Origin of the sequence: Erwinia magellanica (genome assembly GCF_039023495.1) — a bacterium.
In the GTDB taxonomy this organism is placed as follows: domain Bacteria; phylum Pseudomonadota; class Gammaproteobacteria; order Enterobacterales; family Enterobacteriaceae; genus Erwinia.
Window position 1 is genome coordinate 503055 of record NZ_JBCHVC010000002.1, and the last position, 230686, is coordinate 733740.

The window sequence follows — 230686 nt, forward strand, 5'->3', positions numbered from 1 at the left end:
ATGGGCTGGCCTGTATCACGCCTGTTTCCGCACTGGGCGGCGGCAGTAAAAAAATCGTGATTCGTCCGTTACCTGGTCTGCCGGTGATCCGCGATTTGGTAGTAGACATGGGGCAATTCTACACTCAGTATGAGAAGATTAAGCCTTACCTGTTGAATAATGGGGAAAATCCGCCTGCCCGCGAACATTTACAGGCACCCGAACAGCGTGAAAAACTGGACGGCCTGTATGAGTGTATTCTCTGTGCATGTTGCTCAACTTCCTGTCCTTCTTTCTGGTGGAATCCGGACAAGTTTATCGGACCGGCTGGTTTGCTGGCGGCTTACCGTTTCCTGATTGACAGTCGTGATACCGAAACGAATGCGCGTCTGGATAATCTGGACGACGCTTTCAGCGTATTCCGGTGTCACAGCATTATGAACTGTGTGAGCGTATGCCCTAAAGGGCTAAACCCCACGCGTGCTATCGGCCACATTAAGTCGATGCTGCTGCAAAGAGGCGCCTGACGGCTTCTCTTCCGGGAACCGCCAGGTTCCCGGTTGTTTTACCAGGAAACCCTGCCAAGCTTATCTTGAAGTTGGCTTGGCAAGGTTCCCTTACGGGCCCGGGCGCCAGCAGTCGCGCACAGCGCTCGTATCGATGAACTTTCAGGCTGCGTCCCGCATCTTTTGCGGAACCCAGCCGAGGGAAGCCGCTTACGCGGCGCGGAGCAGAGATGTTCCATTAAATAATCACGGCGAAATAAAGCACACAATGCTTAAGGGATCACAATGCAGAACAGCGCGATGAAACCCTGGCTAGACTCCTCCTGGCTGGCCGGCGCGAACCAGACCTACATAGAGCAGCTCTATGAGGACTATCTAACCGATCCTGACTCTGTTGACGTTGCCTGGAAATCGCTGTTTCAGCAGCTTCCAGGTGCTGGGGTTAGACCTGAACAATTTCACTCGAGCACCCGCGAGTACTTCCGCCGTCTGGCGAAAGATGCCACTCGCTACACCTCATCCGTAAGCGATCCCGATACCAATGCCAAACAGGTTAAGGTGCTTCAGCTGATCAACGCCTTCCGTTTCCGCGGACATCAGCTGGCTAACCTCGATCCGTTAGGCCTGTGGCAGCAGGAATCGGTGCCGGATCTCGATCCTGCTTACCACGATCTGACCGAAGCGGATTTCCAGGAAACCTTCAACGTTGGCTCCTTTGCTTTCGGCAAAGACACCATGAAGCTGGCGGATCTTTACGCCCTGCTGAAGCAGACCTACTGCGGATCGATCGGTGCTGAGTATATGCACATCACCAACACCGAAGAGAAACGCTGGATCCAGCAGCGTATTGAATCGGTGGCCGGGCAGGCTTCTTTCTCTACCGAAGAGAAAAAAGGCTTCCTGAAGCAGCTGACCGCCGCCGAAGGGCTGGAACGCTACCTGGGCGCGAAATTCCCTGGTGCCAAGCGCTTCTCGCTGGAAGGCGGCGATGCGCTGGTGCCGATGCTGAACGAAATGATCCGTCATGCGGGCAAAAGCGGAACGCGTGAAGTGGTACTGGGCATGGCTCACCGTGGCCGCCTGAACGTTTTAATTAACGTGCTGGGCAAAAAGCCGCAGGATCTCTTCGACGAATTCGCCGGTAAGCATAAAGAGCACCTCGGCACGGGCGACGTGAAGTACCATATGGGCTTCTCTTCTGACGTGGAAACCGAAGGCGGCATGGTGCACCTGGCGCTGGCGTTTAACCCGTCTCACCTTGAGATTGTCAGCCCGGTTGTTATGGGTTCTGTGCGTGCGCGTCTGGATCGTCTGGATGAGCCGAGCAGCAACAAAGTTCTGCCTATCACTATTCACGGTGATGCCGCAGTTACTGGCCAGGGCGTGGTTCAGGAAACGCTGAACATGTCGCAGGCTCGGGGTTACGAAGTGGGCGGCACCGTTCGCATCGTGATCAACAACCAGATTGGTTTCACCACCTCCAATCCTAAAGATGCCCGCTCCACGCAGTACTGTACCGACATCGGTAAAATGGTGCTGGCACCTATTTTCCACGTAAATGCTGACGACCCGGAAGCGGTAGCTTTTGTCACCCGCCTGGCGTTGGATTTCCGTAACACCTTTAAACGCGACGTCTTTATTGACCTGGTCTGTTATCGCCGTCATGGCCATAACGAAGCGGATGAGCCAAGTGCGACTCAGCCAGTGATGTACCAGAAAATCAAAAAACACCCGACGCCGCGTAAGCTCTATGCCGATCGTCTGGAAAGCGAACAGATTACCAGCCTGGAAGATGCCACGGAAATGGTCAATCTGTACCGTGATGCGCTGGATGCGGGCGAATGCGTGGTGCCAGAATGGCGTCCGATGAGCCTGCACTCCTTCACCTGGTCGCCTTACCTGAATCACGACTGGGATGAAAGCTATCCTTCCACCCTGGACCTGAAGCGGTTGCAGGAGCTGGCTAAGCGTATCAGTACGGTGCCAGAAGAGATCGAAATGCAGTCCCGCGTAGCGAAAATCTACAACGATCGTGCCGAAATGGCGGCGGGCAACAAACCTTTCGACTGGGGCGCAGCAGAGAATCTGGCTTACGCCACGCTGGTTGATGAGGGCATTCCCTGCCGTCTCTCCGGTGAAGATATGGGCCGTGGTACCTTCTTCCATCGTCACGCGGTGATCCATAACCAGGCTAACGGCTCTACCTATACCCCACTGATGCATGTCCATAATGGACAGGGCACCTTTAAGGTCTGGGACTCCGTGCTCTCTGAAGAAGCGGTACTGGCCTTTGAATATGGTTATGCCACCGCCGAGCCGCGCACGCTGACTATCTGGGAAGCGCAGTTTGGTGACTTCGCCAACGGTGCTCAGGTGGTTATCGACCAGTTCATCAGCTCTGGCGAGCAGAAATGGGGCCGTATGTGTGGCCTGGTGATGCTGCTGCCTCACGGCTATGAAGGACAGGGGCCGGAGCACTCATCCGCGCGTCTGGAACGCTATCTGCAACTTTGTGCCGAGCAGAACATGCAGGTTTGCGTGCCTTCCACTCCAGCTCAGGTTTACCACATGCTTCGCCGTCAGGCACTGCGCGGTATGCGCCGTCCGCTGGTGGTGATGTCACCGAAATCGCTGCTGCGTCATCCGCTGGCAATCTCTTCGCTGGAAGAGCTGGCGAACGGTGGCTTCCAGCCTGCCATTGGTGAGATCGACGATCTCGACCCGAAAGGCGTGAAGCGTGTTGTGCTGTGCTCCGGCAAAGTCTATTACGACCTGCTGGAAAAACGCCGCAAAAACGAGCAAACCGATGTCGCGATTGTGCGTATCGAACAGCTGTATCCGTTCCCGCACAAGGCGGTACAGGATAAATTACAGCAATATTCGCATGTGCATGATTTTGTCTGGTGCCAGGAAGAGCCGCTTAACCAGGGCGCATGGTACTGCAGTCAGCACCATTTCCGTGAAGTGGTGCCTTTCGGAGCTTCATTACGTTACGCCGGCCGTCCCGCCTCCGCTTCGCCGGCAGTTGGCTATATGTCCGTTCACCAGCAGCAGCAGCAAGACCTGGTAAATGACGCGCTGAACGTTAATTAATTAAAGGATCAATAATGAGTAGCGTAGATATTCTCGTTCCCGACCTGCCTGAATCTGTAGCCGATGCCACTGTGGCCACCTGGCATAAAAAACCGGGCGATACCGTCCAGCGTGACGAAGTGCTGGTCGAGATCGAAACCGATAAAGTGATACTGGAAGTGCCTGCGTCAGCGGATGGTGTGCTGGAAGCCATTCTGGAAGATGAGGGCGCCACGGTGACCTCTCGTCAGGCGCTGGGTCGTCTGAAAGAGGGCAACAGCGGCGGTAAAGAGAGTTCTGCTAAAGCGGAAACCAACGACTCTACGCCAGCACAGCGTCAGAGCGCTTCGCTTGAAGAAGAGAGCAATGATGCCCTCAGCCCGGCCATTCGCCGTCTGATCGCTGAGCACAGCCTTGACCCGGCCGCTATCAAAGGCACCGGTGTGGGCGGTCGTCTGACCCGTGAAGATGTGGAAAAGCATCTGGCTCAGAAACCAGAAGCGAAAGCCGCCGAAAGCAAAGCGCCTGCGGCAGCTTCTCCAGCACCAGCTCTGGCTGGTCGCAGCGAGAAGCGTGTGCCAATGACCCGCCTGCGTAAGCGTATTGCCGAGCGTCTGCTGGAAGCGAAAAACAGCACCGCTATGCTGACTACGTTTAACGAAGTCAACATGCAGCCGATCATGAACCTGCGTAAACAGTACGGCGAAGCGTTCGAGAAACGTCACGGCGTGCGTCTGGGCTTTATGTCCTTCTACCTGAAAGCGGTAGTTGAGGCATTGAAACGCTTCCCGGAAGTGAATGCTTCTATTGATGGCGAAGATGTGGTTTACCACAATTACTTTGATGTCAGCATCGCCGTTTCCACGCCACGTGGACTGGTGACGCCGGTTCTGAAAGATGTTGATGCGCTGGGTATGGCTGACATCGAGAAGAAAATCAAAGAGCTGGCAGTAAAAGGCCGCGATGGCAAACTCACCGTTGAGGAACTGACCGGCGGTAACTTCACCATCACCAATGGCGGCGTGTTCGGATCGCTGATGTCTACCCCGATCATCAACCCGCCGCAGAGCGCGATCCTCGGGATGCATGCGATTAAAGACCGTCCGATGGCCGTTAATGGTCAGGTGGTTATTCAGCCGATGATGTATCTCGCCCTCTCTTACGATCACCGCCTGATCGACGGCAAAGAGTCCGTCAGCTATCTGGTGGCGATTAAAGATCTGCTGGAAGATCCGTCAAGGCTGTTGCTGGACGTTTAATTCCTGTCGGGTGCGGCTCCGGCTGCACCCAACCTACTGTGTGGCCGACACGCTGGCAGACGCCAGATTCGGCCAGGATTTTTCCGACCTGAATGGATAGAACATCATGAACTTACACGAATATCAGGCAAAACAGCTGTTTGCACGGTATGGTTTACCGGCACCCACCGGTTATGCCTGCACCACACCACGTGAAGCTGAAGAAGCCGCCTCGAAGATTGGCGCCGGTCCGTGGGTAGTGAAATGTCAGGTTCATGCCGGAGGCCGCGGCAAAGCGGGCGGTGTGAAAGTGGTGAAGAGCAAGGAAGAGATCCGTGCTTTCGCCGAGCACTGGCTGGGCAAACGCCTGACCACCTATCAGACTGATGCGCATGGCCAGCCGGTCAACCAGATTCTGGTTGAAGCCGCTACCGATATCGATAAAGAACTTTATCTGGGTGCTGTGGTAGACCGCGCATCCCGTCGCGTAGTGTTTATGGCTTCAACTGAAGGCGGCGTGGAAATTGAAAAAGTTGCGGAAGAAACCCCGCATCTGATCCACAAAATGGCGCTGGATCCACTGACTGGCCCTCAGCCTTATCAGGGCCGTGAGCTGGCGTTCAAACTTGGCCTGACCGGTAAGCAGGTTGGCCAGTTCACCAAGATCTTTATGGGTCTGGCGAGTCTGTTCCTGGAGCGCGATCTGGCGCTGGTTGAGATCAACCCGCTGGTGATCACCACTCAGGGCGATCTGATCTGCCTGGATGGCAAACTGGGTGCCGATGGCAATGCCCTGTTCCGTCAGCCAGAGCTGCGTGAAATGCGCGATCCAAGCCAGGAAGATTCCCGTGAAGCGCATGCTGCGCAGTGGGAACTGAACTACGTGGCGCTGGAAGGCAACATCGGTTGTATGGTTAACGGCGCAGGTCTGGCGATGGGCACCATGGACATCGTAAAACTGAGCGGCGGCCAGCCAGCTAACTTTCTGGACGTTGGCGGCGGCGCAACCAAAGAGCGCGTGACTGAAGCGTTCAAAATCATCCTGTCTGACGACGCGGTGAAAGCAGTATTTGTAAACATCTTCGGCGGCATCGTACGCTGCGACCTGATTGCGGATGGCATCATCGGCGCGGTAGCAGAAGTGGGTGTTAGCGTACCGGTTGTGGTACGTCTTGAAGGGAACAACGCCGAGCTGGGCGCCCAGAAACTGGCCGACAGCGGATTAAATATCATTGCAGCAACCAGCCTGAGTGACGCGGCGCAGCGCGTTGTTGCTGCTGCGGAGGGGAAATAATGTCCATTTTGATTGATAAGAACACCAAAGTAATCTGCCAGGGCTTCACCGGTGGTCAGGGAACTTTCCACTCCGAGCAGGCGCTGGCCTATGGTACGCAGCTGGTTGGCGGCGTAACGCCAGGCAAAGGCGGCACCGAGCACCTGGGTCTGCCAGTGTTCAATACCGTTCGTGAAGCGGTTGAAGCTACCGGCGCTACCGCCTCGGTTATCTACGTTCCTGCGCCATTCTGCAAAGATGGCATTCTGGAAGCTATCGATGCTGGCATCAAGCTGATCATCACCATCACTGAAGGCATCCCGACTCTGGATATGCTGACCGTGAAGGTGAAGCTGGATGAAGCTGGCGTGCGGATGATTGGCCCGAACTGTCCGGGTGTGATCACCCCAGGCGAGTGCAAAATCGGTATCATGCCAGGCCATATTCATCAGCCAGGCCGTATCGGTATCGTTTCCCGTTCCGGTACGCTGACCTATGAAGCCGTCAAGCAGACCACAGATATCGGTTACGGCCAGTCTACCTGCGTGGGTATTGGTGGCGACCCGATCCCTGGCTCTAACTTTATCGATATCCTGAAACTGTTCCAGGATGATCCGCAGACCGAAGCGATTGTGATGATCGGTGAGATCGGTGGCAGTGCAGAAGAAGAGGCCGCGGCCTTTATCAAAGAGCATGTCACCAAGCCGGTGGTGGGCTATATTGCCGGTGTGACCGCGCCGAAAGGCAAGCGTATGGGTCACGCAGGCGCAATTATCGCAGGCGGAAAAGGCACGGCAGACGACAAGTTTGCTGCGCTTGAAGCCGCTGGCGTGAAAACCGTTCGCAGCCTTGCTGACATTGGCGAAGCCGTGAAGGCTGTTCTGCCACAGTAAACCTGCTGCTGACAACAGAGCATACTGGCCACCGACGGGTGGCCTTTTTTTTGCCGGTTAAAAATCAACATCTGGTTTTATATTTATATTCCATTCTCTTCATAAATTAATACAACGCATTAACAATTAAGCCTCTCTACCATATTGCCAGCCCACGAAGCTTTAATTCAGATCAAGAAACTACGATATATATCAATTGTTATCACTGGCTATAAAAAGCATTTTTCGATTAAATTGTGCTGCATCAATACTACCGTCTCATCCCTGTTAAGAACAAATTTGATCTGCGTAGTTTAAACGGATGAAGCTACAAAATATTTTTATTTTTCAGCAGGGTACAAGGGTAGCGTTGGGCATTTCCGTTATGTCGACCTTATTTAACTTAATTGTTAAATATTAGCGTTTATTGCGATCTTACCGATCGCTTATTAGCGCTGCCGTGAACAGCATTCATAAAAAAAACCGTGCACGTTCCCGGCCCAGGGCCGCTCTTACTGTGTCATCCCCCTCAAGTGAGGAGAAAGGAGTCAAAATGTTGGATATTGTCGAACTGTCGCGCCTACAGTTTGCTCTGACGGCTATGTACCATTTCCTGTTTGTCCCGCTAACGCTGGGTCTGGCGTTTTTATTAGCGATCATGGAAACGGTCTATGTGCTTTCAGGCAAGCAAATTTATAAGGATATGACCAAATTCTGGGGCAAGTTATTTGGGATTAACTTTGCGCTGGGCGTGGCCACCGGGCTGACCATGGAGTTTCAGTTCGGAACAAACTGGTCTTATTACTCCCACTACGTTGGGGATATCTTTGGCGCACCGCTCGCCATCGAAGGCCTGATGGCCTTCTTCCTGGAATCTACCTTTGTTGGCCTGTTCTTCTTTGGCTGGGATCGCCTGGGCAAAGTGCAACATATGGCGGTGACCTGGCTGGTGGCGCTGGGGTCAAACCTCTCTGCGCTCTGGATCCTGGTGGCGAATGGCTGGATGCAGAATCCGGTCGCCTCAGAGTTCAACTTCGAAACCATGCGTATGGAGATGGTCAGCTTCTCTGAGCTGGTGCTGAACCCGGTGGCACAGGTGAAGTTCGTGCATACCGTGGCGGCGGGGTACACCTGCGGCGCGATGTTCATTTTGGGGATCAGTTCTTACTATCTGCTGCGCGGGCGTGATATGGCGTTTGCCAAACGCTCTTTTGCCATTGCGGCCAGCTTCGGCATGGCGGCGATCCTCTCCGTGATCGTACTGGGCGATGAGTCTGGTTATGAGATTGGCGACGTACAGAAAACCAAGCTGGCAGCCATTGAAGCTGAATGGGAAACCCAACCGGCACCGGCGGCCTTTACGCTGTTTGGCCTTCCGGACCAGGAAGCACAGCAAAATAACTACGCCATCCAAATCCCCTGGGCGCTGGGGCTGATTGCCACCCGCTCGGTGGATAAGCAGGTCACCGGCCTGAAAGAGCTGATGGGTCAGCATGAAGTCCGTATCCGTAACGGGATGAAAGCGTACAGCCTGCTGGAGCAGCTGCGTGCCGGTAACAAAGATCCTGCGTTGCGAAACCAATTCAACGACGTGAAAAAAGATCTCGGTTATGGGCTGCTGCTGAAGCGCTATACGCCAAACGTGGCGGATGCCAGCGAAGCGCAGATCAAACAGGCGACTAAAGACTCGATTCCACGCGTGGCACCCCTCTATTTCTCTTTCCGCATTATGGTGGGCGCGGGCGTGCTGATGCTGCTGATTATCGGCGGTTCGTTCTGGACCGTTGTCCGTAACCGCATAGGAAAAAGTACCTTCCTGCTCAAATGCGCTCTTTATGGCATTCCTCTGCCGTGGATCGCAATTGAATCGGGCTGGTTTGTCGCGGAGTACGGCCGCCAGCCTTGGGCGATAGGTGAAGTATTACCGACGGCGGTGGCCAACTCTTCGCTGACGCCAGGGGATGTGCTGTTTTCGATGATCCTGATTTGCGGGCTTTACACGCTGTTCCTGGTTGCCGAGATGTATCTGATGTTCAAATTTGCGCGCCTGGGGCCAAGCAGCCTGAAAACCGGAAAATATCATTATGAACAATCTGCTGCCCATAACGTGCAGAAAGGAGTCCTTTCATGATCACTTATGAACTGTTGCGTTTTGTCTGGTGGGTTCTGATTGGCGTTCTGCTAATCGGGTTTGCCGTGGCGGACGGTTTTGATATGGGCGTAGGGATGCTGAGCCGCATCCTGGGGCGGACAGATACCGACCGCCGTATCATGATTAACAGTATTGCGCCGCACTGGGATGGTAACCAGGTCTGGCTGATCACTGCGGGTGGGGCGCTGTTTGCCGCCTGGCCTACGGTGTATGCCGCCGCGTTCTCCGGCTTCTATGTGGCGATGATCCTGGTGCTGGCCTCACTCTTCTTCCGTCCTATTGGCTTCGACTATCGCTCAAAAATTGAGGATGTGCGCTGGCGCGGGATGTGGGACTGGGCCATCTTCATCGGCAGCTTTGTGCCGCCGCTGGTGATCGGCGTGGCATTTGGCAACCTGCTACAGGGTGTGCCGTTCCATATGGATGAGTATTTACGCCTGTTCTATACCGGTAATTTCTTCCAGCTGCTGAATCCGTTTGCGCTGCTGGCGGGCATTGTCAGCCTTACCATGATCCTGACGCAAGGTGCGACATATCTTCAGATGCGTACGGTAGGCGAACTCCATGTACGTTCTCGCACTGCGGCGCAGATCTCCGCGCTGGTCATGCTGGTCTGTTTCGTGCTGGCGGGTGTTTGGGTAGTGAACGGCATTGAGGGTTACGTAGTGACTACCGTGCTGGACCACAATGCGGCGTCTAACCCCCTGGGCAAAGTGGTGACGCGCGAAGCGGGCGCCTGGCTGGTTAACTTCAACCAGAACCCGGTACTGTGGGCTATTCCGGTACTGGGCGCGGTACTGCCTCTGCTGACTATTCTCTGTTCGCGGCTGGAAAAGGGCGCATGGGCATTCCTCTTCTCCTCACTGACGCTGGCCTGCGTGATCCTCACCGCTGGCGTGGCGATGTTCCCGTTCATTATGCCCTCCAGTACGGTGCCAAACGTCAGCCTGACGATGTGGGATACCACCTCCAGCCTGCTGACGCTGAAAATCATGACCGTGGCGGCCATTATTTTTGTGCCCCTTATTCTGGCTTACACAACCTGGTGTTACTACAAGATGTTCGGTCGCCTGACCAGAGAGCAGATTGAAACCAACACCCATTCTCTCTATTAATTGAGGAGCTGAACAATGTGGTATTTTGCCTGGATCCTTGGCACCTTACTGGCCTGTGCATTTGGCGTGATTACGGCGCTGGCTATTGAGCATATTGAAGAGAGCGAAGGGAAACCCTGATGGGGCAGGGGATCGCACGCCTTTATCAGTGGATGGATAAGCGCCCGTTGAGGGCGCTCTCCCTGCTGATGGCACTACTGCTGGCAGGATGCATATTCTGGGACCCGACACGGTTTGCGGCAAACAGCAGTTCGCTGGCGATCTGGCAGGGTTTTCTGATGATGTGGGCGGTATGTACTGGGGTGATCCACGGTGTGGGCTTTCGTCCCCGCTACCTGCGCTGGCAACTATTTTTCTCGCCGTTTCCTGCCTGGTGTGTACTTATTGCTGGCCTGTTATTTTTCTTTTTCTGACTCAGCACGGGTGGAGGCTTTCTCCACCCGCGCTTTAATGCCAACGGAAACCTGTTTTAGCGTGGGTTTTTGTCAATAAACGTCTAAGAATTATCCTTAATCCCGCTGGTTTGTTTCCAAAAGATAATTATTTTCTTTCCCCTCTGGCAATCCATTCCAAAGGTGTATGCTCTTGCGTATAGTAGCAACGTTTAAAAAGCATTACCGGGATGTAGAGTGAGTACAACGCTGTTTCGATGGCCGGTCCGTGTCTATTACGAAGATACCGATGCCGGTGGTGTGGTTTACCACGCCAGCTATGTCGCTTTTTATGAACGGGCACGAACTGAAATGCTGCGCCAGCACCATTTCAACCAACAGGCTCTGCTGGAACAGCAGGTCGCGTTTGTCGTGCGTCGGATCACGGTCGATTACCTTGCGGCTGCTCGCCTTGACGATCTACTTGAGGTGCAGTGTGAGGTGCTCAGCATGACCAGAACGACGATGACTTTCGCACAACGAATTGTGAATGCAGAAGGACGGACGCTGAATGAAGCGGAAGTGCTGATCGCCTGCATCAATCCACATCTAATGAAGCCCATTGCGCTTCCCAAGTCTATTGTCGCGGAGTTCAAGCAGTGACTGACATGAACATTCTTGATTTGTTCCTGAAGGCGAGCCTTCTGGTCAAACTTATCATGTTGATTTTGATTGGTTTTTCTATCGCCTCATGGGCAATCATTATTCAACGTTCGCGCATCCTGAATGCCGCCGTGCGTGATGCTGATGCCTTTGAAGACAAGTTCTGGTCCGGCATCGAACTGTCGCGTTTGTATCAGGAAAGTCAGGCGCGCCGCGATGAGCTGGGTGGCTCTGAACAAATTTTCTATGCAGGCTTTAAAGAGTTTGCTCGCCTGCATCGGGCCAATAACCACGCGCCGGAAGCGGTCGTGGAGGGCGCGACCCGCGCTATGCGCATCTCTATGAACCGTGAGCTGGAAGCGCTGGAAAACCATATACCTTTCCTGGGCACCGTTGGCTCTATCAGTCCCTATATCGGACTGTTTGGCACCGTCTGGGGCATCATGCACGCCTTTATCGCGCTTGGCGCGGTGAAGCAGGCCACGCTGCAAATGGTGGCGCCTGGTATTGCAGAAGCGCTGATTGCCACGGCGATTGGTCTTTTCGCGGCGATCCCTGCCGTTATGGCTTACAACCGCCTGAATCAGCGGGTCAATAAGCTGGAACAGAATTACGATAACTTTATGGAAGAGTTCACGGCTATTCTGCATCGTCAGGCGTTCTCCAGCGAGAACACCAAGTAAGAGCTGAGGTTACGCATGGCCAGAAAGCGTGGTCGCGGCGGACGCCGTGACATGAAGTCCGAGATCAACATTGTTCCGCTGCTTGACGTGTTGCTGGTACTGCTGCTGATTTTCATGGCAACCGCACCCATCATCACCCAGAGCGTGGAAGTGGATCTGCCGGATGCAACAGATTCAAAAACTGTCTCCAGCGACGATAATCCGCCTGTGATTGTAGAAGTGGCGGGCGTTGGACAGTACAGCCTGGTGATCGATCACGACCGGATGGAGCAGTTACCCCCTGAACAGGTGGTGGCCGAAGCTCAGCGCCGTATAGAGGCGAATCCCAAGACCGTGTTCCTGATCGGCGGGGCTAAAGAGGTGCCTTACGATGAGATCATCAAGGCGCTGAACTTGCTGCATCAGGCAGGCGTTAAGTCTGTTGGATTAATGACGCAGCCGATTTAATTCATTCGAACCGTTTTTGGGAACCGAGAGTGTCGAAGGCAACCGAGCAAGACGATAAGTTAAAACGCGCCATCATCTTTTCAGTCATCCTGCATATTATATTGATTGGATTACTGATTTGGAGCTCGTTTGACGAACACATCGACGCCAGCAGCGGCGGTGGCGGTGGCGATATCGATGCCGTCATGGTCGATCCTGGGGCGATCGTTGATCAATACAATCGGCAGCAGAACCAGCAGAGCGACAGCAAACGCGCCGAACAGCAGCGTAAAAAGCAGGCTCAGCAGCAGGCCGAAGAGCTTCAGCAGAAGCAGGCCGCTGAACAGCAGCGGCTGAAAGAGATAGAAAAAGAGCGTTTGCAGGCGCAGCAGGATGCGAAGCAGCAGGCCGCCGAGCAGGCAGCAGAGCAGAAAAAGGCGCAGGAGGCGGCGAAACAGGCTCAGCAGGAACAGAAGCAGGCTGAAACAGCGGCGGCGAAGGCGAAAGCTGATGCCAAAGCCGAGGCGGATGCTCAGGCTAAATCTGCCGCTGAAGCGCAGAAGAAAGCGGAAGCTGAAGCGAAACAGGCTGCGGCGGATGCCCAGAAAAAAGCGGAAGCAGAGGCTAAAAAAGTTGCTGCGGAAGCAAAAAAGCAGGCTGATTCTGAAGCGAAGCAGGCCGCTGCCGAGGCGGCGAAAGTAAAAGCTGCCGCCGATGCGAAGGCGAAAGCCACAGCAGAAGCGAAGGCCAAAGCTGCCGAAGAGGCGAAAGCCGCTCAGGAAGCAAAAGAAACAGCTGCTAAAGAAGCGAAGGCCAAAGCGGCTGAAGAGGCGAAAGCCAAAGCAGACGCTGCGGCAAAAGCGAAAGCAGAGGCCGCCGCCAAAGCGAAGGCCGCCGCCGACGCTAAGAAAAAAGCGGCAGCAGAGGCCGCTAAAGAAACCAGCGATGTTGACGATTTACTGGGTGGACTCAGCTCGGGCAAAAATGCGCCTAAGCAGGGCAAAGCCGGTGGTGGCGCAGCAGGGCAGGGGAATCAGAAAAAAGCGGGTGCGTCGGGGGCTGCCATTGACAGCTACCTGGGGCAGGTGCAGGGCGCGATTCAAAGCAAGTTTTATGATTCGGATACCTTCAAAGGCCGAACCTGTGATGTTCGCATCAAACTGGCACCAGATGGCTTGTTAATCTCGGCTGTTCAGGTAGGGGGCGATCCGGCATTGTGTCAGGCAGCAATTAACGCTGCCCGGATGGCGCGGATCCCGAAACCGCCTAGCGCTGATGTTTATCAGGCGGTTAAAGAGGCCACGCTGATATTCAAGCCCTGAGAATTCGGTAACATCCGGCAGGTTGAACTAAGGTCAACATGCCGTACTCTATAAATGCACTATTGATTCGCTGGAACACTGCTATTTATCGTGGACATCGCGTTCAGGTAAGGGAGAAAAGATGAAGCAGGCATTTCGTGTAGCACTAAGTTTTTTACTGCTGTTTGTCGCCGTGGCGCATGCAGAAGTCCGTATTGAAATTACGCAGGGCGTGAACACCGCGCGTCCTATCGGAGTCGTGCCCTTTAAATGGAATGGCCCTGGTGCCGCACCTGAAGATATCGGCGGTATCGTTGCGGCGGATCTGCGCAACAGCGGTAAATTTAACCCGCTGGATCGTTCCCGTCTGCCGCAGCAGCCGACTACTGCCGCTGAAGTGCAGCCCGCTGCATGGACCGCGTTAGGTATTGATGCGGTGGTTGTGGGTCAGGTTCAGCCTGGTGCCGATGGCAGCTATCTGGTTTCTTACCAGCTGGTAGACACTTCGGGTAATCCGGGTGCTGTCCTGGCGCAGAACCAGTACAAGGTCACCAAACAGTGGTTGCGTTATGCGGGTCATACCGCCAGTGACGAAGCCTTTGAGAAGCTGACCGGCATTAAGGGCGCGTTCCGCACCCGTATCGCCTACGTTGTGCAGACCAACGGCGGCCAGTTCCCGTATGAACTGCGTGTATCGGACTACGATGGCTATAACCAGAATACCGTTCACCGTTCACCGCAGCCGCTGATGTCTCCAACCTGGTCTAAAGATGGCAGCAAGCTGGCTTATGTGACCTTTGAAAGCGGCAAATCGGCGCTGGTTATTCAGACGCTGGCAAACGGCGCAATCCGCCAGGTTGCTTCCTTCCCGCGTCACAACGGTGCGCCTTCATTCTCACCTGACGGGACCAAGCTGGCCTTTGCTTTATCGAAAACGGGCAGCCTGAATCTCTATGTGATGGATCTGGGTTCTGGTCAAATTCGTCAGCTGACCGAGGGCCGTTACAACAGTACCGAACCAACCTGGTTCCCGGACAGCCAGAGCCTGGCCTATACCTCCGATCAGGCGGGTCGTCCACAAATCTATAAAATCAGTGCTGCTGGCGGTACGCCACAACGTCTGACCTGGGAAGGTTCTCAGAATCAGGATGCGGATGTCAGCTCTGACGGTAAATCAATGGTGATGATCAGCTCCAATGGCGGAGCGCAACACGTCGCCAGACAGGATCTGGAAACGGGAGCCGTTCAACAATTAACGGACACGTTCCTGGATGAAACGCCAAGCCTCGCACCAAACGGCACCATGGTAATCTACAGCTCTACTCAGGGGATGGGATCCATATTGCAGTTGGTTTCGACTGATGGGCGGTTCAAAGCGCGTCTTCCGGCAACTGATGGACAGGTAAAATCGCCTGCCTGGTCGCCGTATCTGTGATGCATGTGTAAATATGTATGGCAAACAATAATAGGATTGTAGAAATGCAACTGAACAAAGTGCTGAAAGGCTTAATGCTGGCACTGCCAGTAATCGCAGTGGCTGCTTGTAGCTCACACAAAAATAACAATAATGACCAGACCAGCGGCATGGGCGACGGCTCTGCAAACGGCAGCATGGGCATGAACAGCGGTAATATGTCATCTGATGAGCAGGCTCGCCTGCAGATGCAGGAACTGCAGAAAAACAACATCGTTTACTTCGGCCTGGACAAATATGATATCCAGTCTGAGTTTGCTCAGATGCTGGATGCTCACGCAACTTTCCTGCGTAACAACCCATCATACAAAGTGACCGTAGAAGGTCATGCGGATGAGCGCGGTACACCAGAATACAACATCGCCCTGGGCGAACGTCGTGCTTCTGCTGTTAAAATGTACCTACAGGGCAAAGGTGTTTCTGCTGACCAGATCTCTATCGTTTCTTACGGTAAAGAGAAGCCAGCTGTACTGGGTCATGACGAATCAGCGTATGCTAAAAACCGTCGTGCCGTACTGGTATACTAAGAGAATCACATGATTAGTAACTTCAGACTTCACTTGTTGAGTCTGTCGTTACTGGTTGGCGTAGCGGCCCCCTGGGCCGCTAATGCCCAGGCGTCAATCAGTAACGTTGGCTCAGGCTCGGTCGAAGACCGCGTCACGACTCTTGAGCGTATTTCTAATGCTCAGGGGCAACTTCTTCAGCAACTTCAGCAACAGCTCTCCGACACACAGCGCGATATCGACTCTCTTCGTGGACAGATTCAGGAAAATCAGTATCAGCTGAATCAGGTCACTGAGCGTCAGAAAAACCTCTATCAGCAGATCGATACGTTAAGCAGCGGTGCAGCCGCACAGGGCGCTTCTGGTGGTGCTGCGGCAGCTTCTGCTGGGGCAGGTGATGATAATGCCGCACAGGGTAACAGCGCAGCGTCAGGAGCCTCTGCGGCCCCTGTACAGAGCGGTGATGCCAATACGGATTATAATGCAGCCGTTGCGCTGGTTCTGGAAAAGAAACAGAACGAGCAGGCTATCGCCGCTTTTCAGGCTTTTGTGAAGAAATATCCGGATTCTACTTATCAGCCTAACGCCAATTACTGGTTGGGACAGTTGAATTACAACAAAGGCAAGAAAGATGACGCGGCCTATTATTTCGCCACCGTGGTCAAGAACTACCCGAAGTCGCCCAAAAGCCCCGATGCGTTATATAAAGTTGGGGTGATCATGCAGGAGAAGGGCGATACCGCGAAAGCCAAAGCCGTTTACCAGCAGGTGTCCAAACTTTATCCAAACACCGATGCAGCGAAAAATGCCGCAAAACGGGCGGCGGCGCTGTAAGCGTCACGCTTTGACCAGATATCGTCCTATTTGTGGTCTTTGCGGACGAAAGGTAGTCAGTTGAACAGGTTATCTGAAAATAGTGGTTGCGCTGAATCGGTAAATCAGTAATATATGCCGCCGTTGCCGGGACATATGTTAAAACGTTTTAGCAGCGCAAAAGTGGGTCGTTAGCTCAGTTGGTAGAGCAGTTGACTTTTAATCAATTGGTCGCAGGTTCGAATCCTGCACGACCCACCACTTTAAAAGCAGTAAGCAGCGCAGCAGTAACCGCTCGATGCGGGTCGTTAGCTCAGTTGGTAGAGCAGTTGACTTTTAATCAATTGGTCGCAGGTTCGAATCCTGCACGACCCACCACTTTTAAAGTAGTAAGCAGTACAGCAGTAACCGCTCGAAGCGGGTCGTTAGCTCAGTTGGTAGAGCAGTTGACTTTTAATCAATTGGTCGCAGGTTCGAATCCTGCACGACCCACCAATGTAAAAAGGCGCCCTAAAGGCGCCTTTTTGCTGTGCGTCATTCGTGAAGGATTTGAACCTGTAGCAGGTCGGGTCGAACGAAGAGAGACAGCGTTGCTATCAGCGCCCTCAGCTACGTCCCGTCAGGGCAAGGCAGAGCCTGTCATCCTGCACGACCCACCAATGTAGAAAGGCGTCCTGAAGGCGCCTTTTTGCTGTGCGTCATTCGTGAAGGATTTGAACCTGTAGCAGGTCGGGTCGAACGAAGAGAGACAGCGTTGCTATCAGCGCCCTCAGCTACGTTCCGTCAGTGCAAGGCAGAGTCGGTCATCCTGCACGACCCACCAATGTAAAAAGGCGTCCTGAAGGCGCCTTTTTGCTGTCTGCGATTTATGGATTTTTCTTTGCCGTACAGCTGCGGCATGGGTTAAGGATTTGTCGCCTGTGGTGCTTGTTAGCCGGATCAGGATGCTGAATTGACAAGTATGTCGTCTGGAAAGGCAGAGAGCCATATCAGACAGAGCGGGATGCTGATCTGAAAAGCATGTCGTCTGAAAGGCCAGTAGCCGGTCAGACAGAATGGGATACTGAATCGAAAAGCATGTCGTCTGAAAGGCCAGTAGCCAGGTCAGGGAGAGGGGGCTGAACACAAAAACGCCGTGAACCCCTCCCTGGGGGCTGCGAAGCGGCGTCCATGCCGCTTAGCTTTTGCTTATCAGCCCCCTCTCCCTTCCCCACAGCATTGGTGTTGCCTGTTACAGAAAACCAAAACCAACTTCCAAATCCAAAGCCAAAGGCAAAGCCAAAGCCAAAGCCAGCATCAAATCTGGTTTTGACCTGTGTGAACGCCATACTCACCAACAACACCGAATTCGTTGGGTGGCGCCCCGGAGTGCAATAGCCGAGTGTCTGCCGCAGGGATGCGGCAGCCAGGCTTACGCTAATGCCGCGCTAAATATCAAAGTTAACATTTCGCACTGCGGCGTTCCGGATAAGGCACTCCGGAGTGACGCCTTACCACCGCGCCCGGTTTCAGGCTTTAATAACGTGCCCCGCAGTAATGCTTTTCCAGCACACCCCGCTCAGCCCTTAACCTTAACCGGCGCCAGATTTTTCCAGATATGCATCACCGCATAGCTGCGCCATGGACGCCAGGCTTGTGACAACCGCTCCGCCTCATTGGCCGTCACGCCACCCAGATTTTTCCTTATCACAATATCGCCATGGGGGAAGGCGTCAGGCCAGCGGAGCGCTCGCATCGCAATGTAGTGCGCGGTCCATTCGCCAATACCGGGCTGAGTCATCAGGCTGACGATAGCCTGTTCAGGCTGCGTGGTGGCATCCAGACTGAGATCCCCGCTTTCACACGCTGCCGCCAGCGCTATCAGCGTGCGGGCACGGGCACTGACAATGCCCAGGCTGGCCACCTCATCAAGCGTTGCCGTGGCCACTCTGCCTGCCGGCGGGGTAAGTCGGTTTAGCTCAGGGAAGGGAGTCTGGATCGGCTCACCAAACGCCTCAGCAAAACGCCCGCCAATCGTCGTGGCAGCCTTGACCGTGATTTGCTGCCCCAGAACAGCCCTGACGACCATCTCAAAAGCATCAAAAGCGCCCGGCACTCGCAGACCCGCATCTTTTATCAGACTTTCCCTCAGCAAAGGCTCCTGCTCAAGATGAGCGGCTATGCGATCGGGATGGGCATCCAGGTCGAACAAATTTCGCAAACGCCTGAGTAATACAGGCAGCACAGGGGTAAGAGAGTGAGTAAACTCGACGCTTAACCCTGACTTCGCAGGCACCTGAATGACCCGGATCCAGCCCGTATGCGCTCCCAGACGCACGGTACGCGCATAACTCTGCTTATCCACACTCTCTACGCCCTTTAACGCACGTAAGCTCAGGAAGGAGAGCAGGGCGGCCCAGTTATAGGGCGGGCGATAGCTCAGCAGTAAAGTGGAAGTTTCACTATTGATCATATGGCCCGGCTCGCTTGCCGCTTTTCTTAACCGCGTAGGCGGCATGCGGTACTGACGATTAAACACCTCGTTAAAGCGCCGCAGGCTGGCAAAGCCGCTGGCATAGGCCACTTCCGTTACCGGCAACGTCGTCTCGGTTAACAATTGCTTGGCCAGCAGCAGACGGCGCGTCTGCTTCAGTTCAAGAGGTGAAACGCCTAACTCCTTGTGCACAATGCGCCGCAGCTGCCTGAGACTCAGCGAAAACTGCGCGGCAATTTCTTCCAGGCTGTCGATATCTTCAATCAGCCCCTCCTCGATGCGCTGGATCAGCAAATCAGCCACGCGGTGGCTGCTGTCTACCGGGGCGTTACCGGGCGCAAGTTCAGGACGGCAGCGCAGACAGGGCCGAAAAGCGGCTTTCTCTGCCGCTTCGGCGCTGTCAAAAAACAGGCAGTTTTCCTGACGTGGCGGCTTCACCGGGCAGATTGGCCGGCAATAAATGCCGGTGGAAGTCACGCCGACAAAAAACACGCCGTCGAAACGCACATCTCTGGAGGTCATGGCCCGGTAAGCTATCTGTGTATCAATCATAAACAGGTTCCGTCATGTTGGCTTCAGGGCAGAGTAGGAGCAATCAGGGCGCTGCGCTAGCCGTTTTCGGACATCTTGTTATCTGAGTTCACTGTCCGAAAACGGCTAGCTTAAGCCTGGTGTTCAGCGATAATAGAGCCTGTCCCTGAAACAGGGCATGACAGAGGGAGAAATCCAATGAGCTATTTCTATAAAATGATGCCTTCGCCCGTGGGCCTGCTGACACTGATAGCCAGCGACAAGGGGGTCGCCGCCATTCTGTGGGAAAATGAAAATCCTAATCGTGTCAGGCAGATGGCTACGGAAGAAGATCCTGCGCATCCGGTACTGCTGGAAACAGAGCGCCAGCTGAAAGAGTATTTTGCCGGCGAGCGCACCACTTTTACCGTTACGCTGGATTTTGTCGGAACCGAATTTCAGAAAAAAGTCTGGCAGGCGCTGGTGGCGATTCCCTTTGGCGAAACGCGCAGCTATGGGGAAATTGCCCGCCAAATCGGCCATCCTAAAGCTGTCCGGGCAGTGGGCGCGGCAAACGGCAAAAATCCTATCTCTATTATTGCCCCCTGCCACCGGGTTATCGGATCTAACGGTAAGCTGACGGGCTTTGCTGGCGGCCTTGAGGCCAAAGCCTTCCTGCTTAATATTGAAATCAGGCAGCCCGGCAATTTCGTTCTTAAGTGATCGCCATCACATCCCGGCATCGCCCTGAAAATTTCAGCGACACAGGCGACTATTTCAGCTATCGTGTTTAGCATATAAAACAAAGCAGCCACTGGCTGCCGTGGAAAAGCAAATTTCCGCTGTTTTGGTTAAGTTAAAAAAACGAGAGTCGCGATATGAGCCTGATGTTCGATCCGGAAACTGCCATCTATCCTTTCCCGCCCAAGCCTGCCCGTTTATCGGGTGAGGATAAGCAGTTTTATCGGGAAAAAATCAAGCGATTGCTGAAAGAGCGCAACGCAGTTATGGTCGCGCACTATTACACCGACCCGGAAATTCAGGCGCTGGCGGAAGAGACAGGCGGATGCGTAGCGGACTCGCTGGAGATGGCCCGCTTCGGCAGCCAGCACGCTGCCAAAACGCTGCTGGTGGCTGGCGTGCGATTTATGGGCGAGACGGCTAAAATCCTCAGCCCGGAAAAAACCATCCTGATGCCCACCCTGGAGGCGGAATGCTCCCTGGATCTAGGCTGCCCTGTAGAAGAGTTCAACCGTTTTTGTGATGCGCACCCTGACCGCACGGTAGTGGTTTACGCTAATACCTCAGCGGCAGTAAAAGCCCGCGCGGACTGGGTTGTTACCTCCAGCATTGCGGTGGATCTGATTGAACATCTGGACAGCCTGGGCGAGAAAATCATCTGGGCGCCGGACCGCCATCTCGGGCAATACGTCACGCGGCAGACCGGCGCCGATATTCTCTGCTGGCAGGGCGCCTGTATCGTACACGATGAATTTAAAACCCAGGCGCTGCAACGCATGAAGGCCCTTTATCCGGACGCGGCGGTGCTGGTTCATCCGGAGTCGCCACAGGCGATTGTGGATCTGGCGGATGCAGTAGGCTCGACCAGCCAGCTGATCCAGGCGGCCAAAACCCTTCCTCATCCGCAAATGATAGTGGCGACCGACCGCGGCATCTTCTACAAAATGCAGCAGGCGTGTCCGGATAAAGAGCTGCTGGAAGCGCCAACGGCAGGGGAGGGTGCCACCTGCCGCAGCTGTGCCCACTGTCCCTGGATGGCAATGAACGGACTGAAAGCGATTGCAGAAGGGCTTGAACAGGGCGGCAGCGGGCATGAAATTCAGGTCGATGCCGCGCTGCGCGAAGGGGCGTTGATCCCGCTGAATCGTATGTTAACCTTTGCAGCAAGTTTAAAGGGGTAACTCCTGACCCTCTTGATCAGGAAAAGGTGCCAATATGGATTTTTTTAGCACGCATAATATTTTGGTTCACATTCCTCTCGGCGCTGGCGGTTACGATCTCTCCTGGATTGAAGCCATTGGTACCGTGGCGGGGCTGCTCTGTATCTGGCTGGCCAGCCTGGAAAAAATCATCAACTACGCCTTCGGCTTGATTAACGTTACCCTGTTTGCGGTGATCTTCTTCCAGATCCAACTCTATGCCAGCCTGCTGTTACAGCTGTTCTTCTTTGTCGCCAATATCTACGGCTGGTATGCCTGGAGCAGGCAAACGGCAGACAATCAGCACGTTCTTCAAATCCGCTGGATGACGTTGCCGAAAGCGCTGGGCTGGACAGCGGTATGCGTGGTGGCGATCGCGCTGATGACGCTCTATATCAACCCAGTCTTCGCCTGGCTTACTAACGTAGCGGTATCGGTAATGCAGGGAATGGGGCTGGCTGTGACCATGCCAGAATTGCAGCCGGATGCCTTCCCGTTCTGGGACTCCTGCCTGATGGTGCTGTCGATTGTGGCGATGATCCTGATGACGCGGAAATATGTGGAGAACTGGTTGCTGTGGGTGGTGATCAACGTGATAAGCGTTATGATTTTTGCCCGTCAGGGCGTCTATGCCATGTCGCTGGAGTACGCCATCCTGACGCTGATTGCCCTGAACGGCTGTTGGCTGTGGATTAAAAGCGCCCGCGAACAAGGCTCACGAGCGCGCTCCTGACGTTTAATGATGATGGTGGGCATGTGTATGATCGTGCCCGCCGCTTCCCCAGCTCAACTCGCAGTCGCCATCTGCACATCCCTGATATTCCATCTGCACCGTGGCATGCTCTATCTGATAATGCTCATGTAGCCAGTGATGAATTTTGTGCAGCAGCGCATCATGATCGTAAGGCGGAATAACGTGGACATGCAGCGTCATCACCGGTTTTTCCCCAACCTGCCATAAGTGAAGATGATGCACGTTGCGAATTTCCGGGATACCCCGCGTTAACGCCCGCTTCAGCTTATCCACATCCAGCGACGCTGGCGCGCCCTCCAGCAGTTCATGAAAACTCTCTTTCATCAGCGCCCAGGCGCTGCGCAACACCAATACAGAGACCAGAATCGATAAGATGGGGTCAACAGGCGTCCAGCCGGTGTACATGATGATCAGCGCGGCGACAATCGCTCCGACCGAGCCAAGCAAATCCCCTAAAACATGCAGTGCTGCTGCCCGAACGTTAAGGTTCTTCTCTTCACTCCCGCGATGCAACAGCCAGAATGAGAGCAGATTAGCCAGTAAACCCGCGACAGCGATGCCCAGCATAAAACCGCCAGCAATGGGTTGAGGATGCATAAAGCGGATGACGGCTTCCCAGACAATCAGCACGGTGATGACCACCAGAGCTATTGCATTAATAAACGCCGCCAGCGTGGTCAGCCGCAGCAGGCCGAAGGTATGGCGGGCATTGGGCTTACGTTGGGCAAACTGAACCGCCAGCAGCGCCATTAACAGGGCGGCGGCATCGGTTAGCATATGTCCGGCATCCGCCAGCAGGGCCAGAGAGCCGGAAATCAGGCCGCCTGCAACTTCTGCCACCATAAACAGCGCGGTGACGATGAAAGCGGCCAGCAAGCGGGAACGGTTTCCTGTTCCTTCAGAGTGGGTGTGCGCCATAAGTTTCCAGTTCAGTGAGTAGACTTTCCGTTAATAATATCAATAAATTCAGATCGGTTGCAGACGCTTCCCCTGCGCGACATTGTTCAATAATGCGCTGGCACAGTTTTTCGCCGTCGCCATAGCCTAGCATCTGCCAGCTGCCTTTCAGGCGATGAGCCGCTTTTTCAGCGTTATCCCAGGCGTGCTCAGCCACCGCCGACTTCAGCCTGTCGCTATCTTCACGCAGGGTGCGCTGAAGCGTTTGACGAATTTTACCGAAAAAGAGCTCGTCCTCGCCGGCCAGCGACCAGAGCCGTTCCTCCAGACCCGCCATTGACTGAGCAGCCAGGATCGGCTCAATTTCACGTAGCGTGACGGGTTTCAGCAGCACTTTATCGCTTACCGCCAGGATGGCAGGGCGGGAGAGGAGGTCAGCATCGGCAGAACAGATAACAATGCGGCTTCGCTGCGACCGCAGGCGTTCGCGACGACGCAAGATCTTTGCCACCGTCAGGCCATCCGGGTGCGGCATGCTGAAATCGATAAAGAGCAGGTCATAGTGTTCTTTCGCCGCCAGCAGCGCCCGGCCATCCGGAAAGCATTCGGCTGCAATACCGAACCAGGCAAGCTGCTGTTGCATCACCAGCAGGTTAGTAGGATGGTCATCCACAATGGCTACCCGGAGCGGGCTGACAGGCCGGCTGAAGGTAGAGTCAGGCAGCGGTTCGGCGGGAACCCGATCTTCCGTAAGCGTTTGCAGAGGAAGGATGACCGTCAGCGTCGTACCGCGCCCCGGCGCAGAGTCCAGCCGGATCTCTCCCGCCATACGGGACACAATCTCTTTACAGATTGAAAGCCCTAAACCGCTGCCCTGTACAGAGAGCTGACGACCGGAAGGGGTCTGATACCAGGGTTCGAACAGTTTAGCCTGCTCCGCCGCCGGAATGCCGCTGCCGGTGTCAATCACTCTCAGGCAGAGATGCTGATTCGCCTCATCTGCCGCCAGCGTGACGCGTATCTCGCCCTGGCGGGTAAATTTGATGGCGTTACCGATCAGGTTATAGGCAATCTGCTGCAACCGCTGCTCATCAATCAGGATCCATGCCGGTAACGGGGGAACGGCTTCGACGCGGAAAACCGGGCCGTCAGGCCGCATCAGAGGATGATAAAAATCCGCAAGACGGTTCAGCCATTTGGCCGGATCCAGCGGCTGCGGCACCAGCGTAAAGCTGTTGCTTTCCAGCTTGGCGTGATCCTGAAGATCGTTCAGCAGCGTCATCAGGGCGGAGGCGCTGCTGTGGATCACGGTCAGGTTTTTCGCCGCGGGCTGGCGTGAGACCTCCACTTCCAGCAACCCAAGAATTGCCTGCATCGGAGTGCGCAGCTCATGACTTACCGTAGCCAGAAACTGGCTTTTCATCTGGTTAGCCCGCTCGGCCTCTTCGCGCTCCAGCTCCAGCTGCCGTCGTTGTCTCCGCTCCCGGCGCTGCTCCAGATAACGACGCAGCAGCAGGATTAACAGAAAAAGAATGGCAAACAGCGCGGCTATCAGTACAAACAAAGAAACAGGCCGCATCTGACCCTCGCCGCTCTCTGCCAGCACCGTGCTGTTACTGCTCCAGTTTTCCCGCATACGCTGCTGCGTGTCAGCAGGAATTTGTTGCAGGCTGCTGTTGAGCAGGGTTCTTAACAGCGGAAAGTCAGGGCTGACGCCAAGAGTGATGGGCCATGCGGTATCGCTGGCGGCAAAAGCAAGACGCAGCGCATTACTGTAGCGGGACTGGATCAACCAGCGGGCAGAGATAACGTTATCTACCAGCGCGTCGATTTGCCCGTTTGCTAACGCATCGTAGAGCGTTTTGCTCTCTTCAAAGGTGACAATTTTGACATCTGAAGGGATCAGCTGCCGGGCAATATCGCCACGCCGGATACCGACTCTCAGTCCTTTAAGCTGCTGCCAGCCGGTCACGGGCGGTGACATCTGACCCACATAAACGCCCCAGAGCGCGCGCCAGACCGGTAACGTATTGGTACGCATGGCATCGTCACTGGTTAGCGGCAGCGTGAGTTGGATCATCGCCCGGCCCTGATCAACCAGCGCCTGAGCCTGTTCTGCATTGCTTACCCACCAGGGCTGGAAGCGCAGCCCGGTGTTCTGCCCGATAATATTCAGCAACTCTATGCTGTAACCGCTGGGCTGGCCGCCGGGGCCACGAAAGCTCCAGGGATAATCATCGCTGATGGCGGCATAGGTAACCACCGGATGCTGCTCTGTCCAGCTGCGCTCCATTGGGGATAAGTGGGCAGTATTGGTGTCCTGATAGCGGGGAAGCTGGCTGCTCCAGCGCCCCTGAATACCGTTAACAACCTCCATTGGCAGCTGCCGGAAAGCGGTGTCGATACGGTCAGTGAGCAGCTGGCTGGTGGTGACGGCCTGCAAACGCAGCTCACCCGGATTGAGGGGGGAAGCAAGCTGGTAAATCTGGCCCTGCTGTAGCTGGCTCAGCAAAAAACCGGCGCTGGTTTCATCAGCGACCACATAGTCGCTTTGATTATTCAGCAGGGCATAAAGGGCCTGCAAATCATTGTCCACCACTTTCCAGTGGTGCTTTTTGGCAAAGTCAGGAGAAATAAGCTTTAGCGTGGCGCGGCTGACGGTAATCTGCGCATCAGCCGAGTTAAACATTACCGGGCGAAGGTTATCGCGGCTGCGGTAAATGCGCAGCGGGCTGGTAAACCAGGGCTGTGTTGCGCTTAGTCCGGCGGGGAGCGTTTGCTGCGGGACGCCGAAGATGATATCTAACTTCCCCGTCTGTAAAGCCTGCAACAAGGCCTGCCAGTCGGCATAACTTTCAACCTGAAATTTCATGCCGGTAGTCTGCGTCAGCGCCACCAGATAATCGGCGTTAATACCATAGAGATCCTGGCCCACCACCATATTCCAGGGGGTACTGTTGTCCCGCAGGATCCCCACGCGCAGGGTCTTCTCCTGCCAGCGTATGGGCTGCTCCAGCGGCATCATCTCCTGAGGCAGGGTGACGCTGCTGACAGGCCTTAATGCCGCCTCCGTCGTCAGGCACAACAGCAAAAGCAGCAGGCCGGAGATCCAGCGCTTCACTGCTGAGATTTCCAGAATCCAACCAGCTCCACCACTGAGCTGGCCCCGGTTTTATCCATGATGTTCTTTTTATGGGTGCTGACCGTTTTATTACTGATATTAAGCTGCCCGGCAATTTGCAGGTTAGAGAGGCCTTTTGCCAGCAGTCCAAGAATTTGCTGCTCTTTACTGGTCAACACGCTGGTTGTGACATTATCGGGGCTGCCCGGGAAAGCCTGCTGGCCGCCCAGTACCGCCAGAATAGCGGAGAGAAGCTGCGGCACAGGCTGACGTTTGGCAACGTAGCCGGTTGCGCCTGCGGCTTCAGCCAGACGTTGATAAAGGCGTTCTTCCTGAGCGGAATAAACGATCACGGGCAGCTGGGGAAAATGGCGGCGGATATATTTCAACAGCTGAAGGCCATCGCCGTCAGGCAGACCAATATCCAGCACGACCACATCCACTTTCTGCGCCGAAAGCTTCTCTCTGGCACTGTTTTCATCTTCTACCGCTATCAGATGAAAAGGAACAGGGGCATGCCTCAGAGCCGCTTCAAGTGCAACCTGCACCAGCGGATGATCGTCTATCAGCAGTAGCGTAAACATGGAGTTATCCGCGAAAAAACAGGGTGTTCAAGAATAGCGTAATGACAGGGGGAAGCAACAGGCACAAAAAAGGAGAGCCTGTGCTCTCCTCTTATTTACCAGATGGCAGATTACTGCGAAGTGCCATCGGTTTTGGTATCAGCACCTGGACCTACTTTTTTGTTGATGTCCGGGCATTTACCATCTTTACACTGAGTATTCTGGTCAATCTCATTGGCCGTCATATTTTTCTGATGATCCATCTTCTGCTGGGTACCGGAAGTGGCATCACCCGTGTTATTGATTTGACTGTTATCGACTTTATTCGGGGCAAGGTTCTCTTTGGCGCTACCTGCTGCTGCACCAGCATCTGCTGCCTGGTTAGCGGTACCGTTGTTGCCGCCAGCAGCCATTGCTGCGCCACTGCCCAAAGTCATTGCTGCTGTCAGAAATACGATTGCAAACTTATTCATCATTATGCTCCGTTAAATTTTGAATAGGGTTTAAACAAACCTCTGTGAAATGCAGTTTGAATAAAATATCAAAAAAGCTGAAATAAAATCCGCACAGGCTCACCCTGTTCAAAGTTGGTGATCTTTATGCGTTTTTTTTAAATGTTCACGCTATTAAGTGTAGTTCAGGATAGTAAAACAGCAAATCCGATCGCCGATAAGTTCTATAAAGTCGATTTACAGTGGGGTGCACACGCGATAAATTGGGCCTGATGCGCCCGATGTGCATAACGGCCTTTAAAACAGTGGAAAGATTATGAATTATCAGAATGATGACTTAAGAATCAAAGAGATAAAAGAACTGCTCCCCCCGGTTGCTCTGCTTGAAAAGTTTCCTGCCACGGAGATGGCGGCAAAGACCGTTTCCGATGCCCGTCAGGCCATTCATAATATTCTTAAAAAAACCGACGATCGCTTATTAGTGGTGATTGGCCCATGCTCTATTCACGATACGGTAGCGGCAAAGGAATATGCAGCGCGCCTGCTTAAGCTGCGTGAAGAGCTGAGCGATTCACTGGAAGTGGTGATGCGAGTCTATTTTGAAAAACCGCGAACCACCGTCGGCTGGAAAGGATTGATTAACGATCCCTACATGGATGGCAGCTATCAGATCAATGACGGTTTGCGTATTGCCCGTAAACTGCTGGTTGATATCAACGACACTGGCCTGCCTGCGGCGGGTGAGTTCCTGGATATGATCACGCCGCAGTATATGGCTGACCTGATGAGCTGGGGGGCTATTGGTGCAAGAACCACAGAATCTCAGGTTCACCGCGAACTCTCTTCCGGCCTCTCCTGTCCGGTTGGCTTTAAAAACGGTACAGATGGCACCATCAAAGTTGCTATCGATGCTATTAACGCCGCCAGCGCGCCACACTGCTTCCTCTCTGTGACCAAGTATGGTCATTCCGCTATCGTAGAGACCAGCGGTAACGGTGACTGCCATATTATTCTTCGTGGTGGTAAAGAGCCAAACTACAATGCGCATCACGTCAATGCCGTTAAAACCGGTCTTGAGAAGGCGGGCCTGGCACCGCAGGTGATGATTGACTTCAGCCATGCCAACAGCAGCAAGCAGTTTCAGAAGCAGCTGGTGGTAGCGGATGATGTAGCTCAGCAGATTGCGGATGGCGAAAAAGCGATTATCGGCGTGATGATCGAAAGCCATCTGGTGGAAGGTAATCAGAATCTGGAAAGCGGCGAGCCGCTGGTGTATGGCCAGAGCGTAACCGACGCCTGCATCGGCTGGAATGATACGGAAACCGTGCTTCGCCAGCTGGCACAGGCAGTGAAAACCCGCCGCGGATAGCCGCCCCGCCAATAAAAAAATCCGCCAGCTGGCGGATTTTTTTTGCTCAGAAACTTCTCTTCACTGGAAGGGGAGTTTTACTTCGCTTTACCCTGGTTTGCCACGGCCGCCGCTTTCGCAGCGATTTCGTCAGCATCACCCAGATAGTAATGTTTGATCGGTTTGAAGTTTTCGTCGAACTCATAAACCAGCGGCACGCCGGTTGGGATATTCAGCTCAAGGATCTCTTCTTCACTCATGTTGTCCAGGTATTTCACCAGCGCACGCAGGGAGTTACCGTGAGCTGCGATGATCACTTTCTCGCCGCTTTTCATGCGTGGCAGAATGGACTCGTTCCAGTAAGGCAGCACGCGGTCAATGGTCAGCGCCAGGCTTTCGGTGGTAGGCAGCTGCTCTGGAGTCAGTTTGGCGTAACGTGGGTCATGGCCAGGGAAGCGCTCATCGGCACGATCCAGCTCTGGCGGGGTGACGGCGAAGCCGCGACGCCACTGTTTAACCTGATCGTCGCCATATTTGTTGGCGGTTTCTGCTTTATCCAGACCCTGTAGCGCACCGTAGTGACGCTCGTTCAGACGCCAGGATTTTTCAACCGGCAGCCAGACCTGATCCACTTCATCCAGAATGTTCCACAGTGTATGAATGGCACGTTTCAGCACGGAGGTATAAGCGAAATCGAAGGTAAAGCCCTCTTTTTTCAGCAGCTGACCTGCGGCTTTCGCTTCGGTACGGCCTTTATCGGAAAGATCCACATCGTACCAACCGGTAAAGCGGTTTTCATTATTCCACTGGCTTTCGCCGTGACGTACCAGAACCAGCTTAGTTACAGCCATAGCTTAACTCCTTAATAATCTGACGTTTCTATGATAATGGTAAACCGGAAATTGCGCGTCACACCCTGGCGGCAATTTTACAGGCCATTACCATAACGGAAATCTGCGCACCGCGTAAGCCTGTGACGACGCTGATGCGCGTTTTTCATGCGCTGAGTCAAACCGCCGTCAGGCGGTAGCGCGTCACCGACTGATACGATTCACCCGGTTTCAGCCAGCAGTCTGGCTGCGGCCACTCCGGGTGATTCGGCGAGTCAGGCAAAAACTCGCTCTCCAGTGCGATACCCTGAAACGCAGTATAGACGCCCTGCTCACGAGCCGGGGTGCCTTGCAGATAATTGCCCGAGTAAAATTGCAGCGCAGGCGCGGAGGTAAACACGGTAAGCTGCAACTGACCATCCTCAGACCAGAGTTCAGCCGCAGGCTCAGTCTCCTCCTGAGTGTTGAGCAGGAAGGCGTGGTCATAACCTTTGACGGCGCGCTGGTCCTCATCCTGCAAGAACTCTTCTGCCACCGTTTTAGGCTGACGGAAGTCAAAGCTGGTGCCTGCTACCGCTTTAAGCGCAGCATTGGGGATCCCTTCACTGTCAACGGGCAGATAGCGATCTGCATGCAGCTGGAGTTTATGGCCGCGTGCATCGCCATGCTGCGCATCAAGGTTGAAGTAGGCATGATTGGTCAGATTGACCGGACAGGCCTGATCGGTAGTGGCGTGATACTGAATGGTGAGCGTGTTGTCATCTTCCAGCCGGTAGAGCAGGGTAACCAGCAGATTGCCCGGATAGCCCTGATCGCCATCTGGCGAGTCCAGCTGATACTCCACTTCCTGTTCTGCCTGACGCACAATCTGCCAGCGACGGTTGTGGAACCCTTGCGGGCCGCCGTGCAGCTGATGCGGCCCCTGATTGGCAGCCAGGGGCCAGGTTTTGCCTTCCCGGCTGAAGGTGGCGTTGGCGATACGGTTGGCATAGCGCCCCACGGTTGCGCCAAGATAGGCCGTCTGTTTCAGATAATCTGAAGGCGTGGCGCAGCCCAGCAGCGCTTCACGGACGCGGCCATCTTTCATTGGTACGCGCGCGGAGAGCCAGGTTGCGCCCCAGTCCATAAACGTCACCACCATGCCGCCTGCATTGCGCAGGGTGGTGATGTGCCACGGCTGACCGTCAGGCGCATGAGAAGTCTGTTCTGTCAGCACAGTCCGGCTCCTTCTGATGCTTTGCAGACATAGAAAGTCTCTTTGATGCCCGATTTGGCTTCATACTGCTCAACCACGGCTGCTTTGACTTCATCAACCAGATCCAGCGGCATCAGCGCCACCACGCAACCGCCGAAGCCGCCACCGGTCATGCGCACGCCGCCGCGATCACCCAGCGTCGCTTTAACGATATCCACCAGCGTATCGACAGGGGGAACGGTGATCTCAAAATCGTCACGCATTGAAGCGTGCGATTCGGCCATCAATACCGCCATGCGGGCCAGATCGCCTTTTGCCAGCACGTCGGCGGCTTCCAGCGTACGGGCATTCTCGGTCAGCACGTGGCGCACGCGTTTCGCCACTATCGGGTCAAGGCTCGCTTCCTGTGCCTGGAACTGCTCAAGCTTCACGTCCCGCAGAGAGGTTTGGCCAAAGAATTTAGCGCCAGCTTCACACTGTTCGCGACGGACGTTGTACTCGCTACCGACCAGACTACGACGGAAGTTGGTATTGATGATCACCACCGCAATCTCTTCTGGCATCGGCACCGGGCGCGTGCTCAGCGTGCGGCAGTCCAGCAGCATGGCGTGATCTTTTTTGCCAAGAGCGGAAATCAGCTGATCCATAATGCCGCAGTTACAGCCGACGAACTGGTTCTCTGCTTCCTGGCCGTTAACTGCAATCTCAGCGCCCTCTAACGGCAGCTGATAAAGCTGTTGGAATACGGTACCTACCGCCACTTCCAGCGAGGCAGAGGAGCTGAGGCCTGCGCCCTGCGGCACGTCACCGGCGATAACCATATCCACACCGCCAAAGTCCTTGTTACGCTTCAGCAGATGTTTAACCACGCCGCGCACATAATTGGCCCACATCTGATCTTTCAGCGGTTCAATGGGGTCGTCGAGCGAGAAAATATCCTGCTGATTTTCGTAATCTGCGGCAATAACGCGAACCTGCCGATCGTCACGCCTGGCACAGGCGATGACCGTCTGATAATCGATAGCGCAGGGAAGAACAAAACCGTCATTGTAATCGGTATGTTCACCAATCAGGTTGACGCGGCCAGGTGCCTGAACGGTGTGGTCGGCGGCGTAACCAAATGCGTCGCTGAAAATCTGGTGAGTCAGAGTCTTTAAAGTCATTGTTATGCTCCCGTCTCGCGGAAATGAATATCACTGACGGAACGCAGGCGTTCAGCTGCCTGTTCCGCGGTTAAGTCGCGCTGGGTTTCTGCCAGCATCTCATAGCCCACCATAAATTTTCGCACCGTGGCGGAACGCAACAGCGGTGGATAGAAGTGGGCGTGCAGCTGCCAGTGATCGTTGGCTTCACCATTAAACGGCGCGCCGTGCCAGCCCATGGAGTAGGGGAAGGAGCACTGGAACAGGTTGTCATAACGGCTGGTGAGTTTTTTCAGCGCCAGCGCCAGATCGCTACGCTGGGCATCACTTAAATCAACCAGACGCTTACTCTGCGCCTTCGGCAGCAGAAGCGTTTCGAACGGCCAGGCCGCCCACCAGGGCACCACGGCCAGCCAGTGTTCGGTTTCCACCACGGTACGACTGCCGTCGTTCAGCTCACGGGCAGTGTAATCCACCAGCATTGGCGAACCGTGCTGCTCAAAATAAGCGCGTTGCAGATCGTCTTCGCGTTTGGCTTCGTTGGGCAGAAAGCTGTTGGCCCAGACCTGGCCATGCGGATGCGGGTTAGAGCAGCCCATCGCCGCGCCTTTGTTCTCAAAAACCTGCACCCAGGGATAGTGCTGCCCCAAATCGGCGGTCTGCTCCTGCCAGGTGCGTACCACCTGCTCCAGATTGGAGAGCGTCAGCTCCGGCAGCGTTTTACTGTGATCGGGTGAGAAGCAGATTACCCGGCTGGTGCCGCGGGCGCTTTCACAGCGCATCAGAATATCTTCGCTTTCCGGCGCGTCTGGCGTGTCGGTCATCAGCGCGGCAAAGTCGTTGGTAAAGACGTAGGTATTGGTGTAGTCGGGATTTTTATCCCCGGTCACGCGGGTATTGCCAGGACAGAGGAAGCAGTCTGGATCGTGAGCAGGCAGAATTTCCTGGGAAGCGGTTTCCTGCGCGCCCTGCCACGGGCGTTTGGCGCGGTGAGGAGAGACCAAAATCCACTGATCGGACAGTGGGTTATAGCGGCGATGCGGGTGATCGACCGGATTAAATTTTTGCATGTTGAGTCCTGATAACCTTCTTTATGCGTCGATAGCCTTAAAGAAAAATAGCACAGCGCGGGAGAATAAAGCGTGATCAAGTCTGGATAAATGGAATCGTTTACACAAGTTGAATAATCCGAACTATCAGTAAAGACGGCAAAAAAATCCATGCCTGAATAACAGGAACGATATTTTAGTGGTAGCGGTTACATCAAAAAAGTCCGGCCAGACTGGGTTTAGCCCGCTTTATCTGCGGGCAGGGTAACAAGGGCGGGAAAAGGAATTTTCAGAAAAGGGCGTAATGGCGGCCAGCGCTGTTTGCTGGTCGCCCGCTTTTCAGTGCGCTTTTTCAGATAGCGCATCACTCTGGTAGCGATAGCTATCGCCGTCTGGGAGGAAGGTCAGACGATGCGTGATGCACTGCGGCGCATCTTCTGCATGATGCGAAACAAACAGCAGTTGCGTTTCGCCTTCCGCAATCAGCACATCAACAAAGCGACGCACCAGCTGGCGGTTGATTGGGTCCAGCCCCTGTAACGGCTCGTCAAGGATCAGCAGCGCCGGATGCTTCACCAGCGCACGGGCAATCAGCACCAGCCGCTGCTGGCCCCAGGAGAGGTCATGAAACGGCGACTCCGCCAGCTTTTCCATACCCAACAGATGCAGCCACTGCTTTGCCAGCGACCGCTGCCTGTCCGACACCGCCTGATAAATGCCGATTGAGTCGAAGTAGCCGGAGAGGATCACGTTGCGCACGCTGCTGCTGACGCGGTAATCCAGATGCAGGCTGCTGCTGACATAGCCTGTATGCTGTTTGATATCCCAGATGGTTTCACCGCTGCCGCGTCGGCGGCCAAACAGCGTTAAATCGTTGCTGTAACCCTGCGGATGATCGCCGGTCACCAGACTCAGCAGCGTGGATTTACCGGCACCGTTCGGTCCGACAATCTGCCAGTGCTGGCCCGGCTTCACTTCCCAGTTAAGGTGATTGAGGACAGGCTTATCATTGTAGGAGACCACCCCATCGCGCAGCACAATAAGAGGAGTATCCGCAGCCAGCTTCGGCTTGAGTGAGGCATCGTCAGGCTCCGGCAGCGTCATGCCGGTAAGCTGTTCGCTGTGCGCCAGCTGTGCCACCAGCGCCTCTGCAAGGATTGCTTCGCGCGGCCCAACGTGCGTCAGCGTGCATTCAGCCAGCACGCCAACGTTACCGATAAAGTCGGGGATATCATCAAACCGGTTCAGCACCAGCACGACGGTACAGTGCTGCTGATGAAGCTCAGCCAGCACCTGGGCAAGGTTCGCGCGTGAGGCAACATCCAGCCCATCAAAGGGTTCATCCAGCACCAGCAAATCTGGCCGGGCCATCAGCGTCTGGCAAAGCAGCGTTTTACGGGTTTCGCCGGTAGAGAGATATTTAAAGCGACGATCCAGCAGGTGGGTAATGCCAAACAGCGCCGCCAGCTGCTGGCAACGTTCAGGATCGGCCCTCTCTTCCTGAATGATGTCGGCGGTGGTGCGGCCGGTATCCTCTTCTCCGGGACTGAGCAGGTCGGTATTGTTGCGTTCCCACTCCTGCGCAACCAGCTGTTGCAGCTGTTCCAGCGAAAGACGAACCGGGCGAACGAAGCTGCTGGTCAGCTCGCCTTTGGCGTTTTTCAGTTCGCCTGCCAGTACGCGAGCAAGAGAGGATTTACCGCTACCGTTCGCGCCGACAAAAGCCCAGCTTTCGCCAGCCTGAAGCGTTAAGGCATCAAGGGTCAGGGTTCGGGTATCGCTAAGGTGAAACGTGCCTTGCGAAATATGCAACGTTGACATTTTTCATTCCATTTTTTGCACTGTAACCGAAACTATTAAACCCTGACGCCCTGGTTGTCAAATCACAGGATAAGATTCAGAGCAGCGTGGCGATAATGACTTTATCGGCGTTGAAATGTGCTGTCACCGCCATGCCGGGCTGAAGCTGTTGTTCACTGACCCGCTCATTGGCCAGGGTGGCACAAAGCGTTTCGCCGCCGGGAAGGGCGATCAGCACTTCACTCTGCGCCTCGCCTTTTTCGATGTGGCTGACGGTGCCGCCAAGCTGATTCTCCGCCTGTGAAGAGTGGCAGGTGACATCAATCCACGGCGCTTTGATTAGCACCAGCACCTCTTTGCCGCTGGTCAGCGCCAGTCGGTTAGCGCTGGTTTCCGTGACAGCAGCCTTAATCCTGGTGCTGCCATCGGCCAGCAAAACCTCAATATGCTGCACTACAGCCTGTTCGTCGCGTTCGCTAACGGTGCCAAAGAGCTGATTACGCGCGCTGGTTTGCAGGGAAAAGCGGGCAATCGCCCCCAGCAAACTCCCCAGCGGGACATCATCCTGAAGCACATCAAAGGCTTTTTGCTGAATTTGTTCCAGCAGAGCAAACAGCTGGATCAGACGCTCGCCATAGGATGTCACCTGAGCACCGCCGCCGCCTTTGCCGCCGGTTGCCCGTTCGACCAGGGTACGGTCCGCCAGAGTGTTCATTTCGTTAATCGCATCCCAGGCGCTTTTATAGCTGATACCGGCCAGTTTGGCCCCCTGGCTGATAGAGCCAGTCTGCTGCACCTGCTTAAGCAGTTCGATACGTCTTGGGTCTGCAAACAGGCGCTGTTGCAGTTTCAGGATCAGGGAAAGTTCAGCCTGCATAGTGGCGCTCGCTCCGGCAAGAATAAGAAAGGGGGAAGTGTACACCTTTGTGCCTGCCGGGCGTAAAAACAGGTAAAACGCACAAAAAGGGCAGTGCACTTTTTTCCGCTGTAGATACAATGGTTTTTTTCCAATTCATCAATGGAGGCTCCTGTGGTGGAATTACTTATTGGTCTGGGTGAAGCTATCCTGATGGTTCCTGTGGTGATGGCAATTATCCTCGGCCTGATTTACGGTCTGGGTGAAGTGTTCAACGTGATCTCCAAAATTGGTCATTCGAAAGAGCAGCCAGCAAAAACCCGTCAGTAATCTCTTCTGATACGCCCGGCCTTAGCCGGGCGTACGTTTTTTTCCTCCCCGCTTAACTTTTTCCCGCCTGGTGCCGATAAACTTCATGACAGGGTAAGTAAAATCGTTATATTACAATTTACATAACGACCCTTGGAGAAGACCATGTCTGTACAATTACGTCATGTCATTGTGGCTGCTACGCTTTGCAGCCTGGCGGGGCAGGCGACGGCCGCAGAAAACATAACCGTGTTTGCTGCGGCCTCACTGACTAATGCCCTACAGGAAATTGCCGACCAGTATCAGCAAGGCAAAGAGGTGAAGATTGTCTCTTCCTTCGCTTCCTCCTCTACGCTGGCTCGTCAGATAGAGCAGGGCGCGCCAGCCGATCTGTTTATCTCTGCGGATCAGCAGTGGATGGATTACGCCGTACAGAAAAAAACTATCGACGAAGCCAGCCGTTTTACTCTGCTAGGCAACGAACTGGTGCTGGTAGCGCCAACGGAAAGCAAGCCGCAGCCGGTGGCAATCTCTGCAAGTACTGACTGGAAAAGCCTGCTGAAAGGGCAGCGTTTGTCGGTGGGCGATCCCGACCACGTTCCGGCCGGCATCTATGCCAGAGAAGCGTTACAGAAGCTGGGTGCCTGGGATAGCCTCTCCTCTCAGCTCGCGCCGGGAAACAGCGTACGCGTCGCTCTGGCGCTGGTAGAGCGTAACGAAGCGCCTTATGGCATCGTTTATGGCTCTGATGCCATTGCCAGTAAAAAAGTCACGGTGGTGGGCACCTTCCCGGAGAAGAGCCACAAGCCGGTTGAATACCCGATGGCGATGGTGAAAGATCATAATTCTGCCACCGTCACCGCCTTCTATAACTATCTGAAAGGGCCGGAAGCGGCGGCTATATTCAAACGATATGGATTTACGCCTGAATCATGATCCTCAGTGACCCAGAATGGCAGGCGGTAGCGTTGAGCCTGAAAGTTGCCTCGGTGGCGGTTCTCTTTAGTTTGCCCTTTGGGATACTGATGGCCTGGGTATTAGTCCGCTGCCGTTTTCCCGGCAAAACTTTGCTGGACAGTGTGATCCACCTGCCGCTGGTGCTGCCGCCGGTGGTGGTGGGCTATCTGTTGCTGACCAGTTTTGGCCGTCGCGGTTTTATTGGTGAATATCTGTATGAGTGGTTTGGTTTCACCTTCGCCTTTAGCTGGCGCGGGGCGGCGCTTGCCTCAGCGGTCATTGCTTTCCCGCTGATGGTCAGAGCGATACGGCTGGCGCTGGAGGGCGTCGACAGCAAGCTGGAACTGGCTGCCCGCACGCTGGGCGCGGGACGCTGGCGAGTCTTCTTTACCATCACGCTGCCGCTGACGCTGCCCGGCATTATTGCCGGAACCGTGCTCGCCTTCGCCCGCTCGCTGGGTGAATTTGGCGCAACCATTACCTTCGTCTCCAATATACCGGGTGAAACCCGGACGCTGCCCTCTGCAATGTACACTCTGATTGAAACGCCCGGTGCGGAAGGCGCAGCGGCGCGCCTCTGTGTGATTGCCATTCTACTGGCGCTCTGTTCACTGTTGATCTCTGAATGGCTGGCCCGCTGGGGCCGGAAACGGCTGGGGTTATAATGCTGGAACTTCATTTTACGCAGCAGCTTGGCGACCATACGCTGACCCTGAATGCACAGCTTCCCGCCAAAGGTATCACCGCAATTTTTGGCGTTTCCGGCGCGGGTAAGACCTCGCTGATTAATGCTATTGGCGGACTGACAACACCGCAGCAGGGGAGTATCAGGCTTAACGGTCGGGTGCTGAGCGATGCGGAAAACGGCGTTTATCTGCCGCCGGAAAAGCGCCGTGTCGGCTATGTTTTTCAGGATGCGCGGCTGTTTCCGCATTATCGCGTTCGCGGTAATCTTGAATATGGCATGGCAAAAAGCATGCGTTCCGAATTTGAGATGCTGGTGAAATTGCTGGGCATCGAAGCGCTGTTAACGCGTTTTCCCGCCTCGTTATCGGGCGGTGAAAAGCAGCGCGTGGCGATTGGGCGCGCATTGCTGACGGCACCTGAAATCCTGCTGATGGACGAGCCGCTCGCCTCGCTGGATCTGCCCCGGAAGCGTGAACTGCTGCCTTACCTGCAAAAGCTGGCAAAAACCGTTGATGTGCCCATTCTCTATGTCAGCCACAGCCTGGATGAAATTCTTCAGCTGGCGGACAACGTGCTGGTGCTGGACAACGGCAGCGTGAAAGCATTGGGCACGATTGAAAAAGTGTGGGCCAGCAGTGCCATGCGCCCCTGGCTGCCACGGGCAGATCAAAGCAGCGTAATGCGGGTTCAGGTACTTGAGCACCATCCGCACTATGCGATGACGGCGCTTTCGCTGGGGGATCAGCATATCTGGGTCAGCCGGGTAGATGCCCCGCCAAGAACGCCGCTGCGCCTGCGCATTCAGTCCGCTGATGTCTCGCTGGTTCTTCAGCCGCCGGTAAACAGCAGCATTCGCAACGTGGTACCTGCTCAGGTCGCGGAACTGCTGGAGATTGACGATCAGATAGAGGTGAAGCTGATGGTGGGGCAAAGCGAGCTGTGGGCGCGTATCACGCCCTGGGCGCGCGATGAACTGATGATTAAACCGGGCATGTGGCTCTATGCCCAGATCAAAAGCGTGTCGATTATTGCCTCGTCTTACAGCGGCACAAGATAGAGGCTTGATTACAGCTGCCCGTGCGCCGCGATACTGCCGCTCTGTTTACAGCACTTCGCGGTAGATAGTTTCCGCAATACCGGGCTCAAGGTTGGTGCCGATCACCCGGCCTGCACGGGCTTTGATTGCCTCATCGGCATTGCCCATCGCCACGCCAAGGCCTACCGTTTCCAGCATGCTGAGGTCGTTGTAGTTATCGCCAAAGGCCAGCACGTCGCTCATCTGATAACCTTCTGAGGCTACCCATTGCGCCAGGCGTTTGCCCTTGCTGTTACCCGCTTTGGCAATATCGACCTGGTCGTGCCATGACCATTCGCACGCCAGACCCATCTCTTGCTCAACGCGCTCGGCAAACTGCTGCAACGCACGCGTGTCAGGATGAGAGAGGGCAAACTTCCAGATCGACTCCGCATCTCTGGCGGCCTGGGCCAGGCTGTCGACTTTATTGAACACCGGACGCTGATGCTCTGGCAGAGACAAGCCCCAGTTAATGGTGCGCGTGACATGGCCGGTTTCGGTCTGGTAGAGCATGGCGTTATCAACATAGAGCAGACCGTGGATTGCCGCTTCCTCCAGCATTTCAACCACCCGCAGCGCCTGGTCTTTCGGCAGCGGATCGGACTGTATGACCTTTTTTGCTTGATAATCATACAAGTAGGTGCCGTTACAGCAGATTGCAGGTGTATCTAACGCCAGCGCCTGATAAAAAGGATGGATAGCGACATGATGACGACCGGTGACGATGGCCACCTTGATGCCCGCCTGCTGAGCTTTCTTCAGCGCTTCCAGCGACTCAGGAAGAATGGTTTTTTGCGGCGTTAACAGGGTGCCGTCCAGGTCCAGGGCAATGATGCGATAACTCATAAACAGTTCCGGATGTGGCTAAACAAGAGCCAGTGAGTGTACACCCTGTGACGAGGTTAACAAAACCAGACGCCACAAAACTCCCCCCAGGAGAGGGAAAAACACGCTACGCTTTGCCACAGGCCAGCTTACCCAGTAAAAGGAGAATTCATGAAACAAGTCGTTTATACCGCCAGTCCGGAGAGCCAGCAGATCCACGCCTGGCAGTTAGCCGATGATGGCGCCCTGACCCTGTTGCAGGTGGTGGATGCGCCGGGCCAGGTGCAGCCGATGGTTGTCAGTCCCGACAAACGTTTTCTCTACGTGGGCGTACGTCCGGACTTCCGCGTAGTGGCTTATCAGATTGATGGCGAAGGTAAGCTCACCGAAGCTGGTCACGCTTCGCTGCCGGGCAGCCCGACGCACATCTCTACCGATCGTCAGGGCCGCTTTATCTTTGTCGGCTCTTATAACGATGCCTGCGTCAGCGTCAGCCCCATTGGTGCCGACGGTCTGCCGGGCGAGCCGCAGCAGGTCATTGCTGGCATGGATGGCTGCCACTCCGCCAATATCGACCTCATCAACCAGACGCTGTTTGTTCCGGCCCTGAAGCAGGACCGCATCTGCCTGTTTGATTTGCAGGAAAACGGCCAACTGGCACCGCACAAACAGGCGCAGGTCACTACCGTGGCCGGTGCAGGCCCGCGTCATATGGTGTTCCACCCTAATCAGCAATATGCCTACTGCATTAACGAGCTGGACAGCACCGTGGACGTGTGGAATTTAAATAATGCGCATGGCGAAGTTGAACGGGTTCAGAGCCTGGATATGATGCCCTCTGACTTTAGTGAAACGCGCTGGGCAGCGGATATCCATCTGACGCCCGATGGCCGCTTCCTTTACAGCTGTGACCGCACCGCCAGTATTCTGACCGTGTTCAGCGTGAGTGAAGATGGTGCAATGCTGGCTGTGGAAGGTCATCAGCCTACCGAAACGCAGCCGCGCGGATTTAATATCGACAATACCGGCCGTTATGTTGTCGCGGCGGGGCAGAAATCGCATCACATTGAAGTGTACAAAATTGGTGAAGATCGCGGGTTACTGCAACCGCTGGCGCGTTACGCCGTAGGGCAGGGGCCTATGTGGGTGGTTATCACACAGCTGTAACCAGCCAGCAAAAGAAAAGGGGCGAAAATTCGCCCCTTAATTTATTCAACGTTCACTAAGCTTAGGTCGCAACAGCGGGAAATGCCTTGCTTCCCTGCGCGCCGTTACGCCCGTCAGCGTTTAAGTCAGCTGTAGATCGCCGTTATTGAGGCGCTGCCTAACTGATGGAAATGCACGTTAAAGCCAAGGTAAGCGCCGCTGGAATTCTCATCCACTTCCAGTGCGTCCACATCAATGGCATACACAGTGAAGATATAACGGTGGCTTTCGCCTTTCGGCGGTGCCGCGCCGCCGTAGCCGCTGCTGCCAAAGTCCGTACGCGTTTGTACCGCGCCGACAGGCAAATCAGCTACGCCGGAACCTGCTCCCAGCGGAAGTACGCGGGTTTCAGCCGGTAAATTAGCTACTCCCCAGTGCCACCAGCCCGAGCCGGTAGGCGCATCCGGATCGTAGCAGGTCACAACAAAGCTTTTCGTGCCCGGCGGCACATCATCCCACGCCAGATGCGGGGAGAGGTTATCACCCTGATAACCCATGCCGTTAAAAACATGGCGCTCCGGGAGTTTATCGCCATCGTTAAAATTCGGGCTAAACAGTTTCATTCCACCTCCTGGTGTTATCGGTGAAGCAGTTTCAACAGCTCTTCGGCTGCGGCGGCTGAGGATGCGGGATTCTGACCGGTGACCAGATGACCATCCGTCAGCGTATACACGCCCCAGTCACTGGTTTTTTCATAGTTGGCACCCAGCGATTTAAGGACATCCTCAACCAGAAAAGGTACCACATTCGTCAGGCCAACGGCTTCCTCTTCCGTGTTGCTGAAACCGGTGACACGCTTGCCTGCCACCAATGGCGTGCCGTCTGGCTTTTTCACGTGCCGAAGCACGCCCGGCGCATGACAAACTGCGCCAACCGGCTTGCCGTTGGCATAGAAGTTTTCAATCAGGTCGATGCTGACGCGCTCCACGGCCAGGTCCCACAGCGGCCCGTGTCCGCCGGGATAGAACACCGCATCGAAATGGGTACTGTCGATATTCTCAAGCTGCTGCGTATTGGCTAAGGCCTGCTGAGCCGCAATATCCTGACGGAAACGCGCTGTGTCAGACGTTTGCGCGTCCGGCTCTTCGCTTTTCGGGTCCAGCGGCGGATGGCCGCCAGCCGGAGAAGCGAGCACCACGTTGATGCCCGCATCGCGGAACACATAATAAGGGGCGGCAAACTCTTCCAGCCAGAACCCCGTTTTCTTACCGGTCTCGCCCAGACGATCGTGCGAGGTTAATACCATTAACAGTTTCATTTCCAGGGCTCCTTCAGGGTTTATCGCCCGCAACCCGAATCAGTACCTTGCCGAAGTTATTTCCCTCCAGCATGCCGATAAAGGTTTCCGGCGCATTATCCAGTCCGTCCACCACATCCTCCCGAAAGACGAAGCGCTCCTGCTCCACCCACTGGCTCATCTGGCTGAAGAACTCTTCAAAACGGTGACCATAATCCTGTGTGATAATAAAACCTTGCACACGCAGGCGTTTACGTAATATCGCACTCTGGAACTGCGGCAGCCTGTCTGGCCCGGTTGCGGCTTCCGTACTGTTGTAATCTGCAATCAGCCCGCAGACCGGAATGCGGCCTTTACTGTTCATCAGCGGCAGAACGGCGTTGAAAACTTTTCCGCCAACGCTTTCGAAATAGACGTCAATCCCGTCACGGCAATAGCGCTTAAGGGATTCGGCCAGATCGTCAGAACGGTGATCGAGACAGCGATCAAAGCCTAATACCTCTTCGGCATAGCGGCATTTCTCTTCACCCCCGGCTATCCCTACCACATAACAGCCTTTGAGTTTGGCAATCTGACCGACCATCGATCCTACGGCACCGGTAGCGGCGGCAACCACCACGGTTTCACCTGGCTGTGGATTACCGATATCCAGCAGGCCCATATAAGCGGTGAATCCGGTCATACCAAGCATGCCCAGCGCCCAGGAAGGGTGCTTTAACACCGGCCCGGTGAGTTTAAAGAGATCTTTGCCATCGGAAAGGGCAAAGTCCTGCCAGCCGCTCTGGCTGACCACCCAGTCGCCGGGAGCGTAATCCTCATTATTGGACTGCTCAACCACGGCCACCGTACCCGCGCCCATCACGTCATTCACGGCAATCGGTGGAACATAGGAGGGGGCATCGCTCATGCGTCCGCGCATATAAGGGTCCAGCGACAGCCAGACGGTGCGCAGTAAAACTTCGCCCTGCCCGGGTACGGGAACATGCTCTGATTCAAGACGAAAATTGGCTTCAGTTGGCGCACCATGCGGGCGCGAGGCCAGTACAATCCGGCGATTTGTCTGTTTATCTTGCGGCATAAATGATCTCCTTTACGGTTTAGCACCGTAAAAGCGTAGTGCATCAGGGCTCTCGCTGCTTTATAGCACTTCGCAGCATGGAGAAAATCAGGCTCTGCGAGGGAGATCCCCTCCGGCCAGAAGAGCGACCGGAAGGGTTGAAAAGGTTAAGCGTGCAGAAACAGTTCAGGGCGCTCCAGCGCTGCGGCAATGGCATCTGTGAGCTGCTTCAGCGCTGCCGGTTTAATGATATAAGGCGGCATCAGATAGATAAGTTTGCCGAAGGGGCGGATCCAGACGCCGCGCTCAACAAAGAAGGCCTGAAGGGCTGCCATATTCACTGGCCGGTGTGTTTCAATCACGCCAATGGTGCCGAGCACGCGTGCGTGCGCCACTTCCGGCATCGCCTGCAACGGCAGCAGGGCGGCCTTGAGCTGCGTCCCGATAGTGGAAACCTGCTGCTGCCACCGATTCTCCTGCAAGATTGCCAGGCTTTCGCTGGCAACGGCGCAGGCCAGCGGATTGCCCATAAACGTCGGGCCGTGCATAAAGCAGCCCGCCTCGCCATTGCTGATGGTATTGGCGACTTCGCGGGTGGTCAGCGTCGCTGAAAGCGTCATGGTACCGCCTGTCAGTGCTTTGCCAACGCAGAGGATATCGGGCGAAATACCCGCATGCTCACAGGCAAAGAGTTTGCCGGTGCGGCCAAAGCCCGTGGCGATTTCATCGGCTATCAGCAGCACATTGTGGCGATCGCATAATTCCCGGACGCGTTGCAGATAGCGCGGATGGTAAAACCGCATCCCGCCTGCGCCCTGCACAATCGGCTCCAGGATCACGGCTGCCAGTTCCCCTGCATGCAGGCGGATCAGCCGTTCAAAGTCATCCGTATCGCGATCCTGCCACTCATCATCAAAGCCACAGGCTGGCGCGACCGCAAACAGATGGGAAGGCAGATAGCCCTGATACAAGCTGTGCATGGAGTTTTGCGGATCGCAGACCGACATCGCCGCAAAGGTATCGCCATGATAACCGTTGCGCAGCGTGAGAAAGCGCTGACGGCGCTCGCCTCTCGCCTGCCAGTATTGCAGCGCCATTTTCAGCGAAACTTCAACCGCTACCGAACCGGAGTCGGCCAGGAAAACCGTCTCCAGCCCGGCAGGCGTCATCTCAACCAGTTGGCGGCACAGCGCCACGGCGGAAGGATGAGTGATGCCGCCAAACATCACGTGGGACATCTGCTCAATCTGCGCCCTCATCGCCTGGTTAAGACGAGGATGGTTGTAACCGTGGATCGCTGCCCACCAGGAGGACATGCCATCAATCAGCTTACGGCCATCGGTCAGATGCAGATCGGTCTGATGGGCCGCCACCACGGGATAGACCGGCAGCGGCTGGCTCATGGAGGTGTAAGGGTGCCAGATATGGTCACGGTCAAAAGCGAGATCGGCAGGGGTCATAAATAACTTGTAAACCAAATTAAAAAAAATTAGTTTACAAGTATAACCAGGCAGAGCCGGATCACCACAGCATTTTTTTGGAGCAAGCAATGGCAACTCGTTGGACTATTTCTCAGGCGCAGGCCCTTTTTGATAAGCCGTTTTTAGAGCTGATGTTTGAAGCGCAGCAGGTTCACCGCCAACATTTTGATCCCCGTCAGGTGCAGGTCAGCACGCTGCTCTCGATCAAAACCGGCGCCTGCCCGGAAGACTGCAAATATTGCCCGCAGAGTTCACGCTACAAAACCGGGCTGGCTTCCGAGCGGCTGATGGAAGTCGAGGAGGTGCTGAGTTCGGCACGCAAGGCTAAAGCCGCAGGTTCAGATCGCTTCTGCATGGGTGCGGCCTGGAAAAACCCGCACGAGCGCGATATGCCGTACCTGGAGCAGATGGTAAAAGGGGTGCGTGAAATGGGGCTGGAAACCTGCATGACGCTGGGGACGCTCAGCGACGATCAGGCCCAGCGTCTGGCGCATGCCGGGCTGGATTACTACAACCATAACCTCGACACCTCCCCGGAATTTTACGGCAACATCATTACCACCCGTAGCTACCAGGAGCGCCTGGATACGCTGGGAAAAGTGCGCGATGCCGGGATCAAAGTCTGTTCAGGGGGCATTGTTGGCCTGGGCGAGAGCGTTAACGATCGCGCCGGGCTGCTGGTCCAGCTGGCTAACCTTCCTGTGCCGCCGGAGAGTGTGCCGATCAACATGTTAGTTAAGGTCAAAGGCACGCCGCTGGCCGATAACGATGATGTCGATCCGTTCGACTTTATCCGCACCATCGCCGTGGCGCGCATCATGATGCCTTCCTCGCACGTCCGTCTCTCTGCCGGACGCGAACAGATGAGTGAGCAGACGCAGGCGATGTGCTTTATGGCCGGCGCCAACTCGATCTTCTACGGCTGCAAGCTGCTGACCACGCCAAATCCGGAAGAAGACAAAGACTTGCAGCTCTTCCGCAAACTGGGACTGAACCCGCGCCATACCACCACCGAGGCGGGTGATAACGAGCAGCAGCAGGCGCTGGCCGGTCAGTTACTGAATGCCGATACCGAACAATTCTACAACGCGGCTCTGTGAATGAGCTGGCAGCAAAGACTGAGCCTGGCGCTGGATGCGCGCCGGGAAAAAGGGCAGTTTCGCCAACGCAGAGTGAATCAGCAAAGCGATGCGCGAACGCTGCAAATCGACGGTAAGCGCTATCTTAACTTCTCCGCCAATGATTATCTTGGACTGAGCCATTATCCCGCCATCAAACACGCCTGGCAGCAGGGCGCTGAATGTTATGGGGTGGGCGCGGGCGGTTCAGGGCATGTGACCGGCTATCATGCCGTTCAGGCGGAGTTTGAACAGCGGCTGGCTGCATGGCTCGGCTATTCCCGTGCGCTGCTGTTTATCTCCGGTTTTGCGGCAAATCAGGCGGTTATTGCGGCGATGTTGAGCAAAAAGGATCGTATTTTTGCCGATAAGCTTGCCCATGCCTCCCTGCTTGAAGCCGCTTCGCTAAGCCCCGCCACGCTGCGTCGTTTTACCCACAATCAGCCCGCCTCGTTAAGCAAGCTGCTGGAAAGCGGGACGGAAGGGGAAACCCTGATAGTGACAGAGGGAGTCTTCAGCATGGACGGTGACAGCGCGCCGCTGGCGGAGCTGCACAGGCTCTCTGAGCGCCACGGCAGCTGGCTGATGGTGGATGATGCGCACGGCATCGGCACCGTCGGCGAGCAGGGGCGCGGTAGCTGCTGGCAGCAACAGGTAAAACCTGAGCTGTTGGTGGTGACCTTTGGCAAAGCGTTCGGCCTGAGCGGTGCGGCCGTTCTTTGCGATGACGATACGGCAGATTATCTGTTGCAGTTTGCCCGCCATCTGATCTACAGCACCGCCATGCCTCCCGCCCAGGTTTGCGCGCTTCACGCCTCGCTGACCGCTGTTCAGCAGGGTGATGAACTACGTCTGCGTCTGCATCACAACATTGCGCTTTTCCGTAAGGGAGCCACCGAGCGCGGGCTTGCTTTGCTGCCTTCCTGCACGGCTATCCAGCCGATGATTGTGGGCGATGAATATCAGGCGCTGGCGCTGGCAGAAACGCTTCGTCAGCAGGGCTGTTGGGTCACTGCTATTCGTCCGCCTACCGTTCCTCCCGGCACCGCCAGGCTGCGCATCACGCTCAGCGCTGCACATCAGCCGGAAGATATAGAGCGCCTGCTGGAGGGACTACATCATGCAAAGGGTTAACAAACAGGCGGTGGCCAGGGCGTTTGGCCGCGCCGCACACACCTATAACCAGCATGCTGAATTGCAGCGTCTTTGCGGAGAGAAGCTGGCTGGCTTCGCCCGTAAACAGCAGGGGCAGCGCGTACTTGATGCCGGATCGGGTCCTGGCTGGTTCAGTAAGCGCTGGCGCGAGGCGGGCAATGCGGTCACAGCCCTTGATTTATCAGCAGAAATGCTGGAACAGGCGCGCTCACTGCACACGGCGGATTGCTATCAGAGAGGGGATATTGAAGCGCTGCCGTTCACTGCCCCTGAGTTTGATCTCTGCTGGAGCAATCTGGCGGTGCAATGGTGCAGTGATTTACGGCTGGCCCTGACGGAGCTTTACCGGGTGACGCTTCCCGGCGGTCAGGTGCTGTTTTCAACGCTGTCGGCTGGCTCTTTAAGCGAGCTGACAACAGCCTGGCAACCGCTGGATCTCGCGGCGCCTGTTAATCACTTTCTGCCGGTTGAAGCTATTGCGCTGGCCGGAGACAAGCTGCCGCTGAGGCTGAAGCAAGAGACCCTGACTCTGGCCTTTGCCGATGTGCTCAGCGCCCTGCGTTCGCTTAAGGGGATTGGTGCCACGCATCTGCATGGCGGCAGGCGTGAAGGCGGCCTGAGCAGAGGGCATTTTCAACAGCTTGAGCAGAGCTGGCCGCGCGACAGCCGGGGCTATCTGCTCAGCTATCACCTGGTGTATGGAGTAATGGATCGTGAGTGAACGCTGGTTTATCACCGGAACGGATACGGAAGTGGGCAAGACGGTAGCCAGTACCGCACTGCTCCAGGCTGCCAGAGCGGCTGGTTTTTGTAGCGTGGGCTACAAACCGGTGGCGTCAGGCTGTGACGTTACGCCGGAAGGCTTGCGTAACAGCGATGCGCTGGCGCTGCAAAAAAACAGCGTGCCGGCGCTACCTTATGACCTCATCAACCCGCTGGCTTTTGAAGAGCCTACCTCGCCGCATATTGTCAGTGAAGAAGAGGGCAGACCCATCACCTTTGAACGTCTCTCGGCTGGTCTGGCCGCCATAACACAACAGGCAGACTGGGTGCTTACTGAAGGCGCCGGAGGCTGGTTCACACCGCTCTCTGCCACCACGACGTTTGCCGACTGGGTGCAGCAGGAACAGCTGCCGGTGGTGCTGGTGGTTGGGGTGAAGTTAGGCTGTATCAATCATGCCCTGTTAACGGCACAGGCGATACAAGCCAGTGGCCTGCGTCTGGCAGGCTGGATAGCCAATGGGATCCAGCCTGCGGGAAAACGGCACCAGGAGTATCTGGCGACGTTAAAACAGCGTTTACCTGCGCCGCTGCTGGGAGAGATCCCCTGGCTGACTCACGCCGATGAGTTTGATCATCTGGGGCACTATCTGCGTTTACCGCAGTAATTACCGTTCAGCCATGCTGATTCCGGGGAGACAGCCCCGGAATCGCTCATTCTGACTATCAGGATACCCTAAGCCAGGTGTTTACCATGCTCTCATTCAGCTGAGCGACTTTGCCATGGGCCACATTGCGCCCGCGATGCAACAGCAAAAAGTAATCCGCGACCTTGCGGATAAAAGAGATACGCTGTTCAAGCAGCAAAATCGTCAGCCCGAAATCATGGTTCAGCCGGTGGATCAGGTTGCCCATCTCCTCTTCCAGCCACGGCGACATGCCCTCGGTTGGCTCATCCAGAATCAACAGCTTCGGCTGTAACACCAGCGCCCTGGCAAGTGCTAACTGCTGCTGCTGGTCCATCTGTAGCTCCCCGCTGCGCTGATGTCGCAAAGAGTAGAGCGCCGGAAACAGGTCATACACCATTTGCGGAATCGCTTTGTGGCACGCCAGTCCGGCACCGGCCAGCAAGGCGATCTGTAAATTCTCCTCCACGCTGAGCTGGGAGAAGATTTGCCGCCCCTGCGGCACGTAGCCAATGCCCAGCGCGGCGCGCTGTTCCATTGGTTGCAGCAGCAGATCCTTGGGAGGAAGATTCGCCTCCTGCCAGATCATCGACCCGCTGTTAATGGGCAGATGACCCATGATGCAGTTGACCAGCGTGGTTTTCCCCATGCCAGGCCGCCCCAGAACCCCGGTACAGGTGCCGGGGGCTAGATCCAGATCAACATCCCACAAGATGTGATTCTGACCATAAAATTGGTTGATTGAACGTAAGCTGAGCATCTGACACTCTCCTCCAGACAGTTTTCGATCGCACCTGGTTGCATCCGCTCTGCGTCGTGTGGCAAACAGTCGTCAACGTTTCCAGCGAAACGCCTGCGGCTTCGGGCTTCTCGCTCTGGTGTTAAGAAAGCGTGAGGCGGTTACCGTGGATCTTGCAATTGACAGGCCAACCTGGCTTAAAGCGGGGAAAACAGCAGGGAAGCTGATAATCAGCGCCCGTGATTGGTAATAAACGTTAAATAATTGCTCCAGGTAATATTCTGCTGCACTCACTCGGTGCTGAGTAAGAATCATTCCTGGTGCAACCGCCTGTCTCAGAGGCTATCGGGGGCTGTCATCAAAGTGAAAAAATCGCTGAGAAAAGGGTGGCGGCAATCAGGGATCTATGCTCTTGGCTGGCCCCAATCCTGAAGCCACAGGCGAAAATAATGCAAAAAAAATATTTGTGGGGGCCGCGGCAGGGAGGTAACGATTTATACACAGCAGACGGGGCGGGCGCTGAAATCAGTTATCCACCATTCCTGTGGATAACCATGTGCATGAACGTCTGAAAACTTACGCCAGGCGAGAGCGGGCGCGGGTTGAGCACGAAGTGATGCGAAACTCGTCTTTGGGGATAAAACAAGTGAAATCAATCAGTTATTTAAAATCAAGCCGCATAAACTCCGCCGATATAATGGCGCCTGCATTTTGTCAGTGAAGCTTGACAATTGTTAAAGTTACTACCCTCTTGGGGATAACCCTGCCAGGCTGTAGCAGAAGTAACGCTGGGCTATACCCTGACGGCACCGCTGCTCCACTCGCTTCTTCATCTTGCAAAATAACTGTGATTATATCCAGTCTTTTTTGCTGGTAAAATCGGTGTGGCAGAGTAAAATTAGGTTTGCACTTCATCACCAGGTAGCCATTCAATGAGCAAAGTCTTTAAACTCAACTCCGATTTCAAACCCGCTGGCGACCAGCCCGAGGCGATCCGTCGCCTGGAAGAGGGGCTGGAAGATGGGCTGGCGCATCAGACGCTGCTCGGGGTAACCGGCTCCGGAAAAACCTTTACCGTCGCCAACGTGATAGCCGATCTCAATCGTCCAACCATGGTGCTGGCGCCCAACAAAACGCTGGCCGCGCAGCTCTACGGCGAGATGAAAGAGTTCTTCCCGGACAACGCGGTGGAATATTTCGTCTCCTATTACGATTACTATCAGCCTGAAGCCTACGTACCCAGCTCAGATACTTTTATCGAGAAAGATGCCTCAGTAAATGAGCATATTGAGCAGATGCGTCTCTCCGCCACCAAAGCGCTGCTGGAAAGGCGGGATGTGATTGTGGTGGCGTCAGTCTCGGCCATTTATGGTCTGGGCGATCCCGATCTCTATCTGAAAATGATGCTGCACCTGACCAGGGGCATGGTTATCGACCAGCGCGCTATCCTTCGCAGGCTCTCGGAGTTGCAGTACACCCGCAACGATCAGGCATTTCAGCGCGGCACCTTCCGCGTGCGCGGTGAGGTCATTGATATCTTCCCGGCAGAGTCAGATGACTATGCGCTGCGCGTGGAGCTGTTTGATGAAGAGGTGGAGCGGCTGTCGATTTTTGACCCGTTAACCGGGCAGATTAGCTCTGTGATTCCGCGTTACACCATCTATCCCAAAACCCACTACGTTACGCCGCGTGAGCGTATTCTCCAGGCGATGGAAGAGATCAAGGTGGAACTGGCCGATCGGCGTAAAACCTTACTGGAGAATAATAAACTGCTGGAAGAGCAGCGCATTTCCCAGCGCACCCAGTTTGATCTGGAGATGATGAATGAGCTGGGTTACTGCTCGGGCATTGAAAACTACTCGCGCTATCTTTCCGGCCGAGGGCCGGGCGAAGCGCCGCCTACGCTCTTCGATTATCTGCCCGCAGATGGCCTGCTGGTGATTGACGAATCTCACGTTACTATCCCGCAAATTGGCGGCATGTACCGCGGTGACCGCGCGCGTAAAGAGACGCTGGTAGAGTATGGTTTCCGCCTGCCCTCGGCGCTGGACAACCGTCCGATGAAGTTTGAGGAGTTTGAAGGACTGGCACCGCAAACCATTTATGTCTCCGCCACGCCGGGCAACTACGAGCTGGAGAAGTCGGGCGGTGAGGTGATCGATCAGGTCGTCCGTCCTACCGGCCTGCTTGATCCGCTGATTGAAGTGCGCCCGGTGGGGACGCAGGTCGACGATCTGCTGTCGGAGATCCGTAAGCGTGTCGCCATCAACGAGCGCGTGCTGGTGACGGTGCTGACCAAGCGAATGGCAGAAGATCTCACCGAGTATCTGGAAGAGCATGGTGAGCGGGTACGTTACCTGCACTCTGACATTGATACCGTGGAGCGCGTCGAAATCATCCGTGACCTGCGTCTGGGGAAATTTGATGTGCTGGTAGGGATCAACCTGTTACGGGAAGGGCTGGATATGCCAGAAGTCTCGCTGGTTGCCATCCTGGATGCCGACAAAGAGGGCTTCCTGCGTTCAGAACGCTCGTTGATCCAGACTATCGGACGCGCGGCGCGTAACCTTAACGGTAAGGCAATCCTCTACGGTGATAAAATTACCCCCTCTATGGCGCGGGCCATCAGTGAAACCGAGCGCCGTCGTGAGAAGCAGCAGATCTATAACGAGGAGAACGGCATTGTACCGCAGGGCCTGAACAAGAAAATTGCCGATATTCTTGAGCTGGGGCAGGGGATCAACAAGAACAAAACCAAAGGTCGCGGCAAGTCGCAACGCGCTATTGTGGAAGATGACACCCCTTACCTGGATCTCTCGCCGAAAGGGCTACAGAAGAAAATCCACGAGCTGGAGGCGCGGATGCAGGAGCATGCGCAGAACCTGGAGTTTGAAGAAGCGGCTAACGTGCGTGACCAGCTTCATCAGGTACGCGAGCTGTTTATCGCCGCTTCTTAAAAGAGGCGTGGGGGGTAAAGCATCCTCAGAGCAGGAGTGGGCGGCAGCTGTTCCGCCCCGGAGGATTATCTGAAGTTGCGCAGCGGGGGCGAGGGTAACGCCTTCAGGCGGACTTAATCGCCTGAATCGCATGTTCAATGGCAATATGTAGCAGCTGGCGGTCGTGGCGATATTTAATATCCGCGGCTTCCAGCGGTTCCTGAATAACCACTCTGTCGGTTACCTTACGGGTATCGACAGCGGGGCCAACCACCACGGCATCAATCACCTTTTTGCCGATATATTTTTCCATCATCGTCAGTTTCCCTTCCAGCGTCAGCTGCGCCGTCGCCGGACTCAGCTCCCGGCCCAGGTTGCCAATAAACACCATGGTGGCTGGCGTGCGGCGCAGCGCCTGCGCCATATCAGGCATCAGCAGCACCGGCATCAGGCTGGTGTAGAAACTGCCGGGGCCAATCAGAATTAAATCTGCTTCTGCCACCGCTTCAATGGCTTCCCTGGTTGCGCTGACGAGAGGGGAAAGCATCAGCTCCTGCGGCGGCTGCTGCATCTGATCGATAGCGGTTTCGCCATAAACATGGTTGCCTTCACTGTCGACAGCCACCAGATCCACTGGCTGCTCTGACATCGGGATCAGGAAGGCGTCCACTTTAAGCAGATTACGGATCAGATTGATCGCTTCAAAAGGGCGAACGCTGAGATGATCCAGCGCTTTTAGCATCAGGTTTCCCAGATTATGACCCGCCAGTTCGCCGTTGCCGCTGAAGCGATATTCAAACATGGCGGAGGCCACGCTGGGTTCGGCAATCAGCTGATTGAGGCAGTTGCGCATATCACCCCAGGCGATCCCCCCTTCAGAGCGACGAATGCGCCCGGTAGATCCACCGTTATCTGTAGTGGTGACAATACCAGTCAGCCGGGATCCTAACGGAGAAAGCGCAGACATCACGCGGCCCAGGCCGTGTCCGCCGCCCAATGCCACTACCCTGTCGAGATCGGCTAACGTGCGATTACGCATAAAATTCCTTGGCTTAAGTTTGTTTGAGGCGAGACGTAACGCGCTGATAAGGCTATTTTAGCGTAATGTGTGACTAAAATACGGCAAAATACGTTATATATCCAAATACATAGCGAAACTCTCTTCTGGCATCCCTCACACAATAGCGCTAGAATTTTCACACCAAGGTTTGCCGATGTGCGGTAAATCACACTTAGCCTCTACGCCTACGTCATCGGATATGGAGTATTGGCCGCAACCACGCGTTGCCAGGGTGCAGAAAGAAATGCCTGCATCTCCCGTTTTGGAAAGGTGTTCTGGTGTCACAATTTACTGATAACTTCGATCGCAAGTTCTATTACCTGCGTCTGTCGATCACAGACGTCTGCAATTTTCGTTGCAACTACTGTCTGCCTGATGGCTATAAACCCCAGGGCACCAGCAATAAAAGCTTCCTTTCGCTGGATGAGATCCGGCGCGTTACCCGTGCCTTCGCCGCTGCGGGGACGGAAAAAGTGCGTCTGACGGGCGGAGAACCCTCCCTGCGCCGGGATTTCACCGAAATCATCGCTGCCGTGCGCGAAAACAGCGCTATTCGCCAGCTGGCGGTGACGACCAATGGCTACCGTCTGGCCCGCGACGTGGCGCAGTGGCGCGATGCCGGTCTTACCGCGCTGAACGTCAGCATCGACAGTCTGGACGCCCGTCAGTTTCATGCCATCACCGGTCAGGATAAATTCCACCAGGTGATGAGCGGCATTGATGCAGCATTTGAAGCCGGTTTCAGCAAAGTGAAAGTGAATACTGTGCTGATGCGCGACATCAACCATAACAGCCTTCAGACCTTCCTTACGTGGATCCGCACCCGGCCCATTCAGCTACGTTTTATCGAGTTGATGGAGACAGGCGACGGCGGCAATCTGTTCCGCAAACATCATGTCTCTGGCGAAGTGATCCGCGACCAGCTGATTATGCAGGGCTGGATCCGTCAGCCAGGGGAGCGCAGCGCGGGGCCTGCTCAGGTGTTCCGTCACCCTGATTATCAGGGCGAGATTGGCCTGATCATGCCTTACGAAAAAGATTTCTGCGCTACCTGTAACCGGCTGCGGGTCTCTGCTACCGGCAAGCTGCATCTCTGCCTGTTCGGCGATGGCGGGGTTTCCCTGCGTGATCTGCTGCAAAATGATGGGCAGCAGGCCGAATTGCAGGAAAGGATTGCCGCCAGCCTTCGTACCAAAAAGCAGACGCATTTCCTGCATCAGGGCAATACCGGCATCACGCAGAATCTCTCTTATATCGGCGGTTAACATTAAGGACGTGAACATGGCTAAACCTTCGGCTGAATTTATGCCGCTTAACGTGGCAGTACTGACCGTTTCTGACAGCCGCGATGCTGCCAGCGACAGTTCTGGCGACTATCTGCGCGAGGCGCTGACGGAAGCGGGGCATCAGGTGCTGGACCATGCGCTGGTGAAAGACGATCGCTATCGCATCCGGGCCGTTGTCTCCAGCTGGATTGCCAGCAGCGATGTGCAGGTGGTGCTGGTCAACGGCGGGACAGGATTTAACAGTAAAAACAGCACGCCTGAAGCGCTGCTGCCGCTGTTCGACCGCGAAATTGAAGGGTTCGGCGAATTGTTCCGCATGATCTCCTATGAAGATATCGGCTCCTCCACGCTTCAGAGCCGTGCCGTGGCGGGCATCGCTAATCAGACGGTGATTTTTGCGGTGCCGGGTTCTACCGGTGCCTGCCAGCTTGCCTGGGAGCGGATTATTCAGGATCAGCTCGATGCCCGTACCCGTCCCTGTCATTTTGTTTCACACGTGAAGAAGCCCTGATTTATGTCTCAGTTAACCCATATTAATGCCTCTGGCGAGGCGCACATGGTGGATGTTTCTGCCAAGAGCGAAACCGTACGTGAAGCGCGCGCCGAAGCGTTTGTCAAAATGCATCCCGACACGCTGAAAATGATTATCGACGGCAGCCACCACAAAGGAGATGTGTTTGCCACCGCGCGCATCGCCGGCATTCAGGCTGCCAAGCGAACCTGGGAGCTGATCCCGCTTTGCCATCCTCTGTTGCTCAGCAAGGTGGAGGTGACGCTGTTTGCCGATGAGGCTAACAGTCAGGTGCGTATTGAGTCGCTCTGCCGACTGACAGGCAAAACGGGCGTGGAGATGGAAGCGCTGACGGCGGCTTCCGTGGCGGCGCTGACCATCTACGATATGTGTAAAGCGGTGCAGAAAGATATCAGCATTGAGCAGTGTCGTTTGCTCAGCAAAAGCGGCGGCAAGTCGGGTGATTTCCAGGCGGTTCCCCATGATTAATGTGCTGTTTTTTGCTCAGGTACGTGAGCTGGTAGGAACCGGAAGCATGACCATGACGCAGGATTACGCCACGGTAGAAGCCCTGCGTGCGGCGCTGGCTGCCAAAGGCGACCGCTGGGCGCTGGCGCTGGAGTCCGGGAAAATCCTTGCTGCGGTGAATCAAACGCTGGTTTCGCCGCAGCATGTGCTGAAAGCGGGTGACGAAGTCGCCTTCTTCCCACCGGTAACCGGAGGCTGAGATGGAGACGAGGATCAGGGTTGGGGCGGCACCCTTTGATATGGGCGAAGAGTATCGCTGGCTGGCGGCCTGTGATGAAGATGGTGCCGTAGTGACCTTTACCGGGAAAGTGCGAAATCACAACCTGGGGGATAACGTGTCGGCGCTGACGCTGGAACACTATCCGGGCATGACTGAAAAAGCGCTGGCAGAGATTGTCGCCGAAGCGCGTGGCCGTTGGCCAATGCAGCGTGTCACGGTTATCCATCGCATCGGCGAGTTATTCCCCGGCGATGAGATCGTGATGGTGGGTGTTAGCGGGGCGCACCGGGCAGGCGCGTTTGCCGCTGCTGAATTCATTATGGATTACCTGAAAACCCGCGCACCGTTCTGGAAACGGGAAGCGACGCCGGAGGGTGACCGTTGGGTGGAGTCCCGTGACAGCGACCATCACTCTGCCGCACGCTGGAAGTAGCGCCATGGAGGATTCAGGAGCCGATGTGATAGCTTCCTGCCGTTGCGCTCTGTACCCTGAGGGGATTAGCCGTTGAAAAACAAGGAAAGTAATGAGTTATCCTAAACGCCTTTCCCTGCTGGCCCTGATGGTGCTGGCAGGCTGTACCAGCCAGCCGAAAAAAAACCTTCCCGAACGCCGTCCGGCAGATGTTAAAGCTCAGATAGCGCAACTGCTGCCTGCTAAGGTGAGCGACCGTCAGGGATGGAGTAACGATATTTTTGCTGCGTTTAACGGTCAGGGGCTGGATCCCAGCGTCTCTAATCTCTGCTCGGTGATTGCGGTTACCGATCAGGAATCCACTTTCAACGCGGATGCAACCGTGCCTGGTCTGCCCAAAATTGCCTGGGGCGAAATAGACCGCCGTGCCGCAAAGCTACATATTCCCTCTTTTGTGGTTCGCACGGCGCTGATGATCAACTCCCCCAACGGCAAAAGTTATGCCTCAAGACTGGATAACGTGCGCAGCGAGAAGGAGCTGAGCGCGATATTTGACGATTTTATTAATATGGTGCCGATGGGGCAGACGCTGTTTGGCAATCTCAACCCTGTCCATACCGGTGGGCCGATGCAGGTCAGCATTGCGTTTGCTGAAGCCCATGCCAAAGGCTATCCCTGGCCTGTAGATGGCTCTGTTCGCCGTGAGGTGTTTACCCGTCGCGGTGGCGTCTGGTTTGGAACGATGCATCTGCTGGGCTATCCGGCAAATTACAGCCGACAAATTTACCGGTTTGCCGATTTCAATGCAGGCTGGTATGCCAGCCGTAATGCGGCGTTTCAGGCGGCGGTATCCCGGCTGAGCGGCATTAAGTTAGCGCTTGATGGCGATTTAATCCTTTACGGTTCTGACCAGGCTGGCTCTACAGAACTCGCCGTTCGGACGCTAAAATCACGTCTGGATATGAGCGATCGGGCTATCCGCAATGCGCTGGAGAAGGGCGAAAGTATAGAGTTTGAAAAAACGGATTTATGGCAGCAGGTCTTTGCCCTGGCCGATAAAAATGCCAGAGGGCGGCAGCCGCGAGAGATGCTGCCTGGCATCAAGCTTGAAAGCCCGAAAATCACCCGTAACCTGACCACCGCCTGGTTTGCCCAACGCGTGGACGGACGCTACCAGAGCTGTCTGGCGCGCGGGAAATAGTTCTGCGGAAGCGGCAGCTGTAATGATTGTCGCATCCCTGCGGTATACACTCGGCAAACATGCTCCGTGGTGCCATCCATTGAATTCGGGGTTGCTGGGGAGTCTGGTGTTCAAACAGGTCAAAACCGGGCGCGGTGGAAAGGCGTCACCACGGAGCACGTAATCCGGGACGTCGCAGTGCGAAATGTTAACTTTGATATGTTGCGCGGCATTAGCGCAAACCTGGCTGCCGCATCCCTGCGGCAGACACCCGGCTAATGTGCTCCGTGGTGCCACCCGTTAAATTCAGTGCTGTTGGTGGGCCTGGCGTTCACACAGGTCAAAACCGGATCGGTGCAAAGGCGTCACCCCGGAGTGCCTTATCCGAGACGCCGCAGTGCGAAATGTTAACTTTGTTATATTGCGCGGCATTAGCGCAAGCCTGGCTGCCGCATCCCTGCGGCATACACTCGGCTAATGCACTCCGGGGCGCCACCCATTGAATTCGGTGTTGTTGGTAAGTTTGGCGTTCACACAGGTCAAAACCAGATTTGATGCGGGAACTGGACCTGGAAGTTGGTTTTGATTTTCTGTAACAGACAACACCAATGCTGTGGGGAAGGGAGAGGGGACTGATAAGCAAAAGCTAAGCGGCATGGACGCCGCTTCGCAGCCCCCAGGGAGGGGTTCACGGCGTTTTTGTGTTCAGCCCCCTCTCCCTGACCTGGCTGCTGGCCCCTCAGACGACATGCTTTTTAAGTCAGCATCCTGTTCTGTCTGATTTGGCCACCACTCCCCAGGCAACGTGCCCTTCGGCTTCTACTGACCAGAACACTGAACCCCAGACAACCTGCCCTCAACCCAATACCTTTTTCACACAGGTCAAAACCGGCTGCGGTGCAAAGGCGTCACCATAGAGCACGTTATCCGAGACGCCGTAGTGCTAAATGTTAACTTTGATATGTTGCGCGGCATTAGCGCAAGCCTGGATGCCGCATCCCTGCGGCATACACTCGGCTAACGTGCTCTATGGCGCCACCCAGAACATGCGGTGTTGTCTTTGATTTCAATGTTCACACAGGTCAAAACCAAATTTGATGCAGGATTTGGATTTGGTTTGTTTTTCTATAACAGGCAACACCGATGCTGTGGGGAAGGGAGAGGGGGCTGATAAGCAAAAGCTAAGCGGCATGGACGCCGCTTCGCAGCCCCCAGGGAGGGGTTCACGGCGTTTTTGTGTTCAGTCCCCTCTCCCTGACCAGGCTGTTGGCCCTTCAGACGATATGTTTTTTAAGTCAGCATTCTGCTCTTCCTGACCAGGCCACCTGGCTTTCAGGCAACATGCCCTGGGATCAGGCAGCGCGGCTTTAACCACGCTGCCTCAGGCAACTTATGCCGCATCCAGTCGGAAGATCTGTACCGTCTGCGCCAGCTGTTTCGCCTGCTCTTCCAGTGAAGAGGCCGCCGCGGACATCTGCTGTACCAGCGCGGAGTTCTGCTGAGTTGCGCCATCCATCTGATTAACCGCCACCGTCACCTGCCCGATTCCCTGCGACTGCTCGTCAGAGGCATGAACAATCTCGCCAATAATGGTTTTCACTGAATTCACCGCAGCGGTCATCTCCTGCATGGTTCTGCCTGCATCCTGTACCAGCGATACACCATGATTGACCCGCTGTGTGGACTCGCCAATCAATGCAGAGATGTCTTTAACCGCGTTGGCGCTTCGCTGCGCCAGACTGCGCACTTCAGCCGCAACCACGGCAAAACCGCGACCCTGTTCACCCGCGCGGGCTGCTTCAACGGCGGCGTTCAGCGCCAGAATGTTTGTCTGGAAAGCGATGCCGTTAATGATGCTGGTGATAGCACCAATTTTGCGGGAACTCTCGTCGATCTGCTGCATAATTTGCACAACTTGCTGAACGAGAAGCTCGCCGCGCTGAGCAATATCCGTGGCATTCTCGGTCAGCGACGTAGCATGGTGCGCATTGTCGGCATTAAGTTTCACCGTAGCGGTCAGCTGCTCCATGCTCGCCGCCGTCTCTTCCAGCGCCGCCGCCTGCTGCTCTGTACGGGAAGCAAGGTCAAGGTTACCGGATGCAATCTCTTCCGCGCCCTGACGAACAGAGTCGCTGGCGGAAATAATCTCTCCCACCATGGTCCTTAATTGCTGCTGCATGGTTTGCATGGCAAAGAAAATACTCTGACGATCGCGCGCGGCTACCGGGATCTCAGCACTGAGGTCGCCTTCTGCCACGCCCAGCGCTATCGCTGCCGCCTGAGAGGGTTCGCCGCCAATGGGTTTCGATATCTTGCGGCTGAAGATCAGCCCCAGTACGGAGCAGACAATCACTATGCTCAGGATCATCATGATCAGGGCGTGCATCAGCTGACGATTCGCTTCCGCCATTACCGCGCCGACCGGAGTGACAATGCCCAGATACCAAGGCAGATTGCTGGTGCCGACGGTAATAGGGCGCCAGATTTCCAGCACATCTTCTCCCAGCGTGGTGTCAAAATGCTCCTTTACCTGCTGAGAAAACTTATCTGTCTCGCCTTTATAGGGCTTACCGGCCATCGCTTTATCCGGACTGGAAACCACCAGACCCTTATTGGAAAGCAGCACGGCATAACCTAAACCTTCCCAGGGCTTAATCGCACCCACGGTTTTCTGTAAGGTAGCCAGGGAAATATCAGAAGTGATCACCGCTTTAAGCTTGTCATCATCAATCACCACCGCCGCAACCGAAGTCAGCAACGTATCGACGCCGTTGTAGGCATAGCTGTAAGGCTCGGTGAGAACATCTTTTTTCAACTTCTGCGGGATTAAATAGTAATCGCCCTGGCCCGGCTGGAAGATGGAGTCCAGATTGTGCAGAGTAAAGTGGCCAGAAGCGTCCTGATCGACAAAGCGCGCAAAACGTCCTTTCGGTGGCGAGTCTGGCTGTTGGGCAAACTCAGCATCACGGCCATCAAACGCATTTTCTTCGAAAATCACCGACATCGACATATAGTCCGGATTCTGCTTCAGAGAGTACTTCATTAACTCTTCAGCAACCTTACGGTCGGTGATGCCCGTAGCGGGCAGGGCGATCAGACTCTGGCCCAGATTTCGTGCCACCGTGCGGGCATATTCAAGCTCTTTCTGCACGCTCAGAGCGTTACTTTCCGCAATCTGCCCCAGGTAATCCTCAGCCAGTTTGCGCTGCTGCTGGCTTGACTGCCAGCTGAGTAAGCCAATGGTGATGGTAAAGCCAAGGGTGATGGTCAGAGCGCCGGCAACCAGCATCAGCGTGCGGGTGCTCATTTTGCGTTTGACGGTGGTTTTGTGCATAAAGATTCCCCGGTGTAAGAGATGGCGCGTAATTAACTTCCTGTCAGGTAATCTCCTTGTGATCACTTTATCGGCAAGATGTGAACAAGCTTTAAGCATCCATGCAATAATCACACAACAAAATTACCTCAGCAGCTGAAGGGGAAAGGAAAAGTCATAAGGGGGGCTGGCTTAATTTGCCAGGACTGTGCCAGACTTAAGGGCGACCCCGACAATGGCCCTTGCGCGAGTTTGCGGGATCACTTTGCTAATTTATGAATCAGGAGAGCATCATGGATCGATATCCACGTTCCAACAGTTCTATGGTTTCGCAGGCTAACACCGGTTTGCAGACTTATATGGCACAGGTTTATGGCTGGATGACGTGCGGTCTGTTGCTGACCGCGTTTGTTTCATGGTTTGCGGCGAACACGCCTGCGGTCATGGAGCTGGTCTTCGCCAATCGCATCACCTTCTTTGGTCTGATTATTGTGCAGTTAGGGCTGGTATTTGTGCTTTCCGGAATGGTGCATAAGCTTAGCGGGACGGCAGCGACAGCGCTGTTTATGCTCTATTCGGCGCTAACCGGCCTTACCCTGGCAAGTATTTTCCTTGTTTATACCTACTCCTCTATCGCCAGCACTTTTGTCGTAACCGGCGGGATGTTTGGCATCATGAGTTTCTGGGGTTACACCACAAAACGCGACCTCAGCAAAATGGGTAGCTTGCTGTTTATGGGGCTGATTGGGATTGTGCTGGCTTCTCTGGTCAATATCTGGCTGAAAAGCACCGCGTTGATGTGGGCCGTGACCTATATCGGTGTGGTGGTGTTTGTTGGGCTGACCGCTTATGACACGCAGAAGCTGAAGAATATCGGTGAGGGGATTAATGTCGAAGACAAAGAGAACCTGCGTCGTTACTCTATTATGGGCGCTTTAACGCTCTACCTGGACTTTATCAACCTCTTCCTGATGCTGCTGCGTATCTTCGGCAACCGCCGCTAGCTCTACAGTGTCACTGCTCAGCCCGGACGGCTCTGCTCCGTCCGGGCTACACTTCCACTATTCACTCTGCCGGTTAATTCCCACACTTCCACCTGGCGCTAACCCTGCATCACGACTTCTGCATATCCTGCTCGTTCTTCTGCCGCAGCGTTTTTGCTCGTCCTTCCAGCCACAGATAGAGCACCAGTGCCAGCAGCAGCGGAGCAATAAAGTAGAGCACACGATAGGCCAACAGCGCCGCGATAATAGAGCCGTGAGTGAGATGTTCGCCGCCCAGCAGCGCCAGAAATACCGCTTCCAGCACCCCAATGCCCGCCGGGATATGGATAATGACCCCGGCAATGCTGCTGATCAACAGTACGCCCAGCACCTGCGGATAATCGACTCTCTGCGCCAGCAGCAGCCAGATAATGGCACCCATCACCAGCCAGTTTGCGCTGGAAACGGCAAACTGAAGCATGGCCATACGAAATGATGGCAGCGCCAGCTTGTGCCCTTTTACCGTCCAGCGACGACGCTTTGAGAAGGCGCAAAGCGCAAGATAAACCACAACAAAGGCCAGGAGCGCCACACCGATAGTTCGTAACGTCCCTTCACCAATAAACCAGCCGGAAGGAATGGGCACCATTCCTGTACTGAAGACCACGCCCGCCACCAGCACATAACCCAGCCAGTTGGTGGCGATGCTCAACGAAAAGATACGGGTAATGGTGCTGCTTTCCAGTCCCAGCCTGGAGTAAAGGCGATAGCGCATCGCCACGCCGCCAACCCAGGTACTCAGCGTCAGATTAAAGGCATAACAGATAAACGACACCAGCATCACCTGGCGCTTTTGCAGCTTGTGGCCGCAGTACGCCTGACCTATCAGATCGTAGAGGCCATAGGTCAGATAACTCACCACTACCAGCGCCACGGAGCTAAAAATAGCGACGCGGTTGTAATTGGTTATCACTTCAATGACATCGTGCCAGTTAACCTTACGGGCATAGACAACCAGCAATACAATAACGGCGATAAAGAACAGCCAGGTGAGGATCTTCTTCACCCACTTCCAACGGGATTGCGCAGCAGACATCAGGGTTTTACTCGCTCTTTATCAGGCTCAACACGATCCTGGGTTTCCAGCTCAGGCTGAACAGGAGAAGGGATTTGTGCCAGCTTCGGCGTATGGGCCGGCAGCCAGCCAGCGATAGCCGGGAAATGACGCAGAAAGTGGAAGACCACCACGCTTTTCCCCAGCTGCCACCAGTTCTGGCGGGGGAGCTGGCTCTCCTCAACGCGTTTACAATCTTCTTGCAGCAGGCGGTTTAGTTTACTGCGGACTATTTCGTTAAAGGTCCGGTCGTGAACGATCAGATTCGCTTCCAGATTCAGTGACAGACTCAGTGGGTCCAGATTACTGGAGCCAACGGTTGCCCAGTAATCGTCCTGAATGGCGATCTTGGCATGCAGCGGACGGCGGATATATTCATAAATCTCCACACCGCCGCCCACCAGATAGTTATAGAGCAGCTCGGCGCCGACTTTCACTATCGGCATATCGGGTTCTCCCTGCACAATCAGTTTGACCGAGACGCCTCTTTGCGCCGCGCTGCGCATCTCCCGCAGCAGCTTATAGCCGGGGAAGAAGTAAGCGTTTGCAATGATCACTTCCTTTTTGGCGTTGTGCAGCATGTCGATATAGTGCTGCTCAATATCGTCCCGGTGCTCATCGTTATCACGCCAGACAAACAGAATTTGCGCCTCGCCCGGCATAGCATTTTTGGCCGGGCGATGTGAACGGCCACCCCACCAGCGGCGGGTAACCTGTTCGCTGTTCAGCGCCTGCTGCACGTAGGAGGTGATGTCATCTACAATCGGGCCTTTCACCTCTACGGCATAATCCTGCTTCGCTTCTGCACCATAGCTGGAATTGTGCTCGGCGGAGTAGTTGATGCCGCCAACAAAGGCTATTTCGCCGTCGCACACCACAATTTTACGATGCAGACGGCGGAAAATGTTAGTACGCATACCCAACACCAGAGGACGGGGATCGTAATAAATAAACCGCACCCCCGCCGAGGTCAGGGCGGTAACAAATTCATCGGAAAGGCCGTTAGAGCCATACCCATCCAGCAGCATCTCTACCTTAACCCCGCGTTTTGCCGCTTCCAGCAGCACCGCATGCAGCTCATTTCCTACTTCATCTTCAAAGAGGATAAAGGTTTCCAGCAGCACGAACTCCCGCGCACGGCGGATAGCTTCAAATACGCGTGGGAAGTACTCTTCGCCGTTTTCCAGCAGGCGCAGGCGATTACCATCGCGCCACTCCATATTCATAGGTGAATCTCCACAGCCAGAGGGGCGTGATCGGAAAGATGTGACCAGGGCCGTAGCGGAATAGTCTGTGGATGACTGATCCCGGCATTACGGACATAGATCCTGTCGAGTCTCAGCAGCGGGAAGCGGGCAGGGAAAGTACGCGCCGGGCGTCCATTTTTTCCGCTGAAAACCTCTTCCATGGCTGCCCCTTTTTTCAAAATAGCATTGGCTTTTTGCTGCCAGTCGTTGAAATCCCCCGCGACCACTACCGGCGCGCCTTTTGGCAGGCCATTAACCAGATCGCACAGCAGGTTTAGCTGCGCATGCCGGTGCGCATTGCGCAGTCCCAGATGCACGCAGATAGCGTGTAATGGCTCTGCCTGGTCAGGGATTTGCACCTGACAATGCAGCAGCCCGCGCTTTTCTGTCCCCTCTACAGAAATATCGCGGTTTTCAAACGCCACGATCGGAAAGCGAGACAGAATGGCATTGCCATGGTGCCCTTCGGGATAGATGGCATTTCGCCCATAGGCAAAATCGTTCCACATGGTATCGGCCAAAAATTCGTAATGAGGTGTGTCAGGCCAGTTCTCAACCTCCAGTTGATTAACGGCGTGGGTACCCATCACCTCTTGTAAAAAGACAATATCCGCCGCCGTTGCTCTGACGGCTTCACGCAATTCAGGCAGGATAAAACGGCGGTTGAAAGCAGCGAAACCCTTGTGCGTATTGATTGTCAGGACTTTTAATGAAAATCCCTGCGCATTTTGTGGCATACTGTGCATGCTCTCCTTTTCATTTGTTGAAGAGTAAAGTGTAGTCTTTGTCACAAAAGAGTGCCCTGAAACGGCGTTCTTTGCGGCATTATCCGAAAACTAAGTTAGTCTGAGGACATTCGTTATCACTTACTGTGTTAACAAGGCTGGGCGACCTCTGTTAGGTCTGCCAGGAGAATACAATGAAATGGTCTAACCGTATTCAGATTGTCACTGGACAAACCTGTGTACATATCACGCTGCACCTCCTGCTGATTGCCGGACTGGTGTGGGGATGGAAGCATCAGGCACTGTTGCAGGTCAGCACGGTCTTACTGGCGATGTATGCCAGCGTGTTTACCGCCATGCTGTTGACTCAGCGGCTGCCACGGTTGCGCCGGGTTGGGGACTTCCTTGAGGATGTGACCACCACCTACTATTTTGGCGCGGCGATGCTGGTGTTATTTATGCTCTCCCGCGTGCTCCACAACAACCTGCTGTTAGGGTGTGTTGGAGTGCTGATGCTGACCGGACCCTGTGTGGTCTCTCTGCTGGCTAAAGAGCCTGTTCACGCTCGCCAGCGTCACCGCTAAGCACAGCAGGCCACGAAAGTGGCCTGTTCTTCAGGCAAACCCCTCTCTACGCCTCTCTTCTTAGTCCCTGGTTTAACCACTTTGATGCAGGCTGAGCAAACGCCTTTTTCCTTGCGAAAAAAGAAACGCTCTCTGTGCTGACATAACATCTGTTATAATCCGGCTCTTACGCACCGTGGTTTGTGCTCCCTTTCTACGTCAGGCGAAGCCTGGCGTCATATTCTCCCCCTGGAAACTACACCGTGTAATGCGGTCAGGGCGGATCCGGAGTCAGTCAATTTTATGTCATTTGATTCTCTCGGCCTGAATGCCGATATTTTGCGTGCTGTTGCAGAACAGGGTTATAACGAGCCTACGCCTATCCAGCGTCAGGCTATCCCGGTAGTCCTTGCAGGGCGCGACCTGATGGCCAGTGCCCAAACCGGCACCGGTAAAACAGCCGGCTTTACATTGCCGCTGTTACAGCTGCTGAGCAGCAGCACTCCACACCCTAAAGGTCGTCGCCCGGTTCGTGCGCTGATCTTAACCCCAACCCGTGAGCTGGCGGCTCAGGTAGGGGAAAATGTTCATGACTACAGCAAGTATCTGGACCTGCGTTCGCTGGTCGTGTTTGGCGGCGTCAGCATCAATCCGCAGATGATGAAACTGCGCGGCGGCGTGGATGTGCTGGTGGCAACGCCAGGCCGTCTGCTGGATCTGGAACATCAGAACGCGCTGGACCTCTCTCATGTTGAGATTCTGGTGCTGGACGAAGCTGACCGTATGCTGGATATGGGCTTTATTCACGATATCCGTCGCGTACTCGCCAAACTTCCTGCCAAACGTCAGAACCTGCTCTTCTCTGCCACCTTCTCTGATGAGATCAAAGGTCTGGCGGAAAAGCTGCTGCACAATCCGGAAGAAGTCTCTGTGGCGCGCCGTAACACCGCTTCCGAGCAGATTGAACAGCATGTGCACTTCGTTGATAAGAAACGTAAGCGCGAACTGCTCTCCTTCCTGATTGGCCGTGACAACTGGCAGCAGGTGCTGGTCTTTACCCGTACCAAGCATGGTGCAAACCACCTTGCTGAGCAGCTGAATAAAGACGGCATCACTGCCGCCGCTATTCACGGTAACAAGAGCCAGGGCGCCCGTACTCGTGCTCTGAGCGATTTCAAAGAGGGTAAAATCCGCGTGCTGGTGGCGACCGACATCGCTGCACGAGGAATTGATATCACTGAGCTGCCACACGTGGTGAACTACGAGCTGCCAAACGTGCCGGAAGATTACGTGCACCGTATTGGCCGTACTGGTCGCGCGGCAGCAACCGGTGAAGCGCTCTCTCTGGTTTGTGTGGATGAACACAAGCTGCTGCGCGATATCGAACGCGTGCTGAAGCGTGAAATCCCACGTATTGCTATTGAAGGCTATGAGCCGGATCCTTCCATTAAAGCGGAGCCGATTCAGAATGGTCGTCAGCAGCGTGGTGGTGCCGGCGGCGGCGGCGGTGCAGGCCGTGGGCGCGGCGCACCAGCGGGTAACCGCGGCGGCCCGAGTGCTAACCGTAGCAGCAACGGCGGCGAACGCAGCCAGTCTGCTGGCGGCGAGCGTAGCCAGGCTGCCGGACAACGCCGTCAGGGCGCCGGTTCCGGCACCGCGCGGACGGAAGGCAGCAGCAGCGGGGCACCTCGCAACAAAACCCGTCAGCGCCGTTCTAACCCGGCTTAATACCGTATCAGGGGGACCGCCAGGTCCCCGTTTTAACAGGCTGTCACATGCGCGTTTTACTGGCCCCGATGGAGGGCGTGCTGGACTCGCTGGTGCGCGAACTGCTCACCGACGTTAATGATTACGACCTCTGCATCACCGAATTTCTCCGGGTTGTTGATCAACTTCTTCCTGTAAAATCTTTTACCCGACTCTGTCCGGAACTTGATCATGCCAGCCGCACGCCGTCTGGTACGCTGGTTCGCATCCAGCTTTTGGGGCAGTACCCGGAATGGCTGGCTGAAAATGCGGCCCGCGCGGTTGAGTTGGGGTCCTGGGGCGTGGATTTAAACTGCGGCTGCCCGTCAAAAACGGTGAACGGCAGCGGCGGCGGGGCGACCTTATTAAAAGATCCGGAGCTGATTTATCGTGGCGCGAAAGCGATGCGGGAAGCGGTACCTTTGCATCTGCCGGTGACGGTCAAAGTCAGGCTGGGCTGGGAGTCCGGTAACAAGCAGTTTGAAATTGCCGACGCGGTGCAGCAGGCGGGCGCAACAGAGCTGACGGTTCACGGACGCACCAAAGAGGATGGCTACAGAGCCGAGCGCATTAACTGGGAGGCCATTGGCGAGATCCGCCAGCGGCTCACTATTCCGGTGATTGCCAATGGCGAAATCTGGGACTGGCAGAGCGCGCAGGCCTGCATGAAGACCACCGGATGTGATGCGATAATGATCGGGCGGGGCGCGCTGAACGTGCCTAATCTCAGCCGGGTCATTAAATACAATGAGCCGCGGATGGTATGGCCGGATGTAGTGCAACTGCTGAAAAAGTATGTACAGCTTGAAAAGCAGGGTGATACCGGCCTCTATCACGTAGCCCGCATAAAACAGTGGCTGGGTTATCTTCGTAAAGAGTATGACGAGGCCAGCGAGCTGTTCAGCCTGATCCGGGCGACAAAAACCTCCGATGAAATTGCCCGGCTCGTGACGCAGTATCCGGTAAGCTAAACCAGGATTTTCCCGCATGGGGCAAAATTTTACCCAGGCGGGCTGCCCCATGAGCATGAGAAATGGCAGCTTGCGCCGCTGCACTGCCCTTATCGCTTGAGTCAGAGTGCCGAAAAGAGCCGTCACATTTGTTGCCAATCTTCACAGGATATCTTAGCTTGCTAAGGGTATGATGTGCGTTACATCACACTCTTTTTCTGGCTCCGACATGTCTTCAACCCCGGCGTTATCCAGCGCTCAGCTTAACAAACGCATCATCTCTGTGGTGGTTTTCACCTTCTTCTGTTATCTCTCCATTGGACTGCCGCTGGCGGTTCTGCCGGGTTATGTGCATAACCAGCTTGGCTACAGCTCGTTTATGGCCGGGCTGATTATCAGCCTGCAATATTTTGCTACGCTGCTCAGTCGCCCGCAGTCGGGCCGTTACGCCGATCTGCTCGGCCCAAAAAGAGTGGTGCTGGTGGGGCTGGTACTGTGCGGAGCGAGCGGGCTGTTTACGCTGCTGGCGCTCTTCTGGCAGACCATGCCCTTAACCAGTTTGATTTTGCTGGCGGCTGGGCGGGTTGTTTTAGGGATAGGTGAAAGCCTGACCGCAACCGGCTCGATATTGTGGGGTATAAATATTGTCGGCACGGTACAGAGCGCCAGGGTGATCTCCTGGAATGGCGTGGCAACCTATCTGGCGATGGCGATAGGGGCACCGCTGGGCGTGATGCTTAACGCTGTTTTTGGCATTCCGGGCTTTGCCGTGCTGATTATGCTGATGGCGGTGTTTGGCTTCTGGCTGGCGACCAAACGCCCCGCCGTGAGGGTGGCCGTTGGGCAACGCATTCCCTTCAATAAGGTCTTTTCCCGCATCTGGGTCTACGGGCTGTGCCTGGGGTTGGGCACCGTGGGTTTCGGCAGCATCGCCACCTTTATTACCCTCTACTTTGCCAGTCATAACTGGAACGGCGCGGCTTTCTCACTGACCTTGTTCAGCCTGGGCTTTATCGTTATGAGGCTGCTGTTCAGCAGCTATATCGGGCGCTTTGGCGGCATCCGTGTATCGCTGCTCTCCTTCGCCATTGAGTCTGTGGGGCTGCTGCTGATCTGGCAGGGCACCTCTGCGCTGATGGTGGATGCGGGGGCGTTTCTGACCGGTTCCGGCTTTTCGCTGGTATTCCCGGCGCTGGGCGTCGAAGCCATTAAACAGGTGGCCCCGGAAAATCAGGGTTCTGCATTGGGGCTTTATTCCGCCTTCCTGGATTTTGGCCTGGGTATCACGGGACCCGTGGCGGGCTTGCTGATTGGTCACTGGGGCGTCAATTCTGTCTATCTGGGGGCAGCAGTAGTGGTGTTCTTTGCCTTTGCGCTGACCTTGAGGCTGCAACTGACGGAGCGGCGCAGAGAAGCAGAGAAAACGGGCGTGGCGTGAAGCGCATCTGAACCGGGCAGAGGGCTAAGCGGCCTCACAGACTGCCCTGTCAGAAAGCCGCTTATCCTCCACCCGCTTACTCAGTAGACTTCCGGCACAATCATATTTTCCGGTACCGGTGAACGACGATAATCTTCATTGCGCTCACGCGGGGGCAGGTCAATCTTCTTCTCCTCTGCATCTTCATAAGGTACCTGACGCAGCAGGTGGCTGATGCAGTTCAGGCGGGCTTTCTTTTTATCCACGCCCTGCACTACCCACCACGGCGCTTCGGCAATGTGGGTGCGCGCCAGCATAATCTCTTTTGCTTCGGTATAGTCTTCCCAAAGGCGGCGGCTCTCCAGATCCATGGGACTCAGCTTCCACTGCTTCAGCGGATCGTGGATGCGGCTCAGAAAGCGAAGCTCCTGCTCTTCATCGGTGATGGAGAACCAGTACTTCACGATTTGAATGCCGCTGCGCGTCAGCATTTTTTCAAACTCCGGCACGCTGCGGAAAAACTCCTCCACTTCCTCTTCGTTACAGAAACCCATCACGCGCTCCACGCCCGCGCGGTTATACCAGCTGCGATCAAACAGCACGATCTCGCCCGCAGCGGGCAGGTGAGCAATATAGCGCTGGAAATACCACTGCGTTCGTTCGCGATCGTTTGGCGCGGGCAGGGCGGCAACCCGGCAGGTTCTGGGGTTCAGGCGCTGAGTGATGCGTTTGATCACTCCCCCTTTACCCGCCGCATCGCGACCCTCAAAAATGATCACCATGCGGTGACCTGTACGGGTTACCCACTCCTGCAACTTGACCAGTTCACCCTGCAAACGCAGCAGTTCGCGGAAGTAATATTTACGCCAGGCCTTTTTATCCGGATCCGACGGCTGTTCTCCGCCAAAACGGCTGTCATCCAGCTCCATCTCCAGCTCTTCATCGTAGCTGTCGTAGCACTCCTGCAACAGGCGTTCGTAAAAGCGGTTTTCACTAAAGCCATTATCCTGAGTAGCCATATAAGAGTCCTGTTAAAAGTGGGTAAAGAGCCAGTAGAGCGAGGCGGAAAGAAGGATGGAAACCGGCAGAGTCAGTACCCACGCCATCAGCAGATTACGCAGCGTGGACATTTGCAGACCGGAACGGTTAGCCGCCATGCTGCCCGCCACGCCAGAAGAGAGCACATGGGTGGTTGAAACGGGCAGGCCAAAAGCATCCGCAGCCCCGATGGTGGCCATCGCCACCAGTTCCGCACTGGCTCCCTGCGCATAGGTGAGGTGCGTTTTACCGATTTTTTCGCCCACGGTGACCACGATACGTCGCCAGCCGACCATGGTGCCAAGCCCCAGTGCAATCGCCACCACAACTTTTACCCACCACGGGATAAAGCGGGTGGCGTTATCCAGCTCAACTTTCAGCGCGTCCAGCTCATGTTGCGTCTGGGCGGGAATGCTGGCCTGCTTATCGCTCTTCAGGTGCTTGATGGTTTCCGAGGCAAGATACATATCGTTTCGGGTGTTGGAGACGGCCTGAGCCGGGATTTTCTCTACCGTGCCGTACTGGCGGATCTGATTGCCAATGGCCCCGGTAAGCTTTGCCAGCGCAGGCATCACGTTGGGATTGAGCATGCCGGTGCGCACGTACTCCGTCAGGACTTTATAGGGCGAAGCAGGCGGCGTGACGCCAGGCGAGAGCGCCATCAGCTGCTGCTGAGTGACCGTGGCTAACGCAGCAACGCGCGGACTTTGCTCTGCCGGAATAGAGCGGTTCAGCGCATAGGCGATCGGCATCGTGCCCACCAGGATCAGCATGATCAACCCCATGCCTTTCTGACCATCGTTCGAGCCATGGGCAAAAGAGACGCCGGTACAGGTGAGAATTAACAGGCCACGGATCCATGTGGGCGGTTTTTTATTGCCTTTTGGCGCGCTGTAAAGCTCCGGTTTGTTGACCATGCGCTTCATTACCAGCAGCAGGATGGCTGCGCAGACAAAGCCGATAATGGGCGAAAACAGCAGCGCATAACCCACTTTCAGAGCCTGATCCCAGTCCACGCCACTGGTACCGGTGCGGCCATGGATCAGCGCATTTGCCACGCCGACGCCAATAATAGATCCGATCAGCGTATGGGAAGAGGAGGCGGGCAGGCCAAACCACCAGGTTCCCAGATTCCAGATGATGGCGGAGAAGAGCAGGGCGTACACCATCGCGAAGCCGCTGCCGGTTCCAGCCTGTAAAATAAGCTCTACTGGCAGCAGCGAGATAATGCCAAAGGCGACCACGCCGCTGGACATCAGCACGCCGAGGAAGTTAAAGAATCCTGACCACATCACTGCAATATTCGGCGTCATCGAGTGGGTATAGATCACGGTGGCTACCGCGTTAGCGGTGTCGTGAAAGCCATTTACAAATTCAAACCCCAGGGCTATCAGCAGCGCCAGGCCCAGCAACAGGAAGGGGACGTAGCTGGTAAAAGCCCCTCCCGCATCGCTGACATCGTTAAACAGGTTAACCCCGGCGAAAGCAATGCCAAGGATCACCAGAAGCAGAAAAAGCAGCACGGAAAAGCGGCTGTTCTTGCCATAAATTGGCGGGCGGACGGCATGGTTCTGGCTCTGCTGAAACGCGCTGTTATGGCTCATAAAATCTCCTGGAGTGACCGGGTGACAGAGGATGAACTGCCGGAGTGTGAGAAGGAGGTCTCAGAGAGGGTGTACGCAGGTTTTATGACAAAGAGATGAAGCTGAAACGGCGCTCAGGCTGGCGGTGGATCTGTTTTTTGCGGATACGTTTGCGGCAGGCGGAGAGCACCTCCAGCCAGATCGAGCAGAGTAACTGCATGCTCTCTACCCTGACGGTTATCACTCTGCTGGCGTTGCCCACCCCCATCATTGCGGTTTTTTCGGCATCAACGCGCATCATGGCTCTATTCTGCTGGTGCTGTGATTGACGCAGTTTACCGGCATAGCTGGCGGGCGCTGGAGCGGCGCGATAAAATGTAGCCAGCAGTCTGATTTATGAGATATTTCCCTCTGAAAGTCGCACCAGAATTCCACTAGTGTATAAAGGAGTGATCTTCGCATATGAGTAAAAGCGACCCGTTATGTTTGTCCCCAAACCGGTTCATCTGTTAGCAGGTTGCCTGCTGTTTCCCCCTCTGGTTCATGCCGATACCGTCTGGATGAAAAACGGCGACCGCCTCAGCGGCACTATACGCTCGTTGAGTAACGGCAAACTGGTGATGGACACCAGCTATGGCGGTACCGTTTCGCTTAACTGGAGCGCTGTGAGTACGCTCTCCAGCGATAAGCCGATTGATGTTTCTACCGACAGTAATAACAGTATTAAAGCGCAGCTTGAGGCTGCCGACGCTGGCTACGTTATCGTCCGGCGCGGTGACGATGAGCAACGGGTCAGGGCGGATAAACTGGAAGAGTTCATGAAGCCAAAAGAACAAACGGACGCCATCGACTGGACAGGCAACGTAGATGCGGGCATCAGCCTGAAAAAAGCCTCAACGCGCACCCATGATTACAACCTGGCGTACAACAATAAAATCAACGTGGGGAAATGGCGTAACGACTTCGGTGGCGCCTACAACCGTGAGGAAGAAGATGACAATATCAACACGGAAAATTACAGCCTGCGTTATGCGCTGGATTACATGTTCCGGGAACAATATTTCTGGCAGGGAAGGGCCACCTATAAACGCGACTGGGTGGAAGATATCTCCAGCCAGATAGTGATTGGCACCGGGCCAGGCTATCAGTTCTGGGATAACGAGTTAGGATCTTTTTCACTGGCGCTGCTGGGCGGGGGGTTGAGTTATCGCTACAGTGACGGCAGCACGGACAACCATGCAGGGGCATCTGTTCGCTGGGATTACCAGCGCAATCTTCGGGGTAAAGAGCTGACACTCTTTACGCATGGTGATGTGGGGCATTCACTGGATGATGACGCTATTTTTAGCATGGATGCCGAGGTAGGGTTGCGCTACCAGCTCACCAGCTGGACTTCACTGCATATCACTTACGAACATAACCTGATTAGCGGCACCAGAGACACGCTTAATGAGCGTAACTTCTCCACCGGACTTGGGGTGAAATGGTAAAAAAAACGGGCCATCAGGCCCGTTTTTATTGCAGCGTAGGTTAAGACTGCGTGTTCACTGCGGGAGCCGCAACCGGTGCGGAAACTTTAGCGGGCACCGGGGCGGGTTTGCTTTCATAAACCGGACCCGGCTGTTTTGGTACCACGAAGGTGTTGTTGTCAGGCGTTGCCGGTGCGACTGGCTCGGCGGCAGGAGCAGAGCCACCCGTTTCCGGGTTCATGGCAGGCGCTGAGGGGGTAGCGTTATCCTGAGGCGCTGCCTGATCCACTGGCGCGGCATTATCCTGAGGGGCCGCAGCGTCTGCTGGAGCCGCTGTTGAATTCGGCTCCATCACGTTTGCCCCCTGTGGCGTCACCGGAGTCATTGGCTGCTCTTTTGGCATTGCGTTGTCCATTTCCGGCACGGCAATGGGGGCAGACGGGACATTATCCGCAGCTCCGTTCACTTTGGTCGGCATGCCGGTACGCGCTTTCAGCGCATTTTCCAGCGCGGCCGTGTCTACGCTGGCATCGCTCACCACTTTATTAACAACAGGCGTAATGGTCAGCGGCACTGGCTCGCGTGAATTGAACTGTTCTTCGGTCTGAGAAAGCGGGTTGTGCACTTCCACCAGGCGGGAACCATCCGGCTCAACGGACGCTTTAATCGGCTGGTCGATAAACTGCACGCGGGTGCCGACCGGCACGTTGTCGAACAGCCATTTGATATCATCAGCACGCAGACGCACGCAGCCGTGGCTCACGCGCAGGCCGATGCCGAAGTTGGCGTTAGTGCCGTGAATAGCGTACAGGCGGCCAATGTAGAGTGCATAAAGGCCCATTGGATTATCCGGCCCGGCAGGGAAGATAGCCGGCAGAGGTGAGCCAGCTGCGACCGACTCTTCATGCATTTTTTTGGTTGGTGTCCAGGTCGGGCCATCTTTTTTACGCTGAACCGTGGTGGTCCAGTTGATGGGAGTGTCTTTACCCAGCTCACCTACGCCAATTGGCAGCACAACCACAGTTTTGCTGCCTTTCGGGTAGTAATAGAGGCGCATTTCGGCGCTGTTAATGACGATACCTTCACGCGGCGCGTCTGGCAAAATCAGCTGCTGTGGAATAATGAGTTTGGTGCCCGCTTTCGGCAGATAAACGTCAACGCCAGGGTTGGCTTCCATGATATTGCTCAGGCCCATCTGGTACTGCGCAGCAAACGCTTCCAGCGGCAGTTTACTGTCCTGAGGCACGGTGATTTCCAGGTTCTCACCCAACAGACGGCTGTTGGCCGCTGGCAGAGAGTACACGACGGCAAAGGCTGAGTGGCTGTATGCCGTAACGGCCAGGACTAAGGTGGCTAATGCGCGGATGCTTTTTTTCATATTCTTTAAAATGAAGCGCCTGTAAACAGTGGATAAATGTGCCTGTGCCGGTCTGGTTCAACCGGCTGCACATTATATGGTCATACAACCCAGGAATAAACCCAGATTTGTAACAGTTGAACTAACTTTACTTAAAAATGTCACGGAAACGGTTCCCGCCTGCGCGGGAAAGGAACAAAACCCTTGCCGAAAGGGTGCAGAAGCTCGTTTTGCGCTAAGGCTGCCATAAAGGATCTTCGCCACTGAGTTTACGATTAAGGAAAAAAGCGGCACTAATCAGCGCAAGATGACTCAATGCCTGTGGCGTATTGCCCAGGGCATAGCCCATTTTATCGAACTCTTCCGCGTACAGCCCCAACGGGTTGGCATAGCGCAGCAGTTTCTCAAATTCAAAATGCGCTTCATGCACCCGCCCCGCACGGGCCAGACACTCCACATACCAGAAGGAACAGGTGGTAAACGAGCCTTCATCGCCTTCCAGGCCATCCGCCGGCGTTTCTGACAGATTGTAGCGGCGTACCAGTCCATCGCTGACCAGCTTCTCTTTAATGGTGTCCAGCGTTGCCAGCCAGTCCGGGTCGGTAGCGCTTACAAAGCGCACCAGCGGCATCAGCAGCATAGAGGCATCCACAAATTCACCATGACGAACTGAAACAAAATGGCCGCGCTCTTCATTCCAGAAGTTCTTCCAGATATCTTCACGGATCTCATCCCTTGCCTCGCACCAGCGAGCGTAAGGGAAAGAGAGAGAGCGCTTCTCTCCAAGCCGGATCGCCCTGTCGAGCGCCACCCAGCACATCAGCCTGGAGTGGAGAAAATGTTGAGGTGCGCCGCGCATCTCCCAGATCCCGGCATCGGCCTGGTTCCAGTTTTCGCTGACGTAATCGATCATTTTACTGACATGCTTCCAGCCGCGGTGCGAAATGGCCTCGCCATATTTATTGGCCAGATAAACCGCGTCCATCAGCTCGCCATAGATATCCAGCTGGCATTGATGCCAGGCATCATTACCAATCCTGACCGGCGTGGAGTCGGCGTAGCCCGAAAGGTTCAGCAGCTCGCTTTCGTGCAGTTCAGTACCGCCATCGATGCGATACATTACCTGGAGTTTTTCCACATCGTTATGGCTGTTCTCCACACAACGTCCCACCCATTGCGTGAAGTGTTTAGCCTCATCAACGTAACCCAGACGCATCAGGGCATACATGCTGAAAGAGGCATCACGCAGCCAGGAGGCGCGGTAATCCCAGTTGCGTCCTCCCCCTAACTCTTCCGGCAGGCCGAACGTGGCCGCTGCGGCAATAGAGCCATGTTTCCAGGAGGTCAGCAGCTTTAACGTCAACGCGGAACGGTTCACCATCTCCTGCCAGCGCCCGCGATAGGTACTTTTGGCGCTCCAGTGGCGCCAGTAGTTCAGGGTCTCCTGGAAGCAGTGTTCTGTGCTTTTATCATCCAGATGGTCGTCATCGGCGCTGCCCAGGATAAAGATACGATATTCACCGGCCTTCAGGGTAAAGCGGGCTTCAGCGGCCGCTCCGTCCAGCGTAAAGTCTACCGGGCCACACAGACGTAGCGTAGGCTGCCCTTCGGCGCTGAACGCTACGCTGCCTTCTCCGGGATGGGCCTGGGTATTCGCTCTGGCATAGTCATGGACGGGCGAGCAGCGCAGGGCAAAAGTGGCTTCGCCATGCACCAACTTCACCCGCCGGATGATGCGCGGCTGGTCATCTTCTTTGTGGCATATCGGCATATAGTCGGTGATTTCCGCCACGCCCTCTTCAGCCAGCCAGCGCGTTTGCAAAATATTGGTATCTGGCAGGTAGAGCTGCTGGCGGCGGACATCCTGCCACTCAGGCGCGATGCTAAAGATGCCCGCCTCGTCACCATCCAGCAGGGCGGTGAACACAGAAGGGCTGTCCAGATTTGGCCAGCAAAAGTAGTCAAGGGCACCATCATTGGCGATCAGCGCGCAGGTCCGTAAATCTCCTATCACGCCGTGATCTTCTATTCTTCTTTTAATCTTACTCATGTTATTTCCCGGCATTCAGAGAAGGGCTTGAGAGGTAACTATAGTCATCATTTGTAGTGAGGCGGCGCGTCAGGCGTGAAGCGGCTGAGATTTCCTCTTCTATACTTGCGGTTGGCTATCACCACTGACAGGAGAAAACCATGAGCACAGCAGAGACTAAAGTGGCGGTTGTGACCGCCTCAGATTCAGGGATTGGTCAGGCCAGCGCCATCATGCTGGCTGAGCAGGGATTTGATATTGGTATCACCTGGCGTTCTGATGATAAAGGCGCGCAGGAAACGGCCCGGCAGGTTCGTGAACGGGGGCGCAGGGCGGAAATTGAACACCTTGACCTGGCCGATCCTGAAGAGGGAGGACGTTCTCTGGAGACGTTAATTGCGCGGTTAGGGCGCATTGACGTACTGGTTAACAATGCGGGTACCAATGTCAAAGCCGACTTTCTGGAAACAACGTTCGAAGCGTGGCGTAAAGTCTTTACGGTAGATGTGGATGGCGCTTTTGTCTGTGGGCAGATTGCCGCGCGGCATATGGTCACTCAGGGGGAGGGCGGCAGGATTATCAACATCACTTCGGTTCATGAGCATACGCCATTGCCCGGTTCAATTGCCTATACGGCAGCCAAACATGCGCTGGGCGGACTGACCAAAGCGATGGCGCTGAGCCTGATGCCCCATAAAATATTGGTTAATTCCGTTGCGCCGGGCGCTATCGCCACGCCGATGAATGAGATGAGCAACGAGGACGCCAGCCGCATCTCAATGCCTGAAATCCCGGCGGGGCGGCCCGGCGACACGCGGGAAATCGCCAGTATGGTTGCCTGGCTTTGCTCGCAGTGGTCCACTTACACCACCGGGCAGTCATTTATTATTGATGGCGGTTTTACGCTGGCTAACCCGCAATATTATATGCAGAGCTAGCTGGCCGGGCCGGAGACGGATGGAGCCGTCCCCGGCAACTCATCTGTTGGTTATGACTCATCCTCTGGTTCGCGCTCTGAGCGGCGTTTAAAATAGATCCTCACGCCCCAGACCAGCGCCAGAATCAGCACGACCCAAAAAATCTGCTTGAGATGGCGGTCTACCGCGTGCAGCCAGGGAGCAATAACCTGACCGCCAAGATAGCCCAACGAGACAAAAATCACCGCCCAGAGCACTGCGCCAATCACATTCAGTAGCATAAACTTTTGCGGCTTCAGCTTGCTGGCACCGATGATAATCGGGCCGACAATGCGCAGGCCATACATAAAGCGTACCCCCAGCACAAATAAGACCGGACGTTTACGGATTTTTTTATTGGCTTTGGCGATCTGTTTCTGATGCTTTTTGAATTTCTTTAAAATAGCTTCGCCGTAATGGCGGCCAATAAAGAACAGCGCGGTATCGCCAAGGATCCCTCCCGCCATAGCCACCAGCACTACCCAGCCATAGGTCAGCAACCCTTCATGAGCGGCAATTCCGCCCAACAGCGTGAACGTCTCCCCTTCGGCGATGCAGCCAATAAATAGCGCAAAATAACCGTACTGCGAAATCAGACTGTTTACGTCCATATGAATATTCTCTCCCCCGGTAGATGCGCAGAAAGCCCTAAGTCTAACCGTTATGGCTTAAACCGTGAGGAAAGATCGCCGAATAAGCGTTTATTTTTGCTATGAATTGAATTATTTAGCACAAAGGTGGGCTGCATGAAAAACAAACAATTCACAACCACTTATACTTGAGGTACCCCGCCCTGGCCGCGGCTTACCGAGTAGAGGAGTGAAGAGATGAACCATGTATGGGGACTTCTTGCGCATCCTGACCGCGAGATGCGTGACATCAAGCAAGAGAACGAGACCATTTCTCACCATTATACGCACCATGTGTTACTGATGGCGCTAATCCCGGTGCTCTGCGCCTTTATCGGAACCACGCAAATTGGCTGGGATCTGGGTGCTGAGCAAACTATCGCCCTGTCACTGATGAATGCCTTTGCGCTGGCCGTGCTGTTTTATGCCCTGATCCTCGGCGGCGTGGCCGTAATGGGCCGTGTGATCTACTGGATGGCGAGGGACTACCCTCAGCGTCCCAGCCTGCAACGCTGCACGGTGTTTGCCGGCTATGTGGCAACCCCGCTGTTTCTTAGCGGATTAGTGGCGCTCTATCCGCTGGTCTGGCTCTGCGTATTTGTGGGTACGCTGGCGCTGGTTTATACCGGATATCTGTTATATGTCGGCATTCCGCTGTTTCTGAATATCGACCGGGAAGAGAGCCTGCGCTTCTCTGGTTCCACCCTGGCGATTGGGGTACTGGTACTGGAAGTGCTGCTGGCGATGACGGTAGTGCTTTGGGGTTATGGTTACCGGCTATTTTAACGCGTTCAGCCGCCGGAATTCCGGCGGTTCCTCATTCATCATCAGAAACGAATCTCCACTAGGAAATTCTTCAACCTCCATCGTATGATGCGCTTGCCAGCCCCCGTGTGGCCTGCTTTGCGCGGTGGCGGCGTGTGGTTTTACCGCACCTTAATCACTTCCCGGTTAAGTTTTTATAAGATGCCTGCAAAAATACGCTTGTCTCTTCTGACTCTGGCTCTGCTTTTTACGGCTCAGGCACCTCTGCGCCAGGCCGTCGCCAGCACTCTGGCCGACGCTGCCCCTCTTGTACAGCCGCAGATCGCCTCCGGCAGCGCGATGATTGTCGATCTCAACACCAATAAAGTGATCTTCGCCAGTCATCCCGATTTGATGCGGCCAATGGCTTCCATCACTAAACTGATGACGGTGATGGTGACGCTGGATGCACATCTGCCGATGGATGAGCTGCTGACTGTGGATATCAGCCACACGCCTGAGATGCGCGGCGTCTATTCCCGCGTCCGCCTGAACAGTGAAATCAGCCGCAAGAACATGATGCTGCTGGCGCTGATGTCCTCAGAAAACCGCGCCGCCGCGAGCCTGGCTCACCACTATCCGGGCGGGTACGATGCGTTTATTCGCGCCATGAACGCCAAAGCCAGAGCGCTGGGCATGACTCAGACCCGCTATGTTGAACCCACCGGTTTATCGACGCAAAACGTCTCTACAGCCCGTGATTTAACTAAGTTGCTGATTGCCACCAAACGCTATCCTTTACTCGGCGAGCTGAGCACCACCCATGAAGATATGGCGGTGTTCAAAAGCCCGAATTACACGCTGCCTTTCCGCAATACCAACCATCTGGTTTACCGTCCCGACTGGAATATCCAGCTGACCAAAACCGGCTTTACCAATGAAGCGGGCCATTGTCTGGTGATGCGCACGGTGATCAAACAGCGTCCCGTGGCGTTGGTAGTCATGGATGCTTTTGGCAAATATACCCATTTTGCCGATGCTAACCGTCTGCGTAGCTGGATGGAGACCGGCAAGATTTCCCCGGTGCCGGCGGCTGCGCTGAGCTATAAAAAACAAAAAGCGGCGGAAATGGCCAGCACCGGCAGCACCACCGAGATCGTCGAGTAACGTTTTTTCGTTACTGAATCTTATAGTGTCGGGCCGGGCAAAAGCATAGACTGGCGCGCAAGTTTTATGGTGCCGGAACTGCCCGGCCATGCCTGATACCTGGAAACCTTCATGTCTATGTTGTTAACCTTTTTTCGCCTCTGCCTGTTACTCCTGGTCACGCTGTCACCCGTGCTGGTGCACGCCGCCGATGATGATGAGAGCCAGCAATCCAGCGATGCCCCAGTCAGAGTCAATGCGGCGGCAGAACTGCCAAAAATGCAGAAAGTGCTGGATAAAATTAAGCAGCAGGTTTCTGGCGAAACGAACGACGGCAAACTCAATGCCCTGAATGATATGGCGCTGGAGCTTTCTGGCGATGCCGATACCCTGATGCAGGGCATTATTCCGCAGCGTGCGCAGCTACAGGCGCAGCTGGAAGTGCTGGGGCCAGCGCCCAAAGCAGGCAGCGGCGTTAAAGAGACCGCAGAGGTCACCAGCAAGCGTAAAAGTCTGGAAAATCAGAAAGGGAAGATAGATGACCAGATCAAGCAGGCGGAAGCGATTAAAAGCGGCTCGATCAATCTTTCCGCCCAGATTGTTAAGCTTCGCCGGGACGCGCTGAAAACGCAGCTGGCCCTGAACGCCGGCAGTATATTTGGCCCCCGTTTCTGGGCGCCGCTGTTCAATAAACACAGCGAAGACAGCGATAAAGTCAGCGATTTTGTCCAGGAGCTGAAAGAGACCGCCATACTCTCCTGGCAACCCGGCTGGCGCATGGGAACCGTGCTGTGGATCCTTCTTGGCGCGCTGGTGGCGACGTTAGGGCGGCGTTATCTGGAAGAGTTTCTGGCGTGGGTTGGCATCCATCTGCTGCCGGAAGGGCGCCTGCGCCGCAGCTTCCTTGCCGCCGCAACGGCAATCACTACGCTGCTTGCCGTGGTACTGGCCTTTAATTTCCTCGATCTGGCTTTCACCCGTCATGATGAAGTCGTGGATGAAGTGCGCGACTTTGCCGACAAGCTGGTGGGACTCAGCGTATTCTGTGGGCTGATAGCGGGCCTGGGCAGAGCGTTTTTGTCCACCCGTCGCCCTTCATGGCGTCTGCCAAATATCTCTAATGAAGTGGCCACGGCATTAAAACCCTTTCCACCTCTTACTGCCGCTCTGGTGTTTGTTTTCCAGACGGTGGAAAGCCTGAACAGCAGCGCCAACACCAGCGTAGGCACCACGATTTTTGCCAACGGTCTGACAGCTTTACTGATTGGTGCCACCGCGCTCTCTATCAGTTTCCGTACTAACCGCGTGCGGCGCAGAATGTTGCTGGAAGGTCAGCAGCCAGAAGCGAAATCGACGCTGGTGGGCCTGATCCAGATGGCGATTACGCTGTGTGGCGTGGCGATTATGGTGACGCTGGTGATTGGCTACGTCACCCTGGCCCGCTTCCTGAGTTATGAACTGATCTGGATGGGCATCGTTTTCGGTTCCTTCTACATTGTCAGCCAGCTGGTGGCAGATGGTTGCGAAAGCCTGTTCTCCACGCATAACCCTTCGGGTAAAAGCATTCAGCGCTCGCTGAATATTGATGAGCGTCATCTGGCGCAGGTTGCTGCCTTGCTGGCGGGGCTGGGTAAAACTGTCCTGGTGCTGATTGCTGCCATGGCGCTGCTGAACGGCACTTTTGGCAGCTCGACGCCGATTGAGCTGGTACAGAAAGCGATTGAATTCTGGGGCGGTAAAGGCCTGGAGTCGCTGAATATTGTGCCGGCGCACGTGCTCAACGCGCTGATTACGCTGGTCGTCGGCATCTATGTCCTGCGCTCGGTTAAACGCTGGCTGGACCAGGATTTCCTGCCGAAAACCACCATGGATGTGGGGATGCGCGTCTCGCTTATCACTCTGTTCAGCAACCTCGGTTACGTGCTGGTGTTTCTGCTGGCGCTCTCGATTATGGGGCTGCAATGGAACAAGCTGGCGTGGATAGTCAGCGCGCTGTCGGTGGGTATCGGTTTTGGTTTGCAGGAGATCGTAAAGAACTTTATCTCGGGCCTGATCCTGTTGACGGAACGGCCGGTGAAGGTCGGGGATCTGGTCAGCATCAGCGGGATAGAAGGGGATATCCGCCGCATCAACGTGCGCGCCACGGAGATCCAGCTTGGCGACAAGTCCACGGTGATTGTGCCGAATTCCCAGCTGATCTCGCAGAACGTGCGTAACGCGACGATGGGCAATGCCCAGGGGGTTGCGACCATTACGCTGACCTTCCCGCTGGATATCGATCCCGTTCAGGTGCGCGATCTGCTGCTGGAAGTCTATAACGAGAATGAACGCATTCTGGATACGCCAGAGCCTTCGGTCTCATTTAAGGATCTTACCCCCGCAGGGATTGTGCTGGCTGTCACGGGTAACGTGGCAAGCCCCCGTCAGGTTTCAGGGGCGAAGAGCGATCTGCTGTTTGATATCCTGACAAGACTGCGGAAAGAGGGCGTGGTGCTCTCCAAACCGCAAACCATGATTGTTGAGCAGCGCAACGGCCAGCAGGTGGTGGTTCAGGACGACAAAATTTCTTAATCCAGCAGCCTTCCGCCTCTGCGACTTAAGCAGGGACGGAAGGCGCAAAGATTTCACTGTTACCCAGCCACACAGGCGATTTCCTCACCAGGGAATCGCTCTTACAGCGAGTATTCAGGAGTGCTTCGCTCCGCAGTCGCACTCTCCCCAGTTCTTTGCTTTAGTGGTTTTACCAATACCGGGATTGAAACTGTTGGTCGGGTCAAGCTGCTGGTAGAAAGCCTTCAGCTGCGGCTTAGCGGCATAGAGATGGCCCACGTTATGCTCTGCCGGATACTCGGCCCCGCGATCGGCCAGCATCGCCAGCATCTTCTCCTTGAGCGCATGCACATCCACCCCTTTTTTCACAATGTAGTCCTGATGGAATACGTGGCAGAAAAAGTGGCCGTAATAGAGACGATGCACCAGCGCCTCATCAAATTCCGGCGGTAAACGCTCAAACCACTCACGATCGTTACGACGCAGGGCAATATCCAGCGCCAGAATATCTTCTACCTCGTCACTGTGAACGGCGTGATAGCGTACCGCTGCACCGGCGGCGGCGAAGCGGTGCAGAAAGGCTTTTGCTCCCTCTTCCGGCGTACAGGCAAAAAATTCCCCCTCTGCCTGCCGGAAATAGTGAGAGAGATAGTCGCCTGCTTCAGCAATACCCTCGCCAGACATTTTGATCATCAAATGATGTTCATAGCGGTCGCGGTATTCCTTCAGCCTTTTGGGCAAGTGGGAGGGCAAAACCTTACTGATTTTTTGCAGCAGACGATCGCTAAAGTGGGGTTTTAAAAAAGGCACCTTGCCTGAAAGCGCATCCGCCCGGCCTTTCAGCGTGAAAAACAGCGGCATCTTGTCGGTGCCAAGCTTGTCAATCATTACAAAGGTGTCTTTGCCATACACCTCTGCAATATCAAAAATGTCGCGGTGCATATACTCACCGGCCACGGGCAGGTGGGTGAACGACTGCAACATATGGCGGCGTATCTCATCGAACACGTCGGGATTATTGGTGCCAAGATAAAAAACCTGCTGCTCTTTTTCGCTGACAAAGGTGTCCAGACGCACCGCAAATACGGCCAGCTTTCCTGCACAGCCTGAAGCTTCAAACAGACGCCGTGCATCCGCATTGAAGCGTGAAGGCGTGTCGGCATCTACCTCGCGAACACGGGCCGCATACTCAGCATCTGACGCCTGCCGCTGATCATATTTTACGTCGCTCTGCTGCCAGGTCTCATCATCCAGCCGCGCCAGAATCTGTTCTGGTGTGCTGCCCAGTTCAATGCCCAGATGGTTAACCAGCTTCAGTTTGCCCTGCGCGTCCAGCTGCGCATAAAGCGCCATTTCACTGTAAGCGGGGCCGCGTTGAATCAGGGAGCCGCCGGAGTTATTACATACGCCGCCCAACACCGAGGCGCCAATGCAGGAAGAACCAATTACCGAGTGCGGTTCTCGCCCCAGAGGTTTCAGCACTTTCTCTAACTGGTAAAGCGTACTGCCCGGAAAAGCCAGTACCTGCTTGCCCCCGTCAATCTGCTGAATTTTATCCATTCTCAGCGTGCTGATAATCACGATATCGCGATCGTAATCGTTGCCGTTTGGCGTGGAGCCTTCAGTCAGGCCGGTATTAGCGGCCTGCATCAGCACGATGGTATCGGCCGCCACGCACGCCTGCAAAACGCGCCACTGTTCCAGCAGCGTACCGGGAAAGACCACCGCCAGCGCATCGCCCTGTCCGGAGCGAAAACCTTTACGGTAGCGCGCGGTTTGTTGGGGGTCGGTAAGAAGATGAGAACGTCCGACGATGCGGAGCAGTTCAGCGACCAGCTTCTGGCTGGTCCGGGAAGAGGGGTTGTGCATATCCTTGCTCCTTTTATCGGTCACTTATTAACTTTAACACTACTTTCGGTTCGGGTAGCGGACGGGACAAAATCGGACGCGCCAATATGTTGAAAACTACCTGCTATCCTGAAGTTATGGCACACTGAAATTCTTGTGGCCTTTACTTGCCCCGCAGTTATTAAGAGAACCCAACCTGATGAAATGGATTTACTCTGCCAGCCTTGCTGCCGCCCTGAGCATGCAGCCGGCTTTTGCTGAAAACCTCTCTGCCCCCCATCCGCTCACCCCGGAAGCGCGTGATGCATTTGTTACCGATCTCCTGAAAAAAATGACCCTGGATGAAAAGATAGGGCAGCTGAGATTAATCAGCGTCGGACCGGATAACCCGAAAGAAGCGATTCGTGAAATGATTAAACACGAACAGGTCGGCGCCATCTTTAACACGGTTACACGAAAAGATATCCGGGCGATGCAGGATCAGGTGATGCAGCTCAGCCGCCTGAAGATCCCGCTGTTTTTTGCCTATGATGTGGTGCACGGACAGCGCACCGTTTTCCCAATCCCTCTGGGTCTGGCAGCAAGCTGGGATCTGGATGCGGTCGCTGAAGTGGGCCGAATTTCAGCCTGGGAAGCTGCCGATGATGGCCTGAATATGACCTGGGCTCCGATGGTGGATGTTACCCGTGAACCCCGCTGGGGCAGGGTGTCCGAAGGCTTTGGCGAAGATACTTATCTGACCTCGGCAATGGGCCGCACGCTGGTGGAGTCGATGCAGGGTAAAAGCCCGGCAGATCGCTATTCGGTGATGACCAGCGTCAAGCACTTCGCCGCCTATGGCGCGGTGGAAGGGGGCCGGGATTACAATACCGTGGATATGAGCCCCCAGCGGCTGGCGCAGGATTATCTCCCCCCTTACAAGGCGGCGCTGGATGCCGGAAGCGGTGGGGTAATGGTTGCACTCAACTCGCTCAACGGCGTGCCGGCTACGGCTGACAGCTGGTTACTGAAAGATCTGCTGCGTGATGAGTGGAAATTTAAAGGGATTACTATCAGCGATCATGGCGCCATCAAGGAGCTGATGAAGCACGGAGTGGCCAGCGATCCGCAGGATGCCGTGCGCATTGCCATCAAGTCCGGCGTGAACATGAGCATGAGCGACGAATATTACAGCAAGTATCTGCCGGGGCTGGTGAAAACGGGCGCGGTCAGTGAAAGCGAGATCGACGATGCGGCGCGTCATGTGCTTAACGTCAAATATGATATGGGGCTGTTTAACGACCCTTACAGTCATCTTGGTGCCAAAGAGAGCGACCCGGCAGATAACAATGCTGAAAGCCGTCTTCACCGTGCTGAAGCGCGCGATGTGGCGCGCAAAAGTATTGTGCTGCTGAAAAACCGTCTGGAAACGCTGCCGCTGAAAAAATCGGGTACGCTTGCGCTTATCGGGCCGCTGGCAGACAGCCAGCGTGACATCATGGGCAGCTGGTCCGCAGCCGGTAAAGCGGGGCAGTCGGTCAGCGTATTGCAGGGGCTGAAGAATGCCCTGGGCGATAAGGCCAGGGTGCTCTATGCCAAAGGTGCAAACGTCACCGACAATAAAGGCATTCAGGATTTCCTGAACCAGTATGAAAAAGCGGTGACGGTGGACAGCCGCACTCCGCAGCAGATGCTGGATGAAGCCGTGGCGACCGCGCAAAAGGCAGATGTGGTGGTGGCGGTGGTAGGGGAAGCGCAGGGCATGGCGCATGAGGCATCAAGCCGCAGCGAAATCGCCATTCCCGCCAGCCAGCAGGCGCTGATTACTGCGCTGAAGGCAACCGGCAAACCGCTGGTGCTGGTGCTGATGAACGGCCGTCCTCTGACCCTGGTGAAAGAGAACATGCAGGCCGATGCGATGCTGGAAACCTGGTTCAGCGGCACCGAAGGCGGCAATGCTATCGCAGACGTGCTGTTTGGCGACTATAACCCCTCTGGCAAACTGCCGATGTCGTTCCCTCGCTCAGTTGGTCAGATCCCGATTTACTATAATCACCTTAATACCGGGCGTCCGTATGATGCCAACAAGCCAAACAAATATACTTCGCATTACTATGATGCGGCCAACGGCCCGCTGTTCCCGTTCGGCTACGGTCTGAGCTATACCAGCTTTAAGCTCTCGCCGGTGAAGATCTCCTCCGCCACCATGCCACGCAACGGCACGGTCAATGCCAGCGTTACCGTTACCAATACCGGCGATCGGGACGGGGCGACAGTGGTGCAGATGTATCTTCGTGACCAGATGGCCAGTATCAGCCGTCCGGTGAAAGAGCTGAAAGGCTTTAAGCGCATTATGCTGAAAGCGGGCGAGTCGCAAACGGTCACCTTCCCGATTGACGTCAACGCGCTGAAATTCTGGAATGCCAGAATGCAGCAGGTGGCGGAGCCGGGTAAATTCAGCGTCATGATAGGGCTGGATTCTGCCCGCACCACAGATGCAGAGTTTGAGTATCTGTAAACCCAGACGGCATGGCGGCCGCTTCTGCGCCGGTATAGCAGAAGCCAGCCCATCTCCGTTGCAGAATAAAGGGTGACGGAGTGGTTTAGCTGGCATCGTCGCGGCGGGGGATTCACTGCCTTTACCCTCGCCGCCGCGCCGCTATAAACTTAAGGGAGGATCTTCGTCCCTTTTTCTTTCAGCAGGGTCGTACTATGTCTTCAATTCGGGACAGAATTCAGCAGCAGGTGTTTCGCCTGAATGGTCTGGCTATGAATGAGTTTGATTTATCTGAACCGCAGGGCGATCCGGGATTATACGGGCCTGACAGCGTGATCTGGCGGGTGCATGGAGATTTTCCCTCTATGCTCTGCGGGGGAATTTCAGCACTGCTGATGCAGATGCTTCACCCGCTGGCGCTGGCTGGCGTCTGGGATCACTCCACCTTCCGGCAGGATATGATGGGGCGTCTGCGGCGTACCAGCCAGTTTATTGCCGTGACCACGTTTGGTAACAGCGTGGATGCGCAAACGCTGATCGATCGCGTCAGGCGCATCCATTTGCAGGTCAATGGCGTGGATGCCAGGGGAACGCCCTATGCGGCGAGCGATCCTCATCTGCTCACCTGGGTACACGTTGCAGAAACCAGCCGCTTTCTCGCCGCGCATTTGCGTTATAAAAACCCGGATCTGAGCCTTGCCGGGCAGAACCGCTACTATGCCGAGGCGGCCGTGGTTGCGGAAGCGCTGGGCGCAGAAGCCGTGCCGAAGTCGGTGCAGGAGGTAGAGGCTTACCTGCTGGCAATGCAGCCGGAGCTGCGGTGTGATGAGCGTACCCGTGAGGTGCTCTCTTTGCTGATGAACGCACCAGCACCGAGCTGGCAGGCGCGCCCGGCGATGAAGGTGATGATGATGGCAGGCATAGAGCTGCTGCCGGAATGGGCACAGCAGCAGTTCGGCTTCCGTTTTTCCTCCATTGGTCGCGGCTCTCTGCGTATGCGTATGCGGGTACTGGCGAAAGGGCTGCGCTGGTCGATTCGGCGCGGTGCCTATCACCGCGCTATGCAGCGCATGGGCCGTGAAGGATGAAGTTGCTTTCTGAACCTGATTTTTGAGACTTTTACCCTTGCCGTGGCATGGCACAACGGGACATCCTGCCCTATTCTCCGGGTGGGATCCCCTACATCCATCGTCGAGGCTTTATGACACAGTTGTACCGGATTGCTGAAGTCACCAATCAGCAACAAACGCTGATAGCTCAGGTTGAGCAGGATGAGCGCGCCGCCTATTTCTATATCCGGCCTGCGGAACCTTTCCGCACTCAGTTCGCCGTGCGCGGCTGCTGGCTGCGCAATCTTCTGCCCGCGCCAGCCCGTGAAGATCGGGAAGCGATGGAGCAGGGCATTCCGCCACTCCTGAGCGCAGAATATTGCCGTACGCTGGAAGCGGAGCCAATGCTCGACCCTGCTGGTCTCCAGATTATCTGGGCGCCCAGTGATGACGGGGCGGCATTATGGTATCAGGGGCAATTGCTGGCGGTGATCCCCGGCTGGAGCCTCTATCAGAACAAACAGGTCAGCTTCTCGGCTGGCTGCATCAAAGAAAACCGACTGACGGCCCCGCTGGGTTCCGCCTCAACCAATGACTATTACGCTGAAGCTGAAAAACATCGTCACTTCTGGCGTGACTGGCATGATGGTCATCTCTGGGAGCCGATGCAGCGCGAGCTGTTAAAATGTTATGAATCTCATTATGGCGAGTCGCTGAAATATTACTCTATCGATCAGGGCAACTGGCCCCCGATGGCTATTTCACAGCACTTTCATCAGGGCAACTGGTATTTCCTGACGCTGGGTATGAGCATTCGCCCGCTGCCGTGGGTAGATTTTCTTTTTGAAGATCTGGCTCCCCAGCACCGCAGAATTGAGCTGGCGATGGCGATTGATGCAGAGGTTATGACGGAAGAGAATGCCGTGCAGATGGCGAGTGCGCTGGCCAGCTTTGCACACTACCCCTGGGCAAGAATTAGCTGGCTGGGTGAAGGTCACACGCTGGAGTCTGCCGTTGCGCCAGTGGGTTTTGAAGGTTTTCTGCTCTCGGGCGAACTCAGCGGCGCAGAGGCACAGTTCAATCTGCCCAAACGCGAAGGTGAAAAAGTCACGCTGCTCTGGACCACACCTGTTACCACCGCGGAACGCGAATTCGCAGAGGCTGAAGAGAGCGGCGGCAATCAACTTGTGGAAAGATTGCGTCAGACCGGTGCGGATCATATTTTCCGTCCTCGTCAGCAGGTGGTTGATCCACAGGATTAAATTTTGCCAGCTACTTTTCCGTTTTCCTTTCAACGTCACTTTTGTTTGAAATGAGACGTTTATCACATCAAGTTTCGCCGTAACGCGCCGTTAACACGATCAGGCAATTGTGCCTGAATGAGTTGAGCGGGGCTCGTCATGTTAAAAACAACCCAGGCCAGATTTACCCTCCTGATCGTCGGCTTCTTTATGCTGCTGCTGCTGATCACGGTTGTGGTAATTAATATGTTTGTTGCACCTCAGCTAGCGACCAATGAGAGTCGTCTGGTGCGTTATGAAGTAAATTCTATTGGTTCGCGTATTACCGAAATGATGAACCGCATTCAGGCACAGCAGCGCACTATTACCGAAACGGTCGCCGTGCTCGACAGCGCCACTATCGATAGCGTGCTTCCCGCTTTAGTGAATCAGTATCAGGATATCAACGTCTTTGGCGGCGGCATCTGGCCACTGCCTAAAATGCGCGATCCGGCTACAGATAAATTCAGCACCTTTTTTGCCCGTGACAGCAGTAATAACCTTCAGGTCAATACGTTCTGGAACTCTGCTGAAGCACCCAACTATTATGAACAGCCCTGGTATAAAGATGGCCAGGCCGCAGCGAAAGGGCAGTGTGCCTGGGCGAAGGCCTATCAGGATGCGGCCAGCCCGCAGCCACGCACCAACTGCGCCATGGGTATTTATCGCAACGGTTCCGCCTGGGGCGTAGCCACTATCGACGTTACGCTGGGCTTCTTCAACCATCTGGCAAAAGAGATGGGAGACGCGGTACAGGGGCAGGCGCTGATTGTGGAAGCCGATGGTAAAGTGGTTGGGGATGCGAGCCTGATCGGCGGCACGCCAAAACTGCGTAATCTGAGTGAGCTGGCGACGCCAATGGCCGCTACGCTGCGTACTATGCTGGCAACAGCGGGCAAGGAGCCTCTCCAGAGCACCTTTGACAATGATGATGGCAACCATACGCTGTTTCTCCAGCAGATTGAGGGAAGCCCCTGGTTTATCGCCAGCGATGTTCCCACTGCACTGCTCTCCAAACAGACCGACTCTATCCTGACCCGTCTGGGCCTGGTGCAGATCCCGCTAGCTATCCTGCTGCTGCTGGTGCTGCTGGGCTTTATCCGTACCATGATGAAACGTCTGGCGGGGCTGAACGACAATATTCTGGCGCTCTCTACCGGCGGTGCCGATCTCACACAGCGTCTGCCAACCAGCAGCAGCCCGGAATTCAACGCCGTTTCACAGAGCTTTAATAATTTTATTGAGTATCTTCAGGGGCTGATGCGTCAGGTGGGCGACAGCGCGCTGGCCATCACTTCCGCGTCAAAAGAGATCGCCAGCGGCAACCTGGATCTCTCCGCCAGGACGGAAGAGCAGTCCAGCTCCATTGTTGAGACTGCCGCTTCGATGGAGGAGCTGACCGGCACCGTACGCCAGAACGCCGATAACGCCACCCATGCTAATCAGCTGGCAGGGGATGCTTCACGCGTGGCCGCGCGCGGCTCTAACGTGGTGAAGCAGGTGGTCACCACCATGGGAGAGATCAACACCTCTTCCCGCAAGGTTGTCGATATTATCAGCGTGATTGACAGTATCGCCTTCCAGACCAACATCCTGGCGCTCAACGCTGCTGTGGAAGCAGCTCGTGCAGGAGAGCAGGGCCGTGGGTTTGCAGTGGTGGCGTCTGAAGTACGAAATCTGGCTCAGCGCTCCGCTAATTCTGCAAGGGAGATCAAAAAGCTGATTGAAGAGTCGGTAGCCAATATCGATCAGGGCAGTCTGCTGGTGCAGGAAGCGGGCAGCACCATGGAAGAGTTGATGGGCGGCGTCAGCAGCGTCACGACGCTGATGGCGGAAATCATGTCGGCCAGCCGTGAGCAGAGCATGGGGATTGATCAAATCAACACCGCCATCAACCAGCTTGACAGCACCACGCAGCAGAACGCCTCGCTGGTGGAGCAGGTTTCTGCGGCGGCTCAGGCTATGGAAGAGCAAAGCGTCCAGCTTGAACTGGTGGTCAGCAGCTTCAAATTATAAACCGTTGTTTCCCTTCACCGGGGCAGCCTTGTGCTGCCCCTCATATTTCCGCACGATTTTACGCAGCAGGATCCCGCAGTGATGTGCCACAATACCTGAGATAAGTCTTAAGGAGCGCGCATGTCTGCAATCGAAGTCATTCTGGTTGATCGCCACGATCGCCCCACCGGCAGGATGGAAAAGCTTGAGGTTCATGAGAAAGGATTACTGCATCGCGCGGTAACGATCTACGTGTTTAATTCACGGCATCAACTGTTGTTGCAACAGCGCGCGTCAGGGAAATATCATTGCGGCGGTTTATGGAGCAACACCACCTGCGGGCACCCTTATCCTCAGGAGCTGACGCAGCAGGCGGCAGAGCGCCGTTTGCAGGAAGAGATGGGCATGTGCCTGAAGCTCCACCCGGTGTTTGAGCTGAGCTACAACTTGCCGATGGGAAATGGGCTGACCGAGCATGAATATGGTCATGTCTATTTCGCCTTCAGCGATGCGCTTCCCAGGCCCGATCCCGCCGAGGCTGATGGCTGGCGCTATGCTTCACTGGCAGCTATCCAGCAGGAGATGCAGGCTCAGCCACAGCGCTTTACTCCCTGGTTTCTGCACACCTTTTCCCGCATCCCGGCTGCTTTTAAAGCTTTTACGGCTCAGCAACAGCTCTGCTGAACGCCCCAAAAAAAAGCCCACAGCGATTAACGCCTGTGGGCTTTTCTATGCGCTTAACGTCAGGTTTCGCGCACGTAATCTTCCGCATCCACATCATAGCCGGACGGTTCCCAGCGGATTGCCAGCAGCGCAATAAGACCTGCCAGCGGGGCGAGGGCAATGACCCAGAATACATTGGTGCTTAACGCCGCAGAAAGCAGTGGGAACATAAACAGCGAGACCGTGGAGCTGCCGCGCATCAGCGTCTGGTTGAAGCCGACGCCGACGCCACGTAAAGAGGTTGGGTAGCTGAGGGAAGCGAAGGTCATGGTATGGGAGCCAGGACCAAACCCCTGACCCAGCAGGAACAGCGCCAGCATCGCAATTGAAATAGCCGCTTCTGCGCCATCGCCCGGACGCCCCACCAGCGCCAGCCCCACCAGCGCGACAAACTGGAAGCAGTAGCCCAGCGTCGTCATCTTCCAGGCACCAAATTTTGGCACCAGCCGCACGGCCAGTATGCCGCCAACAAATGCAAACAGCAGGTTTAACGCCAGCGAGACCAGAATGGTGGTCAGCATCGACTGCGCCAGAAAGCTGGAGAGGATCACCGGCAGACCAAACGCTACGGCGTTATAGGCAAAGGCGGAAGCAATTGCCGTCACCGTTGCCAGAATGGTACGCCGCAGGTAAACCCCTTTCAGCAGTTCACCATAATTACGCCAGCTGGCGCGCCGACCACGCGTGGCGGGCGACAGGTCAGCATCCCCGGCCACATGCGCGTTAATGCCGTAAGAGTTACGTAAGATGGCTGCCGCGCCATGCAGGTCACCCTGGTTGGCTGCCCAGACCGGCGACTCGCTCATGTAGCGGCTACGAATGCAAATAATCAGGATGGCGGGAACGGCGCCAAAGCCTAAAATAATTCGCCACAGCAGGCCGGCATGCGCCTCTGGCAGCACCGTGTAGAAGAACAGCACCAGCAGATAGGAGATGGAGATCGCCGCATACCAGGTGGGGCACCACATCGCAATGCTGGCGGCTTTATTGCCCCGTCCCTTAAGCTTTGAAAATTCGGCTAAAAAGGCCATCGCCACCGGCAGGTCGATACCCACGCCCAGCCCCATCACAAAACGTGCGGCTGTCAGCACATACTCATTCGGGGCAAATGCACACGCCAGCGCGGCAAAAACAAAGAAGAACATATCGGCCATAAAGACGCGGTAACGGCCGATTTTGTCGGTAAGGTAACCGCCAATCAGGGCGCCGACAATGGCACCAAAAGCTATCGCGGAAGCCACCATACCGGCACCGGTTGGCGACAGGCCAAACTCGCGGGTAACATCCTTCATGCCGAATGCAAGGGCGCCCAAATCGTAGGCATCAAGAAAGACACCGCCCAGCGCAATGCCAATCACGATGCGGGCGTTGCTGCGCGCCTGGGTACTGCTGTTGACCAGATGAGAAACATCGGCCGCTCGCCGGAGGGTGACGGCTTCACCCGTCGGGGGAGTCCCTGTTGTGGCGACATGCGCCGAAGTGGTTAAATCAGTCATGATGTTGGGGTCTGTTTTATAAGAATAAGCTCAGAGAATACTCCCGGTCGTAACAGAGTTAAATTCCTGCTGGTTATAACTTAAAACTAAATGCATATTGAAAAAGTCAGCCCAGGCAGGTTCTCTTTGCTTACAGCGGATGTGTTTTTTGCCGTCTGGCTTTCTGCCGGGCTTTATTAGGCTACGCTTGTTACTAACCTGACGAAAAGGAAAAGAAAAATGGTGAAGAGAACAGGGCTTGCGCTCGCACTGGCGGGTTTACTCGCACTGACCACCACCGCTGGCGCGGCGGAGCCGGTGAAAGTGGGGTCGAAAATCGATACGGAAGGATCGCTGCTCGGCAATATTATCCTTCAGGTACTGGATAAGCACGGCGTGAAAACGGTGAACAAAGTGCAGCTTGGCACCACTCAGGTCGTCAGGGGAGCCATTACCGCTGGTGAACTTGATATCTATCCTGAGTACACCGGCAACGGCGCTTTTTTCTTTAATGATGAGCATGACCCCGCCTGGAGAAATGCAAAGGCTGGTTATGAGAAAGTGAAAAAGCTGGACCAGCAGAAAAATAAACTGACATGGCTCACTCCGGCACCCGCGAATAATACCTGGACCATTGCTGTGCGCGGTGATCTGGCACAGAAGAATCAGCTCAAATCTCTGGAAGACCTCAGCGCCTACCTGAAAAAGGGCGGTGAATTTAAGCTGGCCGCTTCCGCAGAATTTATCGAGCGGCCCGATGCGCTGCCAGCGTTCCAGAAAGCCTATGGCTTCACGCTGAAACAGGATCAGCTGCTCTCCCTGGCTGGCGGCGACACGGCGGTCACCATCAAAGCCGCAGCGCAGCAGACCTCTGGCGTTAATGCGGCGATGGCCTACGGCACCGATGGCCCGGTTGCGGCGCTGGGGCTGCAAACGCTGAGCGATCCAAAAGGGGTGCAGCCCATCTATGCGCCAGCCCCGGTTATTCGTGACTCGGTGCTGAAGGCTTACCCACAGATTGCTGACTGGCTGAAACCGGTCTTTGCTTCGCTGGATGAAAAAACGCTGCAAGAACTCAACGCGAAAATTGCCGTAGAAGGGCAGGACGCGAAAAAGGTGGCAGCAGACTATTTGCAGCAGAAAAAACTGCTGTAGCGAAACCCGGGTCGGCTGAGCCGGCCCGCAAGCTATCGGAAAAATTTTGCGCCCTACTATCCATAATCGCGTGCTGCTAACGCTCTCCATCCTGCTTGGCGTGGCGGCTGCGCTGTTCCCCTTTTTAAACTATGCCCCCAACCGGCTGGTCTCTGGTCACTCCCTGCCGCTGCAACAGATCCTGAGCGGTGCAGAGTGGCTCCTTCTCCTGCCGATGCTGCTGCTGTTCTTACAGGCTTTTATCCCTGGCAGCCGCCTGAACCTGCTTTTCACGCTGCTGCTGTGCGAACTGCTTTTTATCGCCCTGGTCGCCCTGAGCGGCTATCACGCCAGCTTACTGGCGCAGCAGGGCAGTCCGCTTGCCAGAACATCCTGGGGAAGTGGTTTCTGGCTTTGCGCAGGCCTTTGCCTGCTGCTTGCTGCTGACGCCAGCGCGCGGCTGACAAAAAGTGCACTCTGGCGACTGCTGCTCAACGGGCAAATCTGGCTACCGGTTATCCTGTTATTGCTGAGCGGCCAGCTCCATGAGCTGGCGCTGCTGAAAGAGTACGCCAACCGTCAGGAAGTCTTCGACCAGGCGCTGTCACGTCACCTGCTCCTGCTGGCAGGGACGCTGGTTCCCACGCTGCTGATTGGGATTCCCCTTGGCTGGCTCTGTGCGAAAAAAGCTGCCATCCAATCGCCCGTGTTTGCCATCCTGAACGTGATTCAGACCGTGCCTTCCATCGCCCTGTTTGGTCTGCTGATTGCGCCCCTGGCGGGGCTGGCCCGCTCTTTTCCGCTGTTGTCGGAGATCGGCATTAGCGGCATCGGCATGGCACCCGCGCTGATTGCTTTAGTGCTATATGCGCTGCTGCCGCTGGTGCGTAGCGTGGTGGCCGGGCTGCAACAGGTGCCGAAAGAGGTGATTGAAACCGCGCAGGGCATGGGCATGACCGCCAGGCAGATCTTCTGGCAGGCTGAAGTGCCGCTGGCCCTGCCTCTCCTGCTTGCCGGCGTGCGGGTTGTGGCTGTGCAAACCGTGGGAATGGCAGTGATTGCGGCCTTGATTGGTGCCGGAGGATTTGGCGCCATCATCTTCCAGGGATTGCTCAGCAGCGCCCTGGATCTGGTGCTGCTGGGGGTGATTCCGGTCATCGCCATGGCGGTAATTATCGATGCCCTGTTTAAATTTACTCTTTCCGTTATTGAGGCGAAGCGCCAATGATCAACTTCAACCAGGTGAGCAAGCATTTTGCCGGTAAAGCAGCTGTCAGTAATCTGACGCTGAATATTGCTGAAGGTGAGTTCACGGTACTGATTGGAACATCCGGTTCTGGCAAATCTACCACGCTGAAAATGATCAACCGGCTGATTGAGCATGATGAAGGCACCATCCAGTTTGCCGGAGAAGAGATCCGCGGATTTAATCCCCAGGCGTTGCGCAGACGAATGGGTTACGCCATCCAGTCTATTGGTCTCTTTCCCCACTGGACGGTGGAGAAAAACATCGCCACGGTGCCCGCCTTGTTGAAATGGCCTGCGCAGCGTATCGCTGACCGGGTCAGTGAGCTGCTGGCGCTGCTGAATCTGGACGAGCAGTTTCGTCACCGCTTTCCCCATCAGCTTTCCGGCGGTCAGCAGCAGCGTGTCGGCGTCGCCAGAGCGCTGGCGGCGGATCCGGAAGTGCTGTTAATGGATGAGCCTTTTGGCGCACTGGATCCGGTGACCCGTGGCGCGCTTCAGCAGGAGATTGTGCGTATTCATCAGATTTCCGGGCGAACCATCGTGCTGGTCACCCATGATATTGATGAAGCTTTAGCGCTGGCCGACAGGCTGGTGTTAATGGATGGCGGAAAGATTATCCAGCAGGGCACGCCGGTTGAACTGCTTACCCAGCCGGTCAATGATTTTGTCAGAGACTTCTTTGGCCGCAGTGAACTGGGCGTACGCCTGCTCTCGTTAGGAAATGCAGGCGCGGCCGCACGGCGTGGTGAATGGCTGGAAGAGGAGTCTATTTCTGAAGAGATGACGCTGCGGGAAGCCCTTTCGCAGTTTATTGCCCGCCAGACAGACCGGCTGCCGGTGACGGATAAAGCCCTTAAACCCCTTGGCGTGCTGCACTTTGCCGATCTCCTGAAACAGAGGAGGACGTGAAGATGCGCTGGTTACGTGATCCCTTACTGTGGCTGCTGCTCTTCTTTGTGGCGCTGCTGGTAGCGATGCCCTACAGCGGGCCGCTGTTTGCCCACTGGTTTCCCACTCTCGACAGGCCTTTATATCAGCAGGAGAGCTTTTTGCAGCTGGCGCTGGCCCATATTGAACTGGTGGCTCTCTCAAGTCTGTTTGCGGTGATAACAGGCATGGGCGCAGGCATTCTGGTCACCCGCTCGTGGGGAAGAGAGTTCCGCTCCTTGATTGAAACGCTGGTAGCCGCAGGGCAAACATTTCCTCCCGTCGCCGTGCTGGCAATTGCCGTGCCGGTGATGGGCTTTGGCGAAAAACCGGCAATTATCGCCTTACTGCTTTACGGACTGTTACCGATTTTGCAGGGAACCCTGGCGGGGATCAGCGCCGTTCCGGCGAGCGCAAGGGAGATAGCCGAAGGTGTGGGCATGAGCCCCTGGCAGATTTTATACAAAGTGGAATTGCCGCTGGCCCGCCCGGTGATCCTGGCTGGTATCCGGACTTCGGTAATTATCAATATCGGCACGGCGGCCATCGCTTCAACGGTGGGTGCAAAAACGTTGGGATCGCCGGTGATTATAGGGCTGAGCGGATTTAATACCGCTTATGTTATCCAGGGAGCCTGCCTGGTGGCGCTGCTGGCTATCGTGACCGACCGCCTTTTTGAGCGCCTGCAAAGACGTTTTACGCGCGAATAAGAATAGTGTAGCCCGTCAGCATAACGCCACCGATGCCGCCCAGGGCCATCAACAGGAAGATAAAAATGACGCCAATTTTTTGCCAGTTCATGCCGGTATGTCCGTTGGTCTGCCGCAGAAGAGGGCAAAGTATACCGCTTTTCACCCTGGCTGGTTAAGCCTTTGCTGGCTTTTTGTTGTTTCAGCCAGCCTCCATTCCTGACCTCTGTATAAGCTTTGAAGAGAGGCCGGTCAGGAGGAGCAACAGTGAAGCGCGGCCAGGAGGTTCAGGCAGTACTACCCGGCAGATGGGTAATGGCAAAACCCTGCTCCTGCCAGTGTGCTAATTGTTCCTGCTGCCGGTGGGTAAGCGACTTACCGGTAAAGATAAAGAGTTTCTGCCCAGGGAACAGTTCCGGACGCGGCATTTCAAGCGGTTCTGCCAGCACATCCATTCGCCACCCCTGTTGTGAGAGGCGCCAGGCTTCCAGCCAGAGTCGGGTGCGATCTTCGTTAGCCCAGCCAATCAGCAGCGCATCTTTTCCCGGCTTTTTACGGGAGCCTGTTAAGCAGAACGCAACATAATCGATTAGAGCGCCGTCGAGCAGGCTGCACATGGTACGGGCGGTGTTCTGATCCAGCCCAAGGCGCTGCCGGATAGGTATAAACACGTGATCGATTAAAGCATCAGCCGGATGTTCACGCCCCATCGCCGCAATTTTAACCCGGAGTTTAGCGGGCCTGACATGGCGAAGCACGGCCATCATCTCTTCCTGCAACTTGACCCATCCGTCATGGACGTTGACATTTTCTCCCTCAAGCAGCGCCTTGACCTTGCCTACCGGCACGCCGCTCTCAATCCAGCGTTTGATCTCTTCAATGCGCTGAATATCTTCCTCGTCAAACTGACGGTGTCCTCCCTCGGTCCGCTGGGGCTTCAGCAAGCCATAACGGCGCTGCCACGCCCGAAGGGTGACGGGATTCATTCCGCAGCGTACCGCTACATCACCAATACTGTACAATGCCATGCAGATCCTCTCATCTTTACCACTCAGTCTACCGTAGCGGACTCTTCATTACTGTACAACTATTATTTAACTGTACAAGTTGATACTTTGCCTTAAAATCTGTAGATCTCATTAAAGAGAATAATTCCCATAAATGAGAAAACCATGCCTGATTGCGCCTCTACTGAACAACGTCTCGCCCGGCGACTGGCGGCGCTGCGTGTTGAAAAAGCGTGGTCGCTGGAGACGCTGGCTGAGATGACCGGCATCAGCAGAGCCTCGCTCTCCCGCATCGAACGCGGCGAGACCAGCCCCACAGCCTCTTTAATGAACCGTTTATGCATCGCCTATGGGCTAACCATGTCGCGGCTGTTAAGCGAGGTAGAAGAGCCGGGGCCGCAGCGTTTACGCCGTCACGAGCAAAGCGTCTGGCACGACCATGAGAGTGGCTTTCAACGGCGGAGCATTTCGCCACCCGCCAGCAACTTTCACGGCGAGCTGGTAGAGGGAAGGCTGATAAGCGGTGCAAGGATTGACTATGATGCGCCGCCGGTGGAAGGGATAGAACAACATATCTGGATGCTTGCAGGCGTGCTGGTGTTCAGCATGAACGATCAGCAGTGGCGGCTGGAAGCGGGCGACTGCCTGCGCTTTCACCTCTCTGGCCGCTCCTCTTTCCACGCGCCAGAGCCTGAAGGCGCGCATTATGCACTGGTGGTGTGTCGTTGATGAACAATCTTCAGTATCAGACCCTGACTGCCGCACAGGCAGAATCTGAACAGGCAGCCTTGTATAATGTGCTGCACGCTTGTGTGGCAGAGGGTGCCAGCATTGGTTTTACTTCTCTGGATGCCAGACCCATGCAGCGTTTATGGCAGGGGGTTATCACCAGCCTGGCAAACGGCAGCAAACAGCTGATTGTTGCCCGGCAGAACGGTGAGATTGTGGCGACAGTGATTGTGGTGCTGGAGATGCCGCCAAACGGCGAGCATCGGGCTGAAATAGCCAAACTGCTGGTGCACCCCAAAGCCAGACGTCAGGGCATTGCCCGCATACTGCTGCAACAGGCTGAAAAGCTGGCGCAGCAGGCGGGGCGATCGCTGGCGGTGCTGGATACCCGCACGGGCGATGTCGCGGAGCAGCTTTATCTTTCGCAAGGATGGCAGATAAGCGGGCAGATCCCCGCTTATGCACTCTCCACGGCAGGCGTATTAGATGCCACTACGGTGATGTACAAATTTTTGCAGTGAAAAAGGGCTAAGGTCAGCCCTGGAGAGGCCGCCCGTGAAAAGGCAAAAAAGCTACAGCCATGTTTAACCGCATCGTGCTGCACAGGAAGCCGCAGCAGAGGAGCAGTAAAGCACCGGCTGTTGAACCGGAGATACATCGCCCTGCGCTGCCGTAAACAAATTACCTTGCCGTCAGGATCATCACAAAATCCACTGAGCGACAGGGCGCTCACGGCAATTCGCTGAATTAACGGCCCGCGTGTTAGTGGCAGAACAACCGCAGCAGCGCACCATTTTGCCGCTCATTGCACACATTATGCTGTGCAAAGAATAATCATTGAACAGCGGCAGCTATTTCAGTAATGTGACAAATATCACCTTCCCCGAGTCTGACGACGCCCTGTCCCAGCCGCGAAATCAACCCAATCCGAAACACATTTTTTACCCGCTCAGTAGGGGTGGACAAAGGAACTATGCTCTATTTGAAATTCATCACTTTAGGCTTTCTTTGCATCATGCTGCTCTCTTTTGGTCAGAGCTACTATAAAGCCACGCACAGCGGTGTGGAACTCCGCGGACAGAGCTGGTCTACCGCAAGACGCGACTCTGCGGAGATGGCGCCAGACCCGGTAACTTTCCGCCAGATGGCCATCGTGCAGGTCTATGTCGCCCCGACCTTTGGCTGGCGGGGACTGTTTGCCGTGCACCCCTGGATCATATTTAAAAAGGCAGGGGAGACGCAATTCAGCCGCTATGAGGTGGTGAGCTGGGGCAGCAGCAACGTTATCCGCGAAAATTATGCGCTGCCGGACGGCTACTGGTTTGGCGCAAAGCCGCAGCTGATTGTTGACCACCGTGGAACTGCTGCCGCGGCAATGATCCCGCAAATCGAGAAAGCGATAAAAAGTTATCCCTGGCCGCATACCTACCGGGTCTGGCCCGGCCCGAACAGCAACACCTTTCTGGCGCATATTGGCAGGGAAGTGCCCACGCTCCGGCTCGATTTGCCTGCTAACGCCATTGGAAAAGATTTCCGTCCGCTTAAAAATCCGGTTGGCTTACCACCATCAGGCCGCGGGCTACAGCTTTCGCTGTTGGGCGTGCTGGGCCTGACCCTGGGAGGAGAAGAGGGGCTGGAAGTGAATATTCTGGGCTTCAATATGGGCATTGATGTGAAATCTCCGGCGCTGCGCTTGCCATTTGTTGGTCGTTTAGGGCAAACCAAGCTGGAGAGTGAGGTCGCGGGATAACCACTGCGGTACAAGAGAAGTTCGTCAGCACATTCTCTTCTGGCGGCGCCTCCGCAGGCGGTCAGCATAGCCGGATGGCACCAGTTTTTCAGGGCGATCCGGCTAGTTGAACCGGAAGGCATCGCTATCCTGCGGAGCCTGCAACTCTTATGCAGTCTCCGCAGGGCACTGTCAGCAGTGACGCTGCGGGATCACCGTCTGCCGTTTCCAGACCAGAAATAAAGGAACATTACCGCCCGACCGCCAGCGCTTCCACCCGGCGGATAGCCTGATAAAGCGCCTCAACAGTGACCGGGTGCGCCATATTTTCCATATCTGGCGCGTGCACGGATTCGCGAACAATTATCGCCAGTTCCTCATCGGTCAGATCGGCAATCTCCTTAAGAGTGAGTGGTACGCCACACTGGCGGGCCAGCGCCATCTCGTGCAGCAGTTCTTCATCAGGACGGTTTTCCAGCGCCAACAGGCAGAGATTACCGTAGGCCACCAGCAGGCCGTGACCAAACTCACGGGTTTTGTCGCAGAAAGTAAAGCCTTCATAAATGGCGTGTGCCGCCGCAGCGTGAGCGCCGTTGCTCATCAGCGAGGTCAGCCCGGCATAGGTAAAGATTGCGTCTAAGGCCTGATCAAGATGGTAATCCGGCAGATTTTTGCGCACCGCTTCACAGGCTTTCGGGCCATGTTGGGCAATCACTTCATAGCAAATCTGGCTGTGCGCCAGCGAGGACCTGGCGCTGGCATCAACCGGTGGATGGCGCTGACTGACGGCGCGGAACTCATACCATTTCGCCAGCGTATCGCCCAGCCCAGCCGACAGCCAGCGCAAGGGCGCCTGGGCCAGCAGTTCGCTGTCGATAATCACCGCTGCCGGTGCCTGTGACAGCGGGAAAATATCGTGGAAATTTCCGTTGTCATCATACCGAATCGTCAGCGGCGTAACGGCTGAGCAGGTGGCAGCAATGGTCGGAATAGTGATTACCGGCAGGTTATGTTCCGCGCCTACCGCTTTACAGGTATCCAGCGATTTTCCGCCGCCAGCGGCGATGATCACCTCGACATTCAAAGAGGTTGCCAGCTCCCCCAGCCGCTGAATTTGCGCCAGAGACGTTTCGCCGCCAAACCATTCGCAGCCCAGCAGGGTCACTTCAGCATCGGCAAGCTGGGTGCGAACCTGGGACTCCACAGCTTTTATCGCCTGATGTCCGCCTATTAACAGCGCGCGCTGGCCCAGTTCCCGGCAGATCTCACCTAACTGATGAATAACGCCCGCACCACGCAGCACGCGTGCAGGAAAAACCAGATTTTGTTCAGACATGCGTGACCTTTTGAAAGTTGACGCTCAGAGCCTTCAGTTGTACTTCACTCCGGGTAATATGCAGAGCTTTTCATAAAGAATATTTGCCGCTGACCCTATAAGAAGGTGGAACCTCCAGCAGATCGCTGCCGGTCAGCTTAAGGCCCAACCGTGCACAATCTCTACCTTTGAATGGAGGGCAGCGCGCCCGGCTTCAGCGTGCAGGCGTAATACTCTGTCCGGATTCAGGCAAATGACAGCTGTTGCCTGGCCTCTCACCGGGTTCTGCGCCTCTTGCCATCTGGCCAAACTGCGAGCTGCCCCGAGGCAATAAGTGAAGAAGGCTGACGCGAGCCTGATACTGTGTAAAAATACAGGCCGTTTCAGTAAAAAGTGGTTGTTATGGCGTTATCTGCCGCGTTAAAAGCGCAAATTGCGGAGTGGTATAAAACCCTTCAGCAACAAATTCCTGACTTTATTCCCCGCGCACCGCAGCGGCAGATGATTGCCGAAGTGGCGAAAACGCTGGCGGGGGATGATGGCCGTCATCTGGCGATTGAAGCGCCCACCGGCGTGGGGAAAACGCTTTCTTACCTGATCCCAGGGATCGCCGTCAGCCGCGCGGAAGAGAAACCGCTGGTGGTAAGTACGGCTAACGTGGCGTTACAGGATCAGATATTCAGCAAAGATTTACCGCTGCTGAAGAAGATCATTCCGGATCTGCGGTTTACCGCCGCCTTTGGCCGTGGCCGCTATGTTTGCCCCCGTAATCTGTCGGCTCTGGCCACCGATGAGGAAAAACAGGGCGATCTGCTGCTCTTTCTGGATGAACAGATGACCGCCAGCAAGGATGAGCGGGCGCTCTGTACCACTCTTGAAAAAAACCTTAACCGGCATCAGTGGGATGGTCTGCGCGATCACTGTGAAGATTCTATTGAAGATTCGCTCTGGCAGCGCCTGAGCACCGATAAAGCCAACTGCCTTGGCAGCAACTGTCACTGGTTTCGCGAATGCCCGTTCTATGTGGCGAGGCGTGAAATAGAAAACGCGGATGTGGTGGTGGCGAACCATGCTTTAGTGATGGCGGCGCTGGAAACCGAATCGGTACTGCCGCCGCCGAAAAATCTGCTGCTGGTGCTGGACGAAGGGCATCATCTGCCGGATGTGGCGCGGGATGCGCTGGAAATGAGCGGGGAAATCACTCCCGGCTGGAATACGCTACAGCTTGATCTCTTCTGCCGCCTTGTGGAGCAGTGCCTGGCCCAGTTTCGCCCCAAAAGGCCGCCAGGCCTGAGCAATCCTGAGCGTCTGAAAGCGCACTGTGAAGAGGTGCGCGAGCAGTTGCAGCAGCTCTCTCATATTCTTGCCCAGCTGCTGCCGCCCGGCAATCAGGAGGGCGAATACCGTTTTGAAATGGGGCTGCTTCCCGAAGAAGTGCTGACCCTGTGCGCCCGTCTGTTCAAACTGTGCGATGGTCTGCGCGGGCTGGCGGAAGCGCTGCTGAACGATTTAAGCGAAAAGTCGGGGCAGTTTGATGTGGTCAGGCTGCACCGCGCGCTGATCCAGATGAATAAAGCGCTTGGCTGGTTTGAAGCCAGCAGCAAGCTCTGGAAACTGGCGGCGATGGAAAAAGCCTCTGGCGCACCGGTCTCTAAATGGGCAACCAGAGAGATCCGCGACGGCAACGTCCACTTAATGCTTCACTGCGCCGGCATCCGCGTCAGCGATCAGCTGGAAAAGTTGCTGTGGCGCAAAATCCCCCATGTGGTGCTCACTTCCGCCACGCTGCGCTCGCTAAGCAGCTTCCAGCGCCTACAGGAGATGTCCGGCCTGTCGGAGAAGGTGGGCGACCGTTTTGTTGCGCTGGATTCGCCGTTTAACCATATAGAGCAGGGCAAGCTGGTGATCCCGCAGATGCAGTATGAGCCGATGCTGGCTAACGAAGTGAAGCATCTGGCGGAGATGGCGCACTTCTTCCGGGCGCAAATTAAACTTGGCCTGCACAAAGGCATCTTAGTGCTGTTTGCCAGCGGCCGTGCGATGCAGCAGTTCCTCTCTTATCTGCCTGAGCTGCGTCTGATGATGCTGGTACAGGGCGATAAACCCCGTCCTGCGCTGGTGGCGCTGCACCGCAAGCGCGTTGAGCAGGGGGAAACCAGCATTCTGGTCGGGTTGCAATCTTTTGCCGAAGGGCTGGATCTCAAAGGGGATTTGCTGTCGCAGGTGCATATTCATAAAATTGCTTTCCCTCCGGTGGACAGCCCGGTTATTTTGACCGAGGGAGAGTGGCTGAAAAGCCTGAGACGCTACCCGTTTGAAGTACAAAGTCTGCCCAGCGCCTCGTTTAATCTGATCCAGCAGGTCGGCAGACTGATCCGCAGCCATGAATGTTTTGGTGAAATTGTCATTTACGACCGGCGACTGCTGAGCAAAAGCTATGGCGCCCGCCTGTTGGGGGCGCTGCCGGTCTTCCCGATTGAGCAGCCAGCAATGCCGGAAGGCGAGTTACCCAAAGCAAGTCTGGCACCTGCGGGAAAGAAACCCTCACCGCGCCGTCGTCGCTAATAACCGAAGAGCAGAAGCATGGAATATAACAAGATCATCAAAGAAGTGGGGCGCGGTAAAAACCATGCCCGTGATATCGATTTTGCTACCGCGCGTGAGCTTTACCGCCAGATGCTGGCGGGCGAAGTGCCAGATTTGGAGCTGGGTACGATTCTGATTGCGCTGCGCATCAAAGGCGAAGGCGAGGAGGAGATGCTCGGCTTTTATGAGGCGATGCAGGAGCGGGTTATGAAGCTCACTCCGCCTGTGCATTACCCCATGCCGGTGGTTATCCCAAGCTATAACGGCGCGCGTAAGCAGGGGAACCTGACGCCGCTGCTGGCTTTACTGCTGAGCAGGCTGGGCTTTCCGGTTGTGGTGCATGGCGTCAGTGACGATCCTACCCGTGTCACCAGCGAAGCGGTCTTTCAGGCGCTGGGCGTTGCCGCTGTGCAATCTGCTGAGCAGGCGCAGGCGCAGCTTGAGCAGGGTGAACTGGTGTTTATGAGCGTTGCCACACTCTGTGCGCCGCTGGAAAGGCAGCTCTCGCTGCGCTGGCGTATGGGCGTACGTAACAGCGCGCATACGCTGGCAAAACTGGCGACGCCGTTTGCGGAAGATGCCGCGCTGCGTCTCTCCAGCGTCTCTCATCCGGAATATATCCCCCGCGTAGGGCAGTTTTTCCGGGCTATCGGCGGGCGGGCACTGCTGCTGAACGGTACCGAAGGGGAGGTCTATGCCAACCCTCAGCGCTGTCCCGCTATCAGCCTGATTGCGGGCGGTGAGCCAGAAGTGCTGCTGCCCCGGCAGGAAGAGGAGGGAGCGGCACGCGATACGCTGCCAGCAGCGAAAGATGCCGCTACCACCGCGGCATGGATAGCGCGATGCCTGAACCGTGAGCTGGCTGTACCGGAGTCGCTTCGCCAGCAGATCGCCTGCTGCTATATGGCAACTGGCCGGGCGGCAGACCGACAGGATGCGCTGGAACAGCTCGTCCGGGCGGGTTACTGAGGAGGGTTGCCTGCACAGGCTGGGGCTGAATGCAGAAGGCTACATTGGCTGCTCCAGCCTGGCAGGCTCTTAACGCCGGGGAAGCAGTTGTTCGGCCAGCGCACTCCAGAATGCGATGCCTTTGCCGATCAGTTGGTCATTGAAGTCGTAGTGCGCATTATGCAGCGGTCGGGAAGGCGTCTCGCCATCGGCTCCCAGCCAGAAGTAGGCGCCGGGGCACGCTTCCAGCATACAGGCAAAATCTTCTGAGGCCATCGACGGGCTTACTTCCCAGTGCACCTGCTCAGCGGGTAACAGCCCCAGCGCGCAGTCGCGTACTTTCAGCGCTTCTGCCGCGTTATTTTTCGTCACCGGATAATCGGTGAGATACTCAATACTGCCCTCAATGCCCAGTGGCGCGGTAAACGTGGTCACAAACTCATCTATCATTTTGCGTACTTTGCTGCGCACGTCGGCCTGCAAACAGCGCAAGGTGCCGCGCAGCACCACATTTTCCGGGATGACGTTAATCGCCTCGCCGCCGTTGATCTGCGTGATGCTGACTACGGCTGAAGCCAGAGGGGATAAACGACGGGAGGGAATGGTTTGCAGCGCCAGAATCAGCTGGGCCGCCGCCACCACGGGGTCGGCTCCGTTTTCCGGCATGGCGGCGTGGCAGCTTCTGCCGCGTAGGGTGATTTCAAACGCATCAAGGGAGGCCATCATCGCTCCGCTGTTCACCGCAATATGCCCAGCAGGCAGGCCTGGCCAGTTGTGCATGCCGTAGATAGCCTCCATCGGGAAGAGCGTAAACAGACCTTCGGCAACCATTTTCCGCGCTCCGCCCAGATTCTCTTCCGCAGGCTGGAAAACGAAATGCAGGGTGCCGCTGAACTGACGGGTCTGGCTGAGGTGCTTCGCCGCGGCCAGCAGCATGGCGGTGTGGCCATCATGGCCGCAGGCATGCATCACGCCCGGCCGCGTTGAGCGCCAGGCGGGTTCGCCCCGTTCGGTTATCGGCAGCGCATCCATATCGGCGCGAAATCCAATGCTGGGGCCGGGGCCGTTTTCCAGCGTACCCACCACGCCAGTACCGGCCAGGCCGGTATGTACCTGTAGCCCGAATGCCCGAAGCTGCTCCGCGACTCTGTGCGAGGTTTGATGTTCCTGATAGCCCAGTTCCGGCAGGGCGTGCAGTTCTCTGCGCCAGCCGGTGGCCTCTTCAATCAGCGAAACGGGAATTGTCATGACGTCCTCTCCTCTGAGCCGCAAATTCCTGATATCTGGCTGGATCAAGGTAGCATAAAAAGGGGGGCAGCGCTGGCGGTGAAAATGAGGCAGGCCGGGCAGGGCGCCCGACCTGAAAAGATTACTTCACCATCGGCAGGTTCAGCTCGTGCTTAGCGGCACATGCCTGCGCCTGTTCATAGCCTGCATCGGCGTGACGCATCACGCCAGTGGCGGGATCGTTCCAGAGCACGCGGCTCAGCCGCTTGTCCGCTTCAGCGGTGCCGTCACAGACGATAACCACGCCCGCATGCTGAGAGAAGCCCATGCCCACGCCGCCGCCGTGGTGCAGGCTGACCCAGGTGGCGCCCCCCGCAGTATTGAGCAGGGCATTCAGCAGCGGCCAGTCAGAAACGGCATCAGAACCATCCTTCATCGCTTCTGTCTCGCGGTTTGGCGACGCCACAGAACCGCAGTCCAGATGGTCACGACCAATCACCACCGGCGCTTTCAGCTCGCCGTTGCGCACCATTTCGTTAAAGGCCAGCCCGGCAAGATGACGTTCACCCAGCCCCAGCCAGCAGATACGCGCCGGCAAGCCCTGGAAAGCGATGCGCTCCTGCGCCATATCAAGCCAGCGATGCAGGTTTTTGTGATCCGGGAACAGCTCTTTCAGTTTGGCGTCGGTTTTATAGATATCTTCCGGATCGCCGGAGAGCGCCACCCAGCGGAACGGGCCTTTGCCTTCGCAGAACAGCGGCCGGATATAGGCGGGAACAAATCCCGGAAAATCAAAAGCGTTCTTTACGCCTTCGTCGAGAGCGACCTGGCGGATATTGTTGCCGTAATCCACTGTGGGCACGCCCATGTGACAGAAGTCGAGCATCGCCTGCACATGAACCGCCATAGAGGCCCTGGCTGCTTTCTCAACCGCTTTAGGATCGCTTTTCCGCGTCTCTTCCCAGCGCGAAAGCGACCAGCCAACCGGCAGATAGCCATTGATGGGATCATGGGCGGAAGTCTGATCGGTAACGATATCAGGCTTCATGCCGCCTGCCTTGGCACGCTTAACCAGCTCAGGCACGATTTCTGCGGCGTTGCCCAGCAGCCCTACAGAGATGGCGCGCTTCTGCTGGTTAGCCTGGTCGATCATCGCCAGCGCCTCATCAAGCGTGGTGGCTTTGTAATCCACGTAACGGGTACGCAGCCGGAAGTCGATACGTGATTCCTGGCACTCAATCGCCAGCACAGAGGCCCCGGCCAGCACGCCAGCCAGCGTCTGTGCGCCGCCCATGCCGCCCAGTCCGGCGGTAAGGATCCATTTGCCGCTCAGGTCACCGTTGTAATGCTGACGGCCCGCTTCTGTAAAGGTTTCAAAAGTACCCTGCACGATGCCCTGAGCACCAATGTAAATCCAGGAGCCTGCGGTCATCTGGCCGTACATCATCAGGCCCGCTTTATCCAGCTCGTGAAAATGGTCCCAGTTCGCCCAGTGCGGCACCAGGTTGGAGTTAGCAATCAGCACGCGCGGCGCATCGGCATGCGTACGGAAAACGCCAACCGGCTTACCAGACTGCACCAGCAAAGTTTCCTCCGGTTGCAGGGCTTTAAGCGAACGCAGGATCTGTTCAAAGCACTCCCAGTTACGTGCGGCTTTCCCAATGCCGCCATACACCACCAGATCTTCAGGACGTTCCGCCACATCCGGATCAAGGTTGTTCTGGATCATGCGGTACGCCGCTTCAATCAGCCAGTTAGCGCAGTGGAGTTCGCTGCCGTGGGGAGCACGGACTTCACGCGCCACCGCTTTGCTTAGGTTGTCACTCATCATCAAATCCTTAATTTGGGGAGGAAACTGCCGGTGCTGAGCTGGGGAAAAGGGCGGCGATGGGATCAGGCCAGCTGTCGCTGCTTGCCCAGAGCCGCATCTGTTCAATATCCGGCGCCATCAGGCGATCTTTTTCGAGCCAGGCCACGCGCTTGCGCAGGTTAGCCATCTCCTGTTCAATCAGGGGCGAACTTTGCAACGGACGATGGAAATCGATGCCCTGCGCCGCTGCCATGGCTTCAATACCAACCACCACTGCGGTGTTAAAGCACATCGCGCCGAGACGGCGGGCGGCATAGGTAGCCATCGAGACATGGTCTTCCTGATTGGCAGAGGTCGGCAGGCTGTCGACGCTGCCGGGATGCGCCAGAGATTTATTTTCCGAAGCCAGCGCGGCTGCGGTGACCTGAGCAATCATAAAGCCGGAGTTGACGCCGCCATCGTTGACCAGGAAAGGAGGCAGGCCGGAGAGTCCACTGTCCAGCAGCAGCGCCATACGCCGTTCCGAAATCGCGCCAATTTCGGCAATCGCCAGCGCCAGGATGTCGGCGGCGAAGGCAACGGGTTCGGCATGGAAGTTACCGCCGGAGATCACATCTCCCGTCTCGCTGAAGACCAGGGGATTGTCGGAGGCGGCATTGGCCTCGATTTGCAGCACTTTAGCCGCATGAAGCAGGTTATCCAGACAGGCACCCATCACCTGGGGTACGCAGCGGATGGAGTAGGGGTCCTGAACGCGGCCACAGTCAGCATGGGAATGCAGAATATCACTGCCTTCCAGCAGCGAGGAAACCGCCGCTGCCACTGCAATCTGCCCATGCTGCCCACGCGCTTCATGGATGCGGCTGTCATAAGGTTTGACAGAACCTTTGATCGCTTCCAGCGAAAGCGCCCCGGCTACCAGCCCCGCCGCAAACACTTTTTCGCCTTCAAACAGCCCACGCAGGGCCAGCGCGGTGGAAACCTGTGTGCCGTTTAGCAGCGCCAGTCCCTCTTTCGGCCCCAGCACAAAGGGTTGCAGTCCGGCCAGCGCCAGTCCCTCGGTAGCCGGGATCAATTTGCCCGCGACGCGCACTTCCCCTTCGCCAAGCAGCATCAGCGAGAGGTGCGCCAGCGGGGCCAGGTCGCCTGAGGCGCCCACGGAGCCTTTCTCGGGGATGCAGGGCATCACACCGGCATTGAACAGCGCCAGCAGGCCCTCTATCAGCGCTATCCGGACACCGGAGTGGCCGCGCGCCAGGCTGATAATTTTGGTCGCCATAACCAGCCGCACTACGTCATCCGGCAGCAGCTCGCCAATGCCCACGCTGTGGGAAAGCACGAGGTTGCGCTGCAATTCGGCAAGCCGCTGGGCAGGAATAGAAGTTTGCGCCAGCTTACCAAAGCCGGTATTGATGCCGTAGGTCACCTTGCCTGACTCAACAATGGCCTCGACGGTTTCATAAGCCCTGAGAACGCTGGCGCGGGCGCTTTCATCCAGCGAAAGCTGAACGTTACCGTGATAAATGCGTTTCAGTGTGGCCAGCCCGACCTTACCGGGGGTCAGCTGACAGAGAGAGGGGGCGACTGGCATGGTATACTCCTGTATAGACAAGTTGGTGTGCACTAACCCCTTTTCAGGGGGCCGGGTTCACAGACCGCGACAGGCTACTTTTTGCAGTGAACCAGATGTGTATAGTCTTGTCTATACAATTAGCAATGCTTGTGCCAGGTCGATCACAAAACTTTTTTGCTGTGAGGTTTAGCTGTTCAGGAGGGAATCACCCGCATTCATTGGCCATTTTGTTTCCAGCCCTGAAGAACAGCAGGCAGAGTGGGCAGCCTGTTTGTGCACTGTAACGGGCTGTACTGCACTGCAACGGTGCAGGGCGCGTCCCTGAGATGTATATACATTTAAGAGGCTAAACAGTAAACTGGCGAAAGTATCTTTATCAAGGAAGCGTTTTATATGGTTGAACAGACTGCCATTTCCCAACTCTCTGCCGCCATGAGCGATCAGCCTGCGCCGATTTATCAGCGGGTCAAGCAGGCGATTATCAGCCAGATTTCGGAAGGCGTCTGGAAACCGAACCAGCGTGTTCCTTCGGAAAGCGAACTGGTCAACGAGCTGGGCGTCAGCCGGATGACCATTAACCGGGCGCTGCGGGAGCTGACCAGTGAAGGCTACCTGATACGTATGCAGGGGGTGGGGACATTTGTCGCGGAGTCCAAGGGTTACACGGCAATGCTGGAAGTGCATAACATTGCCGAGGAGATTGCCCAGCGCGGGCACCGGCACAGCTGCAAAATCCTCGAGCTGCGGGAAATCAAAGCGGACCCTGAACAGGCCGCGGTGCTGGGGCTGAGCACCGGACAGTCGGTGTTTCACTCCACCATTGTGCATTTTGAGAATGAGCTGGCCGTGCAGCTGGAGGATCGTCTGGTTAATCCGCTGGTGGCACCCGACTATCTGCAACAGGATTTTCAAAACCAGACCCCTTACACCTACCTGATGCGTGCAGCGCCCTTAACGGCAGGAGAACACATCGTGGAAGCGGTACTGCCCCTGCGCCAGCAGTGCAGCGCGCTCTCTATTGATGCCAACGAGCCTTGCCTGCTGATCCGCCGCCAGACCTGGAGCGATACCAGGATTGTAACTTACGCTAAGCTGCTCTATCCCGGCTCTCGCTACAAACTGTTGGGACGGTTTAAAGGGCACGGTTAATTACCGCCCGGCAATCTCAGCCAGCAGTAAAAGCGCCCCGGAGGATGCCGGGATAAAAGAGGGCGCGGCAGAACGCCACCAGACCCCCTGACCCTGAGTAAGGGGTTGCGTATCGGCTAGCCATTCTCCCGCCAGTACGTACACCACGCCTGCGTTTTGTGGCGCAGGGGAACAAGCCTCTGCACTCACTCTGACCGCTGCACGATGCGTTTCACGCCGGGTCATAACGTTGAAATCGGTACTGACGCCGCCGATCAGCCTGGCCTCAATCTCATCTTCTCCGGCAAAGACAAACGGCTGATGTGGCCGTAGCAGCTGGGTATACCGGCTACCGGCCTTCAGCTCCACGCCTTCGCCCTCCAGCAGCGTAATAACCCTGTCGATGCCGGGAAAGCGCGAAAAGGCGCCGTCTGCGGCAATGGTGGCTATGCTGATGCGCCAGCTGAACTCTGTGCTGTCAGGCGGAAAGCTGACAATCTCTCGCGTTTCGCCACCGCCGTTGCGCCAGCGGCTTACGGGCAGCGTGGCGTTGTCGTAGAAGTGGATCATTGCAGCCCCTCTACCGCTTCGCGAAATGCGGCATCAATCTGCTGCTGCTGCGCATGCTGCCCGTGCCGGATAAGCTGCCTGCCAGCGACAAAGACATCCTGAATTTGTCCACGATGACCGGCAAACAGCCAGCGGTTAAGCAGCGACCGATCGGGTGTCGTGCCCAGCATGGCATCGTCCGCCAGCACCAGCCAGTCGGCACGGAAACCGGGAGCGATCTGCCCCATTTTCACCCCACAGGCCTGAGCGCCGCCCGCCAGCGCCTGGCGGTAGAGCAGATCGCCCACCGAAATCTCTTCGCCAGCTACAATGCGGTTACGACGGCGGTCACGCAGACGCTGTGCGTACTCCAGCCAGCGAAGCTCTTCCACCACATCCAGCGAAACGTGGCTGTCGGAACCGATGCCCCAGCGCCCGCCCTGAGCGACATACTCCGTGGCGGGGAAAATGCCGTCGCCAAGGTTGGCCTCGGTTGTCGGGCATAAACCCGCTACCGCACCGCTTGCGGCCAGGCGTGCAATTTCGCTCTTATCCAGATGTGTGGCATGAATAAGAGTCCAGCGGGCATCAACCTCAAACCGGTTCAGCAGCCAGCTCACCGGGCGTTCACCGCTCCAGGCCTGGCTGTCTATGACCTCTTTTTCCTGTTCAGCAATATGAATATGCACCGGTAGGGTGTCAGGCAGTGCCGCCAGCACTTCCTGCATCTGCGCTTCGCTCACGGCACGCAGCGAGTGGAAGCAGATGCCCTGATTGTGCAGCGGCTTACCGGTGAGAGCGTCTCTGAGGTGTTGCTGCTGACGCAGATAGCGCGCCGTATCCTGGATAAAGCGTTTCTGTCCCGGCTGAGGCGGCTGCGCGCCAAACCCGGCATAACTGTAAAGCACCGGCAGCAGCGTCTGCCCAATCCCGGCGCGTTCAGCACCCGCAATCAGCTGCTGAAGCATCTCATCTTCAGGATAGGGATTGCCGTCAGGGTCATGGTGCAGATAGTGGAACTCAGCAACCTGGGTGTAGCCGCCTTTCAGCATCTCAACATAGAGATGCGCGGCGATAGCGCCAACCTGCGCTGGGGAGAGCCGCTGCACCATGCGGTACATCAGATCACGCCATGTCCAGAAGCTGTCCTGCGGATCGCCAGCCACTTCAGCCAGCCCCGCCATTACCCGCTGGAAAGCGTGTGAATGCAAATTCGCCATGGCTGGAATCACCGCGCCGTGCAGGCGCTGCGCGTTGTCGGGCAGGGCATCAGCTGTCAGAGAGTGGATAAATCCTGCGCTGTCCACTTCCATCAATACGTCGTGGTGCCAACCGTCCACCAGCAGGACGCGTGGCGCAAAATAGCGAGCCATCATGGTTGATTCCCTGGCAATGTAGTTGTATATACATATACATACTTATGAAACAACAGTAAAGCCGGGAGAGAAGATGAGCGATGAACTGCGCTGTGACAGCCTCTGGTACGGGGCCGATCTCGTCACCATGCAGAACGGAAAATATAACATCATCCCGGACGGCGCTGTCGCGGTTCGTCAGGATAAGATTGCCTGGATTGGCCCGCGCAACGAATCAAAACATATCAAAGCGGAGAAGCATACTAACCTGGGCGGCGGCATTGTGACGCCGGGTCTGGTGGACTGCCATACGCATCTGGTATTTGGCGGCGACCGCAGTCATGAGTTTGAGCAGCGGCTCAATGGGGTAAGCTACAGTGAGATTGCCGCACAGGGCGGGGGAATTATCTCCACCGTTAACGCCACCCGTCAGGCCACCCTCGATCAGCTCGTCGCCTCTGCCAGCTGGCGGCTGGAAAGATTGCTGGCGGAAGGCGTCACCACGGTGGAGATTAAATCGGGCTATGGTCTGGATCTGGCGAGCGAGATACGAATGCTTAAAGCTATCCGGCAGCTGGCAAAAATGCATCCGGTTCAGGTGCAGGCGACCTGTCTGGCAGCACACGCCACGCCCCCTGAATTCAAAGAGGATCCGGACGGCTGGATAACCCTGATTTGCGAAACGCTGTTACCGCAGGTCGCCAGCGAGAAGCTTGCCGATGCAGTAGATGCTTTTTGCGAATATCTTGCCTTCTCCCCGGCTCAGGTCACTCGCGTTTTTGAAGCGGCTAAGCGTCTCGGGATGCCGGTTAAGCTCCATGCAGAGCAGCTCTCTTCGCTGGGCGGCGGCGAGCTGGCGGCGAAGTTCAGCGCGCTCTCCGCCGATCATCTTGAATATGCGCAGGAAAGTGACGTGGCGGCCATGGCGAAAAGCGGCACCGTCGCGGTGCTGCTGCCCGGCGCTTTCTATCTGCTGCGTGAAAAACAGCTTCCACCGGTGGCGCTGTTCCGTCACTACAAGGTTCCCATGGCGCTGGCCAGCGATGCCAACCCAGGCACCTCACCCGCGCTCTCACTGCGTCTGATGCTGAATATGGGCTGCACGCTGTTTGGCATGACGCCGGAAGAGGCGCTGGCAGGCGTGACCCTCTACGGCGCGCAGGCGCTGGGGCTGGCCGCTACGCAAGGCTCGCTGGAAACCGGCAAATATGCAGATTTCGTTCACTGGCCGCTTCAGCGCCCGGCGGAACTGGTTTACTGGCTGGGCGGAGAACTGCCTTGCCAGGTGATCTTCAGAGGAGAGGCCGTACGATGAAACCGTTTGAATTTACCCAGGGCACGCTGCCGCTGCTGTTCAGCGCTCCCCATGCCGGGACGGCGCTGACGCCAGAAGTGGAGCAGGGGCTTAGCGAAGCGGCCAGTGGCCTGCCGGATACCGACTGGCATATCCCACAGCTTTACGATTTTCTTAAAGAGAGCGGGGCCAGTATGCTGGTGGCGAACTATTCCCGCTTTGTGATTGATCTCAACCGTCCGCCAGACAATGAAGCGCTCTACACCACGGCCACTACCGGCCTCTATCCGGAAACGCTGTTTGACGGTACGCCGACGTTTAAGCCAGGAATGACGCCCACCGCTGCTCAGCGACAGGATTATCTGGAAACCATCTGGATGCCGTATCACCAGCAAATTCAGCAGGAGTTAGCCAGAATCAAACAGCAATTTGGCTATGCGTTGCTGTTTGATGCGCACTCCATCGCCTCGGTTATTCCACGTCTGTTCGAGGGTAAGCTACCCGACCTGAATCTGGGCACAAACGGCGGCCTGAGCTGTAGCCCGGCTATCGCCGAGGCATTAACAGCGTGCTGTACGGCACAAACAGAGTTCAGTTGGGTGATGAATGGACGCTTTAAAGGGGGCTATATTACCCGCGCCTATGGCAAGCCAGAGCAGAACCAGCACGCGTTGCAGCTTGAGCTGGCGCAGTGTAACTATATGGATGAAGCGCCGCCGTTTGGCTGGCGGGGTGATAAAGCGGCCAGACTTCAGCCGCTGTTAAAAGCGCTTATTAAAGCGATGTTCCCTTAACGTCGTGCATCCGGCCGCTGTAGATCAAAGCGCAGATCTTCGCTGATGGCGTAGTAGGCACTGGGGCCGCCAGCCCGCAGGATGGGGTTGGCTTTCGCCGTCTGATAGATCCCTTCTTCCAGCAGATCGTGATCGATATGGATCGCCACGGCTTCACCAAATACCATCCACTGCTCCAGTTTCTCGCCATCTGCGCCTTCAAGCTGGAGTACCTGAGTCAACTTACACTCAAAGTTCACCGGGCTTTCTGCCACCATGCTGACGTTGACCTGCGTACCAGGTAGCGGGGTCAGCCCGGCAAGGGTGAACTCATCGTCACCATGGGGCACCGAGGCGGAGCTTTCATTCATCGCGACAGCCAGCTCACGGGTCGCAAGGTTCCAGACGAACTCGCCGGTTTCAACGATATTCGCGACGCTGTCCTTCCAGCCCTGGCTGGAAAAGCCAATAATCGGTGGCTTATAGTTGAAGCAGTTGAAAAAACTGTAGGGGGCCAGGTTGCGCTCACCTTTAGCGCTTTGTGAACTGATCCAGCCAATCGGACGTGGCCCGATAATGGCATTCAGCGGATCGTGGGGCAAACCATGCCCAAGGCGAGGCTGATAAGTGTGGCGGGAACGCGTCATGCAAACTCCTTAAAATGAGGGTAATTTCATCATCATAGACTACTGGCCCGTGGAAAAAAGCCGGGAATGGTTTACGATCCTGACCTGAGCAGGTATCTTACGCGCCTTCAGACCAGAGAGCCGCACATGAAAAACACCGTCGAAAAAACTCAGCTTCATCCCCGCAACCGCCATCGCGGACGCTATGATTTCCCCGCTCTGATCCAGAGCCATCCGCCGCTGGCGGAGTTTGTCTCTGTCAACCAGCATGGCGATGAGTCGGTGGATTTTGCCAATCCGGCGGCAGTGCGGGCGCTGAATCAGGCGCTGTTATTGCACTTTTATCAGATCCAGAACTGGACGATCCCGGAAGGTTTTCTCTGCCCGCCGGTACCGGGCCGGGCCGACTATGTTCATCATCTTGCCGATCTGCTGGCTGAAGATCACCGCCGGGTTGTGCCGCGTAAACTGACTATCCTGGATATTGGTTGTGGCGCTAACTGCATCTATCCGCTGATTGGTCACCGTGAGTATGAGTGGCGCTTTACCGGCAGCGAAGTAAACGAAGAGGCGATGAAGGCAGCCAGTGCGATCCTTGCAGCGAACCCGGACCTGAACCGTGGCGTTCGTCTGCGCCGTCAGAAAGAGGCGAAGGCCATCTTCAGCGGCATCATTCACAAAAATGAATTCTACCATGCCGTGATGTGCAACCCGCCGTTTCATGATTCAGCCGCCGCCGCTCAGCAGGGCAGCCAGCGTAAAATCCGTAACCTGGGCTTAGCTAAAAATGCCCCGCTGAACTTTGGTGGGCAGCAGGATGAACTCTGGTGTGAAGGCGGCGAAAAAGCCTTTATCGGCCGCATGATCACAGAGAGCCTGAACTTTGGCCGTCAGTGCATCTGGTTTACTTCTCTGGTTTCCCGCAAAGAGAACCTGCCTGATATCTGGCGCGCCCTGGAAGAGGCTGAAGTCACTGCCTACCGCACCATTGAGATGGCGCAGGGGCAGAAGCAGAGCCGGATTATCGCCTGGACCTTTATGGAAAAACCGGCTCGCGAACGCCAGATGAGCCGCGTTTAATCCGGGCGTTCACATCACAGTTCGCCATAAATAAGCCGATGCCGCGCACGAAGCTGGCAAAGGTGGCAGGGAAGGGTGTGATACGCAGCGCTTCCTGCCGTTAACCGCTTTCGGATGTGAGCGCCTGGCATCGGCCTGCCCTGTGAGTCAGAAGCGAGTCAGCTTCTCCAGTGGCGGCGCGGGAAAGCAGCAGGGAAGTGTGGTCGGCGGGAAAGTCGTAAGGGAATGAGGCTGTTTCCAGAGAGCGACCAGGAGAGCAGGGCGGAGAATTCTCCGCCCTGGCGATCAGGAAACGTGCTGGAGGAACTCACGCAGACGGGCGCTGGGTGGGTTATCAATCAGCTCATCCGGGTTGCCATCCTCGGCAATCCGTCCTTTATCTATAAAGATCAGGCGTGAGGCGACTTTTTTGGCAAAGCCGACTTCATGCGTCACGATAACCATCGTCATGCCTTCTTCTGCCAGATCCTGCATCACTTTTAACACTTCGTGGCGCAGTTCCGGGTCCAGGGCTGAAGTGGGTTCATCAAACAGCATCATTTTCGGCTTCACTGCCAGCGCACGGGCAATAGCGACGCGCTGCTGCTGTCCGCCAGAGAGTTCAGACGGGAAATGATGCGCACGCTCAGCAAGGCCTACTTTACCCAGCAACTCTTTTGCCAGACGGTGCGCTTCTGCTTTTTTTGTCCCACGTACGCGGATAGGGCCAAAGGCCACGTTATCCAGCGCGTTCATCTGCGGGAAGAGATGGAACTGCTGGAAGACCATGCCCGCTTCCTGACGGATCAGGCGCTCATCCACTTTTGGGTCGTTGACTCTCAGCCCATCAACAATCAGCTCGCCGCTGGTGATCTCTTCCAGCTTGTTAATGCAGCGCAGCAGGGTAGATTTACCTGAGCCGGAAGGGCCGATAATCACCACCACTTCACCCTGTTGAATGTTCAGATCGATGTTATGCAGTACCTGCGTTTCGCCAAAATGCTTGCAGACGTTCTTGAATTCAATCACAGGATTTTCATCCTTTTCTCAATGCGACGCAGAACAAAGCTCAGCATCAGCGTAATAAACAGATAGATAACGGCCACAGCGCTCCAGATTTCCAGCGCGCGGAAATTTCCGGCAATGATTTCCTGCCCCTGGCGGGTCAGTTCGGCCACGCCAATCACGATAAACAGGGAAGTATCCTTGATGCTGACAATCCACTGATTTCCCAGCGGCGGTAGCATACGGCGCAGCGCCAACGGCATAATCACATAGCGCAGCGTTTCACGGCGGGAGAGGCCCAGCGCCAGACCAGCTTCACGGAAGCCATTCTGGATAGAGAGCACGGCACCACGGGTAATTTCAGCGATGTAGGCACCGGAGTTGATCATGATAGTGACGACGGCTGCGCTGAACGGGTCGATGCGCAGATCGGTAAAGGCCATAGGCAGGGCAAAGTAGATAAACATCACCTGCACCACGATAGGCGTACCGCGGATCAGTTCGATAAATACCAGCGCAATATTGCGCGATAGCCACCCGCCGTATGCACGGGCAAAGCCCGCTACCAGGCCAATGATCAGGCCGCCTGCTAACCCCAGCACCGAAATCCACAGGGTCAGCTTTGCGCCTTCAAGCAGGGCCGGAATTGATGGCCAGATGGCGCTCCAGTCAAACTGCATGCTTTATTTCTCCGGTTCAAAAACCATTTCTTGTTGGTGGTAAAAAAACGCAGGCAAACGCCTGCGTTAAAAGAGGGCAAAAATTATTTAGGATCGCTGCCGAACCATTTTTTATAGATTGTGTTGTAAGTGCCGTTCTCGCGCAGGGTTTTCAGCGCACCATTCACTTTTTCACGCAGGTCGTCACTGCCTTTCGGGAAGGCGACACCATATTGCTGCGCTTCGATAGAGTCGCCTACAGCCTTGAACTGGCCTTTACCGGCGGTGTTGATGAAGTAGAGAATATTTGGCGTGTCATGCAGAACCGCATCGGCACGGTTGGTGCCCAGTTCCATGTAGGCATTATCAATGTTGGGGAACTGGCGCAGATCTTTGGATTTGATATGTTGCTTAGCGTAATCCACCGAACCTGTCCCGCTCTTAACCGCAACCACTTTGCCGTTCAGATCATCAATGCTTTTAATCTTGTCGTTATTGGCTTTCACCATAACCAGCAGGCCGCTTTTATAGTAACCATCAGAGAACTCGATGGCTTTTTTACGCTCATCGGTGATAGTGATGCCGGCCAGGGCCAGATCGATATTACGGGTCTGCAACGCTGGAATGATGCCGCTGAAATCCATCGGCTTAAGGGTATATTCAATGTTCAGCTGTTTAGCGATAGCGTCCCAAAGGTCGACATCAAAACCGACATACTTGTCGCCCTGCTTAAATTCGAAAGGAACAAAGGCGGTATCGGTAGCAACTACCAGTTTTTTTTCTGCGGCGGTAGAAGAGACGGCGAACGCCAGCGTCAGCGCTGCCAGGGAAAATTTAACAATCGACTTCATCTTTTAATCCTTTTTGCCGTCAGGCAAGCTTTTTGCCTGATTGGGTGACAAGCCATATGAAAAAATTATGCCAGGTTTTTAAAATATATTAAAAACAGCACGTTAAATCAAATTAACCTGACGGGGAGAGAGGTAAACCTTATGGCGCACCATTATGGGGCCTTATAATGGTGCGTCGGTATTATTTTGGTGCAAAGGCTTTTGTAGCAAAACAGCGGGAGAATAACCAGGAGAAGTAACAGAGGGGATCGTAATTTGTTAAACAAGTCTGATTTTGACAATTAACTCTCAGCGCAGCTGGCTGTCTTTACTGCCACGACGATTATAAAGCGTGTTGGCCTGCTGTTTGTCACGTTGTTGCTGACATTGCACACAGAATTGCACGCCTGGCAAAGCCATGCGACGCGCTTCAGGGATCGCTTCTCCGCAATTCTCGCAAAACTCTGCGCTTTCGCCAGTATGTATTGCCCGGCGTGCTCGCGTGACAGCATCTTCAATAGTGGAGTCAATTTGCTCCTGAACGGCATCATCATGTGCCCATCCGCTTGCCATACTTATACCCTCCAATGCAAAAGAGCAGATGAAAGACCTCATCTGCTCCTGAATGCTGCTCTGTAACGCTACGCCCGGAGGCGCAACGAAAGGCAAAAACTTACTCGATGTTAGATTCAATGAACCACAGGAATTTATCCAGATCGCGTGAGGCCGCGGTAAAGATATCTGCTGTGTCTTCATCTTCAACTTCGCTAATCGCTTTGCGGGTATCGTTAGCCACTACAGCATAACGTTCCGCCAGCGCTTTCAAGTGATCCTGCACGCTGTGAATATTCAGCGGGTAGCTCTGTAATGGCGTTCTGTCGCTGACAATCTGCGAGGTGCCCAGCGCAACGCCACCCAGCTGTACCACACGCTCAGCGATGGTATCCTGATGGTCAGTAATCGCCGTACGGAACCCATCCAGCATTTCGTGTACGCCAATAAAGTTCGCGCCGCGCATGTTCCAGTGCGCCTGCTTGGTGATCAGGGACAAATCAATGAATTCCGTAACCAGACGATTAAGCACCTCAATGGTGGCTTTTTTCTCGTCGTCAGCCACGTTGTTACGGGTGTAAATCAGATCAGAAGATTTTGCTTTAACCAGTTTAGCGGTACTCATCATTAATATCCTCTTAATGTTGGTTGTCCTAATTAATTACGGAGTTAAGTATAGCACCGGTTTCACACTTTGCCGGAAAGTTACTGCCTATTGGTTAAATAGCAGCGGCCTTTGTGCTTGCCCAGCCCCATTAATAAGGAAGATTTAACGTAAAAAATGCGAGTGAGAAATGTTATCACTCTTGTTCAGGCTGCTATCTTTTTGATATGAAATGATATTTCTATAAAGGCGGAAAGCCAGCTCGCCGCCTGTTATTTTTAATGAGCAACTCTTACTAAATATTTCAGTGCGGATTTATCTTATAACGGATTCAACTAACTGCGCTATTTCAGGGCTTACAAGTAAAAAAGAAACCGTGCGGATAAACAGGTATAAGGTTTTATTCTCTTAACTCACTAACGGGATCGATTTTTTGTTTTGCAGGGCGCATCGTTAACGTTGAACCTGCTGAGGCAAGGATAATAGCCAGCAGACCAAACCACTGAATCAAGGACAACACTTCGCCTAAAAAAAGCATACCCGATAAAGCGGCCATCGCAGGTTCCAGGCTCATTAATGTGCCGAAGGTTTTTGCCGGCAGGCGAGTCAGGGCAATCATCTCCAGAGAGTAGGGCAGGGCGCTGGAGAGAACGGCAATGGCCAGCGCCAGCGGTATCAACGACAGCGTCCAGATGCCTGCGCTGGCATAGACCAGACCCAGCGGCACATAAATCACCGAGGCGATCAGCGACCCCATCGCGACCGTGGCCGGGCCATGCTCAGCCCCGGCCCGTTTTCCCGCAAGGATATAGACAGCCCAGAATGCACCGGCCAGCACGGCCAGCAGGGCGCCCTGGGGATCTACACTGGAGATCTCTTTGCCAATAGGGAGCAGCAGCCATAACCCCAGCAGGGCAAGCAGCACCCAGACAAAATCTGACGGGCGTCTGGAGCCTGCCAGCGCCAGCGCTAAGGGGCCGGTAAACTCCAGCGCAACGGCAATACCCAAAGGGACGGTACGCAGCGCCAGATAAAAACTGTAGTTCATGCCTCCCAGCGCCAGGCCATAAAGGCACAACGGCAAAAGCTGCTTTCGGGTGAAACGCAGACGCCAGGGTTTAAAGATGACGCACAGGATGAGCGTTCCCAGCCCCAGACGTAACGCGGTAATGCCAGGAGCACCCACTACAGGGAACAGCGTTTTAGCCAGCGCTGCACCGCCCTGAATAGAGGTCATAGCGATGACAAGAACCAACACCGGGAGCCAGAGCGAAGATTTGTTGTAGGAAGACATCCTGTATACCAACCTTATTCGTCCATCAAAGCGGGAAAAAGTTCCCTGAAGTGTACTGGATGGGCAGGTAAAACGTATCGGCAGAGGCGAAAAAAAGTAAAATTGGGTCGAAAAACAGGGCCGTTTTGGTAAAGAAATGTCAGGTTTAATTAAGAATTATCTCAATGAACATTTTTTTACATTAACGCTGAGAGAAGAGGGGAACTCTATAAATATAAGAGAAAAGAATGACATAGGATGCATCATTAACGTCCTGTTACACCAAACATTGTATTGGACAACAAAATCAGGGCAGAGTTTCTGGCTGAGTTTTGTTATATTTTCAGCGTTGTCAGGAGAATAAGTCTTTTCACATTTGAGGTGGTTATGAAAAAAATTGCATGTCTTTCAGCACTGGCTTGCGTACTGGCAGTTTCTGCTGGTTCAGCAATGGCGCAAAGCACTGTTTCTGGCGGTTACGCTCAAAGCGACTACCAGGGCGTTGCTAACAAAGCAAACGGCTTCAACCTGAAATACCGTTACGAAAATGGTAACGATCCACTGGGTTGGATTGGCTCTTTCACCTACACCGAAAAAGACCGCACTGACGCTGGCGTTTACAACAAAGGCCAGTACTACGGCATCACCGGTGGTCCTGCGTTCCGTCTGAACGACTGGGCAAGCATCTACGGCGTTGTTGGTATCGGTTACGGCAAGTTCCAGGAAAATGGTCCAGACCGTGACAAATCTGATTCAAGCGACGTAGGCTTCTCCTACGGTGCTGGCATGCAGTTCAACCCAGGCATCGAAAACGTTGCTCTGGACGTTGGTTACGAGCAGAGCCGCATCCGCAACGTTGACGTTGGCACCTGGATCGCAGGCGTAGGCTACAGCTTCTAAGCTGTTGTCCTCAAGCCCAGCCTGACTGGTGCAATAAAAAATCCGCCCAATGTGGCGGATTTTTTTATGGCTGCTTGTCAGGAGAAAGTTGGGGCTGTTCCGTTAACATCTCCAGGAGCATCAGGCGTAACGTAAACGGTGAGCGACCAAGCAGCTTAAGCAAAAGTGGCTTTTTCATCATTTTCCTCCGTTCACTTTATAATCAGGTATAGCACAGGCTATATTATGTAGCCACAGCTATTACGCGAATTTACGCGAAAATTTGTGCTTCTTTGAGCTTCGTTTACAATGTGGCACCCGTGACGGGTGCCAGCGTTACAGGCATCAGAGAATAAGAAGAGGAAGCTGAATGAGTCGTCGCGCAAAAAGTGCAGTGCCCGCGCCACTAAAAGATATCGAAGAGCATGTCGAAGGCTTCCGCCAGGTGCGTGAGGCCCATCGTCGCGAGCTGATCGATGACTATGTTGAGCTGATTTCCGATCTGATCCGCGAATTTGGTGAAGCCCGTCAGGTTGATATGGCTGCCCGTCTTGGCGTCTCACAACCCACCGTTGCCAAGATGCTGAAAAGGCTGGCCGGAGGGGGGCTGGTAGAGCAGGTGCCTTATCGCGGCGTATTTCTAACCGCTGAAGGGGAAGCGCTGGCGGAAGAGAGCCGCAAACGGCATTACATTGTAGAGACATTCCTGCTGGCGCTGGGGATCAGCCCCGACACCGCCCGCCGCGATGCGGAAGGTCTTGAGCATCACGTCAGTGATGAAACGCTGGCTATATTTCAGAAGTTTTACGAAAGCCGTCAATAATAACTGTCCCGGTTCAGTGAGTCTGTATGACAACGCTCCTCAGGCCTTTTCTGCACGATCGCTTTTTGCATCTGTTAGTTTTGCTGGGGCTGATACTGGCCTGTTTTGTCCCTTTCTCACTGCGGGCGCTGCCTGCTGCCGTTGACTGGCCGACGATTATTACGCTCTGCGGCCTGTTGATGCTGACCAAGGGCATCGAGGCCAGCGGCTATTTTGACGTGCTGGGACGGCGGCTGGTTAAAAGGTTCCACCGGCAGCGCACGCTGGCGCTGTTTCTGGTGGCGGCCTCTGCGCTGCTCTCCACCTTCCTGACCAACGATGTGGCGCTGTTTATCCTGGTGCCTTTAACGCTTTCGCTGCGGCGCTACTCCGCCTTGCCCGTCACCAGAATCATCATTTTTGAGGCGCTGGCCGTAAATGCGGGATCGCTGTTAACCCCCATCGGCAATCCGCAAAACATTTTACTCTGGCGCCATGCCGGTAGTGGTTTCGCCGGATTTGTCTGGCAAATGCTGCCGCTGGCTGCGGTAATGGTTGGTAGTTTACTGCTGCTCACCGCCTGCTGTTTCTCTGGCAAAAAGATCGGCTCTGTTACAGAGCAGGAAATGCCACAGTGGCAGCGGCCTTTATTGATCGTCAGCGTACTCCTTTATGGTGTCTTTCTGTTGGCGTTAGAAATGGAGTGGGCCATCTGGGGCTTACTGCTGGTGTTTGTTGTTTTCCTGATCAAGGAGCGGCGTATCCTGCTGACCCTGGACTGGAGCCTGATTGTGGTCTTTATCGCCATGTTTATCGATGTGCATTTGCTGACGCATTTGCCCCTTCTGGCGTCTTCACTTCACCATCTGCCCGGCTTACCGCCAGCAGGGCACTATCTGCTCGCCATTGGCCTGTCTCAGATTATCAGCAATGTTCCTGCCACCATCCTGCTGTTAAGCACGCTGCCTGCTACAACGCTGCTGGCCTGGGCGGTCAACATTGGCGGCTTTGGCCTGTTGCCCGGTTCGCTGGCTAATCTTATCGCGCTGCGCATGGCCAAAGATCGCGCTATCTGGTGGCATTTCCATCTCTATTCCCTGCCCATGCTGCTCTGGGCTATGGCGGCGGGATGGGGGCTGCTTTTGTTATTAAATGCGGTTTGAGTTCAGGTTTATCTGAATTCATCTCCTTGATTACGTCACCAAAATCGCTTCATGTATAGTGACGTAAAGCTGCGTTTGATTTTGTCAGTTTTCCATCTATGGTTAAGGCAGCTTGAATGTTTTCAGGTCCGCAACGGGCCTTTGCTAACTGATGAGAATTATGGCTAATCAATCGAATAATGAGTCCGAAGACGAGCAGCGTCAGCAGGACGACGAAGAGCAGCAGGAATCTTCACAACCTGAACGTAAGCGCCCCGGTAAAAAGCCGCTAATTATCCTGGCTGTGGTGGTGGTGATTGCCATTGTTGTGGCGCTCTGGTACTGGTTTACCACGCGTAACATCGAAACCACCGACGACGCCTTTACGGAATCGGATGCGGTAACCATTGCACCCAAAGCCTCTGGTTACGTAACGGAACTGCGAGTTAAGGATAACCAGCGGGTGAAGAAGGGCGATCTGCTGGTGGTTATTGATCCCAGAGACAACGCTGCGCAACGCGATCAGGCTCAGGCGCAGCTTGGGCTGGCTGTAGCACAACTCCATCAGGCGCAGGCTTCGCTGGCGCTCTCCAGAGTGCAATACCCGGCGCAGAAAGATCAGGCACTGGCACAGCAGGCCAAAGCGGAAGCAAACTATCTGAACGCGCAGGAAGATTACAAGCGTCAGCGCGGCGTTGATCCACGGGCAACCTCGCAGCGTAATATCGACGCGGCCAACTCCCAGTTAAGAAGCGCACGCGCGGAACTTGAAAGCGCTAAGGCGCAGGTGGAAGTGGCTTCGCAGATCCAACTGCAAATCCGTCAGCAGGAAACCAATGTTGAGGCTCGCCAGCAGCAGGTTGCTCAGGCGCAGGCGCAGCTCAATACCGCCAACCTTAATCTTTCCTATACGCAAGTGCGCGCGCCTTACGATGGGTTTGTCACCAAACGTAATGTACAGGTTGGGACGCTGGTTCAGGCAGGATCGTCACTGTTCTCACTGGTTTCGCCGGATGTCTGGATCACCGCCAACTTCAAAGAGTCTCAGCTTGAGCGAATGAATCCGGGTGACAAAGTAGAGATCACCGTGGATGCCTGGCCAGATATGAAGCTGGAAGGGCATGTGGACAGTATTCAGATGGGATCCGGCTCACGCTTCTCTGCCTTCCCATCGGAAAACGCCACTGGTAACTACGTGAAAATCGTTCAGCGTGTGCCGGTAAAAATTGTGGTTGATAAGGGGCTGAACCCTGATAAACCGCTGCCGCTGGGCCTGTCGGTTGAACCCAAGGTTACTGTGGAATGAGTCACAGCCAGAGCTGGCAACCGGCCAGCAACCCCTGGCTGGTCGCGATGACGGTGACGCTGGCGGTGTTCATGGAAATTCTGGACACCACCATTGTCAACGTGGCGCTGCCGCACGTTGCCGGTTCGCTCTCTTCAAGTTATGACGAATCCACCTGGGTTTTAACCTCCTATCTGGTGGCTAACGGCATCGTGCTGCCCATCTCTGCTTTTCTCAGCCGGGCATTGGGGCGTAAGCAGTTTTTCCTGATCTGTATCGTGATGTTTACCATCTGCTCCTTCCTGTGCGGCATCGCCACCGAGCTGTGGCAAATCATCCTGTTCAGGGTATTGCAGGGCTTCTTTGGCGGCGGGTTACAGCCGGTGCAGCAATCGGTACTGCTGGATTATTTCAAACCCGCAGATCGCGGCAAGGCGTTTGGCCTCTCTTCTATCGCCATTATTGTGGCACCCGTCCTGGGGCCTACGCTTGGCGGCTGGATAACGGATAATTACAGCTGGCGTTGGGTCTTTTTTATTAACATCCCGGTGGGGATTTTCAGCGTCCTGGCAATTTATCAACTGCTGGAAGATCCGCCGTGGGAGCGCAAGCAGGCGAAGGGGAAACTGAATATCGATTATATCGGTATCGGCCTTATCACGCTCGGCCTGGGCTGCCTGCAAGTGATGCTGGATCGCGGTGAAGATGACGACTGGTTCCATTCAAATTTCATTATCACCTTTGCCGTTCTTACCGCTATTGGCCTGGTAGGGGCTGTCTACTGGCTGCTCTATGCGAAAAAGCCGGTGGTAGATCTGCACTGTCTGAAGGATAAGAATTTTGCGGTTGCCAGCATTCTGATGGCTGGTATGGCCGCCATTCTTTATGGCAGTTCGGTGGTGATCCCGCAGCTGGCGCAGCAGGATTTAGGCTACACGGCAACCTGGTCCGGGCTGGTGCTGTCACCCGGCGCGGTGCTGATTGTGCTCTCGATCCCGCTGGTGCTGAAGCTGATGCCGATTGTGCAGACGCGATGGCTGATCGCTTTCGGCTTTACCTGTCTGTTCGTCTCGTTTGTTTACTCCGCCACGCTGACGCCGAATGTGGATTTCACCACCCTGGTGATGATGCGCAGCGCACAGACCATCGGGCTGGGCTTCCTGTTCGTACCGCTGACCACTATCGCTTTTGTGACCATTCCGCAGCGGCTCAACGCCGATGCGTCGGCGCTGTTTACTATGTGTCGTAACGTAGCAGGTTCGATAGGCATCTCGCTCTCCACGGCGATGATTACCGAAAGGGAGCAGGTGCGCAGTGCGCATATGGTGCATAACATGTCCCCACTCAACGAGCAGTTTAATCTCACTGTAGAGCGCTGGGCACAGGGCGTAAGGGACTTCACCTCCGTGGTGGGCGACCCGGTCACCATCGCTACCGGACAGTTATATCAGGAGATGATCGCCCAGGCCCGAATTCTGGCCTATATCGACGTCTTTATGGGCCTCAGTATTGTTGCCCTGGTCCTTATTCCTTTTTGTTTACTGCTTACGCCGATTAAGAGCGAGGGCAGTGCTGGAGCACACTGACATGAACGTTTCCCCTCTTTTCCTGCGTTCGCGGCTTAGCGTGGTGCTGGCCGCGCTGGCTCTGTCGGCCTGCTCTGTCGGGCCTGACTATCAGGCACCCAATCCTGTGGTGCCGGGATCGTTTAACAATATTCAGTCCGGCAGCGGTTCCAATCCTCAGGCCAGGGCCACCAACCCGAGCTGGTGGCGATCGTTTAACGATCCTCAACTGGACAGCCTGATCGATCGCGCCATTGCTGGCAACCTCAGCCTGCAACAGGCAGTGCTGCGCATCGCCGGTTCGCGTCAGCAGCTGAATCAGGCGCGCGGTGCCTGGTTCCCGTCGGTTAACGGCAATCTTTCAGCCCAACGCCAACAGTTGGGGATCAAAGGTGAGCTGGAGTCCAATGGCGTCTATAACCAGGCAAACCAGGTGGATCCGGAAATCAGCTCCGCGCTGAACGGGCTGACCCAGCCAGTCTCGCTCTATCAGGGCAGCTTTGATGCCTCCTGGGAGCTGGATTTGTGGGGCAAAGTGCGTCGTCAGGTCGAGACGGCTGACGCGCAGCAGCAGGAGTCGGTAGAGAGCCGCAATGATGCGCTGGTTTCGCTTGAGGCGGAAGTTGCCAGAACTTACCTGCAACTTCGCGGAGCGCAATCTGTGAGCCAGACGCTGCAAACGCAGATTGAGGTGGCGCAGCAGACGCTGGATTTAACCCAGAGCCAGCAGCACAACGGGCTGGCTCCGCAGATGGATGTAGAGAATGCCCGTGCTCAGCTACATTCACTGCGCGCCCAGCTGCCGCAATATGAGTCGCAAATTCATCAGGCGATGAATGGCCTGGCCGTGCTGACGGGCAAGCCGCCCGGCGCGCTGGACAGTGAGCTGATGGCGAACAAAGCCTTGCCGCCGCTACCTGAGGTCGTGCCGGTGGGGCTGCCTTCCACGCTGGCAAGGCGCAGACCAGATGTGCGCCAGGCGGAAGCCCAGCTGCATGCTGCTACCGCCAGCATCGGCGTGTCGGTCGCCCAGCTGTTCCCGGATCTCTCCCTCACCGGTCAGTTCGGCATGCGCAACACCGAGGCCAACTATCTGGATAACTGGAGCAGCCACTTCTACAGCTTCGGCCCTTCGCTCTCTATCCCGATTTTCCAGGGTGGCAGGCTGGTTTCCAGCGTCAAGCTGGCCAGAGCCGAGCAGGCCAGCGCCGCCCTGGGCTACCGCCAGACCGTGCTGACGGCTCTTCAGGATGTGGAGAACGCGCTGGTCAGCTATCGTACCGATCAGCAACAGGTTGAGGGGCTGGATGAAACCGTGGAGGCGTTGCAGAACGCCTTTACGCTGGCGAACGACAGCTACAGGCAGGGACTCTCTTCCTTTATCGATGCGCTGGATGCGCAGCGTCAGCTGGCGCAGGCAAAGCAACAGGCAGCCCAGGCCAGGGTGCAGAGCAGTCTGGACCTGGTTGCGCTTTACAAGGCGCTGGGCGGGGGCTGGGAACTTTATCAAAACGTGAAGATGCCTGACTATTCGGTGTTTGGCCCTGCTGAACAGGCGGACAGCCCCATCCAGTAACAACAGCGAATCCACACCTTCGCGCTCTACAGGACTCGCCAGGCCATAAAAGAAAATGTTTTTATGGCCTGGCGGCATCACTCTTACATTTTCCGGGATCGGCAGTTAAGCAGTAAAATTTCAGAACCTCGTAAGAAAACCCCTCTCCCAGATTAAATTGCTTCCCCGTTTCTTCTCTCCAGCCCTGATTTCAGGTTAGCGATTTCCTTTGGCCATTTTTCACTGTCTGGTTGCCAGCTTCCCGGTTCCGGGATCTTTTCAGAGACATAATTTCCCCGCTTCAGGGAGCCTGGTCTCTTTTAAAAAAATTCATGCTGTGAACAGGAGGAGAAGGGCATGGCCAGCGCTTCAGAGAACTGAAACGTATTTTCTAAATGCGTCTGGATAAAATTTAAACAATTTCATTCCTGCACATGACTTTAAGCCAGTGACAAGTTTTACAGGCTGTATCTGCGCTGTTGGTCACAGATTGATCGGTGAGATGCGCGCCAGGTCTCAAAATTTAATTTTCATTGTTAATGAAAATGAAAAAAATAAACTAAATTGTTTGCCATACCAGTTGAATGTTATGACATCGTGACTTTCTCTGATCCGTTCCTTTCCACCCGGTAAAAATAAGAGGTAGAAAACCACCATGGCAAAAGAACAGTACATAACCCCCAGTCGGGCTTCTGGCCCCAACAGTGAGACGCCTGCCGAACCCTTTGTAAAAGTTATCGCCGTTATTGCCACGCTGGGCGGCCTGCTGTTTGGTTATGACACGGGCGTTATCTCAGGTGCGCTGCTGTTTATGGGTAATGAGCTGCACTTAACGCCATTTACCACCGGGCTGGTCACCAGTTCTCTGCTGTTTGGCGCAGCTTTTGGCGCACTCTTCTCTGGTCATTTCGCCGCTGCCGCCGGGCGCAGGAAAATCATCATTATCCTTGCGGTGATCTTCGCCGTCGGGGCGTTGGGAACCTCACTGGCACCGGATGTGCACTGGATGATTTTCTTCCGCCTGGTGCTGGGGGTGGCTGTAGGTGGCGCCGCTGCCACGGTGCCGGTCTATATTGCGGAAATTGCGCCGGCCAACAAACGCGGACAGCTGGTAACGCTACAGGAGTTAATGATCGTTTCCGGCCAGATGCTGGCCTATATCTCCAACGCCGGTTTTAACGCAGCGTGGGGCGGCGAAAGCACCTGGCGCTGGATGCTGGCCATTGCCACCATTCCCGCTGTTGCACTCTGGTTTGGTATGATGTTTATGCCCGATACGCCACGCTGGTATGCAATGAAAGGACGGCTGGCCGAGGCGCGTAAAGTGCTGGAACGCACGCGCGCTAAAGGCGACGTGGATTGGGAGATGACCGAAATTGAGGAAACGCTCGCTGAAGATGAAAACAGAGCGCCGCCCAGCCTGCGTGAGCTGAAAAAGCCCTGGCTGTTCAGGCTGTTCCTGATTGGCGTGGGGGTGGCGGTTATTCAACAGCTCTCCGGCGTGAACACCATTATGTATTACGCTCCCACCATGCTGAAGGCCGTGGGCATGAGTACCGACGCGGCGCTGTTTGCTACTATCGCTAACGGCGCGATCTCGGTATTGATGACCTTTGTGGGCATCTGGCTGCTGGGGAAAATTGGGCGCCGTACCATGACCATGATTGGCCAGTTCGGCTGTACTGCCTGCCTGCTGTTTATCGGTGCCGTGAGTTATCTGATGCCGGAAACGATTAACGGTGAGGTTGACGTTTTCCGGGGATATCTGGTGCTGCTGGGCATGCTGATGTTCCTGAGCTTCCAGCAAGGGGCGCTCTCTCCCGTTACCTGGCTGCTGCTGTCAGAAATCTTCCCGACCCGCCTGCGCGGCATCTTTATGGGCGGTGCCGTCTTCGCTATGTGGATTGCCAACTTCCTTATTTCTCTTACTTTCCCGCTTCTTCTGGCGACAGTGGGTCTGGCAGGCGCCTTCTTTATCTTCGCCTTTATCGGACTTTTCGGGGCGCTGTTTGTAATCAAATGCGTGCCGGAAACCCGTAACCGCAGCCTGGAACAGATAGAACATTACCTGCATGACTGGCTGAGCGATGAGGTGGAAACGCGGCCGATGCCCGCGCCAAAACGTGAGCTGGAAAGCCATTAACGAAAACTAACTATGCTCTGCGGGGTGGTGGTGTATTCGCCGCCCCTTTTTTTTGGCATAATGCGCGCTGGTTCACATTCTCCATCGCAAACGAAAGGCAATCCCTGTGCTAGTTTCCAGCAACGTCACCATGCAGTTTGGCAGTAAGCCGCTGTTCGAAAACATCTCTGTCAAATTTGGCGGCGGTAACCGCTATGGCCTGATCGGTGCCAACGGTAGCGGCAAGTCCACCTTTATGAAAATTCTGGGCGGGGACCTGGTTCCTTCCGGCGGCAACGTGTCGCTCGACCCTAACGAGCGTATCGGTAAGCTGCGTCAGGATCAGTTCGCCTTTGAAGAGTATACCGTGCTGGATACCGTAATCATGGGCCACGGCGAGCTTTGGGAAGTGAAAGAGGAGCGTGACCGGATCTACTCGCTGCCAGAAATGACCGAGGAAGATGGCTACAAAGTTGCCGACCTGGAAGTCAAATATGGCGAAATGGACGGTTACACCGCAGAAGCGCGCGCGGGCGAACTGCTGCTGGGCGTGGGCATCCCGCTGGAGCAGCATTACGGCCCGATGAGCGAAGTCGCACCAGGCTGGAAACTGCGCGTGCTGTTGGCACAGGCGCTCTTCTCTAACCCGGAAATTCTGCTGCTCGACGAACCCACGAACAACCTGGACATCGATACTATTCGCTGGCTGGAACAGGTGCTGAACGAGCGCAACAGCACCATGATCATCATTTCGCATGACCGTCACTTCCTGAACATGGTCTGTACTCATATGGCGGATCTGGACTACGGCGAGCTGCGCGTTTATCCGGGCAACTACGACGAATACATGACTGCGGCAACGCAGTCGCGTGAGCGCCTGCTCTCTGATAACGCCAAGAAAAAAGCGCAGATCAACGAGTTGCAGTCCTTTGTCAGCCGCTTCAGTGCCAACGCCTCTAAGTCGCGTCAGGCAACTTCACGTGCGAAGCAGATCGATAAAATCAAGCTGGAAGAAGTTAAAGCTTCCAGCCGACAGAACCCGTTTATCCGCTTCGATCAGGATAAAAAGCTGTTCCGTAATGCTTTGCAGCTTGAGTCGCTGACCAAAGGGTTCGATCAGGGGCCGTTGTTTAAAAACGTTAACCTGCTGCTGGAAGTGGGCGAGAAGCTGGCTATCATCGGGCCGAACGGTATCGGTAAAACAACGCTGCTGAAAACGCTGGTCGGGGAATTGCAGCCCGATGCGGGTGAAGTGAAATGGTCTGAAAATGCGCAGATCGGCTACTACGCGCAGGATCACGCCCACGACTTCGCGGATGACCTGAGCGTATTCGACTGGATGAGCCAGTGGAAGCAGGAGAGCGATGATGAGCAGGCCGTACGCGGTATCCTGGGTCGCTTACTCTTCAGCCAGGATGATATCAAGAAGCCCGCTAAGGTACTTTCCGGGGGCGAAAAGGGTCGTATGCTGTTCGGTAAGCTGATGATGCAAAAACCGAACGTGCTGATCATGGATGAACCCACCAACCACCTTGATATGGAATCCATTGAAGCGATCAACATGGCGCTGGAGATGTATGAAGGGACGCTGGTGTTTGTTTCCCATGACCGTGAATTCGTCAGCTCGCTGGCCACCCGCGTGATCGAAATGACGCCGGGCAAATTCAATGACTTCACGGGTAACTACGAAGACTATCTGCGCAGTCAGGGCATTAACGGCTGATCTGCCGAACGGGAAAAAGGGGATCTGGCGATCCCTTTTTTTCTGGTTGTTGCCGCCTCCCTTACACCACCTCAACCCGATTTTTACCCATAGTTTTAGCCTGATAAAGGGCTTTATCCGCCTGGCCAATCAACGTCTGTCGCGGATCTGCCGCTACTCCTCTCTCCATCACGTGCAGTCCGATACTCACCGTCACGATTTTCGCCGGATGATCGCTGTTCTCATGGGGAATGGCCAGTGCTGCAATCCCGGCGAGCGCCGATTCAGCAAACCGTAAAGCCCCTTCCTGATTGCTGCCTGGCAGGATCACCGCAAACTCCTCCCCGCCAAAGCGCGCAATCATGTCATCCGAACGATGAGAGATATGCAGCAGGGCGTCTCCGACACGTTTCAGGCACTCATCACCAGCCAGATGTCCGTAAGTGTCATTAAAGCGCTTAAAGGAGTCCACATCGATCATCAGCAGCGCCAGCGGCTTGCGGAGCTTGCTGGCGCGCTCAAGGCAGCGGTCAAGATAGAGGTCGAACTGCCGCCGGTTCGCCAGCCCGGTCAGGCTGTCCACCAGCGCCAGCGTTTGTAAGGTGCGGTTCATGGCGGTAAGCTGGTCGCGAATCCGCGACAGCTCTGCCTGAGAGCGAATATTCTGGCTGAGGTTACGCAGCAGGAAATACCCCAGCGCAAAGATAATCAGCAGCAGCAGGGCGCACATAACCAGGTAAACCAGCAGATCGGCAAACCAGGCATGCAGCAGCGCATTATGGTCATAACCCACGGCCACCACCAGCGGATAGCGTTTCAGGCTGGCGTAACCAAATATCCGTTCAATGCCGTCCAGTGCCGCTTTATAGGTGGCTGTGCCGTTGGGGGCTGTTTTAAGCAGTTCGGTAAACAGCAGGCTTCTGGAGATATTGTGGTTAATGGTGCTGTCGGGGAAAGGACGGGCAAACAGCACGTTGCCTTCATTGCTTAACAAGGCTATCAGACCGCGATCGCCCAGATTATAGTAGCCAAAAATTTGACGAAAATAGTCGATGCGCAGCGTGCCAAGCAGCACGCCACGGAATGAGCCATCAAGGTTATTCAGCCTCATTGAGATGGGGATAACCAGATCGCCATTGGTGCGGCTGCGGATCACTTCGCTGATATGCACCCCATCGCCAGGGTTTTGCTGATGGTAGCGGAAATAGGCCCGATCGCTGTTGTTGTATTGCTGCCGAAGCGGGCCTTGAGAAGTGATGACCCAGTTTCCTTTACTGTCATAGATAAACAATCCATTCAGTTGGGGCAGCGAGCTTTTGCGCTCGATCAGCAGGTTACGCAGATTGTTTTGCCGCTCCGTATCAAGGCCAACCAGCGTGATACGATCGCGCAGCTCCTGAAGCGTCAGTTCGACCTGAAGAAAGGAGTCCTCTGACTGCCGCGCCACCGATTGCGAGAGGTTACGCGCATCGTTCTGCGTCTCATTCACCATACGTTCCCAGGTGTTGAGCACAACCCAGCCGGTCACCAGCAGCACCGCGCCGCTAATCACCACTAAAAAGACGATCAGCATCCGCCGAAAGTTCTGCATGCTGACGTCAGGCTGTAAACCAGGCTCTCCGGTCATTATGTCCAGGCTCCTTTGGCTGGCCGTATCATGCACTAACTATAGTGCCAGCCAGCTAAGGACGTTGTTTTTATTCCGGAAAAAGAGAAGAAGTGCGCAGGCGGCGGCTATAAACCGCCCTTAAAGAGCGTAACGGGGATTATCAAAACTCAGTGGCTGCATACTTCGCAGGCGGGATCTTTTGCCACTTTCATTTCACGGAATTGCAGAGTCATCGCATCATACATCAGCAGTTTTCCCGCCACGCTGCTGCCATAGTGAGTAAGCAGGCGGAGAGCTTCCATCGCCTGCAACGACCCCACAACGCCAACCAGCGGCGCCATCACGCCCGCTTCCACACAGCTAAGCGTGGCATCACCAAACAGCCTGCTGATGCAGCGATAGCAGGGGGCCTCTTGCTGCCAGCTAAACACGCTGATTTGACCTTCCATGCGAATCGCCGCACCAGAGACCAGCGGCGTTTTGCTGGCATAACAGAGCTTATTAAGCTGTTCACGAGTGGCGACATTATCCGTACAGTCCAGCACCACATCATGACGGGCAATCAGGGCGGCGAGCTGCGCATCATTCTGCTGTTCATCAATGGTTTCCAGCGTAACATGCGGATTTATGGCGCTGAGCTGCTGACGGGCCGACTCGACTTTTGCCACGCCAATTCGATCGTCGTGATGCAAAATCTGCCGCTGTAAATTAGAGAGCGAAACGACATCGAAATCCAGCAGCGTGAGGTGGCCCACGCCTGCGGAGGCGAGATAGGGGCTGGCAGCGCAGCCCAGCCCGCCCAGCCCCACAACCAGCGCCTTTGACGCTTTCAGCTTCTCCTGTCCGTCAAAATCAAAGCCCCGCAGCACAATCTGGCGATTGTAGCGCAGGGTCTCTTCATCGCTGAGTTCCGGCAGCATGTTACCCCTCCAGCAGGAGGTTGAAGGGTTCGACATCTACCCATTCGCCAGCTTCAACATCGCCGCGATCCCGTTCCAGCACGATAAAACAGTTTGCCAGGCTGAAGGAGCTGAAAACATGCGAGCCTTGTGAACCGGTGGTGTGCACCTCCAGCTCGCCCTGCGCATTACGCAGCAGGCGGCCACGCTGGAAATCAAGACGTCCCGGCGACTTCTTCAGTTTGCTGGCAGCTTTCACACGCTGGCGGGGTGGCAATGCCGGGCCTTGTTGCCCGGCTAGTTTTGCCAGCAGCGGCTGAACGAGTTGATAAAAAGTCAGGGCGGCAGACACCGGATTGCCGGGCAGGCCGCAGAACCAGCTCGCTTTCAGCCGGCCAAAGGCGAAAGGTTTACCGGGCTTTATCGCCAGCTTCCAGAAGCTGATTTCACCCAGTTCTTCCAGCATCTTTTTGGTGTAATCCGCCTCGCCGACCGAGACGCCGCCGCTGCTGATCACCACGTCTGCCTGGCTGTCCGCCTGGCTGAACGCTTGCCGCAGCGCCTGCTCATCGTCGCGGATAATCCCTAAATCAATGACTTCACATCCCAGCTTATCCAGCATGATATGAACCGCAAAGCGGTTAGTGTCATAGATCTGGCCCTCCGCCAGCGGCTTGCCTACAGGCTGTAGCTCATCACCGGTAGAGAAAATAGCCACCCGCAGCTTGCGCAGAACCTTGACTTCAGCCACCCCCAGCGAAGCCAGCAGCGGAAGTTCAGCCGCGCCCAGCCTGACCCCCGCTTCCAGCACGGTAGCACCCTGCACAATGTCTTCACCCGCCAGGCGGATATTCTGGCCTTTCACCACCTCCGCAGTAATACGGATAGCTTCGCCCAGCTGCTCGGTCTGCTCCTGCATCACCACCGCTTCAGTTCCTGGTGGAATGGGCGCGCCTGTCATAATGCGGATACAGCTTCCTGCTGGCCACTCACCTTTATAAGGCGCACCGGCGAAGGCTTTTCCGGCAACGTTAAGCACGGATCCAGCCTCTGCCAGACGCAGCGCATAACCATCCATCGCTGAATTGGCAAAAGGCGGCACATCAATGGGTGAAGTTACGGCACAGGCAGTGATACGACCTACGGCTTCAGGCAGCGTCAGCGTTTCCGTCTCTGTTACCGGTGTAAGGGGGGCCAGCATTGTTGCCAGCGCATCATCCAGCGAGATCAGTCCCGCGGTAAAAGCTTCCATTAGCGTCTCCAGCGTGCCTGAAAAGTCAGGCAGGCATCCAGTCAGATGGCTCTATTATGGCGCGATTTGCGCATCAGGTCACCTCGACCACCGTCGGGGGTATGAGATAGAACACTTTGGTATTATCAGGCAGCGAACATTCTGCTTTACATCACTTTACAGCCTGCCTATAGTCAAAAACAGCCTGATATTTAACTAATTGATTCTAACCCAGTGTTTTTCATGCCGATTTGGTACCCAGGATAAAGCAATTATGGTCAGAGCAGTCATTGCCATTCACGGTGGCGCAGGCGCCATCGCGCGCGCCAGTATGAGCGCAGAGAAAGAGCAGCACTATATTCAGGCCTTATCAGACATTGTGTCAGCCGGGCAGGCAGTGCTGGCCAGCGGCGGCAGCGCCCTTGATGCCGTGACAGAGGCCGTGCGGCTGCTGGAAGAGTGCCCCCTGTTTAATGCCGGAAAAGGGGCAGTATTCACCCATCAGGGCACGCATGAGCTGGATGCCTGTGTAATGGACGGGCGCTCGCTGGAAGCCGGTGCGGTAGCGGGAGTAAAAACTCTCCGTAATCCCGTGCTGGCAGCGCGTGCGGTACTGGAAAAGAGTCCTCACGTCTTATTTATCGGCGAAGGGGCAGAGCAGTTTGCTGCGCTTCAGGGACTTGAGCAGGTGCCGCCCGATTTCTTCTCTACGCCGGAACGTTGGGAACAACTTCAGCGTGCACTTCACTCAGACCACGCGGTGCTCGATCACGATGGCGCAGCCCGTACCCCGGACGATCCTCTGGACCCGGATCGTAAGTTCGGTACGGTTGGCGCCGTGGCGCTGGATCTCTCTGGTAATCTTGCTGCCGCCACCTCAACAGGCGGCATGACCAACAAGCAGGCTGGACGGGTGGGCGACACCCCCCTTATCGGCGCGGGCTGCTATGCCAATAACGCCAACGTGGCGGTCTCCTCTACCGGAACTGGTGAAGTGTTTATGCGCACGCTGGCGGCCTATGATATCGCCGCGCTGATGGAGTATGGCGGTCTTTCGCTGAAAGAGGCGAGCGACAGGGTGGTGATGGAGAAGATCCCGGTGCTGGGCGGCAGCGGCGGCGTGATCGCCGTGGACCGTGAGGGCAATGTGGCGCTGCCTTTCAACAGTGAAGGAATGTATCGCGGCTATGGCTATGTTGGCGATGCGCCGAATATAGGCATTTATCGCGAAGAATAAGGAGGCAGGATGTCGGTGACCCCTGAACTGCCTGCCGGGCAGGTATTATCAGTCAGAAACCTCAGCGTGAGCTTCCGGCAGGAAGAGGACGTTGTTCATGCAGTGAAAAACCTGTCGCTTGATGTCCAGCGGGGCGAAACGCTGGCGATTGTAGGCGAGTCTGGTTCAGGGAAGTCCGTTACCTCGCTGGCGCTGATGCGCCTGGTGGAGCAGGGTGGCGGCCAGATAGAGAGCGGTGAGATGTGGCTGCGCAGGCGTGACGATCGGGTGATCAATCTGGCCAGCGCCACGCAGTCTCAGCTGCGCACTATCCGTGGCGCCGATATGGCGATGATCTTCCAGGAGCCGATGACCTCGCTGAATCCTGTGTTTCCGGTGGGAGAGCAAATTGCGGAATCTATCCGGCTGCACCAGGGGAAAAGTCACCGGGAGGCGTTAAAAGAGGCTGAGCATATGCTCGACCTGGTGCGTATTCCGGAAGCGAAAAACGTCCTCTCCCGCTTTCCTCATCAGCTCTCTGGCGGCATGCGCCAGCGGGTGATGATTGCTATGGCGCTCTCCTGCCGTCCTGCGCTGCTGATTGCGGATGAGCCTACTACGGCGCTGGATGTGACAATTCAGGCGCAGATCTTGCAGCTGATCCGCGTGCTGCAAAAAGAGATGCAGATGGGGGTGATATTTATCACGCATGACATGGGGGTGGTCGCTGAGATGGCAGATCGCGTCCAGGTAATGTACCGCGGCGACGTGGTGGAAACCGGTCCGGTTGAAGCCATTTTCCGCTCGCCTCAGCAGCCCTATACGCAGGCCCTGCTGGCCGCCGTGCCAAAACTTGGCACCATGACCGGTCAACCCTTCCCGGCCAAATTCCCCTTGCTGACGACAGAGGGCCACGACGAGATTAGGGTGCCTCAGGATACCGTATCGCCAGGCGCTGAGCCGGTATTGCAGGTCAGGGATCTGGTGACCCGATTCGATATTCGCAGCGGGATCTTCAACCGCGTTACCCGCCGTGTACACGCGGTGGAAAAGGTGAGTTTTGACCTCCGCCCAGGAGAAACGCTGGCGCTGGTGGGGGAATCTGGCTGCGGCAAATCCACGACCGGCCGCTCGCTGCTGCGGCTGGTAGAGAGCCAGGGCGGCACTATTACCTTTAACGGCAAGCGCATCGATAATCTGACGGGGCCGGCACTCTCCCATCTGCGGCGGGATATCCAGTTTATTTTTCAGGATCCTTACGCCTCGCTCGATCCCCGGCTGACCGTAGGTTTTTCAATTATGGAGCCGCTGCTGGTCCACGGACTGGCAAAAGGGCAGGCGGCAGAAGATCGCGTTGCCTGGCTGCTGGAGCGTGTGGGCCTGCTGCCGGAACATGCACGACGTTATCCGCACGAGTTTTCCGGCGGCCAGCGTCAGCGGATCTGTATTGCACGCGCGCTGGCCCTCAATCCCAAAGTGGTGATTGCCGACGAGTCCGTCTCGGCGCTGGATGTTTCTATTCAGGCGCAAATCGTCAACCTGATGCTCGATCTTCAGCGCGAGTTCGGTATCGCTTTTCTGTTTATTTCACACGATATGGCGGTGGTGGAACGCATCAGCCATCGCGTAGCGGTTATGTACCTCGGGCAGATTGTGGAGATCGGCCCCCGTCAGTCGGTGTTTGAAAACCCACAGCACCCCTACACACGCAAGCTGATGTCTGCCGTGCCGGTGGCCGACCCAGGCCATCGTCGTCGCGAGCGGGCGCTGCTGGTGGATGAGATACCCAGTCCCATCCGTGCCCTGGGGGATGAACCGGTAGTGGCACCGCTGGTCGAGGTGAGTGCCGGACACTATGTTGCCCGCCATCTGATTGGCGGAGCCTGATATTGCTGCAACCAACAAGGACTTCAGGAGATGAACGCAAAATGATGATTCATAGTAAACGTAAGTTACTGATTGCTGCCGGTTTACTGAGCAGCGCTGCCGCCATTCCTGCCTGGGCGGCAAAAGATGCGGTGATCGCCGTCGGCTCCAATTTCACCACCCTCGATCCCTATGACGCCAACGATACCTTGTCGCAGGCTGTCGCCAAGTCCTTTTATCAGGGGCTGTTTGGCTTTGATAAAGAGATGAAACTGCAAAACGTGCTGGCAGAGAGCTACGACGCCAGCAAAGATGGGCTGATCTACACCATCAAGCTGCGCAGCGGCATCAAGTTTCAGGACGGCACCGACTTTAACGCCGAAGCGGTGAAGGTCAACCTGGATCGCGCCAGCAATCCTGACAACCATCTTAAGCGTTATAACCTGTTCAAATCGGTAGCCACCACTGAGGTGATTGATCCCACCACGGTTAAAATTACCCTGAAACAGCCGTTCTCGGCCTTTATAAATACGCTTGCCAGTCCGGCAGCGGCGATGATTTCGCCCACGGCGTTGAAAAAATATGGCAAAGAGATTGGCTTTCACCCTGTGGGCACCGGTCCTTTTGAGCTGGAGACCTGGAACCAGACCGATTTTGTGAAGGTGAAAAAATTCGCCGGCTACTGGAAGAAAGGCTATCCGAAGCTGGATACCATTACCTGGCGTCCGGTAGTGGATAACAATACCCGCGCGGCCATGCTGCAAACCGGTGAAGCTAACTTCGCTTTCCCTGTTCCTTATGAGCAGGCCAAACTGCTGGAGAAAAATACAAAGCTGGATCTGGTGACGTCGCCATCGATTATGCAGCGCTATATCAGCTTTAACGTTACCCAGAAGCCGTTTGATAACCCGAAGGTGCGCGAGGCGATTAATTACGCCATTAACCGCCAGGCGCTGGTGAAGGTCGCCTTTGCGGGCTATGCCACGCCAGCCACGGGAATTGTACCGCCAGCCATCCAGTATTCTCAGGCCTATCCAGCGCCGGAATATAATCCCGCTAAGGCGCGTCAGCTGCTGAAGGAAGCGGGCTACCCGAATGGCTTTACCACTACGCTGTGGTCCTCTCATAACCACAGTACTGCGCAGAAGGTGTTGCAGTTTACGCAACAGCAGCTGGCGCAGGTAGGGATTAAAGCCAAAGTAACGGCGATGGATGCTGGTCAGCGTGCGGCTGAAGTGGAAGACAAAGGGCAGAAAGAGAGCAATGTGCGGATGTTCTACACCGGCTGGTCTGCTTCCACGGGTGAGGCAAACTGGGCCTTAACACCACTGTTCGCCACGCAATCCTGGCCGCCAACTATCTTTAATACCGCGTTCTACAGCAATCCTCAGGTGGATACTGATCTGAGCGATGCGCTGAAAACCACGGATGGAGAGAAAAAGGCCGCGCTCTATAAAGATGCGCAGGATCGTATCTGGAACGATCGCCCCTGGGTGCCGTTGGTGGTGGAAAAACTGGTATCTGCTAATACCAAAAACCTCACCGGTTTTTACGTGATGCCGGACACCTCGTTCAGCTTTGATGACGCCGATCTGAAGTAATCCCGTAACAGAGAGCCGCCCCTTCCCGGTGGGAGGCGTGGCTCTCTGAGCGGCAGGACAACGCATGCTCAACTATTTTATCAGACGTTTACTGGGACTGATCCCCACGCTGCTTATTGTGGCGGTGCTGGTGTTCCTGTTTGTTCATCTGCTGCCTGGCGACCCGGCGCGCCTGATTGCCGGGCCGGAAGCCGATGCCACCGTCGTGGCGATGGTTCGGCAGCAGCTGGGGCTGGATCAGCCGCTTATCCAGCAGTTCTGGCATTTCATTATTAATGCGGTTCAGGGGGATTTTGGCCAGTCGATGGTCTCCAGGCGGCCCGTTTCCTCCGAGATTGCCGCACGCTTCTTCCCCACGCTGTGGCTGACGTTGAGCAGCATGGTGTGGTCGGTGATTTTCGGCATGACCATTGGCATCGTTTCTGCTGTCTGGCGCAACCGCTGGCCCGACAGAATTGGTATGACGCTGGCGGTCTCCGGCATCTCCTTCCCGGCGTTTGCGCTGGGCATGTTGCTGATGCAGATCTTTTCGGTGGAGCTGGGCTGGCTGCCTACGGTGGGCGCTGATGGCTGGCGACACTACATTTTGCCCTCTCTCACCCTTGGTGCCGCGGTTGCTGCGGTAATGGCTCGCTTTACCCGTGCCTCTTTTGTGGAGGTGATGCAGGAAGATTATATGCGCACCGCACGCGCCAAAGGGGTGCGTGAATCTCTGGTGGTGGTGAAACATGGGCTGCGTAACGCGATGATCCCGGTAGTCACCATGATGGGCCTCCAGTTCGGTTTTCTGCTTGGTGGGTCGATTGTGGTGGAAGTGGTCTTTAACTGGCCAGGCCTGGGCCGACTGCTGGTGGATTCGGTTGAAATGCGTGATTACCCGGTGGTGCAGGCGGAAGTGCTGCTGTTCTCACTGGAATTTATTCTCATTAACCTGGTTGTGGATATGCTTTACGCCGCCATCAACCCCGCGATTCGTTATAAATAAGGACACGCGATGAAAAACTGGCGACGTAGCGCGGCGCTCTCCGCGATGCCAACGGTAGAGCGAGTCCGTACCCCCTGGCGTGAGTTCTGGCGGCGTTTTCGTCGCCAGCCGGTAGCGATGGTGGCCGGTGTGTTCGTTATGCTGCTGATTGTTATAGCGGTAATCGCGCCCTGGATAGCGCCGTTTGATGCCGAAAATTATTTCGATTATGACCGGCTGACGGAAGGCCCATCGGCGATGCACTGGTTTGGCGTGGACTCTCTCGGGCGGGATATCTTCAGCCGCGTGCTGCTGGGCACCCGTCTGTCGCTGATCTCCGGCTTTTTTTCGGTGGCGATAGGCGCAGCCACAGGCACGCTTCTTGGGCTGCTGGCGGGCTATTATGAAGGATGGTGGGACCGGATCATTATGCGCATCAGCGATGTGCTGTTTGCCTTTCCGGGGATTCTGCTGGCGATTGCCGTGGTGGCGATCATGGGTTCCGGCATGTCGAACGTGATTATAGCGGTAGCGATTTTCAGTATTCCCGCCTTTGCCCGTCTGGTGCGCGGCAATACGCTGGTGCTGAAGCATATGACTTTTATTGAGTCCGCGCGCAGCATTGGCGCATCGGATTTTACTATTATCCTGCGTCATATTTTGCCGGGTACGCTCTCTTCCATCGTGGTCTATTTCACCATGCGTATCGGCACCTCAATTATCACCGCTGCCAGTCTCTCTTTCCTTGGGCTTGGTGCACAGCCGCCCACGCCGGAATGGGGGGCGATGCTGAACGAAGCGCGGGCTGATATGGTGATGGCACCGCATGTGGCTATTTTCCCCAGTCTGGCTATTTTTCTGACGGTGCTTGCCTTCAATCTGTTAGGAGATGGGCTGCGCGATGCGCTGGACCCCAAACTCAAAACCTGAGTTTATGCAGTCTTCCCTGACAGGCGCAGCCAGCAACTTTTTGTGCCAGGCTTGCTGTTATTTAGGGAGAGAGTGGATGAAAGAGTTCGACTATGAGCAGGATTTCAGCAAGATCGATTTTCGCCAGCATCCGGAGCGGTATCAGGTAGGGCGGGGCGAACAGGGTGTACTGATGGTAGAGCCTTATAAAAGCGAAATCCTGCCGCACTGGCGCTTTAAAACGCCCGCTATTGCTGAAGTCTCCTCCAAAAAAATTATGGAGCTGTTTGAGGCGTACCGGGCCAGCGATGATTTTGTCGGCATGGATATGGCCCGAAAATTCATTCAGATGGGCTACACCCGCGCCAGACGTTATGCCAATCATAAAGGCGGCAAAAAATATGGTGTGGACCGCGAAATCCTGCCTTATGAACTGAATGAGGAAAAAGCGGCGGCGGCGGCTGTTTTCAAGCGCTGCTGGGACAAGCTGCGGGAGGATAAAGATTACTTAGCCCGTAAAAAAAAGCATCAGGCTGAGTATGGCTGAAAACAGCGCCAGGCGGAAAGCGGCAACAAGCGCACCTGTCGCCGATGCCAGCCTGACCTGAAGAACGGCCTTTGATGCCTGCACCTCAGAGGCATAACCGTCCCGCCTGAAGAGTAACGGCGGGACGGAGAGCACGTCAGAGTTTAGAGGCCCACAGGTCGTATTCGTCGGCGTTCTCTACCCTGACACGAACCACATCGCCTGGCTTCAGGGATTTTTCACCGTTCAGGTATACGGCACCGTCGATCTCTGGCGCATCCGCCATGCTGCGACCAATGGCACCTTCTTCATCCACTTCATCGATGATCACCAGGATTTCACGGCCCACTTTTTCCTGTAGGCGCTCTGCTGAAATGGCCTGTTGCAGCTGCATAAAGCGATCGTAACGCTCTTCTTTCACTGACTCCGGCACCGGGTCTGGCAGCTGGTTCGCCGTTGCGCCCTCAACCGGGCTGTATTTGAAGCAGCCAACGCGATCCAGCCGCGCCTCTTTCAGGAAGTCCAGCAGCATCTGGAAATCTTCTTCCGTTTCGCCTGGGAACCCCACGATAAAGGTTGAGCGCAGCGTCAGGTCCGGACAAATTTCACGCCAGCGCTTGATGCGCTCCAGCGTACGCTCTACGGCACCAGGGCGTTTCATCAGTTTGAGAATACGCGGGCTGGCGTGCTGCAAAGGAATATCCAGATAAGGGAGCAGCTTGCCTTCCGCCATCAGTGGAATGACATCATCCACATGAGGATAAGGATAGACGTAGTGCAGGCGAACCCAGACGCCCAGCTTCGCCAACTGTTCGCAAAGGCTGACCATGCTGGTTTTCACCGGCGATCCGTTCCAGAAACCGGTACGGTGCTTAACGTCCACGCCGTAGGCTGAAGTATCCTGGGAAATAACCAGCAGCTCTTTCACGCCAGCCTCAGCCAGGCGTTTAGCTTCATCCAGTACGGAGCCAATCGGACGGCTGTCGAGGTCGCCGCGCATGGAAGGGATAATACAGAAGGTGCAGCGATGGTTGCAGCCTTCAGAGATTTTCAGGTAGGCGTAATGACGCGGCGTCAGCTTCACACCCTGTTCCGGCACCAGGCTCAGAAACGGGTTGTGTTTGGGTTTGGGAACGTACTGGTGAACGTGCGAAAGCACCTGCTCGTAGCTGTGAGGCCCGGTAATTTCCAGCACTTTGGGGTGCACTTCACGGATCTGGTCCTCTTTTGCCCCCAGGCAACCGGTGACAATCACCTTACCGTTTTCATTCAGCGCCTCGCCAATCGCTTCCAGCGACTCCTGCACCGCGCTGTCAATAAAGCCGCAGGTATTGACGATAACGATCTCCGCATCATCATAGCGCGGCACCACTTCATAACCTTCGGTTCGTAACTCGGTGAGGATCCGTTCAGAGTCAACCAGATTTTTTGGGCAACCCAGCGAGACGAAACCGACCCTGGGCGCCATTGTTATATTTTGCGACATAGCTCATATCCTGTTCTGCACAGCAATTTTGCGCGGGATTCTACCCATCTCGCAGCAAAATTTATACAGCAATATGAAGTGTAGGGTGATTCTTATCAGAAACGAGGTAACAAAACGTCAGTCGCGTGCTGTGGCCTGAGCTAAATCCTTACGGGCTGTTGGTGCTGGCTTTTTACTGCTGGAATAAATAAAGGCCAGCGCAATCCCCAGACAGACAATTGCCCCAAGACGGCTCACAGAGAACGGAATGGCGTCATTGCCTAACCAGCCAAAGCTGTCGATGAGCATACTCATGGTCAGCTGACCAAAAATAACCGCCACGGTTGCGACAGCCGCCCCAATTTTTTGGATCGCCAGCACCATAACAACGATATAAGGCACGCCACAAAAAGCACCCAGCAGCTGCCATTTCGGCACGTCCAGCAGGCTGACAGCGTGCTTCGGTTCAAAATATAAAATCAGTAAGGCGGTAACCAGCGCGCCCACGGAAAAGGTCAGAAACGCACTTTTGAAAACGCCCACTTTGTTGCCAAGCTGGCCGTTAATTGCCGCCTGAATGCTGAGCGTCATGCCACCCACTACCGCCAGGATAATCATTAAAATAGTCATCAGTTTCCCTCAGCCACAAGCAGTAAGGCCGCAATAATAAAAATCAAAGCAATGATACGCTTACCATCAATTTTGCGATGAGGCGTGCCGAATAAGCCAAAATGGTCGATGACCAGGCTTTTAAATACCTGCCCGGCCAGGATGCCAATCATGGTCATGGCAATGCCGATGGCGGGTGTGGCAAGCGTCAGGATCACCACATAGACAGGACCCAAGACACCGCCCAGTAACTGCCAGCCTGGCTGGGCAAAAAACGAGGGGCTGTTGCGTGGGCTGAAAAAGAGCATCAGGAAAAAAGTCAGGACTGCACCCACGCCAAAGATGCTGAAAGTGGCCCATAAATCGCCTACCTGGCCGCCTAAAGGCCCCAGCAGACCCGCCTCCACGGATAATCCCATCCCGCCGCACACTACAAGTAAAATCAGTAAAAGCTGCATAAATCTGCTCTCATATTATTAAGGTTGGGAAGAATAGAGCAGCCCGGTATAATGAAAAACAGCATAATCTGACAAACACCTTTGCAGGAATTGCATCAATGAAGGCCGGCGCAATAACTATTCGATCGTTACAGCTCTTTATCAGCGTTTTTAACGCGCAGAGTTTTTCGCAAGTGGCCAGGCGGGAAGGGGTGTCTGCTTCACTGGTATCACGTACTGTGCAGCAGCTGGAAGAGGCGCTGGGGCAACAGCTTTTTTACCGCACTACACGCGCGGTCATCCCGACTGAAGCGGGTCGCCTGTTCGTTGACTATGCCAAAAATATGACTGAACAGCTCAGCGAAGCCCGCAAGGAACTTCAGGATCGTGCCCTTGAACCCGCAGGGCTGGTCAGACTCAACGCACCGGTATTTTTTGGGCAGCGCCATATTGCCCCCTGGCTGCCGGGTTTCGCCGAACGCTACCCACGCCTGCAAATCGAACTTATTTTGACCGACGATTATGTCGATCCTCATCGTGAGGCAGCAGATGTGATCTTTCGCATTGGCACGCTTACGGACTCCTCCTTCCATGCCCGCATCTTCGGCACGCAACGCTATCATGCGGCGGCATCGCCCGCCTATCTGCAACGTCATGGCATTCCTCTTGCGCCACAGGAACTGACCGCACATAACTGCCTGGTCTACAGCGGTTATGCCGGGCCAAATCGCTGGCTGTTCCGGCAAAATAGTGCCCCCTGGGTTCACTATCAGGTGAAAGCTTTATTGACCTCGAATAATGCCGAAACGCTGCTCACCGCTGCGCTGGGCGGGATGGGGATTGTTCTTTTTCCGGACTGGCTGATAGGCGATATATTGCAAACGGGCGAGCTGGTGAAAATCCTGCCTGAATTTGAAGCAGCGAACAAAACCGATGGGCAGCAGATTGCAGCTATTTACCCCAATTCACGTCGTCCCCCCTTAAATGTTCGTGCCGTCATCGATTATTTTGTTGAAGTCTACGGCTCGCCGCTTTACTGGAAATATGATTAAAAGCGGGCGGCGTAATTTCCCATGCTGGCAACCTGAAGTGCCGAACTCTTCTGCTCCTGTTTAATGTTCGGGGGCTGCTGCATAAACTTACGCGCTTAAGGTTTTGTAAAAACAGACCGTTGTTTACCTCCCTTCGCTAAATTTAACAGACACCCCTTCAGGAGAGTCGATATGCCTCGTTTGCTTACCCTTTGTCTGCTGGCTGTCTCAGCCTTTACGATCTGGCCCGCACTGGCGGCGAAAGTGGAGGTCAAAGAGCTGCAACAGGGGCTGGATCATCCCTGGGCGCTGGCATTTCTGCCGGAAAATCAGGGGATTTTAATCACTGAACGATCGGGGCAGCTGCGCCGCTGGCAGCAGGGAAAAGGGATATCCAAACCGATTGCCGGCGTACCCGCAGTCTGGGCGCAGCGCCAGGGCGGCTTGCTGGATGTGGCACTGGCACCAGACTTCAGCCAGAACCGACACCTCTACCTGACCTGGACTGAAGCTGACAGTTCAGGGCGGGCGGGAGCAGTAGTGGGATATGGCGTGCTCAGTAACGATATGACCCGGCTGAACGATTTTAAAGTTATTCTCCGCCAGCAGCCGCCGCTTTCCAGCGGGGCGAATCTCGGTTCCCGGATCGTTTTTGATAACCAGGGCTATCTCTATGTGACCTTTGGCGATAACTTCCAGGCCGCTTCAGCGCAGGATCTCGCAGCCCTTAGCGGAAAAGTGGTGCGTCTGAACGCCGATGGCACCGTTCCGCCAGATAATCCTTTTGTGGGTAAACAGGGGGCCAGAGGTGAGATCTGGAGCTACGGCATGCGTAATCCACAGGGCATTGCCTGGAACCCCTGGACGCAGGAGATATGGGAAAATGAGCATGGCCCGCGCGGCGGTGATGAGGTCAATATTCTGCGTAAAGGCGAGAACTACGGCTGGCCGTTGGCAACCTGGGGCATCGATTATAGCGGTGATAAAGTGCCAGGGTCTGAAGGGGGAACGGCTTCGGGTACTCTCCAGCCCGCTTTCTGGTGGAAAGTCTCTCCTGCCCTCAGCGGCATGACTTTTTATACCCATTCACGTTTTCCGGAGTGGAAAAACTCGCTGTTTATCGGTGCGCTAAAGGATAAAAGCCTTATTCATCTCACCGTAAAAGGTGAGCAGGTAACAGAGAAAGAGCGGTTGTTAGCAGATCGCGGGGAACGCATCAGGGATGTTCGTCAGGGGCCGGACGGCTATCTCTATGTGCTGACGGATGAATCTGACGGCAAATTGTTGCAGGTTGGATTAGCAGAGTAAGACCCCGGGACGATGGCGCAAGTGGCCCATAAAAGTGGACCACTTGCGCCAGGGTAAAGCACGCTTTTATCCGTCAGAACGCTACCTCACCCAGCGGCAGACTTCCCAACCACGCTGCTGCGCCAGTTGATGCAAGGGTTCACTGGGATTAACCACACAGGCGTGATCGGCATGCTCAAGCATCGGCAGATCGTTAATGGAGTCGCTGTAAGCCCAGGTTTTGGCAAAAGCGCTCTCCTGCTGCACGGCAAGCCAGTCATTCAGCCGCGTGACTTTGCCTTCTTTGTAGGTCATGGTGCCATAGCTCTGACCGCTGTAACGGTCATCAACTATTTCCACGCCTATCGCCAGCGCGCCCTGTGCGCCAAGCTCTTCAGCTATTGGCACCACCAGATGTTCTCCACTGGCGGAGACCACCATGATCATATCACCGCGCTGCTGATGCCATGCCATACGTTCCCGAGCGGCAGGATAAACGCGAGGAAGGATATCTCGCTGAATAAAACGCCTTACCCAGCCGGAAACGGTCAGCGTACCCATACCCTCCAGCGGCGACAGGGTGGTATGCATATACTCTTCAATGGAGAGCGATCCCTGATAATATTGCGCCATCAGCGCCTGCTCCTGCTCTATCAGCGCGGCCGGCGCAAAGCCCTGCGACACCAGCCAACGAAGCCACAAACCGGTACTGTCTTCACAGATTAGCGTTTCATCCAGATCGAACAGAGCTAAATCCATCGTTATTACTCCTCAGGCTGATTCATTTCAGGTTAGCGGAATTTTGTGACGGACTTAACTGTTCTGCGAAAATTCGGAATTTCGCCTGGTTTCACTGCCGACCGCAGGCGAAAAAAAACACAGTGGTGGGGCAGTTCCCAGATTTATCTAATAAACTCTGAATAACTTTACAGTAATGCTGTTCTTTTTCCGCTCAGAAAACGTTAGCGTGGCAGGGTCTGCGTCCGCCCGCAGCGAAAATAGTTACCTTTCAAATGGATATTTGGGTCCCGCCATGAAGAAAATGTCTCTCTCTGCCACTGTAAAAACTCTGCTTCTCTCTACGCCTGTTTTACTTCTGACGCTGACTGCCCGCGCCGAGGAGGCCCCCGCAGCACCACAGATAGAAGCCAAAGCCTGGATACTGCTGGATTACCACAGCGGAAAAGTGCTGACGGAATCCCATGCTGACGATCGTCTTGACCCGGCCAGCCTGACTAAAATGATGGCAACCTATGTTATCGGGCAGGCTATTAAAGCCGGAAAAATTACTAATGACGATATGGTGACCGTAGGCAAAGATGCCTGGGCTACCGGCAACCCGAAGTTACAAGGCTCGTCGCTGATGTTCCTTAAGCCCGGTGACCGTATCCCGGTTTCCGAACTCAATAAGGGCATTATTATTCAGTCCGGGAATGACGCCAGTATTGCGCTGGCGGATTACGTCGCGGGCAGCCAGGACTCTTTTGTCGGCCTGATGAATAACTATGTTAAGGCGCTGGGGTTGCAGAACACCCATTTCAAAACTGTGCACGGGCTGGATTCCGAGGGGCAGTACAGCACGGCCAGAGATATGGCGCTGATAGGTCAGGCATTAATTCGTGACGTGCCTGAGGAATATGCCCTGCACAAAGAGAAGGAATTTACCTTCAATCGTATCCGTCAGCATAACCGCAACCGTCTGTTGTGGAGCACGAACCTGAACGTTGATGGCATTAAAACCGGACATACCGAGGGCGCCGGTAACAATCTGGTGGCTTCAGCTGTGCAGGGCGATCAGCGTTTGATCTCGGTAGTGTTAGGTGCCGCTACGGATGCCGTCCGCTTTCGTGAAAGTGAAAAGCTGCTGACCTGGGGCTTCCGGTTTTACGAAACGGTAACGCCGATAAAAGCGGACAAGCCATTTTCAACCCAGCGCGTCTGGTACGGCGACAGGAAAGAGGTCAATCTTGGCGTCGCGAAGGATGCCGCCATTACTCTGCCAAAAGGACAAATAAAGAATCTTAAGGCCAGTTTCACGCTTAATCAGCCGCAGCTTACCGCCCCGCTTAAGAAAAATCAGGTGGTGGGAAATATCGACTTTCAGCTGAATGGCAAGACCATAGAGCAGCGTCCCTTGGTGGTAATGGAAGAGGTGAAAGAGGGCGGCTTTTTAAACCGCATCTGGGATTTTGTAATGATGAAAATGACCGGATGGTTTGGTAAATGGTTTGCCTGATCGGCCAGAGAACAGATGTCGACTCAGCGCGCGGTAAATAAAAATCTGAAGGGGCGAAAGGTATCGCCCCTTTTTGCCAGATTAAATCAGGTCGTAAGCGATAGCGGAAATAGCTACCAGACCGGTCAGCACCACAAAGATATTGCTGATTTTACCGCTGTACTGGCGCATCGCAGGGACTTTATTGATTGCGTACATCGGCATCAGGAACAGCAGAACCGCAATAACCGGGCCGCCGAGCGTTTCAATCATCCCTAAAATGCTGGGGTTCAGCGTGGCTACAATCCAGGTAGTAACCAGCATAAACAGGGCAGTGATCTTATTCAGCTTCGCTTCCGGCAGATTTTTCCCTTTCTCACCCAACGTTTTGACAATCAGACCGTTGAAACCTTCCCGCGCGCCAAGATAGTGGCCGAGAAAAGATTTAGTAATAGCGACCATGGCGATAATGGGGGCGAGCCAGGCCATCAGCGGCGTGTTGAAGTGGTTCGCCAGGTAGGAAAGGATGGAGATGTTCTGTGATTTTGCCTCAGCCAGGTTCTCCGGCGAGAGGCTAAGCACGCAGCTGAAGACAAAGAACATCACCGTCACCACCATCATCAGGTGGCTGAAGGCCAGAATTTTCGAGCATTTCTGCTCAGCCTTATCGCCATACTCTTCCTTTTTGGCAACCGCAAAGGCTGAAATAATGGGGGAGTGATTAAACGAAAACACCATCACCGGAATGGCCAGCCACAGCGTTATTCCCAGCCCGTTGCCGCTGCCGGCCAGGCTGACGTTATGGAAGAGCGAACTGTTCCAGTGCGGCACTAAAAAGAGCGCCAGTACCATCAGCACCATCACAAAGGGATAGACCAGTACGCTCATGGTTTTGACAATCATCTCTTTGCCGAAACGCACAATGGTCATCAAACCCACAATCAGGATCAGCGCCAGCAAAAATCGTGGCGGTGCCTGCATATGCAGCTGATGGGTCATAAAGCTATCAACGGTGTTGGTAATAGCTACGCTGTAAACCAGCAGAATGGGATAGATGGCGAAGAAATAGAGCAGGGTCAGCAGCTTACCGGCGCCTTTACCAAAATGCTCTTCCACCACGCCGGTAATATCTTCACCGGCTTTGCGGCCGGAAAGCACGAACCTGCAAAGGCCACGGTGGGCAAAGAAGGTCATCGGGAACGCCAGCAGCGTCATAATAATCAGCGGTATCAGCCCGCCAATACCGGCATTGATAGGCAGGAAAAGCACCCCAGCGCCAATGGCCGTCCCGTACAGGCCTAACATCCACATTGTGTCACTTTTGCGCCAGCTGGTGGTCTGTACAACACCGCTACCCGCCAGCGTGGCCGTCTTAGATGACTCCATCATTATCTCCTGATTGAATACAGTGAAACAATTATCGACAGGCAGGGGTGCCAACCCACTATTTTGATCCCTGTCCGAAACGCGGACACTCTACCATTTAAATAAAACGAGAAAAGGAGAAACAGAGGCACTTCAGGCGATCTGAATCACATTCCTGCTATTATATTTGGCGAAATATTCGGTATGAGGTTTTAAGTGCAGAGGAATGCACGGGTTGCTGCGGATTTTATTGGTTTTTTTCACTACTGTAACCAGGTTCAAGGCTGGTTAAATAGTGTTCAATTCAGCCAAGACAGAAAAAGATGTGAAATAAAAATGGTTATTTATCAGTGAGTTATGTTTTTTGAGTGGTTGAGGGTGACTTGTCATAATATCAATTGCGCAACACATTAATAGAAAGTCTTTAATTTTTCATTATGTTGCGCAATAAATCAGGCGTCTGTTTAACCGTTATTATGCCGGGTGCATCTCACAGAGAGCGCCGTGCGCTAATTACGTACCCAGCCCTTGCGTATGGGAAAGGAAAATACCAGTCGGTAAAGTGAAGAGATATTTTGCAATAAGCGGCGGCCAAAAAAGGACCATGCCACCTGGGCAAACAGGCAGGAGAGTCCGCCAACCAGCACTCCGCCCAGCATATCCATCGGCCAGTGAACGCCAAGGTAGATGCGTGACCAGGCGATAGCGATGCCGGTCACAATCAGCAGCCCGCCAGACCAGACGCGGTGCCAGCAAAGAAACGCAATCGCGACGGTAAAAATAGCGGTGCCGTGATCGCTGGGATAGGAATCATCGGCCGCATGCGGCAGAAACTGATGGCCTATACCCAGGACAAAAGGTCGTGCATGGGGGAACAAATTCCCTACGCACCATGAAATACTCAGGGCATAAGCCAGCGCGATACCGGTTTTCAGCACCAGCTTACGCTGTAAACCGACCTGACGCTCTGGCCCCCACAGCCACAGCGTGATAATAAGCACCGGGACAATGGCAATCAGATCGCGGGCAATAAAGGTAGCAAGTGAGAGCAGCCAGGCAGGGGATAAGGGGGTGGCATTGATCCAGAGAAACAACGTCCGGTTAAGTTCTTCCATATTTATATTTTCCTCGTCTTATTCACCAGGTACGAAACGCACCCGAAAGTTAAACATTGGCTCAGCCAAACCCACCAGCCAGCCCATAAATTGTGTGAAAGGAAATGTGCTCCGCGCATCATCTGGCCATAGCCCATCACCATGCCCAGCGACACGCCGAGCGCAAAACAGCACCATGCTCTGACCGGGCGGCGGGGCCAGTACCAGAAAAAGAGCGCCATCATTCCAAACCCGCTTGATGCATGACCGCCCGGAAAGCACCGGCCTGGCCCGCTGTTGAAGGGGATGGCAGAAAAGAGCGGGAAAGAGACCGCTTTGCCGCCAAATTCCACCAGATCCCACGGGCAGGAGTGCGCGCTGTTCGCTTTAAGAATGCCTACCACCAGCGGCCCTATGCCAATCAACGCTGGGATCAGCACTAAACGGGCATTGCGCTGCACAAGGCCTCTTACCAGCGCAACTGCCGCAGCGGCTATCACCATGTCCTTTAACAAACGGTGATTGATCAAATCCAGCCAGCGGTTATCTTTCCAGGGAAATTGCTGCGTCACAGGATCAAACCACACCCGTATCAGGGCGAGATCCCAACTTTCATGGCGGGAAATCCAGGTGAAAATCAGCCCTGTTACCGCCAGTAAGATCAGCTGGACAAGATAAAAGCGGGCAGGAAGAAGATAAATAGCTTCGTTCCTAATTACGCGGGTGGTTGTGCTTCTGTTAAGAATGGAGGGTGATTTCATGACAGTCAGAGATTATGAACAGGGAGTGCTATGGTGCGGAAAGGGGATTAAGGAAACATTAAGAGAAGAGAATGGAGATAAGTCTTATTGTGAAAAGTCTTATAAAGCGGCGATAAAAAAACCCGCTAATCATCAGATTAACGGGCTCCACAATTTAGGGATTTCAAAGAAAAGCAGTGGCACTAATTATGACTCCGGCCAAATACAAAAGTTCTGATAACGGAAGAAATAATTTTTTTTCATTTAAAAAGCGTAAAAATTACGTTGCAAAAGCGGGATCCGGAAGGCTCGGAGAGTTCTTAGAAAACGAGGGGTTACGCCTGAGAAACCGTCTGGGATAAACAGATAGTTTTTTTCATTTAACAAATATGTGACCTTTTTGAGCCTGATGTAACCTCCTGTTTACCAGTAACGTGTTGAACTACTTCATTTTTTATTTTATATTGACCTGGCTGTCAGCAGAGCAGCGGCAATATTCAGGAATTTCCACGAATTACAGCCCAATGCCAGCGCCGCTGGACATCTTTTCATTCTTTTCAGCCAGTAATAGCCGCAACATTTGTCACGGCGACGTTAAGTTTTATCCGAAATTACCTAGCCGGGAGAAGATCCTATGGTATTTAAAGGGATGACCTGGACAGGCGTTATCGTCTGTTTTGTCCTTTACTGCCTGGTGTTTGTTGCCGTGCGGTTTGAAATGAATGTTGATACTACTCTTCACTCTGAACCCCGTTTGGGGCTGCTTATATTTATCGTGCCTGGCGCTATTGCGGCGCTGACTTCAAAAGAAGCGCCGTTAACGGTCGCTCTTGCAGGCGCTTTTTTAGCAACGCCGGTGATGCTGCTGGCCATGCATTTTTCACTGGCTGCGCATGGCTCTTTGCTACAGGAGTTAGCTTTTACCACCAGCGCTGCCTTCTGGTGCGGCTCCGGTGCCCTGGTGGTTATGCTTTCCCGGTCCTTGCTGGGCGATGAAAAGCGGCCCTGACACCAGACGAAAAAAAAGCCGATTTTAATCGGCCTTTTTTTATGCGTCAGTCACCGGTTCCTGGTTAAGGCGGTGATGAGAGAAGATTACTGGAACAGGCCCAGATTCTCTTTGGCATAAGCTTCAAAATCAGTGCAGCCACCAATGTGGTTCTGATCGAGGAAAATCTGCGGTACGGTTTCAACAGGCTTGCCGACGGTTTTTTCCAGATCCGCTTTAGTGATGCCTTCAGCGTGGATGTCGATATAACGGAAGTTGAAATCTTCACGCTCTGCGGTCAGCTTCTCAGCCAGCTCTTTTGCACGGACACAATAAGGACAGCCAGGACGTCCAAAAATCACTGCAAACATAGGTTTCTCCTCAAAGGTCAAAATTAGTGTGATGTACATCACAACTTATTTGTTAATGGCGATCATCATGCCCGCATCTACCAGGGAAAGGAAGAAGGAATTACCTGTTGATCTGATTCGTCCAGACTATGCAGAGATCGCTAAGGTGGGCTTTAATAACGGCAGGTAGGGTAGAGCAACCCTGCGTAAGGAGATACGCCATGCGTGCTTTTAGTCGTTTACCCAAACCCGTGCTGTTTATGGAAGCCGTGGGGGGAATATTGCTGGTTCTCTCTTACTTCACGCTGCATCAGATGCTACCCTTGCCGGCACCTTTTTCCGGCCCGTTCGCCGCAACAGTGATGATTTTTGCAGGTATTGCGTTAATGCTTCCAGCCGCAATCGTGATGATGTGGCGTACGGCAAAAGCGATGGCGCCGGAACTTTTTAACGCAAAGCGTGACACCCCCCCAGGAGATAAGCATGACGCCGACCATTGAGCTTTTGTGCTCGCACCGCTCGATTCGGGCCTTTACTGACAGGCAAATTGATGACGCACAGCGTGAAGCCATTTTGGCCGCTGCGCAGTCCGCGTCCAGCTCCAGCTTTTTGCAATGTTCGTCAATTATTCGGGTTACCGATAAGACACTGCGTGAAAAACTGGTTGGTCTGACAGGTGGACAAAAGTATGTCGGGACTGCCGCAGAATTTTGGGTATTTTGTGCCGATTTCAACCGCCACCAGCAAATCTATCCGGAAGCTCAGTTGGGACTGGCGGAACAGCTGCTGCTGGGCTGCGTGGATACAGCGCTGATGGGACAGAATGCGATGACCGCCGCTGAGTCTTTAGGACTGGGCGGCGTCTATATTGGCGGGATTCGCAACAGCATCGCAGAAGTGACCGAACTGTTGGGCCTGCCTGAATTTGTTCTGCCACTCTTTGGCCTTTGCCTCGGCTGGCCTGAACAGATCCCGCAGTTGAAGCCGCGTATGCCCGTCGCCATGCTGGTGCATGAAAACCACTATCAGCCAATCGATCCCCAGGTGCTGGCTGAGTATGATGCGGAACATGAAGCCTATTACCTGTCGCGTGGCAACAACACGCGTCGGGAAAGCTGGAGTGAGCACATTCAGAAAACGCTGCTCAAAGAGAGTCGCCCCTTTATGCTGGATTACCTGCATAAACAGGGTTGGGCAACGCGTTAAGCTCTGCGGAGGCAGCTGGTGAAAATTGCGATACTTTCCCGTGACAGCTCACTTTATTCCTGCAAACGTCTGTTGGAGGTCGCGCGGTCGCGCGGCCACCGCGTTGAAGTGATCGATCCGCTCTCATGTTATATGACCATCAATCCCGGTTCATCGGCTATTCACTACCGCGGCAAGCAGCTGGAGCATTTTGATGCGGTGATCCCCCGCATAGGCTCCGCCATTACCTTTTACGGCACGGCCGTGCTGCGTCAGTTTGAGGTGTGTGGCAGTTATCCGCTGAATGAGTCGGTAGCCATTACCCGCGCCCGTGACAAGTTACGCTCGCTGCAACTGCTGGCGCGGCAGGGGATTGATATGCCGGTAACCGGGTTTGCTCATTCACCGGACGATACCAGCGACCTGATTAAAATGGTGGGAGGCGCACCGCTGGTGGTCAAGCTGGTGGAAGGGACGCAGGGTATTGGCGTCGTGCTGGCGGAAACCCGCCAGGCTGCGGAGAGCGTGATAGACGCGTTTCGTGGGCTGAATGCGCATATCCTGGTGCAGGAATTCATCAAAGAAGCGCAGGGAAAGGATATCCGCTGTCTGGTGATCGGCGGGGAAGTGGTCGCATCTATCGAGCGCAAGGCCAAAGAGGGCGATTTCCGCTCTAATCTTCATCGCGGAGGCAAAGCCCGCAGTGTGGAGATCACAGAGCGTGAACGGGAAATGGCGATTGCGGCAGCCGCCACGCTGGGCCTGGATGTAGCCGGTGTGGATATCCTGCGGGCGAAACGAGGCCCGCTGGTGATGGAGGTCAATGCTTCACCCGGCCTTGAAGGGATTGAAAAGACTACCGGACTGGATATTGCGGCGATGATGATCGCCTGGATTGAACAACAGGCTCGCCCCGGCTTCAGTCTGAAAACCGGCGGATAAAGGCATATTTCTTTCGCTATCGTGGTATTTGGCAGGGATTTTCCGTAAGCTAGGGCGCAATTTTAAGGCGGTAAGAGAAATAAAATACATGGATTCACTCGTCGTTCCAGATATTGACGTAATACGACGTTGGCTGGATCAGCAAAGCATCACCTGGTTTGAGTGTGACTCTTGTCAGGCCCTTCATCTGCCGCATATGCAAAATTTCGACGGTGTGTTTGATGCCAAGCTGGATTTGGTCGATAACGTTCTCCTGTTCTCAGCTCTGGCAGAGGTCAAACCCACTGCGCTTATCCCGTTGGTTGGCGATTTATCACAAATTAATGCCAGCTCTTTAACGGTGAAAGCCTTCCTGGATATCCAGGATGATAATCTGCCCAAGCTTATTGTTTGTCAGTCGCTGAGCGTCTCCGCCGGGGTGACTTTCGGGCAATTTGTTCATTTTATGAAGCAAAGCGAAGAGCAAGTTTCTATGGTTGTGCTGGAAGCCTTTGCCAATCAGTTGCTGGTACCGGGCGAAGAAGAAGATCGCTCAGAGATCGTCACTACCCATTCTTTGCTGCATTAATGCCCCTGGGTTAATCACCGATTAGCCCATTCCTCTTTTTCCCCCGCTGTTAAAATATCCATTCACGTTTAACTGTTGCTATTTTCAGCATCTCTCACCGCTTTGCTACACGCATTTATGCTGGTTTATGCCCTGAATGCCGGATATCTGTCGCCGTTTGTGCCATGTATGCCCTATCACAGAGAGGAAACATGCATTAAAAATCGATAAAAGGCGTTTTTTACGCCGGGGGCTGGCCTGGGGGGAGCAGGGGGGCTATTCTTGCGAAGCTGCATTTCGCGTGCAACGTCACCAGAGGTATAGGTTTTTTCTATTTAACAGCGCACTGAATAATCATTCATTGTAGAGCCTTAAAAGGTCAGCTGTGAGTAGCTTGTGCCTCAGGCTGTAATTATCCCTGTTCAGGAGAATGGAAAACATGAGCGCCCTTCGTAAGAATTGGTTGTCAGGTGTGGTTGCTGGCGTGTTGATGGCGGTTTCCGCTGGCGCGAGTGCTGCTGATAAGACGCTGCACGTCTATAACTGGTCAGACTATATTTCACCCAATACCGTACCGAATTTCGAAAAACAAACCGGTATCAAGGTGGTCTACGACGTGTTTGATTCCAATGAGGTGCTGGAAGGCAAACTGATGGCCGGCAGCACCGGCTACGACGTGGTAGTGCCTTCCTCCAGCTTCCTGGCGCGTCAGTTACAGTCTGGCGTTTTCCAGCCGCTTGATAAGAGCAAGCTGCCAAATTATAAAAATCTGGATCCGGATCTGCTGAAAAAGCTGGATCAGCACGATCCAGGCAACAAATACGCAATCCCTTATCTCTGGGCGACCACCGGCATCGGTTATAACGTTGAAAAAGTGAAAGCGGCTCTGGGTAAAGATGCGCCGGTAGACAGCTGGGATCTGGTGCTGAAGCCTGAAAACCTGGAGAAGCTGAAAAGCTGCGGCGTCTCTTTCCTGGATGCACCCGAAGAGATTTTTGCCACCGTCCTGAACTATCTTGGCAAAGATCCGAACAGTTCCGATGCTAAAGATTACTCTGGCGCCGCTACAGACCTGTTGCTGAAGCTGCGTCCAAGCATTCGTTACTTCCACTCTTCTCAGTACATTAACGATTTGGCGAACGGCAATACCTGTGTGGCTATCGGCTGGGCAGGCGACATTTTGCAGGCGAAAAACCGTGCCGTGGAAGCGAAGAATGGCGTGGACATTGCCTACAGCATTCCAAAAGAGGGCGCGCTGGCCTTCTTTGATATGTTCGCTATTCCTAAAGATGCCAAAAATCTGGATGCGGCCTATCAGTTCCTCAACTATATGATGGAGCCTAAGGTCATCGCTGACGTCTCGAATAAGATGTTCTACGCTAACGGCAACAAGGCTTCTGTACCGCTGATTGATGAAAGCGTCCGCAATAATCCGGGCATTTTCCCTACCCCTGACACGATGGCAAAATTGTTTGTGTTGAAAGTGCAGGATCCAAAACTTGACCGTGTGCGTACGCGCGCATGGACTAAAGTTAAAAATGGTAAGTAATTGACAAAAGTGGGGCAGACTCATTTTTGATTAAGCAACAGAGGCGCTTTCTCCGGCCTCTGTTTTGTCTTTTTATATGGCCTGTATTCCGTTAAGCGCCGGAGAGTAATGGTAGTGAACGACGCAACCGCCCGTCCGCAACAAAAAGCTGGCAAAGCCCTGACGCCGCTGCTTGAGATCCGCAACCTGACCAAGTCTTTTGACGGTCAGCATGCGGTTGATGATGTCAATCTGACGATTTACAAAGGCGAAATTTTTGCGCTGCTGGGAGCCTCCGGCTGTGGAAAGTCGACGCTGCTGCGCATGCTGGCAGGATTTGAGCCGCCTACCTCCGGGCAGATCATGCTTGATGGTCAGGATCTCTCGCATGTGCCGCCTTATCAGCGACCTATCAATATGATGTTTCAGTCCTATGCGCTGTTCCCCCACATGACGGTGGAGCAGAACATCGCCTTTGGCCTGAAGCAGGACCGCCTGCCGAAAAATGAGATCGCCAGCCGCGTGGCAGAGATGCTGACGCTGGTACATATGCAGGAGTATGCCAAACGCAAGCCGCATCAGCTTTCTGGTGGGCAGCGGCAGCGCGTGGCGCTGGCCCGTAGCCTTGCCAAACGGCCGAAATTACTGCTGCTTGATGAGCCAATGGGCGCGCTGGATAAAAAACTGCGCGACAGGATGCAGCTGGAAGTGGTCGATATTCTTGAGCGCGTGGGCGCAACCTGCGTGATGGTGACCCACGATCAGGAAGAAGCGATGACCATGGCCGGACGCATTGCCATTATGAACCGCGGCAAATTCGTGCAGATTGGCGAGCCGGAAGAGATTTACGAGCATCCGACCACCCGCTACAGCGCGGAGTTCATCGGTTCAGTCAATCTGTTTGAAGGGGTACTGCGCGAACGTCAGGCAGACGGCCTGGTGATTGCCAGTCCGGGACTGATTCATCCTCTGAAGGTCGATTCTGACGCCTCCGTGACGGACGGCGTGCCGGTGCACGTTGCCCTGCGGCCGGAAAAAGTGATGTTGTGCGAGGAAGTTCCTGCGGATGGCTGTAACTTTGCGGTAGGTGAAGTGGTGCATATCGCCTATCTGGGCGACCTTTCGATCTATCATGTGCGGCTGCACAGCGGCCAGATGATCAGCGCTCAGTTGCAAAATACCTGGCGCTTTCGCAAGGGCATGCCGACCTGGGGAGATGAAATCCGTCTCTGCTGGGAAGCGGACAGCTGCGTGGTTCTGACGGTTTAGTGGGAGAGTTATGAGTCAACATTCTTCAGGCGCCAGCGAGCCGCCAACCCGCAAAGCAGGCTCGTTCAGCCTGCTTCTGGGCAAGTTGCAGATGAAGCAGGGGCGTAAGCTGGTTATCGCATTGCCCTATCTGTGGCTGATCCTGCTGTTTCTGCTGCCCTTTTTGATCGTACTGAAAATCAGCTTTGCGGATATTGCCCGCGCCATTCCGCCCTATACCGATCTGGTGAGTTGGGCCGACGGGCAGCTGACGATGGTGATGAATCTGGGCAACTACATCACGCTGACGGACGATCCGCTCTACGTTGACGCTTATCTGCACTCCCTTCAGGTGGCCGCCATCTCGACAGTTATCTGTCTGCTGATAGGTTATCCGTTGGCCTGGGCGGTGGCGCACAGTTCGCCCTCAACGCGTAATATTTTATTGTTATTGGTGATCCTGCCTTCCTGGACCTCTTTTCTGGTACGCGTCTATGCCTGGATGGGGATCCTGAATGATAACGGCATTCTTAACCGCTTCCTGATGTGGACCGGTGTTATCGATCACCCTGTGGCGATCCTCTACACCAATCTGGCGGTCTATATTGGCATCGTCTACTGCTATCTGCCGTTTATGGTTCTGCCGATTTATACCGCGTTAACCCGCATTGACTATTCACTGGTGGAGGCTTCTCTCGATTTGGGCGCACGTCCGCTGAAAACTTTCTTTAGCGTTATCGTGCCGCTGACCAAAGGCGGGATTATCGCAGGCTCTATGCTGGTCTTTATTCCTGCGGTTGGTGAGTATGTGATCCCCGAGCTGTTAGGTGGCCCCGACAGCATCATGATTGGCCGCGTACTCTGGCAGGAATTCTTTAATAACCGTGACTGGCCGGTGGCCTCTGCGCTGGCAGTGATTATTTTGCTGATATTGATCCTGCCGATTATCTGGTTCCATAAGCATCAGAATAAAGAATTAGGGGAAAAGGAATGACTACGTTACCTACAATTCGTTCTCCCTGGCGCACGGCGATCCTGGTGGTGTGCTTTTTCTTCCTCTATGCTCCGATGGCGCTGCTGGTTATCTATTCCTTTAACTCCTCTCAGCTTGCCGCATGGGAGAGTTTCTCGCTGCACTGGTACAACGTGTTGTTCCACGATGATGCGATGATTAGTGCTGTGACGCTGAGTCTGACCATTGCGGCGCTGGCGGCAACGGCTGCGTCGGTTTTGGGTACGATAGCTGCGGTAGTGATCGTGCGTTTCGGTCGTTTTAAAGGCTCTACGGGTTTCGCCTTTATGCTGACTGCGCCGCTGGTGATGCCGGATGTGATCACCGGGCTTTCACTGCTGCTACTGTTTGTGGCGATGGGCAATACCTTTGGCTGGCCTGCCGACCGTGGCATGTTAACTATCTGGCTGGCGCACGTTACCTTCTGTACCGCCTATGTGGCGGTGGTGATCAACTCACGTCTTCGCGAGTTGGATCGCTCAATTGAAGAGGCCGCGATGGATCTGGGCGCAACGCCGCTGAAGGTCTTTTTTGTGATTACCGTACCAATGATTGCGCCAGCCATCGTCACCGGTTGGCTGCTGGCCTTTACGCTGTCGCTGGACGATCTGGTGATTTCCAGCTTTGTCACCGGGCCGGGTGCCACCACGCTGCCGATGCAAATTTTTGCCACCGTGCGACGTGGGGTTAACCCAGAGATCAATGCGCTGGCTTCGCTGATTCTGTTCGTGGTTGGGATCGTTGGCTTTATCGCCTGGCGCTTTATGGCGCACGAAGAGAAGCAGCGGCTGAAGGATATCCAGAAGGCGCGCGGCGGCCACTGATGCCCGGAACGGGGAAGGGCAGTAACGCAGGGTTCATTATCCGGGACGCCGTAGTGCAAAACTTAAATTTTGATCTGTTGTGAGAGTCTGGCTGCCGCATGCCTGCGGCAGCCACCCGGCTAACATGCTTCGTGGTGCCACCCGTTAAATTCAGCGCTATTGGTGGGCCTGGCGTTCACACAGGTCAAAACCGGGTTTGGTGGAAAGGCGTCACCCCGGAGTGCCTTATCCGAGACGCCGTGAACCCTTCCCTGGGGGCTTGGATGCCGCATCCCTGCGGCATACACTCGGCTAATGCACTCCGGGGCGCCACCCATTGAATTCGGTGTTGTTGGTGAGTGTGGCGTTCACACAGGTCAAAACCAGATTTGATGCAGGATTTGGATTTGGTTTGTTTTTCTATAACAGACAACACCAATGCTGTGGGGAAGGGAGAGGGGGCTGATAAGCAAAAGCTAAGCGGCATGGACGCCGCTTCGCAGCCCCCAGGGAGGGGTTCACGGCGTTTTGTGTTCAGCCCCCTCTTCCTGACCGGGCTGCTGGCCCTTCAGTCGACATGCTTTTTAAGTCAGCATCCTGTTCTGTCTGATTTGGCTACCACTCCTCAGACAGCGTGCCCTTCGGCTTCTACTGACCAGAACACTGAACCCCCAGACAACCTGCCCTCAACCCAATACCTTCTTCACACAGGTCTTAAATATGCGGATCCCCACCGGCAGCGAATTAAGATCGAAATGCATGTCGGGATGATGCAGCCCCGGCACCAGCCCGGTTCCTAACCCCCAGAAACCTGACTTCACCTGAGGACGCTCAACGGCATAGTGGAAGAAATCCTCACTGCCAGGCGTGGAGCGCACCGGCATCAGCGCCGCTTCCCCCAGCACCTCTGTAATTGACTCAGAAATTAATGTCGTCATCTCCTGATCAATCTCAGCGGCAGGCATCGATTTCAGCACCAAAATCTCAGCTGTTGCGCCATACGCCGCCACGCTGTGCTTAATCGCCTGCTCCACACGCGCTTTTAATATCTCCATATCTTCGTTTTCAGCGGCACGCAGATCAAATACCACACGCGCTTCGTCTGGAATCGAGTTGGTAACGCCTGCATCGCACAGAAAACGCGTCGCTTTAGCGCTCCAGCTCTTCCCCGGCGCCATATGCACCGCGTTAACAGCCTGAACCGCACTGACGGCGGCATCCAGCGCATTAATGCCCAGGTGTGGACGAGCGCCATGCGCAGTCTGTCCGCGCACCGTGGCTTCAATCGTCACGCAGGCGGAGTAGTAGACAGCAGGAATGGCGGTTCCCACGGCACACTCTTCCGCAGGGCGCAGATGGAATCCCAGGATCATATCCACATCGTCTATAGCGCCTCCGGCGATCATCGCCAGTGCGCCTGTACCCAGCTCTTCAGCAGGCTGAAAAATGAGTTTCAGACGGCCTTTCTTCACCGCGCCTTCCGCAATCAGCTCCTGTGCAGCGGTCAGCACCACGGACGAGTGGCCATCATGCCCACAGGTGTGACGCGCGCAGGCTTCGCCATTGATCACATGTCCCAGCGCATCCATATCCGCTCGCAGGGCGAGCGTTGGCCCCGGCACGCCACTATCCAGTACGGCGACAATACCGGTCGTTGCGTTGAAGTTATCCTGAACCGCATAGCCTGCCTCTTTCAACTGACTGCTGATATAGGCCGAGGTTTTAAATTCCTGAAACCCCAGTTCCGGGATCTCATGCAAATAAGCGTAATGTTCCAAAACTTTTAACACGTTAAGCACTCCATTTATCAAGAATCAGGCTACGACCCGCATGATCAACATTGAGATCGCCGCATTAACAATGCTGGTCACCATCAGCAGAGGCCAGTATTTTTTCGGCACGTCCGACACGCCTAACAGCCTGCCCATATACTGTAGCTGGGAACCCATCAGAAAAATGGCGGGCGTCAGGATGGTGATATCCGCGCCGCTCAGCACGCCTTTGGCCAGCAAGCTCACCGCAACGCCGGTGCCGGCAGAAGAGGAGAGCCAGGCCGTAAGCAGGACGGTAGTGGCCTCGCCCGGCAGGCCGAAAAGCCCCATTACCGGCGCGAAAATCTGCCCTATAAACCCCATAACACCCAGCAAATTTAGCATCTCCGCAATCACATAGGCCATGACCACGTTAGGCATTAAATTATGAATGGCGATATGGAAACCTTTACGCGCGCCAATAACAAAGATATCAAAGGGGTTCTGACTGCTAAGCGGTTTATTCTGCATGTGGGAAATCTCGTTTATAGAGGGTGTTCAAAATCAGGCGGACAAAAGCCGCCCCCACATATTTCAGCACAAACATCACCACTAACGGGATCAGCACGGGAAGGGATAAAGAAACAAACAGCGCAGAACCGATGGCGAAATAGTTATTGATCAGCCCGGCACCGGAATATTGCCAGGCGGCCATAATAATCACCTCTTTTTTGGAGATTTGCTTTTCATCATAAAGTTCTTTGGTTAAGGCCGCACCGGCATCAGTACTCTGTAAATCCGTTATCAGAGCCAGCCCGGAGCGGCCGGGAAGGCCTAAAACAGGTTTCAGCAACGGCGTGAGCAATTGGTGTGCGGCGCGTATAGCGCCATAATGCGTAAAAATCTCCAGCAGCCCCAGCGCCAGCATGACCGTAGGCACCAGCGACAAGGCAAACAGAAAGCCCGCTTTGGCACCTGATCCTCCCTGGCCCACAAAGGTCGTGGCGGCATCTTTTATGCTGCCAAATTTCCCGCCCAGCGTGGTGAAATCCAGGGCACCCAGCCACTTCATTCCTTCAACTTTATAAAACAGGCCGGAGAAAAATAGTATCGCCACCAGCAGCGCCAGAAAAGCGCCGAAGCCTGCGGAATGCCTGCTTGCTGAGCTAAAATTCTCTTCCTTCATCAATTGACCTCCAGTCAAAAAAAGAAAATGCTAATTACGCGATAAAAAGGGCGCTGTCCCGGTGGATATATTCCCTTAATTGCGCTAGAAATAACCTGCAAGGTGAGTCACTTAGAACAATTGCACTGTTCATGCCAGAGTGACTCAATTAAACGAAAGTGCTGCCGACAGCATGCTTAAGCAGAAATCCTTCTGTGGGGCGGCTCATTTAATGAGATCGTAATGATTAAGCACTCGGTGATTATTCACTCCTCTTGTTTGCCGGTAATGGCTGAAGCAGGAGGAACCCCATGATGGCGCACGCGCACCGTTATGGAGCATAAAGTGGGGCCGGCAGGAGAGCGTTATGTCAGAGGTACTCAGAGAAGGTAAGGGGATCCCTGAATCATCAGTCCCGGTTCCGGTTCTGGTGGGGGCTATTGCTATTGTTGCCACGCGTTTGCTGAGCGTGCTCCTGCAAATAGAGGAGGCAGGCGTTGAGGGGATAACCAGTTTTGTCTATCGCAGCGCTCAGGCCTGGGATTCAACACTGATCTTTATCGCCAGCCAGCTTATCTTTTTCTTTGAACTACGCTGTGCCGTGGCGCTGATACACGGCAGAAACTGGGCGCGCTGGGGCTTTGTCGCCGCTGAAACTGTCGCTCTGCTTTACATGTTCTGCGCCTCAATGGGCTGGATCTATCCGGAACTTTTCAGCATTAATGGCGAGGGCAGTGCGCAGGTGATCCCGCTGCTGATGGTGCAAAAGCTGCCAGATTTAGTGCTGGTCTTTCTGCTGTTTGTTCCTGCAAGCTGTCGACAATTTTTTCGGCAACGCTGATACCACAATGCTACAATCCCCGCCCGCTTTTCGTTTCACGGACTAATCAACTTCATTATGCACTGCGCGCTCTATGACGCCGACCGTTGCCGCTCCTGCCAGTGGCTGACCGTTCCCTATTCCCGGCAACTGGCAGAGAAACAGGATCGGCTTCATCAACTGCTGGCCGATCAAGATGTTGGAACCTGGCTGCCGCCGGTCGTCTCGCCGCCGCAGGGCTTTCGTCATAAAGCCAAAATGGTGGTCAGCGGCAGCGTGGAGCGCCCGGTCTTTGGGGTGATGCACCGTGATGGTCTGCCGGTAGATTTAAGTAGCTGTCCGCTCTATCCCGCCAGTTTCGCCAAAGTCTTTGCCCGGCTGAAGCCTTTTATCGCCCAGGCTGGCCTGACGCCCTACAATGTGGCGCGTAAGCGCGGTGAGCTGAAATTTATTCTGCTGACGCAAAGCACGCTGGATGGGCGGATGATGCTGCGTTTTGTGCTACGTTCCGAAGCAAAACTTGAACAGCTTAAACGTGCATTACCTGCTCTTTTGCAGGATCTACCGGAGCTGAGCGTGGTATCGGCTAATCTTCAGCCGGTACATATGGCAATTCTGGAAGGGGAGCGGGAAATTGCCCTGACTGAAAATCAGGCGCTTGCTGAAAAACTTAACGACGTGCCGCTGTGGATACGTCCGCAGAGCTTCTTTCAGACCAATCCTGAGGTAGCAGCGAAACTCTACGCCACTGCACGCAGCTGGGTAAGCGAACTGAATATTCACAGCATGTGGGATCTGTTTTGCGGAGTCGGGGGCTTTGGCTTGCACTGCGCCACACCAGAAATGAAGCTGACCGGCATTGAAATCAGTGCTGAGGCCATCGCCTGCGCCCGACGTTCTGCCCGGCAAATGGGAATGAACAATGTCAGCTTTGCCGCGCTGGACTCCACTGCTTTTGCCACCGGTGAGGAGGCTGTTCCCGATCTGGTACTGGTCAATCCCCCTCGTCGTGGAATAGGTGAGGAGCTTTGTCGCTATCTCAGCGCTATGTCGCCCGCTTATATTCTCTACTCAAGCTGTAATGCAGAAACCCTGGCCTGCGACATTGCGCGATTGAGTGAATATCAGGCAGAACGGGTCCAGCTATTTGATCTCTTCCCGCATACGGCCCATAGCGAAGTACTGGCACTCCTGAAGCGCAGGCAAAACTAAGCGGATGGACCAAACCAGCGGCGGCTGAGCTGGTGGAGCGTACCGTCATCCTTCAGACTTTGCAGCGCTTCATTAAGGCTCTTTCGCAGTTCACTGTTGCCTTTTCGCACAGCGATCCCCAGCCCGATGCCAAAAAAACGACTGTCGGTAATAGGCGCACCTACTTTCCCCAACTGTGGATTGGATTCCAGCACCTGCTGTATCGACAGCGTATCACCGAAAATGCCATCGAGCCTGCCGTTACGCATATCCAGCAGCGCATTCTGGTAATTATCATAAATCACCGCCACAATTTCAGGGCGCGCGACCTTTAAATAGGCCTGCTGGGTGGTTTCTGCACCAATGCCCACTCGTTTGCCTTTCAACTGCTCAATATTGCTGTAAAGCCCTTTCCCCGCTACCAGCGTGCCGGAGTTGCTGTGATAGGGATCGGTAAAGTCAACCAGCGTTTTACGCTCTTCAGTGATGTCCAGACCGGAAATGACCGCGTCATAACGGCGAAATTTAAGGGAGGGAAGCAGGTGCTCAAAATTATTACTCGTGAAAATACATTGCTGCTGCATGCGCTCACACAAAGCTTTCGCTAAATCGATATCAAATCCCACCAGCTGATTATCTGCGTTCATAAACTCAAAGGGCGGATTATTGGCTACAGAAGCAAAACGCAGAGGATCGGCAGCCTGCGCGTAGCCGCAAATCCAGGTTATCAGAAGGGTTAAAACAAGCTTATGCATCACGTACCGTCCTTGCTGCCACTTAACCCGGCTATTATGGCGTCCATAATGCCGGGGTTATCCGCTGATTAACCGTAAAAGATGGGCTTTTTCTGAGGGATTCCGGCGGCGTTTGCCGGAAAATCAGCTGCGGCGTTCAAAGGCCAGCGCACGACGCTCAATAAGACGCATCATCATGGTCAGCACGCCGTTGACGCAAAGGTAAATCAGACCGGCGGCGGCAAACACGGTGACGTCATAGGTGCGGCCATACAGCATCTGCCCGTGCCCCATAACCTCCATCAGCGTGATGGTATAAGCCAGAGAGGTACTTTTAAACACCAAAATGACTTCATTTGAATAGGAGGAGAGGGCGCGCTTAAACGCATAGGGCAGCAGAATGCGCAGCGTCTCTTTACGGTTCATTCCCAGCGCCGAACAGGACTCCCATTGCCCTTTAGGTACCGCCCGCATAGCGCCATAAAACAGCTGAGTGGTATAGGCGGCACTGTTAAGAGAGAGCGCCAGCAGCGCACAAAGCCAGGGTTGTGAAAGAAGATGCCACAGCCACGGAATGGCCTGCACCGAGGGAAACTGCCCCGGACCGTAATAAATCAGGAATATCTGCACCAGGAGCGGAGTACCGGTAAACAGGGTGATATAACCGCGCACAACATGCCGCAGTACCGCCACCTTCAGCGATAAAATTACGGTAAAAATAAGCGACAGCAGCAGCGCCACAAGCAGCGATGCCACCGTCAGCGTCAGGCTGGTATGCAGCCCCTTAAGCAGTTCGGGTAAATAGCTCAGCATCAGATATTCCCCTGCTCAAACCGCGTAGCGCGCGCGTCTATTCGCTTTAATACCTGCTGGCTCAGCAGCGTGATTGCCAGATAGATGGCTGCGGCCATCAGATACCAGGTAAACGGCTCCTGCGTTCGGGCGGCAATACTTTTGGTCTGCAACATAATATCGTTCACGCTGATCAGCGACACCAGGGCGGTATCTTTCAGTAATACCAGCCACTGATTGCCTAACCCCGGCAGCGCATGTCGCCACATCTGCGGCATAATCAGACGGAAAAAGATGGCGGCTGTTCTCATTCCCAGCGCCTGGCCAGATTCCCACTGGCCCTGAGGTACAGCTTTAAGCGCGCCCCGCAGTGTCTGAGAAGCGTAGGAAGCGTAGAGAATTGAGAGCGCAATCACCCCGCAAAGAAACGGACTGACGTCAAAATTTTCAATGGCTATCTGTACCGGGAAGCTGATCACACCCAGATTAACGGTAAAACCGTCAGAGAGGGTGAGCAACAGCTGGGACGCGCCGAAATAGACGAACAGCACCACCAGAATTTCCGGCAGGCCGCGAAACAGCATCACCAGACCGGTTCCCAGCCAGGCAACCGGTCGCCAGCGGGCCGATTCCCAGGCAGCAAAAATCATCGCCAGTATCAGACCCACGACCAGAGCAGAAACGGCAAGGCCGACGGTCATGCCGGCGGCGCTTGCTAAAGGATAGAGTTCATTCATTCAGATATTACTGCTGGAACCATTTGCTGTAGATGGTCTTGTAAGTGCCATCCGCTTTCACTTTATCCAGAGCGGTGTTGAACTGGCTTTGCAGTTCAGCGTTGCCCTGACGAACGGCAATGCCCAGGCCCGTGCCAAAGTAAGCCTTGTCGGTCACTTTCTCACCTACCGGAGCCAGATTGCTGTTTTGCTTCAGCCATTCGTTAACTACGGCAGTATCGCCAAACACCGCATCAATACGGCCATTTTTCAGATCGAGGATGGCATTCTGATAGCTGTCGTAGGGAATGGCATTTACGCCAGCGAGTTTTTCGGTCAGGTATTTCTGGTGAGTGGTGCCATTCTGCACGCCAACCCGCTTGCCTTTCAGCGCGTCAACAGAAGCTACTTTGCCTTTCTGAGCGATAAACAGCGCGGAGTTGTCGTAATAAGTTTTGGAGAAAAGCACCTGCTTTTCGCGCTCCGGCGTGATGTCCATACCGGCCATTACCGCATCAAAACGGCGGAATTTCAGGCTGGGGATCAGGCTGTCAAAGGCCTGATTCGTAAAGGTGCAGGTGGCGTTCATTTCGCGGCACAGCGCATTAGCCAGATCCACATCAAAGCCCTGAATTTTGTTATCAGAATCTACAAATTCAAAGGGAGGATAGGAGGCTTCGGTGGCAAAGCGGATGGTCTGCGCGGCGCTTGCGCTCAGGCTTAAACCCGCTAACAGTGCGGCAAGTACGACTTTTTTCATCATTATACCCTGCATTAGTGCGATAGATAATTGGCAAACGCATCGGTTTGCGGCTGTGTAAAGCGGCTGGCATCGCCCTGTTCGACCACGTAACCATTCTCCATATAGACCACGCGGCTGGCCGTTTTACGGGCCACTTCTACTTCGTGCGTCACAATGACCTGCGTGATATTGGTCTGAGCCAGTTCCTGAATGATCGAGACGATCTGGGCGGTAATTTCCGGGTCGAGGGCGGCAGTAGGTTCATCAAAGAGCAGCACCGCCGGTTCCATCATCAGCGCACGGGCAATGGCCACGCGCTGCTGCTGCCCTCCGGAAAGGTGCAGCGGAAACCGATCGGCAAATTTCACCAGACGCAGGCGATCAAGCAGCTTTCCGGCGCGGGCATGGGCCTGTTCCCGGCTCAAGCCTAAGACGCGACAGGGCGCCTCAATCAGATTCTGCATCACGGTCAGATGCGGCCAGAGGTTGTATTGCTGAAAAACCATGCCTACATTCTGACGCAGCTCACGGATGGCCGTGTCTGACAGTTTTTTACTGAAGTCAATCTGATGGCCAGCAATGCTCAACGTGCCGGAGCGCGGCATCTCCAGCAGGTTTAAAACGCGCAGCAGAGAGCTTTTACCGGCACCGCTTGGACCCAGCAGCACCAGCGTCTCGCCCTCCGGGCACGCCAGTTGAATGTCGAACAGCGCCTGATGGGCGCCGTAAAAGCAGTTAATACCGTTTAGTTGAATACTCATGCGCTAAAAGTGAATAGTAATTAATGCTGCGGATTTTAACGTTGACGGCATACTTATGCAATCATCGCCGTAGAAAATTACTTTATAAGTCGCGGGCAGCTGAAAGAGTGGCAGATGATCGGGCAGTTTAAAAATTTTTGCCGCTGTGTGCGACAACGTCAGGAAGAGCTTGTGCCATCCGAAGATGGCACGAGGGGAAAGCGTTATTTCAGCAGAAGCTGGCTGAGGGAGCCGCCTTTCAGGTGAGGATTGGGGCTGGCATAGCGCACATCATCTACGCTCCAGCAGGTTCCTTCCCGCACCATTAAAACTTCATCCTGCCACTCGACAGGTTTGCTGCCATCGCGGCTCAAAGTAACCCGCAGTGGAATGTTGCGTGCATCAGTATTCGGAATGGTCGAAGAATCCGCTACGCTGGCCGAGGTTGGGCCGGCAGCCAGAGAGGAGAAGATATCTCCCTGATTCAGCGCAGCATCTTTACTGCCTTCACGGCTGGCCTTCAGCAGCGTTGCGTAAAGCTTATCGCTCAGGTAAGGGCGATATTTTGCCAGCTGCTGTTCCCCAGGTAAGCCCTGAGTCGGCTGCTGAATACGCAGGTCATAAAATTGCTGCGCAACAGAATCGGGGCCGCCATCAACACAAGGACCCATACGTGTACCAATGTCCTTATACGCGGGTTCAACGGTAGTACAGGCGCTGAGCAGCAGCGCCATTGGAGCCAGTGCAGCAATCGCTAGGTATTTCATCTTGATTTCCTTATTGTTTCTGGATGACGGTTTTTAGCATAAAGTATAGCCGCTCTGTTTAACCAGAAGGGCTACACTCCCAAAGAACAGTAAAAGGAACCCAGATAATGAAATTTTCCACAACTCCAACCCTGGAAGGGCACGCGATTACCGACTACTGCGGCGTGGTGACAGGCGAAGCTATTCTTGGTGCCAACATCTTTCGTGATTTTTTTGCCGGTATCCGCGATATCGTGGGCGGCCGTTCCGGCGCCTATGAAAAAGAGCTGCGTAAAGCGCGCCAGATAGCTTTTGCAGAGCTGGAAGAGCAGGCAAAGGCGCTGGGGGCGAATGCTGTAGTAGGGATCGATATCGATTACGAAACGGTAGGTAAAGATAGCAGTATGCTGATGGTCAGCGTAAGCGGCACCGCCGTTAAAATCAGCTGATGAAGCAAGCGTTAACGTTAGCGACGGCGGTGCTGCTGTTGAGCGCCTGTACTCCATCGGGATTCGAACCGCATCAGGGCTACACCCTGGACACGCGCCATTCGGCCTTTGGCGCCAGGCCGCGCATCAAAGTGCTGGTTTTGCATTACACCGCAGAAGATTTCCCCTCGGCACTGGCTACGCTGACCGACCGTGACGTCAGCGCCCACTATCTTATTCCGGCCACGCCTCAACTGAAACAGCGTCAGCCGGTAATATTACGCCTGGTGCCGGAGAGCCAGCTGGCCTGGCATGCCGGCCCCAGCTTCTGGCGCGGGGCTACGCGCCTGAACGACACTTCGATAGGCATCGAACTGGAAAATCAGGGCTATCAGCGCTCAGCGTCAGGTAAGGTCTGGTTTCCTTTCGCCCGTCAGCAGATCGCCACGCTCACTCCGCTGGCGCGCGATATCATTCAGCGCTACCACATTCTGCCGCAGGATATAGTAGGGCACAGCGATATTGCGCCTCAGCGTAAACAAGACCCCGGCCCGCTCTTTCCCTGGCAAGCGCTGGCAAAGCAGGGGATTGGCGCCTGGCCTGAAGCGTCCCGCGTAAAGTTCTATCTGGCAGGGCGCGAGGCGGAAGCGCCGGTGGATCAGGCGCATCTGTTAACGCTGCTGTCGCTTTACGGCTATCAGGCTTCGGCTGAAATGACGCCAGGCGAACAGCAGAAAGTGATTGCCGCCTTTCAGATGCATTTCCGCGCGGCAGACTTTCGGGGGCTACCGGACGCGGAAAGTGAAGCTATCGTGAAGGCGCTTCTGGAGAAATATGGCGCGGGTTAAGAGAGACTGCGGAAACTTTTCTCTTCATATTTCACTGAAATGGCATTGGTGATGCCTCTCTCTGACAACAGAGGTTAAGCCTGCGACTGCAAAAAGGCTTTCCACTGACCAACCAGCGTTTCCAGTGCGGAACGGTCGATATCGAGATGAGTGACCAGCCGCGTCACTGCGCCGGTACTGATCAGGATCTCATGCTGCTTCATCCAGGCACTGAGCGGTGCAATTTGTGCTTCAGGCAGACGGACAAACACCATATTGGTGTCCTGACGCGACACATCCACGCCAATCGCCCGCAGTTCTCCGGCCAGCCATGCCGCATTGTCGTGATCCTCCTTCAGACGGGCCACGTTGTGCTCCAGTGCATATAAGCCCGCAGCCGCCAGAATACCAGACTGACGCATTGCGCCGCCGGTCATCTTCCGCCAGCGACGCGCCCGCTGAATAAACTCCGCGCTGCCACACAGCAGCGATCCCACCGGCGTGCCCAGGCCTTTTGACAGGCAGATGGTCAGCGTGTCGCAGTAGCGCGTCAGCGCATTCAGCTCCACGCCAAGCTCCACTGCCGCATTGAAGATACGTGCGCCATCAACGTGCAGCGCCAGTTTGCGCTCGCGCGTAAAAGTCCAGGCATCCTGTAAATAGCTGAGGGGAAGAACCTTGCCGTTGTGCGTGTTTTCCAGACTCAGCAGGCGGGTGATAGCGAAATGAAAATCATCGGGTTTGATAAACTGCGCCACCACATCAAGCGGGAGCGTACCGTCTGCCGCGGCAAGAATGGGCTGCGGCTGAATGCTACCCAACACTGCTGCGCCGCCAGCCTCATATTTATAGTTATGCGCAAGCTGACCCACAATATATTCTTCGCCGCGCTGGCAATGGCAGAGAAGCGCAATCAGGTTAGCCTGGGTGCCGGTAGGTACAAAGAGGGCGGCTTCTTTGCCGCTCAGCGCTGCCGCTTTGGCTTCAAGCGCGTTGACGGTTGGATCGTCGCCATAGACATCATCCCCGGTTTCTGCGGAGATCATGGCAGAAAGCATTGCTGCGCTGGGGCGGGTTACCGTATCACTGCGTAAATCAATCACACTTGCGCTCCTTTAATGAAAACGGACGCCTTAGCGTCCGCAAAAAGACCTGCAAATGTTTTACCGCAGCCAGTTGGTTTTTGCCAGTTCAACCACTTCGTCGCCCCGGCCATTGATGATTGCCCGCAGCATGTAGAGGCTGAAACCTTTGGCCTGCTCCATCTTGATTTGCGGCGGCATCGCCAGCTCTTCTTTTGCGGTAACCACGTCAACCAGCACCGGTCCGTCGTGAGCCAGCGCTTCCTGCAAGGCGGCATCCAGATCGGAAGCGCGTTCCACGCGGATCCCCTTCACGCCGCAGGCGGCAGCAATTTCGGCAAAGTTTGGATTTTCCAGTTCGGTGCCATCTGTCAGGTAGCCCCCGGCTTTCATCTCCATCGCCACAAAGCCCAGCACGCTGTTATTAAATATCACTAACTTTATCGGCAGCTTAAGCTGCGCCACAGAGAGAAAATCGCCCATCAGCATGCTGAAGCCGCCATCGCCACACATAGCGATAACCTGGCGCTGCTTATCTACCGCCTGTGCCCCAAGCGCCTGCGGCATGGCGTTAGCCATTGACCCGTGGTTGAATGAACCCAGCAGGCGCCGTTTGCCGTTCATCCTGAGATAGCGGGCAGCCCAGACGGTTGGCGTACCGACGTCGCAGGTAAAAATAGCATCCTCATCCGCATAACGGCTGAGCTGCTGCGCGACATATTGCGGGTGAATAGCCTGTTTATCGTTAGCCGTAGCGAGATCGTCAAGCTCCTTACGCGCATCGACATAGTGCTCCAGCGCCTTGTCCAGGAAATCACGGTCATGCTTTACTTCCAGCTGCGGCAGCAGAGCAGAAAGCGTGGTTTTGATATCGCCAATAAGCGCCATATCGACATGGCTGTGGGCGCCAATGCTGCCCGGATTGATATCAATCTGAATGATCCTGGCATCCGCCGGATAAAAGGCGCGGTAGGGGAACTGGGTGCCAAGCAGCAACAGCGTGTCGGCGTTCATCATGGCGTGAAAACCGGAAGAGAAGCCAATCAGCCCGGTCATTCCCACATCGTAAGGATTATCATACTCAACGTGCTCTTTACCGCGCAGCGCATGAACCACTGGCGCTTTAAGCGTTTCCGCAAGCTTCACCACTTCCGCATGGGCACCAGCGCAGCCGCTGCCGCACATCAGCGTAATGTTATGGGAATCATTGAGTAATTCTGCCAGCCTGGCCAGTTCGCTGGCAGGGGGCTGGATAACCGGCAGTTGCGGGGTATACCAGTTACCTTTCGCCGCTTCAGGCGCGAGTTTCAGCGCCACGTCGCCCGGTAGCACCACCACGGAAACGCCACGATTCAGAATAGCCTTGCGCATCGCAATGCCCAACACCTGTGGCAGCTGTTCAGGGTTGGAAACCAGCTCGCAATAATGGCTGCACTCCCGGAACAACTCTTCCGGATGCGTTTCCTGAAAATAGCCGCTGCCAATCTCGCTGGAGGGAATGTGTGCCGCAATCGCCAGTACCGGTACGCGGTTACGGTGGCAGTCGAACAAGCCATTGATGAGATGCAGGTTGCCCGGCCCGCAGGAGCCAGCACACACCGCCAGCTCACCGCTGATTTGCGCCTCGGCACCCGCAGCAAAAGCGGCAACCTCTTCGTGGCGGGTCGGCATCCACTCAATAGTGCCCATTTTATTCAGGCTGTCGGTCAGCCCGTTGAGCGAGTCTCCTGTCACTCCCCAAATACGTTTTACCCCGGCGTTTTCTAAAGTCTTCGCCACCAGCGCGGCTACTGTCTGTTTCATGCCCTTCTCCGTTTGGCTTAATTTAGTCAGAGTAAGCATAGTCGAAGGCGAAGGGTTGTCAGGCCGGGCAGGGGAGGGAAGCGTGCGGCAGACTCCAGCCCGAACGCTTCCAGCGGGATCAGGAGGAGAATAATGCTATTAAAACAGGGGCAAACAGGCTCAGAACAAAACCATGCACGATAGCCGCAGGCACAATCTCCGTGCCGCCGCTGCGTTGTAATACCGGCAGAGTAAAGTCCATTGAAGTCGCGCCGCACAGCCCGAGGGCACTGGAGCGGTGGCGGCTTATCAGTGCCGGAATTAACATAATCGCCAGCAGTTCCCGCAGCAGATCGTTGAAGAAGGCCGCGCTGCCGATCACCGGGCCAAAGGATTCGGTCATCAGAATGCCAGAGAGGGAATACCAGCCAAAGCCTGAAGCCATCGCTAGTCCGGTTTTCAACGGCAAACCCAGCACCAGCGCCGCAAGCAGGCCTCCTGCCATCGCGCTGACAAAGACGGTTAGCGCCACCAGCATTCCCCGACGGTTTAGCAAGATCTGACGCAGGGTCATACCGCTGCCGCGCAACTGTAGCCCGACCAGAAACAGCAGAAACAGCAGTGCATATTCGCTTGCCTGGGAAGCAAACGTCAGCGGCGTCCACTGGCTGAGGCCGAGGGCGAAGCCAGCTACCACCACGCCGCACAGTTTCAGCGACTCCAGCGCCATATGTAGCCGAGAGGGCAACACTTCCTGACGATGCTGATGTATCCAGGGACGACGTGACTCAAGCAGCCGCAACGCCAGCAGGTTGCAGAGCAAAATGCAGAATGCGCTCACCAGACAGTAGTGAAAAATAGCCAGCAGGTTGTGGCTGAGATCGTCCAGGAAGGCCAGGCTGATGCCCATAAAAAAGAGAATGACGTAGACCATCCAGCTGAGAAGCTTATTGACCAGCCGCAGCAGGGAGAGATTTCTGGCGGGTAAAAGGTAGCCTGCAATCAGAGGCACAAGAATGATAAACAGTCCCGAATACATGGTGCTGGTCGTCCGTGGAAACAAATCGAGGCGTCAAGCTAGCGAAATTCCCTGACGGAGTAAAGCGCGATAAAAAGATGTTCCCCCAGCCATACCCGCGCGGGGTATAGAGCATTTCCTGCATAAGCTGGCTGGCACAGAGCGCTATCATGGCAGGCAACGGCGTGAAAGAGGGCCGGGGATTTCTTTAAATTGCCCCCTTGAAAAGAATTGAAGCAGCCCAATCTTAAAAGCATTGCTGAATGTCAGCCATAAAAATGCCAGCGTGCATGGCTGGCATTTTACTGTAGGGTTGTTCAGAATGAGGTGAGGAAGGGTCAGGCACTGACTGCCATTTCCGTTTCCACAGGGACAATAAGGCTGGCATGATTGCCCTTCGGTCCCTGATGCACATCAAACTGGACTTGTTGCCCGGCTTTCAGCGTTCTGTAGCCATCCATCTGGATGGTCGAGTAGTGCGCGAAGATATCCTCGCCGCCACTGACTGGACAGATAAAGCCGAAGCCTTTGGCATTATTGAACCATTTAACAGTACCCGTCTCCATGCTTCTACATCCCTCGCAAGACAGTCGAATGAGTGAGGTGACGAGGCGTATAGCCTCTAAGCTGGTTAAATCGCATTCAGCTATGCCTGTACTGTAGAGAAATGGTATAGAGCGTCAAGCAAATGGGGAGTGTGAAGGGGGACGAAATCGTCAAACTTTGAGGCAGTTAACGCTATTGCCAAAAGTGTGATGGAGGTCGCGTAGCAGCAGTTTACTGCAAAAAATCACCGGCGCGGGCCAGCATTCTGGGCATGTTAAACTTACCCTTAATAATGGTAGTCTGGCCTGAGCGAGTAACGAGTCGAGACTGGGTACGTATGGGAAACGCTAACGATTGGCTTAACTTTGAACACCTTGCAGATGACAAGCTCCGGGAAGGGCTTAAGCCACCTTCGATGTATAAAGTTATTCTGAACAATGACGATTATACACCTATGGAATTTGTTATTGACGTACTGCAAAAGTTCTTTTCTTATGATGTTGAACGTGCAACGCAACTGATGCTTGCGGTCCATTACCAGGGAAAGGCGATCTGCGGTATTTTTACTGCCGAAGTGGCAGAGACCAAAGTCGCTCACGTAAATAAGTATGCCAGGGAGAACGAGCATCCGTTGCTGTGTACGCTGGAAAAAGCCTGAATAAGGCAATAATTGGGGGAGGTGCCTATGCTCAATCAAGAACTGGAACTCAGTTTAAACATGGCTTTCGCCAGAGCGCGCGAGCACCGACACGAATTTATGACCGTCGAGCATTTGTTACTGGCTCTGCTCAGTAACCCGTCGGCCAGAGAGGCACTGGAAGCCTGTACCGTCGATATCGTGGCTCTCCGGCAGGAGCTCGAAGCCTTCATCGAACAAACCACCCCGGTCTTGCCGGTCAGCGAAGAAGAGCGCGACACTCAGCCGACGCTCAGTTTCCAACGCGTCTTGCAGCGCGCAGTCTTTCACGTGCAGTCCTCTGGCCGCAGCGAAGTGGCTGGTGCCAACGTGCTGGTCGCTATCTTCAGCGAGCAGGAGTCGCAGGCTGCTTATCTGTTACGTAAGCATGAAGTCAGCCGCCTTGACGTGGTGAATTTCATTTCTCATGGCACTCGTAAAGATGAACCGGGTCCGGCCTCTGGCGCGGAAAATCCGGTCAACGAAGAGCAAGCAGGCGGGGAGGAACGTATGGAAAACTTCACCACCAATCTTAATCAGCTTGCTCGCGTAGGTGGGATAGACCCACTGATCGGGCGCGAGAAAGAACTGGAGCGCACTGTTCAGGTGCTTTGCCGTCGCCGTAAAAACAACCCGCTGCTGGTGGGTGAGTCTGGCGTAGGTAAAACGGCCATTGCTGAAGGTCTGGCGTGGCGCATTGTGCAGGGCGACGTGCCGGAAGTAATGAAAGATGCCACGATTTACTCGCTGGATATCGGTTCGTTGCTGGCGGGCACCAAGTACCGTGGTGATTTTGAGAAACGTTTCAAAGCGCTGTTAAAACAGCTTGAGCAGGATAACAGCAGCATTCTGTTTATCGATGAGATCCACACCATCATCGGTGCTGGTGCTGCTTCCGGCGGCCAGGTTGATGCGGCAAACCTGATCAAACCGTTGCTCTCCAGCGGGAAAATTCGCGTGATGGGTTCTACCACCTATCAGGAGTTCAGCAATATCTTTGAAAAAGATCGGGCATTGGCTCGTCGTTTCCAGAAAATTGATATCACTGAACCTTCAGTTGATGAAACGGTGCAGATCCTGAACGGCCTGAAGCCGAAGTACGAAGCGCACCATGACGTCCGTTATACCGCTAAAGCGGTCCGGGCTGCGGTAGAGCTGGCAGTGAAATATATCAACGACCGCCATCTGCCTGACAAGGCCATTGACGTCATTGATGAGGCGGGCGCACGCGCACGTCTTATGCCGGTCAGCAAGCGTAAGAAAACGGTTAACGTTTCAGATATCGAATCTGTGGTTGCCCGCATCGCACGTATTCCAGAGAAGAGTGTTTCTGCGACCGACCGCGATACGCTGAAAACGCTGGGCGACCGCCTGAAAATGCTGGTGTTTGGTCAGGACAATGCGATTGAAGCCTTAACCGAAGCGATCAAAATGAGCCGCGCCGGTCTGGGGCAGGATCGTAAACCTGTTGGCTCTTTCCTCTTTGCCGGGCCTACCGGTGTGGGTAAAACAGAGGTCACGGTTCAGCTGGCGAAAGCGCTGGGCATTGAGCTGCTGCGTTTCGATATGTCGGAGTATATGGAGCGTCACACTGTCAGCCGTTTGATTGGTGCGCCTCCGGGATATGTGGGCTTTGATCAGGGCGGGCTGCTGACGGATGCGGTGATTAAACATCCGCACGCTGTTGTGCTGCTTGATGAGATTGAAAAAGCACACCCGGATGTCTTCAACCTGCTGCTGCAAGTGATGGATAACGGCATGCTGACCGATAACAACGGCCGCAAAGCTGATTTCCGTAACGTGGTAGTGGTAATGACCACCAATGCCGGCGTGCGTGAAACGGAGCGTAAATCGATTGGTCTGATCCATCAGGACAACAGCACGGATGCGATGGAAGAGATCAAAAAGATCTTTACGCCAGAGTTCCGTAACCGTCTGGATAATATTATCTGGTTTAAACACCTCGATACCGAGGTTATTCACCAGGTTGTCGACAAGTTCATTGTCGAATTGCAGGCGCAGCTGGATGCGAAAGGCGTCTCGCTGGAGGTCAGCGATGAGGCTCGCGACTGGCTGGCAGCGAAAGGGTACGATAAAGCGATGGGCGCACGCCCAATGGCTCGTACCGTGCAGGAAAGCCTGAAAAAACCGCTGGCGAACGAGCTGTTGTTTGGTTCACTGGTGGATGGCGGTTCAGTGTCGGTTGCGCTCGATAAAGAGAACAACGAGCTGACCTACCAATTTGTCAGCGCTGAGAAGCGCAAGACAGAAGGCTCAGTGCACTAACCTGAGGTGGATATGAAAAAGGCCGGATGAGAATCCGGCCTTTTTTTATGGGTGCTGCGCAACGGGTGGCAGCACGACTAAATGCTAATTAGCGACTACGGAAGACAATGCGGCCTTTGCTCAGGTCGTACGGGGTCAGCTCTACAGTGACTTTGTCGCCCGTCAGGATGCGGATATAGTTTTTGCGCATTTTACCGGAGATGTGAGCGGTAACCACGTGTCCATTTTCTAACTCGACGCGGAACATGGTGTTAGGTAACGTATCCAGTACGGTACCCTGCATTTCAATATTGTCTTCTTTGGCCATCGAATCCTCTAGGTGTTACAACCTTAGTTTTGAACCGGCAAAATAATGCCGAATTTCAAGTATTATGTAAAGTATTGTTGGTGATTTCACCAGCAACGGCCCCTCTGTTACGCGCTTTGCGCAGAGAAGCTCACAAATAAAAATGAGTAGTGTATCGACGTCAGCGTAGGGGAGTAGCGGGCTAAGAATGAGTATCGCATTCGCTCCTGTGCGCAATGCAAACGGTGACAGAGTCCCAGCCAGGCCAATCCCGGCTCGCCACAAACAGGAGGCGAAGGGCGGACGACATACCAAACGCGCATATTATATCACTGTTATCTCTGCTTGCGTGGAAAACATCGAAAAATAGCATTAAAAAAGGGTGCGCGGCTGCCAGCAGTTCTCCATAAGCGGCTGATCTGCCAACGAATTGACCGCGTGCAGATAATCCCTGCGGGCAATCTCCTCTGCTCCCAGAGAAGCCGTGTGTGGATTAAGAACCTGACAGTCGATCACTTTTCCGCCCATCTGCTGAAAATAGCGGCTAAAAACCAGCAGAGCAGTTTTAGAGGCGTTCTCGCGGCGGCTGAACATCGACTCTCCACAGAAAATCTTCCCCAGCGCCAGACCGTACATCCCGCCCACCAGTTCATTTTCATGCCAGACTTCAATCGACTGAGCATGGCCCGCTTCATACAGCTTCAGCCAGGCGCGACGCACCTCATGAGTTATCCAGGTTCCTTCCTCACGGTCGCTGGCGCAGCCTTCAATCACCTCATAAAAATTTTCATTCAGCGTGACGCGGTAGGGCGAGCGCTGATGAAAGCGTTTCATACTGCGGCTCAGGTGAAATTTCTCAGGGTAAAGCACGGCACGCGGATCGGGTGACCACCACAATATAGGATCGCCCGGCGAAAACCAGGGAAAGATGCCGCGATGGTAAGCGCTCAACAGGCGAGCAGGGCTGAGATCGCCACCCATAGCCAGCAGGCCGTTAGGTTCACGCAGCGCCATTTCCGGCGGCGGAAAGTTAAGGGACTCCCTGGAGAGTTGGATCAGGCGCATAGTGACAGTCTCTGAGGCTCGAGAGGCTATGACTATAGCGCAAACCGCTGGTGAAAATACCAGTAACGTCCGCGTTTTGAGATTAATTCGAGATGATTTCCCTGCTCGGTAATGGTGCCGTTATCCATAACGCAAATTTTGTCGAAGTGCATCAGCCCTTGCAGACGGTGCGTCACCATGATCAGCGTTTTGTGCTTTGCGACCCGCCGCAGCAGGGCAAGAATTTGCTGTTCGGTTTCCGCATCCAGCCCTTCGGTAGGTTCATCTAACAGCCACAGATCGCCATCATGGAGAAGCGCGCGCGCCAGTCCAAGCCTTCTTAACTCTCCGCCTGACAACTGGCGTCCGCCTTCGCCAACCCAGGCATTCAGTCCCTGGTCGTTTTCCAGCAGAACGTTCAGGCCAACCTGCTCCAGCGCCTCTGTTAACTCAGCATCACTGCGTCCCGGCGAGGCCAGTAGTAAATTTTCCCGCAGCGTATTGCTGAACAGATGGACGCGCTGGGTGACCACGCTGGTGGCGGCGCGTAACGCCGCTTCGTCCCACGCTGGCAGCGGCTCGCCGTTCAGCAGGATCTCTCCCTGCTGCGGATCCCAGGCGCGGGTTAAAAGCTGTAACAGGGTCGATTTACCACAGCCGGTGCGGCCCAGCAGCGCAATATGTTCACCCTGCGTGACTTGCAGGGAAAAGGCGTCCAGCGCAGGCTGGCCCGGTATATAACTGAACGAGAGATCCTCCACGCTCAGGCTGACACCTGGCAGAAGCGGGCGGGGAGTCTGCTTAAACTCAACCGCTGGCTTCTGGCTGATAATGTCGGTAACGCGGCGGGCAGAGGCCATCACCTGCCCCAGATGTAAAAAGGCGCCCCCCACCGGCGCCAGTGCCTCAAAGGCAGCCAGCGCGCAAAAAAGAAACAATGCAATCAGCGCGCCGGGCTGGCTATTACCCCCTACACCTCCGGCACTCAGCCAGAGAATAACTACCACGGCTACGCCGGTAATCAGCGTTAGCAACCCCTGAGAAAGTCCCATCAGACTCGCCTGGCGCTGTTGCGCTGCCTGCCAGCGTTTTTCTGTTTGATCCAGATCCCGACGAAAAGCGGGTTCAGCCCCAAAAACAGAGAGTTCTGCATGGCCCTGGAGCCAGTCGGTGAGTTTGCTGCGATACTCACCACGTAAGGCGGTGATGGCCAGGCCAGCAGGCCGCCCTGCGCGGTAAAAGAGGGGAGGGAGCACCAGTAATGTAGCCAGCATCAAGCCCCCCAGCGTCAGCGCCAGCGGCCAGTCCAACCAGCCCAGACCCAGCGTCACCGTCAGGATAACCAGCAACGCCCCGATAAGCGGAGAGATAACCCGCAGGTAGAGGTGGTCAAGCGTGTCGACATCGGCAACCAGTCTGTTTAACAGATCGCCTTTACGAAAACCGGCCAGGCCAGAAGGCGAGAGCGGGAGCAGCTTGCTGAAGGTGAAGGTGCGTAAATGCTGAAGCACCCGGAAGGTACCGTCGTGGCTGACCAGGCGCTCAAAGTAGCGCGCGACCGTCCGGGTAATAGCCGCGCCGCGCACGCCAGCGGCGGGCAGCATATAGTTAAAACTGTAAAGCCCGGCCACGCCAGCAAGCGAAGAGGCAGCGAGGAACCAGCCAGAGAGCGTCAGTAGCCCAATGCTTGCCAGCAGTGTGACGACAGCCAGTAAAACGCCCAGGGAAAGCCGCCAGAAATGACGCCGGTAGAGCGCCAGGAAGGGCCATAACTCTTTCATTCCACCGTCTCCTTACGCTGAGCTGCCAGGTCGGCAAAAGCGCCGGGGCTGCGCAGCAGCTGAGCATGCGAACCCTGCTGAACAAGAGATCCGTTGCGCATCAGCCAGACCTCGTCCCACTTTTCAAGCTGATCCAGCTGATGGGTTATCAGCAACGTTGTTTGGTTAAAGGAAGCTTGCAGCAAGGCCGAGTTAACATGGCGCTCGCTGTGACTGTCCAGACTGGCACCCGGCTCATCCAGCAACAGCAGATGACAGGGCTTATAGAGCGCTCTGGCAACGGCGACTCGCTGTGCCTGACCTACGGAGAGAGATGAAGCCTGCTCACCTGTTTCGCTCTCCAGCCCCGCAGGAAGGCGGGGAAGGAATTCAGTAACGCCAGCCTGTTCACAAACGCGGAGTAGCTTTTCATGCTCCTCATTCCCGCCCATCACAATATTCTGCCGGAGGGTTGATGCAGGAAGGTGAGGGTTCTGGCCAACCCAGGCGAGTTGCTGCTGCCAGAAAGCAGGATCCAATTCGCGCAACTCAACGCCGTTAATCTGTAGCGAACCCTGATAAGGCAGAAACCCCGAGAGCGCATTCAGCAGCGAGGATTTGCCCGCGCCACTCTGCCCCACCAGCGCAACACGCTGGCCCGATGCAAGCGTGAAGCTCAGCGGGCCTGCCAGCACCTGGCCTTCTGGTGACAGAACTTGAAGATCTTTTGCGCGCACCGTCAGGCCGTGCTGGAGATCAATTACCCGATCGCCTCGTTCATGGGCCTGAGTATCGCTGCTGGTTAAAAACGTCTCCAGCGAGTCGGCACCCCCTACGGCCTGGGCTTTTGCATGATAAAACGCACCCAGATCCCGCAGCGGCTGGAAGAACTCTGGTGCCAGGATCAGCGCCAGAAAACCGGCAAAAAGGGTGACGCCGGAGCCGTAATGCCCAAAATTCAGCTCGCCAAGATAGGAGAAACCAAAATAGACCGCGACGACGGCTATGGACAAAGAAGCGAAAAATTCCAGCACGGCAGAAGAGAGAAAGGCCAGTCTCAGGACTTCCATTGTGCGCTGCCGGAAATCTTCCGACGCGGCGCGAATGCTCTCAGTTTCAGCCTCTGCACGATGGAACAGCCGCAGTGTTTCCAGACCGCGTAAACGGTCGAGAAAATGGCCGCTAAGCCTGGCGAGGGCAAGGAAGTTACGGCGATTGGCGTCGGCGGCGCCCATGCCTACCAGCGCCATAAACAGCGGGATCAGCGGCGCGGTGCAGAGCAGGATCAGGGCCGCAGCCCAGTTCACCGGGAAAAGCGCAATCAGAATAAAACAGGGTACGAAGAGGGCCAGCAACATTTGCGGCAGATAGCGGGAATAGTAATCCTGCATCTCCTCAATTTGCTCAAGCAGCAGCGTTGCCCAACTGCCCGCCGGTTTACCCTTGATCCAGGCTGGCCCCAGAGCACCAAGCCGATCAAGAACCCTCTGCCTGAGCGTGGCGCGAATCGCTCTGCCGCATTCGAAACCCACTTTTTCACGCAGCCAGGCCAGAACAGCTCGGAGCAAAAAACAGCTGAGCAGCAGAATAAAGGGGACGAGTAACGTTTCGCGAGGACGGTGTTCAACAATCAGTGACTGGAGCAGTGTCGCCAGTAACCAGGCCTGACAGACCACCACCAGGGCGCTGACCAGCCCCAACACCAGCGAAAGTCGTAACCAGCGTTTACCATGGCCTGTCTGGCTTTTCAGCCAGCGAAGTAAATGTTGTTGCCGTGTTTTGTTCATGCCTTTCCAGCTGAGCGGTTAACGAAAACAGAGGGGACGTCCCACCGGGGGAACAGGCTGGCAATGGTACAATGCAGAAAATAAAAAGGCGACCTGAGAAGGCCGCCTTAAGCAAGATAGATGCAGGAAGTTAACAACTTACTGAGAGTTTTTAACTAATCCATCCAGATAGCGCTCGGCATCCAGCGCGGCCATGCAACCGGTACCGGCAGAAGTAATTGCCTGACGGTAGATATGGTCCATAACGTCGCCTGCGGCAAATACGCCTGGGATACTGGTTTGCGTGGCGTTACCTTGCAGGCCTGACTGGACTTTGATATAGCCATTTTCCAGTTCAAGCTGATCTTTAAAGATGCCGGTATTCGGGCTATGACCGATCGCCACAAACAGGCCGGCAACGGACAACTCTTCAGTCTGCTGATTGTCCAGCGCAGAGCGCAGGCGCAGGCCGCTGACACCCATCTGATCGCCCAGGACTTCATCCAGCGTCTGATTGGTATGCAGCACGATATTGCCATTGCGCACTTTTTCCATCAGCCGATCGATCAGGATTTTTTCGGCACGGAAGCTGTCCCGGCGGTGGATCAGATGGACTTCAGAAGCGATGTTCGCCAGGTAAAGCGCTTCCTCCACGGCAGTATTACCGCCGCCAATCACCGCCACTTTCTGATTGCGATAGAAAAAGCCGTCGCAGGTCGCACAAGCGGAAACGCCGCGTCCTTTGAACGCCTCTTCAGAAGGCAGTCCCAGATAGCGCGCTGACGCGCCCGTAGCGATGATCAGGGCATCTGCGGTGTATTCAGCACTGTCGCCCGTCAGGCGGAACGGCCGGTTCTGTAAATCTACCGTGTGGATATGATCGAAAATGATCTCAGTATTGAATTTTTCAGCGTGTTCCTGCATCCGCTCCATTAGCCGTGGACCGGTGAGATCGTGAGGATCGCCAGGCCAGTTTTCCACTTCTGTAGTGGTGGTCAACTGTCCGCCTTTTTCAAGGCCGGTAATCAACACCGGATTCAGGTTGGCGCGCGCCGCATACACTGCAGCGGTATAACCAGCCGGGCCGGAACCCAGGATAAGTAATTTACTGTGTCTGGCCGTGCTCATGAGACCCTCATTTTTTTGTCTGGCAAATATTTTTGATTGTAGGGAATTTAACGCGGCAACAAAAGCGTTCTGCAATTTTGTTAACGATGATTGCAAAAGGTTTGACCAATCAGGGTATGCGCCATAACAGGGAGCGATGCGCAAAAACAGGGCAAAGCGTGTTGCTTCGTAGTGCGCCGCAAAGAAAAATATCTATTTAAAAACAGTCGCGCAGCGATACTTCTGGCATGTTGTACTGGTTTTGTTTGTTTTGCTTTGACAATCGGCTGCGCTTTTGCGAAAACAGTGTAGGAAGCAGAGGGCGTTTAAGCTGTCAAAACAGGTTTTCATTCCATGTTTAAGTAGTACAGCGGCATAAACGCAGTCTGTCATTGGTCATGACGCATGGTGTGGACAGACAACATGCGTCATACGGATGGGCGCCCGAAAGAGGCGCAGCAGGCTCCTGACTTCACTTAGAACAACCCTGGAACCGAACATATTCAGGGTATGGCAAGTAAAGGGAAGGCATTTAGAGAGACAATAATAATGGTAGACAATAAAAAACGACCCGGTAAAGATCTCGACAGGATCGACCGCAACATCCTTAATGAACTGCAAAAAAATGGGCGAATTTCCAACGTCGACCTTTCCAAAAGCGTGGGCTTATCACCGACGCCATGCCTTGAGCGCGTCCGCCGTCTGGAGCGACAGGGTTTTATTCTCGGTTATACCGCCCAGTTGAATCCTCACTATCTGGATGCTTCACTGCTGGTATTTGTTGAGATTACTCTGAATCGTGGTGCACCGGATGTGTTTGAGCAATTTAACGCCGCCGTACAAAAACTTGAGGAAACTCAAGAGTGTCATCTTGTTTCAGGGGATTTCGACTACCTGCTGAAAACGCGCGTTCCCGATATGTCAGCCTACCGCAAATTACTGGGCGAGACCCTGCTACGTCTGCCGGGCGTGAATGACACCCGGACTTATGTGGTCATGGAAGAAGTAAAACAAAGTAACCGCTTAGTTATTAAAACGCGGTAACACAGGGCAGGTGCAAAACCTGAGAGATTTCGGTACACTCCTGTGAATTCATACAGGTTCAGCGTCGGGCTTGCCCGGCGCTGTTGCCTCCATAGTTTACAGGCACCTGGAGAGTACTCTTGAGCCAGGAATACACAGAAGATAAAGAAGTATCCCTACAACCGCTGAGCAGTGGACGTCGTCTGCTGGAAGCGTTACTGATTATTGTTGCTCTTTTCGCCGTCTATCTGATGGTGGCGCTGGTGAGCTTCAATCCTTCCGATCCCAGCTGGTCTCAGACCGCCTGGCATGAACCTATCCATAATTTGGGCGGCGGCGTTGGCGCCTGGCTTGCGGATACCCTGTTCTTCATTTTCGGCGTAATGGCTTATGCCATACCTCCCGTTATTCTTGGACTCTGTTGGATCACCTTCCAGCAGCGCCATTCTCAGGAATATATAGACTACTTTGCCGTCGCGTTGCGGCTGATTGGTGTACTGGCACTGGTGGTCACCTCCTGTGGTCTGGCCGCGCTCAATGCGGATGACATTTGGTATTTTGCTTCAGGCGGCGTCATTGGCAGCCTGTTAAGTAATGCGATGGCACCCTGGTTTAGTGGCGCAGGCGGTACCTTAACTCTGCTCTTTGTCTGGGCGGCAGGGCTGACGCTCTATACCGGCTGGTCATGGCTGACCATTGCTGAGAAGATTGGCGGTGTGGTAATGGGCGTGCTCACTTTCGCCAGTAACCGCACCCGTGCCGATGAGCGCTGGCATGAAGAAGAAGATGAACAGAGTAGCGAGCGGGCAGAAGCTCAGCTTGTTCACGATGATGATGTGCTGTTCACCGCGCCGCGTGCAGAGCATAGCGCCGCAGAAGAGGAAGAGGATCCGCTGTTTAGCCAGCCAGCTACCGCCTCCGCAGGCATTTCTGCGGCAACGACTTCAGCGGCTCCGGCAGCGGTAAACCCGGCTACGCCTCACTCTGTGGCTCCTTCAGCTGCACCGCTCTCAGCGGCCGAGCCTTTATCTGATCTCTCTTCATCGCCTTCATCTGCTAACGCCGCGCCTCCAGCAGCTGCATTACCGACCTCCGCTCCTGCTGTTTCTCCCTCTCTGCAAACGGCACCGGTAGTTGAAAAGCCGGAGCTTTATCGGTTTGAGATGCCAGCCGGGACGCCAGCACCTTCAGTACAGGTCGGGGATGAGGATGAAGGGCCGCGGATGGGGAACTGGCGTGATGCCTCTTCTGCATCGCCGTTTGATTTCTCTTCGCAGCCTGCACCAGCAATAGAGACGGCAGCAGGAATGCAGGGCGTGGCCGATGCTGCGAAAGTCGCTGCGGCTTCAGCTCCCTTCATGCCTGGCTTCAGCGCTACCAGCGAGGCAGGCAATCCTCAGGTTAAGCAGGGTATTGGCCCGGCACTGCCACGCCCTAATCCGGTGAAATTACCTACGCGCCGCGAGCTGGCTTCTTATGGTATTAAGCTGCCTTCTCAACGCATGGCGGAAGAAAAAGCCAAAGAGCAGGAACAGCAACACGCCTCAGCTTCTCCGTCTGTTGAGCAACATGATGCGGCGCAGGAGCAGGATCTTGATGAACTGCATCTGCGTGAGGCGTTTATGGCTCAACAGCAGACCCGCTATGGCGAGGAGTTTGCGCAAGAGGATGAAGAGGCAGTGCAGCAGGCCGCCCTGGCACGCCAGTTTGCGATGCAACAGAATCAGCGTTATGGCGAGGAAGCAGAGCGGGAAACCTCCTCTGCCTTTAAGCTGGATACCGCCGGCGCCTTCGACTTCTCTCCGCTTGACGATCTGGTTGATGATGGCCCAACCGAACCGCTATTTACGCTGCCTGCCGAAGCGGCGGCCGAACCGTCGCAATGGCAGCAGCCTCAACAGGCTTCTCAGCAACCGCCATCCGCAGCGCCTTCGTGGCATGCTTCTCCGGCGCAGCAACCCGTAGCTGCTCAGCCTCAGGCCGGAGCAGCACAGCAGTCTGCTGAAGCGCCGCCGTGGCAGGCTTCTCAGCCACAACCGGAAGTGCATCAGCCAGCTGCTGCACCTTCATGGCAGGATGCTCAGCCTCAGAGCGGTGCACAGCCAACAGCCGCCGCGCCTTCATGGCAGGATGCTCAGTCTCAGGGCAGTGCACAGCCGCCAGCGGCCGCGCCTTCATGGCAGAATGCTCAGCCTCAGGGCGATGCACAGCCGCCAGCCGCCGCGCCTTCATGGCAGGATGCTCAGTCTCAGGGCAGTGCACAGCCGCCAGCCGCTGCGCCTTCATGGCAGGATGCTCACCCTCAGGGCGGTGCACAGCCGCCAGCCGCTGCGCCTTCATGGCAGTCACCTCCAGCCGTGCCGGTCCCCGCGGTTGAATCTGAACCGGTCAAGCCTGCTCATGACAGCCTGTTCCATCCGTTCCTGGTACGCCATGAACAACCGCTGGAAAGGCCGACCACGCCGCTGCCAACGCTGGATCTGCTGACCGCGCCGCCAGCAGAAGCGGAACCGGTAGATATGTTTGCGCTTGAGCAAACGGCACGTTTAGTTGAAGCGCGCCTTGGTGATTATCGTGTTAAAGCGGAAGTGGTTGGCATATCGCCAGGGCCGGTTATCACCCGCTTTGAGCTTGACCTGGCGCCTGGCGTCAAGGCCGCACGTATTTCGAATCTCTCACGTGACCTCGCACGCTCTCTCTCTGCTGTGGCTGTGCGCGTAGTTGAAGTGATACCGGGCAAACCTTACGTTGGTCTGGAGTTACCGAACAAACATCGTCAGACGGTTTACATGCGTGAAGTGCTGGAGTGTCCTCAGTTCCGTGACAACCCTTCACCGCTGGCGGTGGTGCTGGGTAAAGATATTGCAGGTCAGCCTGTGGTTGCAGATCTGGCGAAGATGCCGCACCTGCTGGTTGCCGGTACTACCGGTTCCGGTAAGTCTGTCGGCGTTAACGCCATGATCATCAGCATGCTCTATAAAGCCACGCCGGAAGAAGTGCGCTTTATCATGATTGACCCGAAAATGCTGGAACTCTCGGTCTATGAAGGCATTCCTCACCTGTTAACTGAGGTGGTCACCGACATGAAAGATGCGGCGAACGCGCTGCGCTGGAGTGTGGGTGAAATGGAACGTCGTTATAAGCTGATGTCCGCGCTGGGCGTTCGTAACCTTGCCGGTTATAACGAGAAGGTGGAGCAGGCAGAAGCGATGGGCCGCCCAATCCCGGATCCGTTCTGGAAGCCGGGTGACAGCATGGATGCCACGCCACCGGTGCTGGAAAAACTGCCTTACATCGTGGTGCTGGTGGATGAGTTTGCCGACCTGATGATGGCCGTGGGCAAAAAAGTTGAAGAGCTGATTGCCCGTCTGGCGCAGAAAGCGCGTGCGGCAGGGATCCACCTGGTGCTGGCTACGCAGCGTCCGTCCGTGGATGTGATCACCGGTCTGATTAAGGCCAATATCCCGACGCGTATCGCCTTTACCGTTTCCAGTAAAATCGACTCACGTACCATTCTGGATCAGGCGGGCGCAGAGTCGCTGCTGGGCATGGGGGATATGTTGTACATGCCGCCAAACTCCTCAATGCCGGTGCGTGTTCACGGCGCATTCGTACGGGATCAGGAAGTGCATGCGGTCGTGCAGGACTGGAAAGCGCGGGGACGTCCACAGTACATCGAAAGCATCACCGCTGGCGAAGAGAGCGAAGGCGGTGCTGGCCTTGATGGCGATGAAGAGCTGGATCCATTGTTCGATCAGGCCGTGGGCTTTGTGGTGGAAAAACGTCGGGCCTCTATTTCGGGCGTCCAGCGTCAGTTCCGTATCGGCTATAACCGGGCGGCACGCATCATTGAGCAGATGGAAGCGCAGGGCATTGTTTCCTCGCCAGGCCATAACGGCAACCGCGAGGTACTTTCGCCGCCGCCGCATGAGATGTAGTGCTGCTGTAAATAACGGGCCGGGGTAATCCGGCCCGTTGAGTTTCGGCACTCCGTCCCCATATCTCACTTAATTGCACGAAATATTCAGGCGGATCCCCTGTTGCATTCGCCTGTGCCTGGTTACAGTTATCCTCCGGGCTTACCCGCTCTTCGGGATAGAAAAGTTTTAATAAGGATGCCGTAATGAAAAAGTTAATGATTTCCTGCTCTCTGATTGCCGCTTTTGCTTCCGCCAGCGTACTGGCTGATGCGTCATCCGACCTACAGCAGCGTCTGGGTAAAGTAAAAAGCTTCCACGCCAGCTTCACCCAGAAAGTCACCGACGGCAGCGGCCAGTCCGTTCAGGATGGAGAAGGAGAGCTGTGGGTTAAGCGTCCTAACCTCTTTAACTGGCATATGACTGCACCGGATGAAAGCGTACTGATCTCTGACGGTAAAACGCTGTGGTTCTATAATCCGTTTGTTGAGCAGGTCAGCGCTACCTGGCTGAAAGATGCTACCAGCAACACGCCTTTTATGCTGATTGCACGTAACCAGGGCAGCGACTGGAAGCAGTACAATATCAAGCAGCAGGGTGACAGTTTTGAACTGACGCCCAAATCCGCTGACGGCAACCTGAAACAGTTCACCATCAATGTCTCTGGCAATGGCACCATTAATCAGTTCAGCGCCGTAGAGCAGGATGGACAGCGCAGCAGCTATACGCTTAAAACCCAGCAAAATGGGGCCGTTGAAGCCAGCAAATTCCAGTTTACACCGCCAAAAGGCGTGACGGTGGACGATCAGCGTCAGTGAGGTTAGCTTGAGCAATCTGTCTCTGGACTTCTCCCACAACGAATTTCAGCCTCTGGCCGCGCGTATGCGGCCACGTACCCTGGCTGAATATATCGGTCAGCAACACTTGCTGGCTGCTGGAAAACCTCTGCCGCGAGCGATTGAGGCCGGTCATCTTCACTCGATGATCCTGTGGGGGCCGCCAGGCACCGGTAAAACCACGCTGGCAGAAATTATTGGTCGCTATGGTCAGGCTGATGTTGAACGCATCTCTGCCGTGACCTCGGGGGTAAAGGAGATCCGCGAGGCGATTGAGCGAGCCAGACAGAATCGGGAGGCTGGTCGCCGCACCATCCTGTTTGTGGACGAAGTACACCGGTTTAATAAAAGCCAGCAGGATGCTTTCCTGCCGCATATCGAAGATGGCACCATCACCTTTATTGGCGCCACTACTGAAAATCCCTCTTTCGAACTCAACTCGGCGCTGCTTTCCCGCGCGCGCGTCTATCTGCTGAAATCCCTGACCAGTGACGACATTGAAATAGTGCTGGATCAGGCAATGAAAGACAGCGAACGTGGATACGGTAAGGAGAACATTGTTCTGCCTGCGGATACCCGGCGCATGGTGGCTGAGTTAGTCAATGGCGATGCCCGTCGCGCCCTGAATACGCTGGAAATGATGGCGGACATGGCCGAGGTGAACAGCAAAGGCAGACGCGAGCTGACGGCTAAATTACTTAACGAAGTCTCTGGCGAGCGCAGCGCCCGTTTTGATAATAAAGGCGATCGTTATTACGACTTGATCTCTGCGCTGCATAAATCTGTGCGCGGCTCTTCTGCGGATGCCGCTCTCTACTGGTATGCCCGCATCATCACGGCGGGGGGCGATCCCCTCTATGTGGCGCGGCGTTTACTGGCAATCGCCTCTGAAGATGTAGGCAATGCGGACCCGCGCGCCATGCAGGTTGCCATCTCAGCCTGGGATTGCTTTACACGTGTTGGCCCCGCAGAGGGGGAAAGGGCTATTGCGCAGGCTATTGTCTATTTAGCGTGCGCACCAAAAAGCAATGCCGTGTATACCGCGTTCAAGGCAGCGATGCGCGATGCGCGTGATAACCCCGATTTTGACGTACCAGAACATCTGCGGAACGCGCCCACTAAGCTGATGAAAGAGATGGGGTTGGGGGCGGAGTATCGCTACGCACACGATGAACCCAACGCCTACGCCGCAGGCGAGGATTACTTCCCGCCTGAAATGGCACAAACGCGTTACTACCGACCAACTTCCCGTGGCCTTGAAGGAAAGATTGGTGAAAAGCTCGCCTGGCTGGCTGAGCAGGATCAAAATAGCCCGACAAAACGCTATCGTTGAATGTGACGTTGCGGTAAGGTTAGCAAGGAATTCAACGCATTCGCGCGCCGGATGCGTCCCTCATTCACTCAAAAAAATATTCACAGGACAAGCATGCTCGATCCCAATCTGCTGCGTAATGAGCCAGACGCAGTCGCTGAAAAACTGGCACGCCGGGGCTTTAAGCTTGACGTTGAAACGCTGCGTTCTCAGGAAGAACGTCGCAAAGTTCTACAGGTAGAAACGGAATCTTTGCAGGCGGAACGTAACTCCCGATCCAAATCTATCGGGCAGGCCAAGGCGCGTGGGGAAGATATCGAGCCATTACGTCAGGAAGTGAACGCGCTGGGCGAACGCCTGGACGCGGCCAAAGCGGAACTGGACGAACTTCAGAATGCCATTCGTGAAATGGCTTCAGCTATCCCTAACCTCCCGGCTGATGAAGTCCCGCTGGGTAAAGACGACAGTGAAAATCTGGAGATCAGCCGTTGGGGAACACCACGCGCCTTTGATTTTGCCGTGCGTGACCACGTAGAACTGGGCGAAAAGGCTTCCGGCCTCGATTTTGCCATGGGTGTTAAACTCACCGGTTCACGCTTTGTGGTGATGCAGGGGCAGATTGCCCTGATGCACCGTGCCCTGAGCCAGTTTATGTTGGATCTGCATACAGAGCAGCATGGCTACCTGGAAACTTATGTGCCTTATCTGGTAAACCATACCTCTTTGTACGGTACCGGTCAGCTGCCTAAGTTTGGTGAAGATCTGTTCCATACTCGTCCGCTTGAAGAAGAGGCCTCCAGCAGTGATTATGCGCTGATCCCAACTTCTGAAGTGCCGCTGACCAATATGGTGCGTGATGAGATCCTTGAAGAAGAGTCTTTACCGCTGAAGTTCACCGCTCATACGCCTTGCTTCCGTTCTGAAGCGGGCGCCTATGGTCGTGATACGCGTGGGCTTATCCGTATGCATCAGTTCGACAAGGTTGAAATGGTGCAGATCACCCGCCCTGAAGACTCCATGGATGCGCTGGAAGAGCTGGTGGGCCACGCTGAGAAAGTATTGCAGCTGCTGAACCTGCCTTACCGTAAAGTGCTGCTGTGCACCGGTGATATGGGCTTTGGCTCCTGCAAAACCTACGATCTGGAAGTCTGGCTGCCAGCCCAGGATACCTATCGCGAGATCTCTTCCTGTTCCAATATGGGTGATTTCCAGGCGCGTCGTATGCAGGCTCGCTGCCGCACTAAAACCGAGAAGAAACCTCGTCTGGTGCATACCCTTAACGGCTCTGGCCTGGCCGTAGGCCGTACGCTGGTGGCAGTGTTGGAAAACTATCAGCAGGCTGATGGACGTATTGCGGTTCCGGAAGTGCTGAAGCCTTATATGAAAGGCCTGGATTTTATCGGCTAACCCCTGATTCTGGCTGCTAAAAAAAACCTGTGGACAACCCGCAGGTTTTTTTTTAACTATCAAAAAGAAATGTTATCGACAGCAAACGGGCTGTAAAGGCTAAAAGCCTGATTTTCATTAAGATAACAGGTTGCCGCTGCGAATAATCCTACCTTCTAAGTCACTGTAGATAAAAAAATTAAATCGGTTCACAGCAAATTGTGCTGCGATAAAAAGTGTGCCGTTGACAATATTTTTTCTAATGGCATTATTCGCGCAAAATCTTCTCCTCCCTGGTATTTCCACTAAAAATGTCCATCTGGTCACGCCCTGTTATTGTGCTGCTTTGCGGCCTTTTGCTGATGACGGTTTCTATTGCCGTGCTGAATACGCTGGTTCCGCTCTGGCTGACCCATGATCTGTTGCCTACCTGGCAAGTGGGTGTCGTAAGCTCTTCCTATTACACCGGCAACCTGGCCGGAACGCTGCTGGCAGGCTGGACAATAAAAACGCTTGGCTTTAATCGCAGTTATTATATCGCTTCATTACTGTTCGCCGTAGCGACTGCGGCGCTCGGGCTGGAGAGCGGTTTCTGGGCCTGGACGCTGTGGCGGTTCGTTGCCGGTATCGGCTGTGCTGTGATCTGGGTGGTGGTGGAAAGCGCGCTGTTATGCAGCGGTACGCTTCGCAATCGTGGTCAGCTGCTGGCCGCTTATATGATTGTTTATTACCTCGGCACCGTAGCCGGGCAGCTGTTAGTGAGTAAAGTTTCCACCGATTTGCTGCATGTGCTGCCGTGGGTAACGGGCGTGGTGTTGGCGGCTATTCTGCCGCTGGTCTTCGCCAGGATCACTGCGAAAGGTAATGACGAAGAGGCAGCGCCTGGCCGCATGTGGCCAATGTTGCGCCGCCGCAGTGCGAGACTGGGCATTAATGGCTGCATTATTTCAGGGATCCTGCTGGGATCGCTGTATGGTCTGATGCCGCTTTATCTTTCTCACCAGGGCATGAATGATGCCACGGTGGGATACTGGATGGCGCTGATGGTCAGCGCTGGAATCGTAGGGCAGTGGCCGGTAGGGCGTCTGGCCGACCGCTATGGCCGCCTGCTGGTACTGCGCGTTCAGGTCTTCGTGGTGATCCTGGGTGCCATTGCTATGTTGGGTAACGCCGCGATGGCTCCCGCTCTGTTCGTGCTGGGCTGTGCGGGTTTTACGCTTTATCCGGTGGCAATGTCATGGGCTTGCGAAAAGGTTGCGCACCATGAGCTGGTGGCAATGAATCAGGCTTTACTGCTGAGTTACACCATTGGCAGCCTGATAGGCCCGGCGATGACCTCTGCCCTGATGCAAAACTACTCCGATCGCGTGCTGTTTGTGATGATCGCTGCGGTCGCATTTATCTACCTGATGATGCTGTTACGCAAAGCGGACAAGCAGGCCACCCCTGTGGCTCATGCCTGAGTGACAGACGAAAAAAATGGAGCCTGCTGGCTCCATTTTTATTTATTCAGTCGCTGATAATTCAGTACATCACTTTATGGCCGTAACCTTCCAGAATGCCTTTAACGCGATCCATGGTCTCTTTTTTCGGGGGATGGATGCCATCCAGCTTATATTCCTCGCCCATTGCCACCCATTTATGTTTGCCAAGTTCGTGATAGGGCAGCAGCTCGATTTTTTCCACGTTACCCATATCACGGGTAAACTCTCCCAGACGATGGGCTGAATCATCATCATCGGAATAGCCCGGCACCACAACATAGCGGATCCAGGTGCGGATTTTTTTCCTGGAGAGATAGCGGGCGAAATCCAGCGTACGATGATTGGATACGCCTACCAGGATCTGGTGCACATCATCGTTTATCTGCTTGAGATCAAGCATCACCAGATCGGTAACTTCAAGCAGTTCATCAATCACCGGATCGTAGCGGCGGACAAAGCCATTGGTATCCAGACAGGTGTGGATGCCTTCCGCATGGCAGGCCCGGAACCAGTCCCGGACAAACTCAGCCTGAAGAATGGCCTCACCTCCGGAAGCGGTGACGCCGCCGCCAGAGGCATTCATAAAGTGCCTGTAAGAGACAACGTCCTTCATCAGCTCCTCAACGGTAACCTCTTTGCCGCCGTGGGTATCCCAGGTATCGCGGTTATGGCAATAGAGGCAGCGCATCAGGCAGCCCTGAAAGAAGGTGATAAAACGGATGCCGGGACCGTCGACGGTACCGCAGGATTCGAATGAGTGGATGCGACCTTTGACTGACATTGCGATGAATTCTCCACGGTAGACCCGCCCTCAGGCAGGTACGCAGTCTTTAAGCTGCGTTAAGTCTGTTTTGCCAGCCTCACGAAACCGGTAGGGCTGGCAAACAAGACTTGTGAGGCTCCACCGGAGTGGAGCCTCTGATTACTCAGAAAATTACATGCTCTGAGTAAAGGTACGGGTAATCACATCCTGCTGCTGCTCTTTGGTTAAAGAGTTAAAGCGAACGGCATAACCGGATACGCGGATAGTCAGCTGTGGATATTTTTCAGGATCTTCCATCGCCTCCAGCAGCATCTCACGGTTCATGACGTTGACGTTCAGATGCTGACCGCCTTCAATACTGGCTTCGTGGTGGAAGTAACCATCCATCAAACCGGCCAGATTCGCTTTACGTACATCATCATCTTTACCCAGCGCGTTTGGCACGATGGAGAAAGTATAAGAGATGCCGTCTTTTGCGTAGGCAAAGGGCAGTTTAGCCACGGAGGTCAGAGAGGCGACAGCTCCTTTCTGGTCACGGCCATGCATAGGGTTGGCACCTGGTCCAAAAGGTGCACCAGCGCGGCGGCCATCCGGGGTATTACCTGTTTTCTTACCATACACCACGTTAGAAGTGATAGTGAGCACCGACTGGGTTGGTACCGCGTTACGGTAAGTCTGTAGTTTCTGAATTTTTTTCATAAACCGTTCGACCAGGTCGCAGGCGATATCATCCACGCGTGCATCATTGTTACCAAACTGCGGGTATTCACCTTCAATTTTAAAGTCTACTGCCAGACCATCTTCATCGCGAATGGTGGAGACTTTGGCATATTTAATCGCAGAGAGAGAGTCCGCTGCTACAGAAAGGCCCGCAATACCACAAGCCATAGTGCGATAGACGTCGCGGTCATGCAGCGCCATCAGCGAGGCTTCGTAGCTGTATTTGTCATGCATATAGTGAATGATATTCAGCGCGGTCACATACTGCTTAGCCAGCCAGTCCATAAAGTGATCCATGCGTTCCATCACTTTGGTGTAGTCCAGCACTTCGTCCATCATTGGAGCTTCTTTCGGACCCACCTGCATTTTCATTTTTTCATCCACGCCGCCGTTGATAGCGTAGAGCATGGTTTTTGCCAGGTTAGCGCGGGCGCCAAAGAACTGCATCTGTTTGCCGACGATCATTGGGCTGACGCAGCAGGCGATAGCGTAATCATCATTGTTAAAGTCAGGACGCATCAGATCATCATTTTCATACTGCACGGATGATGTATCGATAGAGACTTTAGCTGCAAATTTTTTGAAATTCAGCGGCAGTTTTTCAGACCACAGGATGGTCATGTTCGGTTCCGGAGAAGGCCCCATAGTGTAGAGGGTATTCAGGAAGCGGAAGCTGGTTTTAGTGACCAGAGTACGACCATCAACGCCCATACCGGCCAGCGATTCGGTTGCCCAAATCGGGTCACCGGAGAAGAGTTCATCATACTCAGGGGTGCGCAGGAAACGAACCATACGCAGTTTCATCACCAGGTGGTCAATTAACTCCTGCGCCTGCTGTTCGGTGATTTTACCCGCTTTCAGGTCACGTTCAATGTAGATATCCAGGAAGGTTGATACACGACCAAACGACATAGCCGCGCCGTTCTGAGACTTCACCGCCGCCAGATAACCGAAGTAGGTCCACTGCACCGCTTCCTGAGCAGTGGTAGCAGGGCCTGAGATATCGCAGCCATATTTTGCCGCCATCTCTTTAATCTGTTGCAGCGCATGATGCTGATCGGCAATCTCTTCACGCAGGCGGATGGTGGCTTCAAGGTTCACGCCATTTTCCATATCAGCCTGTAGCGAGGAGAACTGTGCAAATTTGTCCTTCATCAGCATATCAATGCCGTAAAGCGCTACGCGGCGGTAGTCACCAATGATACGACCACGACCATAGGCATCCGGCAGACCAGTCAGGATGCCAGATTTACGGCAGCGAAGAATGTCCGGTGTATAGACATCAAACACCCCCTGGTTATGGGTTTTGCGGTAATCGGTAAAGACTTTTTTCAGGCCTGGATCCAGCTCACGGCCATATACTTTACAGGAGCCTTCAACCATTTTGATGCCGCCGAACGGAATCAGCGCGCGTTTCAGCGGTGCTTCAGTTTGCAGGCCAACAATGGTTTCCAGTTTTTTATCGATGTAGCCCGCATCATGAGAGGTGATAGTGGAGGCAAGGTCGGTATCAAAATCTACCGGCGCATGGGTACGGTTTTCCAGCTTGATGCCTTCCATCACCTTATCCCACAGGGCGGTAGTGGCTTCAGTCGCGCCACTCAGAAATGACTCATCACCTTCATAGGGGGTATAGTTTTTCTGAATGAAATCACGCACGTTGACGCTGTTCTGCCATTCGCCCTGTACAAAGCTTTCCCAGGCCGCAGCCTGTTTTTCGTTGTGCTCGCTCATTTGATACCTACCTTAATTACGTGGAGTTCTGTCGTTCCTGCCGCTGTGTGGGCCGCAGGTGCTTAATCAGTGCTGGTCGCCGTCGCGCAGATAGATAACCCAGTAGGTCAGTCCTACCAGGAACCCTCCGCCGATGATATTGCCGATAGTGACGGGGATCAGGTTATCAGTGATAAAATTGCTGACGGTCAGATGTGAAAATTGGGCGGCCGTTGTGCCAGTAGCCTGCCAGAATTCGGGGCCAGAGAAGTCGCGGATGATAATCGCCAGCGGGATAAGAAACATATTTGCAATGCTGTGCTCAAACCCGCTAGCGACAAACATCGCAACCGGAAGCACCATCGCCAGCATTTTGTCAGTAAGGGTACGGCCGGAATAACTCATCCAGATCGCCATGCAAACCATCAGATTGGCCAGCGTGCCCAGGCAAACCGCTTCAATAAAAGTATGGTGCATTTTATGGTCAGCCGTTTGCAGAACATTTAGCCCCCATGCACCATTGGCTGTCATCGCCTGGCCGGCAAACCAGATCAGGGCAACAAAAAACATCGCGCCAAAAAAATTGCCCACATAAACGTTGATCCAGTTACGCGCCAGCTGAGCCCAGGTGATGCGTCCGCTGGCTTTTGCCACTATGGTCAGCACGGTGGAGGTGAAGAGGTCGGCACCACAGACCACTACCAGCATCAAACCCAGTGAAAAACAGATGCCGCCTGCCAGTTTTGTCAGCCCTGTAGGCGCTGAACCGGTCGTTGCGGTGATATAGAAGACAAAAGCAATGGAGATAAAGACACCAGCCGTAATGGCCAGGAAAAAGGTGGTGAAGGGTTTTTTAGTTGCTTTATAGACGCCAGCTTCTTCGGCTATTTTAGCCATCTCAGACGGGACGATTAAGTCAAACGGGTTGCCAGCTTTCACACTAACTACTCCCAAAATTAGTCAACGACGAGATACTAACAAAGGAGTATAGGTTAGAAATTGATATGGATCATATTGGTTCGGAGTAGTGGGCGTTAAACACCCTTGTTTTGTAAGGTTTTGATATTATCTCTTTGATATTTAAAGTATAAATACTTTTTAAAAGTCTAAAAATAAGTTGAAAAAAGCACAAGATGCGCCTTGTTAAGGCAAGGTTAGCGGCTTGATTGTTTCTGGAAGGTTAAGGAACTTATGAAAACGAATTTTCAATTCACCTTTCCTTAACTTTTGATGAAAGATTTTAAAAAAGTCAGGCAGGCGGTCGGCTAAATGAAGCACCGACCGCCTGAAGAAGTTACTTCCAGTTAAGGCGTTTGGCCTGCTGGAGTTTCTCATAGGCAGCCAGTAGCGACTGGTGAGCAGGGAAAGCCATCAGATCTTCATCAACAGTTTGCAGGCCATAGAAAGGCGCTTCACCGCTGATGGCGGCAGAGGCCGCTTCTACCGCATCCAGACCGTACATGCGGACAAATGCCGTATGGTATTGCACCGGATCGCGCTCTTCTTCCTGACTTAACAGCAGCAGGGTTTGCAGGCAGCGATAATAGTTAGCGCGGGCTGGGGTGAAGATTGAGCTGTTGAACTCCATGGTCCACTCTGTCCAGATCAACGCCTGGTCAAGGTCGCCACCCGCCAGCGCCAGCATCGCTTTCAGCTCGCCGATGCGCAGGGTATACCAGCCATTATCTTTCCCTGTCGCCAGGCCAAGCAGTTCACGAACGCGGGTAAAGTCGTCGTGACCATCTTCATCCAGGCGCTCGATCAGCGCCAGATAATCTTCCTTTTCCCACTGCGTTTCGGGCAGAGAGAGCAAGGTTTCGCGCAGATAAGCGCCCATGCTGTTATTCGCCAGCAGCAGATCTTCAGCAGGATAGATATCAGACATCCCCGGCACGATGATGCGGCAGGCATAAACGTCCAGATGCTGGTAATCGGCAATGTAAACTTCCCGATCTTCCGCTTTGAAAATCGCCATTAGTGTGGCGAATTCTTCTTCGGTTGTGCCGCTGAAGCTCCAGTCCACAAAGGGATAGTCAGCCTCATCTTTGAACATGTCCCAGGAAATAAGGCCGCTTGAATCGATAAAGTGTGTTTCCAGATTGGCATGCTCTGCCACCTCTTCATCGTCAAACGTAGGCGGCGTAAAGACATCCAGATCTTTCAGGCTGCGGCCTTGCAGCAGCTCCGTCACGGTACGTTCCAGCGCGACACCAAAGTCCGGGTGCGCGCCAAAGGAGGCGAAGCAGGTGCCGTTTGCCGGATTAAACAGCACCACGCAAATCACCGGATAGTGACCGCCCAGGGAAGCATCATATGAGAAGATAGGGAACCCTTCGGCTTCCAGTTTGGCAACAGACTCCACCACACCAGGGTAACGATCCATAACCTCTTGAGGGATCAGCGGCAGGCTGATGGACTCCGCAATGATCCGGTTTTTAATGTAGCGTTCAAAGACTTCAGAAAGCCCCTGCACACGGGCTTCATTAGCGGTGTTCCCGGCAGACATCCCGTTAGAAACGTAGAGATTGCCAATGATGTTCATCGGGATATAGACGGTTTGCAGATCGGACTGACGGGTGAACGGCAGGGCGCAGATCCCACGGTCGGCGTTGCCGGACTGCAAATCGATCAGATCGCTGGCGCTGACTTCCTGCTCAGGGTCGTAAAAAGCTTTCAGGCGCTCATCGAGGATACCGGCTGGCAGGCTGTCATCTTCCGGCAGTGGGAACCATTTTTCGTTGGGATAATGAACAAAGTCACCGTTAGCGATTTTGTTGCCCAGCCAGAAATCGGCAAAAAAGTAGTTCGTGGAGAGGCGCTCGAAATATTCGCCCAGCGCAGAGGCCAGAGCCGCTTTCTTGCTGGCACCTTTACCGTTAGTAAAACAGAGCGGGCAGTCACGGTCGCGGATATGTACCGACCAGACATGAGGAACCGGGTTCAGCCAGGAGGCTTCTTCAATATTAAAGCCCAGATCCTCTAATTTTTGCTGAAAGCGTGCGATGGAGTCTTCCAACGCGGCGTCTTTGCCTGGAATATACGTTTGCGTCATAGTGCCCACTTGTTTTGGGTTGTGCAGAAAGGGCGCAATGATACGGGGTTTCTTCTGGATTCGCTATGCGAGGGGGGAAATTCGTGCCTGCGCCACAGCGCATCTTTCCGGAACTGGTCGGCTGACCGGATAAAACATTGCAGCCAGAGAAGGGCAATGATAAAACCGATAGCAGAATCGACATCGATTGAACTGAGAAAGTGGTGAGGGGAAATGAGTCAGGTTTTCAATTTTAGCTCCGGCCCGGCGATGCTGCCGGCAGAAGTTTTGCGTCGTGCTGAACAGGAGCTGCGTAACTGGCAGGGCCTGGGAACTTCCGTGATGGAGATCAGCCATCGCAGCAAAGAATTTATGCAGGTAGCTGAAGAGGCTGAAAAGGATTTTCGCGACCTGCTGAAAATCCCTTCGAACTACAAAGTCCTGTTCTGTCACGGTGGCGCGCGCGCGCAGTTTGCCGCTGTTCCCATGAATCTGTTGGGTAGCAAGACCACGGCTGACTATGTTGATGGCGGTTACTGGGCACACAGCGCAATAAAAGAAGCGCTGAAATATTGCACGCCAAACGTCATTGAAGCGAAGACCACGGTTGATGGCCTGCGAGCTATCACCCCGATGAGTAGCTGGGCTATTTCGGACGACGCGGCCTATGTCCACTATTGCCCGAATGAAACTATTGACGGCATTGCCATTAATGAAGAGCCAGATTTCGGCGATAAAGTAGTGGTGGCCGATCTCTCCTCAACCATTTTGTCCACGCCTCTGGATATCAACCGTTATGGTGTGATTTATGCCGGCGCGCAGAAAAACATCGGTCCCGCTGGCCTGACGCTGGTTGTGGTACGTGAAGATCTGCTGGGCAAGGCTAAAAAAGAGCTGCCTTCCATCCTGGATTACCAGGTGCTCAGCGACAATGATTCGATGTTCAATACGCCACCAACCTTTGCCTGGTATCTCTCTGGTTTAGTCTTCAAATGGCTGAAAGAGCAGGGTGGTGTCAGTGAGCTGGACAAGCGTAACCAGGCTAAAGCCGATCTGCTGTATGGCACTATTGATAGCAGCGATTTCTACCGCAACGAAGTGGCTCTGGCTAACCGTTCACGTATGAACGTGCCTTTCCAGCTGGCGGATGCCGCTCTGGATAACACCTTCCTGGAAGAATCTTTCGCCGCCGGGCTGCATGCGCTGAAAGGCCACCGTGTAGTGGGCGGAATGCGCGCCTCAATTTACAATGCGATGCCGCTGGAAGGCGTGCAGGCACTGACTGATTTCATGATTGATTTTGAGCGCCGCCACGGTTAATCATCCGGCGCTGGCGTTTAAAGTCTGAAACCCTGCGAAGCTGCGGGGTTTCTTTGCATTTTATATGGAGAATATGTTTCACATGCAGGAATCCCTGACCTTACAACCTATTGCGCTGGTAGACGGCACCGTTAATCTGCCCGGCTCGAAAAGCGTTTCTAACCGCGCTTTACTGCTGGCAGCACTGGCAAAAGGCACCACGCGTCTGACCAATCTGTTGGACAGCGATGATGTACGCCATATGTTGACGGCGCTGAAAGCGCTTAACGTCAGCTTTACGCTCTCACAAGACCGGACTGTCTGCGAAGTGGTGGGTCAGGGCGCTCCTCTGCATGCAGAAGGCCCAACAGAACTCTTTTTAGGAAATGCGGGGACGGCCATGCGCCCTCTGGCCGCGGCGCTTTGCCTGGGTGAGAACGATATAGTGTTGACCGGTGAGCCACGGATGAAAGAGCGCCCAATTGGCCATCTGGTGGATGCCCTGCGTCAGGGTGGGGCTGAAATCGACTACCTTGAGCAGACTGATTATCCCCCTCTGCATCTTAAGGGCGGCTTTAAGGGTGGCGAAGTCTCAGTGGATGGCAGCGTTTCAAGCCAGTTCCTTACAGCGCTGCTGATGACCGCACCGCTGGCACCGAATGACACCAAAATTGTCATTAAAGGCGATCTGGTTTCAAAACCCTATATTGATATCACGCTGAACCTGATGCGCACCTTTGGCGTGGAAGTGGTGAACGACAGCTACGGCGTGTTCCAGATTAGCGGCAATCAGCACTATGTTTCGCCGGGAGACTATCTGGTGGAAGGGGATGCCTCTTCTGCTTCCTATTTCCTGGCGGCGGCGGCCATCAAGGGCGGTACGGTAAAAGTAACCGGTATTGGCCGCAACAGCATGCAGGGTGATATTCGCTTTGCTGACGTACTGGAGAAAATGGGTGCGGTGGTGGAGTGGGGCGATGACTATATTGCCTGTACCCGCGGTGAGCTGAACGCCATCGATCTCGATATGAATCATATTCCGGATGCCGCGATGACTATCGCTACCGCAGCGCTCTTCGCCAAAGGCACTACGGTGATGCGTAACATCTACAACTGGCGCGTGAAAGAGACGGATCGCCTGGCTGCAATGGCCAATGAACTGCGTAAGGTAGGCGCTGAAGTTGAGGAAGGGCACGACTACATCCGCGTGACGCCGCCTGAAACGATTAAGTTTGCTGAAATTGGCACCTATAATGATCACCGTATGGCAATGTGTTTCTCGCTGGTGGCGTTGTCCTCCACGCCGGTAACCATTCTTGATCCCAAATGTACGGCAAAAACGTTCCCCGACTATTTTGAGCAGCTGGCCCGCATCAGCAAACTGGCATAAATCTGCAAAACCGCTGCATTTCGGTGCGGCGGATTGCGAGCTGACTCACGTCCTGCAAGGTTTCTCCCTCCTGAAGCGCGCTATTCCCTCTTATTAATTTGATCGCGACTATGCTTAAAGGGTAACGATCATAGCTATAGCAGCGTATAATGCGCGTCGATATTTGTCTGAGCAGGCAACAGGCATTCCACCGACAGGAGAACGACATGACGGCTATAGCCCCGGTGATCACCATTGATGGCCCAAGTGGTGCGGGTAAAGGGACCTTATGTAAAGCAATGGCGGAAGCCTTGCAATGGCACCTTCTGGATTCGGGCGCGATTTACCGCGTACTGGCGCTGGCCGCTTTGCATCATCAGGTGGATATCACTTCTGAAGAGGCATTAGTGCCGATCGCGGCGCACCTTGACGTTCGCTTTGTCTCTACCGGGGGAGAAATGCAGGTCATCCTGGAAGGGGAAGATGTCACAAGCGAAATTCGCACTCAGGATGTCAGCAACACGGCCTCTAAAGTAGCGGCTTTTCCCCGGGTTCGCGAAGCTCTGCTTCGTCGCCAGCGCGCCTTCCGTGATGCGCCAGGCTTAATTGCTGATGGGCGTGACATGGGCACCGTGGTCTTTCCGGATGCGCCAGTAAAAATCTTCCTTGATGCCAGTTCGGAAGAGCGCGCACACAGGCGTATGCTACAGTTGCAGGAAAAAGGCTTTAGTGTTAACTTTGAGCGCCTTTTATCTGAGATAAAAGAACGTGATGATCGCGATCGTAATCGCGCCATTGCGCCACTGATACCGGCAAACGATGCGCTGGTGCTGGATTCAACCAGCATGTCAATTGAGCAAGTTATTGAAACTGCGCTTAATTATGCGCGTAAAACGTTATCGTTGCCGCAGTGAAATCCGGGCCTCAGGGTCCGACAGAATCCTTTAACCCTTTGATATGGACGTCATGGGGCATGTGAAACAACCCCACCCGGCAGGATGTCAGGTGGACGTTAAATTGAAGAATCCATAAGATTATCAATATGACTGAATCTTTTGCTCAACTCTTTGAAGAGTCCCTGAAAGAAATCGAAACCCGTCCGGGTTCCATCGTTCGTGGTGTTGTTGTCTCTATCGACAAAGACATCGTTCTGGTTGATGCGGGCCTGAAATCTGAATCTGCAATTCCTGCAGAGCAGTTCAAAAACGCAGCTGGCGAACTGGAAATCCAGGTTGGCGACGAAGTTGACGTAGCTCTGGATGCTGTAGAAGACGGCTTCGGTGAAACTCTGCTGTCCCGTGAGAAAGCTAAACGTCACGAAGCTTGGATCACGCTGGAAAAAGCTTATGAAGAAGCTGAAACCGTTACCGGTGTTATCAACGGCAAAGTCAAGGGCGGCTTCACTGTTGAGCTGAACGGCATTCGTGCGTTCCTGCCAGGTTCCCTGGTTGATGTCCGTCCAGTGCGCGATACGCTGCACCTGGAAGGCAAAGAGCTTGAATTCAAAGTCATCAAGCTGGATCAGAAACGTAACAACGTGGTGGTTTCACGTCGTGCCGTTATCGAATCCGAAAACAGCGCAGAGCGCGATCAGCTGCTGGAAAACCTGCAGGAAGGCATGGAAGTTAAGGGTATCGTTAAGAACCTGACTGACTACGGTGCATTCGTTGATCTGGGCGGCGTTGATGGCCTGCTGCACATCACTGACATGGCATGGAAACGCGTTAAGCATCCAAGCGAAATTGTCAACGTTGGCGACGAAATCACTGTTAAAGTGCTGAAGTTCGACCGCGAGCGTACTCGTGTTTCTCTGGGTCTGAAACAGCTGGGCGAAGATCCTTGGGTCGCTATCGCTAAGCGTTACCCGGAAGGCACCCGCCTGACTGGCCGTGTGACCAACCTGACCGATTACGGCTGCTTCGTTGAAATCGAAGAAGGCGTTGAAGGCCTGGTACACGTTTCAGAAATGGATTGGACCAACAAAAACATCCATCCGTCCAAAGTTGTTAACGTTGGCGATGTTGTTGAAGTTATGGTTCTGGATATCGACGAAGAACGTCGTCGTATCTCCCTGGGTCTGAAGCAGTGCAAATCTAACCCATGGCAGCAGTTTGCAGAAACCCACAACAAGGGCGACCGTGTTGAAGGTAAAATCAAGTCAATCACTGACTTCGGTATCTTCATCGGCCTGGACGGCGGTATCGACGGCCTGGTTCACCTCTCTGACATCTCCTGGAACGCTACCGGAGAAGAAGCAGTGCGTGAATACAAGAAAGGCGACGAAATCGCTGCTGTTGTTCTGCAAGTTGACGCAGAGCGCGAGCGCATCTCCCTTGGCGTTAAGCAGCTGGCAGAAGATCCGTTCAACAACTACATCTCTCTGAACAAGAAAGGTGCTATTGTTAACGGTAAAGTGACTGCTGTTGACGCGAAAGGCGCTACGGTTGAACTGGCAGACGGCGTTGAAGGTTACCTGCGCGCTTCTGAAGCTTCAGTTGACCGCGTTGAAGATGCAACTCTGGTTCTGAATGTTGGTGACGATGTTGAAGCCAAATTCACCGGTGTTGATCGTAAAAACCGCGTTGTTAGCCTCTCTGTACGTGCAAAAGACCAGGCTGACGAGAAAGAAGCCATCGCTACTGTTAACAACACTAAACAGGAAGACGGTAACTTCTCTAACGCTATGGCTGAAGCATTCAAAGCAGCTAAAGGCGAGTAATTGCTTTTGCAACAGGGCAGTGCAAGCTGCCCTGATATAGCCGATACTGTCAGAGCTTTTCCAACAGGAATTAACCGGAGGATTTATGACCAAGTCAGAACTTATTGAAAGACTTGCTGGCCAGCACTCTCATATTCCGGCGAAAGTCGTTGAGGATGCGGTTAAAGAGATGCTTGAGCACATGGCGACCACTTTGGCGCAGGGCGAACGCATTGAAATCCGGGGTTTCGGCAGTTTTTCTTTGCACTATCGCGCGCCCCGCACTGGTCGTAACCCGAAAACGGGTGACAAAGTGGAGTTGGAAGGGAAATACGTTCCACACTTCAAGCCAGGTAAAGAGCTGCGTGACCGCGCAAATATTTACGGCTAACGCTGAGCATTACGCAATAAAACGACACTTCGGTGTCGTTTTTTTTTGCCTGCAATCTGAGAGAGGTGCGGGCGGGCGCGCAATGAAAATGATAAGCATGAAATCGGGTTCGCATGGACAGGGCGTAGCTCCAGGGTTTTTATTCCTCTTGCTGCTAAGTTAACAGCAGCGCGATAGAGTGGCCGAACGGAAAAGGAGAGCCGTTATGCCCTACAGCCTCAGCCGACTGGCGATGTGGACGATAATCGCTACGTTACCCCTGCTTATACTGCCGCATCTTCCAGCGCCACGTTACGACATCATAGCGATTGTGCTTGCGTGCCTGCTACTTTGGTCCGGTGGCAAAGGAACGAAAGATATTGCCCTCTTTCTGTTACTTTTTGTCTGGGGGGTAATGGCTGCAAGAACGCTGACAGGACAAATTAATGCGCTTACGGGTAAACACTCAGACGTTACCGTAAAAGTAGAGCAGGTTCTGCCAGACGCTGAGCGACTAAAACTCCGTATCACCAGCCTGGCCGGTAAACAGCTTTTCCCACCAATTTATGTTCTGGTTAGTACAAAGGGCATGGCCGAAAAATTCTGTAGCGGCCAGAAGTGGTTAATGGCACTTAATCTCAAACCGGTTCATGCCCGACTGAATGAAGGCGGATTTGATGCCCAGCGTTTTGCCGTAGCAATGGGTACGCCGCTTACAGGCAGGGTTCTCAGCCTGAAGATGCTTAACAGCGAATGCGGCTGGCGGCATAAGATTATTCAGCGAAGCCGGATGTTTTACGGTGAGTTACGCTGGCAGGCTGTCCTTTCCGCTCTGGCATTTGGCGAACGGGGAGAGCTGAGCCAGGAGATTACTCAACTACTGAGAGAGACCGGAACGGCGCATCTGATGGCAATTTCCGGCATGCATATCAGCCTGGCTGCCAGCGTCGGCTGGCTGTTTGCCAGGGGATTACAGCTTGGTTTTCCTGCGCACTGGACAGGCTACCGCTTCCCGCTATTTTGTGGCCTGCTGGTTGCCCTGACTTATACCTGGCTTTCAGGCTGTAACCCGCCAGCGATGCGGGCCATGCTTGCCGTTTCCCTCTGGTACATGATCCGCTTAAAAGGCGTGCGCTGCGATAACTGGCAGGTCTGGGGGATCTGCATCGCTTTGATCCTGTTTTTTGATCCCTTAAGCATCCTTTCAGAGAGTTTGTGGCTTTCAGCCATAGCGGTCGCCGGATTGATGTTATGGTTTAGCTGGTTTCCTTTACCCTGCCGGTTTAACCATAAAAAACGCTGGCTGCTCCTTCAGCTTTTGCATCTCCAGGTTGGGCTGTTTCTGTTACTGATGCCCGTGCAGTTACTGATTTTTCATGGCATAAGTCTCACTGCCCTGCTGGCTAACCTCTGGGCGGTTCCGGTGGTTACGCTGGTGACCGTGCCCTTGATCCTTTGTGCGCTGGCGTCGTTGCCCATCCCTGTTCTGAGCCAGCTGTTGTGGTGGCTGGCAGACTCTTCTCTGCAAGGAGTATTCACGCCTCTCAGCCATCTTCCCACTGGTTGGGTGGAGCTGAATTATCAGGCTCTGCTGCTCAGCTTGCTGGCGTGGACAGCGGTTCTTGCCTGGCGATTCTGCTGGTGGCGGACTTCTCCAGTTACCTTGCTGGGATTATGCTTATCAATGGCTTGCTGGCGGCTGAGCGCGGTAAAACCTGAATGGCGTATGGATATGCTGGATATCGGCCACGGCCTGGCTGTCGTGATCTCAGCGCGGGGAGAAGCGGTGATCTATGATACCGGCAATCGCTGGCAGGGCGGGGATGCGGCGCAAAGCCAGATCCTGCCCTGGCTCCGCTGGCAGGGGTTGCAAGTTAAACATATTATCCTCAGCCACAATCATCTCGACCATATTGGAGGTTTCGACACCCTTCACTCTGCTTTTCCTGGCGCAACCGTCCATCGCGGAGCAGGAAAAAATGGTGAGCAGCCGTGCGAAGAGGGAACAAGCTGGCGCTGGCAGCAGCTCGCTTTTGAGGTCCTCTGGCCGCCGCCAGGGCAAAAAGAGGCAGGAAATAATCAATCCTGCGTAATTAAAATCTCCGATGGCAAACGGCAGGTGCTGCTGACAGGGGATATTGAAGCCAGGGCTGAGCTTGAACTGGTAAGGCTGAAGCGTAAAAAGCTGCGGGCAGATATTTTGCAGGTTCCCCATCACGGCAGTAAAACCTCTTCGGTTCCCCCCTTTCTCCGGGCCGTGCGGGGCGAGGTCGCGCTGGCCTCTGCCGCACGTTACAGCGCATGGAAATTACCTGCTGATAAAGTGATATCCCGCTACAAACATAACCATTACCACTGGTACGACACCGCCCTTGAAGGGCAGGTCAGCATAGGGTTTTACCAGCAAAATTGGCAGGTTAGGGGGTTCAGAACGCAAATAATGGGCCGTTGGTATCATCAGTGGTTTGGCGTACCACGTGATTCCAGGTAGAATAAGCGGCTATTTCAATTAAAGCTGGTTAAATAATGCATCAGGAAAAAGATCTCTCCACCTGGCAAACATTCCGTCGCCTCTGGCCAATGATCAAACCGTTCAAACCGGGCTTAATTGTGGCAGCAGTAGCACTGGTATTGAACGCAGCGGGAGATACATTAATGCTGTCACTGCTGAAACCGTTACTGGATGACGGTTTTGGCAAGGCCGACTCTTCCGTGCTGCTTTGGATGCCTTTTGCGGTTATTGGGTTAATGTTAATCCGTGGCGTTACCAGTTATATCTCCAGCTACTGCATCTCCTGGGTATCCGGAAACGTGGTGATGAGCATGCGACGTCGCCTGTTTGGTCATATGATGGGGATGCCGGTGGCGTTCTTCGATCAGCAGTCAACCGGGACGCTGCTCTCCCGCATTACCTATGACTCTGAACAGGTGGCTTCCTCTTCCTCAAGCGCGCTGGTCACCGTGGTACGCGAAGGGGCCTCCATCATCGGCCTGTTCATCATGATGTTCTACTACAGCTGGCAGCTTTCACTGATCCTGATCCTGTTGGCACCGATTGTCTCTTTTGCCATTCGTACCGTGTCAAAGCGCTTCAGAAACATCAGTAAGAGTATGCAGAACACCATGGGGCACGTGACCACCAGCGCCGAACAGATGCTGAAAGGGCATAAAGAGGTGCTGATTTTTGGTGGCCAGGAAGTCGAGAATGAACGCTTTAACCGCGTCAGTAATCGTATGCGTCAGCAGGGCATGAAACTGGTTTCCGCCTCTTCTATTTCTGACCCGATTATTCAGCTGATTGCCTCACTGGCGCTGGCCTTTGTGCTCTATGCCGCCAGTTTCCCCAGCGTGATGGAAACCCTGACCGCCGGTACCATCACCGTGGTGTTCTCATCAATGATTGCGCTGATGCGCCCGCTAAAATCACTGACAAACGTTAATGCCCAGTTCCAGCGTGGTATGGCTGCCTGCCAGACGCTTTTCTCTATTCTGGATAGCGAGCAGGAAGAGGATAAAGGAACCCGCGTGATTGAACGTGCGAAAGGAGACATCGAGTTCCGCAATGTCACCTTTACCTATCCGGGGCGTGAAACGCCTGCGCTGCATAATATCAATCTCGCTATTCCTGCGGGTAAAACGGTAGCGCTGGTTGGCCGCTCTGGCTCGGGTAAATCGACCATTGCCAGCCTGATGACCCGTTTTTATGATATTCAGCAGGGCGAGATCCTGATGGATGGACATGATCTGCGCGAATACACGCTCAGATCGCTGCGTAATCAGGTCGCGCTGGTTTCACAGAACGTGCATCTGTTCAATGATACCGTCGCCAACAATATCGCTTACGCCCGTAACGAACAGTACAGCCGTGAAGATATTGAGAAAGCGGCCGTCATGGCCCACGCCATGGACTTCATTAATAAGATGGATAAAGGTCTGGATACGGTTATTGGTGAAAATGGCGTGCTGCTCTCAGGCGGTCAGCGTCAGCGTATCGCCATTGCTCGTGCCTTACTGCGTGACAGTCCGATACTGATTCTGGATGAGGCCACTTCCGCCCTGGATACCGAATCTGAACGCGCCATTCAGTCTGCACTGGATGAACTGCAAAAAAACCGTACCTCACTGGTGATTGCTCACCGTCTCTCTACCATTGAGAAGGCGGATGAAATTGTGGTGGTTGAGGATGGCTACATTGTAGAAAGAGGAAGCCACAGCGAACTGCTGGAGCAAAAAGGCGTCTACGCGCAGCTACACAAGATGCAGTTCGGGCAATGACAGAACGCATCTGGAGCGGCCGCTCTGCGCTTTATCTGCTGCTGCTGCCGCTGAGCTGGCTGTATGGCCTGATCAGCAACCTGATCCGCCTTAGCTATCGCTGGGGTTGGCGTAAAGCCTGGCGCGCGCCCGTTCCGGTGGTGGTTGTGGGGAATCTCACAGCCGGAGGGAACGGCAAAACGCCCGTGGTGATTTGGCTGGTTCAGGCTTTGCAGCAGCGAGGTTTGCGTCCAGGTGTGGTTTCCAGAGGTTATGGCGGCAAGGCCGAAGGCTATCCGCTGGTTTTGCATGAACAGGTTACTACGCAGCAGGCGGGTGACGAGCCGGTGTTGATCTACCAGAGAACCGGAGCAGCGGTTGCGGTATCACCCCGCAGAAAGGAGGCGGTAAAAGCGCTGACCGATCGGGGCGATATCGACATCATCATTACTGACGACGGGCTGCAACATTATGCGCTGGCCAGGGATTTTGAAATCGTAGTGGTGGATGGTAAGCGTCGCTTCGGCAACGGCTGGTGGCTGCCTGCGGGACCCATGCGGGAGAGAGCCTCCCGGCTTGCAAGTGTGGATGCCACAATCGTTAACGGTGGTGAAGCGCAGGCTGGCGAGCTGGCGATGGAATTGATTCCGGGAAGGGCGGTCAACCTGAAAAACGGCATAACCTGCCCGGTCTCTGCCCTTAAAAATGTGGTCGCGATGGCTGGAATTGGCCATCCGCCCCGATTTTTTGCCACGCTTCGGCAGCAGGGAGTGGTTCCGGTGAAAGAAGTGCCGTTTGCCGACCATCAGAACTATCGGGCAGAGGTGCTGGCTGGGCTGGCAACGCCAGATCAGACATTACTGATGACCGAGAAAGACGCGGTGAAGGCACGCTCTTTTGCCCGTGAAAACTGGTGGTTCCTGCCTGTTAATGCTGAGTTTCCACCGGGTACGGCAGAGACATTACTGAACCGGATTACCGCACTTACTGCCCGCCCTTGACGCTAACACCCTGAATAAAGGCGCTGTTTCCATCCCCGGCCCGGTTGAAAGGGTATAAACTCAATGCATCTTTGCTACAAAGGTGCGCTATGTCCTCTATTCAGCTTTCACTCTCACAGGCCCGTCAGCTTCACCTTGCTGCTCAGGGGTTATTGCGCCCCACTAAACGTAAGGCGCGCTTCGAAGATTTGCTGTGCGCCATTCGCCAGATGTCGCTGCTACAGATAGATACTATCCATGTGGTTGCCCGCAGTCCTTACCTGGTCCTGTTCAGTCGGCTGGGCGACTATCCGCAGTCCTGGCTGGGGGAAGCGCTTGCCAGCGGCAGGCTGTTTGAATACTGGGCGCACGAAGCCTGTTTTATTCCCACTGAAGATTACCCCTTGCTGCGTCACCGAATGCTGAATCCTCACCGCCTTGGCTGGAAATATAACGCTGAATGGGTGACAAGCTGGCAGCATGAAATCAGCGAACTGCTGACGCACATAGAACAGACCGGGCCGGTGCGCTCTGCCGATTTTGCCGCACCTCCCGGCCAGAAATCTGGCTGGTGGGCGTGGAAACCGCACAAAAAACATCTGGAAAGTTTATTCTCTGCCGGCGAACTGATGGTGACTGAACGACGCAATTTCCAGCGCGTTTACGATCTGCGCCAGCGCGTTATGCCTGACTGGAACGACTCTCTTCATGCGCTGACGGAAGAAGCTGCCGTGCGGCAAATGTTGCGTAACAGCGCATTGAGTCTGGGACTGTTTCGTGACGCCTGGCTGGCTGACTACTACCGCCTGAAACGCGCCCCCGTCCGGGAAGTGCTGGCGGAGTGGCTGGAGAGTGGGGAAGTTGTCGCCGTTGAGGTTGAATCTTTAGGCCCCTGTTTTCTGCATGCCTCACTATTACCGTTACTGGAACAGGGGCCAAGGGCAACCCACACCGCACTGCTCTCACCTTTTGACCCTGTGGTGTGGGATCGGAAGCGCGCGCTGGAGCTGTTCAGTTTCGACTACCGGCTCGAATGCTACACGCCAGAAGCAAAACGCAAATATGGCTATTTTGTGCTGCCCATTCTGCATCGCGGTGAGCTGAAAGGACGGCTCGATGCAAAAATGCTGCGTAAGGAAAAAGTGCTTAAAGTGAAACAGCTCTGGCTGGAGCAGGGCGTCCGGGTTAGCCAGACGCTGATCGACGATCTGAAACTGGCCCTTTCGCGTTTTGCCCGCTGGCAGGGAGCCGACGCGGTTGAGCTGGAGCAGCTGCCAGAGCCGCTCGCCAGCCTGTGGCAAAAAGGGTGGCCGCTGTAGCAACAACCCATTGTGAAGTCGCCGCTGGCTTCACAGCTATGATATTCTAGGGGCCTGTCTGACCGGGTCCACCAGGGAGAAACCATGGATCATCGCTTACTCGAAATTGTTGCCTGTCCTGTTTGCCACGGCAAACTCTATTACATCAAAGATCAGCAGGAGCTTATCTGCAAACCTGACGGTCTGGCGTACCCTGTGCGCGACGGCATTCCAGTCCTGCTGGAGACCGAAGCGCGTGCACTGACGCTGGAAGAGAGCCACCCATGAGTTTTGTGGCGATTATTCCGGCACGCTTTGCTTCCACGCGCCTGCCAGGCAAGCCGCTGGTCGATATCCAGGGCAAGCCGATGGTAGTGCATGTGATGGAGCGGGCGCTGGAGTCGGGTGCCGATCGCGTGATCGTGGCCACCGACAATGAAGAGGTTGCCCGCGCTGTTGAAGCAGCAGGCGGTGAAGTCTGCATGACCCGTGCCGATCACCATTCCGGTACGGAGCGACTTGCAGAGGTCATCGATCGCTATCAGTTTGCCGATGACACCATCATCGTGAACGTGCAGGGCGATGAGCCTATGATCCCGCCGGTTATTATTCGTCAGGTAGCTGAAAATCTGGCGAACAGCGAAGCGGGCATGGCAACGCTGGCGGTGCCGGTTGAGTCGGCAGAAGAGGCCTTTAATCCCAACGCGGTTAAAGTGGTCATGGATGCTAAAGGCTATGCGCTCTATTTTTCCCGCGCCACCATTCCCTGGGATCGTGAGCGTTTTGCCGCCTCACGCGAAACCATCGGAGAAAACTTCCTGCGTCACATCGGGATTTACGGCTATCGTGCAGGCTTTATCCGGCGCTATGTGAGCTGGGAACCCAGCCCGCTGGAGCAAATAGAGCTGCTCGAACAGCTGCGCGTACTCTGGTACGGCGAAAAAATCCATGTTGCCGTGGCGAAAGCGATCCCGAGCGTCGGGGTAGATACACCTGAAGATCTTGCGCGAGTGCGCGCAGCCATGCAGTAATGCTGTTGGGGCTGTGACAGGCCCCCTCTCCACTTTTAACAGAGGAGGAGGAGATGGAACATTTACGCTCAGAACTGTCACTGATATTGGGCGAACCCCTGAGTCGGCTCGAATGTATCAGCGAGCAACCCTGGGCAAGCCTCTATTCGCTTTATGACCAGCAGGGTCATTCCCTCCCTCTGGTAGCTAAATACTTCAACGTAAAAGGTGTGGCCGCACAGGAAGCCTATAAGCTCTCTATGCTGGCACGCGAGAGCGCCCTGCGTATGCCTGCGGTTTACGGGCTGATTATCAGCCAGCAGCAACCGCAGCATGAAGTCTTGCTGATTGAGCGTATGGGTGGCGTCTCGGTAGAAGCGCCAAGCCGTACGCCTGGCCGCTGGCTTCAGCTACAGGATCAGATTGTGGAAGCTTTGCTTGCCTGGCACCGCATCGACAGCCACGGGCTGGTGGGCCGCGTTGACAGTACGCAGGAGAATAACTGGGTAGCCTGGTACGCTCAAAGAGTGGAAGTGCTCTGGTCAACGCTGGGATTTATGCGTACCGAAGCGCTGACGATGGAGAACCGGCGGGTGCTTTACCGCAGCCGTGAAAATCTTGGTAATCTGCTGGCTGACTTCAACGATCCCTGCGTGCTGGTGCACGGTAATCTCTCTCTGAACAGTATGCTGAAAGAAGCCTGGAGCGACCAGCTGCTGTCAATGATCAACCCCGGCATGATGCTCTGGGCGCCGCGTGAATATGAACTCTTCCGGCTTTGCGACGAAGGGCTGGCAGAATCGCTGCTGTTCCACTATCTCAGGCAGGCACCCGTGGCTGAGGGGTTCGTCGCCCGGCGCTGGCTCTACCGGCTGTGGGATGAGATCGACCGGCTGATCCACACCGGTCAGTTCGACAAAATGCGTTTCCAGCAGGCGGCAAACTCACTGCTCCCCTGGCTCACCTGATGCACTCTCTCCGGAGGTGAGCGCCTGCCAGGCTCTGCCCAGCCACTCATAAATTGCCCGGTTGCTGTGCTCAAGCCAGAGCGGCGAAGGAAGTGCCCGTTCCCAGAAATTCAGCGGTGAACGGATAGCCAACTGATTGGCTGGCGCAGGAAAAGGATGTAATCCCCGCTGCTGGAAAAAGATCATTGCACGCGGTAAATGTGAAGCGGAAGTCACCAGCAGAAAAGGGTGATCTCCCACTATTCTGGCCACTTCTTCCGCTTCCTGACGCGTATCCTTCGGCTTATCCAGCGTAATAATATCACTCAGCGGCACGCCAAGTGATTGCGCTACACGCGACGTCACTTCTGCTGAGCTAACCGGATTGTTCTGCGCCGCAGCGCCGGTAAAAATCATCTTTGCGCCGGGGTTTGCGCGCCACAGACGTATTCCTTCCACCAGCCTCGGCAGGCTGTTATTGATCATATTGGATCCCGGTGCCCAGTCAGGGTTCCAGGTATAGCCGCCGCCGAGCACGACCACATAGTCGACTTTTTGCCGGTTCTGCCAGGTTGGATAGCGATTTTCCGTCGGAGCAAGCAGAGAGTCGGCAACAGGTTGCAGACTGATCAACATCAAGATCAGGCAGGCGAAAGAGAGGATAATTTTGCCAGTTTTCTGCCAGCGGCTGAACCAGAGCAAGAAAAGGGCGATTGCCATCACCACAATCAGCAAAGGCAGGGGCAGCAGCAGGCCACCAACGACTTTTTTTAGCGCAAAAAGCATGGAAACGGGTTCCTTTTGTCCGAAAAAACACCACCCGAGAGCCTGGCGATGAGTGAAAGGTTCATTCCTGGTCAGTGTATGTCAAAATAGCCGCCGGTTTCACCCATTCACCAGCTGGAAACGTCTATGCAGGATCGCAACTTTGATGATATAGCCGAAAAATTTTCGAAGAATATCTACGGAACCACCAAAGGGCGTATTCGCCAGGCCATTGTCTGGCAGGAGCTGGAGGCGATTCTGGCCACGCTGCCGCAAGGCCCTTTAAGGGTGCTTGATGCCGGAGGCGGGGAAGGGCAAACCGGCTGCGGCGTTGCGGCACTGGGCCATGACGTTTTACTCTGCGATTTATCCGAAGAAATGTTGCAGCGCGCCCGGGCGCATGCCGAAGAAAAAGGTGTGAGCGGGAACATGCAATTTAAACAAATTAGCGCGCAGGAAGCCCCGCAACACTTGGATAAGCCCGTCAATCTGGTATTGTTCCACGCTGTGCTTGAATGGGTCGCCGACCCGGAAGCCGTACTGGCCGCCCTCTATGATGCCCTGGCACCTGGCGGCGTGCTGTCGCTGATGTTTTATAACATCAACGGGCTGATAATGCAGACGCTGGTGCTGGGCAATTTCGGCTACATGCAGGCCGACCTGCGTAAGCGCAAGCGGAAAACGCTTTCCCCCGATCATCCCAGGGAGCCGGAACAGGTCTATCGCTGGTTACAGGAAGCGGGTTTCACCGTAGAGAACAAAACCGGTATCCGCGTGTTCCATGACTATATGCGTGATAAAACCCGACAGACTGAACGATTTGAGGAAGTGCTGGCGCTGGAGAAACGCTTCTGCCGCCAGGAACCATTTTTAAGTTTGGGCCGTTATATCCACGTGACCGCGCGGAAACCCATAAACAGGACGAACCATGAGTGAATTTTCCCAGACAGTACCGGAACTGGTTGCCTGGGCGCGAAAAAATGACTTTTCCGTCACGTTGCCAACCGAACGTCTGGCGTTTTTACTGGCCATCGCCACCCTGAACGGAGAGCGCATGGACGGTGAAATGAGCGAAGGCGAACTGACCGACGCTTTCCGTCACGTCAGTGAAGGATTTGAACAGACCAGTGAAACCGTGGGCGTGCGGGCCAATAACGCCATCAATGATATGGTGCGCCAGCGTCTGCTCAACCGTTTTGTCAGCGAGCAGGCGGAAGGCAATGCTATCTATCGCCTGACCCCGCTGGCTATTGGTATTACCGACTACTACATCCGCCAGCGCGAGTTCTCCACCCTGCGGCTCTCTATGCAGCTCTCGATTGTGGCGGGCGAGCTGAAGCGCGCTGCCGATGCGGCTGATGAGGATGGAGATGAGTTCCACTGGCACCGCAACGTTTTTGCGCCGCTGAAATATTCGGTAGCCGAAATTTTTGACAGTATCGATATCACTCAGCGCAGCATGGATGAGCAGCAGCAGGCGGTGAAAGATGATATCGCCCAGCTGTTGAACAAAGACTGGCGTGCCGCTATCTCCAGCTGTGAAATGCTGCTGAATGAGACCTCCGGCACCCTCAGAGAGCTACAGGATACGCTGGAAGCCGCTGGCGACAAGCTACAGGCGAACTTGCTGCGCATTCAGGATGCCACCATGAGCAGCCCGGATCTGGGCTTTATCGACAAGCTGGTGTATGACTTGCAGAACAAGCTGGACCGCATTATCAGCTGGGGCCAGCAGGCGATCGATCTGTGGATTGGCTATGACCGCCACGTCCATAAATTTATCCGTACCGCTATCGATATGGATAAAAACCGCGTCTTTGCTCAGCGTCTTCGCCAGTCCGTACAGACCTATTTTGATCATCCCTGGACATTGACCTACGCCAACGCTGACCGCCTTTATGATGTGCGCGATGAAGAGCTGGTGCTGCGCAATGAAGAGGTAACGGGCGAGCTGCCTTCCGAACTGGAATATGAAGAGTTCAACGAAATTCGTGAACAGCTGGCCGCCATGATTGAAGAGGCGTTAGCCATTTATAAAGCGCAGCAGAAGCCGTTGAACCTCGGCACGGTAATGCGTGATTATCTCGAACAGTATCCCCGCGCGCGTCATTTTGACGTAGCGCGTATCGTTGTCGATCAGGCCGTCCGTTTAGGCGTGGCCGAAGCAGATTTCTCCGGCCTGCCAGCTGAATGGCAGGTCATTAATGATTACGGAGCCAAGGTGCAGGCGCATGTCATCGATAAATATTGAACAAGTGATGCCGGTTAAGCTGGCACAGGCACTGGCCAATTCCCTTTTCCCGGCGCTGGACAGCCAGTTACGCGCCGGCCGCCATATTGGCATTGAAGAGTTAGATCAGCACGCTTTCCTGATGGATTATCAGGAGTATCTGGAAGAGTTTTATGCGCGCTACAACGTTGAGCTGATCCGCGCGCCGGAAGGCTTCTTCTATCTGCGTCCCCGCTCTACCACGCTGATCCCGCGTTCGGTGCTTTCCGAGCTGGATATGATGGTAGGAAAAATTCTCTGCTACCTCTATCTCAGCCCTGAGCGGCTGGCGAATGAAGGCATTTTCACCCAGCAGGAGCTTTATGACGAGCTGCTGACGCTGGCCGACGAGAACAGGCTGCTGAAGCTGGTAAACCAGCGCTCTACCGGTTCGGATCTCGATAGGCAAAAGTTGCAGGAGAAAATGCGCGCCTCGCTGAACCGTCTGCGCCGTCTGGGCATGGTGTGGTTTATGGGCAATGACAGCAGTAAATTCCGCATTATCGAATCTGTGTTTCGTTTTGGCGCCGACGTGCGCAGTGGCGACGACGCCCGCGAAGCGCAGCTACGTATGATCCGGGATGGTGAAGCGATGCCAATCGAGGGCGGGCTGGCGCTGAATGATGAAGGCGATGATGAGAATGAGGCGCAGCGCGACTCTTCTGGTAACGCGGAGAATGAACAATGATTGAACGCGGCAAATTTCGCTCGCTAACGCTTATCAACTGGAACGGTTTTTTCGCCCGCACCTTTGATCTGGATGAGCTGGTTACCACGCTCTCTGGCGGTAACGGGGCAGGTAAGTCCACCACCATGGCGGCGTTTATCACCGCACTGATCCCCGATCTGACGCTGCTGCATTTCCGTAACACCACCGAAGCTGGGGCAACCTCGGGTTCCCGTGACAAAGGATTGCACGGAAAACTGCGTCCGGGCGTCTGCTATGCGGCGCTGGACGTGGTGAACTCGGTTCATCAGCGCGTTATTGTAGGTGTGCGCCTGCAACAGGTGGCAGGGCGCGATCGTAAGGTGGATATCAAGCCGTTCAGCATTCACGGCCTGCCCAGCTCCATTAACCCCACGGAGATCCTCACCGAAACGGTTAACGCCCGTCAGGCCCGCGTCCTGCCGCTTAGCGAACTGAAAGAGAAGTTCGAAGCAATGGAGAGCGTGCAGTTTAAGCAGTTCAACTCTATCACCGAGTATCACTCGCTGATGTTCGATCTGGGGATTGTGGCGCGTCGCCTCCGCTCAGCTTCCGATCGCAGCAAATACTATCGCCTGATTGAAGCCTCGCTGTATGGCGGGATCTCCAGCGCCATTACCCGCTCGCTGCGCGACTACCTGCTGCCTGAAAACAGCGGCGTGCGTAAAGCTTTCCAGGATATGGAAGCGGCGCTGCGGGAAAACCGCATGACGCTGGAAGCAATTCGCGTCACGCAGTCCGACCGCGACCTGTTTAAGCATCTGATTTCCGAAGCAACTAACTACGTTGCTGCTGACTATATGCGCCATGCCAACGAACGTCGCATCCATCTGGATAGCGCGATGCAGCATCGCAATGAGCTGTTCAGCAGCCGCAAACAGCTGGCGGCCGAGCAGTATCGCCACGTCGAAATGGCGCGTGAACTGGCAGAACACAACGGCGCAGAGAGCGATCTGGAAACCGACTACCAGAGCGCCAGCGACCACCTGAGTCTGGTGCAGACCGCCATGCGCCAGCAGGAAAAAATCGAGCGTTACGAAGGTGATATCGATGAGCTGACCTATCGTCTGGAAGAGCAGAACGAAGTGGTGGCGGAAGCGCGCGAAGTGCAGGAAGAGAATGAGGCACGCAGCGAAGCCGCAGAGCTGGAAGTGGATGAGCTGAAAAGCCAGCTTGCAGACTACCAGCAGGCGCTGGACGTGCAGCAGACGCGTGCTATTCAGTACCAGCAGGCGCTGGGCGCTTTGCAGCGCGCGCAGGAAATTTGCCAGATTGACGAGCTGAACGTGGAGAATGCCGAGAGCTGGCAGGAGACCTTCCGTGCCAAAGAGCAGGAAGCCACCGACAGACTGCTACAGCTTGAACAGAAAATGAGCGTGGCGCAGGCCGCACACAGTCAGTTTGAGCAGGCATTTGAGCTGGTGGGGCGCATTGCCGGCCCGGTCAGCCGTTCAGAAGCTTATCAGACGGGGCGCGATCTGCTGCGTGATGCCGCCAACCAGCGCTATCACGCTGAACAGGTTCACTCCCTGCGTTCCCGGCTGGCTGAATTGGAGCAACGCCTGCGTGAGCAACAGGAGGCGGAGCGCCTGCTGAATGAGTTCTGCAAGCGTCACGGTCAGCAGTTCGAGCCGCAGGACCTGGAAAATTATCAGTATGAACTGGAAGCGCGTATTGAGCAGCTCTCTGAAAGCGTTTCTGATGCCGGTGAACGCCGGATGGAGATGCGCCAGGAGCTGGAGCAGGTGCGTGAGCGCATCGCCCGCCTGACCAGGCAGGCGCCGCAGTGGCATGCTGCGCAGGAGATCCTGACGCAGCTTAGCGAGCAGACCGGGCAGGCGCTGGAAAGCAGTCAGGAAGTGACCGAGTTCATGCAGCAGTTGCTGGAGCGGGAGCGTGAAACCACGGTTGCGCGTGATGAAGTCTCTGCCCGCAAGCGCGATGCAGAGAAGCAGATTGAACGCCTCAGCCAGCCGGGCGGCGCGGAAGATGCCCGCCTGAATGCCCTTGCCGAGCGTTTCGGCGGCGTGCTGCTGTCGGAAATCTATGATGATGTCACTATTGAAGATGCGCCGTACTTCTCTGCCCTTTACGGGCCTGCGCGTCACGGTATTGTGGTGCCGGATCTCTCGCTGGTGCAGGATCTGCTGAACGGTCTGGAAGAGTGCCCGGAAGATCTCTATCTGATAGAGGGTGACCCGCAATCCTTCGATGACAGCGTGTTCAACGTCGAAGAGTTGCAGAAAGCAGTGGTGGTGAAGTCTGGCGAGCGCCAGTGGCGTTATTCCCGCTTCCCGAAGGTTCCACTGTTTGGCCGTGCGGCGCGTGAAAAGCAGCTGGAGCTGTTACACGCTGAACGGGAAACGTTGGCAGAACGTTACGCCACGCTCTCTTTTGACGTGCAGAAAACCCAGCGCCTGCATCAGGCGTTCAGCCGCTTTATCGGCAGCCATCTTGCGGTAGCCTTCGAGCCAGATCCGGAAGTGGAACTGCGCACGCTGAATGCTCGCCGGGGAGAGCTGGAGCGCGGCCTGGCCGCGCACGAAAGTGAAAATCAGCAGCAGCGCCAGCAGTTCGATCAGGCTAAAGAGGGCGTTGCACAGCTAAACCGTCTGATACCACGTATCACTCTGCTTCAGGACGAGACGCTACAGGATCGTTACGACGAGCTGCTTGAAAGGCTTGATGAAGCTCAGGAAGCCGCGCGCTTCCTACAGCAGCATGGCAATCATCTGGCAAAACTGGAAACGCTGGTCGCCGTACTGCAAAGCGATCCGGAGCAGTACGAGCAGCTGAAGCTCGATTATCAGCAGGCTCAGCAGGCTCAGCGTCACGCCCGCCAGCAGGCCTTTGCCATTACCGAAGTGGTGCAGCGTCGTGCGCACTTCGGTTATGTCGATTCCGCAGGCATGCTGGACGGCAGCAGCGATCTCAACGAGAAGCTGCGTAAGCGTCTGGAGCAGGCTGAATCGGAGCGCGCCCGCGCCCGTGAACAGCTGCGGACTCATCAGGCGCAGTTTACCCAGTACACCCAACTGCTGGCGTCGCTGAAAAGCTCTTATGACGCCAAGCGCGACATGCTGAAAGAACTTCAGCAGGAGATGCAGGATATCGGCGTTCAGGCGGATGCCAGCGCAGAAGAGCGTGCCCGTCTTCGTCGCGATGAGCTTTACGCTGCGCTGAGCAACAACCGTGCCCGTCGTAATCAGCTTGAAAAACAAATCACCTTCTGTGAAGCGGAAATGGATGCGCTACAGAAGAAACTGAAGCGTGTGGAACGCGACTATCATCAGGGGCGTGAACAGGTTGTGCACGCCAAAGCGGGCTGGGTGGCCGTGCTGCGTCTGGTGAAAGACAATGGCGTCGAGCGCAGGCTGCACCGACGCGAGCTGGCCTACCTGGGCGGCGACGAACTGCGCTCTATGTCGGATAAAGCGCTCGGTGCACTGCGTCTGGCAGTGGCAGACAATGAGCATCTGCGTGATGTGCTGCGTCTCTCTGAAGATCCAAAACGTCCTGAGCGTAAAATTCAGTTCTTTATTGCGGTCTATCAGCATCTGCGTGAACGTATTCGTCAGGACATTATCCGTACGGACGATCCGGTAGAAGCTATCGAGCAGATGGAGATTGAACTGGGACGTCTCACGGAAGAGCTGACCGCGCGTGAACAGATGCTGGCTATCAGTTCGCGCAGCGTGGCAAATATCATCCGTAAAACTATCCAGCGTGAGCAGAACCGCATTCGTCAGCTGAACCAGGGCCTGCAAGCCGTAAGCTTTGGTCAGGTGAAAAGCGTTCGTCTGAACGTCAACGTGCGGGAAACGCATTCGACGCTGTTGGATGTGCTCTCTGAACAGCATGAGCAGCATCAGGATCTGTTTAACAGTAACCGCCTGACCTTCTCAGAAGCGCTGGCGAAGCTCTATCAGCGCCTTAACCCGCAAATCGATATGGGGCAGCGCACGCCGCAGACTATTGGTGAAGAGCTGCTGGATTACCGTAACTACCTGGAAATGGAAGTTGAGGTGAACCGCGGGTCGGATGGCTGGCTGCGTGCTGAGAGTGGCGCGCTCTCTACCGGTGAAGCGATCGGTACCGGGATGTCGATTCTGGTAATGGTGGTGCAGAGCTGGGAAGAAGAGTCCCGCCGACTGCGCGGCAAGGATATCTCTCCCTGTCGCTTACTCTTCCTGGATGAAGCGGCCCGTCTGGATGCGAAATCGATCGCCACGCTGTTCGAGCTGTGTGACCGCCTGGAGATGCAGCTGATTATTGCGGCCCCGGAAAATATCAGTCCGGAGAAGGGCACTACCTATAAACTGGTCCGTAAAGTGGTCAATAACACAGAGCATGTGCATGTTGTCGGCCTGCGTGGGTTTGCAGCGGAGCCAACAGCCGCCAACGCATCAACGCCAGAGGAAGATCGGCGGGCCTGATAAATATTCCGCTGGCAGATATAGCAATAAATCAGGCAGCGGATTACTCTTTAGTGCGGCACTGGCTCTATTTACAGCGAGTGCCGCTTTCTTTTTCTATACTGATAACAATGACTTTTAAACAGATGCGCTTCATCTGTTTTGGCAATCAAACAGGGGGCAAGGGATGTTGCTGACAAAATTAAGTAGTGCAAGAGTGACGCTGCTCAGCGCCGGTCTGGTGATGGCCCTGGGGCAGATGCAGCCTGCTGTGGCAGGCATCCCACCTGTCTCTGCTCCCGCCAGCTATACCGCCAATCAGGCCCGTGAGGAGCTGCTCTCCACGCTGCCTGCTGGCTACAAACCTTTTTATCTCACTGCACTCGCACCGCTCTATGCTGCCCATAATATGCAACCGATGTGGCAGGACCGACAGGCCGTCCAGCAGTTCCAGCAGCAGCTGGCGGAAGTGGCCATTTCGGGCGTACAGCCACAGTTTACGCAGTGGATTAAACTGCTGACCAATCCAGCGATAACGGGTATGGCGCGGGATGTGGTGCTCTCTGATGCAATGATGGGGTATTTGCAGTTTGTCTCTACAGTGCCGGCAAAAGGAGAGACATGGCTTTACAGCAACGTCCCTTATAAACTTGAAGTTCCGGCGCTCTCGGTAATTAATCAGTGGCAGCGGGCGGTTAATCAGGGCGGAACAGCTGTTTTTGTCAACTCTTTAGCTCCTCAGCATCCACAATATATGCTGATGCATCAGGCGCTGAAAACGCTGCTGGCAGATAATCACCCCTGGCCGCAGCTGGCGGATAAGCAGACGCTGAAGCCGGGTCAGTTAAGTGATGACGTTCCTTCACTGCGTGAAATTTTGCAGCGTACCGGGATGTTGACGCCGGGTAATGAAACCCCAAAACCAACAGAAGATAGTGTGCCTACGACAAAGATTCCTGCCGGATTTGTTGATGAAGAGATTGCGGTCAGTCCTTCTGCAACCGCTTTGCCACAGGATCCCAATACTCAGCCTGCTATTCCGGAATCTGTTGGTCAGGTTCAGGGAGAGGCTGCCCCAGCCGATCCCACAACAATCTATTCTGCTGACCTTGTCGAAGCGGTTAAGCGTTTCCAGCGCTGGCAGGGTTTAGAGCCGGATGGTGCTATTGGCCCAAGAACCCGCGAATGGCTGAACGTTTCTCCTCAGCTTCGTGCTGCGTTGCTGGCTCTGAATATTCAACGTTTGCGTTTGCTGCCGGACGATATGCATAACGGCATTATGGTTAACATTCCCAACTATTCTCTGATCTATTATCTCAACGGTAATCAGATTCTCTCGTCGCGAGTCATCGTAGGGCGGCCGGATCGTAAAACGCCGTTGATGCGTAGCGCGCTGAATAACGTGGTGCTGAATCCCCCCTGGAATGTGCCTACCACTCTGGTGCGCAAAGATATTGTGCCGAAAGTGAAGCAGGATCCCACTTATCTCTACAAGCACAACTACACGCTGCTTTCAGGCTGGAGTAATGATGCCGAGGTGATCGATCCCTCAATGATAGACTGGAGCATGGTCTCTGCAGCGTCTTTCCCTTACCGCATCCGCCAGGCACCAGGCGCAACAAATTCCCTGGGACGGTATAAATTTAATATGCCAAGTTCTGATGCGATTTACCTGCACGATACGCCAAACCATAACCTGTTCCAGAAGGATATTCGCGCCCTGAGTTCAGGCTGCGTAAGAGTGAATAAGGCGTCCGATCTCGCTAATCTTCTGTTGCAGGATGCGGGCTGGAACGATACGCGGATCTCCAGCACGCTCAAGGAAGGTGAGACGCGTTACGTACCTATCCGCCACCGCATTCCGGTTAACCTCTACTATCTCACGGCCTGGGTAGCGGAAGATGGCAAGGCGCAATATCGAACAGATATTTACAATTATGATATGACGGCGCGTTCCGGCGTGCAGAGCATGGCCGCCGCTGGTCAATTAATGCTCTAATGATTGATTCTTCAGGTTTTCCTCACTAAGTCAAATGTGTGGGTTTTTTCCAGGCAGGGCAATGATTCTTTGAATTGCCCTGCCTGTCACATTTAGCGTGTTGACTCAATACTTATCCCCAGTTATGGTTCCCGACGGTGTCCTTTTGCACCCTTTCAGAACAATTTAGTTGGGTAACACAGATTAATGAATAGTTTCGACTCTCATCGCCGTAAGTGGCTTGCTCTGGGCGGGGCTGCGCTGGGTTGTGCGCTGCTTCCCGGCCAGGCTTTCGCTTCGCTTTCCACTTCACGTCCACGCGTATTGACATTGAATAACCTGCATACCGGTGAAACGCTCAAAACAGAGTTTTTTAACGGCAAAAGTTACGACAAGGATGAGCTGACGCGCCTTAACCATTTTTTCCGTGATTACCGGGCCAATAAAATCAAGAGTATCGATACCAGGCTTTTCGACCAGCTCTACAGGTTGCAGGCGATGCTGGATACGCGCAAACCGGTTCAGCTGATTTCCGGCTATCGCTCTCTGGAGACCAACAACTCCCTGCGGGCACACAGTAAAGGGGTGGCGAAACACAGTTACCACACCCTGGGCCAGGCGATGGATTTTCATATTGAAGGAATTTCATTGAGCAATGTACGCAAAGCGGCGCTTTCCATGCGCGCGGGTGGTGTAGGATACTACCCGAGTAGTAACTTTGTGCATATTGATACCGGGCCAACGCGGCACTGGTAAAATGATCTTCCGGCAGGGCCATGGCTCGCCGGTAACGGAGCGTTATGGATTATCAAATTATCCCGGTGACGGCATTCGCACAGAATTGTTCGTTGATCTGGTGCCCTTCCACGCTGGAAGCCGCCGTGGTAGACCCTGGTGGTGACGCCGCGACTATTCAGGCCAGGGTAGCAGAGCAGGGCGTAAAGGTGACGCAAATCCTGTTGACGCATGGTCACCTGGATCACGTCGGTGCCGCTGCTGAACTTGCCGCCTTTTATCAGGTGCCGGTTGTCGGCCCGCATAAAGCGGATGCGTTCTGGCTCGAAGGCCTGCCTTCTCAAAGTCAGATGTTTGGTTTTCCTTACTGCGCGCCGCTGACGCCCGATCGCTGGTTAGAAGAGGGTGAAACCGTGCAGCTGGGGGAGATTAATCTTGAGATCCTGTTGTGTCCGGGCCATACGCCAGGGCATATCGTCTTTTTCGATCGCGCTTCGCGCCTGCTGATCTCTGGCGATGTGATTTTCAACGGTGGCGTGGGACGGTCAGATTTCCCGCAGGGCAGCCATCAGGATCTGATTGCCTCTGTCATGAATAAATTGCTGCCGCTGGGCGATGATGTAACCTTCCTGCCGGGGCATGGGCCAAAGTCCACCCTGGGACGGGAACGGATCTCCAATCCTTTTTTGCAGTAGTAGCGCAGCCTTTTTTGCACGTTCAGCCGCTCTCTGGCGAAAACGTGGCTGAAACCTGAGCCGAAACGAAAAGCCCAATAAAAATGCCTGCTTACAGCAGGCATTTTTTATGCATTTTCGGGATAACGCGGGTTTAAAGCACGGCCACGATAGCTTCGCACAGGGGAGCCATGTTGTCTGGCGTCATGCCTGCCACGTTAACGCGCCCGGAATTCACCGCGTAGACGCCAAACTCTTCGCGCAGGCGAATAACCTGGTCTTTGGTCAGTCCACTGAACGAGAACATGCCGTTCTGGTTGATGATAAAGCTGAAGTCGCCTTTCGCGCCTTTCTCCTGAAGCGTGTTCACAAACAGCTGGCGCATGCGGTGAATACGCTGGCGCATATCCGTTAACTCCTGCTCCCAGAGCGCGCGCAGCGCGTTATTGCTCAGTATAGTGGCAACGACAGCGGCACCGTGCGCGGGCGGATTGGAATAGTTAGCACGAATAGTGGCTTTCACCTGGCTGAAGGCGGTGTCCGCCACGGCGGCTTCGCTGGCTACCAGCGTGAATGCGCCCACGCGTTCGTTATACAGGCCGAAGTTCTTGGAGTAGGAGCTGGCAATAATCAGCTCCTGATGGCTTGCGGCGAAGATACGCAGCCCTTCAGCATCCTCTTCCAGCCCACGGGCAAAGCCCTGATAAGCGAAGTCAAACAGCGGCAGCCAGCCGTTAGCCAGTGACATCTCAGAAAGCTCCGCCCACTGCTCAGCCGTAGGGTCGATGCCGGTTGGGTTATGGCAGCAACCGTGGAACAGCACAATATCACCGGCCTGAACCTCACGCAGCGCGTTCATCATGCCGGCAAAGTCCAGCGAGTGGTTAGCCGCATCGTAATACTGATATTCACACACTTCTAAGCCAGCAGACTCGAAGACGTTTTTATGGTTAGGCCAGCTTGGATTACTTACCCAGATACGCTTAGCGCTGGTCTGGGTGGCAATAAAGTCAGCCGCAACACGCAGGGCGCCGGTACCGCCAGGGGTCTGCGCCGTACGGGCGCGTTTGGCACCAACAAGGGCATTATCCTTCCCGAACAACAGCTCCTGAGTGCACTTCCCAAAATCGGCCAGGCCATCAATGCTGAGATAGTTCTTGGTAGTCTCATTCTCTAACAGGTACTGCTCAGCTTTCTTCACGCTGGTCAGCACCGGGGTCTTACCGGTTTCATCTTTATAGACGCCAATACCCAGGTTGATCTTATTTGGGCGATCGTCGGCACGGAAGAGGTCGGCTAAACCAAGAATGGGGTCGGCGGGTGCAGCTGCAATGCGTTCAAACATAGTCGGAGTCCGTTAGCGTAATCTGGAGCGAAATGTGCACTCAGGTTACCGCCACAGCGCACAAAATGCCAACCGTTTGCGGTAAAAATCACGGGAAAGAAGCCGGGGAAGATCAAAGGAGAAGGGATTAGCGAAGTACGGTAAACAAAAACGGGGCCGAAGCCCCGTTTAGAGTTTGCGCAGGGTGATAAATCACCCCGGCAGGCAATTAGAACTGGTAAACCAGACCAACTGCTACAGTGTCACCAGAGCCAATGCCTAAACGGTTGTCGTCATCAATCTGGTTGATGATGTAGTCAACATAGGTAGACATGTTCTTGTTGAAGTAGTAAGTCGCGCCCACTTCAAAGTATTTGGTCAGATCAACATCGCCGATTCCATCAACATCTTTCGCTTTAGACTGAACGTAGGCGATAGATGGACGCAGGCCAAAGTCGAACTGGTACTGTGCAACGAGCTCGATCTGCTGAGTTTTGTTAGCAAAACCAACCAGACCAGAAGTTACATTACCTACAGAGTTATCTTCGATGTAAGTAGCGTTACGTGTTTCGCTATACATTGCGGCCAGATAAATGTTGTTCGCATCATATTTAACTGCGCCAGCCCACTGTTCAGCACGATCGCCGCCGTTGCCGAAGAAAGAGTTAACCTGACCGTTTGTACGATCACCTGAGCCATATGCACCAGAGAAGCCGATACCAATTGGCAGGGTGTAAGTTACAGACATCGCGTAACCATCACCATTTGCCTGCTGAACGCCACGACCGGTAGCGCTATCTTCGTTCTTGCCCTGATACTGAGCAGCGAAGTCCAGACCATCAACCAGACCGAAGAAGTTGGTATTACGGTAAGTAGCCAGACCGTTGCTACGG

The 230686-nt window shown here is 54.9% G+C and carries 200 protein-coding genes, 3 tRNA genes, 4 pseudogenes and 1 riboswitch (2 of these 208 only partly in view); of the genes and pseudogenes, 125 read left to right on the forward strand and 82 right to left on the reverse strand.

Annotation, left to right across the window (positions count from 1 at the left end; genetic code table 11):
* From AAH450_RS09670 to AAH450_RS09760, 19 genes are all read left to right on the forward strand, one after another.
* Nucleotides 1–506 carry the 3' portion of a succinate dehydrogenase iron-sulfur subunit gene (locus AAH450_RS09670; protein ID WP_318790146.1) on the forward strand. 211 nt of this gene lie to the left of the window's left edge, so only the last 506 of its 717 coding nucleotides appear in the window; its start codon lies beyond the left edge, outside the window; its stop codon occupies nt 504–506.
* Between the two features lie 264 nt (nt 507–770).
* A complete protein-coding gene (gene sucA, locus AAH450_RS09675) occupies nt 771–3578 on the forward strand; it encodes a 2-oxoglutarate dehydrogenase E1 component (RefSeq protein WP_342910026.1) in 2808 nt (935 codons plus the stop codon).
* Nucleotides 3579–3592: 14 nt separating this feature from the next.
* A complete protein-coding gene (gene odhB / locus AAH450_RS09680) occupies nt 3593–4816 on the forward strand; it encodes a 2-oxoglutarate dehydrogenase complex dihydrolipoyllysine-residue succinyltransferase (RefSeq protein ID WP_318790148.1) in 1224 nt (407 codons plus the stop codon).
* 106 nt (nt 4817–4922) lie between these two features.
* Nucleotides 4923–6089: an ADP-forming succinate--CoA ligase subunit beta gene (sucC, locus tag AAH450_RS09685; protein ID WP_342910027.1), complete on the forward strand. Its 1167-nt coding sequence runs from the start codon at nt 4923–4925 to the stop codon at nt 6087–6089.
* Nucleotides 6089–6961, forward strand: a complete 873-nt coding sequence (gene sucD / locus AAH450_RS09690) for a succinate--CoA ligase subunit alpha (protein ID WP_318790149.1) — start codon at nt 6089–6091, stop codon at nt 6959–6961. The genes sucC and sucD overlap by 1 nt, the downstream gene beginning before the upstream one ends.
* A 532-nt stretch (nt 6962–7493) precedes the next feature.
* Nucleotides 7494–9071, forward strand: a complete 1578-nt coding sequence (gene cydA, locus AAH450_RS09695; RefSeq protein ID WP_342910028.1) for a cytochrome ubiquinol oxidase subunit I — start codon at nt 7494–7496, stop codon at nt 9069–9071.
* Complete coding sequence (gene cydB / locus AAH450_RS09700; protein ID WP_342910029.1) at nt 9068–10207, forward strand: cytochrome d ubiquinol oxidase subunit II; 1140 nt, start codon at nt 9068–9070, stop codon at nt 10205–10207. Before cydA ends, cydB begins: the two co-directional genes overlap by 4 nt.
* 15 nt (nt 10208–10222) lie before the next feature.
* A complete protein-coding gene (cydX, locus tag AAH450_RS09705; protein WP_318790152.1) occupies nt 10223–10327 on the forward strand; it encodes a cytochrome bd-I oxidase subunit CydX in 105 nt (34 codons plus the stop codon).
* Nucleotides 10327–10620, forward strand: a complete 294-nt coding sequence (gene ybgE / locus AAH450_RS09710) for a cyd operon protein YbgE (RefSeq protein WP_342910030.1) — start codon at nt 10327–10329, stop codon at nt 10618–10620. The genes cydX and ybgE overlap by 1 nt, the downstream gene beginning before the upstream one ends.
* A gap of 216 nt (nt 10621–10836) precedes the next feature.
* A complete protein-coding gene (gene ybgC / locus AAH450_RS09715) occupies nt 10837–11241 on the forward strand; it encodes a tol-pal system-associated acyl-CoA thioesterase (RefSeq protein ID WP_306206918.1) in 405 nt (134 codons plus the stop codon).
* Nucleotides 11242–11246: 5 nt separating this feature from the next.
* Nucleotides 11247–11924 (forward strand): Tol-Pal system protein TolQ, encoded by a 678-nt coding sequence (gene tolQ, locus AAH450_RS09720; protein WP_342910379.1) that lies wholly within the window; start codon nt 11247–11249, stop codon nt 11922–11924.
* A gap of 15 nt (nt 11925–11939) precedes the next feature.
* On the forward strand, nt 11940–12371 hold the full coding sequence (tolR, locus tag AAH450_RS09725) for a colicin uptake protein TolR (RefSeq protein ID WP_342910031.1): 432 nt from the start codon (nt 11940–11942) through the stop codon (nt 12369–12371).
* A gap of 29 nt (nt 12372–12400) precedes the next feature.
* A complete protein-coding gene (tolA, locus tag AAH450_RS09730) occupies nt 12401–13672 on the forward strand; it encodes a cell envelope integrity protein TolA (protein WP_342910032.1) in 1272 nt (423 codons plus the stop codon).
* A gap of 121 nt (nt 13673–13793) precedes the next feature.
* A complete protein-coding gene (gene tolB, locus AAH450_RS09735; RefSeq protein WP_342910033.1) occupies nt 13794–15086 on the forward strand; it encodes a Tol-Pal system beta propeller repeat protein TolB in 1293 nt (430 codons plus the stop codon).
* A gap of 44 nt (nt 15087–15130) precedes the next feature.
* The gene (gene pal, locus AAH450_RS09740; protein WP_306206909.1) at nt 15131–15652 is read left to right on the forward strand and encodes a peptidoglycan-associated lipoprotein Pal; all 522 of its coding nucleotides are present in this window, start codon (nt 15131–15133) and stop codon (nt 15650–15652) included.
* A gap of 9 nt (nt 15653–15661) precedes the next feature.
* A complete protein-coding gene (gene cpoB, locus AAH450_RS09745; RefSeq protein WP_342910034.1) occupies nt 15662–16465 on the forward strand; it encodes a cell division protein CpoB in 804 nt (267 codons plus the stop codon).
* 164 nt (nt 16466–16629) lie between these two features.
* A tRNA-Lys gene (locus AAH450_RS09750) sits at nt 16630–16705 on the forward strand.
* A 41-nt stretch (nt 16706–16746) separates the two neighbouring features.
* A tRNA-Lys gene (locus AAH450_RS09755) sits at nt 16747–16822 on the forward strand.
* A gap of 41 nt (nt 16823–16863) precedes the next feature.
* Nucleotides 16864–16939, forward strand: a tRNA-Lys gene (locus AAH450_RS09760).
* Between the two features lie 1063 nt (nt 16940–18002).
* Here the strand turns inward: AAH450_RS09760 and AAH450_RS09765 are convergent.
* Nucleotides 18003–19469: an AlkA N-terminal domain-containing protein gene (locus AAH450_RS09765; RefSeq protein WP_342910035.1), complete on the reverse strand. Its 1467-nt coding sequence runs from the start codon at nt 19467–19469 to the stop codon at nt 18003–18005.
* A gap of 177 nt (nt 19470–19646) precedes the next feature.
* Here AAH450_RS09765 and AAH450_RS09770 point away from each other — a divergent pair, with 177 nt between their 5' ends.
* The 3 genes from AAH450_RS09770 to pnuC all read left to right on the forward strand — a co-directional run bounded on the left by AAH450_RS09770 (nt 19647) and on the right by pnuC (nt 22100).
* Nucleotides 19647–20150: a methylated-DNA--[protein]-cysteine S-methyltransferase gene (locus AAH450_RS09770; protein WP_342910036.1), complete on the forward strand. Its 504-nt coding sequence runs from the start codon at nt 19647–19649 to the stop codon at nt 20148–20150.
* Nucleotides 20151–20305: 155 nt separating this feature from the next.
* Complete coding sequence (gene nadA / locus AAH450_RS09775; RefSeq protein ID WP_342910037.1) at nt 20306–21349, forward strand: quinolinate synthase NadA; 1044 nt, start codon at nt 20306–20308, stop codon at nt 21347–21349.
* Nucleotides 21350–21383: 34 nt separating this feature from the next.
* Entirely contained in the window at nt 21384–22100 is a 717-nt protein-coding gene (gene pnuC / locus AAH450_RS09780; RefSeq protein ID WP_342910038.1) for a nicotinamide riboside transporter PnuC, read from the forward strand.
* A gap of 3 nt (nt 22101–22103) precedes the next feature.
* Here pnuC and zitB read toward each other — a convergent pair whose 3' ends face one another.
* The 4 genes from zitB to AAH450_RS09800 form a co-directional block, all read right to left on the reverse strand.
* On the reverse strand, nt 22104–23039 hold the full coding sequence (gene zitB / locus AAH450_RS09785; RefSeq protein ID WP_342910039.1) for a CDF family zinc transporter ZitB: 936 nt from the start codon (nt 23037–23039) through the stop codon (nt 22104–22106).
* The gene (locus AAH450_RS09790) at nt 23020–26139 is read right to left on the reverse strand and encodes an ATP-binding protein (protein ID WP_342910040.1); all 3120 of its coding nucleotides are present in this window, start codon (nt 26137–26139) and stop codon (nt 23020–23022) included. Before AAH450_RS09790 ends, zitB begins: the two co-directional genes overlap by 20 nt.
* Nucleotides 26136–26723, reverse strand: coding sequence for a response regulator transcription factor (locus AAH450_RS09795; RefSeq protein WP_342910041.1), 588 nt, complete (start codon nt 26721–26723; stop codon nt 26136–26138). The genes AAH450_RS09790 and AAH450_RS09795 overlap by 4 nt, the downstream gene beginning before the upstream one ends.
* Nucleotides 26724–26833: 110 nt before the next feature.
* Complete coding sequence (locus AAH450_RS09800) at nt 26834–27178, reverse strand: protein YbgS (protein WP_342910042.1); 345 nt, start codon at nt 27176–27178, stop codon at nt 26834–26836.
* Nucleotides 27179–27470: 292 nt separating this feature from the next.
* On the opposite strand from AAH450_RS09800, the gene aroG reads away from it, so the two are divergent.
* Nucleotides 27471–28523 carry a 3-deoxy-7-phosphoheptulonate synthase AroG gene (gene aroG, locus AAH450_RS09805; protein ID WP_342910043.1) on the forward strand — a complete coding sequence of 351 codons (1053 nt, stop codon included), beginning with the start codon at nt 27471–27473 and terminating at the stop codon, nt 28521–28523.
* Between the two features lie 77 nt (nt 28524–28600).
* Here aroG and gpmA read toward each other — a convergent pair whose 3' ends face one another.
* From gpmA to modE, 6 genes are all read right to left on the reverse strand, one after another.
* Nucleotides 28601–29353 carry a 2,3-diphosphoglycerate-dependent phosphoglycerate mutase gene (gpmA, locus tag AAH450_RS09810; protein ID WP_318792241.1) on the reverse strand — a complete coding sequence of 251 codons (753 nt, stop codon included), beginning with the start codon at nt 29351–29353 and terminating at the stop codon, nt 28601–28603.
* Between the two features lie 157 nt (nt 29354–29510).
* Complete coding sequence (gene galM / locus AAH450_RS09815; RefSeq protein ID WP_342910044.1) at nt 29511–30548, reverse strand: galactose-1-epimerase; 1038 nt, start codon at nt 30546–30548, stop codon at nt 29511–29513.
* Complete coding sequence (gene galK, locus AAH450_RS09820; RefSeq protein ID WP_342910045.1) at nt 30542–31690, reverse strand: galactokinase; 1149 nt, start codon at nt 31688–31690, stop codon at nt 30542–30544. Before galK ends, galM begins: the two co-directional genes overlap by 7 nt.
* A gap of 2 nt (nt 31691–31692) precedes the next feature.
* Nucleotides 31693–32739 (reverse strand): galactose-1-phosphate uridylyltransferase, encoded by a 1047-nt coding sequence (galT, locus tag AAH450_RS09825; protein WP_342910046.1) that lies wholly within the window; start codon nt 32737–32739, stop codon nt 31693–31695.
* Nucleotides 32740–33057: 318 nt separating this feature from the next.
* Complete coding sequence (modF, locus tag AAH450_RS09830) at nt 33058–34539, reverse strand: molybdate ABC transporter ATP-binding protein ModF (RefSeq protein WP_342910047.1); 1482 nt, start codon at nt 34537–34539, stop codon at nt 33058–33060.
* 76 nt (nt 34540–34615) lie between these two features.
* Nucleotides 34616–35395, reverse strand: coding sequence for a molybdenum-dependent transcriptional regulator (gene modE / locus AAH450_RS09835; RefSeq protein ID WP_342910380.1), 780 nt, complete (start codon nt 35393–35395; stop codon nt 34616–34618).
* Nucleotides 35396–35548: 153 nt separating this feature from the next.
* Here modE and AAH450_RS09840 point away from each other — a divergent pair, with 153 nt between their 5' ends.
* From AAH450_RS09840 to modC, 4 genes are all read left to right on the forward strand, one after another.
* Nucleotides 35549–35704, forward strand: a complete 156-nt coding sequence (locus AAH450_RS09840; RefSeq protein ID WP_318792246.1) for an AcrZ family multidrug efflux pump-associated protein — start codon at nt 35549–35551, stop codon at nt 35702–35704.
* A gap of 144 nt (nt 35705–35848) precedes the next feature.
* The gene (gene modA, locus AAH450_RS09845) at nt 35849–36619 is read left to right on the forward strand and encodes a molybdate ABC transporter substrate-binding protein (RefSeq protein WP_342910048.1); all 771 of its coding nucleotides are present in this window, start codon (nt 35849–35851) and stop codon (nt 36617–36619) included.
* A complete protein-coding gene (gene modB, locus AAH450_RS09850) occupies nt 36616–37305 on the forward strand; it encodes a molybdate ABC transporter permease subunit (protein ID WP_342910049.1) in 690 nt (229 codons plus the stop codon). The genes modA and modB overlap by 4 nt, the downstream gene beginning before the upstream one ends.
* Entirely contained in the window at nt 37305–38384 is a 1080-nt protein-coding gene (modC, locus tag AAH450_RS09855) for a molybdenum ABC transporter ATP-binding protein ModC (protein ID WP_342910050.1), read from the forward strand. The genes modB and modC overlap by 1 nt, the downstream gene beginning before the upstream one ends.
* A gap of 45 nt (nt 38385–38429) precedes the next feature.
* Here modC and AAH450_RS09860 read toward each other — a convergent pair whose 3' ends face one another.
* The gene (locus AAH450_RS09860) at nt 38430–39248 is read right to left on the reverse strand and encodes a pyridoxal phosphatase (protein WP_342910051.1); all 819 of its coding nucleotides are present in this window, start codon (nt 39246–39248) and stop codon (nt 38430–38432) included.
* A 150-nt stretch (nt 39249–39398) separates the two neighbouring features.
* Here AAH450_RS09860 and pgl point away from each other — a divergent pair, with 150 nt between their 5' ends.
* Nucleotides 39399–40394, forward strand: a complete 996-nt coding sequence (pgl, locus tag AAH450_RS09865; RefSeq protein WP_342910052.1) for a 6-phosphogluconolactonase — start codon at nt 39399–39401, stop codon at nt 40392–40394.
* 125 nt (nt 40395–40519) lie between these two features.
* Here the strand turns inward: pgl and AAH450_RS09870 are convergent, their stop codons facing one another.
* The 4 genes from AAH450_RS09870 to bioA form a co-directional block, all read right to left on the reverse strand.
* Nucleotides 40520–40996: a kinase inhibitor gene (locus tag AAH450_RS09870; protein WP_342910053.1), complete on the reverse strand. Its 477-nt coding sequence runs from the start codon at nt 40994–40996 to the stop codon at nt 40520–40522.
* Nucleotides 40997–41010: 14 nt separating this feature from the next.
* Nucleotides 41011–41691, reverse strand: a complete 681-nt coding sequence (locus tag AAH450_RS09875; RefSeq protein ID WP_318792253.1) for a type 1 glutamine amidotransferase domain-containing protein — start codon at nt 41689–41691, stop codon at nt 41011–41013.
* Nucleotides 41692–41704: 13 nt separating this feature from the next.
* The gene (locus AAH450_RS09880; RefSeq protein ID WP_342910054.1) at nt 41705–42748 is read right to left on the reverse strand and encodes an NADP-dependent oxidoreductase; all 1044 of its coding nucleotides are present in this window, start codon (nt 42746–42748) and stop codon (nt 41705–41707) included.
* 146 nt (nt 42749–42894) lie between these two features.
* On the reverse strand, nt 42895–44187 hold the full coding sequence (bioA, locus tag AAH450_RS09885) for an adenosylmethionine--8-amino-7-oxononanoate transaminase (protein ID WP_342910055.1): 1293 nt from the start codon (nt 44185–44187) through the stop codon (nt 42895–42897).
* A gap of 89 nt (nt 44188–44276) precedes the next feature.
* On the opposite strand from bioA, the gene bioB reads away from it, so the two are divergent.
* Genes bioB through bioD form a run of 4 tightly spaced genes read left to right on the forward strand, consistent with a single transcriptional unit; the run spans nt 44277 to nt 47869 of the window.
* On the forward strand, nt 44277–45308 hold the full coding sequence (gene bioB / locus AAH450_RS09890; RefSeq protein WP_342910056.1) for a biotin synthase BioB: 1032 nt from the start codon (nt 44277–44279) through the stop codon (nt 45306–45308).
* Entirely contained in the window at nt 45309–46460 is a 1152-nt protein-coding gene (bioF, locus tag AAH450_RS09895; RefSeq protein ID WP_342910057.1) for an 8-amino-7-oxononanoate synthase, read from the forward strand.
* Nucleotides 46444–47202 carry a malonyl-ACP O-methyltransferase BioC gene (bioC, locus tag AAH450_RS09900; protein WP_342910381.1) on the forward strand — a complete coding sequence of 253 codons (759 nt, stop codon included), beginning with the start codon at nt 46444–46446 and terminating at the stop codon, nt 47200–47202. The genes bioF and bioC overlap by 17 nt, the downstream gene beginning before the upstream one ends.
* Entirely contained in the window at nt 47195–47869 is a 675-nt protein-coding gene (gene bioD / locus AAH450_RS09905) for a dethiobiotin synthase (RefSeq protein WP_342910058.1), read from the forward strand. Before bioC ends, bioD begins: the two co-directional genes overlap by 8 nt.
* A gap of 58 nt (nt 47870–47927) precedes the next feature.
* Here the strand turns inward: bioD and AAH450_RS09910 are convergent, their stop codons facing one another.
* Nucleotides 47928–48647 carry an ABC transporter ATP-binding protein gene (locus AAH450_RS09910; RefSeq protein ID WP_342910059.1) on the reverse strand — a complete coding sequence of 240 codons (720 nt, stop codon included), beginning with the start codon at nt 48645–48647 and terminating at the stop codon, nt 47928–47930.
* 911 nt (nt 48648–49558) lie between these two features.
* Between AAH450_RS09910 and uvrB the strand changes: the two genes are divergently transcribed.
* Nucleotides 49559–51583 carry an excinuclease ABC subunit UvrB gene (gene uvrB / locus AAH450_RS09915; protein ID WP_318792262.1) on the forward strand — a complete coding sequence of 675 codons (2025 nt, stop codon included), beginning with the start codon at nt 49559–49561 and terminating at the stop codon, nt 51581–51583.
* A 103-nt stretch (nt 51584–51686) separates the two neighbouring features.
* Here uvrB and AAH450_RS09920 read toward each other — a convergent pair whose 3' ends face one another.
* Nucleotides 51687–52601 (reverse strand): gluconeogenesis factor YvcK family protein, encoded by a 915-nt coding sequence (locus tag AAH450_RS09920; RefSeq protein ID WP_342910060.1) that lies wholly within the window; start codon nt 52599–52601, stop codon nt 51687–51689.
* A 179-nt stretch (nt 52602–52780) separates the two neighbouring features.
* A riboswitch (molybdenum cofactor riboswitch) is annotated at nt 52781–52911 on the forward strand.
* Here AAH450_RS09920 and moaA point away from each other — a divergent pair.
* From moaA to AAH450_RS09950, 6 genes are all read left to right on the forward strand, one after another.
* Nucleotides 52898–53887 carry a GTP 3',8-cyclase MoaA gene (gene moaA / locus AAH450_RS09925; RefSeq protein ID WP_342910382.1) on the forward strand — a complete coding sequence of 330 codons (990 nt, stop codon included), beginning with the start codon at nt 52898–52900 and terminating at the stop codon, nt 53885–53887. It overlaps the preceding riboswitch by 14 nt.
* A gap of 16 nt (nt 53888–53903) precedes the next feature.
* Nucleotides 53904–54419 carry a molybdenum cofactor biosynthesis protein B gene (gene moaB / locus AAH450_RS09930; RefSeq protein WP_342910061.1) on the forward strand — a complete coding sequence of 172 codons (516 nt, stop codon included), beginning with the start codon at nt 53904–53906 and terminating at the stop codon, nt 54417–54419.
* 3 nt (nt 54420–54422) lie between these two features.
* Nucleotides 54423–54908, forward strand: coding sequence for a cyclic pyranopterin monophosphate synthase MoaC (gene moaC / locus AAH450_RS09935; protein WP_342910062.1), 486 nt, complete (start codon nt 54423–54425; stop codon nt 54906–54908).
* The gene (moaD, locus tag AAH450_RS09940) at nt 54901–55146 is read left to right on the forward strand and encodes a molybdopterin synthase sulfur carrier subunit (RefSeq protein ID WP_342910063.1); all 246 of its coding nucleotides are present in this window, start codon (nt 54901–54903) and stop codon (nt 55144–55146) included. Before moaC ends, moaD begins: the two co-directional genes overlap by 8 nt.
* Before the next feature lies 1 nt (nt 55147).
* Nucleotides 55148–55600, forward strand: coding sequence for a molybdopterin synthase catalytic subunit MoaE (gene moaE / locus AAH450_RS09945; protein WP_342910064.1), 453 nt, complete (start codon nt 55148–55150; stop codon nt 55598–55600).
* Between the two features lie 127 nt (nt 55601–55727).
* Nucleotides 55728–56780: a DUF1615 domain-containing protein gene (locus AAH450_RS09950; RefSeq protein WP_463322726.1), complete on the forward strand. Its 1053-nt coding sequence runs from the start codon at nt 55728–55730 to the stop codon at nt 56778–56780.
* Nucleotides 56781–58149: 1369 nt separating this feature from the next.
* On the opposite strand, the gene AAH450_RS09955 is transcribed toward AAH450_RS09950, so the two are convergent.
* Nucleotides 58150–60093 carry a methyl-accepting chemotaxis protein gene (locus AAH450_RS09955; protein ID WP_342910066.1) on the reverse strand — a complete coding sequence of 648 codons (1944 nt, stop codon included), beginning with the start codon at nt 60091–60093 and terminating at the stop codon, nt 58150–58152.
* Between the two features lie 272 nt (nt 60094–60365).
* Between AAH450_RS09955 and AAH450_RS09960 the strand changes: the two genes are divergently transcribed.
* Nucleotides 60366–61076: a Bax inhibitor-1/YccA family protein gene (locus AAH450_RS09960; protein WP_342910067.1), complete on the forward strand. Its 711-nt coding sequence runs from the start codon at nt 60366–60368 to the stop codon at nt 61074–61076.
* A 109-nt stretch (nt 61077–61185) separates the two neighbouring features.
* On the opposite strand, the gene AAH450_RS09965 is transcribed toward AAH450_RS09960, so the two are convergent.
* From AAH450_RS09965 to AAH450_RS09975, 3 genes are read right to left on the reverse strand one after another with little or no spacing between them, the layout of a single operon-like run.
* Nucleotides 61186–62151, reverse strand: coding sequence for a lysylphosphatidylglycerol synthase domain-containing protein (locus AAH450_RS09965; protein ID WP_342910068.1), 966 nt, complete (start codon nt 62149–62151; stop codon nt 61186–61188).
* Entirely contained in the window at nt 62151–63395 is a 1245-nt protein-coding gene (gene clsB / locus AAH450_RS09970; RefSeq protein WP_342910069.1) for a cardiolipin synthase ClsB, read from the reverse strand. The genes AAH450_RS09965 and clsB overlap by 1 nt, the downstream gene beginning before the upstream one ends.
* Nucleotides 63392–64153: an endonuclease/exonuclease/phosphatase family protein gene (locus tag AAH450_RS09975; protein ID WP_342910070.1), complete on the reverse strand. Its 762-nt coding sequence runs from the start codon at nt 64151–64153 to the stop codon at nt 63392–63394. Before AAH450_RS09975 ends, clsB begins: the two co-directional genes overlap by 4 nt.
* Nucleotides 64154–64335: 182 nt before the next feature.
* Here AAH450_RS09975 and AAH450_RS09980 point away from each other — a divergent pair, with 182 nt between their 5' ends.
* The 4 genes from AAH450_RS09980 to AAH450_RS09995 all read left to right on the forward strand — a co-directional run bounded on the left by AAH450_RS09980 (nt 64336) and on the right by AAH450_RS09995 (nt 68838).
* On the forward strand, nt 64336–64725 hold the full coding sequence (locus AAH450_RS09980; protein ID WP_342910071.1) for a YbhQ family protein: 390 nt from the start codon (nt 64336–64338) through the stop codon (nt 64723–64725).
* A gap of 282 nt (nt 64726–65007) precedes the next feature.
* The gene (gene rhlE, locus AAH450_RS09985; RefSeq protein WP_342910072.1) at nt 65008–66432 is read left to right on the forward strand and encodes an ATP-dependent RNA helicase RhlE; all 1425 of its coding nucleotides are present in this window, start codon (nt 65008–65010) and stop codon (nt 66430–66432) included.
* Nucleotides 66433–66479: 47 nt separating this feature from the next.
* A complete protein-coding gene (dusC, locus tag AAH450_RS09990) occupies nt 66480–67421 on the forward strand; it encodes a tRNA dihydrouridine(16) synthase DusC (protein WP_342910073.1) in 942 nt (313 codons plus the stop codon).
* Between the two features lie 208 nt (nt 67422–67629).
* Nucleotides 67630–68838, forward strand: a complete 1209-nt coding sequence (locus AAH450_RS09995) for an MFS transporter (RefSeq protein WP_342910074.1) — start codon at nt 67630–67632, stop codon at nt 68836–68838.
* A gap of 80 nt (nt 68839–68918) precedes the next feature.
* On the opposite strand, the gene ppk2 is transcribed toward AAH450_RS09995, so the two are convergent.
* From ppk2 to AAH450_RS10010, 3 genes are all read right to left on the reverse strand, one after another.
* Entirely contained in the window at nt 68919–69836 is a 918-nt protein-coding gene (gene ppk2 / locus AAH450_RS10000; RefSeq protein ID WP_342910075.1) for a polyphosphate kinase 2, read from the reverse strand.
* Between the two features lie 12 nt (nt 69837–69848).
* The gene (locus AAH450_RS10005; protein ID WP_342910076.1) at nt 69849–71459 is read right to left on the reverse strand and encodes an inorganic phosphate transporter; all 1611 of its coding nucleotides are present in this window, start codon (nt 71457–71459) and stop codon (nt 69849–69851) included.
* Between the two features lie 82 nt (nt 71460–71541).
* Nucleotides 71542–71739 carry a hypothetical protein gene (locus AAH450_RS10010; RefSeq protein ID WP_342910077.1) on the reverse strand — a complete coding sequence of 66 codons (198 nt, stop codon included), beginning with the start codon at nt 71737–71739 and terminating at the stop codon, nt 71542–71544.
* 181 nt (nt 71740–71920) lie between these two features.
* Here AAH450_RS10010 and AAH450_RS10015 point away from each other — a divergent pair, with 181 nt between their 5' ends.
* The gene (locus AAH450_RS10015; RefSeq protein ID WP_342910078.1) at nt 71921–72928 is read left to right on the forward strand and encodes a DUF481 domain-containing protein; all 1008 of its coding nucleotides are present in this window, start codon (nt 71921–71923) and stop codon (nt 72926–72928) included.
* Between the two features lie 40 nt (nt 72929–72968).
* Here AAH450_RS10015 and AAH450_RS10020 read toward each other — a convergent pair whose 3' ends face one another.
* Both AAH450_RS10020 and AAH450_RS10025 read right to left on the reverse strand, forming a co-directional pair.
* A complete protein-coding gene (locus tag AAH450_RS10020; RefSeq protein WP_342910079.1) occupies nt 72969–74285 on the reverse strand; it encodes a L,D-transpeptidase family protein in 1317 nt (438 codons plus the stop codon).
* Between the two features lie 214 nt (nt 74286–74499).
* A complete protein-coding gene (locus AAH450_RS10025) occupies nt 74500–76314 on the reverse strand; it encodes a glycoside hydrolase family 15 protein (protein WP_342910080.1) in 1815 nt (604 codons plus the stop codon).
* Between the two features lie 140 nt (nt 76315–76454).
* Between AAH450_RS10025 and AAH450_RS10030 the strand changes: the two genes are divergently transcribed.
* On the forward strand, nt 76455–77231 hold the full coding sequence (locus tag AAH450_RS10030; protein WP_342910081.1) for an SDR family oxidoreductase: 777 nt from the start codon (nt 76455–76457) through the stop codon (nt 77229–77231).
* A 50-nt stretch (nt 77232–77281) separates the two neighbouring features.
* Here AAH450_RS10030 and AAH450_RS10035 read toward each other — a convergent pair whose 3' ends face one another.
* Complete coding sequence (locus AAH450_RS10035; RefSeq protein ID WP_342910383.1) at nt 77282–77866, reverse strand: DedA family protein; 585 nt, start codon at nt 77864–77866, stop codon at nt 77282–77284.
* Between the two features lie 210 nt (nt 77867–78076).
* On the opposite strand from AAH450_RS10035, the gene AAH450_RS10040 reads away from it, so the two are divergent.
* The 3 genes from AAH450_RS10040 (at nt 78077) to AAH450_RS10050 (ending at nt 82339) form a co-directional block, all read left to right on the forward strand.
* Nucleotides 78077–78664, forward strand: a complete 588-nt coding sequence (locus tag AAH450_RS10040) for a Yip1 family protein (RefSeq protein ID WP_342910082.1) — start codon at nt 78077–78079, stop codon at nt 78662–78664.
* Nucleotides 78665–78844: 180 nt separating this feature from the next.
* The gene (pbpG, locus tag AAH450_RS10045; protein ID WP_342910083.1) at nt 78845–79789 is read left to right on the forward strand and encodes a D-alanyl-D-alanine endopeptidase; all 945 of its coding nucleotides are present in this window, start codon (nt 78845–78847) and stop codon (nt 79787–79789) included.
* Between the two features lie 111 nt (nt 79790–79900).
* Nucleotides 79901–82339 (forward strand): DUF3772 domain-containing protein, encoded by a 2439-nt coding sequence (locus AAH450_RS10050; RefSeq protein ID WP_342910084.1) that lies wholly within the window; start codon nt 79901–79903, stop codon nt 82337–82339.
* A 114-nt stretch (nt 82340–82453) separates the two neighbouring features.
* Here the strand turns inward: AAH450_RS10050 and dld are convergent, their stop codons facing one another.
* On the reverse strand, nt 82454–84187 hold the full coding sequence (dld, locus tag AAH450_RS10055) for a D-lactate dehydrogenase (RefSeq protein ID WP_342910085.1): 1734 nt from the start codon (nt 84185–84187) through the stop codon (nt 82454–82456).
* A 178-nt stretch (nt 84188–84365) separates the two neighbouring features.
* Between dld and bglX the strand changes: the two genes are divergently transcribed.
* The 5 genes from bglX (at nt 84366) to idi (ending at nt 91650) form a co-directional block, all read left to right on the forward strand.
* Nucleotides 84366–86663, forward strand: coding sequence for a beta-glucosidase BglX (gene bglX / locus AAH450_RS10060; protein WP_342910086.1), 2298 nt, complete (start codon nt 84366–84368; stop codon nt 86661–86663).
* A gap of 194 nt (nt 86664–86857) precedes the next feature.
* Nucleotides 86858–87730: an oxygenase MpaB family protein gene (locus tag AAH450_RS10065; RefSeq protein ID WP_342910087.1), complete on the forward strand. Its 873-nt coding sequence runs from the start codon at nt 86858–86860 to the stop codon at nt 87728–87730.
* Nucleotides 87731–87843: 113 nt separating this feature from the next.
* The gene (locus AAH450_RS10070; protein WP_342910088.1) at nt 87844–88953 is read left to right on the forward strand and encodes a suppressor of fused domain protein; all 1110 of its coding nucleotides are present in this window, start codon (nt 87844–87846) and stop codon (nt 88951–88953) included.
* A gap of 138 nt (nt 88954–89091) precedes the next feature.
* Nucleotides 89092–90987, forward strand: a complete 1896-nt coding sequence (locus tag AAH450_RS10075; RefSeq protein WP_342910089.1) for a methyl-accepting chemotaxis protein — start codon at nt 89092–89094, stop codon at nt 90985–90987.
* A gap of 120 nt (nt 90988–91107) precedes the next feature.
* Nucleotides 91108–91650 carry an isopentenyl-diphosphate Delta-isomerase gene (idi, locus tag AAH450_RS10080; protein WP_342910090.1) on the forward strand — a complete coding sequence of 181 codons (543 nt, stop codon included), beginning with the start codon at nt 91108–91110 and terminating at the stop codon, nt 91648–91650.
* Between the two features lie 59 nt (nt 91651–91709).
* Here idi and AAH450_RS10085 read toward each other — a convergent pair whose 3' ends face one another.
* The gene (locus AAH450_RS10085; protein WP_342910091.1) at nt 91710–93185 is read right to left on the reverse strand and encodes an MFS transporter; all 1476 of its coding nucleotides are present in this window, start codon (nt 93183–93185) and stop codon (nt 91710–91712) included.
* Between the two features lie 219 nt (nt 93186–93404).
* On the opposite strand from AAH450_RS10085, the gene osmF reads away from it, so the two are divergent.
* Genes osmF through AAH450_RS10105 form a run of 4 tightly spaced genes read left to right on the forward strand, consistent with a single transcriptional unit; the run spans nt 93405 to nt 97183 of the window.
* Nucleotides 93405–94319, forward strand: coding sequence for a glycine betaine ABC transporter substrate-binding protein OsmF (osmF, locus tag AAH450_RS10090; RefSeq protein WP_342910092.1), 915 nt, complete (start codon nt 93405–93407; stop codon nt 94317–94319).
* A gap of 46 nt (nt 94320–94365) precedes the next feature.
* Nucleotides 94366–95526: an ABC transporter permease gene (locus AAH450_RS10095; RefSeq protein ID WP_342910093.1), complete on the forward strand. Its 1161-nt coding sequence runs from the start codon at nt 94366–94368 to the stop codon at nt 95524–95526.
* Complete coding sequence (locus AAH450_RS10100; RefSeq protein ID WP_342910094.1) at nt 95523–96455, forward strand: ABC transporter ATP-binding protein; 933 nt, start codon at nt 95523–95525, stop codon at nt 96453–96455. Before AAH450_RS10095 ends, AAH450_RS10100 begins: the two co-directional genes overlap by 4 nt.
* A gap of 2 nt (nt 96456–96457) precedes the next feature.
* Entirely contained in the window at nt 96458–97183 is a 726-nt protein-coding gene (locus AAH450_RS10105) for an ABC transporter permease (RefSeq protein WP_342910095.1), read from the forward strand.
* On the opposite strand, the gene AAH450_RS10110 is transcribed toward AAH450_RS10105, so the two are convergent.
* The gene (locus AAH450_RS10110; protein ID WP_306206772.1) at nt 97170–97274 is read right to left on the reverse strand and encodes a protein YohO; all 105 of its coding nucleotides are present in this window, start codon (nt 97272–97274) and stop codon (nt 97170–97172) included. The genes AAH450_RS10105 and AAH450_RS10110 overlap by 14 nt on opposite strands.
* Nucleotides 97275–97449: 175 nt before the next feature.
* A complete protein-coding gene (locus AAH450_RS10115) occupies nt 97450–98190 on the reverse strand; it encodes a MerR family transcriptional regulator (RefSeq protein ID WP_342910096.1) in 741 nt (246 codons plus the stop codon).
* Between the two features lie 144 nt (nt 98191–98334).
* Between AAH450_RS10115 and AAH450_RS10120 the strand changes: the two genes are divergently transcribed.
* From AAH450_RS10120 to AAH450_RS10130, 3 genes are all read left to right on the forward strand, one after another.
* Nucleotides 98335–98898 carry a helix-turn-helix domain-containing protein gene (locus AAH450_RS10120; RefSeq protein WP_342910097.1) on the forward strand — a complete coding sequence of 188 codons (564 nt, stop codon included), beginning with the start codon at nt 98335–98337 and terminating at the stop codon, nt 98896–98898.
* A complete protein-coding gene (locus tag AAH450_RS10125) occupies nt 98898–99419 on the forward strand; it encodes a GNAT family N-acetyltransferase (RefSeq protein ID WP_342910098.1) in 522 nt (173 codons plus the stop codon). The genes AAH450_RS10120 and AAH450_RS10125 overlap by 1 nt, the downstream gene beginning before the upstream one ends.
* A 452-nt stretch (nt 99420–99871) precedes the next feature.
* Nucleotides 99872–100648 (forward strand): DUF3750 domain-containing protein, encoded by a 777-nt coding sequence (locus AAH450_RS10130; RefSeq protein WP_342910099.1) that lies wholly within the window; start codon nt 99872–99874, stop codon nt 100646–100648.
* Nucleotides 100649–100877: 229 nt separating this feature from the next.
* On the opposite strand, the gene AAH450_RS10135 is transcribed toward AAH450_RS10130, so the two are convergent.
* Both AAH450_RS10135 and AAH450_RS10140 read right to left on the reverse strand, forming a co-directional pair.
* Entirely contained in the window at nt 100878–101963 is a 1086-nt protein-coding gene (locus AAH450_RS10135) for an iron-containing alcohol dehydrogenase family protein (RefSeq protein WP_342910100.1), read from the reverse strand.
* 33 nt (nt 101964–101996) lie between these two features.
* Nucleotides 101997–102108, reverse strand: a pseudogene (locus tag AAH450_RS10140) (agmatinase); the annotation flags it as partial.
* Nucleotides 102109–102344: 236 nt separating this feature from the next.
* Here AAH450_RS10140 and dinG point away from each other — a divergent pair.
* Together dinG and ybiB are read left to right on the forward strand one after the other, a co-directional pair.
* Nucleotides 102345–104507: an ATP-dependent DNA helicase DinG gene (gene dinG / locus AAH450_RS10145; protein WP_342910101.1), complete on the forward strand. Its 2163-nt coding sequence runs from the start codon at nt 102345–102347 to the stop codon at nt 104505–104507.
* Nucleotides 104508–104525: 18 nt separating this feature from the next.
* Complete coding sequence (gene ybiB, locus AAH450_RS10150; RefSeq protein WP_342910102.1) at nt 104526–105497, forward strand: DNA-binding protein YbiB; 972 nt, start codon at nt 104526–104528, stop codon at nt 105495–105497.
* Nucleotides 105498–105566: 69 nt separating this feature from the next.
* Here ybiB and AAH450_RS10155 read toward each other — a convergent pair whose 3' ends face one another.
* The 3 genes from AAH450_RS10155 to hutH form a co-directional block, all read right to left on the reverse strand.
* Nucleotides 105567–106724 carry a M20 aminoacylase family protein gene (locus AAH450_RS10155; RefSeq protein WP_342910103.1) on the reverse strand — a complete coding sequence of 386 codons (1158 nt, stop codon included), beginning with the start codon at nt 106722–106724 and terminating at the stop codon, nt 105567–105569.
* Nucleotides 106725–106845: 121 nt separating this feature from the next.
* Entirely contained in the window at nt 106846–108531 is a 1686-nt protein-coding gene (hutU, locus tag AAH450_RS10160; protein WP_342910104.1) for a urocanate hydratase, read from the reverse strand.
* Between the two features lie 10 nt (nt 108532–108541).
* Nucleotides 108542–110104, reverse strand: coding sequence for a histidine ammonia-lyase (gene hutH / locus AAH450_RS10165; RefSeq protein WP_342910105.1), 1563 nt, complete (start codon nt 110102–110104; stop codon nt 108542–108544).
* Between the two features lie 375 nt (nt 110105–110479).
* Here hutH and hutC point away from each other — a divergent pair, with 375 nt between their 5' ends.
* Nucleotides 110480–111235, forward strand: coding sequence for a histidine utilization repressor (gene hutC, locus AAH450_RS10170; protein ID WP_342910106.1), 756 nt, complete (start codon nt 110480–110482; stop codon nt 111233–111235).
* On the opposite strand, the gene AAH450_RS10175 is transcribed toward hutC, so the two are convergent.
* A complete protein-coding gene (locus AAH450_RS10175; RefSeq protein ID WP_342910107.1) occupies nt 111236–111784 on the reverse strand; it encodes a HutD/Ves family protein in 549 nt (182 codons plus the stop codon).
* Nucleotides 111781–113136 carry a formimidoylglutamate deiminase gene (locus AAH450_RS10180; protein ID WP_342910384.1) on the reverse strand — a complete coding sequence of 452 codons (1356 nt, stop codon included), beginning with the start codon at nt 113134–113136 and terminating at the stop codon, nt 111781–111783. Before AAH450_RS10180 ends, AAH450_RS10175 begins: the two co-directional genes overlap by 4 nt.
* Nucleotides 113137–113212: 76 nt before the next feature.
* Here AAH450_RS10180 and hutI point away from each other — a divergent pair, with 76 nt between their 5' ends.
* Both hutI and hutG read left to right on the forward strand, forming a co-directional pair.
* Nucleotides 113213–114433 carry an imidazolonepropionase gene (hutI, locus tag AAH450_RS10185; protein ID WP_342910108.1) on the forward strand — a complete coding sequence of 407 codons (1221 nt, stop codon included), beginning with the start codon at nt 113213–113215 and terminating at the stop codon, nt 114431–114433.
* A complete protein-coding gene (gene hutG / locus AAH450_RS10190; RefSeq protein WP_342910109.1) occupies nt 114430–115206 on the forward strand; it encodes an N-formylglutamate deformylase in 777 nt (258 codons plus the stop codon). Before hutI ends, hutG begins: the two co-directional genes overlap by 4 nt.
* Here hutG and AAH450_RS10195 read toward each other — a convergent pair.
* The gene (locus tag AAH450_RS10195) at nt 115203–115832 is read right to left on the reverse strand and encodes a flavin reductase family protein (RefSeq protein WP_342910110.1); all 630 of its coding nucleotides are present in this window, start codon (nt 115830–115832) and stop codon (nt 115203–115205) included. The two genes, hutG and AAH450_RS10195, sit on opposite strands and share 4 nt — an antisense overlap.
* Before the next feature lie 126 nt (nt 115833–115958).
* On the opposite strand from AAH450_RS10195, the gene rlmF reads away from it, so the two are divergent.
* The gene (gene rlmF / locus AAH450_RS10200) at nt 115959–116891 is read left to right on the forward strand and encodes a 23S rRNA (adenine(1618)-N(6))-methyltransferase RlmF (protein WP_342910111.1); all 933 of its coding nucleotides are present in this window, start codon (nt 115959–115961) and stop codon (nt 116889–116891) included.
* Between the two features lie 285 nt (nt 116892–117176).
* Here rlmF and glnQ read toward each other — a convergent pair whose 3' ends face one another.
* The 6 genes from glnQ to rhtA form a co-directional block, all read right to left on the reverse strand.
* Nucleotides 117177–117899: a glutamine ABC transporter ATP-binding protein GlnQ gene (gene glnQ, locus AAH450_RS10205; RefSeq protein ID WP_342910112.1), complete on the reverse strand. Its 723-nt coding sequence runs from the start codon at nt 117897–117899 to the stop codon at nt 117177–117179.
* Nucleotides 117896–118555 (reverse strand): glutamine ABC transporter permease GlnP, encoded by a 660-nt coding sequence (glnP, locus tag AAH450_RS10210; RefSeq protein ID WP_342910113.1) that lies wholly within the window; start codon nt 118553–118555, stop codon nt 117896–117898. The genes glnQ and glnP overlap by 4 nt, the downstream gene beginning before the upstream one ends.
* Nucleotides 118556–118638: 83 nt before the next feature.
* The gene (gene glnH / locus AAH450_RS10215; RefSeq protein WP_342910114.1) at nt 118639–119385 is read right to left on the reverse strand and encodes a glutamine ABC transporter substrate-binding protein GlnH; all 747 of its coding nucleotides are present in this window, start codon (nt 119383–119385) and stop codon (nt 118639–118641) included.
* A 288-nt stretch (nt 119386–119673) separates the two neighbouring features.
* Entirely contained in the window at nt 119674–119937 is a 264-nt protein-coding gene (locus AAH450_RS10220; protein WP_342910115.1) for a DksA/TraR family C4-type zinc finger protein, read from the reverse strand.
* Between the two features lie 100 nt (nt 119938–120037).
* Nucleotides 120038–120541 carry a DNA starvation/stationary phase protection protein Dps gene (gene dps, locus AAH450_RS10225; protein WP_342910385.1) on the reverse strand — a complete coding sequence of 168 codons (504 nt, stop codon included), beginning with the start codon at nt 120539–120541 and terminating at the stop codon, nt 120038–120040.
* Nucleotides 120542–120920: 379 nt separating this feature from the next.
* On the reverse strand, nt 120921–121814 hold the full coding sequence (rhtA, locus tag AAH450_RS10230) for a threonine/homoserine exporter RhtA (RefSeq protein WP_342910116.1): 894 nt from the start codon (nt 121812–121814) through the stop codon (nt 120921–120923).
* Nucleotides 121815–122180: 366 nt separating this feature from the next.
* On the opposite strand from rhtA, the gene ompX reads away from it, so the two are divergent.
* The 8 genes from ompX (at nt 122181) to AAH450_RS10270 (ending at nt 132866) form a co-directional block, all read left to right on the forward strand.
* The gene (gene ompX / locus AAH450_RS10235) at nt 122181–122693 is read left to right on the forward strand and encodes an outer membrane protein OmpX (RefSeq protein ID WP_342910117.1); all 513 of its coding nucleotides are present in this window, start codon (nt 122181–122183) and stop codon (nt 122691–122693) included.
* A 349-nt stretch (nt 122694–123042) separates the two neighbouring features.
* The gene (gene mntR, locus AAH450_RS10240; protein ID WP_342910118.1) at nt 123043–123495 is read left to right on the forward strand and encodes a manganese-binding transcriptional regulator MntR; all 453 of its coding nucleotides are present in this window, start codon (nt 123043–123045) and stop codon (nt 123493–123495) included.
* Between the two features lie 26 nt (nt 123496–123521).
* Nucleotides 123522–124637, forward strand: a complete 1116-nt coding sequence (locus AAH450_RS10245) for an SLC13 family permease (RefSeq protein WP_342910119.1) — start codon at nt 123522–123524, stop codon at nt 124635–124637.
* A 151-nt stretch (nt 124638–124788) separates the two neighbouring features.
* Complete coding sequence (locus tag AAH450_RS10250; RefSeq protein WP_463322720.1) at nt 124789–125922, forward strand: HlyD family secretion protein; 1134 nt, start codon at nt 124789–124791, stop codon at nt 125920–125922.
* Nucleotides 125919–127487 carry a DHA2 family efflux MFS transporter permease subunit gene (locus tag AAH450_RS10255; protein WP_342910121.1) on the forward strand — a complete coding sequence of 523 codons (1569 nt, stop codon included), beginning with the start codon at nt 125919–125921 and terminating at the stop codon, nt 127485–127487. The genes AAH450_RS10250 and AAH450_RS10255 overlap by 4 nt, the downstream gene beginning before the upstream one ends.
* A gap of 1 nt (nt 127488) precedes the next feature.
* On the forward strand, nt 127489–129042 hold the full coding sequence (locus AAH450_RS10260; RefSeq protein ID WP_342910122.1) for an efflux transporter outer membrane subunit: 1554 nt from the start codon (nt 127489–127491) through the stop codon (nt 129040–129042).
* A 634-nt stretch (nt 129043–129676) separates the two neighbouring features.
* Nucleotides 129677–131164 carry a sugar porter family MFS transporter gene (locus tag AAH450_RS10265; RefSeq protein ID WP_342910123.1) on the forward strand — a complete coding sequence of 496 codons (1488 nt, stop codon included), beginning with the start codon at nt 129677–129679 and terminating at the stop codon, nt 131162–131164.
* 106 nt (nt 131165–131270) lie between these two features.
* A complete protein-coding gene (locus AAH450_RS10270; protein ID WP_342910124.1) occupies nt 131271–132866 on the forward strand; it encodes an ABC-F family ATPase in 1596 nt (531 codons plus the stop codon).
* 61 nt (nt 132867–132927) lie between these two features.
* Here the strand turns inward: AAH450_RS10270 and AAH450_RS10275 are convergent, their stop codons facing one another.
* The 3 genes from AAH450_RS10275 to moeA form a co-directional block, all read right to left on the reverse strand.
* Nucleotides 132928–134472, reverse strand: a complete 1545-nt coding sequence (locus tag AAH450_RS10275) for a sensor domain-containing diguanylate cyclase (protein ID WP_342910125.1) — start codon at nt 134470–134472, stop codon at nt 132928–132930.
* Between the two features lie 149 nt (nt 134473–134621).
* Nucleotides 134622–135374, reverse strand: a complete 753-nt coding sequence (moeB, locus tag AAH450_RS10280) for a molybdopterin-synthase adenylyltransferase MoeB (protein ID WP_342910126.1) — start codon at nt 135372–135374, stop codon at nt 134622–134624.
* 1 nt (nt 135375) lies between these two features.
* Complete coding sequence (moeA, locus tag AAH450_RS10285; protein ID WP_342910127.1) at nt 135376–136605, reverse strand: molybdopterin molybdotransferase MoeA; 1230 nt, start codon at nt 136603–136605, stop codon at nt 135376–135378.
* Between the two features lie 253 nt (nt 136606–136858).
* Here moeA and AAH450_RS10290 point away from each other — a divergent pair, with 253 nt between their 5' ends.
* The 6 genes from AAH450_RS10290 (at nt 136859) to AAH450_RS10315 (ending at nt 143687) form a co-directional block, all read left to right on the forward strand.
* The gene (locus tag AAH450_RS10290; RefSeq protein ID WP_342910128.1) at nt 136859–137821 is read left to right on the forward strand and encodes an isoaspartyl peptidase/L-asparaginase; all 963 of its coding nucleotides are present in this window, start codon (nt 136859–136861) and stop codon (nt 137819–137821) included.
* A 9-nt stretch (nt 137822–137830) separates the two neighbouring features.
* Nucleotides 137831–139687 (forward strand): glutathione ABC transporter ATP-binding protein GsiA, encoded by a 1857-nt coding sequence (gsiA, locus tag AAH450_RS10295; protein ID WP_342910129.1) that lies wholly within the window; start codon nt 137831–137833, stop codon nt 139685–139687.
* Nucleotides 139688–139731: 44 nt separating this feature from the next.
* Nucleotides 139732–141267, forward strand: a complete 1536-nt coding sequence (gene gsiB / locus AAH450_RS10300; RefSeq protein WP_342910386.1) for a glutathione ABC transporter substrate-binding protein GsiB — start codon at nt 139732–139734, stop codon at nt 141265–141267.
* Nucleotides 141268–141331: 64 nt separating this feature from the next.
* Complete coding sequence (gene gsiC, locus AAH450_RS10305; RefSeq protein WP_342910130.1) at nt 141332–142252, forward strand: glutathione ABC transporter permease GsiC; 921 nt, start codon at nt 141332–141334, stop codon at nt 142250–142252.
* A gap of 9 nt (nt 142253–142261) precedes the next feature.
* Complete coding sequence (gene gsiD, locus AAH450_RS10310; protein WP_342910131.1) at nt 142262–143161, forward strand: glutathione ABC transporter permease GsiD; 900 nt, start codon at nt 142262–142264, stop codon at nt 143159–143161.
* A gap of 76 nt (nt 143162–143237) precedes the next feature.
* A complete protein-coding gene (locus AAH450_RS10315) occupies nt 143238–143687 on the forward strand; it encodes a DUF4385 domain-containing protein (protein ID WP_342910132.1) in 450 nt (149 codons plus the stop codon).
* Between the two features lie 136 nt (nt 143688–143823).
* On the opposite strand, the gene rimO is transcribed toward AAH450_RS10315, so the two are convergent.
* From rimO to AAH450_RS10330, 3 genes are all read right to left on the reverse strand, one after another.
* Nucleotides 143824–145152 (reverse strand): 30S ribosomal protein S12 methylthiotransferase RimO, encoded by a 1329-nt coding sequence (rimO, locus tag AAH450_RS10320; protein WP_342910133.1) that lies wholly within the window; start codon nt 145150–145152, stop codon nt 143824–143826.
* Nucleotides 145153–145269: 117 nt separating this feature from the next.
* Nucleotides 145270–145761 (reverse strand): DMT family transporter, encoded by a 492-nt coding sequence (locus AAH450_RS10325; protein WP_342910134.1) that lies wholly within the window; start codon nt 145759–145761, stop codon nt 145270–145272.
* Nucleotides 145761–146198, reverse strand: a complete 438-nt coding sequence (locus tag AAH450_RS10330; protein ID WP_318791982.1) for a DMT family transporter — start codon at nt 146196–146198, stop codon at nt 145761–145763. The genes AAH450_RS10325 and AAH450_RS10330 overlap by 1 nt, the downstream gene beginning before the upstream one ends.
* 98 nt (nt 146199–146296) lie before the next feature.
* On the opposite strand from AAH450_RS10330, the gene AAH450_RS10335 reads away from it, so the two are divergent.
* Complete coding sequence (locus AAH450_RS10335; protein WP_342910135.1) at nt 146297–147229, forward strand: LysR family transcriptional regulator; 933 nt, start codon at nt 146297–146299, stop codon at nt 147227–147229.
* Between the two features lie 171 nt (nt 147230–147400).
* Nucleotides 147401–148516 carry a PQQ-dependent sugar dehydrogenase gene (locus tag AAH450_RS10340; RefSeq protein ID WP_342910136.1) on the forward strand — a complete coding sequence of 372 codons (1116 nt, stop codon included), beginning with the start codon at nt 147401–147403 and terminating at the stop codon, nt 148514–148516.
* Between the two features lie 81 nt (nt 148517–148597).
* On the opposite strand, the gene AAH450_RS10345 is transcribed toward AAH450_RS10340, so the two are convergent.
* Nucleotides 148598–149254 (reverse strand): HAD family hydrolase, encoded by a 657-nt coding sequence (locus tag AAH450_RS10345; protein ID WP_342910137.1) that lies wholly within the window; start codon nt 149252–149254, stop codon nt 148598–148600.
* Between the two features lie 274 nt (nt 149255–149528).
* Here AAH450_RS10345 and AAH450_RS10350 point away from each other — a divergent pair, with 274 nt between their 5' ends.
* Nucleotides 149529–150731 (forward strand): serine hydrolase, encoded by a 1203-nt coding sequence (locus AAH450_RS10350; RefSeq protein ID WP_342910138.1) that lies wholly within the window; start codon nt 149529–149531, stop codon nt 150729–150731.
* An 81-nt stretch (nt 150732–150812) separates the two neighbouring features.
* Here the strand turns inward: AAH450_RS10350 and AAH450_RS10355 are convergent, their stop codons facing one another.
* The 3 genes from AAH450_RS10355 to AAH450_RS10365 form a co-directional block, all read right to left on the reverse strand.
* Nucleotides 150813–152096 carry an HAAAP family serine/threonine permease gene (locus tag AAH450_RS10355; RefSeq protein WP_342910387.1) on the reverse strand — a complete coding sequence of 428 codons (1284 nt, stop codon included), beginning with the start codon at nt 152094–152096 and terminating at the stop codon, nt 150813–150815.
* A 488-nt stretch (nt 152097–152584) separates the two neighbouring features.
* Nucleotides 152585–153190, reverse strand: coding sequence for an undecaprenyl-diphosphate phosphatase (gene ybjG, locus AAH450_RS10360; RefSeq protein WP_342910139.1), 606 nt, complete (start codon nt 153188–153190; stop codon nt 152585–152587).
* A 2-nt stretch (nt 153191–153192) separates the two neighbouring features.
* A complete protein-coding gene (locus AAH450_RS10365; RefSeq protein ID WP_342910140.1) occupies nt 153193–153930 on the reverse strand; it encodes a phosphatase PAP2 family protein in 738 nt (245 codons plus the stop codon).
* 613 nt (nt 153931–154543) lie between these two features.
* Between AAH450_RS10365 and ybjM the strand changes: the two genes are divergently transcribed.
* Nucleotides 154544–154918 (forward strand): inner membrane protein YbjM, encoded by a 375-nt coding sequence (gene ybjM, locus AAH450_RS10370; protein WP_342910141.1) that lies wholly within the window; start codon nt 154544–154546, stop codon nt 154916–154918.
* Nucleotides 154919–155004: 86 nt separating this feature from the next.
* On the opposite strand, the gene AAH450_RS10375 is transcribed toward ybjM, so the two are convergent.
* Nucleotides 155005–155268: a GrxA family glutaredoxin gene (locus AAH450_RS10375; protein WP_306206665.1), complete on the reverse strand. Its 264-nt coding sequence runs from the start codon at nt 155266–155268 to the stop codon at nt 155005–155007.
* A gap of 200 nt (nt 155269–155468) precedes the next feature.
* On the opposite strand from AAH450_RS10375, the gene AAH450_RS10380 reads away from it, so the two are divergent.
* The 8 genes from AAH450_RS10380 to potI all read left to right on the forward strand — a co-directional run bounded on the left by AAH450_RS10380 (nt 155469) and on the right by potI (nt 162533).
* A complete protein-coding gene (locus AAH450_RS10380) occupies nt 155469–155747 on the forward strand; it encodes a YbjC family protein (protein ID WP_342910142.1) in 279 nt (92 codons plus the stop codon).
* Nucleotides 155731–156453 carry an oxygen-insensitive NADPH nitroreductase gene (gene nfsA, locus AAH450_RS10385; RefSeq protein WP_342910143.1) on the forward strand — a complete coding sequence of 241 codons (723 nt, stop codon included), beginning with the start codon at nt 155731–155733 and terminating at the stop codon, nt 156451–156453. Before AAH450_RS10380 ends, nfsA begins: the two co-directional genes overlap by 17 nt.
* Before the next feature lie 18 nt (nt 156454–156471).
* A complete protein-coding gene (gene rimK / locus AAH450_RS10390) occupies nt 156472–157374 on the forward strand; it encodes a 30S ribosomal protein S6--L-glutamate ligase (protein WP_342910144.1) in 903 nt (300 codons plus the stop codon).
* Between the two features lie 88 nt (nt 157375–157462).
* Nucleotides 157463–157942: a YbjN domain-containing protein gene (locus tag AAH450_RS10395; RefSeq protein ID WP_318791993.1), complete on the forward strand. Its 480-nt coding sequence runs from the start codon at nt 157463–157465 to the stop codon at nt 157940–157942.
* 418 nt (nt 157943–158360) lie between these two features.
* The gene (gene potF / locus AAH450_RS10400) at nt 158361–159470 is read left to right on the forward strand and encodes a spermidine/putrescine ABC transporter substrate-binding protein PotF (protein ID WP_342910145.1); all 1110 of its coding nucleotides are present in this window, start codon (nt 158361–158363) and stop codon (nt 159468–159470) included.
* Between the two features lie 114 nt (nt 159471–159584).
* On the forward strand, nt 159585–160718 hold the full coding sequence (potG, locus tag AAH450_RS10405; protein ID WP_342910388.1) for a putrescine ABC transporter ATP-binding subunit PotG: 1134 nt from the start codon (nt 159585–159587) through the stop codon (nt 160716–160718).
* 10 nt (nt 160719–160728) lie between these two features.
* Nucleotides 160729–161691, forward strand: coding sequence for a putrescine ABC transporter permease PotH (gene potH / locus AAH450_RS10410; protein WP_318791995.1), 963 nt, complete (start codon nt 160729–160731; stop codon nt 161689–161691).
* Entirely contained in the window at nt 161688–162533 is an 846-nt protein-coding gene (gene potI / locus AAH450_RS10415; RefSeq protein WP_306206651.1) for a putrescine ABC transporter permease PotI, read from the forward strand. The genes potH and potI overlap by 4 nt, the downstream gene beginning before the upstream one ends.
* 665 nt (nt 162534–163198) lie before the next feature.
* Here the strand turns inward: potI and AAH450_RS10420 are convergent.
* From AAH450_RS10420 to AAH450_RS10430, 3 genes are read right to left on the reverse strand one after another with little or no spacing between them, the layout of a single operon-like run.
* Entirely contained in the window at nt 163199–164302 is a 1104-nt protein-coding gene (locus AAH450_RS10420) for a M20 peptidase aminoacylase family protein (RefSeq protein ID WP_342910146.1), read from the reverse strand.
* A gap of 24 nt (nt 164303–164326) precedes the next feature.
* Nucleotides 164327–164794 carry a YjiG family protein gene (locus AAH450_RS10425; protein ID WP_342910147.1) on the reverse strand — a complete coding sequence of 156 codons (468 nt, stop codon included), beginning with the start codon at nt 164792–164794 and terminating at the stop codon, nt 164327–164329.
* Nucleotides 164784–165449 carry a nucleoside recognition domain-containing protein gene (locus AAH450_RS10430; protein ID WP_342910148.1) on the reverse strand — a complete coding sequence of 222 codons (666 nt, stop codon included), beginning with the start codon at nt 165447–165449 and terminating at the stop codon, nt 164784–164786. Before AAH450_RS10430 ends, AAH450_RS10425 begins: the two co-directional genes overlap by 11 nt.
* A gap of 346 nt (nt 165450–165795) precedes the next feature.
* Between AAH450_RS10430 and AAH450_RS10435 the strand changes: the two genes are divergently transcribed.
* Together AAH450_RS10435 and rlmC are read left to right on the forward strand one after the other, a co-directional pair.
* A complete protein-coding gene (locus AAH450_RS10435) occupies nt 165796–166269 on the forward strand; it encodes a YbjO family protein (protein ID WP_342910149.1) in 474 nt (157 codons plus the stop codon).
* 57 nt (nt 166270–166326) lie between these two features.
* Nucleotides 166327–167460 carry a 23S rRNA (uracil(747)-C(5))-methyltransferase RlmC gene (rlmC, locus tag AAH450_RS10440; protein WP_342910150.1) on the forward strand — a complete coding sequence of 378 codons (1134 nt, stop codon included), beginning with the start codon at nt 166327–166329 and terminating at the stop codon, nt 167458–167460.
* On the opposite strand, the gene AAH450_RS10445 is transcribed toward rlmC, so the two are convergent.
* The 6 genes from AAH450_RS10445 to AAH450_RS10470 form a co-directional block, all read right to left on the reverse strand.
* Nucleotides 167457–168194, reverse strand: a complete 738-nt coding sequence (locus AAH450_RS10445; RefSeq protein ID WP_342910151.1) for a transporter substrate-binding domain-containing protein — start codon at nt 168192–168194, stop codon at nt 167457–167459. The two genes, rlmC and AAH450_RS10445, sit on opposite strands and share 4 nt — an antisense overlap.
* A 123-nt stretch (nt 168195–168317) precedes the next feature.
* The gene (gene artM / locus AAH450_RS10450) at nt 168318–168986 is read right to left on the reverse strand and encodes an arginine ABC transporter permease ArtM (protein ID WP_342910152.1); all 669 of its coding nucleotides are present in this window, start codon (nt 168984–168986) and stop codon (nt 168318–168320) included.
* Nucleotides 168986–169702 (reverse strand): arginine ABC transporter permease ArtQ, encoded by a 717-nt coding sequence (gene artQ / locus AAH450_RS10455; RefSeq protein ID WP_342910153.1) that lies wholly within the window; start codon nt 169700–169702, stop codon nt 168986–168988. The genes artM and artQ overlap by 1 nt, the downstream gene beginning before the upstream one ends.
* A 7-nt stretch (nt 169703–169709) precedes the next feature.
* Entirely contained in the window at nt 169710–170441 is a 732-nt protein-coding gene (gene artJ / locus AAH450_RS10460; protein WP_342910389.1) for an arginine ABC transporter substrate-binding protein, read from the reverse strand.
* 14 nt (nt 170442–170455) lie between these two features.
* Nucleotides 170456–171184 carry an arginine ABC transporter ATP-binding protein ArtP gene (gene artP, locus AAH450_RS10465; protein WP_342910154.1) on the reverse strand — a complete coding sequence of 243 codons (729 nt, stop codon included), beginning with the start codon at nt 171182–171184 and terminating at the stop codon, nt 170456–170458.
* Between the two features lie 203 nt (nt 171185–171387).
* Nucleotides 171388–171930 carry a lipoprotein gene (locus AAH450_RS10470; protein ID WP_342910155.1) on the reverse strand — a complete coding sequence of 181 codons (543 nt, stop codon included), beginning with the start codon at nt 171928–171930 and terminating at the stop codon, nt 171388–171390.
* Between the two features lie 107 nt (nt 171931–172037).
* Here AAH450_RS10470 and AAH450_RS10475 point away from each other — a divergent pair, with 107 nt between their 5' ends.
* Together AAH450_RS10475 and AAH450_RS10480 are read left to right on the forward strand one after the other, a co-directional pair.
* A complete protein-coding gene (locus tag AAH450_RS10475) occupies nt 172038–172358 on the forward strand; it encodes a heavy metal-binding domain-containing protein (protein WP_318790506.1) in 321 nt (106 codons plus the stop codon).
* Nucleotides 172358–173185: an N-acetylmuramoyl-L-alanine amidase gene (locus AAH450_RS10480; protein WP_342910156.1), complete on the forward strand. Its 828-nt coding sequence runs from the start codon at nt 172358–172360 to the stop codon at nt 173183–173185. The genes AAH450_RS10475 and AAH450_RS10480 overlap by 1 nt, the downstream gene beginning before the upstream one ends.
* A 74-nt stretch (nt 173186–173259) precedes the next feature.
* Here the strand turns inward: AAH450_RS10480 and ltaE are convergent, their stop codons facing one another.
* From ltaE to cspD, 4 genes are all read right to left on the reverse strand, one after another.
* Nucleotides 173260–174267, reverse strand: coding sequence for a low-specificity L-threonine aldolase (gene ltaE, locus AAH450_RS10485; protein ID WP_342910157.1), 1008 nt, complete (start codon nt 174265–174267; stop codon nt 173260–173262).
* Nucleotides 174268–174327: 60 nt separating this feature from the next.
* Nucleotides 174328–176049, reverse strand: a complete 1722-nt coding sequence (gene poxB / locus AAH450_RS10490) for a ubiquinone-dependent pyruvate dehydrogenase (protein WP_342910158.1) — start codon at nt 176047–176049, stop codon at nt 174328–174330.
* Nucleotides 176050–176167: 118 nt separating this feature from the next.
* Nucleotides 176168–177067, reverse strand: a complete 900-nt coding sequence (locus AAH450_RS10495) for a LysO family transporter (protein WP_342910159.1) — start codon at nt 177065–177067, stop codon at nt 176168–176170.
* 317 nt (nt 177068–177384) lie between these two features.
* Nucleotides 177385–177612 carry a cold shock-like protein CspD gene (gene cspD, locus AAH450_RS10500; RefSeq protein WP_306206620.1) on the reverse strand — a complete coding sequence of 76 codons (228 nt, stop codon included), beginning with the start codon at nt 177610–177612 and terminating at the stop codon, nt 177385–177387.
* Nucleotides 177613–177929: 317 nt separating this feature from the next.
* Here cspD and clpS point away from each other — a divergent pair, with 317 nt between their 5' ends.
* Together clpS and clpA are read left to right on the forward strand one after the other, a co-directional pair.
* Nucleotides 177930–178250, forward strand: a complete 321-nt coding sequence (gene clpS / locus AAH450_RS10505) for an ATP-dependent Clp protease adapter ClpS (protein WP_342910160.1) — start codon at nt 177930–177932, stop codon at nt 178248–178250.
* A gap of 27 nt (nt 178251–178277) precedes the next feature.
* Nucleotides 178278–180554: an ATP-dependent Clp protease ATP-binding subunit ClpA gene (gene clpA / locus AAH450_RS10510; RefSeq protein WP_306206618.1), complete on the forward strand. Its 2277-nt coding sequence runs from the start codon at nt 178278–178280 to the stop codon at nt 180552–180554.
* 88 nt (nt 180555–180642) lie between these two features.
* Here clpA and infA read toward each other — a convergent pair whose 3' ends face one another.
* The 5 genes from infA to trxB all read right to left on the reverse strand — a co-directional run bounded on the left by infA (nt 180643) and on the right by trxB (nt 186538).
* The gene (gene infA, locus AAH450_RS10515; RefSeq protein WP_002211347.1) at nt 180643–180861 is read right to left on the reverse strand and encodes a translation initiation factor IF-1; all 219 of its coding nucleotides are present in this window, start codon (nt 180859–180861) and stop codon (nt 180643–180645) included.
* Between the two features lie 351 nt (nt 180862–181212).
* Entirely contained in the window at nt 181213–181905 is a 693-nt protein-coding gene (aat, locus tag AAH450_RS10520) for a leucyl/phenylalanyl-tRNA--protein transferase (RefSeq protein WP_342910161.1), read from the reverse strand.
* A 32-nt stretch (nt 181906–181937) separates the two neighbouring features.
* Nucleotides 181938–183665: a heme ABC transporter ATP-binding protein/permease CydC gene (cydC, locus tag AAH450_RS10525; protein WP_342910162.1), complete on the reverse strand. Its 1728-nt coding sequence runs from the start codon at nt 183663–183665 to the stop codon at nt 181938–181940.
* Nucleotides 183662–185431, reverse strand: a complete 1770-nt coding sequence (gene cydD / locus AAH450_RS10530) for a heme ABC transporter permease/ATP-binding protein CydD (protein ID WP_342910163.1) — start codon at nt 185429–185431, stop codon at nt 183662–183664. The genes cydC and cydD overlap by 4 nt, the downstream gene beginning before the upstream one ends.
* 138 nt (nt 185432–185569) lie before the next feature.
* Nucleotides 185570–186538, reverse strand: coding sequence for a thioredoxin-disulfide reductase (trxB, locus tag AAH450_RS10535; RefSeq protein ID WP_342910164.1), 969 nt, complete (start codon nt 186536–186538; stop codon nt 185570–185572).
* 528 nt (nt 186539–187066) lie between these two features.
* Between trxB and lrp the strand changes: the two genes are divergently transcribed.
* From lrp to AAH450_RS10565, 7 genes and pseudogenes are all read left to right on the forward strand, one after another.
* On the forward strand, nt 187067–187561 hold the full coding sequence (gene lrp, locus AAH450_RS10540; RefSeq protein ID WP_013201514.1) for a leucine-responsive transcriptional regulator Lrp: 495 nt from the start codon (nt 187067–187069) through the stop codon (nt 187559–187561).
* A 119-nt stretch (nt 187562–187680) separates the two neighbouring features.
* Nucleotides 187681–188241 (forward strand): annotated as a pseudogene (locus tag AAH450_RS21125) (DNA translocase FtsK 4TM domain-containing protein); the annotation flags it as partial.
* 1242 nt (nt 188242–189483) lie between these two features.
* Nucleotides 189484–191478: pseudogene (locus AAH450_RS21130) on the forward strand (DNA translocase FtsK); the annotation flags it as partial.
* A gap of 185 nt (nt 191479–191663) precedes the next feature.
* Nucleotides 191664–192275, forward strand: a complete 612-nt coding sequence (gene lolA, locus AAH450_RS10550) for an outer membrane lipoprotein periplasmic chaperone LolA (protein ID WP_342910166.1) — start codon at nt 191664–191666, stop codon at nt 192273–192275.
* A 7-nt stretch (nt 192276–192282) separates the two neighbouring features.
* A complete protein-coding gene (locus AAH450_RS10555; protein WP_342910167.1) occupies nt 192283–193626 on the forward strand; it encodes a replication-associated recombination protein A in 1344 nt (447 codons plus the stop codon).
* Nucleotides 193627–193719: 93 nt separating this feature from the next.
* Nucleotides 193720–195012, forward strand: coding sequence for a serine--tRNA ligase (serS, locus tag AAH450_RS10560; RefSeq protein WP_342910168.1), 1293 nt, complete (start codon nt 193720–193722; stop codon nt 195010–195012).
* A gap of 290 nt (nt 195013–195302) precedes the next feature.
* Complete coding sequence (locus tag AAH450_RS10565; RefSeq protein WP_342910169.1) at nt 195303–196454, forward strand: MFS transporter; 1152 nt, start codon at nt 195303–195305, stop codon at nt 196452–196454.
* A gap of 61 nt (nt 196455–196515) precedes the next feature.
* Here AAH450_RS10565 and pflA read toward each other — a convergent pair whose 3' ends face one another.
* The 4 genes from pflA to ycaO form a co-directional block, all read right to left on the reverse strand.
* Complete coding sequence (gene pflA / locus AAH450_RS10570) at nt 196516–197256, reverse strand: pyruvate formate lyase 1-activating protein (protein ID WP_342910170.1); 741 nt, start codon at nt 197254–197256, stop codon at nt 196516–196518.
* A 153-nt stretch (nt 197257–197409) separates the two neighbouring features.
* Nucleotides 197410–199692: a formate C-acetyltransferase gene (gene pflB, locus AAH450_RS10575; RefSeq protein ID WP_342910171.1), complete on the reverse strand. Its 2283-nt coding sequence runs from the start codon at nt 199690–199692 to the stop codon at nt 197410–197412.
* A 66-nt stretch (nt 199693–199758) separates the two neighbouring features.
* The gene (gene focA / locus AAH450_RS10580) at nt 199759–200610 is read right to left on the reverse strand and encodes a formate transporter FocA (protein WP_342910172.1); all 852 of its coding nucleotides are present in this window, start codon (nt 200608–200610) and stop codon (nt 199759–199761) included.
* Between the two features lie 355 nt (nt 200611–200965).
* Complete coding sequence (gene ycaO, locus AAH450_RS10585; RefSeq protein WP_342910173.1) at nt 200966–202723, reverse strand: 30S ribosomal protein S12 methylthiotransferase accessory factor YcaO; 1758 nt, start codon at nt 202721–202723, stop codon at nt 200966–200968.
* Nucleotides 202724–202936: 213 nt separating this feature from the next.
* On the opposite strand from ycaO, the gene serC reads away from it, so the two are divergent.
* The 12 genes from serC (at nt 202937) to AAH450_RS10645 (ending at nt 216948) form a co-directional block, all read left to right on the forward strand.
* Nucleotides 202937–204022: a 3-phosphoserine/phosphohydroxythreonine transaminase gene (gene serC / locus AAH450_RS10590; RefSeq protein ID WP_342910174.1), complete on the forward strand. Its 1086-nt coding sequence runs from the start codon at nt 202937–202939 to the stop codon at nt 204020–204022.
* Nucleotides 204023–204104: 82 nt separating this feature from the next.
* Nucleotides 204105–205391, forward strand: coding sequence for a 3-phosphoshikimate 1-carboxyvinyltransferase (gene aroA, locus AAH450_RS10595; protein ID WP_342910175.1), 1287 nt, complete (start codon nt 204105–204107; stop codon nt 205389–205391).
* Nucleotides 205392–205597: 206 nt separating this feature from the next.
* A complete protein-coding gene (cmk, locus tag AAH450_RS10600) occupies nt 205598–206284 on the forward strand; it encodes a (d)CMP kinase (RefSeq protein WP_318790527.1) in 687 nt (228 codons plus the stop codon).
* A 128-nt stretch (nt 206285–206412) separates the two neighbouring features.
* On the forward strand, nt 206413–208089 hold the full coding sequence (gene rpsA / locus AAH450_RS10605) for a 30S ribosomal protein S1 (RefSeq protein WP_342910176.1): 1677 nt from the start codon (nt 206413–206415) through the stop codon (nt 208087–208089).
* Nucleotides 208090–208174: 85 nt separating this feature from the next.
* The gene (gene ihfB / locus AAH450_RS10610; RefSeq protein ID WP_013201528.1) at nt 208175–208459 is read left to right on the forward strand and encodes an integration host factor subunit beta; all 285 of its coding nucleotides are present in this window, start codon (nt 208175–208177) and stop codon (nt 208457–208459) included.
* Between the two features lie 205 nt (nt 208460–208664).
* Entirely contained in the window at nt 208665–210929 is a 2265-nt protein-coding gene (locus AAH450_RS10615) for a ComEC family protein (protein WP_342910177.1), read from the forward strand.
* A 35-nt stretch (nt 210930–210964) separates the two neighbouring features.
* On the forward strand, nt 210965–212713 hold the full coding sequence (msbA, locus tag AAH450_RS10620) for a lipid A ABC transporter ATP-binding protein/permease MsbA (protein WP_342910178.1): 1749 nt from the start codon (nt 210965–210967) through the stop codon (nt 212711–212713).
* The gene (gene lpxK, locus AAH450_RS10625) at nt 212710–213693 is read left to right on the forward strand and encodes a tetraacyldisaccharide 4'-kinase (RefSeq protein ID WP_342910179.1); all 984 of its coding nucleotides are present in this window, start codon (nt 212710–212712) and stop codon (nt 213691–213693) included. The genes msbA and lpxK overlap by 4 nt, the downstream gene beginning before the upstream one ends.
* Before the next feature lie 89 nt (nt 213694–213782).
* Complete coding sequence (locus AAH450_RS10630; RefSeq protein WP_342910180.1) at nt 213783–214991, forward strand: winged helix-turn-helix domain-containing protein; 1209 nt, start codon at nt 213783–213785, stop codon at nt 214989–214991.
* Between the two features lie 84 nt (nt 214992–215075).
* Nucleotides 215076–215258, forward strand: coding sequence for a Trm112 family protein (locus AAH450_RS10635; RefSeq protein ID WP_318790533.1), 183 nt, complete (start codon nt 215076–215078; stop codon nt 215256–215258).
* On the forward strand, nt 215255–216001 hold the full coding sequence (kdsB, locus tag AAH450_RS10640; RefSeq protein WP_318790534.1) for a 3-deoxy-manno-octulosonate cytidylyltransferase: 747 nt from the start codon (nt 215255–215257) through the stop codon (nt 215999–216001). Before AAH450_RS10635 ends, kdsB begins: the two co-directional genes overlap by 4 nt.
* Before the next feature lie 53 nt (nt 216002–216054).
* Nucleotides 216055–216948, forward strand: coding sequence for a YcbJ family phosphotransferase (locus AAH450_RS10645; protein ID WP_342910181.1), 894 nt, complete (start codon nt 216055–216057; stop codon nt 216946–216948).
* Here the strand turns inward: AAH450_RS10645 and elyC are convergent.
* Complete coding sequence (elyC, locus tag AAH450_RS10650; protein WP_342910182.1) at nt 216925–217713, reverse strand: envelope biogenesis factor ElyC; 789 nt, start codon at nt 217711–217713, stop codon at nt 216925–216927. The two genes, AAH450_RS10645 and elyC, sit on opposite strands and share 24 nt — an antisense overlap.
* A 126-nt stretch (nt 217714–217839) precedes the next feature.
* Here elyC and cmoM point away from each other — a divergent pair, with 126 nt between their 5' ends.
* The 7 genes and pseudogenes from cmoM (at nt 217840) to AAH450_RS10685 (ending at nt 228490) form a co-directional block, all read left to right on the forward strand.
* A complete protein-coding gene (cmoM, locus tag AAH450_RS10655; RefSeq protein ID WP_342910183.1) occupies nt 217840–218628 on the forward strand; it encodes a tRNA uridine 5-oxyacetic acid(34) methyltransferase CmoM in 789 nt (262 codons plus the stop codon).
* The gene (gene mukF / locus AAH450_RS10660; RefSeq protein WP_342910184.1) at nt 218621–219943 is read left to right on the forward strand and encodes a chromosome partition protein MukF; all 1323 of its coding nucleotides are present in this window, start codon (nt 218621–218623) and stop codon (nt 219941–219943) included. The genes cmoM and mukF overlap by 8 nt, the downstream gene beginning before the upstream one ends.
* Nucleotides 219924–220649, forward strand: a complete 726-nt coding sequence (gene mukE / locus AAH450_RS10665) for a chromosome partition protein MukE (RefSeq protein ID WP_342910185.1) — start codon at nt 219924–219926, stop codon at nt 220647–220649. The genes mukF and mukE overlap by 20 nt, the downstream gene beginning before the upstream one ends.
* Entirely contained in the window at nt 220646–225103 is a 4458-nt protein-coding gene (gene mukB / locus AAH450_RS10670; protein ID WP_342910186.1) for a chromosome partition protein MukB, read from the forward strand. The genes mukE and mukB overlap by 4 nt, the downstream gene beginning before the upstream one ends.
* A gap of 244 nt (nt 225104–225347) precedes the next feature.
* Nucleotides 225348–227081, forward strand: a pseudogene (gene ldtD, locus AAH450_RS10675) (L,D-transpeptidase); the annotation flags it as partial.
* 186 nt (nt 227082–227267) lie between these two features.
* The gene (locus AAH450_RS10680) at nt 227268–227816 is read left to right on the forward strand and encodes a YcbK family protein (protein WP_342910187.1); all 549 of its coding nucleotides are present in this window, start codon (nt 227268–227270) and stop codon (nt 227814–227816) included.
* Nucleotides 227817–227860: 44 nt separating this feature from the next.
* Complete coding sequence (locus tag AAH450_RS10685; protein WP_342910188.1) at nt 227861–228490, forward strand: MBL fold metallo-hydrolase; 630 nt, start codon at nt 227861–227863, stop codon at nt 228488–228490.
* 133 nt (nt 228491–228623) lie between these two features.
* Here AAH450_RS10685 and AAH450_RS10690 read toward each other — a convergent pair whose 3' ends face one another.
* Both AAH450_RS10690 and ompF read right to left on the reverse strand, forming a co-directional pair.
* Nucleotides 228624–229814 (reverse strand): amino acid aminotransferase, encoded by a 1191-nt coding sequence (locus tag AAH450_RS10690; RefSeq protein ID WP_342910189.1) that lies wholly within the window; start codon nt 229812–229814, stop codon nt 228624–228626.
* 208 nt (nt 229815–230022) lie between these two features.
* Nucleotides 230023–230686: the 3' portion of a porin OmpF gene (gene ompF / locus AAH450_RS10695; RefSeq protein ID WP_342910190.1), read on the reverse strand. Its footprint extends 452 nt past the window's final position; the window shows 664 of its 1116 coding nt (coding positions 453–1116); its start codon lies beyond the right edge, outside the window; the stop codon is at nt 230023–230025.

Bases quoted from the DNA above. Each gene is read 5' to 3' on its own strand.
- sucA (WP_342910026.1), top strand. From the start codon at position 771: ATGCAGAACAGCGCGATGAAACCCTGGCTAGACTCCTCCTGGCTGGCC.
- odhB (WP_318790148.1), top strand. From the start codon at position 3,593: ATGAGTAGCGTAGATATTCTCGTTCCCGACCTGCCTGAATCTGTAGCC.
- sucC (WP_342910027.1), top strand. From the start codon at position 4,923: ATGAACTTACACGAATATCAGGCAAAACAGCTGTTTGCACGGTATGGT.
- sucD (WP_318790149.1), top strand. From the start codon at position 6,089: ATGTCCATTTTGATTGATAAGAACACCAAAGTAATCTGCCAGGGCTTC.
- cydA (WP_342910028.1), top strand. From the start codon at position 7,494: ATGTTGGATATTGTCGAACTGTCGCGCCTACAGTTTGCTCTGACGGCT.
- cydB (WP_342910029.1), top strand. From the start codon at position 9,068: ATGATCACTTATGAACTGTTGCGTTTTGTCTGGTGGGTTCTGATTGGC.
- cydX (WP_318790152.1), top strand. From the start codon at position 10,223: ATGTGGTATTTTGCCTGGATCCTTGGCACCTTACTGGCCTGTGCATTT.
- ybgE (WP_342910030.1), top strand. From the start codon at position 10,327: ATGGGGCAGGGGATCGCACGCCTTTATCAGTGGATGGATAAGCGCCCG.
- tolQ (WP_342910379.1), top strand. From the start codon at position 11,247: ATGAACATTCTTGATTTGTTCCTGAAGGCGAGCCTTCTGGTCAAACTT.
- tolR (WP_342910031.1), top strand. From the start codon at position 11,940: ATGGCCAGAAAGCGTGGTCGCGGCGGACGCCGTGACATGAAGTCCGAG.
- tolB (WP_342910033.1), top strand. From the start codon at position 13,794: ATGAAGCAGGCATTTCGTGTAGCACTAAGTTTTTTACTGCTGTTTGTC.
- pal (WP_306206909.1), top strand. From the start codon at position 15,131: ATGCAACTGAACAAAGTGCTGAAAGGCTTAATGCTGGCACTGCCAGTA.
- cpoB (WP_342910034.1), top strand. From the start codon at position 15,662: ATGATTAGTAACTTCAGACTTCACTTGTTGAGTCTGTCGTTACTGGTT.
- AAH450_RS09765 (WP_342910035.1), bottom strand. From the start codon at position 19,469: ATGATTGATACACAGATAGCTTACCGGGCCATGACCTCCAGAGATGTG.
- AAH450_RS09770 (WP_342910036.1), top strand. From the start codon at position 19,647: ATGAGCTATTTCTATAAAATGATGCCTTCGCCCGTGGGCCTGCTGACA.
- nadA (WP_342910037.1), top strand. From the start codon at position 20,306: ATGAGCCTGATGTTCGATCCGGAAACTGCCATCTATCCTTTCCCGCCC.
- pnuC (WP_342910038.1), top strand. From the start codon at position 21,384: ATGGATTTTTTTAGCACGCATAATATTTTGGTTCACATTCCTCTCGGC.
- zitB (WP_342910039.1), bottom strand. From the start codon at position 23,039: ATGGCGCACACCCACTCTGAAGGAACAGGAAACCGTTCCCGCTTGCTG.
- AAH450_RS09795 (WP_342910041.1), bottom strand. From the start codon at position 26,723: ATGTTTACGCTACTGCTGATAGACGATCATCCGCTGGTGCAGGTTGCA.
- AAH450_RS09800 (WP_342910042.1), bottom strand. From the start codon at position 27,178: ATGATGAATAAGTTTGCAATCGTATTTCTGACAGCAGCAATGACTTTG.
- aroG (WP_342910043.1), top strand. From the start codon at position 27,471: ATGAATTATCAGAATGATGACTTAAGAATCAAAGAGATAAAAGAACTG.
- gpmA (WP_318792241.1), bottom strand. From the start codon at position 29,353: ATGGCTGTAACTAAGCTGGTTCTGGTACGTCACGGCGAAAGCCAGTGG.
- galK (WP_342910045.1), bottom strand. From the start codon at position 31,690: ATGACTTTAAAGACTCTGACTCACCAGATTTTCAGCGACGCATTTGGT.
- galT (WP_342910046.1), bottom strand. From the start codon at position 32,739: ATGCAAAAATTTAATCCGGTCGATCACCCGCATCGCCGCTATAACCCA.
- modF (WP_342910047.1), bottom strand. From the start codon at position 34,539: ATGTCAACGTTGCATATTTCGCAAGGCACGTTTCACCTTAGCGATACC.
- modE (WP_342910380.1), bottom strand. From the start codon at position 35,395: ATGCAGGCTGAACTTTCCCTGATCCTGAAACTGCAACAGCGCCTGTTT.
- modA (WP_342910048.1), top strand. From the start codon at position 35,849: ATGTCTGTACAATTACGTCATGTCATTGTGGCTGCTACGCTTTGCAGC.
- modB (WP_342910049.1), top strand. From the start codon at position 36,616: ATGATCCTCAGTGACCCAGAATGGCAGGCGGTAGCGTTGAGCCTGAAA.
- modC (WP_342910050.1), top strand. From the start codon at position 37,305: ATGCTGGAACTTCATTTTACGCAGCAGCTTGGCGACCATACGCTGACC.
- AAH450_RS09860 (WP_342910051.1), bottom strand. From the start codon at position 39,248: ATGAGTTATCGCATCATTGCCCTGGACCTGGACGGCACCCTGTTAACG.
- pgl (WP_342910052.1), top strand. From the start codon at position 39,399: ATGAAACAAGTCGTTTATACCGCCAGTCCGGAGAGCCAGCAGATCCAC.
- AAH450_RS09870 (WP_342910053.1), bottom strand. From the start codon at position 40,996: ATGAAACTGTTTAGCCCGAATTTTAACGATGGCGATAAACTCCCGGAG.
- AAH450_RS09875 (WP_318792253.1), bottom strand. From the start codon at position 41,691: ATGAAACTGTTAATGGTATTAACCTCGCACGATCGTCTGGGCGAGACC.
- AAH450_RS09880 (WP_342910054.1), bottom strand. From the start codon at position 42,748: ATGCCGCAAGATAAACAGACAAATCGCCGGATTGTACTGGCCTCGCGC.
- bioA (WP_342910055.1), bottom strand. From the start codon at position 44,187: ATGACCCCTGCCGATCTCGCTTTTGACCGTGACCATATCTGGCACCCT.
- bioB (WP_342910056.1), top strand. From the start codon at position 44,277: ATGGCAACTCGTTGGACTATTTCTCAGGCGCAGGCCCTTTTTGATAAG.
- bioF (WP_342910057.1), top strand. From the start codon at position 45,309: ATGAGCTGGCAGCAAAGACTGAGCCTGGCGCTGGATGCGCGCCGGGAA.
- AAH450_RS09910 (WP_342910059.1), bottom strand. From the start codon at position 48,647: ATGCTCAGCTTACGTTCAATCAACCAATTTTATGGTCAGAATCACATC.
- uvrB (WP_318792262.1), top strand. From the start codon at position 49,559: ATGAGCAAAGTCTTTAAACTCAACTCCGATTTCAAACCCGCTGGCGAC.
- AAH450_RS09920 (WP_342910060.1), bottom strand. From the start codon at position 52,601: ATGCGTAATCGCACGTTAGCCGATCTCGACAGGGTAGTGGCATTGGGC.
- moaB (WP_342910061.1), top strand. From the start codon at position 53,904: ATGGCTAAACCTTCGGCTGAATTTATGCCGCTTAACGTGGCAGTACTG.
- moaC (WP_342910062.1), top strand. From the start codon at position 54,423: ATGTCTCAGTTAACCCATATTAATGCCTCTGGCGAGGCGCACATGGTG.
- moaD (WP_342910063.1), top strand. From the start codon at position 54,901: ATGATTAATGTGCTGTTTTTTGCTCAGGTACGTGAGCTGGTAGGAACC.
- moaE (WP_342910064.1), top strand. From the start codon at position 55,148: ATGGAGACGAGGATCAGGGTTGGGGCGGCACCCTTTGATATGGGCGAA.
- AAH450_RS09950 (WP_463322726.1), top strand. From the start codon at position 55,728: ATGGTGCTGGCAGGCTGTACCAGCCAGCCGAAAAAAAACCTTCCCGAA.
- AAH450_RS09955 (WP_342910066.1), bottom strand. From the start codon at position 60,093: ATGCACAAAACCACCGTCAAACGCAAAATGAGCACCCGCACGCTGATG.
- AAH450_RS09960 (WP_342910067.1), top strand. From the start codon at position 60,366: ATGGATCGATATCCACGTTCCAACAGTTCTATGGTTTCGCAGGCTAAC.
- AAH450_RS09965 (WP_342910068.1), bottom strand. From the start codon at position 62,151: ATGTCTGCTGCGCAATCCCGTTGGAAGTGGGTGAAGAAGATCCTCACC.
- clsB (WP_342910069.1), bottom strand. From the start codon at position 63,395: ATGAATATGGAGTGGCGCGATGGTAATCGCCTGCGCCTGCTGGAAAAC.
- AAH450_RS09975 (WP_342910070.1), bottom strand. From the start codon at position 64,153: ATGCCACAAAATGCGCAGGGATTTTCATTAAAAGTCCTGACAATCAAT.
- AAH450_RS09980 (WP_342910071.1), top strand. From the start codon at position 64,336: ATGAAATGGTCTAACCGTATTCAGATTGTCACTGGACAAACCTGTGTA.
- rhlE (WP_342910072.1), top strand. From the start codon at position 65,008: ATGTCATTTGATTCTCTCGGCCTGAATGCCGATATTTTGCGTGCTGTT.
- dusC (WP_342910073.1), top strand. From the start codon at position 66,480: ATGCGCGTTTTACTGGCCCCGATGGAGGGCGTGCTGGACTCGCTGGTG.
- AAH450_RS09995 (WP_342910074.1), top strand. From the start codon at position 67,630: ATGTCTTCAACCCCGGCGTTATCCAGCGCTCAGCTTAACAAACGCATC.
- ppk2 (WP_342910075.1), bottom strand. From the start codon at position 69,836: ATGGCTACTCAGGATAATGGCTTTAGTGAAAACCGCTTTTACGAACGC.
- AAH450_RS10005 (WP_342910076.1), bottom strand. From the start codon at position 71,459: ATGAGCCATAACAGCGCGTTTCAGCAGAGCCAGAACCATGCCGTCCGC.
- AAH450_RS10010 (WP_342910077.1), bottom strand. From the start codon at position 71,739: ATGATGCGCGTTGATGCCGAAAAAACCGCAATGATGGGGGTGGGCAAC.
- AAH450_RS10015 (WP_342910078.1), top strand. From the start codon at position 71,921: ATGTTTGTCCCCAAACCGGTTCATCTGTTAGCAGGTTGCCTGCTGTTT.
- AAH450_RS10020 (WP_342910079.1), bottom strand. From the start codon at position 74,285: ATGAAAAAAAGCATCCGCGCATTAGCCACCTTAGTCCTGGCCGTTACG.
- AAH450_RS10025 (WP_342910080.1), bottom strand. From the start codon at position 76,314: ATGAGTAAGATTAAAAGAAGAATAGAAGATCACGGCGTGATAGGAGAT.
- AAH450_RS10030 (WP_342910081.1), top strand. From the start codon at position 76,455: ATGAGCACAGCAGAGACTAAAGTGGCGGTTGTGACCGCCTCAGATTCA.
- AAH450_RS10040 (WP_342910082.1), top strand. From the start codon at position 78,077: ATGAACCATGTATGGGGACTTCTTGCGCATCCTGACCGCGAGATGCGT.
- pbpG (WP_342910083.1), top strand. From the start codon at position 78,845: ATGCCTGCAAAAATACGCTTGTCTCTTCTGACTCTGGCTCTGCTTTTT.
- AAH450_RS10050 (WP_342910084.1), top strand. From the start codon at position 79,901: ATGTCTATGTTGTTAACCTTTTTTCGCCTCTGCCTGTTACTCCTGGTC.
- dld (WP_342910085.1), bottom strand. From the start codon at position 84,187: ATGCACAACCCCTCTTCCCGGACCAGCCAGAAGCTGGTCGCTGAACTG.
- bglX (WP_342910086.1), top strand. From the start codon at position 84,366: ATGAAATGGATTTACTCTGCCAGCCTTGCTGCCGCCCTGAGCATGCAG.
- AAH450_RS10065 (WP_342910087.1), top strand. From the start codon at position 86,858: ATGTCTTCAATTCGGGACAGAATTCAGCAGCAGGTGTTTCGCCTGAAT.
- AAH450_RS10070 (WP_342910088.1), top strand. From the start codon at position 87,844: ATGACACAGTTGTACCGGATTGCTGAAGTCACCAATCAGCAACAAACG.
- AAH450_RS10075 (WP_342910089.1), top strand. From the start codon at position 89,092: ATGTTAAAAACAACCCAGGCCAGATTTACCCTCCTGATCGTCGGCTTC.
- idi (WP_342910090.1), top strand. From the start codon at position 91,108: ATGTCTGCAATCGAAGTCATTCTGGTTGATCGCCACGATCGCCCCACC.
- AAH450_RS10085 (WP_342910091.1), bottom strand. From the start codon at position 93,185: ATGACTGATTTAACCACTTCGGCGCATGTCGCCACAACAGGGACTCCC.
- osmF (WP_342910092.1), top strand. From the start codon at position 93,405: ATGGTGAAGAGAACAGGGCTTGCGCTCGCACTGGCGGGTTTACTCGCA.
- AAH450_RS10100 (WP_342910094.1), top strand. From the start codon at position 95,523: ATGATCAACTTCAACCAGGTGAGCAAGCATTTTGCCGGTAAAGCAGCT.
- AAH450_RS10105 (WP_342910095.1), top strand. From the start codon at position 96,458: ATGCGCTGGTTACGTGATCCCTTACTGTGGCTGCTGCTCTTCTTTGTG.
- AAH450_RS10110 (WP_306206772.1), bottom strand. From the start codon at position 97,274: ATGAACTGGCAAAAAATTGGCGTCATTTTTATCTTCCTGTTGATGGCC.
- AAH450_RS10115 (WP_342910096.1), bottom strand. From the start codon at position 98,190: ATGGCATTGTACAGTATTGGTGATGTAGCGGTACGCTGCGGAATGAAT.
- AAH450_RS10120 (WP_342910097.1), top strand. From the start codon at position 98,335: ATGCCTGATTGCGCCTCTACTGAACAACGTCTCGCCCGGCGACTGGCG.
- AAH450_RS10125 (WP_342910098.1), top strand. From the start codon at position 98,898: ATGAACAATCTTCAGTATCAGACCCTGACTGCCGCACAGGCAGAATCT.
- AAH450_RS10130 (WP_342910099.1), top strand. From the start codon at position 99,872: ATGCTCTATTTGAAATTCATCACTTTAGGCTTTCTTTGCATCATGCTG.
- AAH450_RS10135 (WP_342910100.1), bottom strand. From the start codon at position 101,963: ATGTCTGAACAAAATCTGGTTTTTCCTGCACGCGTGCTGCGTGGTGCG.
- dinG (WP_342910101.1), top strand. From the start codon at position 102,345: ATGGCGTTATCTGCCGCGTTAAAAGCGCAAATTGCGGAGTGGTATAAA.
- ybiB (WP_342910102.1), top strand. From the start codon at position 104,526: ATGGAATATAACAAGATCATCAAAGAAGTGGGGCGCGGTAAAAACCAT.
- AAH450_RS10155 (WP_342910103.1), bottom strand. From the start codon at position 106,724: ATGACAATTCCCGTTTCGCTGATTGAAGAGGCCACCGGCTGGCGCAGA.
- hutU (WP_342910104.1), bottom strand. From the start codon at position 108,531: ATGAGTGACAACCTAAGCAAAGCGGTGGCGCGTGAAGTCCGTGCTCCC.
- hutH (WP_342910105.1), bottom strand. From the start codon at position 110,104: ATGCCAGTCGCCCCCTCTCTCTGTCAGCTGACCCCCGGTAAGGTCGGG.
- hutC (WP_342910106.1), top strand. From the start codon at position 110,480: ATGGTTGAACAGACTGCCATTTCCCAACTCTCTGCCGCCATGAGCGAT.
- AAH450_RS10175 (WP_342910107.1), bottom strand. From the start codon at position 111,784: ATGATCCACTTCTACGACAACGCCACGCTGCCCGTAAGCCGCTGGCGC.
- AAH450_RS10180 (WP_342910384.1), bottom strand. From the start codon at position 113,136: ATGGCTCGCTATTTTGCGCCACGCGTCCTGCTGGTGGACGGTTGGCAC.
- hutI (WP_342910108.1), top strand. From the start codon at position 113,213: ATGAGCGATGAACTGCGCTGTGACAGCCTCTGGTACGGGGCCGATCTC.
- hutG (WP_342910109.1), top strand. From the start codon at position 114,430: ATGAAACCGTTTGAATTTACCCAGGGCACGCTGCCGCTGCTGTTCAGC.
- AAH450_RS10195 (WP_342910110.1), bottom strand. From the start codon at position 115,832: ATGACGCGTTCCCGCCACACTTATCAGCCTCGCCTTGGGCATGGTTTG.
- rlmF (WP_342910111.1), top strand. From the start codon at position 115,959: ATGAAAAACACCGTCGAAAAAACTCAGCTTCATCCCCGCAACCGCCAT.
- glnP (WP_342910113.1), bottom strand. From the start codon at position 118,555: ATGCAGTTTGACTGGAGCGCCATCTGGCCATCAATTCCGGCCCTGCTT.
- glnH (WP_342910114.1), bottom strand. From the start codon at position 119,385: ATGAAGTCGATTGTTAAATTTTCCCTGGCAGCGCTGACGCTGGCGTTC.
- AAH450_RS10220 (WP_342910115.1), bottom strand. From the start codon at position 119,937: ATGGCAAGCGGATGGGCACATGATGATGCCGTTCAGGAGCAAATTGAC.
- dps (WP_342910385.1), bottom strand. From the start codon at position 120,541: ATGAGTACCGCTAAACTGGTTAAAGCAAAATCTTCTGATCTGATTTAC.
- rhtA (WP_342910116.1), bottom strand. From the start codon at position 121,814: ATGTCTTCCTACAACAAATCTTCGCTCTGGCTCCCGGTGTTGGTTCTT.
- ompX (WP_342910117.1), top strand. From the start codon at position 122,181: ATGAAAAAAATTGCATGTCTTTCAGCACTGGCTTGCGTACTGGCAGTT.
- mntR (WP_342910118.1), top strand. From the start codon at position 123,043: ATGAGTCGTCGCGCAAAAAGTGCAGTGCCCGCGCCACTAAAAGATATC.
- AAH450_RS10245 (WP_342910119.1), top strand. From the start codon at position 123,522: ATGACAACGCTCCTCAGGCCTTTTCTGCACGATCGCTTTTTGCATCTG.
- AAH450_RS10250 (WP_463322720.1), top strand. From the start codon at position 124,789: ATGAGAATTATGGCTAATCAATCGAATAATGAGTCCGAAGACGAGCAG.
- AAH450_RS10255 (WP_342910121.1), top strand. From the start codon at position 125,919: ATGAGTCACAGCCAGAGCTGGCAACCGGCCAGCAACCCCTGGCTGGTC.
- AAH450_RS10260 (WP_342910122.1), top strand. From the start codon at position 127,489: ATGAACGTTTCCCCTCTTTTCCTGCGTTCGCGGCTTAGCGTGGTGCTG.
- AAH450_RS10265 (WP_342910123.1), top strand. From the start codon at position 129,677: ATGGCAAAAGAACAGTACATAACCCCCAGTCGGGCTTCTGGCCCCAAC.
- AAH450_RS10275 (WP_342910125.1), bottom strand. From the start codon at position 134,472: ATGACCGGAGAGCCTGGTTTACAGCCTGACGTCAGCATGCAGAACTTT.
- moeB (WP_342910126.1), bottom strand. From the start codon at position 135,374: ATGCTGCCGGAACTCAGCGATGAAGAGACCCTGCGCTACAATCGCCAG.
- moeA (WP_342910127.1), bottom strand. From the start codon at position 136,605: ATGGAAGCTTTTACCGCGGGACTGATCTCGCTGGATGATGCGCTGGCA.
- AAH450_RS10290 (WP_342910128.1), top strand. From the start codon at position 136,859: ATGGTCAGAGCAGTCATTGCCATTCACGGTGGCGCAGGCGCCATCGCG.
- gsiA (WP_342910129.1), top strand. From the start codon at position 137,831: ATGTCGGTGACCCCTGAACTGCCTGCCGGGCAGGTATTATCAGTCAGA.
- gsiB (WP_342910386.1), top strand. From the start codon at position 139,732: ATGATTCATAGTAAACGTAAGTTACTGATTGCTGCCGGTTTACTGAGC.
- gsiC (WP_342910130.1), top strand. From the start codon at position 141,332: ATGCTCAACTATTTTATCAGACGTTTACTGGGACTGATCCCCACGCTG.
- gsiD (WP_342910131.1), top strand. From the start codon at position 142,262: ATGAAAAACTGGCGACGTAGCGCGGCGCTCTCCGCGATGCCAACGGTA.
- AAH450_RS10315 (WP_342910132.1), top strand. From the start codon at position 143,238: ATGAAAGAGTTCGACTATGAGCAGGATTTCAGCAAGATCGATTTTCGC.
- rimO (WP_342910133.1), bottom strand. From the start codon at position 145,152: ATGTCGCAAAATATAACAATGGCGCCCAGGGTCGGTTTCGTCTCGCTG.
- AAH450_RS10325 (WP_342910134.1), bottom strand. From the start codon at position 145,761: ATGACTATTTTAATGATTATCCTGGCGGTAGTGGGTGGCATGACGCTC.
- AAH450_RS10330 (WP_318791982.1), bottom strand. From the start codon at position 146,198: ATGCAGCTTTTACTGATTTTACTTGTAGTGTGCGGCGGGATGGGATTA.
- AAH450_RS10335 (WP_342910135.1), top strand. From the start codon at position 146,297: ATGAAGGCCGGCGCAATAACTATTCGATCGTTACAGCTCTTTATCAGC.
- AAH450_RS10340 (WP_342910136.1), top strand. From the start codon at position 147,401: ATGCCTCGTTTGCTTACCCTTTGTCTGCTGGCTGTCTCAGCCTTTACG.
- AAH450_RS10345 (WP_342910137.1), bottom strand. From the start codon at position 149,254: ATGGATTTAGCTCTGTTCGATCTGGATGAAACGCTAATCTGTGAAGAC.
- AAH450_RS10350 (WP_342910138.1), top strand. From the start codon at position 149,529: ATGAAGAAAATGTCTCTCTCTGCCACTGTAAAAACTCTGCTTCTCTCT.
- AAH450_RS10355 (WP_342910387.1), bottom strand. From the start codon at position 152,096: ATGGAGTCATCTAAGACGGCCACGCTGGCGGGTAGCGGTGTTGTACAG.
- ybjG (WP_342910139.1), bottom strand. From the start codon at position 153,190: ATGGAAGAACTTAACCGGACGTTGTTTCTCTGGATCAATGCCACCCCC.
- AAH450_RS10365 (WP_342910140.1), bottom strand. From the start codon at position 153,930: ATGAAATCACCCTCCATTCTTAACAGAAGCACAACCACCCGCGTAATT.
- ybjM (WP_342910141.1), top strand. From the start codon at position 154,544: ATGGTATTTAAAGGGATGACCTGGACAGGCGTTATCGTCTGTTTTGTC.
- AAH450_RS10375 (WP_306206665.1), bottom strand. From the start codon at position 155,268: ATGTTTGCAGTGATTTTTGGACGTCCTGGCTGTCCTTATTGTGTCCGT.
- AAH450_RS10380 (WP_342910142.1), top strand. From the start codon at position 155,469: ATGCGTGCTTTTAGTCGTTTACCCAAACCCGTGCTGTTTATGGAAGCC.
- nfsA (WP_342910143.1), top strand. From the start codon at position 155,731: ATGACGCCGACCATTGAGCTTTTGTGCTCGCACCGCTCGATTCGGGCC.
- AAH450_RS10395 (WP_318791993.1), top strand. From the start codon at position 157,463: ATGGATTCACTCGTCGTTCCAGATATTGACGTAATACGACGTTGGCTG.
- potF (WP_342910145.1), top strand. From the start codon at position 158,361: ATGAGCGCCCTTCGTAAGAATTGGTTGTCAGGTGTGGTTGCTGGCGTG.
- potH (WP_318791995.1), top strand. From the start codon at position 160,729: ATGAGTCAACATTCTTCAGGCGCCAGCGAGCCGCCAACCCGCAAAGCA.
- potI (WP_306206651.1), top strand. From the start codon at position 161,688: ATGACTACGTTACCTACAATTCGTTCTCCCTGGCGCACGGCGATCCTG.
- AAH450_RS10425 (WP_342910147.1), bottom strand. From the start codon at position 164,794: ATGCAGAATAAACCGCTTAGCAGTCAGAACCCCTTTGATATCTTTGTT.
- AAH450_RS10430 (WP_342910148.1), bottom strand. From the start codon at position 165,449: ATGAAGGAAGAGAATTTTAGCTCAGCAAGCAGGCATTCCGCAGGCTTC.
- AAH450_RS10435 (WP_342910149.1), top strand. From the start codon at position 165,796: ATGTCAGAGGTACTCAGAGAAGGTAAGGGGATCCCTGAATCATCAGTC.
- rlmC (WP_342910150.1), top strand. From the start codon at position 166,327: ATGCACTGCGCGCTCTATGACGCCGACCGTTGCCGCTCCTGCCAGTGG.
- AAH450_RS10445 (WP_342910151.1), bottom strand. From the start codon at position 168,194: ATGCATAAGCTTGTTTTAACCCTTCTGATAACCTGGATTTGCGGCTAC.
- artM (WP_342910152.1), bottom strand. From the start codon at position 168,986: ATGCTGAGCTATTTACCCGAACTGCTTAAGGGGCTGCATACCAGCCTG.
- artQ (WP_342910153.1), bottom strand. From the start codon at position 169,702: ATGAATGAACTCTATCCTTTAGCAAGCGCCGCCGGCATGACCGTCGGC.
- artJ (WP_342910389.1), bottom strand. From the start codon at position 170,441: ATGAAAAAAGTCGTACTTGCCGCACTGTTAGCGGGTTTAAGCCTGAGC.
- artP (WP_342910154.1), bottom strand. From the start codon at position 171,184: ATGAGTATTCAACTAAACGGTATTAACTGCTTTTACGGCGCCCATCAG.
- AAH450_RS10470 (WP_342910155.1), bottom strand. From the start codon at position 171,930: ATGAAATACCTAGCGATTGCTGCACTGGCTCCAATGGCGCTGCTGCTC.
- AAH450_RS10475 (WP_318790506.1), top strand. From the start codon at position 172,038: ATGAAATTTTCCACAACTCCAACCCTGGAAGGGCACGCGATTACCGAC.
- AAH450_RS10480 (WP_342910156.1), top strand. From the start codon at position 172,358: ATGAAGCAAGCGTTAACGTTAGCGACGGCGGTGCTGCTGTTGAGCGCC.
- poxB (WP_342910158.1), bottom strand. From the start codon at position 176,049: ATGAAACAGACAGTAGCCGCGCTGGTGGCGAAGACTTTAGAAAACGCC.
- AAH450_RS10495 (WP_342910159.1), bottom strand. From the start codon at position 177,067: ATGTATTCGGGACTGTTTATCATTCTTGTGCCTCTGATTGCAGGCTAC.
- cspD (WP_306206620.1), bottom strand. From the start codon at position 177,612: ATGGAGACGGGTACTGTTAAATGGTTCAATAATGCCAAAGGCTTCGGC.
- clpS (WP_342910160.1), top strand. From the start codon at position 177,930: ATGGGAAACGCTAACGATTGGCTTAACTTTGAACACCTTGCAGATGAC.
- clpA (WP_306206618.1), top strand. From the start codon at position 178,278: ATGCTCAATCAAGAACTGGAACTCAGTTTAAACATGGCTTTCGCCAGA.
- infA (WP_002211347.1), bottom strand. From the start codon at position 180,861: ATGGCCAAAGAAGACAATATTGAAATGCAGGGTACCGTACTGGATACG.
- aat (WP_342910161.1), bottom strand. From the start codon at position 181,905: ATGCGCCTGATCCAACTCTCCAGGGAGTCCCTTAACTTTCCGCCGCCG.
- cydC (WP_342910162.1), bottom strand. From the start codon at position 183,665: ATGAAAGAGTTATGGCCCTTCCTGGCGCTCTACCGGCGTCATTTCTGG.
- cydD (WP_342910163.1), bottom strand. From the start codon at position 185,431: ATGAACAAAACACGGCAACAACATTTACTTCGCTGGCTGAAAAGCCAG.
- trxB (WP_342910164.1), bottom strand. From the start codon at position 186,538: ATGAGCACGGCCAGACACAGTAAATTACTTATCCTGGGTTCCGGCCCG.
- lrp (WP_013201514.1), top strand. From the start codon at position 187,067: ATGGTAGACAATAAAAAACGACCCGGTAAAGATCTCGACAGGATCGAC.
- lolA (WP_342910166.1), top strand. From the start codon at position 191,664: ATGAAAAAGTTAATGATTTCCTGCTCTCTGATTGCCGCTTTTGCTTCC.
- serS (WP_342910168.1), top strand. From the start codon at position 193,720: ATGCTCGATCCCAATCTGCTGCGTAATGAGCCAGACGCAGTCGCTGAA.
- AAH450_RS10565 (WP_342910169.1), top strand. From the start codon at position 195,303: ATGTCCATCTGGTCACGCCCTGTTATTGTGCTGCTTTGCGGCCTTTTG.
- pflA (WP_342910170.1), bottom strand. From the start codon at position 197,256: ATGTCAGTCAAAGGTCGCATCCACTCATTCGAATCCTGCGGTACCGTC.
- pflB (WP_342910171.1), bottom strand. From the start codon at position 199,692: ATGAGCGAGCACAACGAAAAACAGGCTGCGGCCTGGGAAAGCTTTGTA.
- ycaO (WP_342910173.1), bottom strand. From the start codon at position 202,723: ATGACGCAAACGTATATTCCAGGCAAAGACGCCGCGTTGGAAGACTCC.
- serC (WP_342910174.1), top strand. From the start codon at position 202,937: ATGAGTCAGGTTTTCAATTTTAGCTCCGGCCCGGCGATGCTGCCGGCA.
- aroA (WP_342910175.1), top strand. From the start codon at position 204,105: ATGCAGGAATCCCTGACCTTACAACCTATTGCGCTGGTAGACGGCACC.
- cmk (WP_318790527.1), top strand. From the start codon at position 205,598: ATGACGGCTATAGCCCCGGTGATCACCATTGATGGCCCAAGTGGTGCG.
- rpsA (WP_342910176.1), top strand. From the start codon at position 206,413: ATGACTGAATCTTTTGCTCAACTCTTTGAAGAGTCCCTGAAAGAAATC.
- ihfB (WP_013201528.1), top strand. From the start codon at position 208,175: ATGACCAAGTCAGAACTTATTGAAAGACTTGCTGGCCAGCACTCTCAT.
- AAH450_RS10615 (WP_342910177.1), top strand. From the start codon at position 208,665: ATGCCCTACAGCCTCAGCCGACTGGCGATGTGGACGATAATCGCTACG.
- msbA (WP_342910178.1), top strand. From the start codon at position 210,965: ATGCATCAGGAAAAAGATCTCTCCACCTGGCAAACATTCCGTCGCCTC.
- lpxK (WP_342910179.1), top strand. From the start codon at position 212,710: ATGACAGAACGCATCTGGAGCGGCCGCTCTGCGCTTTATCTGCTGCTG.
- AAH450_RS10630 (WP_342910180.1), top strand. From the start codon at position 213,783: ATGTCCTCTATTCAGCTTTCACTCTCACAGGCCCGTCAGCTTCACCTT.
- AAH450_RS10635 (WP_318790533.1), top strand. From the start codon at position 215,076: ATGGATCATCGCTTACTCGAAATTGTTGCCTGTCCTGTTTGCCACGGC.
- kdsB (WP_318790534.1), top strand. From the start codon at position 215,255: ATGAGTTTTGTGGCGATTATTCCGGCACGCTTTGCTTCCACGCGCCTG.
- AAH450_RS10645 (WP_342910181.1), top strand. From the start codon at position 216,055: ATGGAACATTTACGCTCAGAACTGTCACTGATATTGGGCGAACCCCTG.
- elyC (WP_342910182.1), bottom strand. From the start codon at position 217,713: ATGCTTTTTGCGCTAAAAAAAGTCGTTGGTGGCCTGCTGCTGCCCCTG.
- cmoM (WP_342910183.1), top strand. From the start codon at position 217,840: ATGCAGGATCGCAACTTTGATGATATAGCCGAAAAATTTTCGAAGAAT.
- mukF (WP_342910184.1), top strand. From the start codon at position 218,621: ATGAGTGAATTTTCCCAGACAGTACCGGAACTGGTTGCCTGGGCGCGA.
- mukE (WP_342910185.1), top strand. From the start codon at position 219,924: ATGTCATCGATAAATATTGAACAAGTGATGCCGGTTAAGCTGGCACAG.
- mukB (WP_342910186.1), top strand. From the start codon at position 220,646: ATGATTGAACGCGGCAAATTTCGCTCGCTAACGCTTATCAACTGGAAC.
- AAH450_RS10680 (WP_342910187.1), top strand. From the start codon at position 227,268: ATGAATAGTTTCGACTCTCATCGCCGTAAGTGGCTTGCTCTGGGCGGG.
- AAH450_RS10685 (WP_342910188.1), top strand. From the start codon at position 227,861: ATGGATTATCAAATTATCCCGGTGACGGCATTCGCACAGAATTGTTCG.
- AAH450_RS10690 (WP_342910189.1), bottom strand. From the start codon at position 229,814: ATGTTTGAACGCATTGCAGCTGCACCCGCCGACCCCATTCTTGGTTTA.